The sequence below is a fragment of the Cognataquiflexum rubidum genome (genome assembly GCF_022538115.1).
GTDB lineage: Bacteria > Bacteroidota > Bacteroidia > Cytophagales > Cyclobacteriaceae > Cognataquiflexum > Cognataquiflexum rubidum.
Map to the genome: position 1 here is coordinate 1 of NZ_JAKZAL010000006.1, position 230,686 is coordinate 230,686.

A 230,686-nucleotide genomic window follows, 5' to 3' on the forward strand; every position below is an offset into this window, starting at 1 on the left:
AAGGTTATTTAGAAAAGAATTCACTCCCATCTCTCACCACTTTATGTTAATTTATGGAATCATTTCAAACATAGGAGGAAAAGAAGGTCTCGCAATGGACGCAAAGGATTTTGACCTTCCCTGTTTTTGGCAGAGACCCGAATTCCCAATTTACATTTCCTCGGGCAAAAACCGGAATCATTGTTCTCGTTTTTTACCCCGAGTTGCGTTCCTTACTCGGGGCTACCAATATTTGATCCCTTCAGGATCATATCCCCCGCCGATGATAGTACCTCCCAAACCATTATTCACTCAGCATTTTTAATTCCCATACTTTTTTTCCTTTTCCTCTGCGTCTTTGCGTGAATTAAAAAATACCATAGAATCATTCATTGAAGCTTTTACACGAGGGGTATTTGAACAAATAAGGAAGCATTGCATTTTGTGAACGAATTGGCAAAAAATAAATTTTCTGCTTTGTTTTCCTTTCCGCCTTCAAAACCACCTTCCCATGAAAAAATTACAAAGTCTTTTCCTGTTTTTTCTTTTGTCCACCTTTTCTGTTTTTGGACAAAAAAGTCCTGCCGGAACCGCAGACATCTCCCTTCAATATTACCTTCCCCCAGGTTTTACCTACAATGAAAAAATCCCCAAGCCAAAAGACATTTTGGGGTTTGAAGTGGGCGAATGGAATGCAGGGTACGATCAAGTCATCCGGTATTTTGAAAAACTGGCAGACAGTTCTCCCCGGGTAAAATTTGAAATCATCGGATATACCTATGAAAAGCGACCCCAAATCATGCTGACGATCACCTCTCCCGAAAACCTCGCCAACATCGATAAAATCAAATCCGACAGACAGCAACTCCGTGACTCAAATGCCAAGATTGATTTTGACAAAATGCCCTTGGTAATGGCAGCGGGATATTCGGTTCATGGCAATGAGGCAAGTGCCATTAATTCTTCCATTTTGGCCGCTTACCATTTTGCAGCCGCCAATGAAATCGAGGCAGATCTGAAAAATATCATCGTCCTGATAGATCCCGCGCTGAATCCTGACGGAAGTAACCGCTATGCCTCTTGGGTCAATACCCACAGATCATACAACCTTAACGGCGATCCTTCAAACCGTGAACACAGCGAAGCTTGGCCGGGCGGAAGGGGAAACCATTATTGGTTTGACCTCAACAGGGATTGGTTGCTCGTGCAGCATCCAGAATCACAAAACAGAGTCGCTAAATTTCAGGAATGGCTTCCCAATATCTACCTGGATTACCATGAGATGGGCACCAACAACACTTTCTTTTTTCAACCCGGTATTCCAAGCCGCGACCATCCGTTAACACCCAAGAAAAACATAGAACTGACAGAAAAAATCGCCCAATACCATGCCAAGGCCATGGATGAGATGGGTTCGCTTTACCATTCGAGGGAAAGTTTTGACGAGTATTATTTTGGCTATGGCTCCACTTATCCGGATATCCAGGGTTCCATCGGGATCTTGTTTGAACAGGCTTCTTCAAGAGGTCACTTGCAGGAAAGTATCTACGGTCCGCTGCCTTTTTCCTTTACAATCAGAAATCAGTTCCGCACCAGCGTGAGTTCCTTTGAGGCAGCCAAAAACATGCGGGGAGAAATCAACAAGTTCATGCAGGATTTCTATGCTGAATCCTTGAAAGAATCTGCTGTGGACACCAACAAGGCGTATATTTTTGGCGATACCGCCGATGCCGCACGTGGTTTCCATTTGGCTGAAATGATCCAACAGCATCAGATCGATGTCTACTCCCTCAACCAAAACATCACTGTCAACGGTGTCCCTTTTGAGAAAGAAAAAGCGTACATCGTCCCACTCAATCAGCCACAATACAAGCTAATCAAAGCGATCTTCGAAACCCGAAACAACTTCCAGGACAGTCTTTTCTACGATGTCTCTGCATGGACATTGCCGATGTCCTTCAACCTTGACTACACAGCATTGAGCAGCAAAATCATGAATCTCGCCGATGTCACACTTCTCGAGGAGGATTTTGGCAAAAAAGCCGGAGCCCTGATCGGTGAAAAAAACGCCTATGCCTACGCCTTTGAATGGGCAGATTATTATGCGCCAAAGGCTGCTTACAAGTTGATGGATGAAGGATATTTGGTGCGCCTGACGCATGAACCCATCACCCTTGCTGACGGAAAGGTCCTGAAAAGAGGAAGTATTCTAGTCAGTACCCAAAGAGATGCTGAAATAGATGCTGCCACCAAACTTCACTCTTCATTAACTTCCCTTGCTTCCGAAACGGGAATCACCGTCTACGGCATCAGCACGGGATATACTGCAGGTGTCAATATCGGTTCACCAAGCATAGATGTACTGAAGAAACCTGAAGTCGCCGTCTTGGTCGGGACAGGTGTCACAAGCGGAGAAGCCGGAGAAATGTGGCATTTGCTAGACCAAAGATTTGACATGCCGATAACTTTGCTCCCTGTAGAAAGACTGGGAAATACAGACCTCAGCAGGTATAATGTCCTTATCATGCCTAATGGCAATTATTCAAGTTGGGGAAAATCCGAAGCCGAAGAAATCAAATCCTGGGCAAGTGCCGGAAATACTTTGATCGCCCGTGGAAATGCCATGACCTGGCTCAATAGCAATGAACTTGTTTCTTTTACTTTCAAAAAAGACCCAAAAGAAGAAGAGAAAAAGCCTGACCTACCTTATGCAGACTATACCAAAAATACCGGCGCCAGGATGACAAGCGGTACGATTTTCCATGCAAAGCTAGATGTGAACCATCCGATTGGATACGGGTATGGCAAGTCGGAGATTTTCACTTTCCGAAGCAGCAACCAAGTGCTCGAACCGGGAAAAAATCCTTACTCCAATCCCATGGTCTATACCGACAAGCCTTTGGCAAGTGGATATATTCATCCCGAAAACCTCGAAATGGTCAGAAACAGCAGCGCCATTCAGGTCAAGCGCCTCGGCCGGGGACGTGTCATCGGTATGGTGGATAATCCCAACTTCAGGGCGATATGGTACGGAACCAACAAGCTTTTCCTCAATGCCATATTCTTTGGTCAGGTGATAGAAGGCGGGACTGCGGATTGATCATTTACCAATTAACCCTCCAAGGGTTTTCAACCCTTGGAGGGTTTGGAGTTACGATCCCTTGGAGGGTTTCTTCTACCCAAGTGTTTTTAAGAAATCCTTTTTGTAAACTAAAGGAGTCACGCCGATCCTTTCTTTGAATTGCCTGTTAAAATTGGAAAGGGTATTGAAACCGCTCTCATAACAGATTTCACTGATATTGGCGTCCATCTCATGGAGCAATTTGCAGGCATGCCCGATCCTGACATCGGTGAGAAACTCCGAAAAGGATTTGTTCATCCTCGAAGAAAAGTACCTGCTAAAAGCACTTTCCGTCATATTGGCCATGGAGGCCACCTCCTCAAGCAGGATTTTTTGGCGAAAATTTTCCATCACATATTCATAAACCTTACTCATGCGATCCTTTTCAGATTCTTTGTTGGTATTGATATAGCCGGCCTGAGTGATCGGATGGCAATCGGAGGATTCGGACAGGACTTTCAGGATTTCCAGCAATTTCAGGATGCTGTCAATTCCTTTTGATTCCGTCAATTTCTCAAATTGAGGGCGGAGCAATTCATTGGTCTTTCCGGTTATTTCCAATCCCCGTTCTGATTTTTGGAGCAGGGTCTTGATGCCTTCAAACTCCTCTTTGTCATGAATGGCATTCCCCAAAAAGTCCTTTCCAAAGTACACAACAATCCCTTTGGTCATCAAACCACTTTCTTTTTCAAAGTACTGCGGATCGTTCCGCCACAAATGCGGGAGATTTGGGCCGGTAAAAACCATGTCAAATTCACGGAAAGGCTTCATCTGATCGCCGATAAACCTTGTCCCTTTTCCTTCCAAAACCAAGAACAATTGGTACTCATTGTGAAAGTGCCAATGTTTGTCAAAATTAGGGGCAACAAGCGCTTTGGCAACGAAAGCTTTGTCCTCAGGAATCCTTGATTTTTGAAGTGCCTGTTTCATGATTAGTCAATTATGCCATAATTATACATGAAAATTAAATTTTTGAACAAAATAAAGTCATAATCAGCAAAAAAAAAGGAAGATTGCCATTTGATAAATGTGGAATTTGAATCTTCCAATAAACCCTAAATTCCCCTAAATAAAACCATCCATGAGATATTCTCATTTCCTCCTCCTCCTTCTCTTCTTTACTGTCATCGGTTGTGGCAAAAAGTCCAATTTACCAGAGCTTCCCACAGGGCCAAGAAGAGCAGAAATCCTCTTCCTCGGACATGACAGCAAGCACCATGATTCCGAGAAACTGATGCCTTATCTGGCAAGACCACTTTTCCAAAAAGGCATCAACCTTACTTATACTTCTGATCCAAACGACCTGAACCTGGACAACCTGAATCAGTATGACGGGATCATGATCTATGCCAACCACGACAGTATTACTGTAGAACAGGAAGCTGCCCTCAAAGAGTATGTGGAAAGCGGCAAAGGTTTTATTCCCCTCCACAGTGCCTCTTTCTGTTTCCAGAATTCTGATTGGTATGTCGAAGCCGTAGGCGGACAGTTCCAATCGCATGGCACGGGTGATTTCAAGGTCGATATCATCGCTGCTGACCATCCTGTGATGCAGGGCGTGGAAGTATTTGAAACCTGGGATGAAACCTATATCCATACCCGGATCAATCCCGACATGACTGTCCTGATGGAAAGGGAAGAAAACGGACACCGCGAGCCTTGGACTTGGGTGAGAAATCAAGGAAAAGGACGTGTATTTTACACAGCTTATGGACACAATGAGCGCACTTGGTCCCAACCAAATTTCCATACCCTTGTCGCCAACGGCGTACTTTGGGCGATAGGAGATGATGTAGCCAAGCAGGTGGCCGATTTCAAAATCCCTCAGCCGGTATTTGAAGATGCCGTCATTCCAAACTACGAAAACAAAGACCCGGCACCGAGATACCAACATCCGCTTTCTCCGGAAGAATCCATGAAATTGATCCAGATTCCGGTAGGATTTGAATTGCAGCTATTCGCTTCTGAGCCTCAGATTGTCAATCCAATGGCGATGTGTTGGGATGAAAAGGGAAGGTTATATGTGATCGAGACAGAAGATTATCCTAACGAAGTCCGCACCGAAGGCGGAAATGACCGCATCAAAATCCTTGAAGATACTGATGGCGACGGCAAAGCTGACAAAGTAACTGTCTTTGCTGATGGCCTCAACATCCCGACAAGCATCATGGCCATGAACGGAGGTATCCTCATCTCCATGGCTCCGGATTTTGTATTCTTAAAAGATACTGACGGTGACGACAAAGCCGATATAAGAGAAGTATTGATCACAGGTTGGGGCAAAAGCGATACACACGCCGGACCTTCCAACCTGAAGTATGGCTATGACAATAACATTTGGGGTGTTTTGGGATATTCAGGTTTCAAAGGAACTGTTGGCGGACAGGAATTCAATTTCTCCCAAGGGGTATATAGATTCGCTCCTGATGCTTCCAACTTTGAGTTTTTAGGTTCGACAAGTAACAATACCTGGGGACTTGGCTTCTCGGAAGATTTCAATGTCTTCATCTCCACTGCCAACGGTCAGCACTCTGCCTACTTGGCCATGACCAACAAAAACGTCAAAAGACCTATTGCAGGCGGGATGAACAATACCGTCTTTGGTATTGACAGCCACTACGACATGCCGCACCTGACACAGTTTTTGAGACAGGTGGATTACCATGGCGGCTATACCGCTGCTGCAGGACATAACTTCTACACAGCAAGAACTTTCCCTAAATCCTATTGGAACAGGGTGGCTTTTGTGGCCGAACCTACAGGAAGGGTGCTTCACAATGCCATCATCACCAAAGACGGATCAGGATTCAAAGAAAAGAACGGCTTCAATATCGTGGCGAGTTCAGACGAATGGTTCTCTCCTGTACATGCCGAAGTCGGACCTGATGGTTCTCTTTGGATTGCAGATTGGTACAACTTTATCATTCAGCACAATCCAACTCCAAAAGGTTTTGACAATGGCGCGGGTAATGCCTACATCAACCCTATGCGGGATGCCAAGCATGGCAGGATTTATAGGCTAGTGTACAGAGGCGCACCGGAATACAAAGGTTTTTCCATTGATCCCTCTAATAATTCAGACCTGATCGCAGGCTTGAAAAGCGACAACATGTTTTGGAGAATGACTGCCCAAAGGCTCATCGTCGAAACCCAAAACAAAAGCATCATCGGTGACTTGTACAAACTGGTGGAGAACAGAGATGTAGATGAAATCGGCCTGAATACCGCTGCCAACCATGCCCTTTGGGCATTGCACGGCCTCGGCGCACTGAGCGGTGATGATGCCAATGCCATCAAGATTGTTGGCAAAGCATTGTCGCATCCTTCTGCAGGTGTCAGGAAAAATGCCATTGAAGTTCTTCCAAAAACCAATGAAACTTTTGCGCTGATCCAATCCAACAAGGTCCATCAGGATCCTGACCTGAATGTAAGAAAAGCGGCTTTCCTTGCCTTATCGGAGATTCCTGCTTCTGCTGAAATCAGCAACCTGATCTATGAAGCAAGTCAGGACGAAGCCAACGGCAAAGACGCTTATCTTCCACAGGTGATTTTCTCCGGGGTACTTGCCCATCCAAGTTATTTTGAGCAAAACCTTGCCTCGCTTTTCCCTGAAGAAAAAGTAGATTCTCTCTACACCCTGACAGAAAAGCTGACCAAGAGTCTTGTCGTCGAGCAATACAACCTCGACAGAAGAGCAGCGATCGTCTATCCTCCTGATGTCAGCAACAAAGAAATCCATATCGTCACAGAGTTGGCGGAAGGAAATGAACCGCTCGAAGGAGTCATTGCTGCACAGGGAAACAAGATGAACGGGTATTCCCTTTTTGTAAAAAAATCTACCTTGAATTGGGTAGTAAAACAAAACGGCAAAACCTATAAAATCACCGCCGGCAACCTGCCAAAGGAACTGTTTAAGGTGGAAGCCAAGCTCCTTGAGGGCGGAGTGATGACATTGCAGGTCAATGACAATCCGGTTGCCAAAGCAAAAGCCCCTTCCCTATTCACCGCTCCTTTGACTCCGGACAGAATCCGCGTCGGCAATGACATGGGTGAAGAAAATCAGGTCGGCGACTACGAAGGTTTCTCTTGGCTAAGGGGTAGAATGGGCAGAGACAGCTACCTCAGCCTCAAAGATCCCAACTTCAACCTGCAGGAATATTTGGCCAAAGGCCCTGAAAAAGCAGCTCCGGTTTCAAGGGAAAATGCCCTGGTAGTGAAGATCGGCGTCATTCCCCACGAAATGAAATACAATGTGACAAGCTTCAAGGTGAAAGCCGGCCAACAGGTGATCATTGACTTCGAAAACAAAGATTTCATGCAGCACAACCTGATCGTTGCCAAGATAGGTTCGCTCGAAACGGTAGGAAAAGCCGCTGACGAAATGGCAAGAGATCCAAAAGGAATCGAAAAAAATTATGTCCCCAATATCCCGGAGATCATCATAGCTTCCAAACTTGTGGATCCTGAAGGGCTTGAATCCATCATTTTCACTGCACCTACCCAAAAAGGAGAATATCCTTTTGTATGTACTGTACCGGGACACTGGCGCATCATGAACGGTAAAATGATCGTCGAGTAAAAACCGGGAAATTATGGCAATAAATGCAACTTTTGGTGTCAGCACCTGGCTTTGGACATCTCCTTTCCAAAAAGATACAATTGGATTATTCTCAAAAATAAAAGAAATGGGCTTCGACGCGGTAGAAATACCCGTCGAAAACCCGGATCTGATTGATATTCCTTCTGTCAAAAAAGCACTTGCGGAATTCAGCCTGCAACCCATCATCTGTGGGGCTTTTGGACCGACTAGGGACTTGACACATGATGACCCGGCTTTTCACAAAACAAGCTTTGACTACCTGCAAAAATGCTTTGAGATCAGTTCGGCACTCGGCGCACATTTCGTAGCCGGACCGATGTACTCTGCGGTGGGAAAAGCAAGACTTGTCTCTCCTGAACAGCGGAAAATAGAATGGGACCGCGCTGTAACTAACCTCCACAAAGTCTGTCAGATGGCCGAGTCCATGGGTCAGGAGATTGCTTTGGAAGCTTTGAACCGCTTCGAAACCGACCTGATCAATACCACCAAAGAACTCATGCAGCTTATCTCAGACATCAACCATCCTGCGGCCAAAGTGCTATTGGATGGATTTCACATGAGTATCGAGGAGTCAGACTTGGAGGATGCTGTCAGACAGGTAGGTGACAAATTGCTCCACGTGCAGGTTTCTGAAAACCACCGTGGCATCCCCGGAACAGGTCAGACTAGCTGGTTTTCATTCAAAAGAGGATTGGCTGCAGTCAACTACACCGGAGTGATTTCGATAGAGAGTTTTACACCAAATGTGCAGGAACTTGCAGGTGCTGTCTGCATCTGGAAGCCCCTTGCCCCGAGTCAGGATGAATTCGCTTCCCAAGGACTTGCCTTTCTCCAAGACTGGATCTCAGGCACAAAATTCACGCACTAGCGATGGTTTTTACCACAGAGCACACAGGGTACACAGAGCTGGAGGACTCCAATTTCTTCTTACCTTTCACCAAATACTTGTACTGAGCGCAGTCGAAGTAACCATTAACCAAATACTTGTACTGAGCGCAGTCGAAGTAACCATAAACCTAATTGCCACCAACAACAAACAACTAACCACAGAGCGCACATAGCTGGAGGTTGTGAAAAGATGTTTTGATGCTTCGCCAACTCCATTTACCTCTTACCTTTCACCAATAACCAAATACTTGTACTGAGCGCAGTCGAAGTAACCATTAACCCCAAATAACTTAATAACCAATAACCATAAAAGCCATGAGCCAAAAACAAATCAACATCGCCATCGTCGGACTGGGTTTTGGGGCGGAATTTATCCCCATTTACCAGAAGCATCCGCTAGCCAATATGTATGCCATCTGCCAAAGAAACGAAGACAAACTCAATGAAATCGGAGATGCCTTTGGAGTGGAGAAGCGCTACACCGATTACGATGAGCTCCTCAAAGATCCAAACATAGACGCTGTCCATATCAATACCCCGATCCAAGCCCATGCCGAGCAATCGCTCAAAGCACTCCGTGCCGGCAAGCATGTCGCCTGCACCGTGCCGATGGCTACGACCGTGGAAGAATGCCGTCAGATCGTCGAAGCCTGTGAAGAAACAGGGCTGACGTACATGATGATGGAGACGGTAATCTATTCCCGTGAATTCCTTTTTGTCAAAGAGATGTATGAGAAAGGGGAATTGGGCAAGATCCAGTTTCTGAGAGCAAGCCACCAACAGGAGATGGCCGGTTGGCCGGGATACTGGGAAGGGCTGCCGCCTATGCACTATGCGACGCACTGTGTAGGACCGGTATTGGCACTGCCAAAAGCACAGGCCGAATATGTGTCCTGCTTTGGTTCGGGAAGGATAGACGAAAACCTCATCCCAAAATACGGTTCTCCCTTTGCCATCGAAACCTGCCATATTAAACTCAAAGACTCCGACCTCTCCGCAGAAGTTACCCGCTCGCTCTTCAACACGGCGAGACAATACCGTGAAAGCTTTGATGTCTATGGTTCCAAAAAGTCATTTGAGTGGACACTGATCGAGCATGAAGACTCCGTCATCCATACCGGGGAAGTTCCTGAGCGGGTCAAAATCCCTGACTATGCCCACCTGCTTCCAAAGGAAATCGCATCCTTCACCACAGCAGGCGTATATGATTCGGATGACAACCAACACCTTTCCTTTATCCAAGGAGCGGGACATGGCGGTTCGCATCCGCACCTTGTCAATGAATTTCTGTCGGCACTGCACGAAGGAAGGGCACCCTATCCTGATGCAAGACAGTCCGCCAACATCACCTGCGTGGGCATCCTTGCCCATGAGTCAGCGATGGCCGGAGGTCAGATCATGAAGCTGCCTGAATTTACCCTCAGGTAATCCTATTCCTTACAACCTTTATCTCTCAAACCACAAGAACCACTGCGAAAGCGGTGGTTTTTTTGTGGGGTTTTGGGTAATATTCTGGGGATTGATAAAAAATCCCTCTTTGGCAAATAGGAAATTTATTACATTAGTTATACTTTTAGAATTCCCAAATATATTGTCAGCTTTAGCTTAATTATAGTCAAAAAGACATTACTATGAAACCTATATTTTCTAGAAATATCGACATCAATAAAACAGCTTTTGTCAATTGGCGTACATCGAAAAACGAAGATATTCAGAATATGTTAGTTCTTGCTGAAGGATTTTTAACTTCATCTATTGAACTAGCTAAAGTTGCCTTAGCCTCCAATAAAGATAAAAAGGCTGATATAATGATTTTTCCCATTTTGACAAATGCAAATCATGGAATAGAATTGTATTTAAAATCACTTGTTTGGACTTTAAACAAACTCCTGAAGTCAGAGAATAAGATTGAGGAGATGAATCATGATATTAAAAAAATTCTTGAGACTGCCCAAAAAAAAATAGAACAGTACAAGGACCAAGAGTCTTTAGATTTTTTTAATCACCAGATTGAAGAATTACAGAGTTATATTAATGAACTATTTACGATAATTAAGGCTTCACCCAAAAATGCAAAAATGGATTTTTCCCGATATCCATTTGACCATAAATATTTAAATCATTTTTATGTTGATGAACTAGGAAATGTTGAGATTGATTTGGAAAACCTTATTTCACGTTTTGAGAAAATTCTTGAAACTCTTGATGAAAGAATTTCATACTTCTATTACCAAGAGTTAAATCAGGACTGGTGAAAAAAAAGCAATAAAGAAATACCAAAGGAGAGCAGGATATGGCGGTTCTCATCCTCCCTTAGTGCTTGAGTTCAAGATTGCGACATAATCAAATTAGCATTTTCATGAAATTAGTGGCTGTTGAATGTAGTATATAGAGTGTAATCGAGTTTTACAAAAAAAGGAAGATTGGCTATATTATAGACTAATCGGAATAATGAATGAGTTTAAAAAGGGTAAGTATTTTTGTTTAGTTGCGAATAAAATTCATCTTTTAATGGAAGGATTTAAAATTAATGAAGGATTCAAGTTTAAAGAAAAAAAACTTAACCGATGAAACAGATAATAATAGTATTAATCTTCAGCAGTTTTCTAGGTATTTCTGTTTTTGGTCAACAAAGCTTTCTGCTAAATGAGGAGTTTACAGATAATTCGAATAATTGGGATGTTGGTAAAGATAAAAATGAAAATTCTGAAATAAGATTAGGAAAATATTTGATGGAAAATTATACCAAGAACGCATGGAATTGGTATGCAATTGAAACTGATTTAGATGGTAATAAAGAGTTCTTAATAGAATCAAGTATTAATAAGCTCAATAGTTACAATAATGAGGATATTTATGGTTTGATATGGGGTACAGAGGACGCAGAAAATTGTTTTGCTTTTGTTATTAATACCATAAACCAAACCTACACAGCATTTAGTATTTATGGAGGAACATGGTTTAATCTTATTAACTGGCAAAAAAGTAACCATATAAATTATGGTAACACAGCTAATAAGCTTGGAATCGCTAAGATTGGGAAGGATTTGATTTTTTTAGTAAATGATGAACCTGTTAACAAAACTCCGGTACAAGAATTTTACGGAAAACATATTGGATTTTTTGTTGGCCCAAAAATAAAAATTGCTGCTGACAATCTTTTGGTCAAGCATATTTCATTTGAAGAGGATTTTGGTAGTTCTAATGATTCTTGGACAGGGAATGGAACAGGATTTTTTATAAGTAATGACGGATATCTTGCCACTAATTATCATGTCGTTGCTGAAGCTTCTGAAATTGAAATTGAATTTATTCGAAATGGACAAAAACAGAATTATAAAGTAAAAGTAATCCAAAGTGACGAACAAAATGATTTAGCAATATTAAAAGTTGATGATGCTTCATTTAGTTCATTTATCTCAATACCATATAATTTTCAAACTTCATTATCAGAAGTTGGTTCAAATGTTTTTGCTTTAGGCTATCCTTTAGCTTTATCAGTAATGGGTACAGAAATCAAATTTACTGATGGAAAAATTAGCTCTAAAACTGGTTTTAAAGGCGAAATTTCAACATACCAAATGACAACTCCAATTCAACCAGGCAATAGTGGCGGACCCCTTTTCGATTTTGATGGTAATCTAATTGGGGTAAATTCAGCAAAATTAAGAGCGGATGTTGCAGACAATGTATCATATGCTATCAAATCCAGTTATTTAAAAAATCTTCTCGATGTTCTTCCAACGACTCTTAGTTTACCGAATGATAAAACTATTGTTAATAAGACATTGACAGAAAAGATTAAAATTATATCTGACTATGTTGTATTAATAAGGATTAAATGAAAAAGTACCCTTTCTGAGTGTAGTTTGACTTTTGATGGTGAATCTAGGTGTAGTTTGAAACTACACCTTTTTATTTTAAGGAATTTGTAATTCCAATTCCACAATGGTTCAACCCTTTTAGGGTTTTTGCCTCCCATCCTTATATCATTTATCCCCGGTTTTACCGGGGGCTCCGCCACAGCGGACAGGTATTGAGAAGTTTGATCCCTTCAGGATCATTTTTTCTATTCTCTGATATTTAAGAATTCAAAGGCAGAAACTGAACCACTTTGCTCCTTCTTGAGATCCTAAAACTGACCCCGAACGGGGTCAAACCTATCAATAGCCGCGGGCAGCAGCCCGTGGATCAAAACAACCAAGAATATGCTCCCGACCCCTAAGGGTGTCGAACTATTTTCCTCCAAGTGGGTACTTCCGAAGTGGGAGGGGGTACTTCGGAAGTACCCCCTCCCACTTCAGATGTGAACTCACTCACCTTTTTACCGAACTCGGTCACCTTTTTGGTGAACTCACTCACCTTTTTGCTAAACTAGTTCTCCTCGGAGGTGAACTCACTGACCTTTTTGCTGAACTCGGTCGCCTAAGAGGTGAACTCACTGACCTTTTTGCTAAACTAGTTCGCCTCGGAGCTGAACTCACTGACCTTTTTACTCACCCAGTTCACCTTTTTGCTAAACTAGTTCGCCTCGGAGGTGAACTCACTGACCGTTTTGCTGAACTCGGTCACCTTTTTGCCGAACTCAGGCGCCTTTTTGGTGAACTCAGGCGCCTTTTTGGTGAACTCACTGACATTTTTGCTAAACTAATTCGCCTCGGAGGTGAACTCACTGACCTTTTTGGTGAACTCGGTCACCTTTTTGGTGAACTCACTGACCTTTTTGCTGAATTCGGTCACCTTTTTGGTGAACTCACTCACCTTTTTGCTAAACTCGGTCGCCTCAAAGGTGAACTCACTGACCTTTTTGCTAAACTCGGTCGCCTCGGAGGCGAACTCACTGACCTTTTTGCTGAATTCACTGACCTTTCTGCTGAACTGGTTCGCCTCGGAGGTGAACTCACTGACCTTTTTACTCACCCAGTTCACCTTTTTGGTGAACTCACTAACCTTTTTACCGAACTCGGTCACCTTTTTGGTAAACGTTACAAAGCACAGGTGGTGTTTGGCGTTTGATGATGGAAGCCTTTTTTCCATTCCAAAGTCGGAAATTTGATTTTCAATCCTACTTCCAAGGAATAAAAAATCCACTTATCTTTAATTGGGGTACCATCTTAGTCTAAAGTTTTTGAGTGACTAAGAATCCACTTCACCACATCAAAAGACAATTATGATAATTAAAATCCATCAGAAATCTGAAAGAAATTACGTAGCTTTTTTTCCGTCCATCTTGAAGCAAACTCTTGTTTTATTTTTCTTTTTATTGAGCACCCAAAACTTTGCGCAGCAAGAAACCAAGCCGAGAAGTTTGGGTATTCATGGGGGAATAAACAGCAGTCTCCTCGACGACGCGCTTGGCCCAAGTTTTTCTTTCCACTATGCGATCCGTACAGATAAAGTGCTCCAAATTGAATCCATGCTTTTCTTTGACAGCAACTCGGGAGAATCTTTTATGTCAGGATCTTCCCAAAAAAGTTCCGGAATTGGTTTGGCGGCGGGTCTGAGGATCAATGTCTTGCCCAATAGAAATTGGAACCCTTCTTTGGTAATTATGCCGGGAATAATGCAGAGTTCTGAAAGAATAAATGGTAGAGAGTTAAGTGAGGTATCAGGAGCTATTTGCCTAGGCCTTTCCAATACTTTTCAGGGCAAGCATATGGTTACCCTAGGAATCAACCAAGGAGAAAATATAAGTGCAGCTTATATAAAATACGGTTTCTGGTTTTGATAAAGGGAAAAACTCTTATCCCTATCTGAGAGCAGTTTAACGATTGGTGGTAAGACTGGGTGAATTTCAAATTACCCCGATCACTTTTCGCAAATTCCACACAGCACAGGTGGTGTTTGGCGTTTGATGATGGAAGCCATTGAATCCCCATAATTTTTTTTTTAATCCTGCCTAAAATTTTATAGGTTTAAGGTAATCCCAAGACATGTTTTGATGAAAAAACAAGCCCTTTCCATTGCTTTAGGTTTCCTACTGATCATTGGATGCAATAGCAAAAGTAACCACCCTTTTGGCCAGGATATCAGTACGGATGTGGAACAAATAGCCCTTGGCAAGTCCTTGTTTGAGCAAAACTGTACTTCCTGTCACAACTTCACCCAAAAGACCATTGGCCCCAATCTCAGCGGCCTGACTTCCCAAATCGAGGCTGATTGGCTCAAATCCTTTATCAAAAATCCACAACAGCTCTTGGATAACGGAGATCAGCGAACCAAAATATTAATGGAGGAATATAAAGTCCTGATGCCTGCCTTCCCTTTACTTTCTGAGGCGGAAATAGAGGCTTTGTTGAGTTACATGCATTCTTTTGGGCCTGTGGCTGCTGTAGCATTGGCAGAGGGCGAAGCCTTAGCAGACCCGATTCCTGAGAAAACAAAGGATTCGGGATTGTTTTTGGAATTGGAATTTTTCACCCAAATCCCCGCCTCCGATTCCATTTCACCTTTGGCCAAAATCACCAAAATGGAAAGTGAACCTATTTCAGGGAGGCTTTTTGTGCAGGATCAGCATGGGAAAATGTACGAGTTGGTCAATGGAAAGCCCCAGGTATTCTTTGACCTGAGAGCCCTTAGGCCGGATTTTGTATCCAAACCGGGATTGGCTACAGGATTTGGCAGCTATGCCTTTCATCCCGAATATGTCGACAATGGATTGCTCTATACTTCCCATACCGAGAAACCGGGTTCCAAGACGGCGGATTTTGCCTATGCCGACAGCATCAAAGTGACGATGCAGTGGGTCTTAACCGAATGGAAAACAGCTAATCCCTCCTCAAAATCATTTGTCGGCGAAAGCCGGGAGCTCCTCCGGGTAAATGTCGTCACCCAGATCCACGGCATGCAGGAAATTGCCTTTAATCCACATGCCAAAAAAGGAGAGGAAGATTACGGCCTACTATATATCGGTATCGGTGATGGCGGCAGCGCCGAAAATGGATTCGACTTTATTTCTGATCACAAAGGCAGTGCTGTTTGGAGCAGCATTCTCAGGATAGACCCGAAAGGGAAAAACAGTAAAAACGGAAAATACGGCATCCCAAAAGAAAATCCATTTGTCGGGCAATCGGACAAAGCAGAGGAAGTCTTTGCTTATGGTTTCCGAAATCCAAACCGAATTTTTTGGGATCTAAGGGGAAGGATGATGGCTTCAGAAATCGGCCACAAAAACATAGAAGAACTCAATGTAATCGAGGCGGGAAAGTTTTATGGTTGGCCGATACGGGAAGGCAGCTTTGTCATCAATGCTCAGGGAGATATGGACAAGGTCTTTGCCTTGCCTGCGGACGATGCGGAAATCGGAGCCACTTACCCGTTTTTACAATTTGACCATGACGAAGGCTTGGCAATCATTGCAGGGTATTTTCCAAGTTCGGGGATCTTCAAAGGCAAATTCCTTTTTGGGGATGTTCCCTCCGGAAAGGTCTTCGTATCTGACCTGAATGAATCGAATCCCAAAATCCAAAAGGTCGGCATCAAGGTCAATGGAAAGGAAAAAGGCCTTCAGGAATTATGTGGCAAGCCAAGGGTGGATTTGAAATTCGGTCAGGATAAGTCAGGCCAGGTTTACATTTTGACCAAAGCGGATGGGAAGGTTTATAGGATATTGAATTGAGAATGATATTGATATTTGTTGATACTAGTGGATATGAATTGATATTTACTAACCACTTTTACTCCAGAAGATAAACAACATTTTTCTCCACCTCGGCAAGCTCGGTGGACTGGTACCGTGATATCATAGGGGGTTGGGGGAAATGCGGCTTTGCCGCATTTCCCCCAACCCCCCAACATCAATATATTCCGGTGGTCGATCCCGATAATTATCGCGGACGAGACCATTCTGAAAGTAATCCCTTACTAATAAGAAAGCATATCAACACATTAATTGATATTCATCTGTAAATAGAGGTTTTTCCTGAGGTTTACAATTGAATATTTTAGCAGACGATTTGAAAAAACCAATTGGGTTTTTGGGTTGGGAGGACAGCATGGATTGCCATATTATCTTTTGCACTGTTATACAAACTTTTCCCCCTGAAAATCAACAGTCTAAGATTTTCCTTTTTGTAAACAATCTTATTTTCTATTGATACAATGGTAATCTATTTTTTATTTCTCTATCTTTTTACTAACAAAAACCTAGTAAATTATTAACCTATGCCTAGAGCTAAATCCGATAAAGACCGTAAAATCTTTGTATTGGATACTTCGGTGATCCTATACGCACACAACTCCATCATGAACTTCGCTGAGCATGATGTGGTCATCCCGATTACTGTTTTGGAGGAGCTCGATCAGTTCAAAAAGGGAAATGACACCAAAAACTTTGAGGCCCGCGAATTCATCAGGCTGCTCGACGGGCTGGCCAAAGACAACATGATCCACAACTGGACGCCACTCAACGGGAAGACCAAAGGATATTTTAGGGTATTGATGAATCCCGACAATAATATCAATGCCAACCTCATCTTTGGTGAAGAAAAAAACGACCACAAAATCCTCAATGCCGCACTCCATTGTCAGCAAATGGAAAAAGGCAGAAAGGTAATCCTGGTTAGCAAAGACATCAACCTCCGCCTCAAGGCAAAATCTCTTGACATCCACGCGGAGGATTATGAGACGGGGAAAATCAAAAACCTTTCAGAGCTTGAAAACACCGGAAAATATATCCTTGAAGGGATAGAACCGGACCTTATCAACAGGCTGTATGAAAACCATTCCGTCGAGGCAAAGTTGGTTTTGGGTACCAAAAAGCGGAAAGCCAACGCCTTCTACATCCTCAAAAGTGAGAAAAACTCTGTGTTGGCCTACTACAACTCCGAGGATAATATGCTCGAAAGGGTAGATAAGAAACTCGCCTATAACATCAAACCAAAAAATGCCGAGCAGGCTTTTGCTTTGCATGCGATCTTGAATCCGAGGATCAAACTTGTCTCCATCCAAGGTGTGGCAGGAACAGGGAAAACGCTTTTGGCACTTGCGGGTGCATTGGAGCAAAGAAGGGATTACAAGCAGATTTTCCTGGCAAGACCTATTGTTCCCCTGAGCAATAAGGACATCGGCTACCTTCCGGGCGATATCAAATCCAAGCTCAATCCCTATATGGAACCCCTTTGGGACAACCTGAAGTTTATCCAAAACCAGTTCAAGGAGTCGGATAAGGAGTTTCAAAAAATCACGGAATTGGTAAATCAGGAGAAATTGGTTATCCAACCTTTGGCCTATATCAGAGGAAGGTCACTTTCCAATATTTTCTTTATCGTGGATGAAGCGCAAAACCTCACACCACATGAAATAAAGACAATCATCAGCCGTGCCGGGGAAAATACCAAGATCATTTTTACCGGAGATATCTTCCAGATCGATACACCTTATCTCGACAGTCAGAGTAATGGTTTATCTTATTTGATAGATCGGGTAAAAGACCATCCATTATATGCCCATATCAAGTTAGAAAAGGGGGAAAGATCGGAATTAGCCAATTTGGCAAATGATCTTCTGTAATCATTAATGAATTTTTGATAAACCGATAGAATATTTCGAATTCTATCGGTTTTTTTATTTTTTAGCGGTTTTTTTTGCAACCAATATTCAACCATTTCGTGTTATCCAACTGTATCGGAAAAGAAAATGATGTGTTCGCCAGCGTACACCTGAACTGCGCTATAGAATGATTAACCTATTGAAATACAATACTTTATAAAATTGGGATCAGAATTTGGCATATGACCAATACCTGTAGCAACGAACACAGGAAAAGAAACAAACCTTACACAGTACAATAAAAATTAAAGAAAATGAAACCAACTATTTTAACTCAAAAAACAGTTTGTGCCTTTTTAGGATTAATGATGGCATTGACAATCTTGTGGGCCGCAAAGGCTGAGGCGAAAGTTGATCAAATCAACGAGGTAATCCCAATGGAATATAACATAGGATTGGGAGAAGTTCAGGAGAATGTTATCCAAGAATTTGAATTGGATCTTTCTGACCTGAAAGAACTTCCGACTATCACTATCATCAATAAATACGGTGAGGTGGTTGCGGAATTTTACGGAGACAGAGAAGAAATAAAGAAAAAATTTAAAGAATCTTTTGATAAAGGATTATTCGTAACAGCCTCAGGAAGTCGCGAATTTTACCTTGTAAGATAGTTTAGTTGATTGTTTGGTTTTTCGAAAAAAAAAAGGTGAGTCTTGCTCACCTTTTTTAGTTTTACCTGAAGATTAACTTTCAGTAATTGTATTCAACTTCGCAAGGAAGCTGTTGTAGTATTGCCTTCCGACTTGCACCACAGCACCCATTTTTAGATTGATGTCTTTGGTGTTGAAGCTTTCAATTTGTGCAAGCTGCACGATAAACGACTTTTGGACCCTCAGGAAAAGGTGTGGCGGAAGCTTTTCTTCCATATCCTTCATGGATTTTCTGATGGTAAAGTTGCGTGCTTTGGTGTAGATGGTGACCATATTGCCATTGGCTTCGACATAGTAGATTTCCTCGTAAGGAACTCTTTCATATGCATTGTCTGCCTTGATAAATACGGCGTCTGCTACAAGATAAGGGCTTTCGTCCTTGGCCCTTACAGTGACCGCTTCGGCAGCAGGTTTTGTCCTTTTGTTGTAAAGAACGATTTCCACTATGGCATGGATATCATTGGTGTTGAAGGGTTTTACTATAAAGCCTGCAGGATTGATTCTTTTGGCTCTTTCAATGATGGTAGGATCACTGTAAGAAGTCACATAGACCAAAGGGGCGTCCACCATCTGCTTGATGATTTCTCCCAATTCGATACCGTCTTTGTCCCCCTTGAGTTTGATATCCATAAATACCAAATCAGGTCTGTATTTTTTGACGACTTTAATGGCTTGGTTGGCGGAGTTTGCGATGTCAATGTTGACGTAACCTAAAAGTTCTAAAATCTCTTCAATGTTTTCGGCTATGTTTACATCATCTTCGACGATCAGAATTCTTTCCTCTTTCATATAGTTTTTTCGGGAAATAATACGGTATAATTATTATTAAATGGATTTTTGTGTTGGTGAAAATAATATGAGTGACTATTTACAAATTATAGTTTTCACAATCAATATTTATTTCAAATTTTTCCAATAATCCATTCATCATTTTTATAAGCTCATCATATCCTTGAATCTTGCTGCCTGCCTTCTGCTGACCTCTATCCTGTCGCCACCTTTGAGGGTGACTACCAATCCGCCGTTGAACCAGGGCTCGATCGCCTCTACCCAACTGAGGTTGATGATATGTTTTCTGCTTGCTCTGAAAAATGATTTTTCACTCAGTCTTTCATCCAAAGCATTGAGTGATTTGTGTATCATCGGCTTAAAATTATCAAAATAAACTTTGATGTAATTGCCGTCTGATTCAAAAAGCCTCACATTGGATAACTTTACAAACCAGCATCGGTCTCCGTCCTTGACAAATACCTGGTCATCCAAGGTAAGTTTTCTCCCTGCAAAAGCACCTGCTTCTTCTGATTTGTCCTGGTTTTCATTCAGTTTTTTCAATAAGCGCTCAATGGCTTCGCCTAATCGTTTTGGTTCGATAGGTTTCAATAGATAATCCAGGGCATTGACCTGAAATGCTTTGATCGCATATTCGTCGTATGCAGTGGTAAATATCACATGGGGTACGTTGTCTAATTCTTCCAATAAATCAAATCCTGTTTTTTCAGGCATCTGGATATCGAGAAAAACTACATCCGGGGCAAGTGTTTCGATTTTTTCTTTGGCATCATCCACGTTATTGGCTTCGCCGACTATCTCAACTTGGTCATATTGGGAAAGCAAGTTGATCAGTTCTTTCCTTGCCAGTCTTTCGTCGTCTATTACAAGTGCTCTCATCTTATTGTATTTTTAACCTAATGTAGGGTTTTGTTTTGGAATTTTTATTTCGGTAATTACAAAATCACTTTCTGAATTGAATATCTTAAATGAGGCTCTGTCGCCATAAATCAGCTTCAACCGCTGTACGGTATTGTTGATGCCATGACCTTCTCTTTCTTTTTTTCTGCCTACGCCGTTGCTTTTCAGTTGTCCGCTGTTTTTGACTTGGATGATCAGGTCATCTGTGATTCCCTCTTTGCAATTGATTTCGACCAAACCTCCTTTGACCCTGTTTGAAATCCCGTGTTTGATGGCGTTTTCGACGATCGTCTGCAACATCATCGGAGGGATTTTATAATCAAAAGCCGAAGGTTCGATATTGTATTTGACCTGAAGTCTTTCTTCAAACCGGATGGTCTCCAAGTTAAGGTAATCTTTTACAGTATTGATTTCATTTTCAAAGTCGATGGTTCGCTTTTTATCCATCATGAGTGAAAATCTGAGAATATTGGACAGTTGGGTGATGGCCAATTTTGCTTTGGCCGGATCTTCGTCCACCAAAGCCCTTACACTATTGAGTGCATTGAATATAAAATGCGGGTTAAGCTGGCTTTTGAGGTGGTTGAGCTGTATTTCGTTGATTTTTGCCTGGTATTTCAGTGATTGGTTATAGCTATCCAAAAAATGGAAAAGGAAATACACCATGCTCCAAAGTGAATAGAAAAGAAAACTGACAAAAATATTGCCCGAGATCAATATCAACCTGAATTCAGTTTCCGGATTGAGTGTCCCAAATGCCCAGCTAATGATGATCTGCGCAATGGTATTCAATATACTCAACAAGCCCAAAGTAAGCAGGGTATTGGAAAGTAACTTTGGAAATTCAAAATTCAGCCAACCGTATTTTTTGATCGCGTAGCGGAAAGCATGTGTAGATAAAAAGTAAAACGCCGCCAGGGAAGAGTATGCGCCAATCTGTACAGGAGTGATTCTTCGGTCCAAAGACACAAAGAAAAGGTTGATCAAAGCATATCCTGACCAACCCAAAATCTGAAATAACCAATATAATCTCGTCCTATTCATGGCCTTAGATCAAATATAGACATGACCGCTTAATGCATTCATTGTTTTTTATTGATAGGTAAAATCAAGGCCTTTGGAGGTCATATGCTTCTATCAGTTCAATTCATCCCTCAGAAATTTTGCTGTGAAGCTCTTATTATTCTGTGCGATTTTTTCGGGAGTTCCTTCAGCGATGATGTTCCCTCCTTTTTCGCCTCCTTCCAAACCAATGTCTACCACGTAGTCTGCCATTTTGATCACATCCATGTTATGCTCAATGATGAGAACGGTATTCCCTTTTTCCACCAGCCTGTTCAATACCTCCAATAAATGTTCAATGTCTTGAAAATGAAGTCCTGTCGTAGGCTCATCCAAGATGTAGAATGTCTTCCCGGTATCTTTTTTGGATAGCTCGGTGGCAAGTTTGACCCGCTGTGCTTCCCCGCCCGAAAGTGTGGTCGCATGTTGTCCCAAGGTGATGTATCCAAGTCCGACGTCATTGAGGGTCTGGATTCGCCTGAGTATTTTTGGCTGGTTTTCAAAAAATTCTACAGCCTGCTCTACAGTCATGTCAAGGACGTCCGAAATGGATTTTCCTTTGAATCTCACTTCCAAAGTTTCCCTGTTGTACCGCTTGCCTTTACATGTCTCACAAGGAATATGTACATCAGGCAGGAAGTCCATTTCAATCAGCTTCATGCCTGCACCTTCGCAATCTTCGCATCTTCCTCCTTTGACATTAAAGCTGAACCTTCCGGGTTTGTATCCCCTGATTTTGGACTCGGGTAGTTCTGTAAATAAGGTTCTGATATCAGAAAATACTCCGGTATAAGTCGCAGGATTGGACCTTGGGGTCCTACCTATTGGAGATTGGTCGACTTCTATGACTTTGTCAAGGTGCTTCAATCCATCGACTGAATCGTATGCCAAGGGTTCCTTTTTTGAGTTGTAAAAATGTTGGTTCAAAATCGGGAACAAAGTCTCATGGATCAAAGAACTTTTTCCGCTACCCGAAACTCCCGTGACACAGGACATGGTTCCCAAAGGGATTTTGAGGGTTACATTTTTCAGGTTATTGCCTTTGGCACCTTTCAGTTCAAGGAAGTTGCCACTTCCTTTCCTTCTTTCGGATGGCACTTTGATGGAAAGCTCCCCGGTGAGGTATTTACCCGTCACGCTTCTAATTTTCAAAAACTCATCCGGCGTACCTGCCGCTACGATTTGGCCGCCATGTCTCCCTGCGCCGGGTCCGATGTCCACCACATAGTCAGAAAGCAACATCATGTCTTTGTCATGCTCCACGACGAGGACAGAGTTACCCAAATCCCGGAGGTCCTGAAGGGCCTTGATCAATTTAACATTGTCCCTTTGGTGAAGCCCGATGCTCGGTTCATCTAAAATATACAAAACACCCACCAATTGGGTGCCGATCTGTGTGGCAAGGCGGATACGCTGTGCTTCTCCTCCTGACAGGGTTCGCAAAGGCCTGTTTAATGAAAGGTAATCCAATCCTATATCCAAAAGGAATCCGATCCGCTTTCTGATTTCTTTCAAAACCTCCTTGCCGATGATCTGCTGCCTGTCGGACATCCTGCTTTCCAATCCCTCAAACCAACTGCCCAAAGCCGTGATATCCATCATGGAAAGCTCGCCGATGTGCTTTTCATCAATCTTGAAATGAAGGGCTTCTTTCTTTAGCCTGTACCCGTTACAGTCAGGGCAGGTTTTGGAAGTGGTGAATTCATTGACCCAATCCAGGATTTTTTCAGTACCGCCTTCCTGCTGCTTTTGAAGGAAATTTACAATTCCTTCAAAAGTGGTATTCCACTCCGTGCCATGGTATTTGACCGATTCTACAGCCACTTCGATTTTGTCCCCATAGAGTAAAATATAAATGACTTCCTCGGGAAGGTTTTCTATCGGTGTGGTAATGCTGCATTTGTAATGCTTCAGGATGGCTTCCACTTTTTTGAAAATCCATACATCCCGATATTCCCCCAAGGGGGCGATTCCTCCCCTGCTGATACTCAGGCTCCGGTCGGGAATGATATTTTCGATGGTAATTTCTTCGATGACCCCGAGCCCGTTGCAGGTGGGGCATGCCCCATAAGGGCTGTTGAAGGAAAAGCTGTTTGGGGCCGGTTCATCGTAGGACAGTCCTGTGACAGGATCCATCAAGAACTTGGAAAAATGGTGGATATCTCCTTTTTCATCCCGGAGCATGATGACGCCTTTGCCATGTTGAAGTCCGGTTTTGAGGGATTGGCTGATGCGGAATCTGTCTTCTTCTTCAGCGACAATCCTGTCGATGACGATTTCGATATCATGGATCTTGTATCGGTCCACCTGCATCTTGGGCACCACATCCATGACCACTCCGTCTATTCTGACTTTCGAAAAACCCATTTTTCGGATCTGTTCAAAAAGCTCTCGGTAATGTCCTTTTCGACCTTTTACAATCGGGGCAAGGATGTACAGTTTTTGGTTTTTGAATTTGTCAAATAACTGCTCGATGATCTGGTCTTCGGTCTGACGGATCATTTTCTGTCCAGTCAGGTAGGAATATGCTTCTCCGGCTCTTGCATAGAGCAATCTCATAAAATCATAAATCTCAGTGACCGTGCCTACTGTGGACCTGGGATTTTTAGAAGTCGTTTTTTGCTCAATGGAAATGACTGGCGAAAGCCCGTTTATTTTGTCCACGTCCGGTCTCTCCATGCCACCCAGGAAAGAACGGGCGTAAGCAGAGAAGCTTTCCATATACCGCCGCTGTCCCTCCGCATAGATGGTATCAAAGGCGAGTGAACTCTTACCACTTCCGCTCAATCCGGTAATGACCACTAATTTATTCCTCGGAATATTAATATCGATGTTTTTCAGGTTGTGTTCCCTAGCTCCAAAAATTTCGATAAATTCTTCTTTTTTCTCTACTGACAGTTCTGACATGGAGGGATTTTGCATTTTATTCAAGCTCGCAAAAGTACGAATTTATGGGGGGGATTCCCAGTTGAATCCTATCGTAAAACCCCGAATACCGGATTATGGTTTACTTAAAAAATATTGGGAACAGGATTTTGTTTCAGAAGCCTAATCATCGCCTTTTTAATTAAATCAATAACTAGGGATAGTATCATTTTTAACTGCTTTTCTCTCTTCCCTTTGCGTTTTTCTTTCCTGCTTTTTTTCTTCTCTTGCCTCTTTTTTGGATGATTTTTTATCATCCGTTTGACTGCTCGGGGTTTTGGCAACGGTGCCGTCGGTTTGGCTTTGGGATTTCTTTTTTTCCAATGCTTTCCGCTTCATTTCTTCCATACTTTCCCCCGTCAGGGTAGATTTCATTCCAGAGAAAATCAACTTCCACCAATACGCAAACACGGATTTGTGGGTTTCTCTGATGAAATAGACATTCCCTTTTTTGACTTCTCCTTTTTTGTTGGGATTGTTGGATTTGATGACAACCTTATTGGCCAAAAATGCTCCGATTTTTCTGAGAATTTGTTCATCGGCTTTGTAATCTTTGTTTAGTAATTCCACTTCAAGGTTTTCATACCTGATGATCAGTTCTCCCGAACCATCGTAATCATTGGCTAGAATATTAAAATCCATCCTGCTGATGGTGCCGGATTTCAGTCCGATTTTGGCCTCGGGCTCTATCATGGTATTCAATGACCGGAGGTTAATTTTACCCAAGGTACCCTTGAGGGTAAATTTCCCATCGGGGTTTTCGAGATCAAATCTGACATTGGCGGATAGCGGTCCTTCTCCCATCAGCTTGGCTGTAAGATCCAATTCCAGCGTCCTGTTTTTTCCTCTCCGTTCCACATAATTGGAGACATTGGTGATGTGGGCATTGATATCAGAGAAAAACAAATAGGCGGACCGGGGTGCCGCATTGTCCGGTCTTTCTTCGATTTTGATGTAGGAATTATTTAGAAACAGGTGCTCAATATGGAATATTTGTTTGAGATTTTCCATGACTTTGTGGATCATCTGGGGTCGTTTTTTGAGGTCCTCTTTTTTTCTTTTATCAACAAAAAGTTCCAAATGAAGGCCGTCGGAAATAAGGGTATCCACTTCGACGATTCCCTTTTTGAAATAACTCCCAAAATTGACCCCGCCCAATTCCATCTTTGCTTTGCTGATGTCAATCCAGCTTTGGCGCTCAGGAAAAAGCGCCGTGTAGGCGTATCGGTCCATTTTATTATGCAGGCCGATGTAACCGATGGACATTTTTTTTGTTTTGGTATCAAAGACAATATCCTCCACCAGAGTAGACTGACGAAATTTGTCAAAGTGAAATTGTGCCTTTTCGATACTTCCATGAATCATCTCCACATCGAAAAGTGATTTGGGGTCCTCAATATCTTCTTTGGTCAGTTTAAATTCCCTGGCATTCACATTCATATTTACCAAAGAAATTCTCACGGAGTCATACACGTTATTTTTTATTTCTACCGAAAAATCTTTCAATCTGAAGTTTTTGACTTCGATCAGGTCATAGTCTTTTCCTTTCTTCTGTTTGGGTTTTCTGGGTTCCGAAAAAAGGGAATCCCATGGCGGAGTGGAAGAAATAATGTTGATATTGTCTAATAAGGCCGAGTCCACCGTAATCGTATTCCGGAATAAAAATGGGAACCATTGGAAACCTGTCAGGTCTATATGGTCCACTGTCAGGTTGACTGCGATCATGTCTTTTCCAAGACTTTCCGATGGAGTGACGCGGATATTTTTGATTTTGAGAAAAGTGCCTGAATAGTCATAATTCAACACAATCTCACCAAACGTTACTTCATGTTCCCCAAAACTGCTAGTCCGAGTAATCATGTTAGAAACCAGCCGGTCAGCATTGCTGTTCAAATACTTATTGATCAGAATTGGTAGGCTTAAAAAAGCTATAAACCCAATAACTATCAGAACACTCAGAATAATTAACAGTTTTTTCATTTTGGGGGTATAAACTGAGTTAAGTTATTGAAAAATTAACAATCAAATTGAATTTTATTTTAAAATAAGTCAGTCTAGGGGAAGCTTGATGATATAATCCTGATCTTTTTTGATTTTAAGTTTTTGTGACCTGAGCCAAGGATTATGGATCTTCAATTCTTTATAGTTGCTGTTGTGCTGGATAGCCCAATTGGCTAAGCTATTTATCGATTGGTTTACTTTCAAATCCCTGAAAAGCGGTTGTTTATACTTGTCCTTTTCCGATAGTTCAAATCCATATTTTCCCGGGTTCTCAAAAATTTCCTTAAAAGCCAAGATCCTAAAAAGATACCTGCTTGTCTCCTCCACAAGGTAGAGGTTGTAGTAATTGCTTTGGTTTTGTTCTTCCTTTCGTTTTCTGATTCCGGTGATTCCGATATTGTAGCTTGCAGCGACAGAAGTCCAGTTTCCAAATTTGCTGTAGGCAGACTTCAGGTACTTGCAGGCTGCCAATGTTGATTTTTCGAGGTGGTACCTTTCATCCACGTCATCGCTTACCTCCAGTTTGTAATCCTTGGCAGTCCCGGGCATAATCTGCCAAAATCCACGTGCACCGGCAGGAGAAACAACATTCATCAAGCCTGATTCGGTCATTGCCAGGTATTTGAAATCGTCCGGAACGCCTTGTTCCCGAAGGATTTTCTCAATAGTCGGCAAGTATTTACCTGCCCTTTTCATCAGGAGGATCATATTGGACTGCCAATAAACATTGACGTAAATCTCCCTTTCAAATCGTTCTAAAACGTCCACCTGTTCCATAGGAACGGGTTCATCAGCAAAAGTCAGTTTTTCAGGAATTTCAAAAAGCCTTACTTTTGCCTCCGGAATGCTGATACGGAACTGTTCTCCTTCAGCCGACCGGACAAGGACTTCTTCGGTGTTTGGATTTTCGGGTTTTTTCCCAAACTGCAGAAAAAGATTCCAGGCCAAAAGTCCCGCAATCAGGGTATAAATAATAAAAAGGTGGTATCGTCTCAAAATCAATAATTCGGGGTGAGTAAATATTTGCTGTAAAAGTCATCGATGACTTTCACGGCTTCTGAAGCATCATCAACCAGATAAAATAAGTTGAGGTCTTCTTCACTGATGTACTTGTATTTTTCAAGCAGGGTATTTTTGATCCAGTCAATTAGACCTTCCCAAAATGTCCTCCCTACCAAGACAATGGGGAATCTCCCTATTTTGATGGTTTGGATCAGGGTGAATGCTTCGAAAAGCTCATCCAATGTTCCAAACCCTCCAGGTAGTACGACAAATCCCTGAGAATATTTTGTAAACATGACTTTTCTGACAAAGAAATAATCAAACATGATCATTTTATCAGGATCGATGTAGATGTTTCCTTTGGCCTCAAAAGGAAGTTTGATGCAGAGCCCGACAGACTTTCCGTTTTCAGAACTCGCACCTTTGTTGGCCGCTTCCATGATTCCGGGCCCGCCACCGGTAATCACACCATAGCCATGGCGTACGAGTTTGGCGGATATTTCTTCTGCCATGATATAATATGGATTATCAGACGGAGTTCTCGCAGACCCGAATACTGACACGCAGGGACCTATTTTGGACAGTTTTTCAAAGCCTTCGACAAACTCGGCGATTACCTTAAAAATAGCCCATGAATCCGCGCTTTTTATTTCGTTCCAATCACGCTCTTTAAAGGCTTTTCGGATTTTTTCTTCTCTCTTTTCCTCAAAATTGTCAAATCTGCTGCTCATTACTTTTCATTTAGGTTGTTCCGCCCGGTTACCAAATTAGGCGATTAAATATAAGATTTAATGGATTGGAATAGAAAACAAGCTCCAATAAATGCATTAAACCCAAAACTCAGGAATGATTCGTTGAGTGCTATTGTTTTGATACATAACTCTTTTTACTTTCGCAGGCTTTAAAAATCGGGAACATGAATCTTCAACAGAAGTCACAGGAAGTGAGAAAGGTATTTGAAGAATTGGATGCCCAAATCAAGGATTTTATCGATGCCAGTCAGATAGGCTGTATTTCAGGTTGTGGGTTTTGCTGCTCCAATCCAAAAGTCAGCGCCTCCATTTTGGAGTTTTTGCCCTTGGCCTTCGATTTATTTGAAAAAGGAAAAGCTGAGAAGGCCTTGGAACTCTTGGAGTCCAAGAATGGGCAGGATTATTGTATCATCTACAAGGCAACCTCTTCCGATGCTGCCATGGGATTTTGTTCTGATTATCAAAACAGAGGAATGATATGCAGGCTTTTTGGCTCCTCCGCTCGAAAAAATAAGGAAGACAAAAAAGAGATCATTACCTGTAAGAAAATTAAAGAAGCCAAAAAAGAACAATACGAAGCTGCCTCGCTGTCTGTAAATGAAGGGATGTCTGTTCCTTTGAGCAGCGACGCCTATTCGCGCCTGTACAACATTGACTTTCAGTTGACTTCCGATCAGATGCCGATCAACCAAGCTATCCAAAAGGCATTGGAGTCGGTTTTGAGATTCAAATATTATGAAGGAAGTGAAGTGTCAGAATAAGCTGAAAGTTTCTGAAATGCACTTTTTAACGTATATTGTAAATAATTAAAAAATCTATTTGAGCTTCCAAAAATACCAATTATGCTGAATGTTTCTGAAATCATACAAACGATCAAGCAACTCATTGATGTGAGGGTGCAACTTGTCAAAGATGAAATCAACGAGCAGATTTCTACTTTGATGGCCCGGTTATTTTTGCTGATAGTCATGGGTACTGTTTCGGTATTGGTCCTGTTTTTTGCGAGTTTTTCTTTTGCTTTTTACCTGAGCGACTTGATGCGTTCCCCTTTCAAAGGCTTTATGTATGTGGCCTTGATTTATGTACTTATATTGGTTTTACTTTACTTCCTCAAAGACTCAAGGACACTCGTCAGGGGTTTTCAGGAGGTGATCAAGGCCTTTGTTTTCAGAGCAAAAAAGAGGGTAGACAATGAAGAATGATTTGAGCCGAAAAGCTGAGGAACTTGAACAGACCCTCAAGATGCAATTGGACATTGCGAAAAAAGAATCTGAAGATTATATCAAAATCGGCGGAGCCGTCTTGGCAGGTGCTGTGGTGGCTTACGCGGCCTATAGGGTCTTAAGTAGCAAAAAGAATAAAAAGACAAAAAAGGTACTCGAAACCTTGGAAAGGGAAGGGCTTCTGGATGAAGAAATCAAATCAAAGCTTACCCAAAAAACCCAGCCAGGTTTCATGGCAAGGATAGGTGCAGCTCTTCTTCCGATCGCCGTCAGTTATGGGAGAGACCAATTGATGAATAGGCTTAACGAACCGAAAATCAAATCTGGGGAGGATGCAAAATAAAGTAAGCCTGAAGCTCAGGGAATTGACAGATTCAGGCCGCAAAGGGCTTGCGTGGCTTATTGATCCCGACGATATCCATTCGCCATTGCTATTTGAAGAACAAGTCAGAGAGGCGGTTGAGCTGAAAATAGATTTTTTCTTTTTGGGAGGCAGTCTGATCCAACAAAATACAGTTGGCGAAATCATCAGATTTATCAAAAGTATTACCGAGCAAATTCCTGTAGTGATTTTCCCGGGAAACTCCCTTCAGTTTTCACCTTTGGCAGATGCTATTCTTTTTCTTTCTCTTATTTCGGGGAGAAATCCGGATTTGCTCATCGGACAGCATGTGAGTGTGGCCCCTATTTTGGACAAAAGCCAAGTCGAAGTGCTTCCCACGGGCTATATGCTGGTGGATGGCGGGCAGACTACAAGCGTTCATTATATCAGCCAGACGATTCCGCTTCCAAACCACCATCCCGAATTGGCGGTGGCGACGGCATTGGCGGGGCATTTTTTGGGATTGCAATATTTTTATCTTGATGCAGGAAGTGGGGCGCCCCATCCCGTATCTTCTGAACTCATCAAGGCTGTAAAGAAAAAAATCAAATCCCCTCTGATGGTTGGTGGGGGGCTCAATTCTGTAGAAAAAATCCGGACAGCCTTCGAATCCGGTGCAGACCTTGTCGTATTGGGAAATGGGGCAGGCAAAAACCTTCAGCTTGTCCGTGAAGCAGCAACTTACCTGGAATCTTTCAGAATTTTATCCAATTAAAAAGCGCTCCCCGTTTTGTCGGAAAGCGCTTTTTCTAAAGCATTGGCCGGAATTGCCGGAGGAATCTCACATCATTTTCAGTAAATAACCGTAGGTCTTTGATCTGGTATTTGAGCATCGCAATTCGCTCTATTCCCATTCCGAAAGCAAAGCCTGTATATTTTTTGGAATCAATGCCACAATTTTCAAGAACATTGGGATCCACCATTCCCGAACCACCAATTTCGACCCATCCTGAACCTTTGCAGACGTTGCATCCTTTGCCACCGCAAATCAGGCAACTGATATCAATCTCCGCACTTGGTTCTGTAAATGGGAAGAAAGATGGTCTGAACCTTACTTTGGTTTCCTTGCCAAACATCTCTTTGGCAAAATGGTAAAGTGTGTTTTTCAAGTCAGCGAAACCCACATTTTCATCCACATATAATCCTTCTACCTGATGGAAAATACAATGAGCGCGTGCAGAAATCGCCTCGTTCCTGTAAACCCTTCCCGGTGAAAGCGTCCTGATGGGCGGCTTTTGGTTTTCCATGACACGCACCTGCACGGAGGAAGTGTGTGTTCTCAAGGCCACATCAGGATTTTTTTCCAAGAAAAATGTATCCTGCATTTCCCTGGCCGGATGGTTTTCGGGAAAATTCAAGGCCGTAAAATTATGCCAATCGTCTTCTATCTCAGGCCCTTCAGAAAGGTTAAAACCGATTCTTTCGAATATCTCGATGATCCGCTGTCTGGTGGCTGTCAAAGGATGGATCCCGCCTGCAGCAATATTGGTGGCAGGTAAAGTCAGGTCCTGATCAAAGGACTTGGTTTGTTTCTTGGCTTGGTTAACCTGATCGATCAGCTCCTGAAATTTCTCATCAGCCATTTGCTTGACTTCATTGACCAACTGCCCATATTCCTTTTTTTGTTCATTTGGAATATTTCTCATTTCGGCAAAAAGCTCCCCAACCACACTTTTCTTGCTGATGAATTTCATCCTGTAAGCCTCCAACTCCTCCTCGTTACCGGCTTCGGCTGCAGAGATGGCGGATTTGATGGCTTCTATTTTTTCCTGATGCATGTTTTGTTCAATTTTTCAGAGTCACAAATCTAAAACAAATGATGGGAAATGCACTTTTTTTGGAAGTCAAAATCCTGATGGATCATCCTCTCTTTATTTGTTTACTTTCCAAAAAAAAGTGTCCCTTTAAAAAAGTTGAAAAGCGTTGAGAATTATCTACCCACCTACAAAATTTCAAAAAAAGAAAAGAGACCTTTGATAGGGTCTCTTTCTTTTTTACCAAGTCCTTCCTCCGCCTCCTCCCGGCATACCTTGGTTAGGATTTGCAGCCTGGGGTTTGAAGTTTCCGATATTATATGAAAAGGTAAATAAGGCATATCTTGTCAAAACCCGTGTGAAGGTATCTTCAATGGCCACGTCCGATACAGTTCTGCCTATGGCATTGTTCTGGTTGAGTAAATCAAACACCGTCAATTTCAATTCTGCTTTGTTGTCTTTCATAAACCTGTATCCGGCTTCAATATTCCACAGCCAAACTGACTGATCCAAAGTCGGGGAAAGTCCTCTGTAAAGGGAGTTGTTGATTACATTGGAGATAAATAATTTTCCATTGTTGGGAGAATAGTAGAACCTGAAATTGGAAGACTGGATGTAGTAGTTTTGGTCCAGATTAGCCTGCAAACTGCTGTTAACAATGGTATATATCCCTGTTGTAGAAAGAGAAAAATCCAGGTCTTTGCTGATGTTACTTGTCAAAGTCAATCCTTGGCTCAAATCAATGTTGTCATTCGCGTTTTTCTGGCCATTGATCATACCCGGAGTTCTGTTGTAGGAAACAGATGAATTCAGATTGAACTGGGATTTCCAGCTTTTGATCGGAGTACCATAAGTGACAAATAATCGGGACCTGAAGTTGCCTGAGAAATTTTCTGGACGGCTGATCTGCCCACCTGGTTTTAAGAGAACTTGGTTGTTGATCAATGTGTCTGTTTGGGCCACAAAAGTATTGGTACCTATAAAATCCTCAGTCAGGTTCAAAGAAAGGAAGGTGAAGAAGGTTTTCGATTTCGCTATGTTGATTTTGGAATAATTGATAAAGGCATTGTGACTGAAGGACTGACCAAGGTTTGGATTACCGACAGAAAGCTGCAAGGGGTTTTGGTTGTTGATCACATTCTGAAGCTGATTGACGCTAGGTTCTTGGGTATTTGTCCTGTAACGCAACCTGAAGGAAGTCCCTTTTGCCTGGTTTCTATAATTGGCGTTCAAGCCCGGAAGAAAATTGCTGAAGGAGCGGTTGAAAAGTTCTTCCCTCGGAAAGAAGCTTTCATTGTCCTGCACGGCATATTGGTAATCCAAATTGGCATTGATATTCCATGACTTGAGGTTATAGCTGTATCCGATACTTGGTCTTTGGACAATAAATTTGTTGTTGAACTGGTTACTCAAGGCTGTATCCAAGACCATGATACCTGCTTCCGGTACCAAACTGAAGGTCTTTTGGTCAGAAGTGGTTTTGTTATTGCCCACTTGGTAGGACATGGTCAATAGGGATTTTTCTGTGACCGGTTCAGTAAATTGAAGGGTTGCACGGTAATTGAAGCCATCGGAAAGCCCAAAAGTTTCCTGGTTGATGGTATCACGGATATCCCGGATAAAATCCCTATTTGCAGCAATGAGGTCAGAAAGCTGGTCTCTTTTGGTCCACGCAGTAAAGATGGTGGTGGAAATTGTCCTGCCTTTTTTGTCAAACCTGTACCTATACACAAAATTATTGGCAAGATTATAGCCATCTGTGGTGGCATCAGATATTGTCTTTGCACTACTCAAAGGGTCTAAAGTTCCTGAAAGATTCAATCCATCGCGGTCATTGTAAGTGTTGTTACTCTGGAAATTGAGAGAGGGAGTAATGATGATGGCGTTTTTTGGATCGATGTCATATTCTATCCTACCGTTGATCCGGTGGTTGTTGTTTTTGATGGTATTGAGCAAACTTTCTTCATAAAACTGTCTTGTAGTTTCGGACAAAATAATTTCCCGATTAGTCAGTTTGAACAAATTATTCTTGGTGGAATTAAAGAAATAGCTTCCTGTGAAATTGATTTTTTTACCAAATTTATCACTGTAATTCAAACCAACGCTGTTTGTGGTAATGATTCCCTGATCCTGACCCACGAGGAAGTTGTTGTTTCCACCACCCCAACCTTGACCCCCAGGACGACCTCCACCACCTCCGCCGCCTCCACGGTTGCCGCCTCCTTGACTTGCACTGCTTACGCCCACAAGGTCTTGGGAAGAGAAGTTTTGTTGGTTGATGTTATTGAACAATCCTATAAGCGAGATCCTTTTGTTTCCCTTGAAATAATTGAAATTGCCTCCTGCAGCGTACCTGTCTTGGGTACCCGCACCCGCGTACAATCTCCCAAACTGTCCTGTGTTTTTGTCTGGTCGGGTCACGATATTGATGGTCCTCGAGTAATTGCCATCGTCAAACCCCGTGAGCCTCGATTGGTCTGACCTTTGGTCTAGAATTTCCACCCGATCAATGACATCAGCAGGTAAATTTCTCAAGGCCATGAACGGATCATTACCAAAAAACTCACGACCATCAACCAACACTTTTTGGACCTGCTCTCCTTTTGCCTGAATCTCACCGTTTTGAATGGTCACGCCTGGAAGTTTTCGGACAAGTTCTTCGGCATCTGCATTTTCCCTTGTCCTAAAAGCATTGGCATTGAATGATGTCGTATCTCCTTTTACTTCACCAACGACTACCTGTCCTTCGATCACTACTTCACCGAGGAGCTTGCTGTCCTCAATTAAGACCAAGGTTCCCAAATCCAAACCGTCACCTCTGTTGTGGGTTTTACTGATTTTAACAAACCCCAAAAATGTGACCTCGATCAGCACTGAAGGGATTCTTGGACGACTGATTTCAAAAGTCCCATCCGCCCCGGTGACTGTATTGACCAAAACAGAATCGGTTATAGTCTTGATAACCACATTGGCACCGATCATCGGTTCTTTTGTGGCACCTTCGATGACGCGACCTTTCAATATGAGGTCCTGCGTTCTTCCTTCCGGTCTTTGGGCTTGGGAATCAAAGGAATAAACAAAAAACAAGCAAATGAAAAATATTTTGAAAGTAGAAATCTTCATGGGAAATAAATTATTATCTCAGGTTAGACATTGGAGTAAGTCAAAAAGTTTAAGCGGTCAGTAGGTTAAATTGTGAGTGGAAAAAATTAATGTTAAATGGGTATTAGATTCCTTAAGATTGGGATTTTGATGGATAGGGGAAAAGAAAAATTTTACTGTTTTTAGTACAAACCTACAGGAGCTAAGCTTACATCACATTTGTTCTACTGCGCGTTTTTTATCGATTTCCTTAAACGCCTGTTCTGCATCTATGAATTTTTGGTCACTTTTTTTGGCAACATCATAGAGTTTAATATCTTCAAGCTCATCAAGCTCATTCATCATCCTATTATAATCATTGATGGGAAGAATGACGGCAAGTTTTTTTCCGTGGTCGTCTGTTACAAATTGTGGTTTCATATCATATAAACTTTTTGGAAGTGTTTGTTTGATTTCTGTAAAAATCAAAATAAATAAAAAATCCCGATCTTTCAACCGGGATTTTTTGAGTTTTATTTTTTCTCGGCCAAAGCGACTTTGATCGAAAGTTCTGTCAGCTGTTCATCAGATATGGTGCTTGGGGTGTCGATCATGACATCCCTGCCGGAGTTGTTTTTTGGGAAGGCAATATAATCCCTGATGGAATCTGATCCACCAAAAATGGCGCAAAGCCTGTCAAATCCAAAGGCAATCCCTCCGTGTGGCGGTGCTCCAAACTCAAACGCTTCCATCAAAAATCCAAATTGTTTCTGCGCTTCTGCATCCGAAAAACCAAGATGCTTGAACATCAGTTGCTGTGTCGACCTGTCATGGATTCGAATTGATCCGCCTCCGATTTCGACACCATTGATGACAAGGTCATAGGCATTTGCCCTAACGGCACCCGGATCAGTTTCGAGAAGCGGAATATCTTCTTTTTTTGGAGAAGTAAATGGATGGTGCATGGCATGGTATCTATTGGTCTCCTCATCCCATTCAAGCAGTGGAAAGTCAACCACCCAAAGCGGCTTGAACACATTTCTATCCCTCAGTCCGAGTTCTTCACCCATTTTCAACCTGAGTTCTGATAGTTGTTTTCTAACGGATTTGGCATCACCACTCAAAACCAAAATCAGGTCACCGGCCTCAGCACCCATTTTTTCTGCCCAAGCTTTCAGATCCTCATTGGAATAGAATTTATCTACAGTTGACTTGAAAGTTCCGTCTTCGTTGCATTTGACATAAACCAATCCTTTGGCTCCGATCTGTGGTCTTTTGACCCAATTGGTCAATTCATCAAGTTGCTTTCTGGTGTATTCGCCTGCGCCTTTAGCACAAATCCCTACGACAAGCTCTGCCTGATCAAAAATGGAAAAACCTTTTCCCTGAGCGACGTCATTGAGTTCTACAAATTTCATATCAAACCTCAAATCCGGTTTGTCATTGCCATAACCGCTCATTGCTTCGGCATAAGTCATTCTTTTGACTTCTTCCAATTTTACCCCTTTCACATTTGCGAAAAGATGTTTTGTCAAGCCTTCAAAAGTATTCAGGATATCTTCCTGACTTACAAAAGACATTTCGCAGTCAATCTGTGTAAACTCAGGCTGTCTGTCCGCCCTCAAATCCTCGTCTCGGAAACATTTGACGATCTGAAAATACCTATCAAAACCACTGACCATCAACAGTTGCTTGAAAGTCTGTGGAGATTGTGGCAAAGCATAAAATTCTCCCGGATTGACGCGGCTTGGAACAACAAAATCCCTTGCTCCTTCGGGAGTTGATTTGATCAAAACAGGAGTTTCCACCTCAATAAAATCCTGAGCATCCATATATTTCCTTGTCTCCTGCATCATGCGGTGGCGGAGTTGGAGTTTTTCCCTCACTACATTTCTCCGTAAGTCAAGGTATCGGTATTTCATTCTCAATTCATCGCCGCCGTCTGTTTCGTCCTCGATGATAAAGGGAGGAACTTTGGATGGGTTCAAAATCTCGAGGGATTCCACCTTGATTTCAATATCTCCGGTACTCATTTTATCATTTTTGGAAGTCCTTTCCAGAACAGTTCCTTTTGCAAGCACCACAAATTCCCTTCCCAAGGAAGCTGCTTTTTCCAAAAGTGATTTGTCGGAAGATCCCTCTTCAAAAATCAGTTGGGTTACCCCATATCGGTCTCTTAAGTCTACCCATATCAAGCCTCCTTTATTCCTGACCCGCTGCACCCAACCCGAAAGGCTTACTTTTTGATGTACATCTTGTATCCTTAATTCTCCGCAAGTATGTGTTCTAAGCATGATAATGAATGGTATTTTTTGAAGTGGACAAAGATAAACAAAGCTTGGGGACAATTCTAAAATGAGGAAGAAGTTTGAAAAAACTTTTTATTTGGTAAAAAAACTGATGTTTGGTTGGATTTTCTACAATATCAGGGACATGAAAAACAAAAAAATGTCAATTATATGAAATACCAAATTGTACTCCACGTTGAATGTTTGGTACGAAATATTAATTATGACGTGAAAAGTTGTAAATAATTTGGATTTTGAACCAAATTTAAATTTCTTTGGAATAATAGAATGTTTCACCCCCTCTCACATGAATAAAAAATTAACTTTTACTGTCTCTGCATTGCTTGTTTTTGGCACTGTGTTTTACTTTAATCAAAAGGAAAATAATGTTGTCGAGGAAAAAATTGAAGTCCTCGAAGAGAAGAAGGAAGACCAAATCCTTTATGGTATCAATGTGAATGAATTGGATGTAGTGGAAGGCGTAGTTGGAAAAAACCAAACGCTATCGACCATCCTTGCACCATTCAATGTTCCTTATCAAATCATAGACGAAATCGCCCGAAAGTCAAAAGATATTTTTGATGTAAGGAAAATTTCTTTTAACAAAAAATTTACTGTACTCACTTCCAAAGACACTTCCCTGGCTCAGTTTTTTATTTACGAACCTAACCCAGCCGAGTTTGTCGTTTTCAAATTGGATGAGGGCGAAGTCTACAAAGAAGAAAAACCTGTTCAAATCCGAAAAGTAGAAATCGGCGGGACCATCAGCAGCAACCTTTACGTGAACATGACTGAGATTGGCATCGGCCCTGATCTGATTGACCAATTTGCGGATTTATATGGTTGGGCAGTGGATTTTCAAAGACTTCAAAAAGGTGACAAGTTTAAAGTTTCTTATTCCGAGAAGGTAGTAGAAGGTAATGTGATCGGCATTGGCGATATAGAAGTTGCTTATTTTGAACACCTGGGAGTTCCATACCACGCCATCCCTTTTGAGCAAAATGGCGAAAGAACGTTTTTTGATCAGGATGGAAACAGTTTCAAAAAAGCTTTTTTGAGGGATCCTTTGAAATATTCAAGAATAAGTTCACGATATAATCTGAACAGGTTTCACCCGGTTCAAAAAAGATACAAAGCCCACCTAGGTACAGACTACGCAGCCCCAACCGGAACAGAAATCAGGTCCGTGGGAGACGGAACAGTCGTTGAGGCAAGATATACTAGTGCAAATGGTAACTTTGTAAAAATCAAACACAACGGCACCTACACTACTCAATACCTTCACATGTCCAAAATTGCGAAGGGAATGAAATCGGGATCAAGAGTGAAGCAAGGTCAAGTAATCGGATATGTAGGTAGCACCGGTTTGGCTACAGGGCCACATCTTTGTTTCAGGTTTTGGAAAAACGGAAAGCAGGAAGATTGGTTGAAAGAGAAAATCCCGCCATCTGAACCAATATCTCAGGAAAATAGAATGGCTTTTGAGCAAGTAAAGACTGAGAGTATGAGACAGATTGCTGCGATACCTTATGTAGATGCAAACCAAAAGATGGTAGCCAAGGTGAATCCTTAATCTGAGAATCGATATATTAATCATTGAGGACCAAGAAGTTTTTACTTCTTGGTTTTTTTATGGGTCGACCAAAATCACTTTTGGCTAACTTTTTGTAAAAGGCAAATCCCTTGGGGCTTCAAAAGTGGTGGTTTGATAATAACCATCCTACCAAAAAAGAACGTACCAAGGCATTCAGAACCGAAGGACTCTACACTTTCTTATGGGGATTTGGAGCATAAAAAACCATGGAAAGATTTTCTTCGTCTATTAATCTTAGTTCAACTGAAAGAAAAAAAAAGGACCTCCCAGAAGGAGGCCATTTTTACTTATCTATCTCGCAAGTTTAAAAAATAAAGTCTTCAATCATTTTTTCACTTCAACCGAAGTTCTGTTCTTCTATTCAGTTGGTGCATATTTTCAGTACATGGTATTGTTCCGCAGTCATTGATGGGCTGTGATTTGCCAAACCATTTGTATTCTATCCGATTGGCTTCCACTCCTCTCTGCACAAGGTATTCCAATACCGCTTTTGCTCTTCTTTCTGCTAATTTCATGTTGTAATCCTCATTTCCTCTTTGGTCAGTATGACCTGAGAGATAGAGCTGGAGGTTTTTCAGTTTTTTCATCATCAGTGTTACCCTCTCCAAATCCTTCTCATGGACTGCCCTGATCGATGATTTGTCAAAATCAAAGTAAACTGCAGGGATTGAATTAATTTCGTTTTGGATTTCCTCGAAAAGGGCGTTCTCATCACACAGATCTTTTCCAAACAATGAAGCAGGCAAATCATATTCCCTATTTGGATCACTGAAAGCTTCCAATACCAATTCACTTCTTCTGTTTAACTGATGCTTTGTCTCAGGACAAGGCACGCCATCGCCACAGTCATTGGTCAATTTTTCCTTACCAAACCAATCAATCCGAACCCTAATTTCAGGGATTCCAAATTTGGAAAGATGGTCTTTGACTGCCTTAGCACGTTTTTCACTCAAAATCCTATTGTATTCTACAGATGCCCTGGCATCCGTGTGAGAAGCAACCGCCAAGTCAAGGAAATCATATTTTACCATCAACTCCGCAATTTTATTTAAGACCGGTTCGGCGTCATTTCTAATTTTAGCTTTGTCCAAATCATAGTAAACAATGTCCACCAAGACTGGTAAATTATAAGGGATTCGGACAAGTTTATATTCTCTTTCCAAAATATCATCCTGAAGACCTATGGTAGAAAGTGTGCTATCCTGGACGCTAAAATATCCTTTTTTACTGATTTTAAGATTAAAATTACTTTCAGGCTCGAGATCTGCCAAAATTTCTCCTTTGGTGTTTCTGAGTGAGGTTATTCCTACCGCGCCTTCTTTTTTCGTCAGCGTGGTGGTAAATTCTTCGGTGATGATGTTGTCATCACAGTCAATCACCCTAGCTATCAATCTTTTGAAAAGATCTTCGATCAGGTAAATGTCATCCAATCCCATGCCTCCGGTCCTGTCTGAACTCAAATATCTTTTTCCTTCTTTGGTCACGAGATAACCAAAATCATCTCTTGGTGAATTGTAAGGAGATCCCAAATTTTGGACATTCTTGAAGCCTGAAGCTGAAATTTCAGCTTTGAAAATATCCATTCCTCCTAATCCCGATAGCCCATTGGAAGAGAAATAAAATGTTGACCCATTGACTGAAGGATATCTCTCGTTTTTTGCTGTATTGATATTGCTTCCAAGGTTTACCGGTTCTCCGAAATTCAATTCTTCATCGTAAGTGACATAGTAGATGTCAAATCCACCTTTTCCTCCTGGTTTATCGGAAGAAAAGTAGATTCTTTTATTTTCTTCATCCACGAAGGGATTCATTACCCCATATTCGGTAATGCTGTTGATGGGAAAAGGCTTTGAATCAGACAATGTCCCATCAGGCCTGATCTTACTGTAGAAAATCTCAGAATTGAGGGAATATTCCCTGCTGCCTTTGATTTTATTGACATCTCTAAACACAGAATAGAATATGATTTGCTGACTTTCCATCAAGCATGGATCGCTGATGTGGAGTGCGTCCGGTAAGTCAGAGGTCAATTTTGAAAGCGTACTGTCCTTGTTAAATTTATAGATTCCGAAGAAAGCCCTGTCATTGAAGCTGCTTTTCTCCGTGCTGTATAGATTGCTTTTTGCGTCCAACCTGACACCTTTTTTGTCTGTAGGCATGACATTTCCCCTATCACTTGAGAAATATCTATTTCCTTCATTATCGGTTTTCAAGCCAAAATCAGAACCGTCGGTATTGATTCCTTTGGCGGGTACCAATTTGACATTTGCTTTTTTGGCGGACATGGCTCTTATCAGGTCAAAATCCAATTCCGGAAAGTCATTTTCGTCAAAAGAAGATCCCTTTAGCATTTCATCAATCTGGTCCGCTTTGCCGACTTTCATGGCAGCAGACAAGTATTGTGCATAATCTGCCCTTTCAGCTTCCTCATTGGTGATTACTTTTTCCCACCAATCAAAGGATTTTTCATAATCCTGCACTTGGCTGTAGGCTTCAGCAGCACTTCTTGCTGTGGTTATTTTTGGGTTTCTGCTGTAAGCCTGTTCGTAAGTTTCAGCTGCATGCTGGTAATTTTCGAGTTCTTTTTGCTTGTCTGCATAGCGCAAAAGCCTGTTTTGGGCAAAAGATTGTATAGGAAAAGTGCCAACCAGAAAAATCAAGAACAGAAAGTAAATTTGTTTTCTCATGATCAGAACCATCTTGGATTTTTCATTGTGACTTTTCTTGGGGACAAATAAAATCCTACAGAAAACTCATGAGAATTGTTCCTTGAATTTTGAAGGGCATTTAAACTTTGATCGTAAGCATATCCAAATCTAACTTTATCAGAGGCAAAGACTTCTACTATGAAAGCCATGGCATTTCTTCTGCTGATGTTACTTTCGAGGTTATCATTCCAAATATGCATGTTGGTCCGGTATGATGCTCCAAGCCATAGTCTGTCATAGAATAGGAACATGCCGTTTAGGTCAACATTTGTCGGAGACCCTTTTACTTGCTTGATTAGGAAGGAAGGTTTGAACTCAATCGCATCCGTAATCGGAACCATCGCACCTGCAGTCAGGAAGAAATGGAGGTCATGAAGGGAAAGGGAAATATCCTCTCTTTCCAATGTGTTTTTCCCAATCATATTGAATGCGCTCAATCCTGCATAAAATCTGGTATTGTGAAAGAACAAACCGACATTCATGTTTGGACTGTAGAGGTTGTTGATTCCTGAGGGGATTTCAACATCATCTTGGTCGATGGGATTGAGCATATCACCGTCGAGCTGGTACTCGGATACCCCTGCGCTGGCACCTAATGCAAGGAAAGATTCCTTGCCGGTCTGAATTCTGTATGAATAGGTAAGCAATCCTGTGGTTGTTCTGGTAGGTCCGATCTGATCTGAAAGAACAGATACTCCGAATCCCATCATCCCTTCATTGGCACTCAAGTCTGCCGTAATCGTAAAGGTGCGTGGTGCGCCTTCGAGGTTGACCCATTGATTTCGATACGTACTTTGGATATATCCCTGGTTTTTATATCCTGCATATCCCGGATTGATATGTAAGCCATTAAAAATATATTGGCTGAACTGTGGCAGCTGCTGCCCGTTTCCTGTGTGATATGCCATCATGGCCATCAGCAGAAAAAGTCCATATATTTTATAATTCCTTTTCATGATTTGCGAGATTTACTTTTTGATAACCTGTATCCAACCTTTGAATTCATGTACTTTTCCTTCTGAATCAGTTCCTCTGAAGACAAAGAAGTAAGTACCTGCCACTATTCCTTCTGCACTCCAGTCATTGTCATAATTACTGTTTTCGTACAGATGGTCACCAAATCTGTTTAGGATTACGATTTCTCTCTGCGCAAATTTTTGGGATCCTCTGATGATGAATCTGTCATTTTTTCCATCATTGTTTGGTGTGATCACATTTGGGATAAAGAGGGCGTTGACCTGATTGGCATCTTCAGCCATATTGTCATCCGGATTGATATCCTCCTCATCTGAAGAAAGCATTACCCTGTTGACAATATTCAGAGGAGTTCCGTTGACAAGGGCATCTGCTTTTACCTTGACATAAATCGTCAATTTGGAATTCGCAGGGAAGAATGGAATGGTGTAGGTAAGTTTCTTTCCTGTAATATCTGTGGTGACTTTGATGTCGTTTGAAGAGGAATTAAACCTTGTGCTGACATAAGTAACTCCATTTGGAAGGTCATCGATTACCACAACATTGGTGGCATTGAAAGCGCTTAGATTGGTAACATCAATCTGGTATTCAAATTCATCTCCTTCAAAAATTTCAATTTCATTTGAAGTTTTGGTGATGTTCATATCCACTTCTGAATTGACCAATCTAAAGGTTACAAATGCCTCATCGCTATTGGTAGGGTTCAGCGATTCTCTCAACACATACTTTAAAGTGTATTCCCTTGCCTCATTGACGCCGGGTATCAGGCTCAATTCACCTTCACCTGTGGTCAAGAGGCCGATGATTCCGTCCAGTTCAATGAATTCGAAGTTAATATTATCAGGTGTCACCGGTTGGCCATTCAGTAGGTCGTTGGTCAGAATATTGCCTAGAACTCCACCAAAATCCAATGCATGTGTTCCAAACTCATCGTCATTGGCAATGATCTTGTTTTTTGAACCTGCCACAGTTACCGAATCAGTAGAATCTACCTCTTCCCCATCAGAACCCGTAGCTTTTACCAAGACAGTGTTCAAAATGGTGCCTGCAACAAGGTCTTCGACTTTCACCGTATAGGTAGTTTCGAAGGATACGGTCTGTCCCGGAGCGAGGCTTGCAATTGTTTCATTCAGGCCGGTAAGTGGATCTACCACGATGATGTTTGTCAAAGTTGTATTTCCGGTATTGGTGACCGTAATGGTGTAGGGGATTACCTGCCCAACTTCCGAATAGGTTTCGGTATTGGTTGATTTGGTAACTGAAATAGAATCTACATTACAGGAGTTGATATTTAAGGTAACCAGTGATCTTGGTCCGGTACAATCAGCTGAATCACCTTGTGACACCCAAACTTGGATCGTTCCGATTACATTTGAATCAACTTTAAACCCTGTGGAAGCTTCACCTCCTACAGCCTGGGTAAAGAAGAAAACTTGATACTGACCTTCTTCCCCTAGATTGCTGGGAAGAATTATGGTGTTCAGATCAGGAACTTCTTGGCCTTGGCAAAAATCATAAGCTGCGCCTTCCACAATGGTTGGGTTGGTGGTTACGATGGAAACCTCAATTTTGAATTCGAAAATACAGTTACTTGAATTAACCGGAATACCGTAGTATGTTCCTGTGGATGCAGGGAATGGATTTGAACTTGTAAATTCTGTGGAATTGTTTGGATCGATGCCATCAAAGAACCTGATTCCTACTGGGAATGAAATTGAAATGTTATCTACAGCAATTCCTTCTTCAGGATTGATATTGCAGAAGGAGAAGGTGCTGAACAAATCTACCTCTCCACAATTTTCCTGAGCCCATTCTGCACCCCCTAAGATAGGGATTACAAGAGGAGTTTGGATAGGTTCGCCTTCACAAGCTCCGTCCAAAAACCCTTGGGTAAGCTGGATTCCTGCAAAATCGCTTTTTGATACTTTACCTTTTCCTGAAATAGCCCCTCCTACGGAAATGAATGCATCGCAATTTGGGTTGGAAAGTATAAGGCAATCTTCCGTAACTTTTAACTTATAAGTAAGCCTTGCCAAGATAGCAGTGATATCTTCCTGCAAAGGCAATTCGCCCAACTCCCAAACGATAGAACCTGTTGCTCCCAAATTAGGGTCAAAGTATGGCGCTTTAATTGTGTTTGGAGTAAAGAACACCTCAAAATTGGCGCTTACAAAAGTAGTTGTGAAAGGAATCGGAATGATTACCTTCCCGTTCTCAATTGCTTCAGTACCGAGATTTCTGATGTCCAGAGAATATTCAATTTCCTGTCCTGGCTGAACTGTAGGGTTATCAGTTGCCGGAGCTCCATTTATTGATACCACCTGATTCAACCCTTGGATGTCCGGAACATACGCATCTACAGAAAAGGCAAAGGAGTAAATGTTATAAGTATCCGTGCTTGTTCCATATCTAAACACTGTTGATGTTTGCCCATTGGCTATGATAGAGTTATTTGGGTTAGGGATATCCCACATCGCAATGTCTATTCCCGTGTTATTCTCTAATTGCGGATTTCTTGGGTTTGCTACGAGAATACCATCGCTATTTCTTACAGGAGTGTATATAGTGGAGTTGAAGAAATTGTTTGGACTGTTAAGCGCGTGTCTCAGCCTTACCCACTCCGTATCAGCAGCATTTCGGATTTCGAGATAATCATTGCTCAACCCTCTTTCTCCTTCGCCCGCCATAACACCAAGTTTCAAATTCACCTGACCATTCTGAACTGCATTGAATCCATTGATCTCAAGTGTACCGTCTACCGCTAACGTATCGCCAATACCCATGACGTAAGAATAGCCGTCAAAAACTGTTACGTCTCTCCATTTCATTTTGGAGTTTTCATAGACAACTACTATCCCCCAATGTCCAAAGTAACCCACTCTACCGCCGTTTCCTTCTGTGAGAGCCACGTCAGCAATGGTATATTCTCCAAGACCCTGGCTTTTGACAAGTTGGGTAACATCTGCGTAGCCAACATACATATCGTCCAATTCACCTTCAGGATATAAAATGTTATTGGCTGCCGCAGTTATTTCTGTATATCCAGAAGCATTTGGACCTTTGATTTTTACTTTTCTCTTATCAAGGTTGGTCGTGTTAATTATTTCAGGAATAAAAACCCCATCTGCTGTGATTCTAGCAAAATTCTCTACCGTTTGATAGGCAGCGGCTTCCTCCGTTCTTGAAACTATTCTCTGTAACCTGTCCACCTTTAGGGTAACATTGCCCTCAGTTATCGTGATGGGATCAAACGTAACAGTGCGGATGTTTCCGTCAGTAGTGACCGTTTGATTGGTCAAAGTAATCATTGCGCCACTAGTTCCGATTCTGTAGCGGGCAGGATTGTTATTGTTATTTGAAAATTCAAACTGATAGGTATTTCCCCCTTTTCTTGAGGTAAAAGTATATCTAGGAGAACGGTTTCCCTCAGAACCAATTCGGCCAATTGTCATTGTATAAAAAGAATTGGCAATTGGATTACTATGATTTGCTATTTGAACTTGGTTAGTGACTGTTACAGGAGCCCCATCTTCGGTACTTACAACCACATCAAAATTCATCCCCAAATCTGGATTAGCTCTACCTGACCAATAAAGGCCGGCATAAATTATTTCAGAGCAATTGGGATCGGCATTATTTTCCCCTGAAAAGACCAAATTCGCAGAAGATGAATTGACAGTATTTACATTATTGTCAACGTCCACATAGATCATTTGGCTACTTGAATTATTGATCCTAGTAGGGTCAGCAAGAGTAAGGTTGGTATTACCAATGATGGTAAAATCACCTCTAACTTTAAAGATGTTGTTTTGAGGTGCAGGATTTCCTACTCTATGTTTGAAAGGAACCCTGTTGTCAGTTTGTGCTGAGATCTTGCCTATGAAAACTACGAGTAACAAAACCAAATACAGGTTAGCTAAAAGGAGTTTTTGGGATGAAAATGAGAAAAGTGTTTTCATGATTTTTCAGTTTTAGGATTAAAAATTAGAATTGACCTGATACAAAAGAATGATATCACCTTCTTCAAATCCGGTTACCATCATTTCGGCTTCTGCCTGAGTCAGGGGAATTTCGGAGTTGATAAAAATGTAGGCAATGTTTGAAAAACTCTTCAAGTCCTCCAGGTTGATTCTCAAGGCAGATTTTTCTGAAGTGCTGCCAAGGTTGATCTGCAAAAGTTTTACAGTTCGAAAAATATCGTTTTCTGATTTCAGTGTGGCAATCGAGTTGATGTCTACAGAAACTTTTTGGGGAAAGCCTTCACCTACCATTTTGATATTTGAATCCTTGATGACAATGGTTGTAACATTATCATAAACTAAGTTTTTTAGATAGTCGGTGTTTTTTTCTCCTGCTTCCTTTACGAATTCATCGATTAAATAAGCCTTTTGGGTATATCCTTCTGTAAGGGGACCAAACAGAAAAAGAACCAAGGAGAGTAGAAAGGGCAAACTGTTGCGGTTTTCTTTCTTTGCGAGAGTAATTAGAGTCATCATAGCGAGATATTAAATGAACAAAATGGGTAGGCAGTTGAGATAGAATAAAGCCTTGGGTGGTTAGATGATCGATAAGGGTGATGTTATTATCATTTAACTGCTGTAAAAATACAATTAATTGATTTTCATTTCCTAATGATTTTCAAAAAATATTTTACAAAATGCATTTTTTTGCATTTATATGTTAAAAAGTAATTTAAGGGAACGGTGCAATTATTGGCTTTAAAGCAAAAAAAAAGGGGTTTCTCAACCCCTTTTGACTTTTGTCAATTTTTCTTTTTTCAATTGCTGGAGGTACTTTTTAATTATCTCCAGTCTGTGATTATCTCCCAAAATGAATTGAGGAATAATCCTTTCCAAGCTCCATTGCATGATCATTTAAACTTTAAGCCTATTGTACGCAGCCAAAAAAGATTTGTTTTTTCGGATTGCTTGACTGAACTTGATGGAAGTTAAAAACATTGAACCATGCAAAAGACCCAAGAACTTGATTTTCTAGAATCCCAAATTGAAGGTATTTTCCTGCTTCAAAAACAAGAGGCAATAAAGCTTCGAAAAGGATCAGCCTTCCTCCGCATTGCACTTTTGAAAAGACTGCTGGATTGGATCAATAAAAATCAGGAAGATATCCGAAAAGCCGTCCATGCTGATTACCGAAAGCCTTATCCGGAAATTGATGTGACGGAGATTTTCCCTGTATTGATAGAAATCAACCATGCCATCAAGCATCTTGAACATTGGATGAAACCAAAAAAAGTCGGAACACCATTGATTTTTTTGGGTACCAAAGCCTATATACAATACGAACCAAAAGGTGTAAGCCTCATCCTAGCTCCTTGGAATTACGCTTTCAACCTAGCTGTAGGCCCGTTGGTTTCTGCGATTGCCGCAGGTTGTCCGGCCATCGTCAAACCTTCTGAAATGACACCCCATACCTCCGCTTTGCTAAGGAGGATGATGGCTGAAATTTTTGACACCCATACCGTGGCTGTCATAGAAGGAGGGGTAGAAGTCTCACAGATACTTTTGTCCAAACCCTTCGACCATATTTTCTTTACAGGAAGCCCCGGGGTCGGCAAAATCGTCATGAAAGCCGCTGCTGAGCATCTTACCTCCGTTACGCTGGAATTGGGGGGGAAATCACCTGTGTTGATTTTGGATGATGCCGACCTTAAGGATACTGCGGATAAAATCACGGCTACCAAATTTCTCAATTGTGGGCAGACCTGTATAGCCCCGGATTATATACTGATCCCGGAAAGGTTGAAAGATGCCTTTGTCGAAGAAATGAAAAAAAGCATTGAAAAAATGTATGGCTCCAATAAAAATGGAATTGAGGGTTCAAAGGACTATTCCAGAATTGTGAATGAAAGCCATTTTAAAAGGATACAGCATATTCTTTCCGATGCCAATTTGAAAGGAGCAAAAATCGAATTTGGCGGGAACTCAAACGGTCAGGAAAACTACATTGAACCCACCATTCTTTCCCATGTCACTTGGGAAATGAAAGTCCTCCAAGAGGAAATCTTTGGACCGATTCTTCCCGTGGTGACTTATGACAATCTAGATGGCGCGATCTTGATGGTCAACCAACAACCCAAGCCCCTGGCTTTTTATGTGTTCTCCAAGAATGACGAAAAAATCAATGCCATTTTCAATGAGACTTCCTCAGGGGCGGCATTAGCCAATGACTGTGCCGTACATTTTCTTCACCGGGAACTTCCCTTCGGCGGTGTCAATAACAGCGGCATTGGCAAATCTCACGGACATTTTGGGTTCTTGGCATTCAGCAATGAAAAAGCCGTCCTGAAGCAGCGAGTAGGATCAGCCGCTGTCAATCCCTTGTTTCCTCCTTTTACTTTGGTCAAAAAGAAACTGGTCAAAGGAATCCTGAAATGGCTTTGATTGATAATGACAAATCCTAAAATCCTGTATTTTGAAAAATAGAATTTCGATCTCCCTTCTCCTTATATATATGATGTCACAATCACTCGCCTTTGGACAATCAAGACCCCGTGATTTGGGAATCCTAATAGGTGTGATGCAAAACGGTTCACAAAACGCCATCACAGATGTGGCAGGGGTGAAAGTTGGCCAAATCACGCTAATCAAAGGAGAAAATGTCAGGACGGGTGTTACAGCCATCATTCCCCATCAGGGTAATCTGTTCCAATCAAAAGTCCCGGCCGCTGTATTTGTGGGAAATGGATTTGGCAAACTTGCAGGAACTACCCAAATCGAAGAATTGGGAAATATTGAATCCCCCATCATCCTGACCAATACCTTGGGTGTATCAGCAGGGATCGAAGGAGTGGTAGCATATACTTTGTCGCAACCTGGAAATGAAAATGTACAATCAGTCAATGCAGTCGTCGGTGAGACAAATGATGGATACCTTAATGACATACGAGGAAGACATGTGAAAACGGAAGATGTGCTTGCAGCCATTACAAATGCCAAAGAAGATAAAGTTTTGGAGGGAAATGTCGGAGCAGGAACAGGTACGGTATGTTTTGGATTCAAAGGCGGGATTGGAACTTCCTCTCGGAAATTGCCCGAATCATTGGGTGGATACACGATTGGGGTTTTGGTGCAAACCAATTTCGGTGGGGTATTGCAGATTGACGGTGTTCCGATAGGGTTGGAATTAGGCAAATACAGTTTTATGGACCATATGTCTTCTGTTGACGGATCCTGCATGATCGTCGTGGCAACCGATGCACCTGTCAATGAAAGAAACCTGAAAAGAATCGCACAAAGGGCCATGATGGGATTAGCCAAAACAGGCGGAATCGCCTCCAATGGTTCGGGAGATTATGTGATCGCTTTTTCCAATTATCCCGGCAACTTGATTTCTCATAATTCTCCATCCCTTGAACTCCAAAAACCCAGTTACTTACAAAATGAGGACATGAGTGCACTTTTTCTTGCCACCATCGAAGCAACAGAAGAAGCTATCATCAATTCACTTTTTGCAGCGGAAGATATGATCGGAAAAGAGGGGAGAGAAGTAAAGGCTTTTCCAAAAGAAGAGGTAATGGAGATAATGAAACGTTTTAATAGGATCAAATAATTTTTACTTCTCTAATTATAAATCATCTAGATTTCCTAGGTACTTTTCTGCCTGCTCCAGGATTTTGGATTTGTCTTTCATCTTTTCCCAGGTCTTGTAGGCCATTCCTATTCTTGGGTTCTTGGCTAATTTGTCTTCATTTCTATTGTAGAAATGCCAATAAAGGCTGTTGAATGGACATGCGTTTTCTCCTGTTTTGAGATTTTTGTCATAATGGCATCCCTTACAGTAGTCACTCATTTTGTCTATGTAATTAGCCGAAGACACATAAGGCTTGGTGCCCACGATGCCTCCGTCAGCAAACTGACTCATGCCTCGTGTATTGGTGATTTCTACCCATTCGATAGCATCAATGTAGACCCCCAAATACCAGGCATCCACCTCATCAGGATTTATTCCGGCCAAAAGCGCAAAGTTTCCTGTTACCATCAATCTTTGGATATGGTGTGCATAAGACTTTTCCAAAGACTGTCCGATGCTATGTTTCAGGCAATTCATTTTGGTCTTACCGGTCCAATAGAATTCGGGCAGTTTTCTTTCGTGCCCAAAGAAATTCAAAGTCGCAAACTCGGGTATTTTGGCCCAATAGACTCCGCGCATATATTCCCTCCACCCGATGATTTGCCGGATAAATCCTTCGACTTGGGCGATGTTGATCCTGTCCTGATTTGCAAACCAATACTGCTCTACTTTTTCCACCACTTCTAGTGGAGAAAGCATTTTGGTATTCAAACTGAAGCTGAGGCGGCTATGAAATAAAAATGCATCTCCTGTGTACATTGAGTCTTGGTATTCGCCAAAACTGTCCAAGAGTTTTTCACAGAAATAATCGAGAACTTGAAGGCTTTCCTCCCTTGTAACAGGCCATTCAAAGTTTTTCTCATCTATAGAACCGATCGTCTCCACCTCCATGGCATGGATTAACCCGACAATTTCACTTGCATTTTTTGGAAATACCTTGGGCGCTTTGAGAAGTAAGGGGTCACGGAATTTGTTGCGGTTGTCTTGGTCGTAGTTCCATTTTCCCGTCAAAGGCTCTTTGCCATCCATGAGAATGTCGTATTTCTTTCTCATTTCACGATAGAAAGTCTCCATCAGAAATGTCTTTTTCCCCTTGAAGAATGCTGCCAAAAATTCTCTTGAGGTTAAAAAATGTTCGGAATCAAAATGCTTTGAGGGAATCGAAAGGGTTTTACAAAAATCTGCCAACTGCCCATCGAGCCGGTATTCATCCGGCAATAGATATTCAAATCTACCGATACCATGTTTTTCAATCAAGAAATGAAGATTTCCAGGAAGGCTTTGGGTATTGTCAGGATGGTCGAGCTTCCAATAGATTACTTGGTGACCTTGAGATCGGAGGGCTTCAGCAAAATTCCTCATGGCCAAAAAGAAGCCGACCACTTTTTGGATATGGTGACGGACATAGCCTGTTTCCTGCTTCATTTCCGTCATGACGTAGACGGTGTCAGGATGTATTTCGCTATACCAAGAGTGATTGATGTTAAGTTGATCGCCAAGAATCAGGCGCAGTGTTTTGGACATAAAAGGTGTACGGACTGATTACCATACACCATTTGCTACCATTTTGTTTTCTCTGATAAGGGTAACGGTTCCTGCTTTTTCGATCACTTCCCCTTTAGGAGTCTGGAAGCTGACTTTGTACACGTAATTGCCGGCAGGTAACCATTGACCATTCAACTGCCCATTCCATCCTTCGACATTTTGGGCTGCGTTCGAAAAAATCATTTCTCCCCATTTGTTAAAAATATCCATTCTATATCCGCTGATTCCTTTTGTTACAGGTTTGAAAAGGTCGTTTAATCCGTCATGGTTTGGGGTAAAGGCATTCGGCATCATCAGGTATTCATTGACTTGGTTGACTTTGACTTCCTCTTTCTGAACAGAAGAGCATCCAAAAATATCATAGGCTTTCAATACCACTTCAAATTCTCCCGGCATCTTGAATACATGGACAGGATCTTTATCTGTTGAAACAGTCCCATCTCCAAAATTCCATTCCCATGCAATAAAGTCTTCGGATATTTTACTTTCAAATTTCAATTCGTCATCGACTAATATTTCTTCTTCGGTATCCAATTGAAGTTTTTTGACATCAAAACCAAGCCTGTCTTTGGAGGCAATATTGCTGTAGTCGACAAAAATCTTCTCGGTAATTTTGCAGCCGTTGGCATCAGTCACTTCCACTGAAAGTTCTCTTTCAGTCAAAAACTCGATCTCTTGGGTATTTTTGTTGACATTGAGCCAAGTGATTTGAAAAGGAGCTTTCCCACCTTTGATGCTGACCCACGCCACACCTTTGGCCTCATTGGTCTCACAGTTGATATCTACAGTAGTTTCGATTTTTGCAGTTAGCTTTTCGGGACCTGTTAGTGTGAATGTTTTCCCAATAGAACATCCTGAGTTGTCTGAAATAGTTACACTGTACTCTCCGGATGGTACATTTTCGAGGTCTTTTTCTTTGGATCCATTGTTCCATAAGAAGGTAAATGGCGCTATCCCGCCTTGAATATCGAGCAAAATCTTACCTGTCTCTGCATCGGCACAAAGCAAGGCAGCCGAAATTTCTGCTGTGACTGCCATAGGCTCCGCGGATTTGATGGTATAACTCTTGGAAATACTGCATCCGTTGGCATCTGTTACGGTCAATGCATATTCCCCTGCTTCCAAGTCAGTGATTTTGTCGGTGGTTTTTCCATTTGACCAAAGAAATTGAAAAGGGCTTTTGCCTCCCGAAGGCGTCACTGAGATACTTCCTTTGGGCTCATTGGAGCAGGATATGTGTGTTACTTCTTCTTTCAGCTGAATCCCCTCACTGTTTGATTTGATTTCAAAATAGAGTGTTTGGTTACAGTTGTATTGGTCAGAGACTTTCACAGAATAAGTTCCGGGCGAAAGGTCTTTGGCATGAAGCACGTCCGTCAGGCCATGGCTCCATTCGATTTTATAGGGTTCGCCCCTGCCCATTTTGATGTTAATCTTTGCTTCGCCATCGGCGTTGTTGCAGGAGACATCTTTGGTTTGGGTCATTTCAATGATCAACGGAAATGGTGGCTGAACCACTATTTTTTCTTTGATTTCATGGCCTGCACCATCCTTTATCCAAACAGTATAGGTCCCGGAAAGTAAACTGTACCTGTTCTGGACGGTTTGTAAATTGTTCCAGACAAAAGTATACGGAGGAACACCGCCTGAAACATCAAGTAGGATGTGGCCTCTATCGGCATGGGTACAGAGTGCCAACTGACCGCTTACGGTGACGCTCATGTCTCCGGGGTCGGGGGTTCCAGTTTGATCCATTGTTCTGAATACTGTAGCGTCCAACACAATTGGTCTGCGGATTTTGCTGTATAGCTGCTCGAGATTCATCCCCTGAGACATGGCAAAATGACTCCAACCCTGAAGAAAAATCAGGAATACCAGGGTTTTGAAGAGTCTTTTTTGCCAATTCATGGTGTACTTTTTTTTACCTTGACAGCGCTCTTTGACCATGGGTTTTTGTGGTTGAAAAGCAAAAATCTGTTTTTGGCAAATAGAAATATTATTTTATGTTTTTTGAATAAAACAAAATGATATCTCTATGTTTGGGTGATTTATTATAATAAAAGAAATTATATACTAAAAAACCAACTCCCATGGATTCGGTCTTTAGGTTGAAAAATCACAAAAACAGCTAAATCTCGCATCAATTTCAAAAACAGGTAAGGGACCTGCTTTTTTAAGGTGATGAAGTGTTTAGCTGAAAGTGGAAAAATTGTCAAAAAAATTTCAATTCAAACCTTCAAAAATGAAAAAACCCAGCTTTCTACAGCCGGGCTTTAATTTATGGAGTCAATTTCTTATAAACCTATATCCACTTGGTGTTTTAGAATATCGTCAAAAGTTTCTCTTTCTCTTATAAGATGGGCTTTGCCTTTGAGGATCAAAACCTCAGCAGGACGGAGCCTTGAATTGTAATTGGAAGACATACTGTAGCCATAAGCTCCGGCATTTTTTATGGCGAGAACATCACCTTCCTGTACCTCTTTAAGTTTTCTGTCAGCGGCGATCGTATCAGTCTCGCAGATATACCCAACGATGGTGTAGATTCTTTCAGGTCCATCAAGTTTGGAAATATTCACCACCCCGTGGTAGGCATCATACATCATCGGACGGATGAGGTGGTTGAGACCTGTGTCCACTCCGACAAATGTGGAAGCTGGAGTCGGCTTCACCACATTGACTTTGGTCAAAAGAAACCCCGATTCTGACACGAGAAATTTTCCCGGTTCAAACCAGATCTCCAATTCAGTTCCGTATTCCTTGCAGAAAGCTTTGAAAGCCTGAGATACTTTGGCACCGACTTCTTCTATATCGGTGGAAATATCATCCGGCTTGTAGGCGACTTTGAATCCTCCCCCAAAATCGAGGAATTTGAGTCCTTTAAATTCTCTTGCTGCATCAAAAACGATATTGGCTCCCCTGAGGAAAACCTCAGCGTCCAAAATATCGGAACCTGTATGGATATGCAATCCAATGATGTTGAGGTCGTGGGCTTCGACGACTTTGAGCACATGCTTAAGCTGAAGTATAGAGATTCCAAACTTGCTGTCAATATGGCCCACGGATATCTTGGCATTGCCGCCTGCAAGGATATGCGGATTCAGGCGGATGCAAAGCGGTACTTTATTTCCATAGAAAGTGCCAAAATGTTCCAACATCGGGATGTTGTCAATGTTGATCATTACGCCAAGCGCAACGGCTTCCTGAATTTCTTCAAAAGAAACACTGTTGGGCGTATACATGATTTCATGCGGTTCAAATCCCGCATGTTGGCAAAGTTTCACTTCTTCAATGGAAACAGCATCTACACCAGTACCTGCTTTTTTCATCAATTTCAAGATATTGATATTGGAAAGTGCTTTGGTGGCGTATTTGATTTTGAGATTGACTCCCGCAAAGGATTTTTGAATGAGTTTTACCTTTTCCAAAATTTTCTCCCCATCATACACATATAAAGGTGTGCCATATTCTTTTGCCAAACCGATCAAAGAAACTCCCTGAATCTGGTATTGCTGGTCTCTAACTTCCATGAAACTAATTTTAAGCCTCAAAGATAAGGATAGAACCACAATAAAAAAGATTGAAAATCGGCACCCTGAATCTTCCTCGATTGAAACATGTTAGATAAATTACTCCGTTAAATAATGTTAAGCCCATCCCTTACCATCCAATAAGGAATAAATTTGCATCATGTCGAGTTCCCAAATGAAACTGATCATCATCTTGATGTCCATTGCCAGTCTTGGTTTGGTGGGCTTCCAGTACTATTGGATCAGAAATGCACTGCGCATCAACGAGGAAAGATTTGAACAGGCAGTCTATCAATCCTTGGCTGCGACTATTGCACAAATAGAGAAAGATGAAACCAGCGATGTTTTTCTAGATGTGCTTGCACAGGACACCATGCTCCAACAATCGCTTGTCAACCAGATTGAGCCTATAATCGTACAGATTCGCCAGAGACCTATTTCAGGAAGAAAAAGACCCTCGGTTATTGATACTTTACTGAAAGAACCCATTCCTCAGATCAGTCAAAGTTTTAAAAGATTGATCGAATACAGGGGTCTTGACAAAAAGGTCATGGAAGACCTCGACAATTTCTTTACCACCCTGACACCGGAGATTGCTTCTTCTATGTTTACCCCTGACGAAATGGAGATTTTGCTTCAGGAAAGGGAACGGCAGCTAAACTACCTTGACCAATCTGAAAAGTTATACAGGAGCAAATACGGGTTTGCCCCTAATCCAGATTTTGTCGAGGAGTACAATATCCCCATGGATTTTTTGGAGAAGATCAGGGTAGCCAATCAAAAAATCGCATTGTTTGACCGTGCTTGGGGAGAATTGATTGGGAAGAAAGATGTCTTTTCTAGAATGGATACCGGTCAGGTCAATCAAATCCTGAAAAATAACCTTAAAGAAAAAGGGATTGAACAGCCTTTCGATTTGGGGATAATCAATGAAAAGGGGAAGCTTTTTCCGGTGACAGCTTTGGTAGATTCATTCTCTTTGGTCAATTCAAAAATGCAGGCGAGGCTATTTCCGGGGGATATTATTCCGCAGGAAAACTACCTGTTTATCCACTTTCCGTATAAAAGAGCCTATGTCTTCAGACAAATATGGCTTCCAGTGCTGAGTTCGGTGCTATTTATCGGAATCGTGATTTTCTGTTTTGTCTATGCCATCAGGGTGATCATCCGGCAAAAAAACCTTTCCGAAATCAAGAACGATTTCATCAACAACATGACCCATGAGTTCAAAACTCCCATCGCAACCGTCAGCCTTGCTGTGGAAGCTTTGCAAGATCCTGAATTGTTGAACCAGGAATCTTTCCGAAAAAGATACCTGACCATCATCAAGGATGAAAACAAAAGATTGGGAGGTCAGGTAGAGAAAGTCTTGCAAGCAGCTACTTTAGAGAAAAAGGAGTTCAGCCTGAAAATGGAATATGTCGACCTGACGGAAATTTTGGAAAATGCCAAATCGCAGTTTGAACTTCAGGTGGAAAATAAAGGCGGAAAAATCACCCTTGAAAACAGGATGAATGATCCCAATCTGATGTCTGATCCATTCCATTTGTCGCATATTATCAATAACCTGCTCGACAACGCCAACAAATACAGCAGAGACAGTCCTATCATCCACATCAAAGCTTGGGACCAAAACGGTTTTGTTTTCGTGTCTATTCAGGACAATGGAATAGGCATGTCAAAAGAAGCCACCAAGAAAATTTTCGATAAATTCTACAGGATTCCCACAGGCAATGTCCACGATGTAAAAGGCTTTGGACTTGGACTATCCTATGTCAAAACCATTATTGAAGCCCATAAGGGTGAAATATCCGTAAACAGTGAACCAGGAAAAGGAAGTATATTTACCATCAAACTCCCCAAGACACCATGAGCAAACCAAAACTATTAGTAGTAGAAGATGATCCGAATCTAGGGGATATCCTGCAGGAATACCTGACCATGAAAGGATATGAAACAACCCTTTGCAGAGATGGGGAAGAAGGTTGGACCAAGTTTAAAAAGGACAAATACAGCATGGCTATCTTGGATATCATGATGCCCAAGAAAGACGGCTTTACCCTCGGCAAAGAGATCAAGAAAGTACAGGAAGACCTCCCTATCATTTACCTGACTGCCAAAAACCTCAAAGAAGATATCATCGAGGGTTTGAAAATCGGGGCGGACGATTATATCACCAAGCCATTCAGCATGGAGGAATTGCTGCTCCGGATCGGGGCGATTCTCCGTCGAACACAAAAGTCGGAGGAAGTTCTGACGCTAAAACTGTACAAATTCGGGGAATTTGAACTCCACTATGACGAGCAATACATCAAAGGTCCCTCCGGCATCCACAAGCTCACTTCCAAGGAAAATGAACTGATCCGGCTTTTGGCTTCGGAAATCAACAAATTGGTAAACAGAAGCCATGCGCTGAAGCAGATTTGGGGAGATGATTCTTATTTCAATGCGCGAAGCATGGATGTGTATCTCAGCAAAATCCGGAAAATCCTCAAAGACGATCCCAAGGTCCAGATCATTACGATCCACGGGGAAGGTTTCAAAATGGTGGTAACTGACTAAAAATGACCAAAAAAACCGGCAATCAAATTGTTATATTGGGCTTCCTCTTGGGGACAGCCCTTTTTTCTTGTGGGCAAAAAAAGCAGGAAACCATTGCCCCTTCTGTAGGATTGGTGAAAGAAATATCCTCACAAACTGCCCATATCGAAGAACCGTATTTTTTCACATCTCTTCAAGGCGACACGTATCTTTCTTGGATAGAAAAATCTGATTCTGTCAATATTTTTAAATTCTCTAAGTTGGAAGGGGATACCTTTTCCCCCGAAACCACCATTGCGCAAGGATCGGATTGGTTTGTCAATTGGGCGGATTATCCACAGATGTCAGCTTTTGTAGACGGTACTTTGATCGCCGCATTTTTACAGAAAAGCGGCGAAGGAACCTTTGCCTACGATGTCCGGATCAGCATTTCCAAAGATGGGAAGCTATGGTCTGAGCCCTTTGTCCTGCACGATGACAAGACCCAAACAGAACACGGCTTTGTTTCCATGGTCCCTTGGGGAGAAAATATGTTGGTGACTTGGCTTGATGGAAGAAATACCGGAGGTGGAGGTCACGACCATAGCCACGACCACGGTCACCATGGACAGATGACTGTCAGGGCAGCGGTATTGGATACTGAAGGGAAGAAAATAGACGAATGGGAACTGGACAACAGGGTTTGTGACTGCTGTCAGACGACCTCGGCCATGACTGAGGAAGGCCCGTTGGTGATCTTCAGAGACAGGTCCGAAACTGAAATCAGGGATTTGGGGATTGCAAAATTTGAAAACGGAAATTGGAAAGAAACGGCACCGGTTTATATGGATTTGTGGGAAATAGCCGCCTGTCCTGTCAATGGCCCAAGAGTCTCTGCCATAGGAAATCAGGTTGCTGTGGCTTGGTATACAGGTGCAAATGACAATCCTGAAGTGAAAGTTTCCTTTTCCGATGACAATGGAAAGTCCTTTGAAACGCCTACCAAAATCGACCTTGGGCAAACCCTTGGACGCGTGGACATTGAAATGATAGCCAAAGACAAGGCGATGGTGTGTTGGATGGAAGAGGGGAAGATTCTTGTCAGGTCGGTGGATTCCTCCGGCAAATTGGGTAATCCGATTCAAGTGGCTACCTCATCCGACAAAAGAAGCAGTGGTTTTCCCCAAATGGCCAAAAACGGAAATACCCTTTGGTTTGCCTGGACGGATGATTCCGGGGAACTTAGAAAGGTCAAAGTCGCAAAAATGCCAATTTAATAGTTGGTATCAGTTCTAGAAACCACCCCTAAAAGCATTTCCATTTTTCCCTTAAAGTCAATAATCCGTTCTGAAGGATATAAATACTCTGCTTTTAGCAATTGCACATAGGCGGCTTTGTATTTTTGCTCATCAAATTTTTTGACCGCATCATTATAATATTGCAACCCTGCCAATTCACGGAGTCCGATTTTTTCGAATAGGGTATTGGATTCATTTTTGGAAAAAAACGATCCCACCTCAACAGGCTTCAGGTTGGCAGATTTAGATGAATGAATGATAAAACTGTTCAGAAATCCCAAAGTCTCCTGCTCTCCCAAGATCAGTCCTTCAACTGCAAAAGTACTTTCTATGATAAACGGGGTTTTCTTAAATATTCCTTGGATGAATACGTGCTCTTCAGTTTCGATGATCTCATATGGAATATCAAACCGGTTTAAGAGCAGGGCATAAACAGCAGTACCCGTGACGCAGTCATAAATTCCCTGATCAATAGTCTTTGAGAAGTTGGCGTTTTTTTGGTATTCTTTCAAAAGATGTTGTTGTGCAAGAAAAAAAACATCCGACAGGATTCTAAGGCTTTTTCTCTTCCTGGTGGGTATCCTATCCAAATCCGATACGACTTGGTTCCAATTTGTCAGGGAAAGTTTTTCATTTGGATAAAGTGATTGGAGCAATAAAAATGGATTATTCTGATGGTTAAAAAGTAGTTTTCTTTCAGAAGTATTGTCAAAAACAGGAAGAATCAAATGGTCAATTTTATCTTGAGAGCTAGCAGAGAAGCTAACCAATAGCAGAGATAACAGTATCGTTGACAATTTTTTCATTTACTTTGAGGAGCATATGGTAACATTCGGTTAATCCAAAATTAACAATAAATTAATATTAAGGAAATAAATGATCAAAAACTTAACATTAAAATAACATTGAAAATTAAGTATTGTAAAAAATGCACTTTCTGAAAAGGATTTTGGATTGTGTGTTGAAATGAAGCAGCGCTAAAAATTGGACAAGAAGCTCTAAAAACATTCAGGCTTTACTCTTAATCAATTGGAGCATGAATTATGATGGACTTAATTCTGAATTCTGAATTCTTAACTCAACACTTTCCTCCTCAATTCTTAAATCTTGCTTCTCGCTTCTTGCCTCTCGGCTCTTTTTCCTTTGCCCCAATCTCCCGTCTCAAATCTCTTGCCTCACGTCTTATTGATGGTGATAAGGTTCATTCTTCAGAATCGTAAAAGCCCGATACAGTTGCTCCACAAAAAATACCCGGACCATTTGGTGGGAAAAGGTCATTTTGGAAAGAGAGATTTTGCCGTTTGCCCTTTGGTAGACTTCTTCTGAAAATCCATAAGGCCCGCCGATGACAAATATCAACTGCTTCAAACCTGAATTCATTTTCTTTTGGAGATAGTCCGAAAAATCCACTGACGAATATTGCTTTCCCTGTTCATCGAGTAACACCAACTCATCTGAAGTCTGCACTTTTTTCAGAATCAGTTCTCCTTCTTTTTCCTTTTGGGAGGCTTCGCTGAGGTTTTTGGAGTTTTTGAGATCGGGCATGATTTCCAACTCGAACTTGATATAAAACCCCAAGCGCTTGCTGTATTCCTCCAATAGCATCTGAATGGCGGCATGGTCTGTTTTGCCGACGGCGATAAGTCTGATCTGCATCCTGCAAAATAATTAAAGCTTAACCGAATAATCTGGATTTTGGAAATAATTGTGAAGAAGGATTCATGTTAAGCAGGTAGGGCAGGTTGGATAATTAGTAAACTAATGAGATATTTAAAAAACTTAAATATGGAATTAATCAGAACATTTCACCCAATTGGGCAAGGAGCTTTTTACTCTGAAAGACATTATATAAGGGGAACTGAATTTACGATTGTATATGACTGTGGATCAACAACTCTCCAAGGAAAAAAATTTGAAAGGAAAATTAAGTCCACTTTTCCCAAAGACCATTCAATTGATGTTTTATTCATTTCACACTTTCATGCTGATCACATTAATGGAATTGAAATTCTTGCCAAGCATTGTAATATAAAAAAAGTTGTTCTACCTCTTATTGACAACACTGCAAAAACACTATTGAAAGTTGCAAACTTGATTGAAAATAATTTTTTAGATACAAGATTAATTGATGATCCGGATGAATTTTTCGGTAAGGATATTCCAATAATTAGAATTGAAACGAATAATTTCGATCAAGAATCAGTAGAAATTAACACTAATATTTCAATAAATATTTCTGAAGTAAAGAATTCTGAAAATTTTCCAAGTGGAACTGTATTTAAATCTTTTTTGAATAATGATTGGCTATTCATTCCGTTCAATTATGAACATCAAGTAAGGGAAAAACAATTTGAAAAAGCAATCAAAAATGAAGGTCTTTCTTTAGTTGAAATAGACAGTATAAACAAAATCATTAAAAACAAAAGTATTATCATCAAAGCATATAAAGATGTTGACGGTGATCTTAATAAGAATTCAATGATTTTGTTTTCTGGTAAAAAAATGAGTGATCGAATTCATTGCTTTGATCATAATACTCACTTTTATTTTATCCGACATTTAGATTTTCAAAGTGGTTGTTTGTATTTAGGGGATATTGATTTGAATGAACCAAATATTGTTAAGGATATTAATTCAAAATTAAAACAATTCTTGCCTTTCATTGGAACATTGCAAGTTCCCCACCACGGTTCTATTCACAATTTTGTTGGATCAATTTTACAGAAGGATGTTTGTGCTGTAATTTCTTTTGGTACAACAAACACCTATGGACATCCATCAGACAGAGTTCTTGGTGAGATAATAGCGAACCAATTATATCCTCGAATGGTGACAGAAAATCAAAAATCAATTGTAATTCAATGGAAACCATCTAGTTAAAAAGCCAAGATTATATTGATTTCAATTTTTTAACTGTTTGAATGATCAGGACAACTTCCCCATTTAGGCTTATTTTCATCAGTTAATGGTGAACCCGTTGAAAAATCCTTGGGTTCTGAAGAAATATTTTTCACACACCATCGAGAAATATCTTGGTTGAAAATATAGTTTTTAGAAAAAATTGAGGTTAAATCTTTTACGTTAATAACATTCCAATTCCCGATAGGCTGATTGAATTTGGAGCAGTGAAATACCCAACTCATGTCAACAACATTTCTAACATCCCAATCCCCTATTGGTTGGTCGAATTTGGAATCATAAAACAACCCATTCATATTAACAACATTACCTACATCCCAATTCCCAATGGGTTGGTTAAATTGGGATTCAGAGAACATCCTACTAATATCTTTAACATTACCAACATTCCAATTTGAAAGAGGTTGGTTAAATGGGGATTCACGAAACATCCAACTCATATCTGTTACCTTAGCAACATCCCAATTATTAATCGGTTGATTAAAGGGTGTATTTGAAAACATTCCACTCATATTAGTAACCTTACTTACATTCCATTTTACTATTGGTTGGTTAAAGGGTGTGTTTGAAAACATATTCTCAAAATTTAAAACATTACTTACATCCCAATTTTTTATAGAATGGTTGAAAGGAGAATCAGAAAACATAAAACTCATATTATTAACTTTACTAACATTCCAATCTCCGATAGGTTGATTAAAGGAAGAGCCAAAAAACATATCATTCATATTTTCAACATTAGATACATCCCAATTATCTATTGGTTGGTTGAAGGGCGATCTTGAGAACATGTTACTCATATTTTTTACATTGCCGACATTCCAATTATTAATGGTTTGATTAAAGTGTTTGAATTCTTGATTTCGTTGAGGAATAGATATGGAAAACATATAACTCATATCGATTACGCTGCTCACATCCCAGTTTCCAAGAGGTGAATTGAATCTTGAATCCCAAAACATTCCTTTCATGTCTTTCACATTACTAACATCCCAACTTCCAATTGGTTGGTTGAAATTTGAAGAACGAAACATCTGATTCATACTTTGGACTTTACTAACATTCCAATTATTTATAGGTTGATTAAAAACACTATAACGAAACATCCAATTCATATCAATAACATTTCTAACATCCCAATTCTCTATGTTTTGGTTGAATTTCGAATCTCTAAACATCCCTTTCATTTTTGTGACATTACCAACATCCCAATTACCAATGGGTTGATTAAAGTCTGAATCCTCAAATAATGCCTCCATATTGGTAACCAAAGTGGTACAAAGTTTACTCATATCGCATCCTTCCTTTAATCTTTTTCTAAGTAAATTAGAATCAACTACCTCGTATTCCACGCCATCAACTTGTTGTCTGAATCCTACATGACAATTGGGGGAACATTTAATGGTGATTGAATTGGTATCAAGATAAATTCTTGGAGTTATTAGATTTGAATTTTCCATTTTCTTTTAATCAAGTCAATATGAAATTACTTTTTCCTCAAGTATTGTCAAAAAACATTCAATGAATATTTTATTCCACGTCTCCTAAATCATCCAATTCTGCAAGATTTTGTCTGTTATTTCGCCTTTCCACAACTCTAAAAGTGTAATTTCATTAATAAACAACTACTTTTTAAGATTGAAATAACTTGCTTTTCTAGAAATCAAAACTTTCCAACTCTCCCGCAGAGTTTTTTAAACACCCTTTAGAGTTGCTTCTCACCTTATTCTTTTCCATTAGAACAATACTTTCCCAAATCCAATCCATCATTTTTCTGCGCCAGTCAGCGCAATCTGCGGGAGCTATGATTTGATACCGTCCAAATAAATCATTCCTTTAAACAGCCCTTTTTCGTAAACAAACAGTCATATACTGTAAGCCAAAATCCCCTAACAAAATTTCACAAATAATTGAAAAACAATAGGATACGTTTTGGGCTTTATAATTCCTAACCAAAACTTTTATTACCATGAAAAAATTATTTGCAGTTGCGATGTTGTTCTGTTTTATCCTAACATCATCATTCACATTGAACAAGAATGCCACTTTGAACCCGGAAGCAGATATCGTTGATCTTGCGGTTCAGACCGAGTTCCTTTCCACCTTGGTAGCCGCTGTCAAAGCCGGTGACTTGGTTGGCGTATTGAAGGGTGATGGCCCTTTCACTGTTTTCGCTCCTACCAATGATGCTTTCGCCAAACTTCCTGCAGGAACAGTGGAGAATCTTTTGAAGCCTGAAAACAAAGCCCAATTGGTAGCTGTATTGACTTACCACGTAGTTCCGGGAAAAGTCTATTCCAAAGACCTGAAAAACGGAATGAAGGCTAAAACTGCCCAAGGTTCTGAAGTAACTATTACTTTGAAAGATGGAAAAGCCATGGTAGATAATGCTACTGTTACCGTTGCTGACATCGAAGCTTCCAATGGTGTGGTTCACGTGATTGACACGGTGATTTTGCCGAAAATGTAACGAGTCGACGGACCACGGTCGACGGACGACAGCCACTTGAATTGAAATCAATTATTCAAATCCAAAGTGGCAGATTTTAAATATCAATTCGAAAAAGGCCTGATTCAAACCGAATCAGGCCTTTTGTTTTATTTGTATGTACGCTTACTTGCCACTTACCAAATAAAATCTTGGATTGAAGTCCATTTGCAGCAGCTCCGCCACGGCGGACAAGTGTGGGCTGTCGTCCATGGACTATGGTCTCTTTACTTTTTCACCTCCGCCGTGGCTATTTTGCCTGCGGGCTGTTCAGGAAGAAATCCTTTTCTTCTGAGGATGGCTTCCAAAAATTTCCTTTCATTCTCCGTGTTAAAGATTTTGAAAGGAAGGTATATGAATTGGGCTTTGGACATTGTCAGGATATACGCATCTTTTGTCAGGTCCACCTTTTTGATCAGGTCCCATTTGATGGGCATCCCCTGTTGGACGTTGAGTTTCATCAATATCTGCCTACTGTCAATCTCATAGGACATTTTTTCGAAGATGACCTTGTTCTGTTCCATTTGGGTTACACCTGCAAATTGGATTACCCAAAAAAGCCAATATAATGCATAGGCAAGTATTGCCATGCTGATCCACCACCAAGATGCAATCCAAAAATAACCGCAACCTATGGCGATGGCGATCAAGACGACCCACCATTGTTCTTTGAGGATATTGGTCAATCCCAACTTGATATAGGTTCCTGTTTCTAATTGATATTTTTTTGTTTTGACTATCATTACTTAATTTTTTTCGTGCGCAAATATCTAATGATATCCCTTATTTCACAAGCTAAACAGGAAACCAATTGATTTTTTTAAAAATTCTTAAATCAATATTGTCTTTGAAGAGTTAATTCATTGACTTCTACATGGTTTTGTAGTAAATTGATTCAAATTTCTCTGAATATGAGTAGCTTAATAGTTGATTTGGTCCTTTGTGGAGTTGCCTACGTGGTGCTGATTTATTTTGTGGCTACTATGACCAAGTCTAATCTTGGGCGAAATACGGACAGCAGTGACGATGGTGATGGGGGCGTAGAAGACTTCACCCCACCAAAAATCGATTTGCCTCCGGGGGTAATTTGGCCTACAGATTCTCCTACAAAAAAAGCGCCGAGAGAACCCATGGAGGTTTGACTCAGTTGCATTTGTCGCAGACTCCCTGGATCAAAAGACTTACTTCTTTATTGATATATCCTTCAGGCAAAGTGATTTTTGGCAAACTCACTTCTTCGATACAAATGGTTTTACCACATTTTTCGCATTTGAAATGAACATGCTCGTGGTCATGACGGTGCTCTCCGGCATGGGAATGTGAACACAACGCATATTTGGTCGCCCCACTGTCATCAAGGACTTTATGGACGAGGTCATTGTCTAAAAAAGTCTTCAAAGTCCTGTAAATCGTTACCCTGTCAAAGTCTTTTTGCAAAACCTCTTCGAGATCGGAATGGGAAAGCGCCACCTGCCTTTCCAAAAAAGTCTTTAAAACTTCCTGTCTACAATTGGTAATACGCAAACTGTGTTCCTGAAGGAGTTGAAGAGGGCTGTTGGACATCGTTTTGAAATATGTTTGGGTAAAAATAGGGACTTAGGACCATAACACAAAAAAAGGCCAAACTTGTTCAGCTTGGCCTTTTCTCAAGATTATTTATTATCCATTTTTATTCTTGTCACTTCAATATTAAAGAAATGATGGTTTTTGAACCAATATCCATCAATATCCAATATCAATGAATATCAAATCCATTTTGGTAAGAAGCTTAAATCAATTACCCTGTATCATTTCAAATTAGTTCATGCCTCCTATTTTGGATCCAGTATCTTATTGATTCGTTCCAAAGCATCTTCCAAATGGAGTTTGGATACTTTGTCGGAAGTTCTTGGAATGGCTGCAGTGATCTGTCTTTTCAAAGTATTCAGTTCACCCCTCGCCATCGGCCTGATGTCAGATTGGGAAGCGTTGATCTGCGGTCCAACAAAGGCTCTGAACTGTGCAGGAAGATTTGGTTCGTTTCCGGTTAGCAACAATTCCAAACGCTCGATATGGGCTCTCTGAAGACTCCTTCTGTGGACATCGATTGTTTTGCCGGAAGGCAACTCGCTCCATATTCCTCCACGCAGGTCATCAAACAGCTCCACCATGGTGTAGGCATTTTTACCATTTAGGGCTTCGTTTTCGATCATTCTTCCAAGTCTACCCCATTCCAGGATTCCATTCAAAGTGGTGACTTGCACTCCGCGGATTCTTTCCAATGCTCCAAAATCACCCGTCCTCTCAATGATTTTTTCATCCATCAGCCATGTAGGCGTGGCAAACAATTCTTTGTTTATAAACTGAACGGCACGTTTCTGCTTTGTCTTATCAGTATGAACATAGACGGCATCACCCTGGCCCGATGATTTGTAGAATTCATATACCCCGCCGACGTTGGTTCGGATGTGGCCCATGTACCTGTTGTACTGACCGATCACCTGACCGTACATTTCGTTGAGGTCGCTGTAGTCTTTGAATGGTTTGTCAGCTTCAGCAGTCCATTTCATCAGATTTGGAAGGATCACTTTCAGGTTTTTGATCCCGTAATCGGAAGCTTTCATGGCGTCATCACCCAAGTCTTCACTTTGGCTGCTTGGATCATAGTTGTTGCCCTGACGTCCAAAACGGTAAACAGGATCTCCCTGCTTGGCCAAAATCCACTTGTCCAAAGTAGGTTGCTCTTCTTCGGGAGTTTTGGCTTCCAAGATAGGTCTGTAACCCCATGCTATGGAGTACTTATCATAAGGTCCTACATCCGGCATCAGGCTGACATTGTCATCTCCCGGCTGCGCGATATAGTTGAATCTCGCATAATCCATGATGGAAGGTGCTGTTCCAAATTCTTTGGTGAAAGTTGCGGAACGCAAAGAATCCACCGGATAAGCATGTGATGAAGCAAAATTATGCGGGAGACCCAAAGTATGTCCCACCTCGTGGGAGGATACAAACCGGATCAACCTGCCCATGACTTCTTCCCTGAAGTTGACACCCCGGGCTTCTGGATTGACTGCTGCGGTTTGGATAAAGAACCAGTTTCTGAGCAGGTTCATCACATTGTGGTACCAGCCGATATCTGATTCGATGATCTCTCCCGACCGCGGATCAGACACGTGTGGTCCGTATGCATTTTGGATGTCCGAGGCAAAATACCTGATGACAGAATACCTCGCATCTTCAGGACTCCAATCAGGATCTTCTTCTTTGGTAGGTGCGTCTTTGGCAAGAATGGCGTTTTTGAATCCTGCTTCTTCAAAAGCCTTCTGCCAATCTTCAATTCCCTGCTTCAGGTAAGGTCTCCATCTTTCAGGCGTGGCAGGATCGATATAAAACACAATCGGTTTCTTTGGCTCGACCAATTCACCTCTTTTGAATTTCTCATAATCTTCTTCCTTCACTTCCAATCTCCAACGGTCTAGGAAAGTCCTTCTCGCGGCTTTTTGCTCGTCAAGCCCATAATCTACCACAGAGCGGCTAAACCATCCCACACGTCTGTCCGAAAGACGTTGCATCATGGGATCTTTTGGCAACAGTACCATGGAAGAGTTCATCTCTACAGTAATCAAACCTGTACTCGCATTGGATGGCGGTTCGGTAGCGGCATAGGTCATGACATACCGGGCTTCGATATTGATCGGATAGGTGCTGATACGCTCGATGTAGGAGCGCTCATTGTCCAACCGGGTCACTTTATATTCCGTTCTTCTGTTTCGAGGCAAACCGATTGCCTGAACGTCCTTATTGAATAAATCCGTCACTTCGATGACCACTCCTTTGCCGTCTTTGGCTTTGGCCTTGACGTCAAATTTTTGGAGAATCGGTTCCAGGTTGGAGCTTTTTACGGCAGTGAATATCGGTAAAGAATCAGCGGCAGTGTTGCTGTAAGAAACCACTTTCAGCAGTACGTTGTCTCCGTTTTGATCCCATCTGACGAGCAAAGTGTTTGTCCTTTCACCTCCATAGCCGATCCCGTCTGCGGTCTTGGCAATGGTCGTGACGATGAGCATTTCTCTCCCGATCAGGGTATCGGGGATTTCATAGAAATATTTCCCTTCCAATTCATGGACTTTAAACAATCCGTCTTTTGACTTTGCTTTGTCGGTAATGACTTCGGCGTAAGGTTTTGGCCCTGTCTTCGGTGGTGCCGGTCTTGCAGGTGCCGGAGTTGCCGCCGCAGGGGCGTTTTTGGAATCTTTTTTCTTTTTCTTTTGGGCAAATGCCTCGTCACCGACGAAGACCATTCCCATCAAAAGAAGAAACGTCAATCCCTTTCGTAAATACATTTGGGTAAACTTCTTCATGTGTTATATAGTTGACTTGATAATTAACTTTTGAAATTAACCCGTAATTCAGGGCTTTTCTTAAATTCAAAGGCCGAAATTTGATAAACGGCAATTCATTCCATTTAAAAGGCGCGACAGTTTTATGCAGCATTCAGACATAATCATTATTGGTGGAGGCTTGGGGGGATTGATCGCTGCACACCAATTGGCGAAAAACGGAAGGGAGGTTTTGCTCATTGAAAAAAAATCTTACCCTTTTCACCGTGTCTGCGGAGAATATATTTCCAATGAAGTCAAAGATTTTTTACTCAAGGAAAATCTATTCCCTCAGGAAATAGATCCTTCCGTCATCACCAAGTTTCAGCTGAGTTCCATCAAGGGAAACGTGGCCAATATGCCCTTGGACCTAGGAGGCTTCGGCATCAGCAGGTATGCGTTTGATTTGTTTTTGTTCCAAAAAGCATCAGCTGCAGGGGTAAAATTTCTGCTCCAGACGCAGGTGGAGGAAGTTGGATTTGAGCCAAAAGAAAACAGGTTTTTTCTCAAACTCAATAAAGGCAATTCCCTGTCAGCAAACCATGTCATTGGCGCTTTTGGCAAAAGATCCAAAGTGGACAAAGCTATGGACAGGCCTTTTATGCATCAGCGGAGTCCATTTATCGGAGTCAAGTACCACGTCAAAACGGACTTTGATCCGAATACCGTCGCCCTGCATAATTTTGAGGGGGGATATTGTGGCCTAAACCAAGTGGAAAAAGGGATTTTTAATCTTTGTTATTTGGGTTCCAAAGAGCAGCTCCGACATTATGGAAGCATTCCTGAAATGGAAAAACAGGTACTCCACAAAAATCCCCATCTCAGGCAAATTTTTCAAAACAGTGAGTTCCTTTTTGACAAACCGGAAGTCATCAACGAGATCAATTTTTCACCCAAGCAACCAGTCGAAGACCATATCCTGATGGTCGGAGATGCAGCAGGATTGATTACTCCGCTCTGCGGCAATGGCATGGCGATCGCGATCCACACAGGCAAATTGGCTGCGGAAGCCATTCTTTTTAACAAGGAAAGAATTCAGATTGAAAGCCAATACCGCGCCCAATGGAACCGCATTTTCAGAACCAGACTGTGGATCGGCAGAAAAGTGCAGTGGCTTTTTGGGTCAAAAGCAGTTTCAGAATTTTCAGTAGGACTGATCAAAAGTTCCCCTTTTGTGGCAAAAGAGATTATGAAAAGGACACATGGGGAAAGATTTTAAATCAAAGCCTTGGATGTTAGGAATGACACTAGTTAATCAACTGTCTTTCTCCAATCAAATCGATACTGATTGATATTGGGATATTAAAGATATTGATCTTAAAACCAATGCAACGTTTTGATTTCAAACTTGAGAAATTAACTTATAGCCTGCAAAATCTGCGTATTCTCTAAGAAATACCAAGCAAAGAAGATATTCAACGCAATGGCAGATATCCTGTTCATCCACATGGTCCAGGTATAGTTGGTGTATTTTTCCTCGTCTTTTTGGACAAAGTAAAACCAGACCAGAAAAAACAAAATCACCGGAAGCATGGCGCCTAGGAATCCATAAAAGGCGCTTTCCTGATTCCTGCTTAAGAAAAACCAGCTGAAGCAGATTCCCGTCACCAAAAACCAGACGCTTGAAAAAACAAATGTTCCTTTTTTACCCAATTTTAGACTCAGCGTGATATCCCCTCTTTTGGAATCTTCTTCGTGTTGATAGACTTGGGTCAGGGGATAAGAACCCCACAGCATCAGACTGGACAGCAAGCCCGGAATCAAGACGTGGCTTTTGGAAAATACCTCCCAACCAAAATCACTCAATCCCGCATAAGCCATACAGAAAGTGAAGCATCCCTGAAAGAACCCTGCGACCACCCAACTTACATAGGCATACTTTTTGAGTCTGATGGAGGGATGGCTGTAAGCCATGGACACGAGGCTATACACGAGCAGCATGCTGCTGAATTGCCAATTGATCATCAAACCAAGCGCCAGGGAAACCAAAAAAAACGCCAAAGAAAGAAAATAAAGCCCTTTGGTGACTTTGGGCGGGTTGCGCAGACCACCGATGCTTTTTTCGTCCTTGTCAAAATAAGAATTGTAACCATTGCTCGAAGGGTAAAGAAACAAGTGCAAAGCTACCAGCACAATCAGCATCCTTTCGGGATTGTGGTTGGGTGTAAAAGCCAGAGCAAAAATGAATATCGGGAGGAGATAGAAGGAAAATGGAATTCTGAGGTGTTTCCAACTTGATAGTTTAAACATAAATAAATTTAGATTTTTAACTTTTAGGGTAAGGGATGGTTATCTTTCAGGTATCCCAAGTTAGAAAAAATAAGTGTAACTTAAATTTAATGAACAACCACATCGTAAGCATTGGCACAGCCAACCCAGGAAATCCTGTTCCCCAATTTCAGATCGGGGAATTTATGAAAATGGCCCATGGCTTGGATACTCAGGAATCAAGGAAATTAAATTTTGTATACCGGCAAACGGGAATAGAAAATAGATTCAGCGTGATTGAAGACTTCAATTTTGTCAATCCCGAAAAATTCAGCTTTTTTCCAAAAAACAAGGAATTGGAACCCTTCCCCTCCACCAAAATGAGGATGGGACTTTTTGAAAAATCAGCTTTGACTCTTGCAACAAGGGCCGTTGATGATTGCCTTTCCAAAACCCATATCCAAGCCAAAGAAATCACACATTTGATTTTGGTCTCCTGCACAGGCATGTTTGCGCCGGGCTTGGACCTGGAGATTATCCACGCCCTCGGTTTCCGAAATGACGTGGAGCGGTATGCCATCCATTTTATGGGTTGCTATGCGGCTTTCAATGCCATCAAGTTGGCAGACCGCATCTGTGACAGCGATCCCGGTGCCAAGGTGCTTGTACTCGCAATTGAGCTTTGTACCATCCATTTTCAGAAGGACTACACGGAGGACAATCTTTTGGCAAATGCCATATTCGGAGATGGCGCTGCGGCGGCATTGGTGAGACGCCAACCGGTCGGATTGAAGATCAAAAAATACCACAGCCGGGTTTTCAAAGAAGGCGAAAGCGACATGGCTTGGTCTATCGGGGATTTTGGTTTCGAAATGAGACTGAGCAAATATGTTCCTGACCTGCTGCACAAAGGTCTGAATGAGATTCTTGGCTACTTGGAGGAAGTTTTTCAATTGTCCAAAATCAAAAATTTTGCAATCCACCCGGGCGGAAAGCAGATTTTACAGAAAGTGGAAAATGCCTTCCAAATCACACCCGAGCAGAATTTATACTCTCACGATATTTTGAAGGCTTTTGGAAACATGTCCTCGGCAACCATTTTATTTGTTTTGAAAAAATGGCTCCTCGATTCGGAATCCAAGGGTGATATTTTGGCAATGGGATTTGGCCCTGGGTTGACTTTGGAGACGCTTTTGTTGGAAAAATAATGGGAAAGTTCGATCAGCGCTGCTACGACAAAGAGATCATGGATGACCTGGAAGTTGGGGGAGAAATTCTGAAGCAGACATTGCGCGAGCTCCGCACCATCAACCGTTTTTTGGGAGGCAATCATGTTACCACCTCAGGATTGGAGATTCTTTTGGAACGTGACAAAAACCGCAAATATACCATTGCAGACATCGGTTGTGGCGGCGGCGACATGCTGCGGGTCATGGCAGATTGGGCTTCAAAGAATGGATATGACTGCCAGTTTGTAGGAATAGATGCCAATGACCATACGATAGGTATGGCAAAAGAGAATTTGAAAAATTATCCCAATGTCAGTTTTTTGACACAGAATGTGTTTGACAGGGAGTTTGAAAACATCAAAGTGGACGTCTTTACCTGCACACTTTTTACGCATCATTTTACCGATGAGGAACTAATTGTGCTGATGAGGGTTTTTAAAAGGGGTGCTTCTTTGGGCATTATCGTCAATGACCTTCACCGTCATCCCTTGGCGTATTACAGCATCAAGGTGCTGACCAGACTGTTTTCCAAATCCCCCATGGTCCAAAATGATGGGCCACTCTCGGTTTTGAGGGGTTTTTCAAGAAAAGACATCAAGCGTGTTTTACAAAAAGCAGGAATGGGGGCATTTAATATCCAATGGAATTGGGCATTCAGGTGGAGGGTAATTTGCAGATTCTCTTAGATTTGCACCAAAATCATATTGAAAACCAAAATTTAATGATGCATGGAAGAGTACGGAATTGATTTAAAGACCTTGGATTTGATCAAACAGCAAGCCGTGGACCTTGCTTTTTCTATCGGACCAAAGCTGATTCTCGGACTCATTATTTACCTAGTGGGTAGGTATTTGATAGGCTTAGTCCAAAAAATCATGGGCAAAGCTTTTGATAAGTCAGAGGTGGATCCTTCCCTTGCGACTTTTCTGAAGAGTTTTGCAAAAGCCATCCTGTGGATATTGTTGCTGATCAGCATTGCCACTACGATGGGAGTCGAGATGACCTCTTTTGTGGCTATTCTTGGTGCGGCCGGTTTGGCCGTCGGTCTTGCTTTGCAAGGTTCACTCTCCAATTTTGCCGGGGGAGTATTGATCCTGATGTTCAAGCCATTCAAAGTGGGAGATACCGTAGAGGCACAGGGAACTACCGGAGAAGTGGAGAGTATTGACATCCTGTATACCAAAATCAAAAATTTTGATAACAAACTCGTGACTCTTCCCAATGGGATTTTGGCCAATAACCTGATCATCAATTATTCCGAAAAATCCACTCGAAGGGTCGATATGAAAGTGGGTATTGCCTACGGAACAGACATCAAAAAGGCACGAAAAATCATCCTCGAGGTGTTGGATAAAGACGAAAGAATCCACAAAGACCCCGAACCAGTTGTTCACTTTAACAATTTTGGGGACAATTCTTTGGACCTTACCATCAGGTCTTGGGTCAATACAGAAGATTTATGGCCTGTGTATTGGGAAAATATGGAAGCTATCAAGGAGGGATTTGAAGCAAACCAAATTGGGGTTCCTTATCCCCAAAGAGATGTCCATCATTTTTATCCCGAAGGACAGAAATAAAAAAAGGCCGGAGAAACCGGCCTTTTTTATTTCTATGGACTAAGGTCTATTTTCTATAAACTTCCAGCTATCAATCCATCAATCAAATTGCACAGAAACTGTCTTGCCATCATGGGTGACGGAAGCGATTTTGTCGCATTCTCCATTGCCATAATCAATCAGGTACTTGGAATCGGCATTGACGGTCAATTCTAAATTTCCTGAGGACGGGACCCAATTTCCTTTATCGGTGCAGGATTGGATAAAAACGAGCTTTTTCTCAATGCTTGTCCTAAATGGGATACCAAGTCTAGTCTTGCCTCCGGCACCACCAGTCACCTCGAGTTTAAATCCATTTGAGTCTATTGGTAGGAATAGTTTCTTAATATGTTCTCCTTCCAAAGTCGCAAATGTTCCATCCGGCCAGGTAACTTTTCCAGCAGAAATAACTGTTTGGAACAAGAAAAACTTTCCTTCTGCATTGAACCCTTCGAAGATGAGCCTCCGTCGTCCCTCTATTTTGAGACCATTCACTTCATAGCCATCAAATGCGATGGTTATCTCTGTATTGGAATCAAAGGAAAGCGCAGAATAATAAATCATGATTTTGCCTTTTCGTGTGATCCCTTTGGGACTTTTACAACCTGCCCCAAAATTGATGACGATTGCTTTGTTGTTGGGGAAAAAATCAACTTTTGTATCCGCGCAAAAATCGCTTTGGATATCCATGGTAGTTCTGAGACCAAGACCGTTGCTTTGCATCGCAGAGAGGGTAAAAAAGTCTGCTTCATCAAAAGCGGCATTAACCTGTGCCTCCTCTTTCAGGACGGCGTTGTCCTGCTGGGGCAATAGTTCTTCTGTTTGTTCACAAGAAAAAATCAAAAAGATTATTCCTAGGGCAAACAGGAAAGTAGGGATTTGTGGGTGTTTTACTTTCATGGGGATTAAGTTTTGTGCTGAAAGTAACGTAAAAAAAATCAATTGGTTATTCAGTTCAAAGGGATTTTTTTTCAGTTTTTTTGTCCTTAGTCCCTGAATTTGAGGCACATCCAATATTCTTGGTAAGAGATACATTTTCATGTATACCACCAAAACCCTCTGAAAAATCCCATTCGTCGGCCAAAGTCTCTTTTTGGGCTTTTTGTTCTTGATCAGGTTTTTTCCTCCCCATATTTTTAACCTATATCGGCCATTTATCCTTGAAGGTTTCTCCGTTCAGAAAATCCGCTAATTCGTAAGCACCCAACAAACAAGTTTCAAGTTCGATTCCAATTTGGTCTTTGTCAAGATCCTGGCCGATGATGACGAGTTCATTCATCCGATCTCCGAAGTTTTTGTCCCATTTGGAGTCAATATATTCCCTGTTTTCCACATAGGAAGGGTACGTCATTCTTTCTTTGTATGGCATACTAGCCCACCAGACGCCAACTGGATCTGCCTTGACCGAACCGCCTGCCTGCGACCAAGAGATGGCTTGGTCTTTTCTTGAAGCGATATAAAAAAGTCCTTTGCTGCGGATGATCCCCGAAGGCCATGTTTCGGTGATATAAGTCCAAAACCGCTGAGGGTGAAAAGGTCTTTTGTCTCTGAATACAAACGAAGAAATCCCATATTCTTCTGTTTCGGGAGTATGATGGCTTTTTTCAAGTTCCGCCTGCCAGCCTGCAGATTGAGAAGCTTCCTCAAAATCAAACAATCCCGTGTTGAGGATTTCCTTTGGATCAATTTTGCTATGGTCTGTGATGAGGATTTTCGCAGAAGGGTTAAGCTTTTGAAGGATGGCTTTCAATTCTTCTACCTGCAATTTTGCTACCAAGTCAGCCTTGTTGATAAGGATGACATTTGCAAACTCAATCTGATCGGTCAATAAATTGACAATGGAGCGTTGGTCCTCCTCATCGTCATTGAGGTTTTTAGAAAATACTGTTTCAGAACTCCCAAAATCCTTGAAAAAATTAAACGCATCCACCACAGTCACCATGGTATCAAGTTGACAGAACCGTGACAAGTCAATCCCTTTCTCTTCATCTACAAAGCTAAAAGTCTGGGCAACAGGCAGCGGTTCTGATATGCCCGTACTTTCTATCAACAAATAATCAAACCGGTTTTCCTTGGCAAGACGCTCCACTTCGATCATGAGGTCTTCCCTGAGTGTGCAGCAAATGCAGCCGTTGCTCATTTCCACCAGTTTCTCCTCGGTCCGGGAAAGGGTATTTTCTTGCCTGACAAGTTGTGCATCCACGTTTACATCACTCATGTCATTGACAATGACGGCTACTTTCAGTCCTTCTTTGTTGTGGAGAATGTGGTTGAGTAGGGTGGTTTTTCCGGCGCCTAAAAATCCGCTAAGCACTGTGACAGGCAATTTTTTCTTCATATCAGTTGGTTATTTCTGCATCCAAAAGGATGAAATTCAATTCGTCGATATCCGAATCGTTGAGTTTAAGTTTTCCTTTGATGGTAATGATTTCGTCTACATTGATTCTTTTTCCAGGGGTTTTCTTGAGATAAGCGACCACGATACTTTCCGGTCCTGCACCACCGCAAAAGAAACATTCTGCATTGGGAAATTTAGACAAGACAGCATAATTGGAAGTAACCATGTCCAGCGGAATATAGAATCCGGTGACAGAAACCTCTTTTCCTTCCATTGCCTTCAGCTCATCGGGGAAAATGGGGTAAAGAAAATACATCCCAAATTCCCGGTTCAACTTCTCCACAAACCTTGTTTTGGTAAACATGCCCCACATATCCAAAGGCTTCTGCTGCGCACTAACTCCAAACACCAAAATGGCCAAAGCCACAATCATCAATTTTTTCATCATCCTGTTTTTGTGCTCTAAATGTAAGAAGACTCCGGGGTTACCGGAGCCGTCTGTCAACCACCATTATTCCAATGAAGAGAACACTACCAGAATAATATGGTTCAAAGGTAAAGGTTTTCAACTTAAATGCAACAATATTGCAATTATAATTTTTTAGCCCAAGGAGATTCTTTTGGTATCTTTGGGCCATGAATATTGCATACGTCTCGCAGGATATTTTGGGTTTGCTTGCCAAGGCAAAAAGAAAAGGGATCATGCTTTCTTTGGTCAGATTGTCTGTTTTTTTTGTAATGGCTGCGGCTTTTATTGTTGGGGTAACCGACAAGCCCCTCTTTTTGCTCTTGTTTTTATTGTCCCTGATAGGGTTTATTTACCTGATTATATTGTTCAATCAAAACCGGGATGAGACCGCTTTTTTGTCTGAATTGGTCAAAATGGAGGAAGAGAAAATCAAAAGGAATTCCCGCAATCTACAGGGATTTGACACGGGTGCCGAATTCATAGACAAAGGCCATCCTTTTTCCAGTGACCTCGATATTTTTGGAAGCCATTCTTTGTTCCAATTGCTCAACCACACCGTCAATAAAGGAGGAAAAGCAAAGTTGGCCTCTTGGCTTCAGTCCCAAATGAATCCTGATCTCGCTACCCAAAGGTCCGGTGCTGTCCGGGAATTGAGTCAGCATCCTAAGTTTATTTCTGATTTTGAAGCTATTGGCAGGGCTTTTATCAAAGAAGAAAAGTCAAAGACAGGTTTTTATAATTGGCTCAAACAGTCCGAAACCTGGTGGCCTTTTTACTATTTACCCCTGGTACTTGGGCCGATAGGTGGAAGCATCTTGCTTATTCTGACAGCGGTGGGAATGATTCCTCCTGTGTGGATTGGGGCATGGATCGTATTGGGTATCTTTTCCCTGACTTTGGTTTTCAAACCACTTCAGGAAGCATCCAAAGTTTTCCCAAATCAGGGAGATATCAAGACTTTTGGAAAGTGGGCTTCCCTGATAGAAAAATCTGACTTTGCTGATCCCTATCTTCACTCACTGAAAGAACCTATCAAAAACGAAAATTTTGTTGCTTCCGAAGTGTTGAAATCTTTGGAGCAAAAGACCTTTATGATCCAAAACAGGATCAATTTGATGTTTGTAATATTCAACCTGATTTTTTGGATTGACTTTTTTCTCCTTTGGCGAGCAGAAATCTGGCGCAAAAGATTCGGAAGCCATATTGGAGCTTGGGAGGAAGTTTTTGATACCTGGCAGGCCTTGGTTTCCTTGGGAGCATTTACCTATGAAGAACAAAATACTTCCTTTCCCACTTGGTCTAGGGAAAAAACCATTGAAGCCAAAAATCTCAAACACCCCTTGATCCCCAAAGAAAAAGCCGTGGGCAATGATTTTTCATTTCATGAAAATACCAAAACCATCCTGCTGACCGGGTCCAATATGTCGGGTAAAACGACCTTCATGCGGACCTTGGGAATCAATATGGTCATGGCCAATATTGGCTTGGGGCCAATGGCGGAATCCTTTATCCTTGGGCCTTTTCAGTTGTTTACCAGCATGCGAAATTCCGACAACCTCGGAGAGAGTGTCAGTTCTTTTTATGCCGAACTTGCGCGGATCAAACAGCTTTTATCCAAAGCCGAAGAAGGGGATACAGTCTTTTTCTTATTAGATGAAATCCTCAAAGGAACCAACACTGCCGATAGGATTATGGGAAGTGAAGCATTGATCAGACAGCTCGCCGCAAGCAACTGTAAAGGAATAATTTCTACCCATGACATTGAACTCAGTCAATTGCAAAACAGCTTGAATTACTTGGTGAATAAGAGTTTTCATAGTGAAATTATGGATGACAAAATTCACTTTGACTACAAGCTCAAAGAAGGTCCTTGTCCCAGTTTCAACGCCCACAAACTCATGGAGCTGATGGGTATCAGATTTTAGCGATTAAAGTTGTGGCATGATAGTTGGTTTATCGGGTTATAAATCAATTGTTTACCTAAACCAAAAAACCAATGAGCTCACTATTGTATTTGATTGCTGTGATTTTGATCATCGGATGGATCTTTGGATTCTTTGTGTACAGTGTTGGAGGTTTGATCCACGTGCTTCTTGGGTTGGCGGTCGTTGCGATTCTCCTTCGCTTGATCGGAGGTAGGTCAGTTTAACCTCTTTATTTATGCAAAACAGTTTAGCCCTCACCTGAGGGCTTTTTCTATTTAGGGCTTTTCTGATTTCGGATACCCGCATTTTTAACTTATTTTTGAACCTTCAACAGTCCATCCGTGCAACAGAATTATCAGCAAAAGACTTTAGGGATTTTAGGTGGAGGTCAGCTTGGCCGCATGGTCATCCAATCCGCAATCAGCTATAATATCGACATCCATATCTTGGATCCCGATCCCAATGCTCCCTGCAAATCCATTTGTCAGAAATTTGTAAATGGCAGTCTGACTGATTTTGAGACGGTGTATGCCTTTGGTCAGGATTGTGATATCATCACGATCGAGATCGAAAATGTAAATACGGAGGCCCTTCAAAAATTGGCCGACGAGGGCAAGGAAGTATTTCCGCAGCCTCATATCATCAAAATGATCCAGGACAAAAGGCTGCAGAAACAGTTTTACAAGGAAAAAGGGATTCCCACTGCTGATTTTATTTTGACTGAAGACAAGGCGGATGTGATCAGAAATGCATCTTTTCTTCCTGCCGTCAACAAACTTGGGAGAGAAGGCTATGATGGTCGAGGCGTGCAGATCCTAAGGACAGAAAGTGATTTGGAAAAAGCATTTGAAGCTCCCGGCTTATTGGAAAAGTTGATTGACTTTGACAAAGAAATCGCCGTCATCGTAGCAAAAAATAAAAATGGGGAGACTGTGGCATTTCCTGCGGTCGAGTGCGCTTTTCACCCCACCGCTAATTTGGTGGAGTTTCTATTTTCCCCAGCACAGGTCAGCGATGAAATTGAACAAAAAGCCAAAAAGATAGCCATACAAGTCATCGAAGAATTGGGAATGATCGGCCTCTTGGCCGTGGAGATGTTTGTCACCAAATCGGGAGAAATTCTTGTCAATGAAATAGCCCCCCGCCCACACAACAGCGGGCACCATACGATTGAGGCTAATTTCACCTCCCAATTTGAGCAGCATTTCAGGGCAGTGATGGACATGCCATTGGGCAATACCGACACCCGATCCCCTGCCGCGATGGTCAACCTGCTCGGCGAAGAAGGATTTGCAGGCGATGTTTTTGTGGAAGGATTGGATGAGGCAATGTCCCAAAAAGGAATCTATGTGCATCTCTATGGAAAGAAAACGACCAAGCCTTTTAGAAAAATGGGGCATGTCACGATCTTGGACACTGAGATTGAAGTATTGAAAAAAAGAGCTTTGGAAATAAAAGAACTGATCAAAGTAAAAGCCTAAATTATGGAAATACAGGTAGGGATTATTATGGGAAGCAAGTCTGATTTGCCCATCATGTCGGAGGCAGCATTGGTATTGGAAGAACTTGGGGTAGGTTATGAACTGACCGTAGTGTCGGCCCACCGCACACCCGACAGGATGATGGATTACGCAAAGAGTGCAAAAGAAAGAGGTCTCAAAGTCATCATCGCGGGAGCGGGTGGCGCAGCACATCTGCCCGGAATGGTCGCCTCACTGACTACCCTGCCTGTGATCGGAGTTCCGGTGAAGTCCTCCAATTCCATTGATGGATGGGACAGCATCCTTTCCATCCTGCAGATGCCTTCGGGGATTCCCGTGGCCACTGTCGCATTGAACGGTGGTAGGAATGCAGGGATTTTGGCTGCTTCCATGATTGGGGCGTTTTCTGAAGAAATATCCAAGAACTTACTGGCTTTTAAGGAATCACTAAAAGAAAAAGTAGAAAAGTCTGCCGAAGAAATTGAAACCAAAGGCTGGAAACATGCGTAAAAACTAATGGCTTATAAATTAAAGTTTACTAGTTTGATTGAAAGAGCGGGTTTATGTAAACCCGCTTTTTTATTTTCTTGGTTATTGAATTAGGATAATTTTTACATTTTCTTTGAATCATGAATCTCCAAAAAATCATCCGCTTCAAAATCGGCTCCGAACAATGGGAAATGCCAATAGGCGTGGTGTTGTTGGTCAGCGCAATCACCTTGGTGCTGATGATTGGCGGGGCATACCTTGGATTCAGATTTGGTCAAAGTCTACACTAATCAACAAAAAGTCCCCATCCATCATCGTATTTTTCTGCGGACGCAAATCCCTTCACCCATACGACAAACATTTCCTTGTACTCTTGTATCGCATCCCGCAAAAGTTGTAGGTGCTCCTCAGCATGAGTTCCTTCCAATGCCAATTGATAGGTCATGGAATTGAGACTCCTTGCATGAATTTTCATGATAGTGGCATTTTCCATTTTGAGGATATAATCATTGACACCTTCGGCACCGGAAAATTTGGCCGGAATAATCATGGCACTTTCCATCATAAGACTTCCATACAGTTCAGCTCTTGCTTCGTCAAGTGAGCCTACCAAGGCATTTGTCAGCTTGTAAATCTCCATCCCTTTGATTTTGAGGGGATGGTTGTTGATTCTGTCCTTTTCTTTCTGGAACTCTTCCTCATCACTTCCATCCCAGGAATCATTTTCGTCATCGTCTTCCCACATGGCATTTTTGTTATTGTTAACAATTTTAGATAAAAAAAATTTGTCCCAAAATGCTGCTTTGAGACAAATTATATGCAATCCAAGTAAGTAAAATACCTTTAAAAAGGCAATACGTCATCCCCGCTTTCGTCAGAAAAAGTAGTGACGTCAGGAATGGATTTGGCTGTGGCTGCTTCCTTTGGTTTTTGGGCACCGCCTTTTTCTACCTTCCATGCTTTGACATCGGTGTACCATCTGCCGTTATATTCTCTGCTTTCCAAGTCAACGGAAGCGGTGACCTCGTCACCCACTTTGAGGGCAAACTGATCAATGCTGTCACCCCAGATGACCACACACACTTTCTTTGGGTATTGTCCCGGTTGTTCTACGATATATTCTCTTTTTCTCCAAGTTCCTTTGGTGGAGGACCCGCTTGCCTCGGGCATGATTTGAACTACTTTTCCGATAATTTCCATAATTTTTTGTTAGTATTGAAAAACCGAAGTTAATAAATTTCAATAGGTAAATACAGCTTTCACCCGACCTGACGCCTTAATTACTTCTTTTTTATAATTCTCTGCAAAATCAGGCCCGAGATTTGCAACATTATACTAAACCCAAGAGTATATGCGTTTAAGAATTAACCAAGCAAGAGAATTTTTTAGGGGTCACCAGCTCTATTTCCAAATTAAATTTCAGTTTTATGGCAGTAAAGTACAAATTATTTCATATTGACTGATTTTTATGAAATTTTTAAATAAAAAAATCCTGTAACTGTTGCATCGAACAAAGTGATTCTTTACATTTGGTTACAATAGTTTAATTGTTTCACCCTCTAATATATACTATGGCATAAACCTCTACGTTATTTTAAAGTCAATTTGTATGAATGAAAGGACAAGTCCTAAAGATGCCGAGTTGATCGCGCAGTACAGAAGTGGAAGCGAGGCAGCATTTGAAAAGTTAGTAAATAAATACAAATCTAGGGTTTACACCACCATTTACCTGATAGTCAAAGACCAAGGCGTTGCCGAGGATTTACTTCAGGACGTATTTGTAAAGGTGATTCACACCCTGAGTGCTGACGGTTATAACGAAGAGGGAAAATTTCAGCCATGGTTGATGCGCATCGCGCATAATTTAGCCATTGATTTCTTCAGAAAACGGAAGCGTTATCCCACCATCGTGATGGAAGATGGGATGGATGTCTTCAATACGCTGAGATTTGCTGAGGAAACCATCGAAGATATCAAAGTCAAAGAAGATACTGTGGAGTTGGTACGGAGACTGATCGATGAGCTTCCCGAATCCCAAAAACAAGTGCTGATTATGCGGCACTATATGGATTTGAGTTTTCAGGAAATCGCAGAACAAACAGGTGTCAGTATCAATACGGCACTTGGAAGGATGCGATATGCATTGATAAACATGAGGAAAAAACTAAAACAATTAAATGTTGCCTATGACAAAATCTTTTACCCCAAATGACCTGTTAAGATATATCTATCAGGAAATGAGTGAGGGTGAAAATGAGTTGGTTGTGCAGGCCCTGCGCAGTGATGATCACTTGATGCAGGACTATCTAGACATGCTGAGCACGCTTGACCAATTGAATCAACTCATTCTTACACCTTCGGAAAAAGTAGTAAAGAGCATTCTTCGGAAAGCCAATTCTACCGGTCTCGAAAAAGTTTAAACCTATCGAACAGAAAAAAGGTAACCTGAAGGCGAAAAGCTTTCAGGTTTTTTTATTTAAAATTTTATGGTTTACCTACCTGAATTTTGTTTTTAAGAAGTTCATACTTCTTTTGCTTTTCCTGCCACCTTTTGGCGGCATATTGTTGCATATCCTCCACTGTGTCTTTTTCATCCACTATTTCAAAACCGAGCAAAGTTTCTATTATATCTTCAAGGGTGATAATGCCATCCATCCCACCATATTTTCCCAATACCAAAGCAATATGTTCTCTACTTTGGATCATTTCCTCCCAAGCGTCAAATAAAGTTATGGGCTGAGGAAAAGTAATTATCGGACGTTTTATGTCTTTCAGTTTCAGGTCAAATTGGTCCTCGGCTAGCTTTTCGAAGACCTGTTGTCTAAAAACATATCCAGTGATCGAATCCTTGTTTTCTTGGAATATAGGGATTCGGGAAAAGTGCAAAAACTCTTTATTTTTTAAAAATTCCTGTAATGTCATTCCTTCATTGGCGGTGACCACCACCACCCTAGGAGTCATCACCTCACTGATTTTAATAGTTTTTAGCTTGATCAGGTTTTGGATAATTTTATTTTCTTTGTCTACAAATATCCCCTCTAGCGTTCCAATACTAGCCAATGCCGAGATTTCTTCTCTGCTTGTGGTAAGCTCTGATTTTTCTCTTGAAAGCATTTTGGTCAAGATTGAAGAGATATAAACCAGGGGATATGCAATGAAAATTGTTCCTTTGATGAATTTTGACGCAATCCCAACCAGTTCCTTGGTATAATTCGCTCCTACCGTTTTTGGAATTATTTCTGTCAAAATTAAAATCAATATGGTTAAGACCGCCGAAACTACCCCAAAATATGCCTCCCCAAATACCACAGTGGCTTGCGCGCCAACCCCGGCAGCGCCTACGGTATGGGCTACCGTGTTTAAAGATAAGATTGCCGACAAAGGCTTATCAATATCTTCTTTGAGTCCTATCATCGTATCAACACTTTTGTCGCCATTTGCGGACCTTGATTTTAAATAGGAGATTGGAACAGATAGCAAAACAGCCTCCATGATAGAACACAGGAATGATATAATGAGGGCAAGAAAAAGGTATGTTAAGAGTAAAGTCATGGCTTTTTAAAATTTTAGAAATGTGTTTATTGGGAGGAATTCTGACTAGTTACCCCTACATCAATTCAGTCTAAATGGAAAAGTAGTCCCAATAGTTGGCGGCTTTGATAGAATTCAGAGCAAAAAGTCATCCAACATTCTAATATTGATATCATAAAATAATACTTGTGCTTGTCAATGAGCATTATAATAAATATGTATATCGGCCTTCTTACCAGTATAGGATTACTTACAGAATGGTCTCGTCCACGATAATTATCGGGATCGACCACCGGAATTTATTGATATTGAATGGGGGGTGGTAGAAATGCGGCGAAGCCGCATTTCTACCACCCCCCTCTGACCTCACGATATCCGTTCACCGAGTTTGCCGAGGTGGAGAAAAATGATATTTGGCTACTGGTATAAAAGCGGATAATCATAATAATAAATTAGGCCAGACGCAGCTCAGCTAATTAATACCCCTCACTCCAAAACCCCATCCAAAAACACCTGTGCTTTCCCAATCAAATCTTGATTGGTAGCCGGGGTGAAGCCGTGTCCCTGTCCTTGAATATATTCCACCAAGTGTGGGACATTTTTGGCAACAAGAGCGTCCTCCAAGATTTCACTCTGCGAAATGGGGACGACGGTGTCTATATTCCCATGAAAAAAGACGGTTGGGACGGAATTGGCCGTGACGAATCCCAAAGGGCTTGAATCGGCATAGATCACCGGTTTGGCAGTAGGATTTCCTCCAAGCAAATTGTCAAAGAGCAATTGGGTAAAAAGGCTGAAACCATAGAAACTGACAAGTTCCGTAGGCGGAAAAAAGGCCACAACAGCTTTGACCAGACCATTTTGGTTGTTTTTGTAGCTGTGCAACAATGCCAAATGTCCTCCGGCACTTCCTCCGGCAAGGATGATTTCATCGCTGACATCCCATGTCGACAATTGGGACTGGATGTAAGCAATAGCATTTTTGATGTCTTCTTCTTGGGAAGGAAATTTGTTTGCGCCGGTCGATATGTTGAAAAGTCGATAATTGAGCGCAATGTATGCATAGTCATCCTGCACGGCTTCCAACCATGGTTTAAATTGAACAAACTCGTCTTTTGTCCCATCTACCCATCCGCCACCGTGGATCCACACAAAAACTTTGGTGCTGCCTGTACTTCTGTTTGCAGGCAAAAAAACATCCATGACCTGTCTAGCATTGGTACCGTATGCGGTGTTCAACAGTTCGGCAGCAACTTCTGGATTTAAGTCCGGTTGCGGGTCATCCTTTTCGACACAGGAAAAGAGTATAAAAATCCCAAAAAAAAGACTGCCGGCAAATCTCAAAACTGAACTCCTTACCATAATTTTTTATTTATTTGATCTGTGAAACAACGAAAGGATTCAATACTTGTTGTAAATATGGTTATTGGGTTAATGAGTTAGTGGTGGTTTCAGATTTAGAACCCAGAAATTTCAACCTTAATGTTTTGGCTTCAAAATATCAATAAATATCCAGTATCCATCAATATCAATTTTTTATATCCATGAATATTCAAATTTAGAAAATAGTAAATAATCCATGCTTCGAAAAGAAAGATACGCTGCAGTCATAGACCACTTTGCTACGCACATGCCGATCGCGGAGACGGAACTTGTCTTCGAGAATCCCTATCAACTTTTGGTTTCTGTGGTCCTGAGTGCACAGTGCACCGACAAGCGTGTCAACATGACGACTCCCGCAATATTCAGGGATTTTCCTACTCCGGCGCATTTGGCAGCCACTGATTTTGATACGCTTTTCCCCTATATCCGTAGCATTTCTTATCCTAACAATAAGACCAAACACCTTATCGGACTTGGGAAAATGCTCACAGCGGAATTTGGCGGAGAAGTACCTCCTACTGTGGACGAACTCGTCAAGCTTCCCGGTGTAGGCCGAAAAACAGCCAATGTCATCACCTCAGTAGTCTGGAACCAACCCAATATGGCGGTAGATACGCATGTTTTCAGGGTTTCCAAGCGATTGGGTTTGGTCAATCAAAATGCAAAGACGCCGCTAGAAGTGGAAAAGCAGTTGATCAAAAATATCCCAAAGAAATACGTCCACATTGCCCATCATTGGTTGATTTTGCATGGCCGGTATGTTTGCCTGGCGAGAAGTCCCAAATGTTTGGAGTGCAATATCACCCATCTTTGCAGGTATTTTGAAAAAAATAAAGAGGCAATCCTGAACAAAGACGCTATACCCACCAAAAAGAAAAAATAAATGTGTGGAATCCATGTACTCATCCAACCTGAATCCGATGGCCTAGCCGCCATCCAAAAGATGATGCATGCGACCGAACACCGTGGACCGGATTTTTCGGGTTTCTGCAAAGTAGAAGAGGATATATTTTTTGCGGCCAACAGGTTAAAAATCCAGGATCTCAGTGATGCCTCCAACCAACCGCTTTGGTCCGAAGACCGATCGAGGGTGTTGGTATGGAATGGCGAACTCTACAACCATCCCGAGTTGAAAGAAATCCTGGTCAATCTGGGATACCATTTGGATACAGGTTCAGATTCTATCATCTTGTTACATTGGCTGAAGGCTTTTGGCAAAGAAGGAATCCAAAAACTCAAAGGCATGTTTGCATTTGTCTTCGCCGATCTGAACAAAAAGGAGATTTTGGTCAGCCGGGATATTTCGGGAGAGAAACCTCTTTATTTTCACCAACATGGAAATTTCTGGATATTTTCCTCAGAGACCAAAGGGATTTTGGCAGGGATGCAACATCCATCCAAAATTGACAAAACCCAATTTATTCCCTATTTCTATTACAGGCATAGCATGCCTGATAGCTCATTTTTTGAAGAGGTGAGGCAGGTCTTGCCAGGAGAAATTATCATTCTGGATTTCGATGGGCATGTTATCCAAAGAGAGAAAATGGTTTTGGAGCCAAACCAAAAACATGAAACTTCCCAAAATAAATTTGACGAAATACTCCAAGAAGCCGTCTCCAAAAGTTTTGCTGCCGAAAGGCCGGTCGGAATGGTGCTCAGCGGAGGTGCAGACAGCAGTCTTCTGTATGCAGTTGGGTATGAACTCACCGGGCAAAAATTACCAACCTACACAGTGGCTTTGGAAAGTAGGCTACAAGGCAAATACAGTGACCCCCATTTTGTTAGGATTTTCAACCAACAATATCCTTCCGAAAACAGAGAAATCAGGGTGAATAAAGCAACGGTCATGGAAAATTGGGATGCCTACATCCAATCCATGGACCAACCTATTGGAGACAGCGCAGGATTTTTGACCTGGTTGGTAGCCAAGGAGGCCAAAGAAGAAGTCAAAGTCCTGATCTCAGGTGCGGGTGCGGATGAACTTTTTGCCGGATACAACAGGCATAGGGCGTTTAGACATTACCTGAACCATCCCACATTGTTGAGGCAGATTGCCACCTTTTCAGATTTCCCATTTCCCGGGTATCTGAAAAAATTGCTACAAAGTATCTCCAAAAATCCTGATGACACTTTTATCCAAATGGCCGCTGTCGAGAAAATCCCTGAAATATATCTCGACACTTTCAGACCTTGGTATCCCAAAAGCGAATTTGGTTTCAAGAATGCTTTGGATTGGGACAGGACTTTCTACTTGGTCAATGACATTTTGAAAATCCATGACAATGCCTGCATGGCCCATGGCATTGAAGGCCGTGCACCTTATTTATATTCTGAGTTACTGGAATTTGCTCTTTCTCAGAAAGAGGATGAATTATTGAAAAGCAAAGGAAAAGTCTTTATCAAGGAATCATTGAGGAAACGTGGCCTAGGGCAGATTGCAGACCGGAAGAAACTGGGATTTGGTTTGCCTCTGCAGGAATGGATGGAGGAAAATGATTTTAGGGAATGGGTTTTTGGACCCATCCGACAGCTATCAAAAGACTGGGGGGAATGTTTTCCACCCGAAATGCTTAAATTTACAGCACAGCCAGAAAAAGTAGAAAAGAGACATTTCCTATTGGTTTGGAACATGTTTATCCTAGCAGGTTGGCTGAGTAAGTTTTCGAAATGAAAATCATTTATATCCATCAGTATTTCGTCACGCCTTCTCAGGGAGGGGGAACCCGCTCATACCACTTGGCTAAAGGCATGGTAGAGGCTGGTATCGAGGTGGAGATGATTACATCGCACTCTGAAAACTATTATGATTTCAAGCTTATTGACGGGATCAAGGTACACTACCTTCCCGTGTCCTACCGTCAGGAATATGGGTTTTTGAAGAGAATTTGGGCATTTTCCGCTTTTGTGGACCAGGCAAAAAAGCTTCTGCTCAAATTGCCGCGGCCTGATTTTTTATACATTACTTCGACTCCATTGACTACCGGATGGATTGGGTTGTGGGCCAAAAAGAAGCTGGCCATACCTTTCTTTTTTGAAGTCAGAGACCTTTGGCCGGATGCTCCCATACAGGTAGGCGTCATCCAAAATCCTGTCTTGAAGAAAATTCTCTACAGCCTCGAATCCAAGATTTACAGGCATGCTTTCAAGGTGATAGCCCTTTCTCCCGGCATCGCCAACTCCATCCGTGAAAAGTGCGATTTCTGCAAAATCCACCTGATACCCAATTTTGCTGACACTGAGTTTTTTCATCCCATGGAGAAAAAGGAATCAATTCTTCAAAAATTTGGCCTCCAACCGACCTTTACCATTGCTTATGCAGGCGCGATCGGTCAGGTCAATGCTGTCGATGAAATGCTGATCTTGGCAAAAATGGCACAAGACAGAGGTAAGGATTACCAGTTTGCCGTAATGGGAAAAGGAGCCAAGTCTGAAGATTTACTCCAAAAGGCAAAGAATTTGGGACTTGACAATTTTTTCTATTTCCCCTTTGGAAGCAAGGAGGAAGTCCGTCAGCTCTTGGCGGTTTCGGACTTGGCAATGGTCACCTTTGCCCACCTTCCGGTATTGAAAACAAACAGTCCCAATAAATTTTTTGATGCCCTGGCAGCAGGAAAGGGGATCATCGTCAACCATAAAGGATGGGTGTACCAATTGGTAAAAGAGTATAATTTGGGAATTTATTTCAATCCTGAAAATCCCGAAGATGCTTTTGAAAAGTTGGAAAAAATGGCTTCAAATCCGAAACTGCTTCAGGAAACCCAAAAAAATTCCCGTGAATTGGCAGAGAAATATTTTTCCAAAGAGTTGGCCGTGCAGCGGCTTTTGGCAGTCCTCGATCCCGATAGATTCGGAAAGGATTTTAGGGACGAGGCTTATATCCTGACAGCTTGAAAATTTTTTCTGTGTCGGATTCTTCCATCAATTCCGTCAGCGGGACATCCTTGTTGAATTGGTAATCGTCCACAATATTCCATCCAAGCCACCTCCCTACCCTACCCGGAGCGTCAGGACTGATTTCGACAGTGGATGGTGCTTCGCCGGTATATTTTCTGATTTCAAAGGGATTGGTTTCAAATAAGAGGTCATTTTCCACAAAATAAGACCAAATCATCACCTCATTGTCAAAGCATGCCGCCACTTCTTCACTTGAATAGCCGATGATGTATTCATCCGGAGTGCATGGCAGGATTGCTTTGGTAAAATGATAGGCCTTGCCATAGTAGATCATTTCGGCTACTAGTGAATTTTGCTTCAGGTCAGTTTTATTATAAACCGAAGAAATCGCTGTCACAATCATTGGGACGATGTATTTGGCTTCATACCTTTTTGCAATATAATCCGGTAAATCCGGGGCCTGAAAACGATGGTCAGCAGGAAGGAAATAATCCAAGCCGATGACGATCATTTCTTCGTCAATATAAAGATCAGAGCTAAAGCCGCTGACAAAAGTATAGACCTTTGGCACCTTGAATTCCGGGAAATAGTGCTTGATATATTTGAAGGCATTGCTCAGGTCTTTTTCCAAACCCATGACGTCAGGGTAGTGAATTATCACTTCATCGTAAAGTTCACGCATCAGCGTATCCTGATGGGTAGCGAGCAGTTCAGCAGCCAAATCCTCTTTGGAAGGATAGGTGGAAGTCAATAAATACTTTTCTGCGAAGTATGGGTGGTTTTCAAAAAGATAGGTGAATTCTTCAGATGTTTTTGCAGAAAAGAAATCGCTTTCCAACCTTACAATCTTCAATTCTACGTCCGTATTGAGGATATCTTCATCCAATTGGCATTCCTCGGTTTCCTTTTTGCAGGATGAAAAAATTGTGACTAGACTCAAAATTGCAGATAAGAGAATTCGGTTTTTCATAAGAATGCCATCCAGGAATAGAATTTGGCCAAATCTACAAGGAATCTTAAAATTATTGATCAATATTTTTTACAAAGGGATTTTAGGTAATTATTAAAAAATCTCATTTAGTTACAAATTAGTGGCTTTGGTTTACAAAATTAAAACGTTGGTGTAATATCCGATAACATTCATTACATGTTGCGGTTTCATGGTTATTCAAATAAACACTTAACCAACAGAATTTTATGAAAACTATCAGATCAAAATGGTCTTTATTGACCTTAGCAATGATGTCTTTGACATTGGTGCTTTTCTCCTCCTGCAATGAGGATGAAACCCCTACTCCGGATCCAAATCTCGTCGAAGTAGTAGCTTCGAACGCTAATTTTTCTACACTTGTCACTGCTGTTCAGACAGCAGGATTGGTACAAACACTTTCAGGAGATGGACCGTTCACAGTTTTCGCACCGACCAATGATGCATTCAACAGATTCTTAACCGCAAATGGATTGACAGCTTCCCAATTATTGGCTTCTGATGGCTTGGCAGAAACTTTGACTTATCACGTTGTTGGAGCGTCAGTTCCAGCTTCTTCTGTATCTGCAGGTAAAGTAACTTCAGTATCGGGAGATCCTTTTTATGTGAGCATTGCTCCAAATAATGAAATCTGGATCAACGGAAATACAAAAATTACTGCCACTGACGTATTGGCATCCAACGGAATCATCCATGTTTTGGATAATGTGATCACTCCGCCAACACAAAGTATTGCACAGATTGCCATTGCTTCCACTACTGCTGCCCAGCCTGAGTTTACGCAATTGGTTGCGGCACTGGTAAGGGCAAACCTTGCAGGAGCTTTTCAAGGTGGATTTGATGATAATTTCACCGTTTTCGCACCTACAGATGCAGCTTTCCGCAATCTTTATACTGCTTTGGGAGTCACAAGTGTTGATGAGATTCCATTGGCTACACTGACTTCCGTATTGCAATACCATGTGGTTCCGGCAAGAGCATTTTCCCAGGATTTGAGACAAGGGGCTTCATTGCCAACATTATTGACCGGTAAAAACCTGACTGTAAATTTATCAGATCTGAAGATCAATGATTCAGGTTTGGTTGCGGCGGCTTTGAATATTCATGCCACCAATGGGGTAATCCATGTGATTGATAAGGTTTTGTTGCCACAATAATTAGGACAGTTTATAGACTATAGTTAATAGACCATAGTCGATAGAATTTGAAATAACTTTGAAATACTCAATATCAATCAATTAGTATCTGTTTTAAGATGAAGTAAATTAAATGGAAAAAGTGCCGGTAACCGCCGGCACTTTTTATTTGCTCGTTATTTTTTGGTTATTTCAATCCGTGGAAAATAAATTGGTAATTGGAAAGGCACTATTGAAATACATGAGTTTCAAAAAACTCAGCAATTACCTGCTGCTTTTTTCTTCCTTCCAAATCAGCAGATTACTTGGAAAACCTAAAATATGGGGCTATCCGACTACACTGTCAATTGAACCCACGACCAGCTGTAATCTCCGGTGCCCGGAATGCCCGAGTGGACTAAGGAGTTTTTCGCGACCCACAGGAATGATAGAAGAGCGGCTCTTTCGAGATCTCATTGACCAATCCAAAGACCACCTAACTTTTCTCCACATATATTTTCAGGGCGAGCCATTTCTTCATCCGAAATTTTTGGATATGGTTTCTTATGCAGATACCAACAGGGTGTTTACCTCCACTTCCACCAATGCCCATTACCTCCATGAAAAGAATGTGGCGGCCATTCTCTCCTCCGGACTAAAGCAACTGATCGTATCTATGGACGGCATCACGCAGGAAATCTATGAGGATTATAGGATCGGGGGAAATCTTGAAAAGGTGAAATCAGGCCTTTCTTTATTGATTCAAAAAAGGAAAGAATCAAAACAGCTTTTCCCGAGGATTATCCTTCAGTTTCTCGTGACAGGCAAAAACGAACATCAGATTCCTCCCCTGAAAGAGTGGGCCGTAGAAGTCGGAGTGGATGAATTGCAGCTGAAAACCACCCAAATCTATGATTTTGAAAACGGATCACCGCTGATTCCAAGCGACCACCGGTATTCACGGTACCTGCCAAAGGGGGATGGCACGTGGAAACTCAAAAAGAAAATTGAGAACAAGTGTTGGCGTATGTGGCAGGGAGCAGTATTCACTTGGGATGGCAGGATGCTGCCTTGTTGTTTTGACAAAGATGGACAATATGTGATGGGAAAAATCGGAGAAAGCAGCTTCAAAGAAATCTGGAAAAATGAGACCTATTCCGAATTCCGGAGACAATTGATGCAGGACAGGTCCCAGATTGACATCTGCAAAAACTGCACAGAGTAACTGGAATAGGCCTAATTTAATTGCTATGATATTTCTTTACTGCTTGGAATAACTATATTTACACAGATTTTCTCCTATTTTGAATAGATAACGCCCTAGATTCATACGACATTTACCAACTAGTATATCTAGGTTGCCAACCAAATGACACACAATAAACTTATGTATTTTCAGCCTAAATTATTTCTAAAAAAAGCTTTAGGGATATTTTTCATTGTGCTTTCCTCGATATTTTTAAATCTGAATGTCACTCACGCCCAATCGATGGCTGACCTCAGCGCCATCAAAGTAGATGACCTTTCTGATGCTCAGATCCAAGAACTCATCCGCAGGGCTACTGAAGCCGGGTTGTCAGAGTCTGAATTGTTGCAGATGGCACGTCTCAGGGGTGTTTCGGAAGCTGAGTTGGAAAAATTGAAAAACCGGATTGAAAAATTGGATGTTTCAGGCACCGGGGGAAGACCCTCAGCCACTTCTTCCAAAAGAGAACCAAGGAAGCAAGGCGACCTGAATGAAATCACAAGTGGATTATTTAAAGAACAAGAGGACATGGGTTCATTTGCTGATGAGCCCTCTCCTTATTTCGGGATGGATATTTTTTACAATAAAAAAAGAAGGTTGAGTTTCGAACCCAATCTGAACATTGCCACACCCAAGAATTATATCCTGGGACCGGGTGATCTGATTTACATTGATGTATATGGTCAGTCCGAAAAATACTACGAGGCTACTGTCAGTTCGGATGGATTCATTCTCCTTGACAATGTTGGACCGGTTGGTCTCTCAGGAAAAAGCATTGAAGATGCTGCCATCATCATCAAAAACAGACTCTCCAATTTCTACACAGGGATGGCCGGAAGCAATCCCAATACCTTTATGCAGGTCACCCTTGGCAATGTCCGGACAATCAAAGTGCATTTGGTGGGTGAGTTGAGATTGCCGGGAACATTTACCCTGAGTGCTTTCAGTACCGTATTCAATGCACTCTATGCCGCAGGAGGACCAAGTGACAATGGCACCATGCGCGAGGTGAAAATTATCAGGGATGGTAAAATTGTATCGAAAGTTGATATTTATGATTTTTTGGTCAATGGCAATGCCAACCTCAATTTCCAATTGAAAGACCAGGATGTGGTTATGGTCGATCCGTTTCTTTCCAGAGTCAGTGTACTTGGTGAAGTCAAAAGACCCAAAATCTTTGAGGTAAAAGAAGGGGAAACCTTTGCAGACCTGTTGAAATATGCCGGTGGATTTACCGACCTGGCCTTCAAAGACAGGATCAATGTCACCAGAATCACAGGGAAGGAAAAAGCGGTTTCGGATATTTTCAATGAACAATTTTCCATTTTCACTGTCAAAGGAGGAGATGAATACACTGTGACAAAGGTTTTGGACAGGTTTACAAACAGGGTTCAAGTCAAAGGCGCGGTTTTTAGAGAAGGAAATTTCTCCCTTACTGAAGGGTTGACCCTTTCGCAGTTGATCAAAAATGCAGACGGTATCCGAGGTGAAGCCTATTTGGAAAGGGCAAGTATCTTAAGGACATATGACGACCTCACCACAGAGGTGATTTCTGTGAATCTTCGCGGAATCTTGGAGGGCAACTCGCCTGACATTCCCCTTCAAAGGGAAGACGTCGTCAGGGTCTCCAGCATCTATGACCTTCAGGAAGAGTTTTATGTACAGATCAACGGGGAAGTCAAAAATCCCGGAACTTATCCTTTTTCAAAACAGATGACTGCTGAAGACCTGATTATTCTTGCCGGGGGATTGAGGGAGTCAGCTAACACTTCAGACGTCGAAATTGCCCGCAGGTCGGCTTCTTCAAATTCGGGCACTTTTTCGGAATTGGTTCCTATCAAGATAAATATCGGGCTTGATATCCAAGAAAATCCTGTCATCCTTCAGCCGTTTGACAATGTTGTAGTGAGGAGAAAGCCAAATTTTACACTGAACAAACAGATCCAGATAGAAGGACAAGTGAATTCGCCGGGCATATTCTCGGTTCAGACTGCAGAGGAAAGGATCTCAGATGTGATCAAAAGAGCAGGTGGGCTGACACCTTATGCCTATACCAAAGGAGCAACCTTGATCAGAAGGACAGAATATTTTGATACCGAATCAGAACAACTTAGGAGACAGAGGAACCTCCAGAACCTGCAGCAAAACCTCCAGAAGGATCCAAACAATTCCGAAGCACAGGAATTGCTTTTACAAAGACTTTATATGGAAATCGGAAATGTGGATCTCGGAATTTCGGAAGGAGCTATTGCTGCCCAATCCAAAAGGGAAGCCATAGCGGGCATCTCCGAGACCAAAGCTGATCTTGCGCCGCTCAGAATCAGGCAGACCGAAGCTGTAGCCATCGACTTGGAGGATATTTTGAAAAATCCGGGATCTGACAAGGACCTCATCCTAGAAGAAGGGGACGTGATTTCTATTCCGAGGCAGCTTCAGACAGTGAGGATGAGAGGGGATGTCGTATATCCTGCTACTGTCAGGTTTGAAAAAGACAAAGGAACAAAATTCTATATCAACAGAGCGGGGGGATTTGATATCCGTGCCAATAGGAAAAGAACCTATGTCGTCTATGCCAACGGTGAAGTTGCCCGAACAAAGAGCTTTCTGGGTCTGAGGACCTATCCCGCCGTCGCTCCGGGAGCAGAAGTGATCGTTCCGACCAAAGGTCCTAGACTTCCGGTCAGGCCTGGAGAAATAGTAGGTATTGCCACAGCCCTTGCGACGCTTGCATTGGTTCTCACCCAACTCAATCCATAACAAGATGAACGGAGAGCAACATATTTTGGATGATAAGATTACCCTCAAAGAAGTCATCCTCAACTTCAAGGGTTGGATATTTTTCTTTATCGGTCAGTGGAAATTCTTTCTTTTGGCAGCAATTATAGGAATTGTTAGTGGAGCATTGGTATCTGTTTTTAAGAAGCCGGTGTATCATGCAGAGACGACTTTTGTCTTGGAGGAATCGGATATGGGAGGAATGGGGCAGGTCTCGGGGATCGCATCACTTTTGGGCATCAACCTAGGTTCGATGACCGGTCCTTCAGGGATTTTCCAAGGTGAAAATATCATGGAACTCTACAAATCCGACAACATGCTCGGAAAAACACTCCTGAGTACTTTCGACGACAAAATGCTCCTGATCGACAAGTTTATTGAATTCAATGAGCTTGACAAAAAATGGAAAAATAAGGTGGATTTTACAGGTCTCAATTTTTCCATTCCAAGGGGAAATTTTACTGTAACACAGGATTCGGTGGTCAAAGAAATTTCTAAACTTATCAGAAAAAACCACATGTCGGTGGAAAAGCCCAACCGGAAGCTCAGTATCATCTATGTCACCGTAAGTTCCAAAGACGAAATGTTTTCAAAGGTTTTCAATGAGGCTATGGTAGAAAACGTCAACACCTTCTACCTCGAGACCAAAACAAAAAAGACAGCCGAAAACCTGTCCATCCTCCAAATGCAGGCGGACAGTGTCAGGGCCGTGTTGGATGAAAACCTGATGGAATATGCGAACATGGCTGACAGGATTCCTTTCCCAAATTCACTTGTGCAAAGTGCAACAGTAGACAGCCGCAGAAAGCAGATAGATATACAGGCTGCATCGGCAGTTTTTGCGGAGATTACCAAAAATCTCGAAATCGCCAAGGTCAACCACCGCAACAATTCCCCCTTGATACAGATCATCGACGCTCCTAGATATCCTCTGAAAAGTACGCGGATCAAACTTCTCAAAGGAATGGTTTATGGTGCTGCGCTGATGGGCTTTGCAGCCTTACTTTTCTTGTATTTCAGACAATTATATCGCCTTCATATCGAGGGAAGTTGAATTTTCATCTTGTCCTGATATGATAGAGAAAATCACTTCCCATACTTTTGGTGGCCTGTTCAAGAACAAATCGATACAGAACTTTATTTTTTTGATTACCATTCAGGCTTCCAATATTGTGATTACCCTGATCTCCATGCCGCTGTTGATACAGTCTATCGGCGTGGACGGTTTTGGGTTGGTGAATCTCTCGCTTTCGGTGATCATACTCGCTAATATCATGGTAGGTTTTGGGTACAACCTCAGTGGCCCTAGGGAAGTCGCCCTGCATCAAAACGACAAAGAAATGCTTTCCCATATTGTCTCCAATATTGTTTTTAGCAAAGTCTTGATGGCATTGTTGGCCACTTTGGGAATTGTGGTGGCTATTTTTGGATTGAACATGTTCAGAGAGTATCAATGGATATTACTCTTTTCTGTGTTGCTTTTGTTCTCCGAGGCAACGCTTCCAATCTGGTTTTTTCAGGGATTGGAAAAAATGAAACTGATTTCCATTGCCAATGTCTTCAGCAAATTGCTCTACTTGTTGGGTATTGTCTTATTTATCCATACACCAGATCAGTCCAAATGGGTCAATTTCATCATGGGAGCGGCAGGTTTGGGAATCAATATGCTGCTGCTGCTGTATATTCATTATGAGCTGGAAATCAAATTTTACAAACCAAAATTCATCCAACTTTTTGCCTCTCTCAAGGAAAACGGGTTGCTATTTCTATCCAACATTGCTACCCATATCTCGGTAAACGGGGGATTGATCGTTTTGAGTTTCTTTGCTTCTGCAGCCACTTTGGGGATGTTCAGTTTGGCAGAAAGGATATCGATGGTGCTCAGGGTGTTTCCTTCCATGGTGATTCTCTCAATTTATCCGAATGCTACAAAGTTGCTGAAAGATGACCTCCGGAAGTTTGTTGTTTTTTTGAGAAAAGCGTACTTCGGTTCCCTGGTGGTTTCCCTTTTTGTTTCTCTACTTACTTTTGCATTGGCTCCCTACATTATCCAATTACTGTCGAAGACCAATCTGGCAGAATCTGTCACATACCTGAGGATGTTGGCTTTTGTCCCCCTGTTTGCCTGTCTGAACGTTGCCAATGTCGTCATATTTTTAGCTAGAGACCAAAAGGAACTGATGTTCCGATCTTCTTGGATATTGTTGCTTTACATGCTCCCTGTTTGTTTTGGACTGTCCTATTTTTACGGAGGTATAGGCTTGTCATATGGTTTACTTTCTACGGAATTGATGGTTTTGATAATTTGTACCATCTTGAATTTCCAGAAAAACGGCGACGTTTTAAAAGCTTTTTGGATGAATATCAATTCAGTTTAAATAATAAACATAAGGTCCAAAAATTACTGTCATAAATTCCGGAAATGAAATAAACAAAATTTCTCAACTCAGATAGAAATGGGAAATCCAACTTACTCTTATTTAAATAACGATGAATAAACATCTTGACACAAACCGCTCCTTAACACCCTCTGTCGCAATCGTTCTTATTAATTGGAATAATTATGCAGATAGCAAATTGTGCCTGAATTCTTTGAAAAAATGTATTTATAAAAATTTTAAAGTGATTGTCGTTGACAACAACTCTCAGGATGGTTCCGGTCAAATTCTAAAAGAGGAGTTTGGAGATTTTGCAATATTTCTTTTCAATAAAGAAAACCTTGGCTTCTCAGGGGGAAATAACGTGGGGATTAGATATGCCTTGGAGAGGGGATTTGATTACGTTATGGAGCTCAATAATGATACAGAAGTTGAACCAAACTTTCTGGATAAGCTGATTGATTCTATAGATGGCAGGCCGGAATATGGAGCTGTCCAACCATTAATTTATTACAATGGATCTAGACGAAACATAATCTGGAATGCCGGAGGGACATTAATTGATTTTTTGGGGCTTTCGCTGACCCGGAAGGAAGGAAGGAAAAACCCGGGAAATTTAAAAGGAGAGGATATTGATTGGATTACAGGATGTGCTTTTTTGATTAAATCCGATGTTCTCAAAAAAGTAGGATTACTTAAGGAATTTTTTTTCTTCGGCTCTTTTGAAGATGTGGACCTTTCTGTAAGGATTAAAGATCACGGATTTAAATTATGGTTCGAGCCATCATCTGTAATTTACCATACTGCCGGGAATTCTTCCAAAACCAAAGAAAAAGGCAAAGAAGGTTTCCTCAATCCCCAGGTGCACTACCTTGTGCAACGTAACCAAATCATCTTTATCAAACACCACACAAAGTTATTTTTTATACCTTTGGCACTTGCTTTTCAATTTGTAAAAATTATCGGCAATTCCGCTTATTTTATAATTAGGCGAAGACCTAAGAAATTGAAATTGGCATGGAAAGGATTTAAAGATGGATTATTAAAAAAATACAATGATTAACATTGAAGAGATTGAAAATAGGGTGAAGGACTTCAGAAATTCAATCCCCTTTCCCCACATGATTATCGATGAGTTTGTTGAAAGAAATCTTGCTGAAAGTTTATCAGATGAGTTTCCAGATATTGATGACAGTAGTCTTTTTAATTATTCCAATCCATTGGAAAAAAAGTCCGCCTTGAATGACTGGAATAAATTTCCTTCAAGCACATATAAACTTTTTGAATTTCTTTGTTCGGAATTTTTTGTTTCATACCTGAGCAAAACCCTAGGCATCAAACTTTATCCGGATTTTGGACTACATGGCGGCGGGTGGCATATGCATCCGGATGGAGGTAAATTAAACCCGCATTTAGATTATAACATTCATCCCAAACTGGGACTTCAAAGACGGATAAATCTTATAATTTATTTATCTAAAAACTGGGAGCCTGAATTTGGAGGTCATTTTGGTCTTTGGAGTAATAACCCTGTTACAAACAAACCTGAAAAATTAGAAAAAGAAGTAGAGATAAAATTCAATAGGGCTGTTTTATTCGATACTACCTATAAGTCTTGGCATGGACTCAGCCGGCAAGTGAACACCGGAGGAAAAAACATAAGAAAATCCCTGGCGATTTATTATTTATGTGATCCTCCTGAAGGTACTGAAGTGAGGGAAAGAGCACTCTATGCAGCTACTGAGGATCAAAAAGACAACCCTGATATTGAGGACCTTATCCAAAAAAGAGCACATAACTTATTTTATAAAGACCACTATATCACGAAAAGCAACGATAAATGACCCACAATAATTGAATGATTGAGAGTATTCTAGCGCTGGTTTTTGATATGTCAAAAGAGAAGGACTTACTTTGAGAAAGTTTATGATATTGAAAACATGGGTAATTTAAATTGCGCTAAATGAACCTAATCGGGATGTTTAAGTTTGAAAAGTTCAACCTTATCTATCAATCATGAGGATCTCTCCATATTTAGATGCCCTGCTTTTAATAATTACCGGATAATTTTAAACAGACCCTCCGGTATTACGAAAAGTAAGTTTTTTTTGGAATATATTATGGGTAGAAAATGTCATGGAAAATTGCCTCTTGACAAATATTGTTACTTTGATTTGCCAAAATCCTGAAAGCCGTTGATCGAATATTTCCTATTTATTTTTGTCATTTTGGGTTTTGTGCCCCTTTTGTACTATACCCTGCAGGCCATGGTCTTCCGGGGAAAGTGGGAATATATAATTTATTTCATTTTGGCCTACCTCCCTTTTCACATCACGGTAATGAGTATTGTCTATCAGGCTACCCATTCACCTGTGGCTGTTTTGATTTTTCAATCGACCAAAGATATTTTAGTCCTGTTAGGCATCTTGCTATTCTTCCTTTACAATAGAAATATTTTTAACTATCCGCTCAGGTTAAATAAGGTAGATTGGATATTTACAGGTTTTATCGGACTTGCCTTCCTGTACATGATTTTACCGCTCGGTGAAACGGCTTTTATCAATAAAGTATTTTATTTTAAAAATATGCTCATTCCTACTTTAGTTTATTTTTTGGGCAGAAATTCAAAATTTAATGCACAAGAAATTTCCAAGGTGTTCCGGATCGTTTTCACCATTGCTATTGCAGCCTTTCTTTTCAATGTGTTGGAAAAGTTGATAGACACCCACATCCAAAGTTATACCGGATATGCTTTATTCATTCAAGGAATCAATCAAATTGAACCTACCGGGAATTTTGGCCTTCAATGGACATTTGAAACACAGGCCACGACCAAACGTTTTGCTTCTTTTTTTGCAGACCCCCTTGAATTGGCAAGCTCGGTTTTGATGGGTTTTGCAGCAGGCTTGATATGGTTTTTGACAAGCAAAAGGGAATATTCCATACCCTATTTGGTAGTGATGGCTTGTTCTATGGGCAGCCTGATTTTCTCTTCCTCAAGAGCTGCTTTCGCTGCTTTTTTTATCATGATTTTTTTTATTGCCATAGTTTTCAAACTTTACAAACTGGTGCTTTTTGGGCTTTCAGGAGCTTTGACATTTGTGGTATTCATCCTGTTTTTTGCCTCGGAGGATTTCTATTACTTTGTGGTAGATACGCTTACATTTCAAAATGCTTCCAGTGCCGGACATGTATTGGAATGGCTGATGGCATTGGAGTCGATGATAGAAAATCCATTGGGGATTGGACTAGCCATGAGTGGCAATTCCGGAAGTGTGACGGACGAGGTCCGGGTAGGTGGTGAAAATCAATTTCTGATCTATGGGGTGCAGTTGGGATTTATAGGCATGGGAATGTATATCCTTCTTTTGTATTATTCAATTACTTACAGCCTGAAAGTCTTCAGAGAGGAAGGAAATGTCATGACAGCCAGGGTGGCATTTACAGCCGCTTCGGTCAAAATAGGAATGCTCCTGCCCTTATTTACGGCAAATGCTGAAATGTATGGTTATGTAAGTTGGGTATCCTGGTGGATGGTTGGCTATGCCATGAACCATCTTCCCAAAGCAAAAACCACTCATGGAGAAGCCTAAAATCCTGATAGATGTATATTACCTGCATGTTGCGCAGACAGGCATCAGGACTTATATCATTTCCTTGTGCGAGGAGATTTTAAGGAGGAAAGAGACAGCGTTTGACTACATCATCACACCTGATTTTGATACGGTCAGAAACAAATCATTTTTTAAAGGAAATACCTCCAAGTGGAAAAACATGCTCTTCCAGCTTCTCTATTTCTTCAGAAAACAGATCTCTTTGCCTATTCTTTCCTATTATCACAAGGCTGATCTGGTTTTTAGCCCGGACATATTGAGTCCGATTTGGGGTAGAGGCAAAAAAGTATCGGTCATCCATGACACCTTCTTTTGGGATACCCCGATACATTACCAAAGGCTTTGGCTGAAATATTTCCTCTATTTTTTGGAAAAAGGATTACGGAAAAATGGAGAGATCATCACGATTACCCAATTTTCAAAAATGAGAATACAGGACTTGCGGGCTTTCAAATCCATTCCCATCAGGGTAGTCTATCAGGCATCAGGTATAACACGTAAGGCGCATCCGTCTGAAGTAAACTCTAGTGTATCAACCCGGTATTTTCTCCATGTTGGGGTCTTAGAAAAAAGAAAAAACCTCGGTATGCTCATCACAGCTTTTGGTACTTTGGTAAAACAAAGGAGTTATGAAGATATCCGTTTGGTCTTGGTGGGACAAAGAGCGCCTAGAGAAACCATAGATGCTTATGATGAATTGACTGCTTTGGCAACCTCTATGGGATTGACCGATAAAGTCTATTTTATGGGATATGTGGCTCAGGAAAAACTGGCAACATACTTCCAAAACGCTTTGGGTTATGTTTTCCCTTCGGCAAATGAAGGTTTTGGGCTTCCGGTTTTGGAGGCTTTCTCTTTCGGACTGCCCGTTATCATTTCCAGGCAAGGCGCTTTGATGGAAGTTGCAGGAGATGCTGCTTTGGTTTTGGAAAAAAATGATTCTGAGGCACTTTTTCAGTCGATGAAGCTTTTGGCAGACGATGCTGTCCTCAGAAAGGAATTGGGTGAAAAAGGGAGAATCAGGTTGAAGGAATTTTCCACGGAGAAGTTTTTCCTATCTTTGGAGCAGGCATTTAAAGAAATTCTGAATGGGTAATTTCCTCGGCAAAACCATTACTAAACTCACCGGCATTGACCTCAGCGACCGCTTTGGAGGGGAATGGGACTCGTTTTCCACCTTGGGGGTGATGCTCAGGATGGGGATTTGGATGGTGAGGGGGATGTGGGTAAGGTGGAGGTTTGGTGCTGCCAAAGGGCTTTTTTTGATCGGAAAAGGCGTCACCATCAGACAAGCGCCTTATATCCACGTAGGCAGGAATTTCATTGCCCAAGACCACTGCGAGATCAATGGACTTTCCCAAAAGGGATTGGTCTTCGGGGACAAAGTCACCATTGGAAGTTATGCCATCATCCGGCCTACAAACCTCTATGGAGGAGAAGCCGGCGTCGGACTGAAAGTCGGAAACAACAGCAACATCGGACCTTACGCCTATATCGGCTGCTCGGGATATATTGAGATCGGAGACAATGTGATGATGTCTCCACGGGTCAGCATCTATTCAGAAAACCATAATTTTTCGGATCCATCGCTACCCATGATCGAGCAGGGCGTAACCCGCTCATTTGTCAAAATAGAAGACGATTGTTGGATCGCAGCCAACTCCATTATTCTGGCAGGAGTGACTGTGGGAAAGGGTTCGGTGGTTGCGGCCGGAAGTGTCGTCACCAAAGATGTGCCCCCTTACAGTATCGTAGGGGGAAACCCTGCCAAAATTATCAAAAGTAGAAATCAATGAAGACCAACACGGTAGAAACCTGGAAACATTTCGGCAAAGAAGATCCTTATTATGGGGTACTATCGGATCCAAAATACAAGTCTGAAAATATTACAGATAAAGGATTGTCTGAATTTTTTGCAACCGGGGAAACCTATGTCTCTGAGACATTGCATAGAATCAAACGGCTTTATGACACTGATTTGTCCAATGCTGCTATCCTCGATTTTGGCTGTGGTGTAGGGCGTTTGGCAATTCCCTTTTCTTTTCTCACAAAAAATAAGACTGTCGGCATCGACGTTTCGCCGGAGATTTTGGAAAAGGCCAAAGTCCATGCCATTGAAATGGGCACCAAAAACGTAGAATTCCTGCTTTCTGAAGGCAAAACCCTACCCAATACCGGCAAGTTTGATTTTATCAATTCCTACATCGTCCTACAGCATATTGAGACCAAGGCCGGAATGGCAATCATCCAACAGCTGTTGGACAGGCTTGAAATCGGGGGCATCATGCAGATTCAGGCAACGTACGGGAATAATTGGCCCAAGATCAAGTATTATCATTATTACCTGAGGGCGCATTATGCCCTGTATAACTTTGTCTATTCCAGTCTCAAAAACAGGAAACTGGAAGCTGAGCCAATGATGCAGATGAACCCCTATGACCCAAAGGTGCTTTTCAAGCTTTTTTCAAAATATTCTGATTCCATCCATGTGGAATTGACAGACCACACCGGATTCTTGGGAGCTTCCTACATGTTCAAAAGGGAATTCTGACAGGCACCTTTCATAAATTGATAAAATCAGCAATATTTATAAACTGATCCTTAACTAAGAGTTATATGATTAATTTTGATGAGATAGAAAAAAACTTAGAGCGGTTTAGATTAGCCTACCTTACAGCCCAGCCATTTCCACATTTGGTCATTGATAATTTTTGTGATGAGGCCAAGCTGACTGCTGCCTACAATTCAATTCCGGAATTGAGTAACAAAAGCCGGGATTATGTTTTTGCCAACAATAAGTTTGAAAAATCAAATTACAAGGAACTTTGTCCCGAACTGAATGAACTATACGAGGATTATAGCTCGGAAAGATTCAATAAACTGCTTTCTTTCATTACCTCCAAAGAGGTATTTGTAGATCCCAAAAACTTTGGTGGAGGTCTCCACCAAGGAAAAAAGAATAGTTTTTTGGATATGCACCTCGACTTCAACTACCACCCACTTCACAAAGATTGGTACCGGGAACTCAACCTGTTGCTCTACCTCAACAAAGACTGGAAACCCGAATATAAGGGCAGCCTCAAAATCTTGGACCTGAGGACAGGTAAAGAAGCAGAGATCGAAGTTCCGTTTAACAGGTTGATTATCCAGCAATGTGCCCCATATACGCTGCATGGATATGATATGACTTCTTTTCCTGACGGCAAATACCGGACTTCCATTGCAACTTACGCCTACCAGGTCCACAAGCACAAGATCGAAAAAATCAGGACGACGGATTGGCATCCAAAAGAAGACTCCGGACTTTTGAAAAAATTATTGGCAAAAAATTATAATTTTTTGGTTCAATCGAAAAACAAATTATTTGGTAGTGCCACGGCCAAGAACCAATAAATAAAACTTTATAATGCCAGGTAAAAATGTTTTGGTCATACACAGTGCGGCCGATTTGTATGGTGCAAGTAAAAATCTAGTCAGATCCCTTGTTGCCTTTCAAAAAATAGATTGGAATCCCATTACCATCTTACCCAATGAAGGCCCTCTTGTCCAGGAAATCAAAAATCTTGGATTGGAAGTGATCATCCTAGATCACGGTGTCATTCGGAGACAAAACTTAAGTTTGAAAGGGATCATAGCGCTGTTGAGGCAACTTGCCAACTCCTTCAAAATTTTGAATAGATTGATGAAAGAGCGAGGAGTATCTCTCATCTATACTAATTCCAACGCCAATGTGGTGGGGGGTTTGCTATCGCGGTGGACCAATACGAAACATATTTGGCATGTCCACGAAATCATCAACCATCCCAAATGGTTCAAAGTAGCCCTAGAACTGTATAATAGATTTTTTGGAGATATGCTCTTGTGTGTTTCACAAGCCGTCATTGACAACCATCCTTTAACCCCAAAGAGTAAGTTAAATCTGCTGTATAACGGCATTGACACCCGACCCTTTCTCAAAACCGCTTCCAATCTAAAACAAGAACTTGGCCTTAAGGAAAATGTGATCCTTATCGGTATGGTGGCGAGGGTAAGCTTTTGGAAGGGGCAAAAATATTTCCTCGATGTGGCTTCAGTTTTAGTAAAATCCAATCCCAACCTTCATTTTATAATGGTAGGCGATGCATTTACCGGATATGAGTATTTATATGAAGAAAACCGCGCACATCTCGAGAAACTCGGCCTAAAAGACCATGTGACAGACTTGGGTTTTAGGACTGACATTACAAATATCTTAGGCGGTTTGGATATCTTTATGCTTCCGTCTATCCTTCCGGATCCTTTGCCTACCACGGTTTTGGAAGCAATGGCAGCCGGCAAACCTGTTGTGGCCACAAGCCATGGTGGAGCTGTAGAAATGGTCCAAAGTGGTGAAACAGGATATTTGGTCCCTTGGGACAATGCCGAGAAAGCAGCAGCATCTTTTCAAATCCTTATTGATAGTCCCGAGAAAAGATTGGTCATGGGGGAAAAAGGAGCTCAAAGAATAAAAGACCATTTTTCGATAGAAAAATATATTGCCAATTTTGGAGAGATAATTTCTACAGTTACCGCACAAAAATCATAATGGAAAGGGCGAAAAGAGGATGATTTTTCACCTATTTTGATGGGTTGAATTCAGATAATTCCTTAGCTGATTGAGAAAAAAAATTATAATGTCCAACCAACCACTGTCCAGCAACATCAAAATCGCGATCCTTGGATCAAGGGGCTATCCATATGTGTATAGTGGCTACGAAACCCTAGTCAAAGAACTTGGAGAGCGGCTTCAAAAAAGAGGGGTGGAAGTACATGTCTATTGCCATAGCGCTCTTTTTGCGGACAAACCCAAAAAAGTCAACGGAATTAATCTGGTTTATTTGCCGGCAATTGAACAAAAGAGCTTGGCACAATTGACCCATTCTTTTTTTTCAATGGTTCACGCCTGTCTTTCAGATGTGGATGTCATCTTTGTGGTCAATAGCGGCAATGGACTTTTTGGGATCATTTCCAGGATTTTCAGAAAACCCACGGCCATCAATGTGGATGGCTTGGAATGGCTTCGCCCCAAGTGGAAAGGTCTTGGAGCCAAGTATTTCCTTTTTGCCTCCAGGATGGCCACCAAACTCTATGACAGGATCATCAATGATTCGGATGAAATGCAAAAGGTCTATCAGGAACTTTTCAATGCCCAATCCACCGTCATAGCGTATGGTGCCAATCCCACATACCATTCTGACCCAAGTAAAATAGCCAAATGGGGACTGGAAAAAGAGGGGTATTACCTGATAGTCGGAAGAATGATCCCTGACAACAATGCCGACCTGCTCGTAGAAGGTTTTATCCAGTCTCATTCAACCAGAAAACTGGTCATTGTAGGCGATGTGCCGTATCAGGATGCCTATGCCGGTAAACTCAAAAATATAAAAGATGAGCGGCTGATTTTTACGGGTTATGTGACTGACCCAGAGGAACTGAAGGCATTGTATCACAACTGTTTTGCCTATTTCCACGGACATGAATACGGCGGTACCAACCCAACATTGCTCAAAGCTTTGGGATACGGCTGCGCCATTCTTGCACTCGATACCCGATTTAGCAGAGAAACCTTGCAAAACGGCAAGCATGGATGGTTTTTCGATAAAAATCCCGCTTCTGTTTCCACTTGGATAGCCAAGGCAGAAAATTCCCCAATAGAAATGCAGGCGTTAAGGGAGACTGCAAGGGACGGTTTAACCCAAAAATACAATTGGGACCATGTCACCGACCAATACCTGGAGGTTTTTGAAGATTTGAGGAGGGGGAGTAAGGGGATTTAAATGTTGTAGTGGTTGTAGTTGTTCTAATTGTTGTCAGGTTGTTGGGTTTTCTATTTTCCCGACCGTCATTCTGAACCGCAGCTTGCGAAGGTGAAGAATCTCTTGGAGTAGTTTCTTAAATGTTGTAAGGTTTTCGAGTTTTCTATTTTTCCGACCGTCATTCTGATCCGCAGCTTGCGAAGGTGAAGAATCTCTTGGAGTAGTTTCTTAAATGTTGTCAGGTTTTCGGGTTGGGAAAGTTGTAGTTGTTTTAATTGTTGTCGGGTAGTCCGCCGCATGATGACAGGGCGGAAAGTTGCAATGGTTCTAATAAGTGTGGTTGTTGGTTTTCTTTTAAACCACAGATTACACAGATTTTCACAGATAGCGATTGTCGCAACCCTGAAAGGGTGCCATATTTATAGCCACATGCGAGACACGAAGCCCGTGGTTGGACAAAAAAGCAGTCTCCGGTTTTGGCTAATTTGAAAGTTAAAGATGACAATGGCTTTCCGCCAAAACAGGGCTGGGGAATTTGTATTTTAACCACGGATTACACAGATTTTCACAGATAGCGATTGAAAGCGCAACCCTGAAAGGGTGCCATATTTATAGCCACGGGTGAGGCACGAAACCCGTGGTTAGGGAAAAAGTAATAGTCTCCGGTTTTGGCTAATTCAAAGTCGAAAATGATTACGGCTTTCCGCCAAAACAGGACCTTGGCTGCAGTGATTTTTGGGTCAAATTTCCTCTCTGAGTCCTCTGCGCCCTCAGTGGTAAAAATCAATAAACACATAGTCTAATTTCCCTCCTTGGGTCCTTTGCCAAACCTTCTTTTCCTTTGCGGTAAAAATTAATCAATCACCACAGAGCACACAGAGAGCACAGAGTAAAATAGCCAAAGCCACGAAGCCAAAAAGAAAAATCCCATTCTCTGAGTCCTCAGTGCCCTCGGTGGTAAAAATCAATTAACACATAGTCTAAAGTGAAAATTTCCCCTCCTTGCGTGCTTTGCGAAACCTTCATTTTCTTTGCGGTAAAAAATAAATCCCCAAATTCTATTTACAGGAGCGAAAACCCTGAAAGGGTGCCATATTTATAGCCTCAGGTGAGGCACGAAACCCGTGGTAGGACAAAAAAAGCAGTCTCCGGTTTTGGCTAATTTGAAAGTTAAAGATGACAATGGCTTTCCGCCAAAACAGGGCTGGGGAATTTGTATTTTAACCACGGATTACACAGATTTTCACAGATAGCGATTGAAAGCGCAACCCTGAAAGGGTGCCATATTTATAGCCACGGGTGAGGCACGAAACCCGTGGTTAGGGAAAAAGTAATAGTCTCCGGTTTTGGCTAATTCAAAGTCGAAAATGATTACGGCTTTCCGCCAAAACAGGACCTTGGCTGCAGTGATTTTTGGGTCAAATTTCCTCTCTGAGTCCTCAGTGCCCTCAGTGGTAAAAATCAATTAACACATAGTCTAAAGTGAAAATTTTCCCTCCTTGCGTGCTTTGCCAAACCTTCTTTTGCGGTAAAAAATAAATCCCCAAATTCTATTTACAGGAGCGAAAACCCTGAAAGGGTGCCATATTTATAGCCACGGGTGAGGAACGAAGCCCGTGGTAGGACAAAAAAAGCAGTCTCCGGTTTTGGCTAATTTGAAAGTTAAAGATTACAATGGCTTTCCGCCAAAACAGGACGTTGGCTGCACTGATTTTTAGGTCAAATTTCCTCTCTGAGTCCTCAGTGCCCTCAGTGGTAAAATAAATCCCCAAATTCTATTTTCAGAAGCGAAAACCCTGAAAGGGTGCCATATTTATAGCCACGGGTGAGGAACGAAGCCCGTGGTAGGACAAAAAAAGCAGTCTCCGGTTTTGGCTAATTTGAAAGTTAAAGATTACAATGGCTTTCCGCCAAAACAGGACGTTGGCTGCACTGATTTTTAGGTCAAATTTCCTCTCTGAGTCCTCAGTGCCCTCAGTGGTAAAATAAATCCCCAAATTCTATTTTCAGAAGCGAAAACCCTGAAAGGGTGCCATATTTATAGCCACGGGTGAGGAACGAAGCCCGTGGTAGGACAAAAAAAGCAGTCTCCGGTTTTGGCAAATTTGAAAGTAGATTATGATAATGGCTTTCTGCCAAAACAGGGCAGCCTCTATCATATTAAGCAACCCTCATTTATCCTTCTTAGAAAAATACAATTATCAAAAATATTGGAAAAATCATAGGGTTTCTTGGAAATTGGTCAAAAGTTAACGAATGGTGGGGGAGGGTATAACGGGTCCATAGGAGAGAGTTAGGAGAAGGTTAGGGGAACTATAGCTAAAATGGCGGTTTCTCTTGATTTTTATTGTATTTATTCTTATAAATTTGACTTATTCTAAGAATCCGGAGATTGAACTTTTTGGAGAATTTGCCTCTTGCTACTTGGTACTTAATACTTTGTTCATCTTAGCTTTTACTTTTTACCTCCTACCTCAAAAACTACTTCCTACTTGGTACTTAATACTTCGTACTTCCTTACTTTCCAACCTCCCACTTCCCGACTTCCATACTTCCCTCCTTCCAACTTCCCACCTTCCCCACCTCCCAATCTCCCCAACATCGGTCACCCGTCATCGGTCATCCAACCACCCCTAACTTCCCTCCTTCCCCACCTCCCACCTCCCAACTTCCTTCCCTCCTTCCACCTCTTACCTTTAACCAACATCGGACATCCGTCATCGGTCATCCAAACTTCCTACCTTCCCGACTTCCCCACTTCCATTTCCTCCTGACTTCCCTCCTTCCCACTTCCATCCCCACTTCCCTACTTCCCACTTCCCGACTTCCTCACCCCACTCCTCCTTTCCCGATTCGCCGAAATTACCCAAACAATAATCCCAAATTAAATTTTAAGGGATTTCCTAAAATAAGCAATGGTATTGGCTAATCCCTCATCTAACGCTATTTTTGGTTCCCAAGACAACTCTCTTCTGGCCATTTCAATAACCGGTTTTCTTTGCATGGGATCATCCTGTGGCAAAGGGAAAAAATTCAATTTACTTTTACTATCTGTAATCGCAATAATCTTTTCAGCCAATTCAAGCATGGTAAACTCTGTTGGATTCCCAATATTGACAGGTCCCGTAAACCCATCTTTTGAATTCATCAATTTGTGCATTCCGTTAATAAGGTCATCCACATAACAAAAACTTCTTGTTTGCATTCCATCTCCAAAAACAGTAATGTCCTTACCTTGTAAAGCCTGAACAATAAAATTACTTACAACCCTCCCGTCTTGAGGATGCATTCTAGGTCCGTAGGTATTGAATATCCTCATCACTTTGATATTGACCTGGTGTTGCCGGTGGTAATCAAAAAACAAGGTTTCCGCACATCTTTTTCCTTCGTCGTAACAAGCACGAATTCCAATAGTATTGACAGAGCCTTTGTAAGATTCCGGTTGAGGATGAATTTCAGGATCGCCATAGACCTCCGAAGTACTCGCCTGTAAGATTTTTATTTTCAGCCTCTTGGCAAGGCCTAACATATTTATGGCACCAATGACACTCGTCTTGGTTGTTTGGACAGGATCAAATTGGTAATGTACAGGGCTTGCGGGACAAGCCAGGTTGTAAATTTCATCCACTTCCACATATAAGGGGAAGGTGACATCATGCCTAAGAAATTCAAAATTCTTATTGTTTAAAAGATGATGGATATTGACCTTTCTACCGGTAAATAAATTGTCAACACAAAGCACTTCATTTCCTTCTTTCAACAAAAGGTCACATAAATGAGAACCTAAAAAACCCGCACCGCCTGTAACTAATATTCTTTTCATATAATATTTTAAAATTAACTAACTGAGAATCTCCAATTTTAATTTTTGACTTCCAAAATCAAGTAAATAACGATAAAGCATCAATAGTTGAGGATACGCCAAATCAATGTCTAATTCTGAAAAAACCAAGAAAATGTATAAAATCAAAACTTTTAATTTAACCTGACACCGGATTGAAAAAGCATCAATCAAAATCAGGAAATGTCAACAAAACATCCGTCATCGGACCTATTTTTCTTCCCAGTTCATACTTCCATACTTCTCTCCTCCCGACTTCCATACTTCCATACTTCCCACCTGCCAACTTCCATACTTCCCACCTCCCAACTTCCCTCCTTTTACCTTCTACCTCTTACCTTTCACCAAAATCCACCATCGGTCAAACCACCCTTAATTTCCCACTTCCCGACTTCCATACTTCCCACCTCCTACCTTCCACCCCTCACCTTCGCGATTGTAGCATTTATGAACTAAAGTCTTGCCTCTTTCCTCTTAAAAACGCTACCCAATTCGTATTTATACATCAATGCCACCAACTTGAATGCAGCTAGGTACCGTGGAATGTAGAGTTTGGGTTTTTCTATACACCTTATCAACCATCCTAGAAATAGCTTATCTGCCCAAGTGGGGATATTTGCCTGATGACCGGTCAAAAATGCTATGGCAGCCCCTGTACAGATAATGGCCGGCCTATAACTCAGATTTTCTTTTAGGTAAGCGCCCAATATTTCCTGAACTCCTCCACCAAGGTTAATTACAATGTATTTAGGTTTCTTTTCTTCAATTTGTTTAAGCAAATCCTCATCTTCAATCCTATTTTTATCATAAAAAGGTGCAAGGTATAAATTGCTTTCCGACAACCTGAATCCACATTGCTGTAAATACCTGAGATTCGCATCGGCTTCTTTTTGGCTGGGGTTGACCAAGAGAATATTTGAATTTTTTTGTATTTCAGGATCAGATACAAAGGCTGTTATAAATTCCAATCCCGAAACCCTGTTTATTTTGACTTTATGGGTGAGATTCCATAATAAAGCCATATAGCCACTGTCTGCCACAATCAAGTCCGCCGCCTTCAGGGATTGGTGGTATTTCTTATCTGAATTTATAGTAGCCAATCCGGGTCCTGAAGGAAATACGAATAAACCTCCATTATCGAGGGACTCCAACACCTCCTCCACTTTTCCATTGAAAAAATCTAAGCCAATAATGGTGATGGTCTTACTTTTCTTACTTTTCATCCTTTCCAATATTAATTTTTATGATTATCCGCTTTTATACCAGTAGCCAAATATCATTTTTTCCCACCTCGGCAAGCTCGGTGAACGGATATCGTGAGATCAGAGGGGGTGGTAGAAATGCGGCTTTGCCGCATTTCTACCACCCCCCTTCAATATCAATAAATTCCGGTGGTCGATCCCGATAATTATCGTGGACGAGACCATTCTGTAAGTAATCCTATTCTGGTAAGAAGGCGGATATACATATTAATTTTAAAGATTACTGAAAATGATGTTTGAAAAGAAGACAATAGTCAAAAGGTGCTTACATGCAGACCAAAAACTACACTTGATAATCAAACAATTTTTCCTTTTTAATTTGCAGGGTTCAAAGTGTCAAACATATGAAAAAAATAGAATCAGTATGAACTATTTGAGCGAATTATTTTATTGAATCACATATTTTATAATATGAAATGAATATTTATGAGTCTGAAAAACAGAACCCTATTTTAAAAAAATGTTTATTTTCAAAATCAGCCATCATTTGTCTCAAAATAATTATCCTTGACAGGATGGCTTCCTTCCATGTGCGTTACCAAGATGGTTTTTCGGTCTTTTGTTAAATGATCAACAAAAAGGTAGCGATCGAAACTTATCAAATTATTTCATTTTTTCTAATAGAAATGTGGATATGGTAGATCTCTATTTAATTAAGAAATGGCTGTCCTTACCCAATTGCAACATAACTTAACGGCATTGATAAACTTCTTCCCACCTAAGGGTATGGTTAGGACTGCTTTTGATTCACAAACAACTCTAAATATCAAAAAAAAGGAACCTTTATAGTTCTGTATGCTGATAAATGAATTTTAAATTCTAATAAAAGTATTTTAAATGCAGAGATAGTCTTTTAATTATCATTTCAATTTGCTTAATTTGATTTTCAAATTAATGTAACTCGTGTTTCATTTCTTCTATAACCCTTAGAAACCATTAAAAACAAAAATTTAATACTACACCTACAGAACTTTTAGAATAACCGATTACCTTTAAAATCTTTAACATACCCAAAAACCCAAAATTCTTCAACAGCTATTTTTTAAATCTTTCTGAAACACATTTCAGATTGATCTCTAGATACTGTCATTGGGATTCTTTAATATGTGATTTCGACATCCCATTTAAATGGTCCTTAATCCAAGTAATTAGTAAGTCCTGGGACTGAAAGGGCGAAGCTGTGGGGTGGGGAGTTGGGAAGTATGGAAGTGGGGAAGTAAGGAAGTTGGGATGATGGAAGTGGGTTACATGTCGGATGACCGATGACGGATGTTGGGATTACGGTAAGGGGGGAGTCAGGAAGTAGGAAGATTGGAAGTGGGGAGGTCAGGAAGTTGGAAAGTGAGACAGGGTTGGATGTTTGGAGTGCGATGTAAAAGGTAAGAAGTGAGAGGTAGGGAAGTAAGGAAGTTACATCTTGCAGGATGAAAGAGAATGAAGGGTCGGATGACCGATGACGGATGTTGGGATTACGGTAAGGGGGGGAAGTCAGGAAGTGGGAAGTCAGGAAGTGGGAAGTTGGAAGTGGGGAAGTAAGGAAGTTGGAAGTTATTGGTAGAAGGTGGGAAGTGAGAATGGGAAGGATTGCATATATTTAACTATTAGAAATAATCCATGAAAAAAACACTCATACTCTTTGTTATTGTTACAGCAAGTTCCTCTTGTGCGAAGAGAAACCTAACATATCTCAGTGATCTTCCTGAAAATGAGGTCAATGTACAAACGATAACCAACCTGCAGGAACCGCGGATACAACCGGTGGACCTGCTTGGAATCACGGTAAGTACGCTAAACCCGGAATCCAACCTGCTCTTTAACAGTGGGGTGATTACTTCCGTAGGAAGCGTAGGCGGAATGGCCAATACGCCAAGTCAGGTAAATGATGGTTACAGGGTAGATAGCAATGGGGATATCCATTTTGCTGTTTTGGGAAAGGTGAATGTAGGAGGCCTGACTTTGGAGGAGGCAGCCGAGAAAATGACCCAACTCCTCAGCAAAGAAGTCATCAATCCTATTGTCAATATCAAGCTGCTCAACTTTAGAATTACTGTTATCGGGGAAGTCAGGAATCCAAGCACGTTCCCCATCCCGGCAGAAAGGATCAATATCCTGGAAGCAATCGGATTGGCAGGGGATATGACATCCTTTGGTAAAAGGGAAAACATCCTGCTGATCCGGGAAATAGACGGAGTCAGGACCACCGCAAGGCTTGATATCAATCAGACATCCATCATGTCTTCTCCCTATTTTTACCTCCAACAAAACGACATTGTCTACGTGGAACCCATCAAAAACAGAAAAGCAGAATCTACCATGTGGAGGCAGGATTTAATGCTCATCGTTTCAGTCCTTTCACTTTTAACACTGTTCGCTATAAGATTTGATTAAATTATGGAAAACTTAAATCAAGGCTTGTTCCAAGTGAACAAAAGACCATTAAAAGGAAAAGACCTCAAGGCGCTTCTTTTCCGCTACCTCAGGTATTGGTATCTGTTTGTGATTGGGGTTTTGATCTGTATGGTGGCAGCAGTTGTCTATATCCGATACTATACCACACTGCAATACAATATCAATGGGACTTTATTGATCAAAGATGAAAACAGCAGCAATATCTTGACTGGAGGGATATCCAATTGGTATGATACAGGACCGAACCTGGCAAATGAAACCATCATTCTCAAATCAAAAAACCTGATGGAAAGGGTCTTTATAGAACTTGCTTTGAATACCAGTTATTTTATCGAGGGCCGGTTCAGGGATATGGAAGTCTATCGGGGAGATCTGCCAGTATCCTTGGTCGTGGACAAAGTTGAAATAGAGGGTAATGGTAAAACCATTCAGATCAGGTCCAAGGACAACAATAACTTTGAATTGATTGAAAAAAATGAGGAGGAGGAAGAGATTTTTTCAACCCATAAGTTCGGTCAAGAGATCATTAAGCCCTATGCGACTTTTACCGTAATCAAATCCTCCCCTGATTTTGAATCCTCCAAAGACATCATTGTCCAATTTCACGATCTGAAGCAATTCGCAGAAAATTACAGAAGTAAACTGACCATCAAACCGGAAAATCCCGATGCCAATGTCCTCTTGATCAGTCTGACAGATGCGGTACCAAAAAGAGGGGAATTGATTCTCAAAAAATTGATCGAGGTCTACAACCGGGAAACCGTGGAAGATCAAACGCAATCCGACCTCACCTCTCTTGAGTTTTTGGATGAAAGAATAACGATTCTTTCCACTCAATTGTCAGAGGTAGAAAAAGATGTGGAAAGTTTTAAAATCCAAAATAATTTAACGGATATCACCTCAAATGCAGAAATGTTTTCGCAATCAGCGGATACTTATAACAAAGAGATGGTCCAAAATGAATTGCAGTTGGACATTATCCGGTCCTTAGAGGAATATGTTAGCAGACAGGATTTGGATTTGGTCCCCAGTTCATTGAATATTCAGGACCCTACTTTGAATGGCCTGATAGCCAAGTACAATGAATTACAGCTAGAGCGGCAAAGGATGCTAAGGTCCATGCAGCCTAGCAGTTCCCTGATTCAGAACGTGGATGACCAACTTAAAAACCTAAAAATAAATATTCAGGAGAATCTAAGAAATATTCGAAACGGTTTGGTGCTGTCACTCAATAACATGAAATCCACTACAGCCCAATACCAATCCAAAATCAGGAAAGTACCCTCCATTGAACGGGACCTGTTGGAAATCAATAGGCAGCAAGGGGTAAAACAAGCGATTTATCTTTTTTTACTCCAGCGACGGGAAGAGGTGGCATTGACTTTAGCCTCAGCCGTTCCCAATTCTAGGGTCATTGATATTCCGGAGGCAGAAGGTTATCCATTTAACAACAGTAAAACGACCATTTATTTGGCCGCTTTCTTTTTCGGGTTACTTGTTCCCTTTGGCTTTATCTATTTAAAAGATTTGTTAAATGATAAAGTGTTGGACAGGATGGATGTGGAACGCATTCCTGATATTCCCATCCTTGGAGATATTTATCATAGCAAAAGTAAGGAGGCCCTACAGGTAGTCGCAGGCAGCCAATCGGTCGTAGCCGAAACCTTCCGGCTTGTCCGATCAAACCTTGGTTTTGCCAACCTAGGCCGGGAAAATAAGGTAATTCTTATCACTTCCAGCAGGTCAGGGGAAGGGAAAACTTTCTTTAGTATCAATCTTGCGGCAAGCTTGGCTTTAACCGGAAAAAGAGTGGTGGTCCTAGGATTTGACCTGAGGAAACCCAAATTGATGCAAGATTTAGGGCTTACTTCCACGTTAGGAATTTCCAACTACCTCATCGATGAAAATCTTGAAGTGGAATCGCTTACGATACCTGTACCTGGAGTGGAAGGTTTGTTTGCCATCAATTCCGGGGCCTTGCCTCCCAACCCAGCAGAACTGATGATGAAAGCAAGGGTAAGTCAATTGGTAACAGCACTAAGGGAAAAGTTTGATTATATCATCATAGATTCTGCCCCTGTAGGACAGGTAGCAGATGTGTACAACCTGGCCCCTTATATTGACTCCACCATCTATCTGGTACGCTATAATTATACTTATAAAAGTCAGCTTACCATTATTGCGGACATCTACCTGAACAAAAAACTGAACCGGCCCATGGTGGTCCTCAATGACGCGAAGAAGAAAAACAGCCATGTCAATGGCTATGGATATGGCTATGGGTATTCAGGATCAAACGGTCAAAAATTAAAAAAGAAGGTTATAGCATCAGAATAACCTATTAATGTTTGAAGAATTATCTGATGTTAAATTTCCAATCCGGTTTTGAAAATAAGCGAAAAATCTGACTTCTCCTTTAAATGGTTTGGACCACAAGTGTATACCAAAGCACTTGATTGGTCCAAGCTTATTGCCATCACAGGTTCATCGCAAGTTCTTATACAGGCCCTAGGTTTTGTTTCAGGGATTTTAGTCATCAGGGTACTGCCGGTTAATGAATATGCACTCTACACCTTAGCGAATACCATGTTGGGTACTTTGACCATTTTGGCTGATGGAGGCATTGCCACAGGTGTAATGGCCTTGGGGGGAAAGGTTTGGAAAGACAAGGAGGAATTGGGCAAGGTGCTCTCCACGGGTATGTCCCTCCGTAAAAAATTTGCCATTGGAAGCCTGCTTTTGGCAACCCCGGTATTGGTGTATTTACTCCGACATCATGAAGCAAGTTGGTTAATGACCATATTGATTGTTTTATCATTAATCCCCGCTTTTTTTTCTGCCCTATCAGGAACCATTTTGCAAATACCCCTCACATTAAGGCAGGATATAAAGCCACTTCAAAAAAATCAGGTAGGGGTTAATCTAGCCCGATTGGCAATGCTGTTGTTGACCATTTTTATTTTTCCATGGGCGTTTATTGCCATCCTTGCGGCCGGAATACCCCAAATAAAAGCAAATATCCACTTAAGGAAATTATCCCTTCAGTATGCGGATTGGACACATTCCCCTGACCCGGTTGCAAGAAAAGAAATTATGACTTTTGTAAAGCGGCTCATGCCGGACGCTTTATATTATTGCCTTTCCGGTCAGATTACGATCTGGCTGATATCCATATTTGGTTCAACAGAGGCTTTGGCCCAAATAGGTGCCTTAACCCGGCTAACTGCTGCATTGTCAATATTCAGTATAGTATTTCATACATTGATGGTTCCACGCTTTGCACGATTGGAAAATAATAAGCCGGAAATACTTAAAAAATTTATTTTCATTCAGATAGGGTTAATCGTCATTAGTCTCGGCATTGTATTTCTTGTAAAGGAATTTGCCCCAAATGTTCTTTGGATACTTGGAAATGATTTTTCCAACCTTACTATTGAAGTGGTATTTATTACATTAGGGAGTTGTATTTCATTGATCAGCGGATTAACTCATCATTTGTTAGCATCAAGAGGAATTATCGTCCCTCCAGTTATTTTTATTTTTACTATGGTCATGATACAAGTGGGTTTTGCGTTTATTTTAAAACTTGATACGATAGTAGGTGTACTTCACTATGCTATAATAACTGCATCTGCAAATTATTTAATAAGAATAGGATACCTTACTTTTATTTCCATTGGTAAAAAGGATAAAATTAGTTTATAAAATACCGATTAATGTAAATTTTTTGAATATATCTAATTTATATTTTGGGAAAAAGTTAATGAGAAGTGAAAAATTACCCTTTGTAAGGCAAAAATGGGTCGGGTAGGGTTTATTGTTAAAAATTAAATATCGAAACATGCAGTATTTATTTTTTGTGAATAATCAAATTAATTCTTGAGATTTTTTATGATAAATAGATTTTAGGATAATTAAATGAAAATACTTTTTCTTTGTGGCTCTCTAGAGCTTGGTTATGATGGAGTTGGAGATTATACCAGAAGGCTTGCCTGTGAATTGGTACAAAAAGGGCATGAAGTAAAGGCCATTTCCTTAAAAGAAAAATCTTTTTTGCAAGAAAAAGAAGAAATTCAAATTTTGGATGGAATTGAATTATCTGTTGTACGAATTCCTTCCAATGCATCTACAAATAAATTAAAAAACTTCTTAGAACGAAATATAAATGCTTTTGATCCACATTGGATCAGTTTTCAATTCGTGATTTATGCTTACCATCCTAAAGGGCTTCCTTTTTATCTCCCCGGTTTTTTAAAGTCTATAAGGGGGAATTTTAAATGGCATATCATGTTTCATGAAATATGGATTGGATTTACAAGCATTTCCCCGATTAAACATAAAGTGGTAGGTAGCATCCAAAAGAGAATAATAAAGAAAATAGTAAGTTCTATTCAACCCAAATCAATAACAACCACAAACCTTTTATATCAAGCTATATTGAAAAGAAGTAACACCAATACCACTATTATTAACCTATTCAGCAATATTGATATTTCCCCCCTTACTAGTGCATTTTCTAATTTTGTATTAAAGAAATTATCCATAGCAGAAGGAGGTAGGAAGGATTGGATAATTTTAGGGATCTTCGGAAACCTTTATCCTGAGGCGAAATTGGAGCCCACTTTAAATTTCCAATACAATCAGGCCCTAGAATCATCAAAAAAAGTGGCCTTTATTGGTTTTGGAAGGATGAATGATGATGGCATGAAGGAATTTTTAAGGCTGGAAAATATTTTTGTGGATAAAATCTCTTTTTTACATCTAGGCGAAAGAAATGAAGATGAAATATCACAACTTCTTCAAATGTTGGATATTGGAATATCATGTACACCCTCCCAGCATATCGGGAAAAGTGGGGTATTTGCGGCAATGAAATATCATGGATTACACGTCATCTTGCCGAATGGCGATTTTATTCCGGAATATGAGGATGTAATTCAGCAGAATCAAAACATTTTAATGAAAAAACCTTCGGAGCAATGGGGAGCCTCATATATTTCAAACAGATATAATGAAATATTTTTAAATAGATAATCAAAGATTTTAAAAATGATTGACGTTATAAAAATACTGGAATTACAAAAAGCAAAGGTAGTTGAATGGCATGAAGCATTACTTTTGACCCAAAAAGAACCTTTATGGCAACATATTGAAGAAAATAGCAAATGGAATTTCTTGCTGTGGCATGAAGAAGATATCGCAAGGATAAAAGATATTAATCCATTAAGAATAGTGGAAGCCAAGCGGAATATTGATACATACAACCAATCCAGAAATAATGCTATTGAAAAAATCGATGAGTGGATATTAACTTACCTTATCAATAAAAATTTTGGGGAAATCGAAGCCATGCATTCTGAAACGCCAGGAATGATAATTGATCGATTGTCCATTATGGCCCTAAAAAGGTACCATATGAATGAAGAGACACTTAGGGAAGATGCTTCGGCCGACCATAAAGAAAAATGCCAAATGAAAGTACTTGTACTGGATGAACAAATTGAGGATTTATCAAAAAATCTGACCAAGGTTCTGCATTTACTGAATATGGGAAAGTTAAAGTTTAAAGTATACAGGCAATTCAAAATGTATAATGATCCTACTTTGAACCCTCAATTGTATAAAAAATCGTCCTTGTAGATGGGCCAAAAGGAAATCAGGTTAACGATTGATTCCCGAAATGGGGGGAATGGTGATGTTTGGATGCGCTTAGTTGGGTTTTATGTCATTGCCGCATTGAAGCCCGAAATAAAAATCAGGATTTTAATTCCAGCATTTCTTAGAAATTTGGCGAAACATACTTTTTCGGATCGATTGGAAATTCTCAATGATGAACAAGAGTGTGAATCTCCTCTGATTTACACTTCTTTGGGGTTCAAAGATTTATTCATTGGGATTGTCAAAGGAGAAAAGTATATATCACCTTATCAGCGTTCTGTTATTATCGACAAAAAGAAGCGTCAATTTAAAGATGTAGTCAATATCATTCTATTCAATCTCAGTGATTATGCTGGATGGATACAGGTCCCTGCTTGGAGTTCAATAAAGCTATATCAGGGTTATTTGGATATTATTGGAGTTAAAAAAATCAGGGAAATCGATTATGAACAATTTGTCACACAATTGGAATCAGATTCCGAAAGATTGTATTCCAAACTGAATTCCAATTTACCCATATCTCCGGAATTGACAATTCCCAAAGATTTGGAGCAGAATGTGGTGATATTTCCTACAGGGACAAGCAGACAATTTATTCCTGTAAACTGGGCTGTAAAAAATTTTCCTGATGCCTATTTTGCATTTTTTTATAGAGACCCTGATGCTGAACTATTTCAAAAAAACGGATTAAAAATTGTTTTTTTCTACAAGGAACCTGGTGATATCATCTTTTTATCTCAAAAGGCTAAATGGACTATTAGTACTGATAGTTTTCCTTCCCATTTATTGCAATACAGCTCAAATAAATGTTCGATCACCATTACCGAGGTGTTAAAATCCAGGATTATCTCTCCCGTTTTTAAAGGGAAAGTTATAGATGCTGAAGTTTCCTGTCATCCTTGCCTTCATTTGGATAGGAAGAACCATCCCAAATGTGCAGCAGGATATGAAGAATGTCTCAATTGGAAAAACAATACTTATACTAATAACCTGAAAGCATCCGCAGCAAAAGCAAATTGAAAAACAACAAAGTTTTAGAATAAATTTTTGTATAGCCAAATCAATGAAGGTTTCCATTTGTATTCCAACATATAATCAAGCACTATATTTAGAACAAACCATTAGAAGTTGTGCGGATCAAACCATTTCCCCTTTTGAAATAATTGTTTCAGATGATTGTAGTACTGATAACACAAAAGATATACTTTCTAGATTAGGGGATGAGATTCCAATTTTAAAAATAATCCATCAACCCGTTAATTTGGGTATGGTTCCGAATACAGATTCAGTGCTTCGAAAAGCCAAAGGGGATTATATAATAAAACTTGATTCTGATGATTATTTAGCTCCTAATTATCTAGCAAAACTTTCAAATTTATTGGATAAATACCCTAAGGCTGGTTATGCCCATGCAGCAGTTCAAGAAATTGACGAAAAGGGTCAAAACCGAAAAAAAAGGGTGTTAATGCGAAATACGGGATTTATAACTAGTGAGACAGCCTTACAAGAGGCCTTACAAGGTTATAAAGTTTCGGCAAACATTATTATGTTTAGAAAATCAGCCTTGGAAAAAGTTGGATTTATTAATGCCAAAACTAACTTTGCAGAAGATTTTTATTTATCTGCCGAATTGGCTTCTGCAGGATTTGGAAATGTTTATCTGAATGAAGTATTGTCATTTTATCGAGTTTGGACGGATGCCGGGCAGGTAAGACAAAGACGAAAGCTGGCAGAAATAGAAGCCCTCAGAAGGGTTTTTGAAGAAGTTTTAGAGCCTGCTTTTAAAGCAAGGAATTGGGGAGGTGGAAGAATCAACAAGTTTAGGGCAAGTTTTGCAACCCGACATGCAAACAGTTTAGGTTGGGATATCTATACTCCTTATGAAAAAGAGGAAATTGCAAAAGAAATATTGAAGCTTTCTTCCAATTTCAAAGTTAAATCATACGTTTGGTTATATCAAAATGGATTAGGAGGAATACCTGGTACTATCTCCTCAATGAAATCAATTCTAAAAGGATTGGTAAAGAAAATAGCCTTTAGTTTAATTCCTAAATGGGGGATATCAAAATGAAAATAGCACTGTCGCATCCCACAGGAAACAACAATGTAAGAGCTGTACTTTCAGCGTTTGAAGAAGAAGATATACTCGCTTATTTTAGCACTACTATTTCAGTAAGTCCAAATTCATTTATTTTAAGATTTATCCCCCCTTCACTGCGTTATGAAATTTTACGACGGTCATTCCCAATAGATTCCTTCAAAATTAATTCAATGCCAGCAATAGAAATGGCAAGGCTGATCAGTCAAAAATTTGGTTGGCATTTTTGGATTCGTCATGAATCCGGCATTGTCTCTGTGGACCAAGTTTACAGGAAATTGGATATGAAAGTAGCACGTAAACTCCCTAAACTCCTTAAAAAGTTTCCATTGGATGCGGTTTATGCCTATGAGGATGTAGCCTTGGAAAGTTTTATAAAAGCAAAAAATTTGGGGATAACATGCATCTATGATTTACCAATCGCCTATTGGGAAACAAGAAGTAAAATAATGAAAGAAGAAGCTGAAAGACTTCCTGATTGGGCAGGTACATTGGGAGGAGGCGTAAACGATTCTCCTGAAAAACTTGCCAGAAAAACAAAAGAATTGAAATTGGCTGATATTGTCATCGTACCAAGTCAATTTGTAAAAGAATCACTTCCTGATTGGGCCAAGGAAAAAAAAGTCATCTTATCCCATTTTGGTTCTCCGGAAATTAAGAATGAATCCTCTGGAATTATTGGGAAATATAAGGTGAACAAGTCTCTTCGTGTTTTATTTGTTGGATCAATGGGACAAAGAAAAGGTCTCGGAGATTTATTTGAAGCTGTTCGCCTTCTTGGAAGAAATGATATAGAATTGGTCGTGATGGGATCTTTGATAGAATCATTGGATTTTTATAAGACCCAACTAAGCGGATTCATTTATGAACCTGGTCGGTCTCATGAGCAGGTTTTGGAGCTGATGAGGACCTGTGATGTGTTTTGTCTGCCCTCTTTGGCCGAAGGAAGAGCATTGGTCATGCAAGAAGCCATGAGTCAGGGATTACCATTAATCATTACTCCAAATACAGGTGGCGAAGATTTAGTTATAGAAGGTGAAACAGGATATCTAGTCCCAATTCGTTCTCCGATAAAAATTGCAGAGAAACTCACTTGGTTTCTAGAGAATAGAGACAAAATTGGAGTTATGGGGAAAAAAGCCCAAGAACATGCAAAAATGTATACCTGGAAAAAATATGGTTCCAAAATTGTGGATGACCTAATTAAATCAATCAATTGAGGTTGGGACATATATATTTTATACTTTATTAAGAAAAAATAAAGATTTTAGGTTTTTCTTAAATTTTTAATTTACCAAAACAATATCAAAGTTAATTCCGACCCGGAATCTGTAAAAATGCAAAATCTTCAATCAGACTCTTTTAATTTAATTAAAAAGGGGATTTGGCTTTATTTCTTTCTATTAATTTTTGAGGGCGCCTTGCGTAAATGGATTTTACCTGGATTATCTACACCATTATTGGTAGTAAGAGACCCGCTGGGTCTATGGTTGATTTTTATGGCTTTGAAAAACAGGATATTGCCATTCAACATATACATGGGGGGCATGCTTTTCATCGGAATAGCCAGTTTTTACACTGCAATTTTTATTGGTCACGGTAGTCTTCCTGTAGCCTTATACGGATCACGGATAATGTTAATTCACTTTCCTCTTATGTTTATAATTGGGACCATATTTGGTCGGAAAGATGTCATCAAGATTGGAAAGGTTACCCTTTATATTTCAATCCCTATGGTAATTCTTCTTGGGTTTCAATTTTATAGCCCCCAATCAGACTTTGTGAACAGAGGTGTTGGAGGAGATTTGAAAGGAGCTGGTTTTACTGGGGCAATGGGTTTTTTCCGTCCTTCTGGTACTTTTTCATTCACTAATGGCAATGCTCTTTTTTTTAGCTTTGTAACTCCGTATATACTTTATTTCTGGCTGAGCAATAAAAATATAAGCAAACTGATTTTATCTATAGCTACTCTTGCTCTTTTACTTTCTATTCCTTTATCAATAAGTCGTGCATTACTTTTTCAAATAGTAATTTCCATTTTATTTTCTTTTATCGCTATCACCAGGAAACCGGAATATATGGGAAAGATGTTGCTGACTATCTTAGTGGGTTTTGGAGCTTTAACCATTTTAAGCCAAACGAGTTATTTTGCTACTGCCACGGAAGTATTTACCTCCAGATTTACCACTGCCAATAAACATGAAGGTGGATTAGAGAGTGTTTTTTTTGACAGGTTTTTAGGGGGATTGATTGGTGCCATTACTAATTCAAATCAAATTCCTTTTTGGGGCTATGGAACTGGAATGGGTACAAATGTTGGCAGTATGCTGCTTACAGGAACGACTACCTTTTTAATTTCAGAAGCAGAATGGGGGCGACTTGTAGGGGAGTTGGGGATAATTATGGGTTTTGGCGCTATTTTACTTCGTATAGGCATCATTCTTAAAATTACAATTGCATCCTTTTCCCATGTTTTAAAAGGAGATTTACTTCCTTGGATCCTATTGAGCTTTGGTTTTATTACCATATTACAGTCCCAATGGGCTCAACCAACATCTTTGGGATTTTCCACTTTAATCGGTGGCTTATTGATTGCTTGTTTTAATGAAAGTGAAGAAGAAATGTTATTAAGTTCTGATCTTATTTAAATGTGAATTTAGTATTTCTTATTCATCCAACATTTCTTGCTTCCCAAAGCATGCCCCGCTTTGCCAGGATGCTAGGTGATGGCATGCAGGGATTAGGGCATCAAGTGGAATATTGGATGCCAAAGGCCAGGTTTTTTAATTTACCAGGTTCCACCACCATCAAAAAATGGTTGGGTTATGTCGATCAATACATAATATTTCCTGCTGAGGTTAAGTTGCGTTTGAAGAATTGTCCTCAAGATACCTTATTTGTTTTTACTGACCACGCATTGGGTCCTTGGGTTCCGTTGGTTGCCAACCGTCTCCATGTGATACACTGCCATGATTTTTTGGCACAAAAATCTGCCTTGGGGGATATTCCCGAAAACCCCACGAGTTGGACTGGGAGACAATACCAAGCTTATATTCGCAGGGGCTATATCCAAGGGAGAAACTTTATCTCGGTTTCCGAAAAAACCAGAAATGACCTGCATGAATTTCTTCCAATAATGCCACAGCTTTCCGAAGTGGTCTTCAATGGCCTAAATCAAAACTTTAAGCTGATTGCCCCCTTGGAAGCAAGAAAGTATGTCGAAGACAGGTACAAGCTTAATTTGTACAATGGCTGTATCCTGCATGTCGGTGGAAATCAGTGGTATAAAAACCGGATTGGAGTAATATCCATCTACAACGCCTGGAGGAAACTGTCTCAAAAAAAGATCCCTTTGTTGTTGGTAGGACCTTTTGCAAATTCAGCGCTTTTAGATTTCCATTCCCAATCCCCATATAAATCAGATATCCACTTGTTGAGTGGTATGGACGATACTTTTGTAAGGCATGCTTATGCGGGGGCCTCGCTGATGTTGTTCCCTTCTTTGGCAGAAGGCTTTGGTTGGCCGATTGCCGAAGCAATGGCTTCAGGTTGTCCGGTAATTACCACAAATGAAGCTCCAATGATCGAAGTTGGCGGGGAAGCCGCTTTTTATATTCCCCGAATGCCTGCAGAAGAAAACGATAGGGAAGCTTGGTCAAAAGCCGCAGCGGATAAAGTGGAAGAAATTTTGGAATTTGCTCCTGAGGGAAGGGCCAAAGTAGTTGAGGCAGGTGTAGAAAATACCAAAAGGTTTGATTCCAAAATGACATTGGCCAGGATCAATGGGATTTATCAGAAAATCCTCCAAAACTCACTTACCGGATGAAATATCTTCGGGTTATTTCAAGTATGGATCCGGCTAGTGGAGGCCCTTGCCAGGGAATCAGAAATTCCATAACGGAATTGCAAAAGTTGGGCATAGATAATCAGGTAATATGCCTCGATGCTCCGGATGCACTTTTTTTGGGTAAGGATCCTTTTCCCATCATTGCCTTAGGGCCAGCAAAAACACCCTGGGCCTATTCCCCTTTACTTTCCCAATGGTTGCTTCAAAACCTACCGCAGTTTGAGGCAGTGATTATTCATGGCCTATGGCAATACCATGGATATGCCGTACAAAAAGCCCTGCATCATTTAAGGAAAAACAATTCCGGCACACAGACCAAATTGTTTGTCATGCCCCATGGGATGCTTGATCCCTATTTTCAGCGTGCTCAAGGTAGGAAATTGAAGGCCCTTCGGAATATAGCCTACTGGGCACTGATTGAGCAGAAGGTTGTACACTGTGCCGATGGCCTCTTGTTTACCTGTGAGAGAGAATTGGAATTGGCCCGCCAACCCTTTCGACCCTACCATCCAAAGAAGGAAATAAATGTTGGATATGGAATTGTTGCACCTCTTGCTTATCAAGAAAGTATGAAAACTGCTTTTGCAAAAAATTGCCCTGCCTTAGGAGATCAGCCTTATCTCCTTTTTTTGAGCAGGATTCATGAGAAAAAGGGCGTGGATTTATTAATTAAAGCCTATGCCCAAATTTTAAAAAAATATCCCTCCTCCAACATATCCGGCCTCCCCAAATTGGTCATAGCCGGTCCCGGAATGGATACTACTTATGGGAAAAAGATCCGCCAAACTGTTCAGGAAAACGAAGGCCTAGAGGAGCAGGTTTATTTTCCAGGCATGCTGCATGGAGAGGCCAAATGGGGTGCCTTCTACGGCTGTGAAGCCTTTGTCCTGCCAAGCCACCAAGAAAATTTCGGAATAGCTGTGGCGGAAGCCCTTGCCTGCGCCAAACCCGTCCTGATTTCAAATCAGGTGAATATCTATCTGGAAATTGCCTCCGCAGGAGCCGGGATAGTGGAAAATGATACCGAAGCAGGATGTCTGAAAATGCTGGAAACCTGGCTGGATTTGTCAGATAGAGGAAAAGAAGAAATGAAGGTTAAAGCAAAGCAGTGTTTTGAAACCCACTTTTCTATTGGCCCAAATGCGAGGAGGATGATGGAGGCAGTAGGGGGATGAGTAAAGAGATGTGAGATGTGAGATATGAGATGTGAGAAAAACAGGCGAGAAGCGAGAGACGAGACACCCAGTCAGCCGGTAATAATGGAAGAAGAAAAATGTCCGATGACCGATGACCGATGAAAACGGGAGTCAGAAAAAGCGAGAAGGTAGAGACGAGACACCCCTTCAGATGGCTTCCAGCCGTCGGACGGTTTTAATGGAAGAATTGGTGCTGCGTCATCTTGAATCCGAGATACAATCCCGACAGCTGTACTGGAGAAAGATCTCAAATTAAAAGAGACTCTTCACTTCACCACCAATGACGTAAACCTAAATCACCCCTCGGCAAGCTCGGTGAACGAAATATTGGGTTTTTTGAGGTTGGGAGGAAAAAGCGGCTGCGCCGCTTTTTCCTCCCAACCCTTAACCTAATCAACCTCGATGACCGAGCTTGCCGAGGCCAAATTAAAAAAAACCTCAACGTTATTTCCTTTTCTGAACATTTCTAAAAATGTTGAAGACTCAGCGTGACGTCCCCGACAATTACGTCATTGGTAAGAGAAATCTGTTGCTCCGAATTAGGTTGATAGACCTCTCTCCCGATAGCAGGGGATCAAGGTGACAAGGACAGGTTTATTGATACTCTTGAATGCTGTATTTAGGTCAAAAAAATTCAGCACCCTCCTACCCTCTTTAAAAAAAATGCATAACCAAGACACCGTTACGGGACCCTCATTTTCATTGAAAAACAGACTGGGGAGAGTGCTTTGGTCGGTTTTTTATGTATTGTTTTTCCGGTTTACACCTAATCCGCTTCATTCTTGGAGGTCATTTGTACTTCGGATGTTTGGGGCGAAGGTAGGAAAAGGGGTGCATGTTTATCCCTCGGTCAAAATCTGGGCACCATGGAATATGGAATTTGGCGACCATTGCGGGATAGGGAACGGTGCCATACTGTATTCCCAAGGCAAAATACATATCGGGCAAAGGGCGGTTATTTCGCAGGGTTCCCACCTATGTGCAGGGACCCATGATTTTACCAAGACAGGATTTCCGTTGATTACCAAACCCATTTATATAGGAGATCAAGCTTGGTTGGCAGCTGAAACCTTTATGCATCCCGGCGTTACCGTGGGAGAAGGTGCTGTGATAGGGGCACGTTCGGTAGTCACCAAAGACATGCCGGCATGGATGGTTTGCTCAGGGTTTCCATGCAAGCCAATCAAACCCAGGGTAATGGAAGAGAATAGTAGGATTAAAGCTAAGATTCTCTAAATATGAATTCATTAAAATAATATGATATCTGTTGTTATACTAACAAAAAACGAAGAGAAAGACCTTCCCCAATGTTTAAATTCTTTGTCTTGGTCGGATGATATCCATATTCTTGATTCAGGAAGTACTGACAAAACCCTAAGAATCGCAGCGGATTATAACACCAAAGTGATTATTAACAAATTTGAAAGTTTCGGAAAACAAAGGAACTTTGCCCTGGAAAATATTTTTACAAAATATGATTGGATTCTCTTTCTTGATGCGGATGAAGTAGTAACACCTGCTTTTGAAAAAGCCCTTAGAAAGTCAATTTCAGAAGCGGATGATCAGGTAGCAGGGTATTACTGCTGTTGGAAAATGATATTAGATGGAAAATGGCTAAAACGTTGCGATAATTTTCCCAAATGGCAGTTTCGGTTGATGCGGAAAGGAAGAGCGAATTTTAAGGATTTTGGGCATGGCCAAAAGGAAGGTACAGTACTTGGCAATATTGAATTTATCAAAGAACCGTATTTACATTATGGATTTTCTAAAGGTTGGTCCCAATGGATTGAACGCCATAATAAGTATTCCAGTCAAGAAGCGATATCCCGCCTTAACAATTGCCCTTCATTTAAACATATATTTTCTTCCCAAGGAAGCGTACGCAATCCTGCACTAAAATCCTGGTTAAGTAAGGTTCCAGGTTGGCCTCTTCTACGTTTTATTCAGGCTTATTTTTTTAACCTTGGTTTTACGGAGGGAATTCCTGGTCTTATCTATTGTATCAATATGGGCTATTATGAATTCTTGATTCAGATAAAGATGAGAGAACTCAAGAGAAATTCGCCAATTCCAAAATATGGTTGGGAAGAAGTTAAATCTATATAAGTCCATACTATGCTGAAAAAACCTAGAAGGTAAAATCGCAATTTGAATTGTGATATTCCTGATGGAAATTCAATAGCCAAAAAGAACAGCCCTGTTAAGGATAATTTTTTCATTGCTGAAAATTAAATAGAATTACATGGTATATTTTAGTAGTTTAAATTATATAAAATTTTATTCAAATGATGATGAAAGACACCTTTAATTTACCCTGGCTTGTAAGGCTTCAGAGGTCTTATGAATATCCTAAAAAATATGGAATTATGGATAAACTCTTTGGTAAAACTATTTCTAAAAATGGTATAACTTGGGTAAAACTTTTAAATGGCCTCTTGTGGAAATTAGACCTTAACCTAGCTGTTCATAGGTGGATGATCTATGGAGTTTATGATGCTGCGTTTATAAATTGGGTTAAAAAAAATGCTACAGATAAGGATGTGATTATTGATTCGGGAGCGAATATAGGTCAATCTACTGCATACTTCTCGAAAATCGCTTTTAATGGGAAGATTTTAGCTTTTGAACCTGACGATGTTGCTCATTCGTGGGTGATAGAAAGTGTAGAAAAAAATAAATTAGATAATGTCGAAGTTATCTTTAAAGGATTAGGATCAGTCAGTAAAACAGCCTATCTAGAAGTACCTGAAAACGGAAAAAAATTAGGTTTGCATGCTTATTGGTCTGTTGTAAACGATATTTCAGGCAAGGAAATTTGTATTTCTACTTTAGATCAAGAATTAAACATTAGGGGAATTAATAATGTTTTCTTATGGAAGTTAGATGTTGAAGGATATGAAATACCAGCCCTTGAGGGAGCTAGAACTTTATTAGAAAATAAACAAATAAAAGCATTATATATAGAGCTTACTACCAAGGATGATAACAATAAAAAGATAATTAATTACATGTCGAAACTCGGTTATCAGTTATTTTATTTAAATAATAAAGGTAACGCGTCTCAATCCAATCAAATATATAGTTATAAAACAGATGGCTTATTCATGCCTAAAACTATTAAATAGCATATGATTTTTTAATTAGGGGTCCTAATTTTTGGTAGAAGATTATTTTATTTAGGTTAATCCCATTCAAAACAGTTTCAAAAAACCCCAAATAATGTCAGAAGACAATTCATACACTCCTTTGGTCAGTGTGATTATACCCAATTATAACCGTAAGAAAGAATTGGTCAGGGCCCTGCATTCGGTATTCCATCAGACCTACAAAAACATGGAAACCATCGTTGTCGATGATTGCTCTTTTTTTTCCAATGCAGAATATCTACTAGAAAAAGGGCTTTTAATGGATGATATTTGTGTATTTCGAAATTCCGAAAACAGGGGATTGGCCTATACCAGAAATAGGGGTATTGCAGAAGCCAAAGGGGAACTGATTGCATTTTTGGATTCAGATGATTATTGGGAACTGGAAAAAATCGAAAAGCAAGTAGCATTGTTTCGAGAAGATCCCAATTTGGATATGGTTTATTGCGATACCTACTTGATCATCAATGGGGTAAGACTTGAAAGAAATACCAAATTTTTCTCTTCAAACCTATGGCGGCATTTGATTGAAGGCTGGAAACCACCTAATCCTTCTACCTTGATGATGCGAAAAGGCTGTTTTATAAAAAGCGGACTTTTTTCAGAGGAATTGAGACATCATGAGGATTTTGATTTTTGGTTGAGGGCAGCAGATCGGTTAAATATTGGTTACTGTACTGAAATTCTTTCCAATTTTAGTTTTGATTCTAAGGACAGACTTTCCAATGACTACAAAATAAAATTTGAAAGGACTTACAAATTTTTGAAAAAATGGGAAAGTGAAATTACTGCAAGAGAAGGTAAACAGACTTTTCAGAAATTCAAAAAAAACATGCTTTCTACGATGGCAATAGAAAGTTTCAATAGTTCTTTTAAGCATAGAAAATTCCAGAATGTACTATCCGTATATTTTCGGTACCTGATTACAGATTTAAAATTTTATCGGCTTTTGAAAAACAAAATTTTGAGGAATTTGAGAATCTCCAAATCAGAATAAAAATTGCAAGCCATATTAATTAGCTATTTGCCTTTAATTTTTTAGTAAACAGTTAAAATTATCCGACTCATTTGGACCGGATCCCACAAACCCCACCCATTATTCCTCCTTTGGAAAAAGGGCTAAAGCGACCGCTGTGGTCGGTGATGATTCCTGTTTATAATTGTTCCGAGTATATTCCTGAGGCTATTGAAAGCGTACTTTCTCAGGATATGGGAGAAGAACAGATGCAGATTGAAGTGGTGGACGATGACAGTACAGATACGGATATTCAAGCATTGGTGCTTCGGCTGGGAAAGGGAAGAGTCGGGTATTACCGTCAACCTGAAAACCGGGGATCTCTCCGTAATTTTGAAACCTGCATCAAACGGGCTAAAGGGAAACTGATCCATTTGCTTCATGGAGATGACAAGGTCAAAAATGATTTCTATGATGAAATATCCAGTCTTTTTCAACGATTCCCAGAGGCAGGGGCTGCATTTACCAATTATGATTTTATTGATGAGAATGGGAAGCAGACCGGTCAGTTCCGGCTGGAGGAAAAGGAACCCGGGATTCTGAACAATTGGTTGGTTCGATTAGCAAGCTCCCAAAAAATCCAATATGCCGGTATAGTCGTAAAAAGGGAAGTATATGAGCATTTGGGAAGTTTTTACGGCAGTAACTGTGGAGAGGATTGGGAGATGTGGGTGAGGATTGCCAAACACTATCCCATGGCCTATTCCCCGAAAATTTTAGCATCATACAGAGAGCAAATCCAATCCATCACATGGGAAAATGCTGTTTCAGGCAAACTCTTTGAAAGTTTAAAAATTTCACAAAGAAATATTCAGAAACATTTACTTGAAAAAGATAGGGCTATTGTACTTAAAAAATCAGATAGACACTTAGCCCATTTCTTTTTGGGAATGGCATGGAAAGTATGGCACGCACAAAAAAACGTATCCTGTTCTACTAAGCTTATTCAGCAGTCATTGATATTTGATTGGAATTTATATTCATCACTGCGCATCTTAAAATTTTATTTATCAGTGTCCATTTACAAATTGACAGGTAAGTCATTTTTCCTTTGATCCCTTATTCATTCTCCACTCGACTTACCAACAAAAATGAAATTTGATTCAGCGGCTTCAGAAAGAATCCCCTCATCACCTCCTAAAATCGAACCTATACTAGGAGATGAGCCAAGGCCGAAATGGTCAGTCATGATCCCGGTATATAATTGTGCAGCATTTTTCCCATCTGCAATTGAAAGTGTATTGGCACAGGATTTAGGTCCTGAAGACATGCAGATTGAAGTAATTGACGACGCCAGTACAGACGTTGATGTGGAGTCCTTAGTAATAAAAATTGGAAAAGGAAGGGTAGGATACTTTAGACAGCCGGAAAATGTTGGCAGTCTTAGGAATTTTGAAACTTGTATCAATAGGTCACGAGGAAAACTTCTTCACTTGCTACATGGTGATGACAGGGTGAAGGTTGGATTTTACACAAAAATCGGTTCTCTATTAGATTCTCATCCAGAAGCGGGAGCTGCTTTCTGCAAATTTTGCTTTATTGACAAGGATGGTAAAACCGATCATCATTCGAATTTTCGTGATATTGAAGATGGTATTTTGAAAAATGGATTACTGGAGATTGCCATCGAAAGACCGATACAGTATGTATCTATAGTTGTAAAGCGAAAGGTTTATGAGGATTTAGGTAGCTTCTACGGGGTTGTTTATGGAGAAGACTGGGAAATGTGGGTTAGGATCGCCCAGAAACTTCCGATAGCATACACCCCTGAAATTTTAGCAGAATATAGAATACATGAAGGTTCTATTTCATGGCTAAAAGAAGGAAATGGACAAAATACTAGGGACTTGGCCACAACCATTGCTCGGATTGAATGCAACCTTCCTTCTAGTATCCAAAGCAAATTCTCTAAGACCAAAAAAGAGGCGGCTTTTTACTGTATTGCTCAGGCCAATATGAATTGGAAACAATTTCGAAACACCAAAGTGGCCGGGGAACAGATAAGAATTGCGCTTAGTTTAAATAAATCCTTAATTCTTTACTACCATATAATGAAGTTCTATATCAAAGTTTTTTTTAAAATTTATTGAACTAAAAGAAGAAGAAAATCATGATATTATGCTTTTAATTTTTGCCTGAAAATGGATTGATGGATGTTCTTAATGATGCCAATAAACTGGCAATTCAATGTTATTCATTATAGGAGATTGAAATGTCCGGTACCTTGTCTTGTTTGTGGTAGAAAATTGGGTTACAGCCAAATAAGCGGATTACACCTAAGAGATTAATCAAAAAAATTCAAAATATAGAAGTGCCAAAATCAAAAGAAAAAGAAAAATGGTCATTGATAATCAAACCCAAAACGGGTTGGTTTGACTTTCAACCCTATGACATTTGGAGGTATAGAGATTTACTTATGATGTTTGTGAAACGGGATTTTATTTCGGTTTATAAGCAGACCATACTAGGCCCCTTATGGTTTATCATACAACCGATGTTGACTACAATTATGTTTATAGTAGTATTTGATCAAGTTGCAGGAATACCAACCGATGGAGCTCCTCCTGCGCTCTTTTATTTATCCGGACTGGTTATTTGGAATTATTTCTCAACGTGTATAAGTAAAACAGCAACTACATTTACTGCAAATTCAGCTATATTCGGGAAAGTCTACTTTCCCAGGTTGATTATGCCATTATCCAATGTAGTTTCGGCTTTAATAGGATTTGGTATCCAATTGCTGTTATTGTTTTTATTGATCCTTTATTTCTTCTTTTTTTTGGGTGTAAACCTCCATTTTAATAGTTATATATTGATTGTCCCTGTAATATTGCTGATTGTAGCAGCCTTGGGATTGGGATTTGGAATTATCATTTCTTCTTTGACGACCAAGTATAGAGATTTGACCCATTTGGTGACTTTTGGGATTCAGCTCTTGATGTATGCTACTCCGGTAATCTATCCCCTGTCATTTTTTAGTGGGAAATATAAATTACTTATTTTAGCTAACCCACTTACATCACTAATTGAGATTTTCAGATATGCCCTGCTAGGCGTGGGTGAATTTAACATTTGGTATTTATCTTATAGCCTCATTTTTACACTATTGGCACTGAGTGTTGGAATACTGCTATTCAATAGGATTGAGAAAAGTTTTATAGATGTTATTTAATTTTCCGCTATGTCAAAAGTAGTCATTAGTGTTGAAGATCTCGGTAAAAAATATCGCTTAGGATCTTTTGGAACAGGCTCTCTAAGTCAGGATTTAAACCAGTGGTGGGCTAAAATTAGAGGTAAAGAAAATGCACTTAAAATTGTAGATTTTCAAGGTCCAAAAAATGCTGACAACGACGAGTTCTGGGCACTAGAAAACTTAAACTTTGAAGTCAATCAGGGAGATATTCTTGGTATTATCGGAAAAAACGGAGCAGGAAAATCAACTTTGTTAAAGATCTTATCCAGAGTAACTACGCCAACATTGGGAGAGATTAAAGTCAAAGGAAGAATAGCAAGTCTTTTGGAAGTAGGGACAGGTTTTCATCCAGAACTGACCGGAAGGGAAAATATCTTTTTGAATGGCGCGATAATGGGAATGACCAAATCTGAAATCAAGGGTAAGCTAGATGAAATTATTGATTTCTCAGGAGTAGAAAGACATATTGACACACCTGTCAAAAGGTACAGTAGTGGGATGTATGTGAGGTTGGCATTTGCAGTAGCAGCTCATCTTGAACCGGAAATCTTAATTGTGGATGAAGTATTGGCAGTAGGAGATGCTGAATTTCAGAAAAAATGTCTGGGAAAGATGAAGGAGGTGTCTCATCAAGGTAGGACAATCCTTTTTGTAAGTCATAATATGACTGCGGTTAAAAAACTGTGTTCTAAAGGTATAGTTTTAAAGCAGGGTAAAATAAGCTTTGAAGGAAGGGTAGGGGAAGCTGTTGAAACTTACCTTAATTTATCATTATTTGAAGAAAAATCGGAAATTACATGGAGTTATTCTCCACATGCTTTTAATCCTGTACAGATAACCGCATTACGGGTGATACGGGAAGACAATTCACTTTCTGGTAATATTTATATTCATGAAGATTTTTTTGTAGAAATAGAATTTCTTAATAATAAAGAGGGAAATCATCTATCAAGCTATTTTGAGGTAAGAAAACTCTCGGAGGGAGGAGTGTTTTCCTCCGCCAATTGGTCATCTGCCATCGCTAATGTGGATCCTTTTTCAAATTGTGCCTACCCAAAAGGGAAATTTAAATCGAGAATGAAAATACCCGGTAATTATTTGAATGAAGGTTCTTACGAAATAAGCGCCTGGGTATTAGAAAACATTTCAGCCACTGCTGCAGAAGCAAAGAATACCCTTACATTTAATATTCTTGATGACGGTAAAATGAGGGATGAATATGTCGGAGAATGGTTTGGAGTGGTCAGACCTAAATTGGAATGGCTTACTTCTCAGGTCGGCCCGGGATATTATTGATAATTTTTGGCAAAAAACCAACAGAATATAACACAAATCCTCCTTTATGGGTAAAAATTTCAAGCTCAAATCCAATAATTATTTATATATAAACTGCGAATTAAAATATATATGAATTCAAATGTTTCCATTTTGGGAATTTCCATTATTTGTCCATTATGTAAAGGAGACCTCACAAGAGTTCAAAACTATTTAATGTGTCATAACTGTTCTCATGAATACATTCAATCATCAGACGAATATTTAAATCTAATGCCCGACATCGAAAATGTAGATAAGGATCATAAATGGAAAGAAAGACAAGAAGAAATGGAGCAGTGGTACAAAGATTTAATTCCTGACATAGATTCCACAGTCTCTATTTTAAAACATGATTATCTCCCCTTAGGCCAATATTTCTCCAAACTTATAGGTCATATTTTGGATATTGGCGGAGGCGTAGGTTTAGTTAGACAATATTTACTTAATGACAGCAAATTGATTGTCGTGGACCCTTCATTAGACTGGCTAGGATCCGATTGGAGTCAACTTTCCAAAACATTTCCATGCTTAGAAAAACGGCCTGATTTTGTTTTAGGTCTAGGGGAGTATTTAATGTTTAAAAATCAAAGCTTTGACACGGTGCTTTCATTATGGAGTATGAATCACGTCAGCAATCCATCTCGAGTTTTTCAGGAAGTCCAGCGAGTATTGAAGACAGGAGGGAAATTTTTTGTTGTATTTGAAGATATGGAACCTTCTTGGGCTGATATTTTAAGCAGATCACGTCATCGAAAAATAGGCTGTCCAACTTGGCTAGAAATTTTAAAAATGAAGTTACAGGTTACATTTTCAAAGAAATTTTGGCCACTTCAATCGGATCATCTTTTAATTACTGAGTCGGATATTAATATCTGGATTGGTTCACATTTCAGAATAAATGAAAGAAAATGGTATGGTAATTACCTTTCTTTTGAATTTATAAAAATGTGATATTTCTTAAATTTTCGTCCCCTATTTTTTATAATAATTTCTACCAGCTTTTGGACACGCTTTCCTAAATGACAAAATTGGTTTCAGTTATCATTCCCTGCTATAATCATGGCAAATATTTATCCGATGCAATAAATAGTGTTATGAAACAATCATATCAAAACATTGAGATAATTGTTGTAGATGATGGTTCGATAGACGACACCAAAGAAATTACATCGCTCTATCCTAAGGTTAAGTACATATATCAGGAAAATCAAGGATTATCTGCAGCAAGAAATAAAGGTATATTAAATAGCCACGGGGATTATCTGGTGTTTTTAGATGCCGATGATTTGCTTTATTTTGATTCTATTGATTACCAGTTGAAACATCTTCTTGACTATCCAGAGGTGGCATTTGTATCCGGTGCCCATCAAATGACAACAATAGATGGAAAAATAATTAATCAGAAAAAAGAGAGGGTCAGTGCTAATCATTATGAGCATTTTTTAAAAGGGAATTACATCGGGATGCATGCAACAGTGATGTATAGGAAGTTTGTATTTGGTGAATTTCAATTTGATGAATCCTTGAAAGCCTGTGAAGATTATGATATGTATCTTAATATTTCACGAAAGTACCCTGTCTTGCAAGTGCCTAAAATACTGGCTCTATATAGAAAGCATGAAAACAATATGTCAGCAAATTCGGATCTGATGCTTCGTTCAGCAGTCGAAGTATTATCCAGGCAAAAGGAAAAATTAGCTTCCCAAAGTGAGATACTTGCTTATAGAATCGGGTTAAAAGGATTTAAAAATTACTATTCCTACTTGGTTTATAATGAGCTTAGAGTCGGCAGCCTATTGCCGACGAGGGAAAATATTAAATTTTTAAAGAAAAATAATCCTGCATTATTTTTCTCATATATACTTTCAATCAAAGTAAAGGCATCAATGACACATAATGTATTTAAAAAACTTATACCAGAATATGTCCATAAGTTATTTTATAATATAGGATTCAATAAATCTTTTATTCCCAAACAACACAAAATCAATCTTGGAGATTTCAACAGGTTAAATCCTTTTAGTAAAACTTTTGGCTATGATAGAGGAGGGCCAATAGACAGGTACTATATAGAGGAGTTTTTAAAAGATTCTTCAATTCATATACAAGGCAGGGTATTGGAAATCGGGGATAATGAATATACCCTAAGATACGGAAAAGAGAAAGTCAGGCAAAGTGAAATCCTTCATGTAAATGAAAGTAATGCTCAAGCTACCATTATCGGAGATTTAAGCGATGCGCCACAAATTGCAGACAACAGTTTTGATTGTATCATTTTGACCCAAACCCTTCATTTGGTGTACGATTATAAGGCTGTGATACGTACCTGCTACAGGATATTAAAACCTGGGGGTATAATGTTATTGACTGTCCCCGGAATCACCCCTATCGACTATGAGGAATGGGGCAACACTTGGTATTGGTCCTTTACAGGACTTGCTATAGAAAAAATCCTTTCTGAAGTTTTTAATCCAAATCATACAAAGGTCCAAACATTTGGAAATGTTTATGTAGCTACTGCTTTTTTATATGGAATGGGGCTTCCCGAAGTAAAGCAAGAGAAGCTTGAATTTAACGATCCCCAAATGCAGGTAATTGTTACTGCCAAAGCTATTAAAGAACCCTTGATATAGATGGGCTGGTTAAATATTATAAAAAAGATTTTGAAAAACCAGAATAGTGGGTTGGTTTTGATGTACCATCGGGTAATCGAAAATTCTATCGATCCATGGCAATTGGCAGTCAGTCCTAAGAATTTTGAAGATCAGCTACAGGTATTAAAAAAAACCGATCTTGTTACTTCCCTTCATAGAATGATTGATCAATTAAAAGCAGGGGGGGAAATAAAGCCTAGCATAGCCATCACTTTTGATGATGGCTATGCGGATAATTTTTTGAATGCAAAGCCGCTTTTGGAAAAATACGATTTGCCGGCATGTTTTTTTATTTCCACAAAACATATTGGCAGTAAAAAAGCATTTTGGTGGGATGACCTAGCAGCCATTGTACTTATCTACCCAGAACTCCCTGAATTCATTAAACTGGATTTTCCAGATTCGGTATTTACTTTTGACCTCAATAAGGGGAATTTGTTGACAGAGGAAATGCTACAAATACATAAAAATTGGAATGCTAGTATGTCCCCGCCTACTCAAAGGGCATCGCTTTTCTTAAAGCTTTGGAAGGCATTGAGTACTTTGTCCTATGAGCATCAACAAGTTATTTTAACCACCCTTAAAGAATCAATCAAATATACTGAGGACTGTGGAGAAAATTATTGCATGACTGAGGAACAACTTATTTCCTTGGCCGATAACAATTTATTCCATATCGGAACTCACACTGAAACACATCCCTTGCTATCAGGCCTTCCTTGGGAGTTACAGCAGCAAGAGATTATAAAAAGTAAGGAGTATTTGGAAGGGGTACTCAAGCAAAAACAAGAATTATTCGCTTATCCCCACGGGAATTATAATGCATTAACCATTGATATTCTGGAGAAGCAGGGATTTAAAGCGGCTCTTACTACTCAAGGAAATAAGGTTCGGGCGAACGAAAACCCATACCAGATGGGCAGATTTCAGGTAAATAACTGGGGTAAATTGGAATTTACTGAAAATCTGAAGTATTGGCTATAATATTTATATAAAGGTTTCAATAACTTAATTGTCTCAAATAATTTTTTCTGGGATAGGATAATCCTGGGTATTACATTTAACTTTTTGGTTTTCTTTTAGGAAATGTTTCTCCCAACCTATGTTATTTTTTTAACCCATTAATTTCTGTTAAATGACCTTATCTGCCATTCAATCCCAAGCATACCCCCAATATTTTTTGTCATCTCACCATGGTCAACAGCCAATGCAGCTGTAATTCTAAGTCCACTGAGGGGTGATTGATAGGTAATTTCCTGAAGGCTGTAAAACTGGTCTTTGTGAGGGGGGAAAGGTCTTTTAGGCCCGTAGTTTCTAACAAAGGTTAAGATAGTCCTTGTGGTAATCCTTGAAGTCGGAGCCAAAATAAATCCAAAATGCCCTCCCACCACTCTGTTGTTGATGATGTTGTCATTTCCTGGAATGGACTCATTTGGCGCAGTCCAATCATAAGGCTGAATCTCAGGGAAATACTTGCTAGCGCGGGTTCTATTCGTAAATAAAGGAGTACCAATGATCAGGTTTTCATATTCCCAACCAGTTTTGTATACTCCATTGTTGTAATAACTTTCCCGATGGTTAGGCACCCAATCCGTCATTTGTTTGGTATGGATCCCCTCTACCAATACTTTTCGAAACAAGCCCGGGTTTTTGTTTTCAACACTCAATCCTGCTAACTTGTCAATATTTTTGATGCTGATGCCTATCCCCATGTCAAATGGGGTCTGTTGGTAGGCTTTAATCATTACATTTTCCCATTCCCATTCAAAGCCTCCTTCAATTACACCTCTATGGTCTCCGGCTTTATTGGGTCTAATTGCATCTGGTGGGAGATCTTTTGGATCTTTTCCTCCATGAACACTCCCATCATCTGCTTCCTTCACAAGCAACACATCAAAAAATCCCTTCCAATCTCTTGCAAGTCTGTTTGGAAAATCTGCCCTGTTGCCTCCCCAAACAGCATAATGCTGTACCCCACCAAATAGTTTAAATTTCCTTTTTCCTATCCGCATGTAAAAAGTTTTTTCATGTAAATAAGCATCATTCATAAACCGATTTTTACCTAACCATCCATGTGACATCAGGCCTTTGAACTGTAACCAACCGTCAGTAAAAGGAATGGCAGTAAAATCAGTTACTGCTACACCAACTTTAGGATATGGCAAGGAGTTACCACTTACACCCAAGGAACCACTGGAAAGGTCGAAATCTACCTCTCCGATAATTTCCTGAAACCTTCCGGCCCTTATTTCCCAATTTTTATACCCCGCTTTAACATAAGCTTCCTGGAAAAAAGTATTTTCAAAACTTTGGTTGTTAAATAGGGCTACTCCATAGTTTAGAAATATCCTGCTGTCTTTTTCAGGAAGTTTGGGAAATACTTTGAAAGTATGCTCATTGCTGATATTGATATAGGAACTAAGGTCTGCCTGCTGGTTTGAAATGCTCCCAAACCGCAACGATTCTATCCACAAAGGCTGGTAATCATTCTGGGCATAGGTGGCGATTGTACCTATTTTAATTTGTAGGGAATCTGAGAACTGACCATAGGTGTTGGTTAGGGAGACAAGAAGTATAAATAAAACAGACAGGGCTTTCATGATTGTAAGTTCATTTTTTCTTTTATATTGACTGATGTTGGATATTGGCTTGAAGAGAAATCTGACCATAGTCCAGAGTCGAGGGTCCATAGCCAAAACATTTGAACTTCAAGGCAATTTTTTAAATAGTTAGTAGCAATATAGTGGAGAAACACATAAAATAAAGTGATTATCCGCAATGTTTCCCATTGGGTTACTAATGAGCGATTTCTGGGTGTGTCACCCTGAGTTGTTAAAATTGGCATTTACAGAAAGGAGATGACAATTGGCGATAGACCTCTCCTGACGTCGAGTTGACAAGGCCAAGTTCTTGTTACTCTTGAATGGTATTCCAGTTAATTAGTGCAAATATGTCATTTGGAGGAGGTACGACTGAAGGATCTTTTTATTTTAGTAGAGACTCTTCGCTACACTCAGAGTGACGGGTCCGACAAATTCGTCATTGGTAGTAATCCTGATGGTTATCAGTAGAATGGTCTCTAATAAATGAGATTCCTCAACTTCATATTATTTCCTATTCCTCTTGTAGTAATACTTTGTGTCCGGACTTGATCAAGTCGATGTCTTTTCTGAAAAGGGCAACATCTGCATGGACCATTTCATGGACCAATCGCTCCAAATTGTATTTGGGTTGCCATCCCAGTTCTTTGTTAGACTTGCTTGGGTCGCCGATCAGGAGTTCTACTTCTGTTGGTCTGAAATAGGCAGGGTCTACTTTTACCAAGGTATCACCAATATTTACTTTGTATTCATTGACCTGAAGTTTTTCTTCTGCCAATACGGTATCAATTGAATCCAAGATCCCTACCTCGTCTACTCCCCTTCCTTCGAATCTGAGGTTAAACCCTACTTCTGCAAAGGCCATTTTGATGAAGTCCCGTACTCTGGTAGTAACTCCAGTGGCAATCACATAATCAGAAGGTTTTTCTTGTTGGAGTATCAAATACATGGCCTCCACGTAATCTTTGGCATGGCCCCAATCCCGTTGAGCGTCCAAATTTCCCATATACAGTTCGGACTGAAGTCCCAAGGCTATTTTAGCCACTGCACGGGTGATTTTTCTCGTGACGAAGGTTTCCCCTCTCAGTGGCGATTCATGGTTAAACAGAATACCATTGCAGGCATACATGCCATAAGCTTCCCGATAATTGACAGTGATCCAATAGGCATACATCTTTGCCACGGCATAGGGAGATCTTGGATAGAAAGGTGTTGTTTCGGATTGTGGGACAGCCTGCACCAAGCCATATAATTCTGAAGTGGACGCCTGGTATATCCTGGTTTTCTTTTCCATCCCCAATAACCTGACCGCTTCCAATATCCTCAAAGTACCGATGCCATCGGCATTGGCAGTATATTCCGGAATATCGAAACTTACCTTGACATGACTCATGGCAGCAAGGTTGTAGATTTCATCCGGTTGGGTTTCCTGAATGATTTTTGTCAAATTCATGGAATCCGTCATGTCCCCAAAGTGCAATTTGAAATTGTTATTATCAGCATGAGGATCCTGATACAAGTGATCAATCCTATCGGTATTAAAGAGGGATGTCCTTCTTTTAATCCCATGAACCATATATCCCTTGGACAGAAGCAATTCTGACAAATACGCTCCATCCTGTCCTGTGACACCTGTGATTAAGGCCGTTTTTTTTGTATTTCCTGTACTCATAATGCTAATATCTTTTTGGTTAACTAATCTATTTATTCCCTCCATCAGTACTAGTTGAAATCCAGAAAACTCCACACTTCCAAACTTCCATACTTCCGACTTCCATACTTCCGTACCTCCCACTTCTCACCTTTTACTTCTTACTTCTTACCCTTAAACTGTTGTCATCACTCACCCAACATCAGTCATCCGTCATCGGACCCCCTTCACCACCTCCCACCCCTTACTTCTTACCATATAGCCAAGCTGCCGTCGTCTGTCGTCCGCGGACTGTTGACAACTCAACCAATCTTCACCCTCTTCAAATCCTCCACATTTTCTAAATACCATTGATAAGTGGATTGGATGCCCTCTTCTAATTGGATTTTGGCAGTCCAGCCTAAGTCTTTCATTTTGGAAACATCCAATAATTTTCTAGGGGTACCATCCGGTTTGTCTGTGTCCCAAATGATTTCTCCTTGATGGCCGACAATTTTTTGGATCAGGTTTGCCAAATCCAAAATGGAGATGTCTTCTCCTACACCGACGTTGTAGAGGTTATCGGGAAGGGTATTTTCCAATGAAAACAATACCGCTTTGGCCAAGTCTTGGACATGGAGAAACTCCCTTTTGGGACTCCCTGTACCCCACAAAATGACCGGTAAATTCCCTTTGATTTTAGCCTCATGAAATTTGGTGATCATGGCAGGCAGGACATGGGAAGTTTCCAAATCAAAATTATCCCTTTCCCCATAGAGGTTGGTTGGCATCAGGCTGATATAGTCTTTCCCAAACTGGGTTCTGATATATTCACAGGCTTTTACGCCTGAAATTTTGGCAAGGGCATAGGCTTCATTTGACGGTTCCAAGGCGGAGGTCAATAAATAAGATTCTTTAAGAGGTTGCGGGGCTAATTTTGGATAGATGCACGAACTACCCAAAAAAATAAACTTCTCACACCCATAAGCCAATGAAGAGGCAATCAGGTTGTTTTGGATACTCATATTGTCCATCAAAAATTGATAGGGATAGGTTTTGTTTGCCATAATCCCTCCAACCCTTGCAGCGGCATCAATCACCACGGCTGGTTTATTGGCAGAAAAGAAATTTTCAACGGACGATTGGTTTCTCAAATCCAATTCCTTGCTGGACGTTCCGATTAAATTAGAATAACCATTTTCTTCGAAAGTATTCCATACAGCTGAACCCACCATTCCTTTATGTCCCGCAATGAATATTTTTGAATCCTTAGAAATCATTTTTTTTATTTAAAATAATTTTATTTTCTCATTCTTGCTGCTTATTCAACAAAACTGTGAAGTTTAATGCCATTTGCTATGGACTGTCGACTGTGGACTATGGACATTTTTGATTTAATCCCAAAATTTATACCTACCGTATAATCATTTCAAATACTCCGGATTTTCCTTTTCCAGTCTTTCATATACCTTCTTGACATCTTGGGCATTGTTTTTATTCAATACCAAGATCGCATCTTCTGTTTCTACTAAAATCAAATTTTCAACCCCTACAAATTCCACCAATTTCTTGGTATTCAAAGGAAGGTTTGATCCGGATTTCCTGATATCGTGTTCAGGAATCTGATCATAGATCGCCAAGAAGCTCCCCATGTCTGACCACTCGAAATAAGAGGGTACTACTTTTATTTTTTTGGTTTTTTCCATCACTGCATAATCTACACTGATGGAAGGAATTTCCATTGATAGTAATTCATTAAGGTAAATGCCATTTTTCTTGAAAAAAACAGTTTTACTTGCGGCATATACTTCCGGTTGGTAATTTTTTAATTCGTCGAGAAATACTCCTGCTTTAAAGCAGAACATGCCACTGTTCCAAAGAAAATTCCCCGAGTTCACAAAAGTCTCTGCCATTACTTTGGAAGGTTTTTCCCTAAAGGAGATGACCTCATTGACATCATATTCAATGTACCCAAATCCTGTTTCAGGGTTTTTGGGTGGAAGACCGAATGTGACAATAAAATTGCTTTTTGCCAAGGCAACGGCGGCATCTACTGCCTTTAGGTATAGCGTTTCATTTTCGATCAAATGGTCTGAGGGTGTGACCAACAGGATATCCTCAGGATCTGCCTCAAATGCTGCAAAAGCAATTGCAGCAGCGGTATTTCTTGGGCAGGCTTCTACGATTTCCTGATAATGTGAGATACCCAAATGGGCTAAAATCTCTCTGGAAAGTTGGTAATTGTCTATACCCCCGACCACATACAATTCATCGCACACCAACTTGTTTCTTTCTACTGCCAATTCAAACAAGGATTTATTATCAAATAGGGGTAAGTATTGTTTGGGTCTGCTTTTTCTTGAAAGCGGCCATAACCGGCTTCCTACTCCTCCTGATAAGATGACATGGATGGTTTTCATAGGGATGTTTAGCAAAAAAGCTGTCTTTTAGAATTTAAATAATTCAAAACTATATGTATCCTCACACTAGTTTTTACGCTATTTGAAAAGGATATAGAGATAAATTATGGCCAGGCATTTATTTCAATACCATGTCCATTTTGGGCGTAAATTGACTTTGCTGTTGCGGGAAGGCAGATAGCCATACCGTATGGAGGATAATTTTCATATCCAAATAAAGGGACCAGTTTTCCAGGTACCAGATATCTGCTTCTACGCGGTTAATCATGGCTTCATGTTCGGTAGTTTCTCCCCTGTATCCATTGATTTGTGCCCATCCGGTGACGCCCGGGATAGCATGGTGCCGCAGCATGTAATTATCGATAAGTGCAGAGTACTCCACGGTGTGTTTGAGCATATGGGGACGGGGTCCTACCACAGACATTTCACCTTTGAGTACATTAATGAATTGGGGCAGTTCATCGATATTTGTTTTGCGGATTAAGGCTCCTATTTTCGTTATTCTTGGATCGTTATCCGTAGCCTGCAGGGTATCGGCCTGGTCATTGACTACCATACTTCGGAATTTAAGGCAGTAAAAGGATTTGTTGTTTTTACCTGATCTTAATTGTTTGAAAAACAAGGGGCCCGGTGAGGTGAAACGGATCGCCAAGGCCACCAAGGGGAACAGGGTGGTCCCCAATACCAAAAGTATAATGCTTGAAAAGACAATATCAAATGCTCTTTTTACTGTTGCATTCAGGTAGCGGCGAAGCGGGGCCTTTCTGGAAAGGATAACAGGGATCTTGCTATTGTTAAAAATCAGGGTATCCAATTTTCTGTCAAAATCCATCCCGTCTACATTGGGAATGATCCCCAATAGAATGAAATTCTCATCGGAAAATCTGATTAATTCCTGCAGGAATGCAGGCTTTACATCTTGGACACAGTAAATTTCGTGGATTTGGTTTTCCAGACAGAATACCTTAACCTTATCCAATCCTCCAAGATAATTGACCATATCTAATGGGTCTACGGGGAGAATATTATCGAAATAACCCAGGTATTTTTTTTGGCCTTTTATCTCCTGAAAGTGGTTTGCCAATTGTTTGGTTTGAGGACTGGCACCGATAATGACCACTCTTTTTCGATAAAGCGAGGAAGAATTGGAGAATTTGTAAGCCTTAAACATCACAACGCGAATAACCGTGATAAGAAGGAAAGCCGACAAACCGATAGAAGTCAAGGACAACAAACTGATAGGACTTTCGGGGATGTAAATAACCAATGCATAAGCAAAAAGGAAAAACACGCCTGTCAACATTCCAACTCGGATCATGATTCCTTTAACAGACCTCAGTTTTTCAATTTGAAAGGCACTGGTAAAGAAGCCAGCCATCAGCCAGCACAGACAAAGCGTGACACTTACCAAAAGAATGTTTTCTTTCGTCATACTCTCAAAAAAATAAGAGTTGAATTTCTGAAGGAAAAAGAAAACGATGACAAAATCAGAAACTAAAAGCATCAATGGAATAATAGCAGAATATTGATACTTGCTTAATGGGGTAAATGAAAAAGCGCTCATAATAATACTGACTTTAATTATATAGGGTATACTAATTACTATCACTTAAAAACAGGCAACCAACAAAAATGAAGGTCAAAACAAGACGCAAAAACATGTTTGGGTTATTCATATTTCAACTTGTCAAACAATTATATGCATTTTATTATCAAATATATGCATTTTATTATTGTATTGTTAGACTCAGTTGAAAATTTTTGAAAAAAAAAACTGGGCTTTTGTTTTTATACAACATGGATTAGGTATTGCAATCGATTGCTTAAAATAATTAAGGCCTTTCAAATAACTAAAAAACGATTAATATTGTAATAAATAGGGTAAATTGATATTTCCAATTTCTCCGATCTGGATTCCTCCTGCAAATTTTTTTCAGTACAAGGACACCACAACAATCAGAAAAAAACACCCGTCCGCCCTGGTGGAACAATTACAACCATTTCACCCACCTGATACCGCGACAACGCGAAGCATTCAACAATTCCAACAAATCCCCCTCAGCAAGAGTACAACTCCTCATTTCATCCTATGTGCCCTATGTCTCTATGTGGTAAAAAATCCAACATACTGAACCGAATGGTTCAAGTCTCCAGACTTGGACCCCACAATCACCAATTGGTTCAAGTCTCCAGACTTGGACCATTTTACTTTTAACTTTATATCTCATGCTTCCACCGCTTACTTCCTACTTCCATCCTTCCCAACTTCCATCCTTCCCACATTTCTCTTGGAATCTTCCCAACCATTTCGGTATCTGAGATTCTCCTGCTTAGCACGTAGACAACTCATCATTTAACCTATGTGACCTATGTCTCTATGTGGTAAATAAAAATCCCACATTCTGAACCAAAAGAATTTTCCCAACCATTTCGGTATTGAAGATTCTCCTGCTTAGCAAATCCATGACCGAAATAACTAACACTCCGACCTCCAAACCATGGGCGGCGGTGCAAAGGAATAGGTGCTTGTATAAAGTGTCTCGAAGCACCTTGCCCATGGCTAATAATATTTCGCCCACTCCGGGGCTTTTTTCCGACAAATGGTTCAAGTCTCCAGACTTGGACCCTTTAATCTATTTACTTCCAACCGAATGGTTCAAGTCTCCAGACTTGGACCCCACTATCAATTGGTTCAAGTCTCCAGACTTGGACCATTTTACTTTTAACTTTATATCTCATGCTTCCACCGCTTACTTCCTACTTCCATCCTTCCCAACTTCCATCCTTCCCACATTTCTCTTGGAATCTTCCCAACCATTTCGGTATCTGAGATTCTCCTGCTTAGCACGTAGACAACTCATCATTTAACCTATGTGACCTATGTCTCTATGTGGTAAATAAAAATCCCACATTCGGAACCAAAAGAATTTGCCCTACCATTTCGGTAATGAAGATTCTCCTGCTTAGCAAATCCCTGACCGAAATAACCAACACTCCGACATCCAAACCATGGGCGGCGGTGCAAAGGGATAGGTGCTTGTATAAAGTGTCTCGAAGCACCTTGCCCATGGCTTATAATATTTCGCCCACTTCGGGGCTCTTGTCTCAAATTGCGATTGGTTCAAGTCTCCAGACTTGGACCTCCATTGTTCAAGTCTCCAGACTTGGATCCTTTAATCTATTTACTTCTGACCTCTAACTTTTCACTTAATATCCCATACTTCCCTACTTCCTACCTTCCCTTCTTCCCTCCTTCCCGACTTCCATCCTTCCCACATTTCTCTTGGAATTTTCCCTACCATTTCGGTATTGAAGATTCTCATTCTAAAAAAATCCATGACCGAAATAACCTACACTTCGACCTCCAAACCATGGGCGGCGGTGCAAAGGAATAGGTGCTTATATAAAGTGTCTCGAAGCACCTTGCCCATGGCTAATGTTATTTCGCCCACTCCGGGGCTCTTGCCCTGAAGACCAGATTGGTTCAAGTCTCCAGACTTGGACCTCCATTGTTCAAGTCTCCAGACTTGGACCCTTTAATCTATTTACTTCTGACCTCTAACTTTTCACTTAATATCCCATACTTCCTACCTTCCCTTCTTCCCTCCTTCCCGACTTCCATCCTTCCCACATTTCTCTTGGAATTTTCCCTACCATTTCGGTATTGAAGATTCTCATTCTAAAGAAACCCATGACCGAAATAACCAACACTCCGACCTCCAAACCATGGGCGGCGGTGCAAAGGGATAGGTGCTGGTATAAAGTGTCTCGAAGCACCTTGCCCATGGCTAATGTTATTTCGCCCACTTCGGGGCTATCACCACATTATCCAGCAGAACCCGATTGGTTCAAGTCTCCAGACTTGGACCATTTTACTTTTCACTTTATATCTCATGTTTCCACCGCAAACTTCCCTACTTCCTACCTTTCCTACTTCCGTCCTTCCCGACTTCTCCACTTCCAACCTTCCCTACTTCCCTACTTCCAAACTCCTCCCAAAGCCCTACCAAAGTAGTACCAGAGTAGTACCAAAGTAAGGGATAGTGCGACCTTACCCCCCCAATAAAAAACCAAACAACTTAAACTTGTCAACCCTACAACGCGAAGCAGACATCCCGACCACCCTCCAACAAAATCCACTCTACGTTAGGAGATATTCCATTCCTACGAGAAAAACCCCCTCAAGGGGGCAGGGGGCAATACGACTACAACCACTACAACCATTCCAACCCGACACACCGACAACTCGAAGCAGACAACCATTACACCTGTCCGCCGTGGAGGAACGACTAGAACAATTACAACGACTACAACCATACCCCCAACCTGATAACTAGAAAACCCGACAACTCACACCGGTAAACCATTAAAACAACTAGAACAATTACAACGACAACACCCATAACCCCAACCTAAACTCGACAACCTGACAACGCGCAGCAGAAAACCTGACAACAATTACAACCATTACAACTATTACAACTATTCCCCCAAATCAAACCTACTCACCACCACCCATCTCCCTTCTATTCTTTTGAGCAGGGCTATGTCTTTGACTTCCTGCTTGGCATCGAATTTTTGCTTTTTGATAAAATCCCAATAGGCGTCAAATTGTGTTGCTTTTAGGTCCTTGAAAGCCAAAGTCATGTGTGGATGGTAAGCCCGATCGCTGAGTTCTTCTGTTAGTTTGAGGTCTGTTTTGCAATATTTGGAAAGCGTTAACTGAAGAGAAAACAGTGCAGGTTCCTCTTTTGTCTTGATAAAAATAACCCTTCTTCCAAAACGGTCAAATCCTGAATACCTCAGGTCAAAAGGTTTGATCTTGTCAAAAAAGCTTTTGAGAAGTCCATTTAACTTATCCTCTTTCGCTTCATTCCAATTGAACGGCATCTTCAGCGTGATGTGGGCAGGGGATTTGAGGGCATACTTGAGGTTGAAATTTTCTTTCAGCTTCAGTTTCAATTCCGTTGCGTTTTGTTGGATTTCACCATCAGGTACGATTGCGATGAAATACTTACCTATAGATTTTGCCATTTAACACAAATATAAATCATTTAGAAAAGGAGGATCAGATTTAATCGGAGATTGGGATAAATTGTAATGGGGATTTTTCCAAAGAAAATTTTAAAATTGTAACTTGAACGGGTAAATAGCTGCAAAACTATGGAGAATTTTGAAAAGGCGATGGTCGGAATGGACCTCACGGAAATGGATGATATTCTTATTTCCAAAATGGGGGTATTATCCGAGATCCTCGGAATCAAAAAACTTTATTTTATCCATGTTTCCAAAAACCTAGCCCTGCCGGATGAAATCAGAGAAAAATTCCCCGACTTGGTGGCTCCTGCCGATGAAGCCATAGAGGCGGAGATCATGACCATCATCAAACAAAACCAATTCCCCGAAAACGTGGAAATAGAAGTTTTTGCTGAAGAGGGGAATCCGATGACTACTTTCCTGAGGTGGGCAAAACTGAAGGATGTAGACCTCATCATCATGGGAAGGAAAATTACACTCAAGGGAAGTGGTTCACTTGCCAAAACAATGGCCCAAAAGGCTCCGTGCTCCGTTTTATTCCTGCCTGAGAGGATCGAAATGAAAGTTCCCAAAAGGATATTGCTTCCAATGGACTTTTCGGAGCATACCAATATGACGATAAATTTCGCTCAAAAAGCTGCAGAACAATTTGATGCTGAAATTTTTGCGCTGCATTTGTATGAAGTCCCGACAGGATACCACAAAACAGGGAAATCTTTTGAAGAATTTGCCAAGATCATGGAAGAAAATGCCCGAAAGGATTTTGACAAATTTGTAAAGAAGCATCAGCACCCGGAATTCGATTGTCTTTTTATATTGTCAAACAAAGGCGAGCCGGGTCAACTGATTATAGAAAAAGCCAAGGAAAAGGGAATGGATTTGATTTTGATGGGAAGTAGAGGTAGGACCGCATCAGCAGCTGCATTGCTTGGCAGTGTAGCTGAAAAATTGGTAGAGGTCAACAATGAAATCCCTATGTTGATATTTAAGAAAAAAGGTGAAACTATGGGCTTTTTCGATGCCTTATTCAGAATCTGATTGGACAAGAATATTTCACAAGCCTCAAAACAAAAAACCCAAGCTCTAGCAACTTGGGTTTTTTGTTATAAGAAACTGAAAGTCAATTTTAAAAGCGATTCAGTAAGCATTTTCCCTATTAACAATCAATTCATAGACTGTCAGGATGCAGATTTTGAGGTCAAGTAAGATTGACCAGTTTTGGATATAAAAATAATCAAGTTTGACCCTTGAACGAATTTGGTAAGGATTTTCAATTTCACCGCGATAGCCTTTTACCTGTGCCAGCCCTGTGATTCCGGGTTTGATTTTATGGCGGCTATTGTATTTTTCAATTTGGGTTTTGAAAAGCATATTGATTGGAATGGGGTGAGGTCTCGGACCTACTATAGACATATCCCCTAACAATACATTAATAAATTGTGGCATTTCGTCGATAGAAGAATTCCTCAAAAATGCTCCGATTCTGGTAACCCTTGGATCATTTTTAGTTGCTTGATGGGTATCTGCGTAGTCATTAGGAGTCATGGACCTGAACTTCAGACAGAGAAATACCTTATTATTTTCACCATTTCTTTCCTGAATGAAGAAAACCGGGCCTTTGGACTCCATTTTTATTAAAAAACCAACAAGTGGAATTAACCAGCTCAAAACAAAAACAATCACCAACAAAGAAAATACTATATCAAAAGTACGTTTCAAGGCTCTGTGAAAGAAATTATCAAGAGGGATCTCATTGACATTAATTACTGTAAGGTCTCCATATCGTGAAAATGAAAGGTTTTTCTCTAACTGAAGGGCGCCACTTGGTATAATTTTCACCTTAATGAAATGATCATCAGCAAAGGCAATTAACCTATCAATGATTTTTTTATCCAAGAATTGGTTTATATAAATTAGGTCAATTCCTAATTTTTCGGCTTCATCGAAAAATGAGTTTATTTTCCCCCGCGTTCTCAAAGAGTGCTCATCGTCGTAATAACCCAAAAACTTGATCCCAAAATCCTTTCTGAGTTTGAATACATCTTCTAATCGATTTCCCAGTCCCCCGCTTCCAATAATGACAGCTTTTCTATGATTGTAACCTTTTGTATGGAGCCTTTTACTTATAAAATGGAGAAAAATTCTATAAAAAGACAATGATAAAAAAAGTACTACAGCAAGAGACAAAAAAGAGAGTAGCCTAAGTGCATTATCATGAAAAGGCATCCATATCAAAGATATAATAGCCAAAAACCATGCAAGGGAACTCAATAATTTTTTGAAGGTTTGATTTGGTTCATCAGTACGCTCCAATTTGTAGTCTTCCTTTAGAATAGAGATAACCAGCCAGATCATTACAAATGCAGGGAAATTCAGAAAATCTAAACTTTGGGCATCGGAAAATGGCTGAAGTAAAAGACCGGAGATAAAAAAAGAAAACGAAACTACCCCTATGTCACCTAAAACGAAGAACCACGGAAAATAACTGTAAAAGCGTTTTTTCATAAAAATAGCAAATATTCCATTCCAAAACGTACCTGACTCAAGAAAGATATATTCAAGACGGATTTATTCAAAGTGTTTTAGTCAATCTCAACCGCAGGCAAATTTATGAAAGAATATCGATGCACAACCACTTTTTACTGAATTAATTTGGCAAAATGGATATCTTTGCCCTAAAGATTTCTATTTAACGCATGCTCACTTTAAAAACTTTATTTGCCTCTTCTGATCAAAAGGGTTCATTGGGATATAAATTTAGAAGTAATAGGTTTAAAGTTGTTGAAGAATTAATTTACAATAGCTTCAAAAGAGAATTACCCATTACAATCTTGGATATTGGGGGAAGGGCATATTTTTGGAAGGATCAGGAATTATTAAGAAAAGGATTGGTCAAAATCACCCTGCTTAACCTCCAAAAAGAAGAAACTGATATTCACGGTCTACTTTCAGTTTCCGGAGATGCTACTGATCTTTCAGAATTCGCGGATGGAAGTTTCGATCTGGTATTTTCCAATTCCGTGATTGAGCATCTCTATAATTGGGAAAATCAGAAGAAAATGGCCAAGGAAGCCAGGCGTGTAGGGAAGAAATACTTTGTGCAGACCCCAAACAGGCATTTTTTTATGGAGGCGCATTATGTTCTCCCTTTTGTCCAGTATTTACCAAAGAACCTGACCCGATTTCTATTGACCAAAACAAAACTAAGTAGAGGGGCAAAATGGAACCCCAAGGATGCACAGCAATACCTAGATGAAATCAGGCTATTGACTTATGCAGAGATGAAAACATTATTCCCCGGTGCAAAGATGTATAAGGAGAAATTTTTTGGGATGAACAAATCCTTTAGCGCGCATAACCTTTGAATTAATTCAAAGGCATTGTACACTAAGTTTTTTCTGCCTTCAAAACAGCATTAGAAATTATCATATCCAAAAATTGAATAATATTCTAATTTAGGATTTAACATATCAAGGTTTCCAAATAACCACCCCCACCATCGAATCCGCAGTACCATAATAGAGAAACCACTGATTTTTGAAATATACCAAGCCCTCCACAAATGTAGTTCCATCTACATACTGCCCGGATTTTTCAAAGGGAAGTTCGGGTTTCAGGAATGGCTTTTCGGTCCGATCAAGCAACTTCCATGGCTCATTTTTATCAAACAAGGCCTGTCCTGCGGTATAAACCCTATTTCCCAATTCTTTGACACCGATGTCTTTTTGGTTGCCGGCATTATAGAGGACGACAATGCCGTCTTTGGTCAGCACCGGTGGAGGTCCAGCTTCCACCAGCCATGAGTCAAAGTACCCCAATCTCGGACTAAGTAAAGGGGCTATATTTCCATCAGATCCTTCAATCGGTTCCCAGTGAACCAAATCCTCCGAGCTCGCCAACCAGATATGCGGCACGCCAAAGTACATCCAATATTTGCCGTGAATTTTAGCAGCTACGAGTTTGCCATCTTTGAGTTCAGTGACGATGGCACCTGATTTGGTTTCACGGTTGTGGTATTTGCCATCTTTGAAATCCCTGAAAATCGGCCCGTGTTTTTCCCATGTCCTCAGGTCTTTGGACGTGGCCACCGCCAAGCGCGGAAATTCTCTGTTCCATTGGGTATAAGTCAATACATATAAACCATCCTCAGTCTGCACAATCCTCGGGTCTTCTGTTCCTCCGGTCCATTCAAATTCTTTTTGGTTGTCGTCGGTAGGAAAAAAAATAGGTTCAGGCTGTCTTTTGTAAGTTTCCCCATCTTCTGTGATTGCCAAGCCCAAACGGGAAGTATGGCCACCGATTTCCTTTTCTCCAAGTTTTTCTTCCGCACGGTAGAGGATGTGGATCTTCCCATCTTTGAGGATTGCCGCCGGATTGAAAGTAGCCATGGATTCCCATTTGACCGATCTTCCTGACATCGGATCCTGAAAGGAAGTCTTATCGGTGGGAGAAATGATGGGTTGGGGATTTTCGGCGCGGAGAAAAGGTCCTAGCATCCAGGGTTTTTCTTGGGAGAAAGCTGTCAAAGAAGAAATGAATACGGTAAGAAATATTAAGGTCTTTTTCATTTTTTAGGCTTGTTAAAATTCTAAAATGTCTTGAGCTTTCTGCTCACCAAAGACTCTTCCGTCCGTCACCCTGAGTAAAGCGAAGGGTCTCCATACTATTTAGAAAGAGATTCTTCACCTCCGCTAGCTCCGGTTCAGAATGACGGAATTTGATTTTTCATCTCCTTGCAGTATATGTAAGCTTCAAAACCTCACCAAGGTAATCAATTCGGCCACACAGACAGGTTTATCGGCATGGTTAGATTCCATGGTGGCTTGGATAAATAGCTTCGTGTTTCCATCAGGACTTTCTTCCACATTGGTCAAAGTGGCTTTGAGCCGGATTTGATCGCCGGAATAGACCGGAGCGGGAAACCTGACCTTGTTTACACCATAATTCAGCGCCATTTGTACACCTTCCAAAGGCAGGATTTCATATATCAATTTGGGGACAAGTGACAAAGTCAGGTATCCGTGGGCCAGGTTTTTTCCTCCCGGCAATAAAGCAGCTGCTTTCTCGGTATCGACATGGATCCATTGAAAATCCTCCGTGGCTTCGGCAAACTTCTGAATCACTTCTTGGGAAACCGTTGTCCAGCTGCTTGTTCCCAATGACTTTCCAACCTGCTTTTTCAAATCCTCCACACTTCTGTACACTCGTTCGCCCTCTTCGGAAGATTCCTCCTCGATCGACTTGATACTTGCATCTTGATACTTGATATTCTCATCTCGCATTGTTTGGTCCCTAAGCCTGTCGAAGGGCTCGCTTTGTTCGGTCCCTGAGCCTGTCGAAGGGCTCGCTTCATCTTGATTCTCCAAAACCACCATCGCCTTCCCCATCACCTTTCTGTCCATCATGTCCCTCAAAGCCTGCGGTGATTCTTCCAAGGAGTACACTTTGTGGATATGTTGGCTGATTTTTCCCGATTGGATCATTCCGACAAGGTCTATGATGTTTTGTTGGTTTTGTTTTGGTTCTTCAGTGGAAAATCTTCCCCAAAAAACACCCATGATATCACAACCTTTGAGCAAAGCCAAGTTGAACGGCAACTTTGGAATCTCTCCTGCCGCAAATCCAATCACTAAGTATCTGCCTTTCCACGCCATTCCCCGCAAAGCTGGTTCAGCGTATTTGCCGCCTACTACATCCAAGACCACATCTACCCCTTTGCCATCTGTGAGTGTTTTGATTCGTTCCTTTAAGTCATCGCTTTCGTAATTGATCAGGTGGTCAGCTCCTTTTTCTTTGCAAACAGCCAATTTCTCAGCAGTGGAAGCTGCTGCGATTACTGTCGCACCCATTACTCTCCCTAGTTCCACAGCTGCCAATCCTACCCCTCCGGAGGCACCAAGAACCAAAAGCGTTTCTCCGGGTTGGATATTTGCCCTGTCCTTCAAGGCATGGTAAGCTGTGCCAAAAGTGTAAAGGGTAGAAGCTGCTGTCATGTAATCCATTTGGGGTGGAATAGGGAAAACACGATCCGCTGTAACTTTTACTTTTTCGGCAAAACCACCCCAACCACAAAGTGCCAACACCCTTTGCCCTTCTTTGAGGTGTTTGACCCCCGCTCCGGTTTTTTCTATTACACCTGAAACCTCGCCACCGGGTGAGAAGGGCAGTGTAGGCTTAAACTGGTATTTGTCCTGAATCAGCAAAACATCTGGAAAATTGACCGCACAGGCTTTGACTCGGATGAGAACTTCTTTTTCTTCCAAAACAGGATCATCGATATCAGAATAGGTCAAAGTTTCCGGAAGTCCGTGATGGGTACAAAGGATGGCTTTCATAGATAAAAGTTTTTGGTAAAATAGGCAATTCCTTATTTAAAACGTAATTTTGCCCCACTCAAAATACGGTTCCTGCAGAGGATTGTAACATAAGAAAGCACCATTCCATTGCCTTGAAATAAAGGGAAAATGAATGGCGAAATATTAAATTGCTTTCCGACTTTGCGTCTTTGCAGGACCTAAAAACCCCAAATATGTCAGTTAAACAGTATATCCAAGACAATCAGGACAGGTTCCTGAACGAACTTTTAGACCTTTTGCGCATCCCATCTGTGAGCGCCGATCCCAAATTTAAAAATGATGTTTTTGCAGCCGCTGACTTTGTCAAAGAAAGTCTGATCAAAGCCGGTGCCGACAAAGCTGAAATCTGTCAGACCGCCGGTTATCCGATTGTCTATGGCGAAAAGATCATTGATCCTGCTTTACCGACGGTATTGGTATATGGCCATTATGACGTGCAGCCTGCCGATCCTTATGAATTGTGGGATTCGCCGCCTTTTGAACCTGTCATCAAGAAGACCGAAAGACATCCTGATGGGGCTATTTTTGCCCGTGGCTCGGCAGATGACAAGGGTCAGTTTTACATGCATGTGAAGGCTTTTGAAGCCATGATGGCCACCAATGCTTTACCCTGCAATATCAAATTCATGATCGAAGGTGAAGAAGAAGTAGGTTCTGAAAACCTGGATATTTTTGTCAAAGAAAATCTCGAAAAACTCAAAGCAGACGTGGTCATTGTGTCGGATACGCACATGATTTCTATGGAGGATCCCTCCGTGACTGTAGGTTTGAGGGGATTGGCTTACATGCAGGTGGAGGTTACAGGTCCAAACAAAGACCTTCATTCGGGAACTTTTGGAGGTGCTGTTGCCAATCCGATCAATACACTTTGCAAAATGATTGCTTCTCTTCATGATGAAAACAACCATGTGACCATACCGGGATTTTATGACAAAGTGGAAGAATATTCCGCTGCTTACCGGGAGGAATTGAACAAAGCGCCATTTGACTTGGAGGATTATAAAAAGAAGCTCGATATCGCGGAAGTTTCAGGTGAAAAAGGATATACCACAATCGAGCGGGTCGGAATCCGTCCGACTTTAGATGTCAACGGCATTTGGGGAGGCTATACCGGAGAAGGTGCGAAGACGGTACTTCCTTCCAAAGCTTATGCAAAAATCTCAATGCGCTTGGTTCCTAACCAAGACCATAAAGAAATCGCCCAAATGTTTGAAGACCATTTCAAATTGATCGCTCCGGCATCCGTGAAAGTAAAAGTTATCTCCCACCATGGTGGGGCAGCAGCAGTGGTGCCGACGGATTCTCCCGGGTATAGGGCAGCAGAAGGTGCGATTATGGAAGCCTTTGGCAAAAAAGCCATCCCGACAAGAGAAGGGGGTTCTATTCCGATTTGTGCCTTATTTCAAAAAGTAATGGGACTTGATCCGATATTGTTGGGATTCGGTTTGGATACCGATGCATTGCATTCCCCCAATGAGCATTATGGACTCAAGAATTATTTTATGGGAATAGAGACGATTGCTTTGTTTTTCAAACACTTCAAAGAACAAGCCACCAAATAAAAGTCTCCCACAAAGACACGGAGGCACAAAGCAATATACTATTTGTGTCTCTGTGCCTTAGTGGGAATTGTGTCTCATTTTCTTGAACTATTTTGCTGAAAACCACCTTTATCAATCAGATTCGCCTACATCACACCGCAATGTCAAAATACTTCAAACCTTCACTGCTTTTTTTCTTCCTATTTCTCCTAAGCCTAACCTCTTTTGGCCAAGTGGTGTCACCACCAAAGTGGAATATCCAACTTGCCAATTCAGACCTCAAAGTCGGCGGTGAAGCAGAAATTGTGTTGAAAGCATCAATTCCTAGAAATTGGTATATCTATTCCAATGACTTTGATGAGAACGCAGGTCCGGTACTTACCAGCCTAAGCCTGGAAGGTTCAAAAGGGATTTCGGCCACCGAAAAGCTGAAACCGATCAATCCGAAGAAGAAATTTGATGAAGTTTGGGAGGCAGATATCACCTATTTTTCGGTTGCAGGGGAATTTCGTCAGAAGATTACGATCACCGAGCCGAATGTAGAAATCAAGGGAACGGTGGAATACCAAATGTGCTCGGATGTGACCGGGCAATGTATCCTTTATGAGGAGGATTTTACGATCAAAGCCACAGCACAGGGTTCAACCAATTTAACACCGACTCCTACTGAATCTCCCGCTGACAACTCCAATCTTGAAAAATCTGAGGCTGATTCTTCGGTTTCAGCAACTGAACCCGTTCAGGAAATAGAAGAAGACACCGACACAAGCCAAGAAAGGTCTTTTGTGGACCTCGAAGATGAAGGTAGCAAGGGCAGTTTATTGGGTTTCATGTTTGTTGCTTTTTTGGCAGGTTTGGCGGCGTTGCTGACGCCTTGTGTATTTCCGATGATTCCGATGACAGTCACTTTCTTTACAGGAAGATCCAAATCCAGGATTTCAGGAATCCGCAATGCGGGGATTTATGGCTTGTCCATTATCGCAATTTATACCATCGCCGGAACGGCAGTTGCGGCGGTCCAGGGACCCGAATTTGCCAATTGGCTTTCTACCCATTGGCTGCCCAATGTTTTCTTCTTTCTGATTTTCATCTTTTTTGCATTTGCATTCTTGGGCATGTTTGAGATTACCTTGCCGAGCAGTTTTGTGAATAAGATCGATGCCAAAGCGGACAAAGGCGGAATTGCAGGGATTTTCTTTATGGCGTTTACCTTGGTGTTGGTATCGTTTTCTTGTACAGGACCGATTGTAGGTTCCATTTTGATCAAGGCTGCAGGCGGGGATTTCATTACCCCAATTGCAGGTATGTTTGCATTTTCTCTCGCTTTCGCTATCCCCTTTACCTTGTTTGCAGTATTCCCTGAATGGCTCAATTCCCTGCCTAAATCCGGCGGTTGGCTGAATTCAGTCAAGGTGGTATTGGGATTTTTGGAATTGGCTTTGGCCTTCAAATTTCTTTCCGTTGCCGACCAAGTTTACCATTGGGGATTGCTCGACAGGGACATTTATATCGCGATTTGGATCGTAATTTTCTTCCTTTTGGGATTGTATCTTTTGGGTAAACTCAGGACAAAGCACGATTCACCGATGGACTATATCGGAGTGCCAAGGCTGATGTTGGCTATTACCACTTTCGTATTTGTAGTTTATCTGATTCCCGGACTTTGGGGAGCGCCTTTGAAAGCACTGAGCGGCTACCTTCCTCCACTGGCAACCCATGATTTTAATGTGATGGAAAGCCGGGCAGGTGCGGTTACTAAAGAAAACCAATTGGGAGAAATTCCAAAATATGCCGATTTCTTACACTTCCCTCATGGCATCCAAGGGTATTTTGATTACAAGCAGGCTTTGGCCGCCGCACAGAAGCAGGGCAAACCCTTGTTTATAGATTTTACAGGCCACGGCTGTGTCAACTGTCGGGAAATGGAAGCCCGCGTGTGGTCAGATCCGCAGGTTTTGCAAAGACTGAAAGAGGATTTTGTGATGGTGGCTTTGTATATCGATGAGCGGTATGAACTGCCGGAAGCCGAATGGTATGTGTCTGATTATGATGGAAAGGAGAAAAAAACCATTGGCAAGCAGAACGCAGATTTTCAGATCAGAAAATATAATAACAATGCCCAGCCTTATTATGTAATTCTTGACAACAATGAGGAATTGCTTGTCAAGCCAAAAGCCTATGATACCAATATCCTGAATTTTGTCAGTTTCTTAGAAGAGGCAAAAGCGGAGTTTGGGAGAAGATAACCTTTCAGGAAAGAAGTGTTAAGATGATTTCATTAGATTGGAAAAAGAAGGTTAATCATAAAGATGAAACCTTCTTTAATTTTCCCCTCAAATCTATTAACAAACACATCTGATTTTTGGCCCGGTGGAGGTTTTGATCTTCATAGTGAATGGTGTAATAGATATTCCCATTCAGGTAATCCGCCAGAAACCTAAATCCCATAATGCAGGTCATCATCAGTCCCCCAAATGGAAGGGAATTGATTTCTTCCTCAGTAAAAACACCTTTTCCCACTTCTAAAAATCCCTCCAAAAGCGCGTCATACTTGGCGGCATCAACTTTGATTTTTCCCCAATCCTGCGAACTTTCGCCTTCCGTACATGCCACAGTCCTGACCAAATCCCCAAAGTCATAATACACATATCCCGCCATCAAGGTATCCAAATCAATTACCGCATTTACCTTGGTAAAGTCCTCGGCAAAGATCAGGTTGTTGATCTTGGTATCACTGTGTGTCAATCTCAAGGGTAATTTTTCATTCCAACTGAGATATTGATCCACTAAGTCCTTTTGTTCCAAATAGAATCCGACCAGTTCCTTTAATTCTCCGCTCAAGATTCTTTTGGTGTTTTTCAATGCCTCCAACAATTGGTTGTATCGGAGTTCAAGGTCATGAAATCCCGGAATAGCTTCCTGAAACTCCGTTGCCGGAATGTGGATTCCTGCTTTGATAAACTGGGCGAATGCCTTTGCAGCAAGATAGGCCTGATGGGGATTCCCGATCTCATTGACACATTTGCCTGCTACAAATGGAGAAATCCTAAAAAACGTCCCGTCAATTAGCGTAAACAATTCCCCGGCCAAGTTTGGGATCGGCAAAGGTAAAATATAAGGCAGGTCCTCAGGATTTATTTGGTCGATCAATAGGGACTGGTTATGGGAAATCCTCTCGGGATATTTGAAAACGAGGTTATTGAAGCGTTGAAGGATGAGCTTTTCTTCTCCTGATTCAATCAAAAAAGTCTGATGGATATGGCCATCTCCAAATGGTCGAATTTGGGAAGGTTGGATATCCAAACCGTATTTTTTATTGAGAGTGGGTAACCAAGAAAAAGAGGTCATGTCTGAAAATCAAGTTCAGCTGCAAAAGTAAGTTTTTGGAATCAATTCGGCAGAAAATTCTTTTCTTTTCAATAGGCTATTGGAATTTGAAGTTTGTGAAACATGGCCACACACAGGTCAGAGTAAACTGATAAAAATCTACATGCTACAAATAGCGATTATTTCCATTTTCCGTCTTATTCCATTTTGGGGAAACTCACCTATAATTTGTCCCAAACGGTTTTTTTTAACATTGAAAATCCTACCTTTTGCAAATCTTGAGATATTATTTACATTAGTGAAATTTATTAAAGAAGTTTGGAGTAGTAAATTAAAAAAATCAATAAACTCAGCTTAATTACGAGCCACTCTAACCCAATTCCCTATGAATATTTCCTTTATTGACTGGGCAATCATCGCTGCCTTTTTTATTATTTCAATGTTGATAGGGGTGTTTGCCTCAAGGACTGCAGGAGCCTCAGCCAAGGAATTCTTCCTTTCGGGAAGAAATATGCCCTGGTGGCTTCTAGGCGTATCGATGGTAGCCACAACCTTCTCAGCAGACACGCCCAATCTGGTGACTGACATTGTAAGAAAACAAGGGGTGTCAGGCAACTGGGTTTGGTGGGCATTCTTGCTGACAGGGATGCTGACGGTGTTTGTTTATGCCAAACTTTGGAGAAGGTCCGAACTGACCACCGACCTTGAATTTTATGAAATGAGGTATAGTGGCAAGCCCGCTGCTTTCCTGAGGGCATTCCGTGCATTGTATTTGGGAGTGTTTTTTAATGTTGTGATTATGGCGACTGTTTCACTCGCTGCCATCAAAATCGGCGGTGTAATGCTAGGATTGAGTCCCATTGAGACCTTGCTGCTAGCTTCGGTAGTGACAGTTATATACAGTTCCTTGGGAGGATTGAAAGGAGTACTATTGACTGATTTTTTCCAGTTCTTCATTGCCATGGCAGGATCTATCGGTGCGGCTTTCTATATTCTTGATATGCCCGAAATCGGCTCTTTGAATAATTTGTTGACCCATCCAAATGTGGCCGACAAGCTCAACTTCCTTCCTGATTTCAATGATTGGAACCTCATTATTCCTTTGCTGATCATGCCCCTTGCCATTCAGTGGTGGGCAACGTGGTATCCTGGCGCGGAGCCCGGCGGTGGCGGATACATTGCCCAAAGGATGCTTTCTGCCAAGGATGAGAAGAATGCCATCGGTGCTACATTGTTTTTCAATATTGCCCACTATGCGATGAGACCTTGGCCATGGATCATTGTGGCACTTTCTTCCTTGATCATTTTCCCGCAGATTTCTGATTTAGGTGTGGCTTTTCCAAATATTCCTGCGGACAAATTGGGTGATGACTTGGCTTATTCAGCCATGCTGACTTTCCTGCCGACAGGTTTGATTGGGATTGTATTGGCGTCTTTGATCGCAGCGGTAATGTCCACACTTTCGACCCATCTCAACTGGGGCTCTTCCTACGTGGTGAATGATTTTTACCTGAGATTTTTGAAACCAACTGCAACCGACAAAGAACTTGTAATGGTGGGTAGGGTTTCCACAGTGCTGTTGATGGTTTTTGCAGCCATCCTTGCATTGGCATTATCCAATGCATTGGAAGCGTTCAATATCTTACTTCAGATCGGAGCGGGTACAGGGTTGATATTTATTCTTCGCTGGTTTTGGTGGAGGATCAATGCCTACACCGAAATTTTTGCGATGTTGATTTCATTCATTGTGGCAATATTCTTTGAGGTGATCAATCCAAAAGTTGGCTGGATTTTGATCCCGGAAAATCAAGCCTACCTCAAATTACTCTATGGCGTAGGAATCACCACTATTGGTTGGGTATTGGTCACATTATTTACCAAGCCCGAAAATGATGAAATCTTATTGTCATTCTATAGAAAAGTGGGACCTGCTTCTTTTGGGTGGAAAAAACTTTTGGACCGATATCCAAACGAAAAACAGGAACAGGGACAATTGCCGATGGAAATAGGTTTGATGCTCGTCGGGTCAGTGATGGTCTATGCGGCCTTGTTTGCAGTAGGTTTCTGGATTTATGGAAACGTATTGCCGGCAATTATTGCAACCGTTGTAGCCACTATTGGGGGTGCCATTATCATCAAAAGCTGGAAAAAACTGACTTTCTAAAAACTTGAAAAATTTAAATAAAACCATCCAAATCTGCAGAGATTGGATGGTTTTATTTTTTGAACTCCAAAGTATTGATCAGGTGGATCATGTCCTCTTTGATATATTCTATGGCAGGGGCAAGGGAATCATTTTTCATCGCTGTGTTGAAATACAAAGCCCCCCTCAGAAAATTCTTTGTGGAATCGGTGACGAAAAACTGGAATTGTGTAGGTACTTCGCCTGAGAGCTCTGCTACGACACCGGTATATCCCTTTGGAGTTACCATCATAGATTCTTCTATGCCATAGGCTTTGATCTGATGCTTTGCGGTAAGGTTGATGACGTCATTTATGACAGTTTTGATGTCTTTTCCTTCAGTATCCAAAGCAAAATATGTCAGGTGGATTTTTCCTCCCAAACTTTGATAATTAAGGTTGATTCTGGTTTTATCTGCAAGGTTAAATGAATCTTGTTCCACAATAGCATTCACGGAGTGCTCAAAAGAATAAGGCACATCATCGGTTAAGGCGGTGAATCCCCTTTCAGGAAGATCAATACGGTTGTATCCTTTGGGTTTGGGAAGGTAATCGGAACCACAACTTCCGAGAATAAAAAGCAAAATCAACGGAATAAAATTTCTTATTATCATGTTTCAAATTTATCAAAATCGTTTGAAATGAGGGGACTATAACGGATATTTATACTAAACTTAACTAGCCAAGTAATATGAAAACACAAAACAGCGTACTCGTAATTGCTACGGTTTTGATGGCGTTTTTTTCCATTCAATCCGTTTCCTTCGCCCAAACAAATATGGAGGAATTTTTAAGCAAATGGGAAAATGGAAAGCAGTTCACTTTGGAAGTGGTGGACAAAATGCCGGAAAACCTGTATGACTACAAGCCGGAAGCATCAGGGATGAGTTTCAATGAGCAGGTGACCCACCTTTCTTCTGCCATTGCGGGGATCAGCCAAAGATTTCTAAAAGGCACTGATCCGGGATTTGCAATTGATGCCAAGCCTAAGAACAAAGCGGAACTCAGAGCCTTTGTAGAGAAATGCTATGATTATGGTACCAAGACTTTTAAGAGCCTTGGTTTAGCTGATTTGGATGAAAAAGTGGAGATTTTTGGGACAGCAGCTACCAGAAGGGAAGTGATTTCCCTGATCGATGACCATTGTACCCATCACCGTGGAGCGGCAGTTTCTTACATTCGTGCCAATGGCATCGAGCCGCCAAGGTATAGGGGAATGGGAATGTGATTTACACCCTTGGAAACCGCATTTTAAATGGTGAGAGGTAAGAAGTAAGGGGTTCCACGCCTTTTACTTCTTACCTCTTACTTTTTTTTGTTTACCTTACCCAATCAGTTTTTTCTGCCGCAGGTTTTCTTTTTCCCATCGGCCAGTTTTCGGTGGCAGGCTTAGCAATGTAGAAAAATCCCATCAGCATGTCCTCTTCTTCCAGGCCAAACCAAGGCTTCGCTTCAGGCCAAAAAGTAGGCCCACCGGTCCCCCAAAACGCTGCCAAACCATGGGCAGAGGCCGAAAGGTACATGTTCTGTACAGCCATAGCCACCGCTGCTATTTCCTCCATCACAGGAAGACCTGCTTTGGGATCATGTTTCATTTTGATGGCGATGATATGGGAAGCTTTCAAAGGATTTTCTTTGAACCTCATGTAGGCAGCTTCGTTGAAAGTGCCGTTTTTGGTTGTTCTTTCTTTGTATAACTCAGACTGATAATCAGCAAATTTCTGTCTTCCCTCTCCTGCAAATACGATGAAACTCCAAGGTTCCGTCAATTTGTGGGTTGGTGCCCAAGTGGCATTTTCCAATATTTCCTCGATGATGGCATCATCTACAGGATCATTTTCTTTGAATTGGGCAAAAAACATGGACCTACGTCCACGGATGATTTTATTGACTTCGGTGATATTGAAATCCGGCTTTTCCATAAAGGTTATTTTTGATTGAAACTGTCAGGTTTGTAAATGCGAAAAAAAGGAAATTGGTTTCGTATGGGGAAAAAAAATAAAAGTTGGGTAATTTCCCTCCTTCACTTAACTTTCACTGCGATGATTATCCCTGTCCAATTCATTTTTGTCAAGGTCAAATCAATTCTGCTTTCTAATTTCTTGACAAAGTTGATGGCTTTTTCGGCATGACCATCCGGCCAATTCGGTTGTGGCAACATGTCATCCACGATGTATAAGCCTCCGAGAAGGAGCATGTCCAGGATTTCTTCCAATAGCAAATATTTTCCATGCCAGGTATCGGCAAAAATGTAGTCAAATCGCTGTTTGGTATTGGCTAGAACCCAATCCTCTCCCTCTGTCAGTACCAAAGTCAACCTAGGATCTTTTCCCAAATTGCTTTTGGCAATTTCCAAAACTGCTCCATCATTGTCGATAGAAACCAAAGTGCTGTCAGCATCCATACCATCCAAAATCCAAGAAGTGGAAAGTCCGGTTCCGGTTCCGAGTTCAAGGAATTTTCCAAATGGTTTGGATGCTGCCAACGTTCTTAACAGTGAACAAGTCAACATGTCCGACGGCATCGTGAAGCCAAGTTCTTTTGTGGCTTGGTCAATTGCAAAATAGGAATCCGGGATATTTTGAATGTCGTGGTCGGTCATTGTTTGATATGAAATTAGGTTAAGGCAGAAAAATTTCCCCCTAATTGATTCAAAAAATCTGTTACAGTTAGAATTTTTGTTTTTCTAAATTTTCCCAAATCCAATAGGTCTTTATCACCTATTATTAAATAATCAGCTTTTCCGTCCATTGCCAATGATAATAAAAAATCATCTTTTGGATCTCTGCAAACACTGATGCTACTTTTGATTTCAATTAGATCAATGAATGAATCAAAAGCATTCAACATTTTTTCCAAACCTTGAGTCAAAAAATACTTTTGTAATTTAGGTTTTTCAATTGTGGTTTTGATCTCCGACAGCAAATTCTCATTAAGTAGGATTCTGATTTTTCCGGAAAAAATATGTTCATCAAGCAATGTTAATTTTTTAGAAATTATAAAGCTTATCCAAATATTTGTGTCAATTATAACTCTTAAAGGTTTATTTTTTGGCATACCTTTCAGACCTTACCATTTCTGTAATTTCAGTGATTTCATCAAGTGTTGGTGCATTTTCAGAATTTGAACGCATAGTCTCAAGGTACTTTTTAAGATTGGATATTGGTTCTTCGCTTACCTTAATCAACTTAAGATCTTGCATCAGCTCAATCATTTCTAGCGCTTTTGGATTTAATATCTCAATTTTAATAGCTCCCATATACCAATATTAATAATATATACTCTAGATTTCAACTTATCAGATTTAATTGATTTCGCAAAAATTATGATATCTGAATTTTTTTGAAGGATTACATGCATCTAGAATAAATATATTCAACTCTGCTATTTCCCCATAAATCCCCTAATATCTTTCACCAGTTTTTCAAAATCAGGGCGGTGGTTGTACATCATATGTCCTCCTTCATAATAAAACAGTTGAACCCGATCCATCGGGATATCGTGTCGGGCAAAAGTGTATTCCGCATCCAAAAATGGGGTAATCAGGTCATAATAGCCGTTGGCAACCATGACTTTCAGGTCTATGTTGCGGCGCATGGATTCGCCGAGACTTCGGGCGACATTGACATAGGAAGGTTCCCAATAAGAGCCTGCAGGAACGGGCCTCCAATTCCATTTGCCGCCGATACTGCCGTTGGAGGTCAGGTAAGGCCTGTCTACTTTGACTTTTAAGGTTTTGGCAAAATGATCCTGCAACGCAGCAGTATAAGCTGCATCAATGCCGTAGCTCGAAGGATCTCCCAAGGTCGGTGATGCTGCCGTTTGGTCGCCTTCTTCCCCTATATATCTTCCATCCAATGTTCCAATGGTTTTCCCTTCCTTGCGGAGCAATTCCTTTTTGAACCTGTCTGTCAGGATTCTATTGCCGGAGAGGAGGACATAATCCTTTTCCAGTCCCAAAAAGTAGGAGATCCTTTCTGCGATTTTCTCTTTTTCAGCGACTGTGGCTTGGTTGCCTTTGTACAAAGCAGGCAAATATTCATTGTAGGCAAATGCCCTAGCTTCAGCCACAAAATCCTCAAGTTTTTTACCTTGACCGGCTTTGCCATGGTACCAAGCAGTGGCGGCCATGGTGGGAAAATAGGTGAAATAAGATGCGATATTGTCATGCATTGAAGTTGAACCCTGATAATCCAAGGCCTGTGATATCAAGATCAGGCCATTCAAAGCCACGGCCTGACCACCACTCTCCAAAGCCGCAGTGACAGCAGCCGCCCTTGTCGTACCGTAGCTTTCCCCTGCAATGTATTTTGGAGATTGCCATCTTTGATGTTTTGTGATCCAAATGCGGATAAACTGTGCTATAGACTTAGCATCTTCCGTCAACCCCCAAAAATCTTCTTCCTTGCCTTTGCCAATCACCTTGCTGTAGCCTGTCCCCACAGGATCAATAAACACCAAGTCTGTAATATCCAACAAAGCCAATTCATTATTGACCATATTGAAAGGTGCTGCCCCATCATCAGTTTTTGCATCAGAATCCACCTTGACTATTTTGGGTCCAAAAACACCCATGTGTAACCAAACAGAGGCTGAACCCGGACCACCATTGAAAATAAAGGTGACGGGCCGTTTGCCTGAATCGGTTTCGGGTTTGATATAGGAAGTGGACCAAAGTGCTGCCACCGGTTCACCTTCATTGTTTTTGAGAAATGTTTCCCCAGAGATGGCCTTGTAGCTGATAGCTTTCCCATGAAAAGTCCCTTGATGCGTTGTTTCAAAGACAATCGGGTCGGGAATTGGAGTATCCTTTTCGGCTTCTTGGGCAAAACCTGTTGAAAAAATGAAAAACATCAGGGGAAGGAGTAATTTTTTCATTGGGTAATTTTTTAAAATTTAAGAATTTAAATCAAGGGATTTTGTTTCAAAGACATTACATAACGGCTTTTCAATATACAGTTTCAAAATTTATCCTGCTTCAGGAGAAGCAGGATAACAGGAGAAGCAGGACAACTAAGCGGTTCAGTGGAAGTTTATTTGGCTTTCACTTTTGGCGACTTTGAGTCTTTGCGTGAATAAAGAAATATTGGCCTTGGAATCCTGCTTCCGGAGAAGCAGGATAACCATTTATTCAGGATAACGAAGACACTTTCTGTTTTCTCATTTTGCGACTCGCGGCTTTGCGTGAAACACATCTACAAAATTTCCGCCTCCGCCTCTATTTCCACCAGATATCCTTCTCCGACCAATTTTGCCTCCACCAAAGTATTGGCAGGCTGAATGGCTGCAAACCGTTGTCCATGAGCCCGTGCTACAGGTTCCCAATCATTGATATTGTTCACAAAAATTCTGGTACGGATCACATCTTCCATTTTTCCGCCGAGGGAAGTGATTGCCGCTTCGATTTTATCCAAAATAAAATGCGCCTGGGCGCCTGCATCATTTCCACCGATCATGCGTTGCCCATGGGTGGCAGTGGTGCCGGAAACGGAAATCCGGTTTCCGCGTCTGGTAGCACGGCTGTAACCGGCCATACCTTCCCAAACTGTCCCGCTAAATACCTGTACGCTGCCGTTGGCGCCGGCTTTGACTTCATATGGTTTGGGAAAAGATTCCAAATGATGGCTGAGGTCGCCTGAAGCAGTGAGAAAGGGAGGTTTCCTATACTCGTCTCCACAATCACCGGGGATCTGAGTCAACATCGATTGTGCCTCTCGAATAGTGTTTTTGTCTTTTTCAGATAGCGAAAAGGAAAATAGTTTCATCGTTTCCTCCACATGGGCACTTTGTCCCAATCTTGCACCGATGATGACTCCACCTACTTGAGGCTGCTCGAGGATGAATTTGGTGGCTACATTGGCAATGGAAACTTGGTGTTTTTCAGCTATTCCGGAAAGGGACTCCAATAGATTTTGGAATTTTGCCCAACCTCCTGCCGCATCAATAAACCTTTTATACTTCAATTGAGACCAAGTAGCCTCGTTTTCCAAAAGTGGTTCGGTTTTTCCCAACCATTTTTCTGAAAGGAATCCACCTGCCAAAGTTCCAAAGGCCAGGATTTTCACCCCGTATTCCTGACAGACTTTTGTCATTTCTCCCGAAGCCCTTTGGTCGATCAGGGAGTGACAAATCTGGTTGGATACAATCGGGATCCCCGATGCGCAAGCTATCCTCAAGTGTGCCGAATCAAAATTGGTCAAGCCGATATGCTTGATCAATCCTTCCTCCTTCAATTCATTCAGCCAAAACAATTGGTCCAGCCAAGTCGGGTCAGGGTAACTCCAGGCATGGAACTGCATCAGATCAATCTGTTTGGTCTGAAGTCGGTCAAGAGAAATCTGGATCGCAGCCCTTGTTTCTTCTAAGCTTGATTTGCCTGGTTTGGGAACCCACTTGGTCAAAAGGGTTGCTTTTTTGCCTAATTGGTGTGTGTTTTTGAAAGTTCCGGCGATGATTTCTGCCGAACCATAATGGTCCGCCATGTCAAAGGTTGTCAGCCCGGCTTCCACATATGGCGCCATGGCAAGGGACGTGACATTCGGGTCTAGGATATTGCCGTCCTTTTCCATATCGGCGATCTGCCAAAGCCCGGTCAGCACTTTTGATATGTGAAGATCAGGAGCCAATTCGGTATATAAATCATTCGTCTTGTTCATGTCAGGGCAATTTTTCAAATAGAGATTTGGTGTCTATTCCTTTGTTTTTCAATTGATTAAATTTAAAAAAGAATATCAGGGAAGCCAGACCCATCACAATCAACCAAATCGGAGTTGAATGAAAATACCAGGCTTCTGCACTGCTGTTGAGGTCTTTCCAGGTGTGGATCGCAAGAAAAAAGACCAGAACCAATGTCCCTGCCCAACCCAATGCGATCCTGATTTTTTTGTTCTTAATGATTTTGATATCTGAAGCCAATGCAGGATTTACCTTGTCAATAGTCAATAAAGTCACACACATCAACAGAAAATTTACCATCATGGAGGTCACCATGATATCGATACCCAAAAAGAAATCTCCTGCAAAATGACTTCCTAATATCCCTACACTTGCCATGACCCCACTGAGGATTACTGCGGCATATGGGGTGTGGAAACGCGGGTGTATTTTAGTAAAATATTTTGGAAAAATACCATCCTCTGCCCAAGCAAACATCAGCCTCGAAACGGAAAGGAGCATAGCGGGAAGGTCGTTGATCAAAGCGATCGCCGCTCCTGCAACTATCACTACTGTCAGTCCTGACGGAAGTAAGTATCCCATCAGACCCGGTGCTGTGATGTCTTTTTGCGAAGCTTCTTCAGCTACAAATGACCAAGGGACTGCATGATAGACTGCGCTTGTAAATAAAATATAATAACCTCCTACTATGAAAATGGTCAATGCAATGGCCAAAGGGAGTCTTTTGGTTGGGTTTTTTGCCTCTCCTCCCGCCTGCGCAATGCTGTCAAATCCAATAAAACTTGCAAACAGCAAAGCCCCAGCAGAAAGGAAAGTAGGCAAGTGGAAGTCTGCTCCAAATGAAGGTGAGATATCTCTTCCTTCTTTTTCCAATATGGATTGAGCAAAATCTATTTGTGTAAATGAAAAACCTGCCACTATCACTACTCCACCCATGATAAACATCAGGATCATCAGTGGAATTACAGTCTTTTCATACAGACTTGCACCTCGGATATTGACCCAAACAAAAAGCCATACCAAACCCAAAGCTATGGTCACACGGATAATCCCATTTTCTAATAATGCTGCCAAAGAAGTCCAATCCAGTGCCGCAGCAATGTCCCTCAGGAAAGGAACTGTCACATAGGCCACCACACCTATGACTATGGAGAGCCCAAACCACTGCGAAAAGCTCGCCACAAAACCCAAATAAGGATTGAGTCCACGACTCGCGTAGACATAGCTTCCCCCTGCCCTTGGCATGGCTGTGGCGAGAAGGCTATAAGCAAAAGCGGCCAACAATGCCGGAATCGCAGCAAAAATAAAGGCAGGCAATACATAAGGCCCGATTCCCGGAACATGCCGCTGAATCATAAATGGCACAACATTGATCGACGCACCAAGCATCGAACATACTCCGGTAGCTACCAAACCCATAAGACCAAGTTGCCTTGTTAACTTTGGCCTTTTCATTTTAGACTAATTAAGGAAATACCCATTGGAATCAAATTTCACCATATTTCCTGTATTTCAAAATCAATAAAATAAATTACCATTTCTTGGAAGAGTAATTTGAACTACAAAAAAAAACGGTCCGAAATCTTATTATTCATAATTTTTTAAATGGGTTTTATTCTGTATTTTTCGGGCTAGTTAAATTGCAAAAAACTGTTTTGTTTGACGGATTTGTTCCGTTGATTGATTTTGGCACCATGAAAGTATCCCCAGAAAAACCTTTTCAAATCATTTATTCTTTATTCAGCCACGAATTTCTTGGACTGTTATTCGAGTCCTTCGTGATTCAACTTGATGAAAAAGGAAGGCTTTCTTTTGCCCACCAGAATATTTCGCATGTCAATGCACCCGAGTTTTCTTCCGGTCTTGATGAGACTGACTTTAAATTGATCAAATGGATGGATGACATGCAGCAGGAAGCCATTGTCAAAAAATTCGATACCAAGAAGCTCAAGCCTAAGGACTACCTGAGGAAAATTTATGACCCCAAAACTGAGAATAAAGTTGTCCAGGAATTGATCGAACATAAACTTGAAAGTTTGAGGGCCAAAGTCCTTGAAAACCTGAAAGGAAAGCGGTTTTTTGAAATGGGAAACGATGGTAATCCGATTTGGAGAGAAATCAATATTATGCCGGAAAAGGCTGCAGTACTTTTTCATTTTAGGAGAAATGAGGACAATACACACTATTTTCCCACCATCAAATACCGGGATGTTCCCCTTGAATGGCAATACCGCAATGCCTACCTCATCTGCCACGAACCTGCTTGGTTGGTGGTTGACTACAATTTATACAGTTTCAAAAAAGGTGTGGACGGCAAGAAACTCCAACCCTTTCTGAATAAAAAATTTATTGTAATCCCCAAAAAGGTAGAAGACCAGTATTACAAAAAGTTTGTGACCCAGCTTGTCGCTTCCTTTGATGTCTATGCCAAAGGCTTTGATATCAAAGTCGAAAGGTCCATGCCAAAACCTGTTTTGAATTTGAGTGACCTTCCCTCAAATCCCAAAACAGACCTTTTTGGAAACAAACTGGAGGAGGAAGAGGAAGACAAAATAGTTTTTGACCTGCAGTTCCAATACGGAGATTATGCTTTCAGATCAGAAGAAAAAGCCTCCAATAATGTAGAATTAGAACATATCGGAGACAATTACATTTTCCACAAAGTAATCAGAGACCTCGAAAAGGAAAAGTCCTATGGCGATTACCTGAAAGATCTCGGATTGCCTGTCAAGCATGCCCGGTATTCGATCTGTAAGTCCAAGGCTTTTGGTTGGATCAATGCCTACAAAGACAATCTGGAGGAAATGGGCATCCGGATCCAACAGGCACCGACCCAAAAAGGCAAAAGGTACTTTATCGGTCATGCTATCATTTCTGTAGAAGTCAAAGAAAACATAGATTGGTTTGATGTCCATGCCGTCATCAGGTTTGGTACTTACGAGATACCCTTTCATAAAATCAGGAGACTTTTGCTTCAGGGGAAAACCGAATTTGAACTTCCCAACGGGGAAATTGCAGTGATTCCAAATTCCTGGTTTGTCAATTATTCCGAAATGTTCGCATTTATGGAAGAGCATGATGCCAATGCCGATCATCACCTTGTGCTCAAAAAACACCACATTGCTTTGGCACAGGAGCTTCAAAACAGCAACCTCCTCCAACTCAAGTTGAGTCAGAAACTTGAAAAATTACGAAATTTCAGTCAGATAGAGGATTATGATTTGCCGGTGACTTTCAAAGGGGTTCTCAGACCATACCAAAAAGCAGGATATAATTGGATGCGTTTTCTGAACGAGTTTCGGTTTGGTGGCTGCTTGGCTGATGACATGGGATTGGGAAAAACCGTGCAGACTTTGGCACTTTTGGCACATGAAAAAGAGCAAAATCCAAATGCCACTACCTTACTTGTCATGCCGACTTCTCTGATATACAACTGGGAATTGGAAGCAAGGAAGTTTACTCCAAAGCTGAAAATACTAACCTATACCGGTAGCCAAAGGGTCAAGGACATCAGCCGCTTTGCAAAATATGATCTGGTCCTTACTTCCTATGGAATCACGAGGATGGATGTGGATATGCTCAAGGGATTCTATTTCAATTATGTCATCTTGGACGAATCCCAAGCCATCAAAAACCCAAGTAGCATCATCGCCAAGGCAGTGAATGAACTGACCTGCAGACAGCGGTTGATCCTGACAGGAACACCGGTTGAAAATGGAACCATGGACCTTTGGTCCCAAATGAACTTTATCAACAGAGGCCTTTTGGGAAATCAGAACATGTTCAAAAAACAGTTTTTATTGCCGATTGAAAAGAAAAATGACCAAGATAAGGCTGCCAAACTGCATGCCATGATCAAGCCATTTATCCTCCGAAGGTTAAAAAGCCAGGTAGCGACTGACCTTCCGGAGAAAGTCATCAATGTGAAATATTCAACGATGACGCCTGAACAGGAAAAAGCCTACGAAGAGGTAAAAGGGTACTATAGGGATCAGATCGTCAAAGAAATGTCAGTTGCCGGTATGAAAAACCAGCAGTTTGCTTTGTTGAGGGGATTGACCCAACTGAGGCAATTGGCCAACCATCCAAGATTGACCGATAAAGACTATACCGGCGATTCCGGCAAGATGGAAGATGTGACCCACATGATTGAATCCACGGTCAGTGAAGGCCACAAAGTGTTGGTCTTTAGTCAGTTTGTCAGGCATCTCGCTATCGTCAAAGAATACCTTGAAAAAGAGAACATCAAGTACGCCTACCTAGACGGTACGACCAAAAACCGTCAGGCCCAAGTGGAGTCTTTCCAGCAGAACGATGAGGTAAAAATTTTCCTGATCTCCCTAAAAGCAGGAGGTGTAGGATTGAACCTGACCAAAGCCGAATATGTATTTTTGCTTGACCCTTGGTGGAATCCTGCGGTAGAAGCCCAAGCCATAGACAGGGCACACCGAATCGGTCAGGAAAACAAAGTCATCATCTATAAATTCATCAGCCGAAATACCGTGGAGGAAAAAATAATGGCTCTCCAGGAAAGAAAAATGGCTCTCGCAGGAGAACTGATCAGTACTGAAGAAAGCTTTATAAAGAGCCTTAGCAAAGAAGATGTTGAGGCATTATTGGATTGATAAACCACAAACACTCGCAAAAAAATGAAAAAAGCAATTTTGATAATTCAATGCAAAGATCAGAAAGGCATCGTAGCAAGCGTTTCTGAATTTTTATACTCCTATCAGGGAAATATCCTTGAGATAGACCAACATGTGGACGGTGAAGTCGGGATGTTTTTTATGAGGGTATCCTGGGAATTGGAAACCTTTGGACTGAAAAGGGAAGAGATCGAACCGATATTTGAAGCCAAAGTCGGGAAGAAATTTGACATGGAATTTGAATTGTTTTTCAACTTCCGAAAACCAAGAATGGCAGTTTTTGTATCCAAGCTTTCCCATTGCCTGATCGATATTTTGAGCAGGCATTATTCAGGCCAATTTGAAGTAGACATTCCTGTGGTGATTTCCAACCATGCCGACCACAAAAAGGTGGTGGAAGCTTTTGGCATTCCTTTCCATTATTTTGCTGTAGACAAGGCAAACAGAATGGATGTGGAAGAAAAGCAGTTGGAATTGCTGAATCAATACCGAACTGATTTTGTGGTTTTGGCCAGGTACATGCAGATCCTGAGCGAGGATTTTATCCGGAATTATCCCAATAAAATCATCAACATCCACCATTCGTTTTTGCCGGCTTTTGTCGGTGCCAAGCCTTACCATGCCGCTTACGAGCGTGGCGTCAAAATCATTGGGGCCACAGCACATTATGTTACCGAGGAATTGGATGCAGGTCCGATCATCGAACAGGAGGTAGCCCGTGTGCGTCACCATAACTCCCCGGCTGACTTGGTGCAGATCGGTCAGGATGTAGAAAAAGTGGTTCTTTCCAAAGCCATCAAATACCACCTTGAAAGGAAAATATTGGCGTACAGAAATAAGACGATCATATTTTATTGATAAGCAGACCTTTTCCAAAGTTTTTGAACTTTGGAAAAGATTTTTAAAACACTCGAATACCCCTTGGAAAAGAAATTATAGTATTGTAGGAACAAGACGGTATTTTATTGATAAGTACACCTTTTCCAAAGTTTTGGACTTTGGAAAAGATTTCTAAATCCATTGAATACCAACAGAGGAAGAAAAATATTGGACTGTAGGAACAAAACGATAATATTTTATTGAAAAGCAGACCTTTTCCAAAGTTTTTGAACTTTGGAAAAGTTTTTAAAGCCATCAAATACCCGTAAAAAAAGAAAATTTGGCTTACCGAAACAAGACGATAATATTTTATTGAAAAGCAGACCTTTTCCAAAGTTTTTGAACTTTGGAAAAGATTGTAAACGCTTTGAAAAAGGCTTTCATTCCAAATCCAAACCAAGTAGAAAATCCCTTTTGGAATTCAATAAGTACTCGATGTGGGAAAACCCGTCAAAATATATCAATGCTTCATTTCTAAAGATATTTGATGGGGAATCCCACTTTTTGTAGGCAATTAAACTTGACCATTTCCACAAAAATTCATTTTTGACAAACTGATGTTTGACAGGATTGAGATGAATATACAAAAAGGTTTCTTGCCATTGTCTTTGTGTGGTTATTTGCTTTCGCTTAAAGTTTTTTGCAAAAAGACTTCCTGTTCTATTGAATAACTTATTGTAGGATTGGGTATAAGAACTGAAAAAATTTGAAAATGCTTTGGATATTCTCCTTTCAACTTCTCCATCATTGATTTCAGATAGTTCGATGTTGTCTAATATAACAGCCCTATCTTTGATTTTAACCATCAAATGAAAATGATTAGGCATTAGACAAAATGCTATAGTTTCTACAAAAGGAGAGACGTGAATGTCATATTGTTTTAGAAAAAACCTATAGTTTTCTTGCTCTTGAAAAAGGTTTTCAAAGCCATTAGCATGGTTAAAAATATGGTAAGTAACCCCGTGTTCCATTCTTAAAATTAACTACTTTTAAAATTAAATCTATCTTTTCCAAAGTTTTGAACTTTAGAAAAGTTTTTAAAACCATCGAATACCACTTGGAAAGGAAAATATTGGTGTTTAGAAACAGGTAGATTATTTTTTTTGAAAGTAGACCTTTTCCAAAGTTTTTTAACTTTGGAAAAGATTTCTAAATCCATCGAATACCCCTTGGAAAAGAAATTATAGTATTGTAGGAAAAAGACGGTATTTTATTGATAAGTACACCTTTTCCAAAGTTTTGAACTTTGGAAAAGTTTTTAAAACCATCAAATACCCCTTAAGAAAAGAAAATATTGGCTTACCGGTGAAAGATGATTTCTCTATTATTTTTGAAAGCAGACCTTTTCCAAAGTTTTTGAACTTTGGAAAAGTTTTTTAAAACCATCGAATACCACCTTGAAAGGAAAATATCCAAACATTTTAAATAAATCCTTGTTGGGTAGGTGTCTGTTTTGTCAGATATCTACCTTGACATGGCCTTTTTTGACAAAAAAGTAAAAAACCCTGACTTTGGGAACGAAAAGTCCTTCAGGGATTTTTTCGACAGCCATTATTCTCTTGTATATCGGAGATTATATTCCCTATTGGGAGATTCTCAGCTTTCTGAAGAATTGTGTCAAGACATTTTTGTGAACCTTTGGCAAAGGAGATTTGAATTGCCCGCCATTGCAAATTGGAACAGTTACCTGCTGAAATCCGCCACCTTCAAAGCCATAGATTACCGAAGAAAAAGAAAGGATATCCTAAAATTTGCAGAAGACCTTGATGCTGAGGGAATCATTGCCGAAGTCGAAGAGTCGAAGGACGAAGACATTCAATTAGAGCTGCTTGAGAAAGAAATTGCAGCACTTCCCGATCGGTGTCAGGTTATATTCAAGCTCAGTCGATATGAGCAGATGAGCTATGCCGATATCGCCAAAGCTCTGGATATCAGTCCAAAAACGGTAGAAAACCAAATCGGTAAAGCCCTCAAAATTTTAAGAAAAAACCTCCTTCCGCAACTTTTTTTCGGATTACTGCAAATTTTTCAGTAGCAGGATAGGGGTTTTGAAGCCACTTCTCGACTTATAGGGAAAGAAGCAATTAATGGAACCTACAGACGAACAACTGGCAAGATGGCTCGAAAGTCCGAGTCAGGATGATATTCAGGATTTGAATGAATGGCTTGACAAAAGTCCCGAGAATCTCCAAAAATGGGAGAGCTACCAAATGCTCTGGCAAAATTCGGCAAAGTTGGCTTCCAGGATGCCTCTACCTAACCGGGAAAGGATTTGGTCAGGAATTGAAGCAGAAATCGGGGAAAAGAAGACTTTTGCTATTTCTGGCTTTTTCAAATATGCAGCGGCAGCGGCTGTCATCCTGACGATTTCTCTATCCGTTTGGCTTTCGATTTCACCCAAGCAGGAGCATTACATTGCAGGAAATGGACCATTGGAGGTTTGGCTGTCCGACAGTTCTCGCGTAGTCTTAAAAGAGGGGGCTGAACTGAAAGTTTCCGAGGACTATTTGGTGGAGGAGCGAACGGTCGTTTTGCAAGGCGACGCATTTTTTGAGATAAAAAGAAATGAGCAAAAGCCATTTTTGGTGAAAACCGAATCACATTTTGTCAAAGTATTGGGGACATCCTTTTTGGTCCAAACGCCTCAGCCGAAAGAAGCCACCGTTTCTGTTTTCTCCGGGAAAGTTGAATTTGGCTTCCCTTTAGGTCAAAGCAGTATCCTGACAAAGGACATGTCACTGACCATTTTGGGTAATCAGTTTGTAGAAAAGGAAAAAAGCACCAATGACCTTGCTTGGTGGACAGGAGAACTGAAGTATGACAATGCGCCATTGTCTCAATTTGTCGCCGACATGGCCTATAATTTTGACATTGAGATAAGAGTAACGTCTACTTCTTTGATGGGCTGCGGACTCACGGCCAAGTTTGAAGGATTGACTCCTGATGAGATGGTGCAGGCTGTTGCCATGACCTTTGGAAGCGAACTGCAGCAATCCTCCAAATCAAGTTTGGTAATGCAAGGTGGAAATTGTGAAACGGGAGGTGAGACGTGGTGAGGTTGTTTTTGATTTTCGCCCTTTGTTTTTTGTCTTTTTGGGCCAAAGCTCAGGAACGGATAAGTTTGAATGGAACCTACTCCTCCGAGCAACTGATTGAAAGTATTGAGCAGCAGACTCCTTTTCGGTTTGTCTTCCAAAGCCAAATCCTTCCAAAAGGAAAGGTTGTGGACTTAAGTTTTGATCAGGCTAAAGTGGAAGAAATCCTTTCTTTTTGGACAGCTGCCCTGCAATTGGAATATAAGATTCAGGGCAATCTGATCTTATTATCACCTGCCCCTTCCTCGAGAAGAATACTCAGCGGCTATGTGACCAATCAGGGCGATGGAGAAAAGCTTATCGGTGCCAACATTCAAGTCTTGGGCACAGGAATCGGAATTACCACCAATGAATATGGATACTTCGCATTATCCATCCCACAGGGCAACTACAAGGTAAAGATTTCTTATGTGGGTTTTCAGACCCTGACTGAAGAGGTTGCTTTATTCCAAGACATCGCGAAAAATTTCCAGCTTCAAATTGCCAATGTGCTATTGGACGAGGTTTCTGTAGTCTCGGTGGAAGACAAGGTGGAGGAAATTCAGATGAGTACCTTCAAGGTAAATATGGCCTTGGTCCGAAAGCTGCCAGCAATCGGCGGAGAGGTCGACCCGCTGCGGATTCTTCAACTGCTTCCAGGCGTGCAGTTTGGTACCGAAGGCACATCGGGATTCAATGTACGTGGCGGTTCTCAAGATCAAAATCTGATTTTGTTGGATGGAGTACCGATGTACAATGTCTCCCATCTTTTTGGCTTTCTCTCGGTATTCAATGCCGATGCAATTCAGAATATGGACTTGACCAAAGGAGCTTTTCCGGCACGGTATGGAGGCAGACTTTCCTCCGTCTTGGACATCAGTATGAAGGAAGGCACTAAGGAAAGGATTTCAGGAAATGTCGGACTCAGTACCTTTGCCTCGAAGTTCTTTTTGGAAGGACCCTTGGCGGGGGAGAAAATGACCTTTATGGTTTCGGCCCGGAGAAGCTTTTTAGATCCCATTTTGGTTCCTGTTACCAGAAGGCAAAAAATCGAAAATGGTGCCAGCGGAGGCCAAAGCAATTATTCCTTCTACGATGTCAATGCCAAGGTCAACTATACCTTTTCTGCAAAGGACCGGATTTACTTGAGCGTTTATCAGGGAAATGACCGCTACAATGACAATACGCTAAGAATAAGCTCCTTCGGAAACTCCACGGTAGAAAGTGAACAAGATGTCAAACTTGGTTGGGGCAATCAGGTGGCCTCTTTGCGATGGAACCATGTCTTTCAACCAACCCTTTTTTCCAATATCAATCTTTTTACAAGCAGGTATCAGTTGAATACCGTTTCGGATAACAATGTAGAAATCAGATCAGGTAGCGAACGGATATTCAGTGAGGACTTTTCGGACCAACAGTCCTCCATCCGGGATTATGGGGGAAAAATTGATTTCAGCTATTTCCCAAACCCAACACACTTTATGAAATTTGGCGGACTTCTACTCAGACATCGATTTGTAAATCAGTTTCAGTCCAACTTCTCCATTACCCGCAACAACCAGCGTGAGGAAGATTCTTCCAGCTTAAGGGAAGAGAATAACGCATGGGAAGGGTTTGTTTTTGTGGAGGACGAGATAACGATCAACCGAAAGTTGGGCGTCAATGTCGGTATCCATGCCAGTAATTTTTGGTCGGGTGGGGTAAGTTATCCTTCCATTCAGCCGAGGACTTCCTTTAGATGGGCAATCAATTCTTCAAACGCCATCAAGGGAGGGTACGCAAAAATGACCCAATACCTCCACCTCCTGACCAATAGCGGTATTGGGCTGCCAACTGACCTTTGGCTAGGGTCCAGCCCGGAGATAGGCCCACAAAATGCCAATCAGTGGTCATTGGGGTATACCAAAACGTTTTCCAGAGGGGTTGATTTTACGGTAGAAGGCTTCCATAAGAAAATGGAAGGCCTCTTGGATTTCAAAGACGGGGTAACATTTTTTATGAATACGGGAAGTATAAGTGAGAAGGTGACCACCGGAGATGGATTAGCCAAAGGGGTGGAAATGATGCTGCAAAAGCAGGTGGGGAAAACACAGGGTTGGATATCCTATACTTGGTCTAAATCGGACCGGATTTTCCAAGAAATCAATAACGGAGAACCGTTCCCTTTCATATTCGACAGAAGACATGATTTTTCAGCCTTGATCAATCAGCAAGTTGGTAAACGATGGAATTTCAGTGCCACTTGGATCTACTTGACAGGAAGGGCGGTGACATTACCCGTTTCGACCTTTGTTGAAAATGTAGTGATCCCAGGCGATAGGATAGGAAACGTTGCAGATTTAATCGAGTACAGTACCCGAAATGCCTATCGCTTCAAGCCCTATCACCGATTGGATATTTCTGCCAATTACGAAAAAACAACCACATGGGGAGGGCACCGCTTTTCAGTCAGTGTGTACAATCTATACAATCGGCAAAACACCTTCTTCCTATCCCAAGATCCTGGAGCAGCATCTGACGGATCTATTCAACTTATAGACAATCCCTTATTTCCACTTATCCCCGGTTTTTCCTATGGAATATTCTTCTAACGTGATCCGAAATTTAGCAGCGCTCGCTTTGCTTTATGCGACCAGTTCCTGCCTGTTTGAGTCTCCTTCCCCAATTGAAATCATTGATTCCCAAAAGAAATTGGTAGTCAATGGTCATATCAGCCCCGATGTACCTTTGCTGATATCCGTGACCAATAACATCCCATTTACCACTGCCATGTTTGCCTTGCAGAATATTCCGGATGCAAAAGTAGAACTTTGGGAAGGTGCCCAGAAGTTGGAGGAGGGGGTGTTCCAACCTTCAGCAACTGTGACTGTGGGCTTGCCTGAAATTGAAAAAAAGTTTCCAAATCATTTTGCTTACAGGGCCTTTTTTGCATTTGAGTCCGTGCCTGAGGCAGGTAAGTCCTATTCGCTCAAAGTCAATGCTCCCGGATATCCGGCTGTGGAAACCACGGATCGGGTCCCTGAGAATGCAGCAGAGGCACCCACATTCCGAATCCTATCCATCAACAGGGCCAATGGCCTAATCACAGTAGAAGTGGATTTAGAGCTTTTGGATGAAAAAAATTACTTCCATTTGCAGTTTTTTGTCAGGACAAACGGATTTAATGACGTTGAACAAGTTGAACAAGTCAAGGTGGTGTTGGACAACGAAGGATTGTTAAATGTCGATAATAATGGCGTGGCCTTCGAAGGAGGACTAAATTCAGGTATTATGTATAATCCCAACGTCTTTGGATCAAAAAGCAACAAGCGAATCATCGTGTTGGAATATTTATCGGTTATTTTCTTCCCTGAGATTCAATATGAACTAAGTGCAGAAATACGGACCATCAGCAAAAGCTACTATGACTATTATGTGGCTGTAATCCAGCAAAAATATTATGGTGACTACCCGTTTGTTACCTCAATTAGGATTCCTAACAATGTGCAGGGTGGCTTGGGTAACTTTTCTGCCTTCACAGCCAGAAAATCAGGATGGTTGGATTTGAAATAAATCAAAATCAATACCTCCACTTATTCGCCAAAGCCACCAAACTCAGCATCACCGGAACCTCAACCAATACTCCAACTACCGTCACCAGTGCCGCGGGACTTTCCAGTCCAAAGAGTGCTATCGCGACTGCGACCGCCAATTCAAAGAAATTACTTGCTCCTATCATGGCTGCCGGCGAACAGATGGCATGCGGTAATTTGAGTTTTCTTCCGCCAAACCAGGCGAGGAAAAAGATAAAATAGGTCTGAATGATCAGCGGAATAGCAATCAGGACAATGATCATTGGATTATTCAGAATATTTGGCCCTTGAAAAGCAAACAACAATACCAAAGTCAAAAGCAATGCGATAATGCTGACAGGTTTTAGCTTGGGCAGAAAAACAGTTTTGAACCAGTCTTCCCCATATTTTCCTACCAAGATCTTATTCGTAATCACACCTGCCACCAAGGGAATTACTACAAAAATGACTACTGAGGATACCAAAGTTTCATAAGGAATGGTCACATCGGTAATTCCCAACAGGAATCCTACCAAGGGAACAAAGGCCACCAAAATGATTAAATCATTGACAGAAACTTGTACCAAGGTATAATTGGGATCCCCATCCGTGAGATAAGACCAAACGAAAACCATGGCTGTACAGGGTGCAGCACCCAATAATATTGCTCCGGCGATATATTCTCCAGCCAATTCAGGCTCGATAAATGCCGAGAAAATCTGGTCAAAAAAGATCCAGGCAAAGAATGCCATGGTAAATGGTTTGACCAGCCAATTGATGACAACAGTCAGGATCAACCCTTTTGGAGCTTTGCCCACCCCTTTGATGCTGCTGAAGTCAATCTGTAGCATCATGGGATATATCATCATCCAGATCAAAATGGCAATGGGAATGTTGACATTGTAGATTTCCATTCGGCTCAGATAGGACATGCTTTCCCCGGCAAAATGCCCGATCCCCACTCCCGCCAAAATGCAAAGCCCAACCCACAAACTCAGGTATTTTTCAAAAAAGGCTATTTTCTTAGGTTCAGACATTTTTAGATTGATTTATAGTTCAGTAGGTATTGAGGCTGATATTGGTAGATATTAGCTGCGCGATATTATTGGATATTGGTTTGGAACATCATAGCAATATCCACAAATATCCAATATCAATTAATATCAATCCTTTTAGGCTTTAGATATTCTAGAGAAAACATAAAGCATCTCCGAAGCAATCTGAAGGCTGCGTTCGTCATAGCGGGCGGCTTCCTGAGAAGTTCCATCAAATGCCTTTGGATCTTCGTACCTCACCGGAATCCTGGCTTCAGCACCCGGTATAAAAGGACAGTTTTCATCCGCATGCGAGCAGGTCATCACGGCTGCAAATCCTTTGGGAGCATTGGCAGAATCATCATAGAGTTTGGAGAAACAGATTATCGGATCGTCATCATCTGAATAGAAGACAAAGTATTTTGGGTTTCCGACGCCTTTTTGGGTGACTTTGAATCCTGCTCTTTTGATAGAGGCTACCGCCCTTTCGTTGAATGCCGTGACTTCCACTCCACCTGAAAATGAATTGATTTCAATATCATAATAGGCAGCAGCGGTCTTTGCCCAAATCTGGGAAAACTGACTCCGTCGGGAATTATGCGTGCAGATAAAGTTCAGGTTTACCGGTTGGTCTGCATCGATTTTCTTTTGGATATAGTCGATAAAATCCTGCAGGATGGGAATCCGATCCTTTGGTATTTCAAGGCTTTTGGCCTTTTCAATGGTGGCTTGAAGGGTTGGGTATAGGTTCATGGTATATATTTTTGTACAAAGTACCAAGTACAAAGTACCAGGAATGGTACCTACTTGGTACTTAGTACGTGGTACATAGTACAATCTAGCAACATCCCGATCCCGGTGCACAGGCGCTTGCTTCTAGCGCAGCCAAGGAAACACGGACCTTTGGTTTGGCAGCAGGACCGCAACAGGCAGCAGCTTTTTCTTCCGGGGTTGTCGCCCTATCTTTGGCTTTGCAGGTTGTTTGGTCAGCAGTCAGCTGCACAATCAGGCTGTTTCCGGCTTCTTTGATATTGTGTACAGGAAGCACGGCTGTAGGGAAGGAACTGTTTCCATATTCAAATTTGATCTCCCTATCCTGAAAAGTCGGTCTGACTTTTTGGACTACGTCAAATATCTTCAAGGCTTTGCTGGTATCGACCGCATGGTCCGGTTCAGGGATTCCATTTTCCCAAAGTTGGATGTGGACTTCATTCCACTCGTTGCGGATTCCGCCACAGTCCACCGTGTCGTAGGAGACATTTTTGATTTCTGTGATGTGGTAGTCAGTACGGACGTATTGACCTGCTTGGTACTCGAAGAAAAGGGATTTCTCAGGGTTTTCTCTAAGGATTTGGGTAAATTCTGAAGTTTTCATATGGATATCTCGCAAAGGCGTCAAATTTTAGAATGTTATTGAATGTTTGATTTTATGATTCTTGGTACTTTGTACTTGATACATTTTTCAGCAGCATGTTTCTCCCGGTATTTTTGGAAATCCTGAAAATAGGGTTTCAAACAGATGTTGGATTTCTGACCAACGGACCGGGTCGATACAGTAATTGACAGATACACCTTCAATGCTTCCTCTGATGATCCCGGTTTCTTTGAGTTCACGGAGATGCTGTGATATTGTCGCCTGTGCCAAACCCAATTCTTGGACTAAGTCCCCGTTGATACAGGTATTGGATTGGATGAGGTATTGGAGAATTGCGATTCTCGCAGGGTGGGCAAAAACTTTGGCGACTTTGGCCAGTTCATTTTGCTCTTCGGTGAATAAATCTGTTTTGGTGACACCCATTTTTTAGACTTTTAGAGGCGAGAAGCGAGAGATTAGACTATTTAGAAATAGGTTGATATATAATTGAAATACGGTTGAAATAAAGTTGAAATATTTTGGTGATACCCAAATGGTGAATTCAATCCAATATTTCGCCGAAGGCATATTTCTATTTATATCGCAAAGCATATATCATTTTAATACATTGCAATATTACGATGAATGTTTTTTCAATCCAAATTTCTGTTCAAATTTTGTACCTTGGAGTATGAGAGAATTCATTCAACTTTGGAAAGAAGGCCGCAGCAGATTTACCAATCAGCTGGTCAATATCAAGCAGGAAGATTTATCCAAAAGACTTGGAGGCAGTCCAAATTCTGCCGGCTTCCTGATCCGGCATATGGCTGAAGTGGAGTTGCTTTTTGCCAAAAATGTATTTGGCAATTTGGCTGTAAAAGTAGATGCCCAAACACTAAAAGCCGGAAGAGATACAGGAGAATGGACTGATTTGGAACCATTGTTGGCATTGGTGGAAGAGGCCGGAAGACAATTGGAGATAGCCATCGCAAGCCAGGAAGACTGGGAGGCTGTCATCGAAACCAAGGAATTTGGGAAAAAGACAAAGGCAGAATCCTTGGGCAGAATCACCACGCATACCGCTTACCACGCAGGGCAATTGGCGATTATCCTCAAATACGGTTCCTAGTCAAAAGATAACCCACTCCAATCCCTGTCAATTAATTTAGATCAAAATATAAAACCCACTAACAAGATGTCCCATTCCCTGATTAAGCAAACAGCACGGATTGTCTGTATTTTTATTTTTGCCGGACTCATTTCCAGCAATACCAATGTGGAACAAGTAGACTTTGCCGATTGGCTTGTCGATGGCCAAGAAAGGAAAGCCGAAATCACTTTATTGGAAGGCAAAGAAATCCAGATGGACAATGGCTTGATCCGCAGAAGTTTCGTCCTGTCACCCAACATCGCTTGCTTTGATTTTACCAACCTGATGACAGGAGAGCAAATGCTCAGGACCGTCATGCCTGAAGCCCGGATTATCCTGAATGGCAAAACCTACCATATCGGTGGCCTTAGCGGTCAGGAGGAGCGGGGATTTTTTCGCAAAGAATGGTTGGACGACATGAAATCCTCTCCTGAAGATTTCCAATACCAATCTTACGAAATCGGAGAAATCACACTCCATTTTCCTACCAAAACTGTTTTTTGGACAGGCCATAAGAAGGACGCTACAGGCAAAAAAGTAAGCTTTACCTACAGTCATCCTGATTTTGAAAACCTCATTTTGAAAGTCCATTATGAGCTCTTCGATGACCTTCCGCTGATGGGCAAATACCTCACCCTTGAAAATACCGGAAAGGAAAGCATCCATATCAATCAGGTGGTCAATGAAATCCTTGGAATCGTGGAGGAAGAATCCGCGGTGGTCGGAAGTACGGAAAAGATGAAGAAGCCTCACCAACTTTATATCGAAAACAACTTTGCCTTCAACAACGCCATGCACGCCGAGCTCAGCAGTCAGGCTACGCTTTGGAAGCCGGATTCCAGCTACACTTCCCAAGTCAATTATGAATTGCGGACACCCAACATCCTTGAAGTCTATCCTGAAAGAGGCATTGGAATCGACCTGAAGCCGGGAGAAAATTTCCAGTCGATCCGTTCGTATGAATTGGTTTTGGATAGTTATGACCGGGAGCGGAATGGTCTGGCAAGGAGAAAAATGTACCGGGCTTTGGCTCCTTGGACTTTGCAGAATCCGATTTTCATGCATTTGGTGAGCAAAAACGACGAGGAAGTCAGGACTGCCATCGACCAATGTGTAGCTACAGGATATGAAGCTTTGATTCTGAGTTTTGGAAGCCATATCAACATGGAGGATATCTCTCCCGAAAATATAAGCCGATGGAAAGACCTTGCAGATTATGCCCATGACAAAGGGATCAAAATCGGAGGCTATTCGCTGTTTAGCTCCCGTAAAATAAGCGATGAATATGACGTCATCAGTCCACTTACAGGCAAACCTGGCGGTGCTTTTTTTGGAAACGCACCCTGTATGGCAAGTCAGTGGGGTCTTGATTACCTTGACAAACTCCGGTTTTTCTTTGAAAACACCGGTTTCGATATTTTCGAAAATGACGGACCTTATCCCGGGGATGTCTGTGCTTCCACTTCCCATCCGGGTCACGAGGGTCTGCATGATTCGCAGTGGATACAGATCAATCTCCAAAAGGGACTTTACCAATGGATGAATGCCCAGGGAATCTATATCAATGCACCGGATTGGTACTTTTTGGATGGGACGCACAAGATTGCTTTGGGCTATCGGGAGGTGAATTTTTCCCTGCCAAGAGAAAGACAAAAAATCCTAAACAGGCAGAATATCCATGACGGAACTTGGGAAAAGACACCTTCGATGGGCTGGGGTTTTGTACCCCTGACCGCCTATCACGGCGGAGGGGCCGAAGCGGTATTGGAACCGCTGAGCGAGCATCTTGAAGATTATAGGCAATTGATGATGCAATATTATGGGGCAGGGGTGCAGGCTTGCTACCGGGGGCCGAGACTATATGACACCGAGGAAACCAAAGCAGTGGTCATCTCGGTGATCGATTGGTACAAGAAATACAGAGATATTCTCAACGCCGACATCATCCGCCTCCGCCGCGCGGACGGCAGGGATTGGGACGGGTGGATGCATGTAGATCCCCAAGGGAGAGAAAAGGCCCTCATCATGCTATTCAATCCGACTAAAGAACCTATGTCTAAGGATTTGGTGATCCCGCTATACTACACCGGGCTGAATGATAAAGCGAGTATCAGTGTGGAGGGTAAAAATAAAAACTCCTATGCCCTCAATCAAAAACAGGAAGTTACCCTCAGAGTGGATATTCCGGCAGATGGGTACACGTGGTTGGTCGTGGAATAAATAAGGGTCGTGAAAGCTCCCCTTTGATTTGAAAAATAAAAAGAAAAACCTTTTCTCCTCTCAAAAGTACCTTTGGCGAAAGGAATAGGAGTATGTACTTTGTTAAGTGATTGTAATTTTCTAACTTTTAATTAAATATAAAACCGAATATTTCATGTTTTCAGCCGAGCAATTAGAAAATATTAAAACCAGGAAGGAACTGGTAGCCTTGTCTAAAATTGAAGGGATTAACTTGAAAAAATCCATCAAACGGGCAAAATACGAAGAGGAACTCAAGCTGCTACAGACAGAGCTTTCCCTGCTTCAGGAGCATATTGTGAAAAAAAATCTCCGCGTTGCGGTGATTTTTGAAGGAAGAGATGCAGCCGGAAAAGGAGGCTCGATCAAGCGCTTTGTCGAATACCTCAATCCTCATGCTAGTGGGGTCGTCGCCCTCAGCAAACCTACAGATGTGGAAAGGGGACAGTGGTATTTTCAGCGGTATATCGAGGAACTTCCCAACAGCGGTCAGATCAAATTTTTTGACAGAAGCTGGTACAACAGAGCAGTGGTGGAGCCTGTGATGGGTTTTTGCACTGATAAGCAGTATGAAACCTTCATGAAGCAGGTTCCTAATTTTGAACACATGCTTTATGAAGATGGCATCACAGTAATCAAATTTTGGTTTGATATCACAAGAGATGAGCAGCAGAAGCGGTTTGATGGAAGACTTGGAAACCCGCTCAAAGAATGGAAATTCAGTCCGGTGGATCTGAAAGGCCAGGAACTTTGGGACGATTTCACCGAGTACAAAGACATCATGTTTACTGAGACCCATACTTCCTATTGTCCTTGGGTGGTGGTAGAAACAAACGACAAAGAGGAGGCGAGGCTGGAAAGTCTGAGATACGTTTTGTCAAGGTTTAAGTATCCGGGGAAAGGAAAAACCAAAGCCAACCTGAAGAATAACCCGAATGTGATTTTTAAATATTTCCGTAAGAACAAAAAATTTGACCTGTAATGACCATGGTACTTTCTAAAGAAGATGTAGAGGTGTTGAACTCTAAAATAGGCATCAAACATTTGTTGGCCAATAAAAAAATCAACCTGGAAAAAGTGTTGAAAGCGACCCGCCATGAGCTCAAATTGAGGGAAATCCAATCGGAGTTGGTCAGGCTTCAGCTTTGGGTTATTGCCAATGGCAAAAAGGTAGTCGTGTTGTTTCACGGGGGTGATTCCTCAGAGAAAAGTACCGTGATCCGGAAGATTTTTTCCCATAACAATCCCAGACATTTCAGGGTGGAGGTCAATTTGCCCCACGAGCACGAATCCGGAGAGAACGGTTATTATTTCAAAAAATTCGTGGAGAAATTGCCTCATGCAGGTGAAATAGTGTTGTGGGACAGAAGCTGGTATAACAGAGCGCTTTTTGAGCCCATCCTCGGAATGTGTACTGAAGATGAGTATGGAAAATTCATGGATCAGGTCAACAATTTTGATAAAATGATGGTGGATTCAGGGATTATTTTGGTCAAATTTTATTTTACCGTCAGCCCTGATGAGCAGTCCGGACGGTACAAAGAATTGAAGAAATCGCCACTGACAAGATGGAAAACAGATCATTGGCTCGAGGATTCTCCCAAAATTTGGAAGAAATACATGAAACTTAAGGAAGCTATGTTTGAAAAAACAAATACCGACTATGCCCCTTGGATCGAAATAGACAAGGATACTAGAGAAGAAGAACTCATTGCGGCGGCAGAACACCTGCTGAGTAGTATTCCTTATAAAAAGTAAACTTTCATGTGCAAGATAGGGTGGTAATCTCTGAGGTTTCCACCCTATTTTTTTTTTTCAAACCTTCCTGACTTTTGATTGGGCATAAATAATCAGCCCGAACCCTCCCAAAAACCCCACAATCGCAAAAAAGAACTTGAGCTTTACCATGATTTCAAATAGGGCCATATTTCCAAGAGAACCCTGTTGGATCCATTGGGTCAACCTGACATTTTCGCTGATATCAAAAATCAGGGCAAAAACCTGAAATGTCCCTAGAACAAGCAAAAAGTTTTTGAGGAATCTGAACCTATCCGGAGAATGATTTTTCAATTCCAGAACTTGGAAATTTTTCCTTGCCCATAAGCAAAGGATAAAAATGGTTGGAAACAAAGTTCCTATAAAGAAGTAATCCAACTGCAGTTGCTTCAGGACAAATGCCTTTTGTTCAGGTTCGCCCCAAGTTTCAATCAACTCATTCAGCTTTTCTGGACTCCCCGGAAGCTCAAATTCCATCACATTGAATTTCAATCCTGTGGCAGCTTCAAATTGAAATTGGTGACGCCGCATCATCCAAAAAGCGATGATCGTAAGCAGAAGGAAAATGAAGAAGGCGTATTTAAGTTTCATGTGGGCTTATGGTTTTCATGGTTTCATTTCTCTCCGAATCTCGACTTTTTCTGCGACAGTCTGCGAAATCTGCGGGGGCAAAATTTCTCTGCAATTGTCTTGACTTCACTGACATTATGGGGTTCCAAAGTGAGTGTCTCCACTCACTTCCAACTGCAGGAGACATATTAAAGAAAAATGAGGTTTCCAAAATTCCATTGTTTTTCTGCGTCAGTCTGCGAAATCTGCGGGATAACAATTTTTCTAAGTCTCCCGCAGATAACGCAGATTGGCGCAGATAGTAAAGTAGATTTTTGATTGAACATTTAAAGTCTTCCCTGACAGTTGACGGTTAAGGGATAATTCTCTTGCCAAAGTGAGTGTCTCCACTCACTTAAAACTCCAGAGAAATCTCAAAGTAAAATGCGGTTTTCATAATTCCATTGTTTTTCTGCGTCAGTCTGCGGGAGCAAATTTTCTACGCTATTTGCAGTTTGAATTTAAAATTTCAGTCAGTGAAGACACTGACTGAGGCGGAAAAAAGCAAAGGATCCTTCCCGTCATAAATCATCTTCAGTGATCAATTACAATATCCCAATATCCAATATCCATCAATATCTATTTTACTTCACTTACCACCCTAAACCCCACATCATATCCATTTCCCGGCCCGCCTCCATGGAAAAAAAAAGTGGCATTGGTCACATCAGAAATAAAACTTCCCCCTTTCAGCACATGGACATCCCCAGAAACGGGAGGTACGGGATGGGCAAAAATGTCCTCATTATAAAAGTCTTCTACCCATTCCCACACATTGCCTAACATGTCATGCAAACCCCAAGGATTCGCTTTCATCTGCCCGACAACATTTGTTGTGCCTTTGTCCGATTTTTGGATCCAAGCTTGCTTGCCTGTTTCTGACCAAGAAAGCAATTCCTCCGCACCTGCACGGGCAGCATATTCCCATTCAAACTCGGTCGGTAGCCGATAAGAATAAGCAGGATCCATCTCATTCAGTTTTTGAATAAAGCTCTTGGCATCTTCCCAAGTCACGTTTTCCACAGGATGCAGGTCCGAGTCTCCCGCAACATTATCTCCCTGGAAATGGGAAGGGTTGGAACCCATTACTTTTTTCCATTGGCCTTGGGTCACCTCGTGTTTTCCGATGTAATAGGGCTTTTCTATTTCGACCAAAAAACCCGGCTTGGAATCTTTTTTGGCCATCTCCTGACAAAGTTTGAAATCTTCTTCAGTCCACATTTCACTTTCTGGAACATCTCTGGTATCAGGAAATGTAGGACATGTAAGTTCGATCTTGCCTACTGTCATTGTCCCGGGTTGGATCAAGACTAATTCCATCCCGATTGGATTTTTGTAGCTTTCCTTTTCTTTTTGTTGGGAAAAGAGAAGAAGTGGACTATACAAAAAAAGAGATAGCGATAACAGGTAGTTTTTCATTTTTAAGAAATTTGATTTCCATATTTGAAAAGAAATCGATTCAATTTCAATTTAGCCTTTGATCAAAATTAATATCCATAAATATCGAATATCCAAAAATATCGGTTTGAATAGAATCAGACGTTTGAATCTATTCAGCCGCAATCGTCTATAATTCTTTGATCATTATTTTCCGATAAGCATGTGCAGCATTAGGTTTCCAGGAGAAATCACAGCAGCGTCCACCGGGAACAGGCATCAATGTGGCACTCCAATGCAACTGGAAAGCAATCATCCCCGAAGTAGCATCTGCGATCAGGTCATTCCGCTCTGCCTGCACTTCCCACATCAGGACATCATTGACCCAAAGTGTCATTTTTGGCTTTTGCCCAACAACCCGAAGACGGAAGCTATTCCAATCTCCTTTCTTCCAGACTTTTTCCAAGTCCTTTGCTTTGGCACCATTCGCAACACGAAGCATTTCGCCGATCAGATTGGCAGTTCCAGGTTCCCCGTCTCCGGACAGTTCTATCTGATAGCCTGAACCGCTTTCGCTCGAACGGAAGAAAATTCCCCCGTTGGTTCCCACATGCCCTTTGAATTCTAGAGTCAATTCAAAATCTCGGTATCTTTTGTCCGTCAAAATGATTCCTCCCTGACCGTAGGGAAATTGCTTCATGACAATGGCTTCGTCTTCTACAAAAAAATTACCCTTGGTACCGTGGTGATTGGTTCGGCTGATGTGCCAACCCTCCAAATCCTTCCCGTTGAAAATAGGAACAAAACCTTCCCGAATTTGTGATACTTGGGCGTGGCTTTCCACAGAAAATAGAAATGCCACCACACCCCAGCTTAGAATGTGCAATAGGTTTTTATATCTGTTTGCTTTCACCATTTCACAATAAATTAACCCTTGAATTCCTTCCTAAATCAAACAAACCCAAAATACCAAAAGCCGCATCTGTGGACTGTGGACTTACCCAATCACTTCTTAAACTCAATCCCCGTCATGATTACCAAAGCATCGCTTTCCTTAGCACCTGGATTTTTGACAAGGAAATACAGGTCATGTACGCCATCAATTTTGGACACATCGATGAACGTGGGCTTACCGGTGGCATCACCAAAAAACGGGCCTTTTTCCCCTTGGGGAGGAATTGGGACAGTTTGGATTCCGCCGATCAATTCCCCTTCTGGAGAACCCAATCTCAATTCAATATTGCCTCCGATGAAGTGTGACCAATGCCAAAACCTGGTGATGGCCCCAATGCTGATCTGATTAATCTCTGTCAGGTCTATGTTTTTGAAACCGATATACCCTCCTTTTCCGGTGAAAATAAATCCCGGATCATCTGTCGATGGCGTGTATGAAATTCCTGTTTCGGAGAAAACATCTGCTTTTTCCGGACCCATCAACGGATATCGGAGCAAAGCAAAATCTTCACTCTTGAGGTTTAGACCGCTTACCTGTCCTGAGCCTTGGTCAGAATAATGGGCCAAAAAGACGTAGGAACCCATTTCATAAGTAGTCGGATAGAATTTGGACAAGCGACCGTCACCGATTTTTGTGGGAATTGCTTTTGTATAAAAATCTCCCTGAATCGGAAGTTTGGGGTTTCCTTTTTCCGCGGAAGCAAGGTCCAGGATGTAATCAATGATCTGTTTGGTATCGTTGGCGCTTAGGTTTGGTTGTGGCGGCATGTGGACTTCTCCCCATTTGCCGCTGCCTCCTTCGATGATGCTTTTCGACAGGGTTTCGAAGACATTTGCTGTCCCCTTATATTTTTTGGCTACTTCCAAAAAGGATGGACCCACCAATTTGGCTTCTTCCTGATGACAGGCAGTACAGTTATTCTTGATGATCAAAGCTTTTGCATGGAGGTGTCGTAGGACGGTTTCAGGTTGGAGATTTCCTTCTTCTTTCAACTTCCTCAGTTGCCCAAAGTCGATTCCGGAAGGAATGTATTCCACAGTAACCTTGACTGCCTCGGGATTTATCTTTCCGCCTGCAAGCGTCCCATCTTCCTGATCGATGACCTTAACTTGGTAGCTGACTTTTTCATCCGGAAAGTAGAATGACTTATTGCCTGATGTAATTTCGATCTTCACTTCCGGTTGTTTATTCCCTGCAACAACCTCAAAAGAATGAACGTCAGAAGCTCCTGATGGGTCTTTCACAGTTAAAGAGACTTTGTATTTTCCCGGCTTGTCAAGGGTTATTTTGGGATTGGCATCATTCAATACTGTTGTTTCCACACCCTCAATCTTCCATTCAAAATCCAGCTTTTCCCCATCGTCATCCCGGCTTCCTTCCGAGGAAAGTTGGATTTCAAAAGGTGTCGCGCCTGATTTTTCTGTCGATTTAGCCTCTGCAATCGGTGCTCTATTTCCTGCATTGAATTCAATCCTGGAAATTCTGCCTTTCGTACCTGTACCATATTCCAAAATGTACAAATCCCCATTTGGTCCAAAATCCATATCCAAGGGTTGGGAATGGATGAGTTTTTCGGCAGGTAAAAAACGCTCGATGGACGTGACATTATTCCTTTCTTCATCCATGCTCACTACCATGATCCAGTTTCTGACATAATCTGTGACCAGCCATTTGCCTTCGTAATAATCCGGGAATACCCTTTTGGCATTCTCGGAAAAATCGGATTTCCTGAAAATAGGCCCACCCACTGCAGACCTTGCCGCACTTCCCAAAATCGGCCATTCCTCCGAAACCCGGTAGGGATAAGCAACCAATGCCGGTTGGGACGGTGGAAGGACTTTCAATCCGGTATTATTTGGCGAGGTGTTGACAATGGAATCAGGATTATGGTATTCTCCGTAAGTCTTGGTCTCGTAATCATAACTTCTATAAGGCAGATTTTTTCCGATGACATAAGGCCAACCAAAATTTCCAGCTTTTTTGGCAACATTGAATTCATCATAGCCCATCGGCCCAAACTCTTCTGAATCTACACCGGCATCAGGTCCGACTTCCCCCCAATGCAGGTAACCGGTTTGTGAATCAATAGAAAGCCTCCAGGGATTCCTGTTACCCATGACGTAGATCTCAGGCAAGGTATTGGCAGTTCCGACCGGAAAAAGGTTCCCATCGGGAATGGTGTAAGTCCCGTCAGTTTGGGGTTTAATCCGTAGAATCTTACCCCGCAGGTCATTGGTATTTCCAGCTGTACGGCCTTCGTCCTGTCCTCGGCCACCTTCATTTGTAAAAGCCAAAGGTGAATATTGCGTTGGGGCAGAATCCCCACCAACAGAAAGGTAAAGATTTCCTTCTTTGTCCCAAGTCATCCCCCCTCCAAAATGGCTGCCATCCGGTTGTTCCCAAGGGATATCAAGAAGGATGATTTCGGAATCTATGCTAATCGTATTGTCAGTTCCCAAGGTAAATCTTGAGAGCCGCATGGTATTTCCGTTATCTGATTCGGGAGAAAAATAGAGAAATACATGACGGGTATTTTCAAAGTCTTTGTCCAGCAAAATCCCGATCATGCCGGGAGATTCACCCACAATGGTGGGGATCGTTCCGAGCTTTTCGATGTTTCCTCCCGATTCGTTGATCCTTTTGACATGTCCCGCTCTTTCGATCCAATAGACAAATCCCTGTTTGTCAAACTCTATTTGCAAGGGCTCTTCCAACCCATCTGCCACCACCACTTGGGTGAATCTGCTGTCCTCTGGTTTGTCTTTTCCGCTAAAAATTTTTGCGGTAGACTCTTTTTTTCCGCATCCCCAACCTATTCCCATCAAAAGGAACAGGATTGGAATCAGCCATTTTTGGGTATTTGAATTCAATTTGGTATGGTTAATCGTGGGAGTATTTTATTCAAAGTAAATAAAAAGTGATTAAACCTGCCCTCCGTTCAAAAAGTTAACCGAGAATTCCTGAAAAGAAATTCAAAACGGAGGCTTTAAATTTCTCCCGCAGATGACGCAGATTGGCGCAGACAACAAAAAGAATATTAAATTAATAATTGCCATGTGTTCCTGACAATTTCAGGCAGAATGTTTTTCCATCAACAGAGTTTTTCTGCGTAGTTCTGCGAAATCTGCGGGATAATATCTTGAAGGTTCCCGCAGATAACGCAGATTGGCGCAGACAGTAAAGAATAATTTCAATCTATATCCTACTGCCGAGTAGGTCAGTTGGAAAATTATAATTTCAGAAACCGCTCTGCAATTTTGAGCTGACGGAAGCGGAATCGCTTTTTCACCCTGTGCTCGGCGCTTCGCTGCAGGATGTCTTTGAGCGTTTCCATGACTTCGATGGTATGGTCTCCTTTGTTGATCATGACGCATTCTGCATTAGCCGCCTGACCGGCATCGGTGATTTCGGAGCGGGTGGCCATACCGGATTTGTTGAGACTCTCCAGCACTTGGGTGGCCCAAACCACCGGCACATGGGCGGCTTCACAGATCCATAGGATCTCTTCCTGAATCTCTCCCATCCTTTCAAAACCTATTTCCACAGCAAGATCACCACGGGCAATCATCACCCCAAAAGCCCTCTGTTTCATCCCTTCTATAAGCAGGGAAGGAAGGTTGCTGACTGCTTCCGGCGTTTCTATTTTGATGATCATCAAGGGAGGATGTTCTGAAATGGCCTTGAGTTCCTTTCGGAGGTGGCTGATATCTGCAGCAGTCCTGACAAAGGAATAGCCCACCAGATCCGCATTTTCGCAGATAAAGGGGAGGCAAGCTTTGTCAAAATCTGTCAGCGAAGGAATCTGTATCAAGGTATCGGGAAAGTTGATTCCTTTCTCGGCCTTGATTTGACTTTTTTCAGAAGAGATCCGGGTAATCCTGATTCCGGCTTTGCCTGATTTGGTTTTTTCTACAGTAGCCCTGATAACACCATCATCGATATAGACTCGGTCTCCTTTTTTCAAAAACCCTATAATTCCTGGAACATTGGGGCTGATGACGACATCATCCTGTCCAAAGCCTTTGGCTTCTTCGGCCAGCCAAATCAGTTCGCCTTCCTTCACCTTGACTTTTCCCTTGTCTTTTCCTTTGCCAAGTAAGACAGTTCTGATCTTGGGTCCCGCAAGGTCCATGTATACTTTGCAGTCTATCCCTGTTCTCTTGCTTGCTTTTCGGAGTTTATTGATCATTTTGGACCAAGTAGCCTCATCATCGTGGGCGCAGTTGATCCGGGCGACATTCATCCCGTTTTCGAGTAAGCTTTTGATCAAAGCATAGCTATCCGCAAATCCAGAATCAAATGTTACCATTAAAGAGGGAATGCTCGGAATGGTTTTGTGGCCAAACAGTAAATGGCTTTTTTCATCAATTTTCTTTTTGCTGAATGAAAAATCGCAGATATCAATATGGTCTGTGGGAAAAGTTTCTCCCAATACCTCCAAAATCGCCTGAACCTGTCTCCTGATATGGCTTTCGCTGCTTGCAAGTGAAGACAAGCCATGAACATGAAGTGCGTCCTGAAGAACACGGAGATCCCTGTTTCTGACACTCAGGTATTCCACCAGATTTTTGGCAGCTTCTTTTTGGTCTTTGTGTAGGCTTGCGATGATACCGGATTTATGGACAACATCGGTGGCCATGGTTTTTTCTAAAGAAATGAGTTCTTTTTTGATGAAATCAAGAGATGCTGAACCGGTCATTTTGGAAGGATTTATTCTTTAAATCTAATGCTAAAAATTCAGGTTTTCGAATCAGTCAAAGCCTTTTTTATATTGGTTTCCAAATCTGTCGATCACCTCCACTTCCACTTTTGAATCAGGATTGGTTGGCCTGAATACAAACATATGCCCATTCTTTTGGGCGGAGATCCAAGGCTGCTTTTTGGGTTTTCCCGGTGCATAGATTTCCATTGCCAATGGATCTGAGGCGATGACCTGTACAGGTTGGACAGTTCTGTTTCCGTTTTCATACACATTGACCTTCCATTCAGGATCCCAATTCCAAATATTGACCATGTAGTCATTGGGGAAATCCGGGTGGGTTCCCGGACGGTAAATACGGAACTGGAAATCCGGGTTTTCACCTACGCTTTGGTAATGCCAAGACAAATCTCCTGCATCAGACCTGTAGACGCCATAGCCTTTTGGAGTGCCGTCATAGCAGATTCCTGACCACCATGCCCCGCTGATGGCCGAGGTGTTGTGCTCAAAAATATTGTTGATCACTGTGTTTTCATTCCAATGCACATGTCCCGAAATCAGATGTGCCTCATGCCCTTCCAAAATCTTGTACAAAGCTTCCCTATTGATGACCGATTCCTTGTTGATATCACGGCCGGGATTATGGGCTACGATCTGCGAAAAACTCGGAATATGAAGGAAAATGACAAGCGGATTTTCTTTTGGGACCAAAGCCAGATCCTTCTCCAACCAAGCTAATTGGGTCTCGGGGAGGTAGCCGTAGTATTGTTTGCTTCCCAAAAAGTACACATCATTCAGGACGATATAGTGGGTTTTTCCCCTGTTGAAGGAATAATAGGCAGGTCCAAACTGACTTGTAAATGGTTCTTGACTGCTCTCGTTTGACCTTGCATTCAGGTTGATGTCATGGTTGCCCAACACCTGAAAGAACGGAATCCCGGTAGATTTGATGCCTTGATTGTATTGCTCATACAATTCAAACTTGTCAAAAACCAAATCTCCGACGCCGACGCCAAAAAGGTTTGGATCGTTGAGTGCCGCTTTCTTTTTTCTGAGGTCAGCACATGATTCCGAGATAAATTGATTGGCTTCTTCCTCCGTCTGCACCTGCGGATCGGCGATTGCGATGAAGTGGTGGTCGGATTCATCATTTGGGTTTGGCTTCAGCTCAAAAAGAAGGGTGTTGGTGGGTTTGGTCAGATCAACTCTTCTGAAAAAATCCACCGAACCGTTATCCAATAAGTCAAAAGCATATCCGGAAGGGTAGGAGATAAATACAAATTCCTGGTCGGTGGTAAATTCAAACTCCCCTTTTTCATCGGTAAGGACAATGTCTTTGCCGTCAGATACAATGATGTTTTTTAGCTGATTACCATTTGAGGTAACTTTTCCTTTGACTAGGGTATAAGAGAGCGATTGAGAATTTTCCTGACCAGAAACTGAATGGTTTCCTGTAGCAAGTAAGATTAATATCCAAAAAAAAGAGAGTTGAAAAAAGCTGTTTCGGTACTTGTTCATGCTGATTGAATTTCCTGTCAACTTAAACAAAAAGAGGCATCCTGAAAAGGATGGCTTTTGAATTTTTATGAATTTTGATTTGAGAAATAAATTCCAAACAACATTGAGGCCTTGAGTAACCTTGAATTGGAAGTTAAATAGCTACTTTTCTTAGTGCTCAAGCCCCATCGGGGCGAAATATTAGTAGTCATGGGTAAGGTGCTTTGCGTAATTCCATACTTTCTCAAATCTCCATGCACCGCAGCCCATGGTTTAAAATGACGGAATGAGATATTTGTGATTTTTGGGAGAGAAAAGGTATAGAGTGAAATTGGGTTTCCACCAAAAACAGGGAAGGTTAATTTATCTATTTTATTCAATTCTTTTCTTAAGTATTTTCTTGTGGTTTCTTTCTTAAGTCACTTTTTGTCTTACCACAAAAAGTAACCAAAAAAGGCAAGAAATTTTAATCCTCCCCCGCGCAATGCCACGCCGGCCCGGAAAAATTTCTTCCTCCCCTCCAGTGTTCCAAAAAACGATTCCTGAAAGTAGGAGATTCCAAATTCTTTCACTTCGACAAACAGCCCCGAAGCGGGCTGAATAAGAATAGCCCCGTGCAAGGTGCTTCTCTGAATTTAATTCTTTAACCAATCCCCATGCACCGCCGCTCGGGGTAACGAAAATGCGATGTCCCTGGTCCCGATTAATATCGGGATTGCGAGAAAAAAGGCACAAAATGGAATTAGGTTTTCACCAAAAACAGGGAAGGTTAATTTATGCTCAATAAAAAAAATTGAATTTATTCATCTCTTCCGTGCAATTCCTTTTCCTTACTTGGTATTGAGAGTCGTTGAAATCTTAGAGAAAAAAATTTATACGCATCGAGGTAATTACTAACCACCCCACGTGAATTAATCATTACTATTCCAATAATCATGAACAAAAGCGTTAATCAAAGTCTTCTCTTTGTACATTTTAAACAAATTTTTATGAACATTGTAGAAACTGCCGTTGAAAACGGCTCATTCAAAACTCTGGTAGCTGCTGTGACTGCTGCCGAATTAGTAGAAACGTTAAATGGCGAAGGTCCTTTCACGGTTTTCGCTCCACTTGATACAGCATTTGAGAAGTTACCTGAAGGAACAGTAGAATCTTTGATTTTACCTGAAAACAAAGCTCAGTTACAAGGTATCCTTACATACCATGTGATTGCAGGAGAAGTATTGTCAGGCAATTTGTCTGACGGTATGGTTGCTACCACAGTAAATGGAGCAGAAGTTACGATCCATTTAACAGATGGAAAAGTATTTGTAAATGATGCAGAGGTTGTAAATGCTGATATTAAGACCGATAATGGCGTAATTCACGTCATCAACAAGGTAATAATGCCTGCTTAATTTTATATAATCAAATACAATTATTGCCTAAAGGCCCTGTTCAAAGCAGGGCTTTTTTTTTTGGGAGGTTTTAAGAGATAATTCACCAAAAACAGCCGGCCAAATCCTGTGAACTCTTTGCAAAACCTTTGCGTGAATTGCGGCTAGTGAAGAAAAAGGGGGGAAGGATGTCTGTGTATAAAAACCTTGAAGACCGACCACCTATTGCCTGCCTACTAAAGGCAGGGATCAACTATGGGTAGCCCGGAATAAGGACCGAGAAAAATATCAGGAGTTGGCGTGAACAAAAAAGAGGCATCCTTTTCGGGATGCCTCTTGATTTTTGAAATGATATTTTAATTAGAAAGTAAATCTCAGACCAAACTGTAATCTCCAAACGTCACCTGCACCGGCAGATGGGCTGAAGGAATCAGATATCAAAGTATTTCCTAAGTTTCTGAATCTAAACTGAGGTCTGTTGTTCGCATCCACACCTGCAGGTACAAGTGGAGAGGTTGAAGTCATAAACTGACCTACACCCCAATTTGGATTCAACAAGTTACCCACGTTCAAGATATCCACTCTAAACTCAAGCGCCTGCTTCTTAGAAGTAGTCAACAATGTTTGGGAACCACTGAAGTCAGCCCTGTACACCATTGGAAGGAAAACAGCACCTCTTTCGGCGATTTGTCCTCTGTTTGCGCTGAGGTATTTGTCTTGTTGAATGTATGCTTCCCATGCAGCAGACTGCTCCGCCGGAGTGAAAGTTCTTCCTGAAGAAGTGAATTGTACAAAGTTTGTTTCAGATGCAGTTGCCGGGATATAAAGCAAGTCATTAGAGAATCCTCCATCACCGTTGAAGTCACCGCCATAGACATAGCTTGCATTTCCGATTGTTCTTCCTTCCCAGAATAAGGAGAAAGAAGTAGTACCGAAGGAGAACAAATCAACAGAATAATTCATAACACCCACTACTCTGTGACCCATTGAGTTTGCTGAGAAACCCACTCCAGGGTTGTTTGGATCACCTTGGTGTTGGTTGTTGACCCATGAACCAAATGCGATGGAACCTGGATCGATAGTATTTCTAGCTTCTCCATAGCTGTAGAATGCCTTCAAATACAAACCGTTGGCAAATGGCTTTTCCAAAGTTATGGAAGCTATCCAAGAGCTACCGACCGCCTGATTTCCTAGAGTTACGGCATTGTCAATTTTATTATTGATCCTGTTGGTGAATGGATCTCTGTTAGGATCTGTATTTGGTCTTGCATCCGGAATCCATCTTGACCTTGGATCTGGACCAGTGAATGCCGAATTGGGGTTATCTAGATTGGCATTGTAATAAGCCACTCCATTTACATCCCTATTATACAAGAATTCACCTGTAGCGATGATTCCGCCAGGAAGTCTGTGGTCAATGGCAATATTGGTTCTCCATACCTGAGGGAATTTGAAAGTAGATTCCGTCATTGCCAATTCATAGTTAGGTGCAGGTTGACCGGTCACGTTGGCAGGCTTGTAAAAATCCGGATCAGGATTAAACGGCCTAGAAGTCAGTGGTGCATTCTGTGCACTGCTCAACCTCTCAAAACCGGTCAAAATACCATTTGCTCCAATTTGGTTGGATATCCACACGTAAGCTGGCCTACCTGTAAAAACCCCCGTACCACCCCTAACTTGGGTGGTTCTTGCACCTTTGCTCAAATCATAATTGAAACCGACTCTAGGAGACCAAAGGATATTGGGATCAGGCATATTATCTGTTCTGAACTGAACAGTCTCTCCTGCAGGATTACGAAAGTTAAATCCTTCCACTTCTTGGTTTCTGAGGGCAGTCTCAGCAAAGAATGGTACGTCAATTCTCAAACCTACTGTAACCAAGAAATCTTTGTTGACTTGAATTTCATCCTGTCCGTAAATACCGCCATAGCTTACTTTTAGTGGCTGAACAGGTTTTTCTTGGCCAGGAATGTTATTATAGCGAACCTCAAACCTTCTTAAATTAGCTGTTCCTGGAGTGCCTGCTAAGTTTGCATTGGCATCAGCATAAAAATCCTCCAAAGAGTTGTAAGTATAAGCTGACTGAGATCCCGGGAAGAACACGTTTTCAGACTCATATCTTTCGAAGCTGAAACCTGTGGTGATGGTATGCTTACCTTTGAAGATCTGAAGGTTGTCTTGGATCTGGAAAGTCTTATATCTCAATTCATTGCTTGGAGTAAATGGCTCAAAACCAAAAGTAGTATAAGTAGCTCCATCTTTCAAGATATCCACCAATGGGAAGAAATCACCTCTACTACCCCTACTTTCATCCTGATAGGTATAACCTACAATCAAGTTGTTGGTCATGGTAGGAGACAGTCTTGAATTCAATTCAGCTACGATAGATCGTATATTTTCATTGATTAGATAATTAGAATTTTGGAAATTCAAAGCATTCAAATTAGATCTTCTGCCTCCAAATCCCAAAGAAGATGAGTTAGAAAGTAAAACATCAGAAGAGGAATCCAAATGGTTATACCTAACGCTCAATTTGTTTCTGTCATTGATATTGTAATCCACTTTAGCCAAAAACTTGGTTGCGATGGTAGAGTGGTCATAACCTTGATAAGGTCCTGTTTCATAACCGAAGTTATTTCTCAAATAAGAACTTAAAGTATTTAGGTCTGATGCCAAAACACGCGTGGTATTACCTGTGATAGGATCACTGCCGTTGTTGGCAACGAAGTTTGTTCCAGGAGTGGTTTCCTTATCATCTTCGAATGAAGCAAAAAAGAACAATTTGTTTTTGATGATTGGACCACCCAATCTGAAACCTACCTGCCTGTATTTGAATTCTCCTGGATCAAAAGAATTGTCTCCGGCCTGGGTACCGACATTATCGCTTCCTCTCCAGAAATAATATGCCGAACCTGTAAATTCATTGGTACCGCTTCTAGTTACTGTATTGACACCGGCACCGGTAAAGTTTCCTTGTCTCACGTCATAAGGAGCCACGTTAACAGAAATCTGGTCGATCGCATCCAAGGAGATAGGAGATACCCCCGTTCTGTCCCCTGGCTGGCTTCCAAGTCCAAAAGAGTTGTTGAAATATGAACCATCGACAGTGATGTTGTTCAATCTGCTGTCTTGACCACCAAATGAATTACCGTTTGCCTGTGGGGTCAACCTGGTAAAGTCACCTATTCTACGGGAAATGGTTGGCAATTTGTTGATGGTTTCGTTGCCGATAGCAGTAGTTGCACCAGTCCTATCGGAGCTGAATACTGCATTTTTATCACCTGTTACCACTACTTCAGCCAATTCTTCTCCATCACCAAGCATGGTGACGTTGACGTTGGCCGCAATACCCAAACTCAAAAATACACCTTCAACAGTCTGGGTTTCAAAACCGATAAAAGATACTGTAACCGAGTAAGGTCCACCAACCCTCATACCGGGAATGGTATATCTGCCATCGATATTCGTCACTGCGCCATACCTTGTACCTGAAGGCGTGTGTGTGGCCACTACATTGGCACCGGGAAGGGTTTCCCCGCTGCTTTCTACTACCCTACCAGACATACTGGAGGTGGATACTCCTTGCGAATATGCAACACCTGTAGCAAATACAAGCATGATGACTGCAAATAAACTTCTTAGTAATGAATGCCTCATAATTTTTGTTTTTTGTGGAAAATTGAATTTATAACATTTGGACTTGGTTATTTTTCCGGTACAAATGTATAGGAGATGGGCTAGGATTTTTTTTTGAAATTGTTAAGTTTTAACAAATTTTCACAAGATTACTTAACATTAACCTAACATTAAAATCGAAAGGAGGTTTTATTTTTAACCAACTTTTTGTATTTCCTTACATTTTAATGCAGTTCACGTCATATTTACAATCCACGAATTTTGTTCTTTTTACCAATGTTAAAATAATATTACGGAATGGTATAAGGTTGCTATTGTGTAAAATGTCAAAATAAAAGTGTATAACTTGGCTATATTTAACGATGAAAAAATCAGGTTTCTATGAAAAATAAAAAGATGCTTTGGCTTTATTTATTCCTTTTTGCAGGAATAATTGACATTGTTTTTACCGCAAATGGTGAAAATTCTACCAGGATCTTTACCAAGCCTTTGATATTAATTGCGCTATGGGGATTTTTTATTTTTTCCAGTACAACAATCAAAGGAACCATTTTGAGAAAAAGTATGAGTGCTGCCTTGATTTTTTGTTGGATGGGTGATGTGCTATTGATGTTTCCGGATATGTTCCTTTATGGTTTGGGAGCATTTTTGATGGCGCATATTTGTTACATCATTGGTTTCAAAATGGCCCAAACCAATCCTTTTGCTATCGGCAAGGTTGATTTTGTGAGACTTTTGCTTATCAATCTCCCGATTTATATTGCCGCCTCTTTTGTCTATTTTCTCATCAATCCAGGACTGGGAAGTATTAAAGTACCGGTGGTGATTTACCTGATTGTCATTGTATTGATGGTGACTACCGCAAGAGAGCGGTATGGCAAGACCAATGCAGTGAGTTTTTGGCAGGTTTTTATCGGTGGAGCTTTTTTTATGGTTTCAGATGGCGTTTTGGCTATCAATCGGTTTTACCAATCTTTTCCTGAATCAGGTGTAATTGTGATGGGAACATACATTATCGCCCAATTCCTGATCGTTAAGGGGATTTTGGCGCATTTCCAAAATGATACTAATTGATACTGGATATTACGATATTTGAAACCCATCCAATCTCTTACTAATTAAAAGCTTATCTGACATCCTGAATATCAAAAAGTATCCAGTATCCATGAATATCAAAAAATTAATAAAAATTGGTTATTTGATCAAATTCAAAAAGTACTTCTGAATTATATCCTCCCCATAATATCCGCATAGTTGATACCCATGTGGCTGTTGTCATAGACCGCTTTTCCTGATTTGACAATAATGACTTGGGGGGATTCATGGTAGACGCTGAATTCCTTTTCGATCTGATTGGAGACATCACGATGGCGGATCAGATCCAAAAAATAAGGAGTGACTTTTTCGGCATCTTCTTTTTTCCAATTTCTCTTCAGCCTATCCCAGGCCATACTGCTAACCGAACACCGGGTCGAATGCTTGAAAATCAACACCGGCTTGTCGCCACTTAACTCCTTGATTTCGTCTAGCTGTGATAAGCTTTCCAATTTATTCCAATCCATTTCTTAAATTTTATTAAACTTTCAATCCTAAAGTAATTTCATCCGATTTTAGTTCCTTCCAAAATTTCTCTTTTGCTACCTTTCGGCACAAAAGATTATTTTCTCAGGGGCAAGGTTATTGCTTTGTGTTCTTTAACCAATGCCTGTTACCTTCAAAGTTCGAATTTGCCTTTCCTATGCTTTCAAAATATACACTTTCCATTTTCATCCTACTGATTGCGTTTTCTTCCTGTAAAACCATCAAGCCTGACCGCCCGCCGGCTTCTTCAGGAATTGAACTTCCGCAAGCCATCTCCAAGGTTAATGTACCCATAGAAATCCCTCTTTCTTACATTGAAACCAACCTCAACAAAGATTGGAATAGCAAGTTGTTTGCAGAAACCGGACTTCCTATCGGAAGCGGACTTACCACCGATATCGATGTGACCAGAACAGGCAAAATTGCGCTGACAGGATTGGGAAACAATACGCTTAGGGTCAAAATGCCGATGAACCTCAAAGGAGACCTGAAGATTGAGAAGAAGGTTTTTGGTCAGTTATTATCCACCAATTTTCCCTTCAATGAAAATATCAGTCCTGAAATAAGTTTCATTCCCGAAATAGGAACCAATTGGGAGTTGGGAATCAAAAACCTTGAAATAGAAAACTGGGGCCGCTCTATGAAGTATAACCTGTTGGGTTTTGAGATCGACTTGGATAAGGTGGTCAAAAGCCAACTTAAAACCGTGCTCGACAATCAGCTATCGGCGGCCAATCTCAGCCGCTTTGATTTCAAAAGTATGGCTCAAGAAACCTGGGATGTTTTTTCTGAACCCTATACCATGACACAGCAGGGTTTGGAAATCCATTTTTACAGTATTCCAAGCAAATTGAAATTAACAGAGGAGATCACGACGGATCAACAATTGAAGCTCTACATTGGCGTCGAAGGAGAAATGATATCCAAGATCGGGTCAAAACCAATTGTCCCAAAATCCCCTTTGCCCAATATTGATGTCAATGAAAATAAAGAAAACGAACTTGAATTGATTCTTCCCCTGATCCTACGCTATGAGGATTTGGATGGCTACCTGAACAAGGAAATGTCAGGCAAAATAATTAAAATCGACAGCAAGACGGAGATGGTCCCCACCAATCTTAAAACCCAAAAATACGGAGACAAGACTTTGTTGTCCATGGATTTTACCGGTATCCGAAAAGGAAAAAAGGATATCAAAGGCAAGATGTATTTTGCCGGCAAGCCTGTCTTCGACACAGCGACTGAATCACTCCGGTTTGACGAAGCGGAGTTTGACGTCAAATCAGACAATGGCATGGCCAATATCGGTATCAGGCTGAAGAAGCGGAAAATCATGAATCAGATCAAGAAACTGGCAAACTATCCTGTCGGAGATTTTCTAGGTGAGGCAAGGAAAGAACTGGAAAAGCAGGGCAATTTCGAGACAGGCTTTGCAACCTTTCAGATCAAAAATCCAACATTAGATGTACAGGGAATCTACAATACGGAGGAAGACGTAAGGATCTACCTCAGGTCAACAGGGAAGATGGAAGTGCGGTTGAAAGATTTTAAGTGATTTTCCCATCATACAACTCAGATATAGGGAATATCATATCGTAGTCATTCCAATTTAAATTCCCATTGATTATTGAAAAAGACATAAACAGGGATTTATCGAGGTATTTTCGGATTTCAGGATGCTGTGAGTCAGATAAAAATTTCTCGAAATCAACATTTTGCAAAACTCCATCAGTAAACAATATCTGAATTATATATTGATTCAAATATTTAGCCTCCTTCACTCTCAGTGATTTGACGGCATATTCTATATTTAAGTCAGATACTTTCATTTGATTTTGGAGATAACTTCAAATTCTACTTTTTTCTTTTCTTTAAAATACGATTCCCATTTGTTGGCAATTTGAAAATGATAGGTCGATACAAATATCCTGAAATTTAATAAATCCCTCCCTTTTAGTGGCTTTTTTCCTTTGATATTTGAAATCTGGATTTCAATAATTTCCTCGTTTTCAAAAATGAAGATTGCTTTGGATTCGAATTCGCCTTTCTGACCATGAACATGAATAGGTTTATGGTCATTCGAATAAAAGAAAAAAATGATCCCTAAATATTCATAAATTTTGGGCACGTGAATTATCCATTTGATCTTGCTAAATTTAGTGAAACTAACTCTTAATTTTGGAAATTATGTCAGAAAAACCCAAACCCATATTTCATAAGCGGATCTTTTGGGATGTGGATTTCCAAAAGCTTGACTATAATGCCAAGGCCAATTTTATTATTGAGCGGGTATTTGAGCGAGGCGATGTGGATGACATAAGGAATTGTAGGAGGTATTATGGGGATGAGAAGATTACTAGAGTCCTTTTGAATGCTAAATTTCTCCCTGAAACCAGGATGTACCTGGCAGCAGCCGTTATTGATAAACCTATCACAGCTTTCAGATGCTACGCCTTGAGACAGTCGAATCCGGGACTTTTTCCATACTAAATTCAATGATGAAAATTCCTGAGCTAAAGGGATTTTCATTGGTTGGAGGCACGGCCCTTTCCTTGCTATATGGTCATAGAATATCGGTTGATTTGGATTTATTTTCCAATGAAAAGTTTGATAATATAATTGTCAATGAGGCTTTGGTAAGGGAGTTTGGATCTGACTTTCTTGTGGAGGAAAAGCCTCCCCATTTTGGAATATTTTGCTATATCCAAGATATCAAAGTCGATTTTATCCGACATCCCCATCCCATCATTCGTCCCATAAAAGAAATAGAAGGAATCCGGTTCTTTTCTAATGAGGACATCATAGCGATGAAAGTTCAGGCCATTTTAGGCAGAGGTAAAAAGAAAGATTTTTGGGATATTGCCGAATTGCTCAAACATTACTCAGTATCGGATTTTGTAAAATTTCACAAAGAAAAATACAATACCAAAAACCTCCTAATCACCGTTCCTAAGGTAATCACTTACTTTGGTGATGGCGAGGAAAGCGAGGATCCTGTTAGTCTCAAAGGCCAAACATGGAATAGTGTACAGAAAGAAATCAAAAAAAAGGTGAGTGAATATCTAATTTAAATGGGGAAGATTTGATTTTACATCTGAGTCTTAATTTTTAAATAATAATGATATGAAAAAGAAAATAACATTGGGAATAGAAAGCAGCCTAATCGAGTCCATTAAATCAAAAGAAACTTTTCAGCTACCAATAATGGAAAAGGATGGGGAAAATATTTTAAAAAGTGAATCACAAAAAGCTTCAGAAAGGCTTTTAGAAAAGCTGGCTATAAGTGAGACAATCTCTGATTTTGAAATGAAAGCAATAATCCAAGATCATGTAAAAAATAAATATGCTTAAGAATTTTTCGAATAATCAAGAATAATAAAATTACTAAATCATTATTTCCCTACCTCATCAAGCCTCCAAAATCCTTGATTCCTTTTGTTTCGGCTATTTTAAGCAACTTCATCAGCAACTGCGCAGTCAGGAAGGCATCCCCGGCTGCGGTATGCCGGTCGTCCAATCGTATTCCATAGCGGTTGCAGACAGCATCTAGGGCATACTCTTCTTTGAGGGCGGTTTTTTCGTCAAAATGAGGACCTTTCTCCAATCGCATGGCGAAATATTTGGTATCAATTACAGGGTTCAAAAACTTCCTAAATCCAAAAGGTTGCAAAGTTTTTTCCAGCATCATCAGGTCAAATCCGATATGATGACCGACAATGATATCCGAACCCAAATAACCCAAGAGTTCTTTGCCAAAATCCATCAAGGGTGAGGTTTCGATCGGATATAGGATCTCATGTACCTTGATGGATTCCCTGTTTTGGACAGACACATCAAAATACCTTTCCATGCCGGAGGCCACCTGCATGCTGAACCCTTTGAGTTTGATGGCTCCAAAAGAAATGACATGGTCGCTTTTTGGGTTGAAGCCGGTGGTCTCGGTATCCAAAACCACAAAAGTCAATTGGGAAATCGGCCTAACGGCAGGGATTTTTTTTTCAAAACCTGCTTCGTAAGCTTCTACGAAGGAAGACTTGGGAGTTTTTTTACCCAACAAAAAATCCAGCCATCCCATATCAACTTGTGAAAAAATCCAATTGAAAACGGATTCGCATGATTTTCTGCAGCTCATCTATGGGAGCAAAAGTGTTTTTCAGCAATTGGCGCTGCAGCTTCCCCAAATCTTCGGGATGAATGTACCTTCCCGAGTTTCCTGATTTCAATCCCTCAATGGCCCGCATCCGCATGAGGATTTCATAGGCTTTTCCGGCTTCGAGTAGGAGTTCCGTATAGTTTGGTTCAAGTTCGGCCAGTTTTTCAAACCGCTTGAAAGTATTGTTGATCCCGACGACGCGGTGACTGAGAACCAATAGCCTTGCCATGTCTGCCAAAGGCATCATTGCCCGGAGCTTGATGTCAAATTTATCTTTTTGCTCGCCTGACTTTTCCACCAAAAAATTCCTGAAAAAACCCAAGGGAGGAGGATTGAGTAATGCATTTTTGGCAAGGAAATTTAGGAAAATAGACTTGTCGGAAATTTCCTGATAGATATGTCCGGTAAGTTCCTCGGCCAATTTTTTATGGCCAAAAACCGCCCGAAAGTCAAAAAAAATGGTGGCGTTTAACAATGCCTGTTGGTTGGGGCTCAGAATCCAATCGGAGAAGTACTTTTTCCATTGGGATAAAGGTTGACACCATTTGGGGTTGGTGGCCATCATATCCGCAGGACAGGCCTGAAAGCCACAAAGAAACAATGTTTCCATTACTTCTTGGGCGATCAACAGCATGTAGGCTTGGGAATTTTCTGCCAATTCTTTTGGCACATCTTCAAAAACGATGGCATTGTCGAGGTCAGTTCTGAGCAGTTGCTCCTCCCGGCCTTCGCTTCCCATGGACAGAAAGCAGAATTTCACTTTCGAAGCTTCGGGATAGTTTGGACTGTGTTTATTGATGGCCAACTGGACAGCACGTTGGATGATGATGTCGTTGATTTCAGAAATGATGTTTGCCACAAAATCCATCGCCACTTCGTTTTCCAGATAATACTTCAAAAGCCTTTCCGCGCGGTTTCGGATTTTGGCCATTTCGTCCACTTCCCAGGTATTCATCAGGGCATTGATCAAAACCGCAGGGCTGTTTCCTTGCGAAAGCAAAATGTCATGGTCTGAAAGGATCCCTGTAACCTTACTTTTGAGGGTCCCATCTTCTGTGAAAATAAGGTGATGCAGCCTGTTTTTGATCATGGTAAGGTACAGGTCGGAGAAACCTGCTTCCTTGCTTTTGGTCATCACGGGCGAAGTCATCAATTCTTCCACAGGCGTATCATAGCTTTTTTGATAGGCCACAAGCCTATTTCTGATGTCCTTGTCGGTAATGATCCCGAGAGGAAATTGGTTTTGATCCACAATCACTATGGACCCGACACCTTTGGCTGCCATCTTTTCAACTGCGATCAGGATGGTGGTTCCTTTCTGACAAGTCAGGACATCGGTGGAATAATTAAGGTCCGATTGCCCGCTGAAGATCATCAGTCCATTGTCCTTGGACAATTCGGTAAAATCCCTTCTTGCCTTTTGAGATTGGGAAAGGTCGCTGCGGACGACCACCTGACCGGAAGCAAATCCTGCCGCAAAATAAAGGCTTACCCTACTATTTTCATTCAGTATTTTTTCAAAAATAGAAACGGGGATGGCATACAACAAACTGTCCTCCCGGGCCTTGGCTGTCAGTATATAGGGTCTTTTTCCCAGCAAAGCCAATACCCCAAACACATCCCCTTCATCACAGACTTCGACTACCCGTTCCTGTCCATCTTTATTTTCTGAAAGTTGAACCGAGCCTTCCTTCAGGACAAAAAAGAAATCCTGTGCAGGATCACCTTGGCTGAAAAGATGCTCACCCTGTGCAAAGTATTTTACCTCCACGCCCTTTGCCACCAATCCCAATGAGGCCTCATTGAGAAAAGTGAAGGGAGGAAACCTTTTCAGGAATTCCTTGACGCGGTTGACGATGACGTTGGCCATTTATTTTAGATACAAGATGTGATACACATATCAGACTCAAGACATGAGACACAAGACGTAAGACTAAATTTGTTGTAAGTTGGAATTATCCCTTATTGTAGACAGAATTTCACTTTGACTCAGGATCAAATCTCATGTCTTAAGTTTCACATCTCAAGTCTTATTTCATTTTCTTCCTTCAATAATCTTCGTGACCACCTCCGGATCGAGAAGGGTTGAGGTATCTCCCATATTGTCGGTGCTTCCTTCGGCCACTTTTCTGAGGATCCTTCGCATGATTTTGCCCGAACGGGTTTTTGGCAGTCCGGATACAATCTGGATTTTGTCAGGTTTGGCGATTGGGCCAATGATTTTGCTGACGGTTTCCTTGATTTCGTTGATCAGGTTTTCCTCTGTACGGTGGGACATATCACAGATCACAAAGGCGTAGATTCCCTGTCCTTTGACTTCGTGCGGATATCCGACCACTGCTGATTCGATGACCAATGGGTGTTCGTTGATCGCATTTTCCACTTCGGCTGTTCCCATTCTATGACCGGATACATTGATCACATCATCGACACGGCCTAAGATGCGGTAATATCCGTCATGGTCTCTTTTGACACCATCACCTGTAAAGTACATGCCTTTGTAAGTGGAGAAATAGGTCTCTTTGCAACGCCCGTGGTCTCCCCAAAGGGTTCGGATCATAGATGGCCAAGGGTATTTGATACAAAGATTTCCTTCCACGGAATTACCGGTCAACTCATTTCCTTCCGGATCTACGATGGCCAATTGGATTCCGGGTAGGGGCAAAGTCGCAAAAGCAGGCTTTGTCGGCGTGATGCCTGCGATGGGGGACACCAATATTCCACCTGTCTCTGTCTGCCACCAAGTATCTACAATCGGACATCTTGATTGGCCGATGTGGTTGTAATACCACCTCCAGGCTTCCTCGTTGATAGGTTCACCTACCGAACCCAATACCTTCAACGAATCCAAATTGTAAGGAGCAATGGGATCAGTTCCATAAGCCTGCAATGCTCGGATAGCCGTCGGCGCCGTATAAAATTGGTTGACTTTGTGCTTTTCAATCACAGCCCAGAATCTTCCCGGATCAGGATAAGTCGGCACTCCTTCGAACATCAGCGTGGTCGCCCCGGACAACAAAGGACCGTAGACAATATATGAATGTCCGGTAATCCAACCGATATCTGCGGTACACCAATACACATCTCCGGGCGAGTATTGAAACACGTTTTCGAAAGTGTATTTGGTATAGACCATGTAGCCCGCAGTGCTGTGGACAACGCCTTTTGGCTTGCCTGTTGATCCCGAAGTGTACAGGATAAACAACGGGTCCTCACTATCCATCTCCTTAGCCACGTTACTGTCCTTTTCTCCCACGATGACTTCGTGCCACCAATGGTCCCTGCCGGCTTTCATGGTTACATCCTGACCGGTACGCTGACAGACAATCACCGTTTCTACATCGGCCTTTTCCAAAGCTTCATCGACGATGGCTTTAATGCCGATTTTTTTATTGCCGCGGTAGTTTCCGTCAGAGGTCAAAATTGCTTTTGCTCCGCTGTCAATGATCCGGTCTGTAAGTGCATTGGCACTGAATCCCGCAAAAACCACCGAGTGAATCGCCCCGATTCTCGCACAGGCAAGCATCGCAATGGCTGCCTCGGGGATCATGGGCATGTAGATGATCACCCGGTCGCCTTTTTGGATACCTTTGGATTTGAGTGCATTGGAAAATTGGCAGACCTGATGGTACAATTCTTTGTAGGAAATCGTTCTGACATCCTCACCCGGTTCACTTGGTTCCCAGATAATGGCCGTCCTGTCTCCGAAAGCAAAGAGGTTTTTCTCAAATATATTTTCGGTGATATTCAATTTACCATTGACAAACCATTTGACATTTGGACCCTCAAAATCCCATTTCAGAACTTTGTCCCATCTTTTTTTCCAATGAAAGGAGTCGGCTATTCTTGCCCAGAAACTTTCAGGTTCTGTAACTGACTTTTGGTATTCATAGAAGTACCCGCTGAGGGTATGTATTCTATCACTCATGGTTATATGTTTTTAGGTTATTGTAATTGATTTTAATTCATTAATGACTTCACTTTGGAAACCAGGTCTTTATTTGAAAAGGGTTTGGTAAGGTAAAGATCCGCTCCTAGATTCATCCCTTTTTGGACATCTTGCTGTTTACTTTTTGCGGTCAGGAATACTACCTTGACACCTTCAATATTTTCTTTAATGTGTCTACATACCTCATAACCATCCACTTTAGGCATCATGATATCAAGAATAACCAGCTCGGGATGATTTTCCTTGATGATACCCATTGCTTCTTCTCCGTCTCGGGCGATAAACACCCTGAAGCCTTCTTTCTTGAAGAGAAACTCCAATGACAAGAGGATATTGGGTTCATCATCTACTATCAGTATTTTGTTCATCGGCGTTATTGGAATGTGTTAATAAATGATGCTCAAGTTGCAGAGGCAGGATGAATTCAAAACAAGTCATATCTGACTTTGTAAATACGCCTATCTTACCCCCATGGTATTCAATGATTTTTTTGGATATGGCCAAGCCTAGACCACTTCCTATAGGCTTTTTACTGGTTTGGTTTTTAGCCTGAAAAAACTTTTCGAAAATGTAGGGAGCTTCTTCTTCAGGAACACCTTTCCCATCATCAAAGACCTGAAGATAAAGATCATGATCTTTCAGGTAAGTTTTAAGGACTATTTTATTTCTGGCAAATTTGGAGGCATTGGAAAGCAAATTAAGAATAACCTGTTTTATTCTATCCTCATCGACCAACAACTGAAGCTCATCATATCCAATTTCAATATTGAAATCAATGTTTTTTTCCTTGAAAATCTGAATCATACTCTCAACAGTCTGAAGAATGAGTATTCTGATGTCCGTTTTTTCGAGATTAAGTTCCTGTCTTCCGGAGTCAAATCTTTCCAAATCCAAAACCTGATCAATCAAGCGGGTCATTCTGTTCGTTTCCTGAATGATAATATCCAAAAACCTTTTTTTATCCGCTTCAGGAAGATCATCATCCAAAAGAATTTCTGAAAAAGCCCTGATTGATGTGATGGGGGTCTTCATTTCATGGGTCACTGTTGAGATAAATTCATCCTTGAGCATATCATTGAGTCTTAGCGTCTCATTCATTTTTTGGAGTTTGTCGGAAGCCTTCTTCAATTCCTTACTTTTTTGTTTGAGGGCCAAATTCAAACTTTTAAGCTCTTGGGTTTCTCTCAGAATCCCCAATACCTCTGCCATACTGATCTCCTCTTCTTCCACGACCGACGCGACCATGATCCTCGCTGATGCAGATCCAATGATCCCTGTCAATAAGCGTTCGGAATAATTGACCAATTCAGGATCAGCGTAATTTTTGGTGCCAATGGTCCTACCCGTCCGGATTGAAAAATCCCTTAATACCTCTTGGGTTTTCTCTTCCCCTAGAAAATTATGGAGCAATGCTTTCAAATCGGGTAGATAAGCTTGTCCTTTCCATATAATTGAACTGTCTAGAGAAGTACTGTATTTGAAAATATCCACAAATACCACGGCCTGATTGTGTTCTTTGGAAGTCTGGGTAGAAAATAAGGAAATGACTACATATAAGATGACATTAACAGAAAGACTGAAAAATAGACCGTGGGTCACATAACTCATTTCCTGAAATCCAAACAATGCAGTCGGTTTTAAGCCAATTATACCAAAAAGCCCATTTTCCAATAATCCGGGATGGAGGTATCCTGCTGTCACCATTGTAGGTATTACCAAAGTATAAAACCATAGAACAAACCCTGCAACGATACCAAACAACGCTCCTAGGCGAGCACCCTTCTTCCAAAATATCCCTCCTATAATCGCCGGGGTAAACTGTGCAATGGCCACAAATGAGATCAAGCCAATGGATACCAATGAAAACCGGGCAGAGATTTCTTTATAGTAAACGTATGCCAAAAGTATGATTACAAAAATCGAAACCCTGCGGATCCGGAGTACAATTTTGCTCAGCTTATGTTGATACTTGATTTTCAGGTTATCATTTACCAGCAATATGGGCATGATCAGGTTATTGCTGACCATGTTGCTCAGCGCAATAGTTGATACTATGATCATACTCGTCGCAGCAGAAAATCCACCGAGATACACGAGCAATGCCAACCAATCCTGATTAAAAGCTATGGGTAAAGCCAATACAAATGTATCGGCATCCACTGTTCCAACCGGAAAATGGACCAATCCCCCCAACGCAATCGGTAAAACAAAGACATTAATCAAAAGCAGGTAAGCGGGAAAAAGCCACATGGCTTTATCCAGATGCTTTTCGTCATTGTTTTCTATCACTCCCATCTGAAATTGTCTCGGCAAAAACAGAACCGCCATCATGGATAGGACACTCATCCAAAACCATTCTGAGACGCCATGCTCGCCCTGCAATACAAACAAATGGTCCAATCCCCGTAAGGATGCCTGCGTAAAAATGTCAGCAAATCCATCATAAACGAAATAAGTGACAAAAACCCCCACGGTAATAAAAGCAACTAATTTGAAAACAGATTCAAAAGCCACAGCCATCACCATGCCCTCATGCTGAGCTGTTGCTTCAATGTTCCTTGTCCCAAACAGCACTGTAAATAAAGCCAAGCCCATTGCCAAATAAAACGCTGTATCCTGATAAAAGGGATAAGAAATCAGGTTTTGGTTGAATTCAGAATACTGGAGAATATCAAATGAATTGGCGACTGCTTTGATCTGTATAGAAGTATAAGGCAATATTCCCACCAGGCAAAAAACAGTCACCACGCCTCCAAGAGTGATATTTTTGCCATAACGACTGGATATGAAATCCGCTATGGAGGAAATGTGCTGAACTTTGCTGATTCGGATAATTTTACGCATCACGACCCACCAAAGTGGGGCTACAAGGCTTGGGCCAATATAAATCGCCAAAAACTCCATTCCATTGGTAGCTGCCCGACCGACAGAACCATAATATGTCCATGCCGTGCAGTAAACTGCCAGTGATAGGGCATATATGTAGGGATTTGAAGATAGTTTTTTACCCCTGGATGCTGACCGCTCGGAATACCATGCAATGGCAAATAATAATGCCAAATAACCAAAGGTAAACGATATGATCAGCCCGTTGCTAAGCATTGTTTTTCTTATTTGTTTTTCTGATCACCAGCATGGTGATGGCAATCAAAAACAGCCAAAAACCAAAAACCAACAAATACAATAAAGGAATTCCAAAAAGGGTTTTGGGAATATTGTATATGGACAACACAGGATAATTCAATATAAACAGTCCCAGAAAAAAAACTGCCCATAAGTATTGGCTTTTGAGTGTGTCTTTCATGATTCGTTCTGTATAAGTTTTAAGTCCCCAAAAAGAGGAACCCCGGCAAATCCTACGCCGGAGTCCATCTCAGTTTCTTTGGAATTTTATTAATGAGCCTGTGCTCCACCAGCTCCTCTTGGAATCCTGATTTCCTGTATCATGTCCTGAACATGCTGCGGTGGAGCGGGAGTTACTTTAGACACCACAAAGCACACGACAAAGTTGATCAACATGCCCAAAGAGCCAATGCCTTCAGGAGAAATACCAAACCACCAATGCTCGACATTATTCAATTCCGGGCTGATAAATTTGAAGTAGCTGATATAAACGATTGTAAATACAAGCCCTGAAACCATTCCGGCTATTGCCCCTTCCTTGTTCATTCGGCTGGAGAAAATCCCCATGATGATTACCGGGAAGAATGATGCCGCTGCCAATCCAAAGGCAAAGGCAACCACCTCAGCTACAAATCCCGGAGGGTTTACTCCAAAGTATCCTGCCAACACTACTGCTCCCCCTGCTGCGATCCGGGCTATTCTCAGTTCCTTTTTCTCGGACATTTCAGGTCTAAATGTTCTGAAAAGATCCCTTGATACGGACGTGGAAATCACAAGTAGCAGTCCTGCTGCTGTAGATAAGGCCGCCGCCATAGCACCGGCTGCTACCAGACCGATAACCCAGTTTGGAAGCTGTGCGATCTCGGGATTAGCCAAGACCATGATGTCCTTGTCGATGGTGAGTTCATTGGCATTCTTGTCCGCAACATACTGCACAATACCGTCCCCGTTTTTATCTTCTACGCTAATTAGGTTAGTCTTCTGCCAATTCCCTACCCATTCAGGCAAATTATCTACAGGCTTGCCGGCAACAGTTTCAATGGCATTATAAATCCCAAATGCTGCCACCGCAGGAGCTGTAGTATACAGAATCGCAATAAATACCAATGCATACCCTGCCGAAAGACGGGCATCTTTTACTCTTGGAACTGTAAAGAACCTCACAATCACATGCGGAAGCCCGGCAGTACCGACCATTAATGCGAGAGTTATGGCAAATATGTCCACCATTTCTTTTCTCCCTGAGGTGTAAGCCGCAAATCCCAATTCTGTTAATACTCCATCCAGTTTATCCAAAAGGTGAGTACCATCCGCGACAGTTGCACCAAGTCCAAGTTGGGGAATAGGATTTCCGGTCAATTGCATGGAAACGAAAATGGCAGGAACCATATAAGCGAAAATCAGCACACAATACTGCGCCACTTGGGTATAAGTAATTCCTTTCATTCCCCCTAAAACGGCATAGAAAAAAACGATACACATCCCGATGATTACCCCAGTGTTGATGTCTACTTCAAGGTACCTAGAAAAAACAATTCCCACGCCTCGCATCTGTCCGGCGACATAAGTAAAGGAAATGAATAGTGCGCAGATGACAGCCACGACCCTTGCTTTGTTGGAATAATACCTGTCTCCCACAAAATCAGGAACAGTAAATTTTCCAAACTTTCTTAGATATGGAGCCAAAAGCAGCGCAAGCAACACATAGCCACCTGTCCATCCCATCAGGTATACCGAGCCGTCATAGCCCGAAAAGGAAATGATCCCTGCCATGGAAATGAAAGATGCAGCAGACATCCAGTCAGCAGCTGTTGCCATGCCGTTGGCAAGAGGAGAAACTCCACCTCCGGCAGTATAAAATTCTTTGGTTGACCCTGCACGGGTGTAGATCGCTATCCCGATATAGAGGGCAAATGATAAACCGACAAGTATATATGTCCAAGTTAAGATATCCATGTTATTTTGGTTTTTTAGGGGTTATTCTTCGTTGACGTCAAATTCTTTGTCCAGCTGATTCATTCTGTAGACATATACAAAAATCAGCACTACGAAAGCGTAGATAGACCCCTGTTGGGCAAACCAGAATCCGAGCTTAAATCCTCCAATTTTGATTTGGTTGAGTTGTTCTACCAGCAGGATACCGAATCCAAAGGAAACAGTGAACCAGATGATTAAAAGGATAAGCAGTGTCCTGAGGTTCTTTTTCCAGTAAGCCTGCATTTTGAGTTTGTTTTCTGACATAATACTTTGGGTTTTTAGAGGAATAATTGAGTTTGGAGTATGAATTCACTTGCCATACTGCTTTTGATAAAATTTTCAAAAACAGGTCGGGTACTGTATTGCAATGTAATTTTTGCTTGGTGACCATTTATGAAATAATTGATGCCAAGGTCATATTGGAAGGAACTTTCGTCAAAGTAATCAAAATCTTTATAAGTAAATGCTCCGAATGGCTGAAGTCTCCCATGGTCTCCCAAAATCCTCTTGGGCAGAAGAAATCCTGTTTGGGAATAAAAAATATTCCCGGTTCCAATAGTTGGTTGGGCATTCCCCGGTCCGTTTTGACTGGTGCCCGGACCAAATCCAATATTCATAATCCCGACATTTCTTAGGTAATTGGGGCCAAAATTATAATTGTAAAAAACAGCATAGGAAGTCAAAGCTGTCCCCGAAACGGGATTAATGGGAATATCCAAAAAAGCATCCAATCCAAGCAGGGAAATATCATGGTAGTTAATTTCCCCATTCATATTTTTAGAGCTTGTGGCATTTGGATGATGATGCCAGCCTCCACCAATGTTGAATACTTTCTTGGTGCCTAGGTAAGAGCCTACAAAAAAGGGAAGTTTATTGTTTTCCTTATCCAAAAACTGATAGGCAATGTACCCTTGGGTAGCCCAGTTTTCATTGACCACATTGGCTGCGACCGGTCTTTCCCTGTTGTTATCGAAGCTTCCCCCCGAACCTATAGAAAATGGCTTATTGAGTGCAATCCTATAATCCCATTTTGACACCTGACCCTTGGCATAGATCCCAAACTGACGTGCAAATTGGTCAGTAAACTCTATCAGGGGCCAATTAAAAATGGGTGCATCCACGGCCAAAAATGACATGGTGCTGTGACTGGACAACCTTGAAATTCCATTCCAATAATGAAGTCCACTTCCAATGTATAGCTCTTCGGTTACTTTAAACTCGGTCCATATATCATGAAAAAACAATTGGGGTTTTTTTGCTGACATTCCGTTTGCTGTTCCGGTTCCTGTTTCGGGATTAACAGTCACAGGAATATTTCCGGGATTTCCGGTTGCGCCACCTGCAGGCACACCACCGCCTGTAAAGGTCTGGTTGTTTATCCCAAAATGAGTCAAAATCAAAAACCGGGGAGATACTTGGGCATAAGCCAAAAATCTAGCCCTGCGGATTCCGATATCAGTGGAGCTGTTTTTCGGACTGCCATTCACACTGAGGGTTCCCGGATTGTTTTCAGTTGACCTCATCCACATTTGATTCCAGATCAGGAACCTGACATATTTAGATCCATCATCACTGAGTTTGAGTAAGAGAGGCTTATAGGTGTGGTCAAATAACATCTCATCTTTCTGGGTCATAAAAGATGCAAGTGAGTCTTGGCCATATCCCGGCAACACCACCATCCAAAAAAAGAAAAGGCACAAATAATAAGAGCGGGAAAACATAATCATTTGGGTTTGTTGTAATTGGGTCTTATTGCTATGTCACGGCCCTAAGATCCACCCAAGTTGAAAAGTTGAAATTCAAATAAAAAAACAGAGATATATTTTTGTTAATTTAATATAGCAAACAGCATTTTATTCTGGATCATCTGTTTTTAAACCGCTCCCATTTTATTATCATGAACTTGTCCCCCAGTTCAGTGATCAACATACCCGTATCTGTAAGGTTTTCCTTTAGGGTCATAAATTTGACCAATTCGGAGTGGTTCAATACTTTATATGTTGGTCTGTAATCGTAGTTTTCAGGGGCTTTGATTTTATAAAGTTTGACCCAATTCATAACCGAGACATGGCTAACTCCCAGTAATCTTTCGATTTCTCTGTAAGAGATTCCTTCGATATAAAGCTGTAAAGCCTTCACTACATAATATTTATCGATTGATTTACCGAGCTTATTTACTGTAAAGTGGTAGCCGCATACTTTGCACTTAAACCGTTGTCTCCCGTCTATCACACCACTTTTGGTTACCTTGGTATGCTCACATTTGGGACATATTGCCTTTTCCATATGCTCTAATTTGGGTTTGGTATATCATTTTAGCGAAAGTATACCATATTAGCAACATATAATCATTCAAGAATAAAAAAATAATTTTTCAGAATAAAATTTTGGCTTCAATGCTCTTGACAGTATTTAACCTATCACACAAGCATTTCCAGCAAAACCGCCAATCCGAAAGCCAGGATGCTGATCAATACTTTATTCAGATAAAATCGGTGGTCAGGACTGCTTTCAAAAAATATGGTCGTGGAAATATGGAGAAATCCTCCTGCAACCATTCCATAAAATACATTCAATCCTTCTCTGCCTAGGATATTGCTTTCATACATGTAATTGCTCAGGACCATGCCCATAGGGGAAGCCAAAGCAAAGACCACCAAAAGTGCAAATACCCATCTCTTTTTAAGACTAGCCATCAATACCGCCACCAAAGCAAATGCTTCAGGACCTTTATGCAATAGGATTCCGAACAGTAGGTTATTGCTGCCATGATGGTGGTGACTGTGCCCGGCGTGTTCATCATGTTCGTGTAAATGGCCTGCCAATGAACCGTCTTCTGTCAATAAGGTTCCCTCAAGAAAGGCATGTAAAAACAATCCGATCATAATCGTCCATACCCCGACCTGCATCCCATGATGCTGATGGTCAGGATGGTGGATATGGCCATGTTCTACCCCTGTCGACAATAGCGCCAGAATCTGTTGTAATAAAAACCCAAGTAAGATGTAAAATCCCATTTTGGTCGGGTCTGAAGATTCTACAAAAAGCTCCGGAAGGATATGAAGTACCGTGATCGCAAAAAGGTATGAACCTGCAAAAACCAAAACCAGCTTGAAATACCTTTCTTCCCAACTCGGTATAAAATAGGCCAAGCCCCCGGCAAAAAGGGCAGTAAAGAATAAAACAAGGAAATTAAATGTCATCTTTTGGTGGTTTGAGATAAGCCTGAATCCAAATTCAGTCTACTATTTTGATAAAGGGAAAGAAATGGGCATTCACGAATTACGCTGAAAATTTTTGATCCGGCTTAATCCTGCGGAAAGGAAAGAAACGGCTTTATCCCTTCACTTGCATAAGATTTTAATTGTCCTGTGGAGTCATTGTATATCAAGAACATCTCAAACAAATTCCGGCTTTTCTGGAGTTCAATTGCTTTATCAGTACCCATCACCATCAATGCGGTCGCATAGGCATCCGCTGTCATGCAATCCCCAGCCACAACGGTAGCACTTAAAAGGTTATGATTGACGGGTCTCCCTGTGGCAGGATTTATCGTGTGGGAAATTTTGATTCCCCCGGATTCATAATAATTTCTGTAATTACCGGAGGTAGCCATTCCTTTATTATCCAATGCCACGATGCTGTATAGGTCATCGGCCCTACCGAGTTCCTCGGGACGGTTGATACCCACTTTCCACAGTTCCCCTTTTTCATTTACTCCCCTAGCTACCAATTCCCCGCCGATCTCTACAAGTAGGTTTTCTATTTCTTTGCCTAGCAAAAATTCCGCAACTACATCTACGCCGTATCCTTTGGCAATAGCACTGAAGTCAAGATACATGCCCGGTTTTGTTTTTATGACACTTGCGGAGTCAAAAGAAATTTTATTGAACCCTACCAAATCCAACATCTCATCGATATTGACACTGTCTTTCAGTTGTGGCCCGGTAGGACCAAATCCCCAAAGATTGACCAAAGGACCCACAGTCGGGTCGAAAGCGCCTCCGGTGATTTCGTATACTGCTTTGCTGCTTTGGAGAACAGGAAGGAAATATGGCAATCCAAAAAACAAGGTGTCTTTTTGATTGAATTTGCTTAATTCAGAGTCAGGAACATAGGTGGAAAGTGATTGGTTGAAGACCACCAACAAGGAATCTATACTGGTCTGAAAATCCCTTTCACTTGGGTCAAGATAAGTGATATTGTAAGTAGTGCCCATCGTGTTGCCATTCAGGGTGACCTTACCCGTCACTTTTTCTTCTATTTCCTCAACTGGTTTTTGTTGGTTTTGGCGGTAGAGGTAAACTACTGCTACCAAAAGCAAAAGAATAATGGAATAGATAATGTTCTTATTGGCGTTGCTTCGCATATAAAAGAGCAATTTTTCGAAAGTTAAGGGTAATTTTCCAAATTAAGTTCCAAAAATGCAATTATTTGCAATTTTGTTGCAAAAAGGTCTGGAGCTTAATTTACCTTTTTGGCTTGGGCTAATTTTCTATATTTGTAATTGCTGATTGTTGCGCTATGAGAGAAGATTACCTGAGTGGGGACAAAGAAAAACTGAATTCATCTGACAAGGAAATTGAGAAGGCTTTGAGGCCTTTGAGTTTTGATGACTTTACAGGTCAATTTAAGATTGTCGAAAATCTCAAGGTTTTTGTTTTGGCAGCAAAACGAAGAAATGAACCTTTGGACCATGTACTTCTTCATGGCCCTCCGGGCTTAGGAAAGACGACACTCAGTTACATCATTGCCAACGAACTGGAATCCGGGATCAAGATTACGTCAGGTCCGGTGTTGGATAAGCCTTCCGATTTGGCAGGTTTGCTGACGAACCTTGACGAAGGAGACGTACTTTTTATAGATGAGATCCATAGACTGAATCCTATTGTCGAGGAATATCTTTATTCGGCCATGGAAGATTTCAGGATTGACATCATGTTGGATTCAGGACCCAATGCCCGGTCTGTTCAGATTTCGCTCAATCCTTTTACCCTTATCGGGGCCACGACCAGATCAGGTTTATTGACTTCACCGCTTCGCGCAAGGTTTGGGATCAATTCCCGCCTTGAGTATTACGATGCGAAATTGCTAACAGATATTGTCGAAAGATCTGCCGGCATTCTCCAGACTCCCATCGATGCAGTCGCTGCCTATGAAATCGCCAGAAGAAGCCGCGGAACACCAAGGATTGCCAATATGCTTTTGCGCAGGACGAGAGACTTTGCCGAGATCAAAGGAAACGGAAATATTACCATGGAAATCGCCAAAATTGCCCTGAAGGCATTGGATGTGGATGAAAATGGCTTGGATGAAATGGACAACAGAATCCTGATGACCATTATCGAGAAATTCAAAGGAGGTCCGGTAGGGCTTTCTACTATTGCCACCGCTTGCAGTGAAGAAGCAGAGACAATTGAGGAAGTATATGAGCCGTTTTTGATTCAGGAAGGCTATCTCAAAAGAACCGCAAGAGGCAGAATGGCAACCGAACTCGCTTACAAGCACTTGCATCTCAAACCCAATTTTGGGGCAAGCAGCGGCAGTTTATTTGAATAAGTTCTTTGTGCTTTTTCATTCTGATTTGAAATTGTGGACCACCTTCAAGAAAAATACAGCCAAATCATAAAGACCCAGGCCAAAAACCTGGGCTTTGATTTTTGTGGCATCGCCAAGGCGGGATTTTTGGAAGAGGAAGCTCCAAAACTCGAAGCTTGGCTCAACCAAAACTACCAAGGCCAAATGGCATATATGGCCAATCATTTTGACAAAAGACTGGACCCCACCAAACTCGTCGAGGGAGCCAAAACTGTGGTCAGCTTGATTTACAATTACTTTCCAAAAAAAGAATTGTTCCAAGAAAAGGAGGAATACAAAATCGCTAAATACGCCTATGGACAGGATTACCACCATGTCATCAAAGAAAAGCTGAAAGTACTGCTCGAAAACCTGCGCCAAGAAATCGGAGAGATTGACGGAAGGGCCTTTGTGGATTCCGCACCTGTGATGGAGCGTCAGTGGGCCCAAAAATCAGGTTTGGGTTGGTTGGGAAAAAACAGTCTTTTGCTCAATAAGGAAATGGGTAGTTTCTTTTTTTTGGCTGAATTGGTCATCGACCTTGAGGTAGCTCCGGACCCGCCGATATTGAAAGATTATTGCGGTACCTGTACCAAATGTATTGATGCCTGCCCGACAGAGGCCATCGTGCAGCCCGGCGTAGTGGATGCGTCCAAGTGTATTTCTTACCTGACGATTGAGCTCAAAGAAAATATTCCTGCTGCTTTCAAGGGCAAAATGGAAAACTGGGTTTTCGGTTGCGACATCTGTCAGGATGTATGTCCATGGAACAGATTTTCAAAACCACATCAAGAACCACTTTTTGATCCCAAACCTGAATTGGGGGAAATAACCAACCGGGATTGGGAAGAAATCACAGAAGAAACCTTCAATAAAGTTTTTGCAAAATCTGCGGTAAAACGCACCAAGCATTATGGATTTTTAAGGAATATAGTCTTCCAAAAGTGATCCTAAATTTTTTAATCCATATACCTTTGGTTAAATAATATATTTGTTCGCAATGATGCCAGTGGATAAGATATCTATTCCGATTCCGGGATGCGGACTTAATAGCCCGGTACATCGGTCTTCCGACTTCGGTCTTCCGTCCGGTTTGAAGTTTAATATAGGGTTACTGGCAAAGAAGCGGATAACCATTATAAACAATCTATCGTCATGAAGATTTTTGAAGTCAATTCCCCAAAACTGGAATGGGATTTTTTGGAAGTTCACGTCCTGTTCAACAAACCTTATCCCAATTGGATCAGACCATTGGATGTGGATGTGATGTCAGTTTTTGATCCAAAGAAGAATAAACTTTTAGCCAAATCGGATGCTATTCGTTGGGTATTGAAAGATGATCAAGGTAAGCTTTTAGGCAGGATTGCCGCTTTTGTCAACAAAAGATACACCAACAAAGGAGATGATGTCCCCGTTGGCGGATTCGGATTCTTTGATTGCTTAGAAGACCAAAAGGCTGCGGACTTACTTTTTGATACTGCCAAAAACTGGCTAGAGGTAAGGGGAATGCAGGCCATGGACGGGCCGATCAATCTGGGTGACCGGGACAAATGGTGGGGATTATTGGTCGATGGCTTTCATCCGCCGATCTACAACATGAATTACAATCCGCCTTATTACCAAAAGTTATTTGAATCCTATGGCTTTCAAAATTTCTACGATCAGATATGTTGGAGTCTTTCCGTGGCGCAAGAAGCACACCAATTGGATCCGAAGTTTTATGAGGCCCATCAGAAGTTTTATGGAAACTCGGACTTCAGGGCGGAATATGTCAAAAAAGACAACTTGGAAAAATATGCGAAAGACCTGAGTTCAGTTTACAACAAGGCTTGGGCAAAGCATCAGGGAAACAAGGATATCTCACCGGAACAGGCCTTGAAATTGTTCAAAACCATCAAGCCAGTCTTGGATGAAAAGCTGATCTGGTTTGTCTATCACAAAGATGAACCTGTGGTGATGTGGGTCAACCTCCCTGATATCAATCAGATCATCAAGCACCTTGACGGAAAGTTTAACTGGTTTGCGAAACTGAAATTCTTCCTCATCAAAACCTTTGGGAAAAATGAAAATTTTGTGGGTTTGGTATTCGGTGTGGCACCGGAGTTCCAAGGCACAGGACTCGATTATTACATGATCGTGGAGGCCGAAAAAGTCATCAAATCCACTACTTCCTACAAAAAGCTGGAGCTCTATTGGCAGGGTGACTTCAATCCCAAAATGCTGAATATTTCAAAAAACCTCGGAGGAAAACACTTTCGGACCTTGGTCACTTACCGGTATTTGTTTGATAGGCAGAAGCCTTTTGCAAAGCATCCGGTATTGTTATGATTTCTCTCTTTTTAAGTTTTTGAATATCTTTGTACTTTCTCCTACCAAAACCAGCTTGATTATGAACCTGCAATACATTTCAGATAACAGAGGCAAAACTACAGGCGTATTTATCCCCATTCAGGAATGGGAATTGCTAAAATCTAAATTCAAAGGATTGGAAGAGGAAGTTCTTGGTGACCAATCAAAAGACGAAATATTATTAGGCTTACAGCAAGCGGTAGAAGAAATGAATCTGATCAAAAAAGGAAAATTAAAAGCCCGTAATGCAAAAGACTTGTTAAATGAGTTATAGCGTAAAAACTATCCCCCACTTTGACAGGCAGGCCAAAAGGCTTTCGCGAAAGTTTCCTTCATTCAAAGAAGAGCTTTTTAATTTGATTGAATCCCTCGAAAATGACCCGACACAGGGGACTCCCTTAGGAAATGATTGTTTCAAAATCCGACTTGCCATAAAATCTAAAGGAAAAGGAAAATCAGGTGGTGCAAGGGTTATTCTGCATGTAACTTTTATTAAGAATGACGTTTATTTACTTACAGTATATGATAAATCCGAAAAGGAGAACATTTCGGATTTAGAACTTCAGGAATTTTTAAAAATGATAGAATAAAAAAAGCCCCAAACTCGAGGCTTTTGCTTTAACCTGCAAGGCTAATAAAATATTTGTCTAAGACGGGTTCGTATTTTGTTGAAAACTTCCTATAACACCAATCCCTAAATTCCTGTATCTCTGTCGGCATCAGCAGGTTCAGTGCTTTGCGCAACTCCTTCTCAAACAATCTTCTGTCAAAACTGACTTTCATCAAGATGATTTTCACGTATTCCAGCATATTTCAAAGAATTTATAATAAATGATTAAACAGATTGTTTGTTAATACGACATGTAATTTGGTTTGTTGCGTTTAAAATATAAAGCTAATTTGCAAATCATTAGTAGTCATACCAACATGAGTAAAACGACAGTCAGCGCTATTCTTGTATGTTTATTTCTTTTTATTTCTCTAGGCACTTTTGCCCAGGAAGTAGCCATAGAATTGGGGCCGGATGAAATAGCACTCAATGAGACTTTTAGCATCAAGGTGACCATTGCAAACGACAAGATCAAATCTTACGATGAGTTCCCGGAAATAGCAGGATTCCAAAAGCAAGGCCTATCCCAGTCTTCTTCCATGAATGTCATCAACGGACAAGTCAGCAGTACCAGCAGCATCATCCAATACTACAAACCGACCAAAAAAGGAGTCGTTACCATTGGAAAATTCAGCATCAAAATCAATGGCAACGACTACGCATCCCCCGGAAAATCCGTTACGGTAGTCGATGCCCGTGCAGCACAACGACAGCCAAACCAATCGGATCCTTTTAGCGATATTTTTGGTGGGACAAGGGAAGAACCCGAATTTATCGAAGTCGAAGATGATGCTTTCTTTGCTTCTTCTGTTGACAAAGAAGAAATTTTTGTAGGAGAAGGATTCAATGTAAGTTTGGCATTTTACATCTCAGAAACCAATCAGGCTTCATTTCAATTTTATGAACCTGGCAAACAGTTGGACGCAATCCTCAAAAAGATGAAACCTGCCAACGCTTGGGAAGAAAACTTCAACATCACCAACATCCAGCCTGAAAGGGTAACTTTCAACGATAAAAGCTGGATCAAGTACAAAGTATATGAGGCATCATTTTTCCCATTCTCAGAGGGAGAAATCACGATTCCACCCATTTCATGGGAAATGGTCAAATATAAAGTAGCCAAAAATCCGACCTTTTTTGGGAGCAACAGGCTGGAGGATTTCAAAACTTTTACCTCTTCTTCTAAAAAAATCACGATAAAACCATTGCCTCCACATCCTCTCAGAAATGAAGTCAGTGTAGGTAATTTCCAATTGAGGGAAAACATCACAGAATTCGATGCCCTGACCGGAGAAGGGATTACTTATAATTTTGGCATTACAGGTGAGGGAAACATCAATTCGATTTCCGCTCCCAAAACAAAACAGATCCACCTTTTGAATACCTTCGACCCCAATGTCCGTCAACAGATCAACCGAGGCAATGGAAAGATCACAGGTCTCAAAGAATTCAGCTACTACGTCACCATCAATGAGCCTGGGAGAATCAATCTGGGGGATTACTTTGAATGGATATATTTCAATCCTGCTTTGGAAAAATATGATACCTTGAGACCCAAGGCCATCCTCAACGTGACAGGGGAGTCCAAAGTCAATCAGGCAATCTCCAATCAGCGTTTGGGAGGAATCTATGATTTGATTGATGTGGAAAACAATGAGCTAACAAACCAGAGATATAAGTACTATTTTTCAGTTTTTATCAATTTATTATTGGTCGGTTCAGTCATACTGTTAGCCGTCCTGATCACAAGAAGAGGAAATGGGTAATTCATTTGGAAGGATATTTAGAATAAGCACATTTGGCGAATCCCACGGATTGGGTTTGGGTGTGGTGATAGAAGGCTGTCCGGCAGGCTTGCTGATCGATGAGGAATTTATCCGAAATGAAATGCAGCGAAGGAAGCCCGGCCAATCCAAAATCACCACCCAAAGGAAGGAAGAAGACGAATTTCAGATCTTGTCGGGGGTGTTTGAAGGAAAGTCCACAGGTACGCCGATCGGTTTGGTCATCATGAATACCGACCAAAAGAGTAAAGATTATAGCCATATAGCTGACAAATTCAGACCTTCCCATGCGGACTATACCTACTTTGAAAAATACGGAATCCGTGATTACCGGGGTGGAGGCAGAAGCAGTGCCAGGGAAACAGCAGCAAGAGTTGCCGGTGGAGCGATTGCCAAAATGCTTTTGCATCACTACGGAATTTCAGTTCAAGCTTATGTCAGTCAGGTGGGTGACATGAAGTTGGACAAAAGCTACCAAGAACTCGACTTGACCCAAACTGAAGAAAACATTATCCGCTGCCCCGATCCGGAAATGGCCGAAAAGATGATCGAATACATCGACGAGGTGAGGAAAAGTCGGGATACTGTAGGCGGGATCGTGTCCTGCGTGGCAAAGGGAGTTCCGCCAGGATTGGGTGAACCTGTGTTTGACAGGCTACATGCAGAGTTGGGTAAAGCCATGCTGAGCATCAATGCCGTGAAAGGTTTTGAATATGGAAGTGGATTTGAAGGGGTAAAAATGCGTGGATCGGACCACAACGATGCTTATTATCAGGACGGAGATCGCGTCAGGACAAGGACAAATAATTCGGGCGGGATCCAAGGCGGGATTTCCAATGGAGAAGATATATATTTCAATGTGGCCTTCAAACCTGTTGCCACCATCATGCAAGATCAGGAGTCGGTCAATGAGTCAGGAGATTCCGTGACCGTGTCGGGCAAAGGCAGGCATGACCCCTGCGTAGTGCCTAGGGCAGTTCCTATAGTCGAGGCGATGGCCGCTTTGGTCTTGGCCGATTACCTTTTGATCAGCCGAACAAACAAATTATAATGTAAACCCAACTCTATATGTTGAAAAAGATACCCTTACATACCCAGATTATCGTCGGATTGGTTTTGGGATTGGTAGTCGGTTTGGTGATGATCAAATTTGGCGTAGACCCCTATTTCATTATCAACTTTGTGAAACCGGTCGGAACTGTTTTTATCAATTCCCTGAAAATGATCGCTGTTCCTTTGGTCTTTGCCTCCTTGGTGGTGGGAGTTGCAAATTTGGGAGATGTTTCCAAACTCTCCCGGATCGGTGGAAAAACCCTTTTAGCGTATTTGATTACTACCATTATTGCTATCACTATTGGCCTCTTATTGGTGAATATTGTCAAACCGGGAGAAAGCCTTCCCCAAGCCACAAGAGATAGCCTTATGTCCC

191 protein-coding genes (1 of these 191 cut by a window edge) are annotated in these 230,686 nt (G+C 41.2%); 104 read left to right on the forward strand and 87 right to left on the reverse strand.

Annotated features, from left to right (window positions below; all coding sequences use genetic code 11):
• Window positions 1-490 precede the first annotated feature (490 nt).
• On the forward strand, window positions 491-3,079 hold the full coding sequence (locus MMU05_RS08245) for a M14 family zinc carboxypeptidase (protein WP_241141204.1): 2,589 nt from the start codon (window positions 491-493) through the stop codon (window positions 3,077-3,079).
• Between the two features lie 75 nt (window positions 3,080-3,154).
• Here MMU05_RS08245 and MMU05_RS08250 read toward each other — a convergent pair whose 3' ends face one another.
• The gene (locus MMU05_RS08250; protein ID WP_241141205.1) at window positions 3,155-4,030 is read right to left on the reverse strand and encodes an AraC family transcriptional regulator; all 876 of its coding nucleotides are present in this window, start codon (window positions 4,028-4,030) and stop codon (window positions 3,155-3,157) included.
• A 151-nt stretch (window positions 4,031-4,181) separates the two neighbouring features.
• Here MMU05_RS08250 and MMU05_RS08255 point away from each other — a divergent pair, with 151 nt between their 5' ends.
• The 10 genes from MMU05_RS08255 (at window position 4,182) to MMU05_RS08300 (ending at window position 18,748) form a co-directional block, all read left to right on the forward strand.
• On the forward strand, window positions 4,182-7,679 hold the full coding sequence (locus MMU05_RS08255) for a PVC-type heme-binding CxxCH protein (protein WP_241141206.1): 3,498 nt from the start codon (window positions 4,182-4,184) through the stop codon (window positions 7,677-7,679).
• A 13-nt stretch (window positions 7,680-7,692) separates the two neighbouring features.
• Window positions 7,693-8,568 carry a sugar phosphate isomerase/epimerase family protein gene (locus MMU05_RS08260; RefSeq protein ID WP_241141207.1) on the forward strand — a complete coding sequence of 292 codons (876 nt, stop codon included), beginning with the start codon at window positions 7,693-7,695 and terminating at the stop codon, window positions 8,566-8,568.
• Window positions 8,569-8,903: 335 nt separating this feature from the next.
• On the forward strand, window positions 8,904-10,016 hold the full coding sequence (locus MMU05_RS08265) for a Gfo/Idh/MocA family protein (RefSeq protein WP_241141208.1): 1,113 nt from the start codon (window positions 8,904-8,906) through the stop codon (window positions 10,014-10,016).
• A gap of 203 nt (window positions 10,017-10,219) precedes the next feature.
• Entirely contained in the window at window positions 10,220-10,843 is a 624-nt protein-coding gene (locus tag MMU05_RS08270; protein WP_241141209.1) for a hypothetical protein, read from the forward strand.
• A gap of 312 nt (window positions 10,844-11,155) precedes the next feature.
• Entirely contained in the window at window positions 11,156-12,433 is a 1,278-nt protein-coding gene (locus MMU05_RS08275; protein WP_241141210.1) for a S1C family serine protease, read from the forward strand.
• A 382-nt stretch (window positions 12,434-12,815) separates the two neighbouring features.
• Window positions 12,816-13,604 (forward strand): hypothetical protein, encoded by a 789-nt coding sequence (locus MMU05_RS08280; protein ID WP_241141211.1) that lies wholly within the window; start codon window positions 12,816-12,818, stop codon window positions 13,602-13,604.
• Between the two features lie 154 nt (window positions 13,605-13,758).
• Entirely contained in the window at window positions 13,759-14,316 is a 558-nt protein-coding gene (locus MMU05_RS08285) for a hypothetical protein (protein ID WP_241141212.1), read from the forward strand.
• A gap of 213 nt (window positions 14,317-14,529) precedes the next feature.
• Window positions 14,530-16,206, forward strand: a complete 1,677-nt coding sequence (locus tag MMU05_RS08290; RefSeq protein WP_241141213.1) for a PQQ-dependent sugar dehydrogenase — start codon at window positions 14,530-14,532, stop codon at window positions 16,204-16,206.
• Window positions 16,207-16,751: 545 nt separating this feature from the next.
• A complete protein-coding gene (locus tag MMU05_RS08295) occupies window positions 16,752-18,098 on the forward strand; it encodes a PhoH family protein (RefSeq protein WP_241141214.1) in 1,347 nt (448 codons plus the stop codon).
• Window positions 18,099-18,391: 293 nt separating this feature from the next.
• Window positions 18,392-18,748 carry a hypothetical protein gene (locus MMU05_RS08300; RefSeq protein ID WP_241141215.1) on the forward strand — a complete coding sequence of 119 codons (357 nt, stop codon included), beginning with the start codon at window positions 18,392-18,394 and terminating at the stop codon, window positions 18,746-18,748.
• Between the two features lie 72 nt (window positions 18,749-18,820).
• Here the strand turns inward: MMU05_RS08300 and MMU05_RS08305 are convergent, their stop codons facing one another.
• The 7 genes from MMU05_RS08305 to MMU05_RS08335 form a co-directional block, all read right to left on the reverse strand.
• Entirely contained in the window at window positions 18,821-19,576 is a 756-nt protein-coding gene (locus MMU05_RS08305; RefSeq protein ID WP_241141216.1) for a LytR/AlgR family response regulator transcription factor, read from the reverse strand.
• Window positions 19,577-19,720: 144 nt separating this feature from the next.
• The gene (locus MMU05_RS08310; protein ID WP_113926004.1) at window positions 19,721-20,455 is read right to left on the reverse strand and encodes a LytR/AlgR family response regulator transcription factor; all 735 of its coding nucleotides are present in this window, start codon (window positions 20,453-20,455) and stop codon (window positions 19,721-19,723) included.
• A 12-nt stretch (window positions 20,456-20,467) separates the two neighbouring features.
• Window positions 20,468-21,520 (reverse strand): sensor histidine kinase, encoded by a 1,053-nt coding sequence (locus tag MMU05_RS08315; protein ID WP_241141217.1) that lies wholly within the window; start codon window positions 21,518-21,520, stop codon window positions 20,468-20,470.
• A gap of 93 nt (window positions 21,521-21,613) precedes the next feature.
• Entirely contained in the window at window positions 21,614-24,445 is a 2,832-nt protein-coding gene (uvrA, locus tag MMU05_RS08320) for an excinuclease ABC subunit UvrA (RefSeq protein ID WP_241141218.1), read from the reverse strand.
• 165 nt (window positions 24,446-24,610) lie between these two features.
• The gene (locus MMU05_RS08325) at window positions 24,611-26,443 is read right to left on the reverse strand and encodes a DUF748 domain-containing protein (protein ID WP_241141219.1); all 1,833 of its coding nucleotides are present in this window, start codon (window positions 26,441-26,443) and stop codon (window positions 24,611-24,613) included.
• A 69-nt stretch (window positions 26,444-26,512) separates the two neighbouring features.
• The gene (locus MMU05_RS08330; RefSeq protein WP_241141220.1) at window positions 26,513-27,460 is read right to left on the reverse strand and encodes a lytic transglycosylase domain-containing protein; all 948 of its coding nucleotides are present in this window, start codon (window positions 27,458-27,460) and stop codon (window positions 26,513-26,515) included.
• 2 nt (window positions 27,461-27,462) lie between these two features.
• Window positions 27,463-28,197, reverse strand: a complete 735-nt coding sequence (locus tag MMU05_RS08335; protein WP_241141221.1) for an LOG family protein — start codon at window positions 28,195-28,197, stop codon at window positions 27,463-27,465.
• Window positions 28,198-28,382: 185 nt separating this feature from the next.
• Between MMU05_RS08335 and MMU05_RS08340 the strand changes: the two genes are divergently transcribed.
• The 4 genes from MMU05_RS08340 to MMU05_RS08355 all read left to right on the forward strand — a co-directional run bounded on the left by MMU05_RS08340 (window position 28,383) and on the right by MMU05_RS08355 (window position 30,538).
• Entirely contained in the window at window positions 28,383-28,979 is a 597-nt protein-coding gene (locus tag MMU05_RS08340) for a YkgJ family cysteine cluster protein (protein ID WP_241141222.1), read from the forward strand.
• Between the two features lie 81 nt (window positions 28,980-29,060).
• Entirely contained in the window at window positions 29,061-29,420 is a 360-nt protein-coding gene (locus MMU05_RS08345) for a phage holin family protein (protein ID WP_241141223.1), read from the forward strand.
• Complete coding sequence (locus MMU05_RS08350; protein ID WP_241141224.1) at window positions 29,410-29,784, forward strand: hypothetical protein; 375 nt, start codon at window positions 29,410-29,412, stop codon at window positions 29,782-29,784. Before MMU05_RS08345 ends, MMU05_RS08350 begins: the two co-directional genes overlap by 11 nt.
• Window positions 29,774-30,538 (forward strand): phosphoglycerol geranylgeranyltransferase, encoded by a 765-nt coding sequence (locus MMU05_RS08355; RefSeq protein WP_113926011.1) that lies wholly within the window; start codon window positions 29,774-29,776, stop codon window positions 30,536-30,538. The genes MMU05_RS08350 and MMU05_RS08355 overlap by 11 nt, the downstream gene beginning before the upstream one ends.
• A 34-nt stretch (window positions 30,539-30,572) precedes the next feature.
• On the opposite strand, the gene MMU05_RS08360 is transcribed toward MMU05_RS08355, so the two are convergent.
• The 4 genes from MMU05_RS08360 to aspS all read right to left on the reverse strand — a co-directional run bounded on the left by MMU05_RS08360 (window position 30,573) and on the right by aspS (window position 36,952).
• Window positions 30,573-31,601: a phenylalanine--tRNA ligase subunit alpha gene (locus MMU05_RS08360; protein ID WP_241141225.1), complete on the reverse strand. Its 1,029-nt coding sequence runs from the start codon at window positions 31,599-31,601 to the stop codon at window positions 30,573-30,575.
• Window positions 31,602-31,817: 216 nt separating this feature from the next.
• Window positions 31,818-34,700 carry an outer membrane beta-barrel protein gene (locus MMU05_RS08365; protein WP_241141226.1) on the reverse strand — a complete coding sequence of 961 codons (2,883 nt, stop codon included), beginning with the start codon at window positions 34,698-34,700 and terminating at the stop codon, window positions 31,818-31,820.
• 192 nt (window positions 34,701-34,892) lie between these two features.
• Entirely contained in the window at window positions 34,893-35,174 is a 282-nt protein-coding gene (locus MMU05_RS08370) for a hypothetical protein (protein ID WP_241141227.1), read from the reverse strand.
• A gap of 17 nt (window positions 35,175-35,191) precedes the next feature.
• Window positions 35,192-36,952, reverse strand: coding sequence for an aspartate--tRNA ligase (gene aspS / locus MMU05_RS08375; protein WP_241141228.1), 1,761 nt, complete (start codon window positions 36,950-36,952; stop codon window positions 35,192-35,194).
• A 301-nt stretch (window positions 36,953-37,253) separates the two neighbouring features.
• On the opposite strand from aspS, the gene MMU05_RS08380 reads away from it, so the two are divergent.
• Entirely contained in the window at window positions 37,254-38,519 is a 1,266-nt protein-coding gene (locus tag MMU05_RS08380; RefSeq protein ID WP_241141229.1) for a M23 family metallopeptidase, read from the forward strand.
• 353 nt (window positions 38,520-38,872) lie between these two features.
• On the opposite strand, the gene MMU05_RS08385 is transcribed toward MMU05_RS08380, so the two are convergent.
• The 4 genes from MMU05_RS08385 to MMU05_RS08400 are packed head-to-tail and all read right to left on the reverse strand — an operon-like array spanning window position 38,873 to window position 46,719.
• Complete coding sequence (locus MMU05_RS08385) at window positions 38,873-41,227, reverse strand: OmpA family protein (RefSeq protein WP_241141230.1); 2,355 nt, start codon at window positions 41,225-41,227, stop codon at window positions 38,873-38,875.
• Window positions 41,228-41,229: 2 nt separating this feature from the next.
• Complete coding sequence (locus MMU05_RS08390; protein WP_241141231.1) at window positions 41,230-42,204, reverse strand: PorP/SprF family type IX secretion system membrane protein; 975 nt, start codon at window positions 42,202-42,204, stop codon at window positions 41,230-41,232.
• 12 nt (window positions 42,205-42,216) lie between these two features.
• Window positions 42,217-46,182 (reverse strand): DUF7507 domain-containing protein, encoded by a 3,966-nt coding sequence (locus MMU05_RS08395; protein WP_241141232.1) that lies wholly within the window; start codon window positions 46,180-46,182, stop codon window positions 42,217-42,219.
• An 18-nt stretch (window positions 46,183-46,200) separates the two neighbouring features.
• Window positions 46,201-46,719: a hypothetical protein gene (locus tag MMU05_RS08400; protein ID WP_241141233.1), complete on the reverse strand. Its 519-nt coding sequence runs from the start codon at window positions 46,717-46,719 to the stop codon at window positions 46,201-46,203.
• 468 nt (window positions 46,720-47,187) lie between these two features.
• Between MMU05_RS08400 and MMU05_RS08405 the strand changes: the two genes are divergently transcribed.
• Window positions 47,188-48,624, forward strand: coding sequence for an aldehyde dehydrogenase family protein (locus MMU05_RS08405; RefSeq protein ID WP_241141234.1), 1,437 nt, complete (start codon window positions 47,188-47,190; stop codon window positions 48,622-48,624).
• Between the two features lie 70 nt (window positions 48,625-48,694).
• Window positions 48,695-49,792 carry a P1 family peptidase gene (locus MMU05_RS08410; RefSeq protein ID WP_241141393.1) on the forward strand — a complete coding sequence of 366 codons (1,098 nt, stop codon included), beginning with the start codon at window positions 48,695-48,697 and terminating at the stop codon, window positions 49,790-49,792.
• A 15-nt stretch (window positions 49,793-49,807) separates the two neighbouring features.
• Here the strand turns inward: MMU05_RS08410 and MMU05_RS08415 are convergent, their stop codons facing one another.
• The 3 genes from MMU05_RS08415 to lysA all read right to left on the reverse strand — a co-directional run bounded on the left by MMU05_RS08415 (window position 49,808) and on the right by lysA (window position 54,885).
• Window positions 49,808-51,337, reverse strand: a complete 1,530-nt coding sequence (locus MMU05_RS08415; protein WP_241141235.1) for a cryptochrome/photolyase family protein — start codon at window positions 51,335-51,337, stop codon at window positions 49,808-49,810.
• Window positions 51,338-51,355: 18 nt separating this feature from the next.
• Window positions 51,356-53,266 (reverse strand): T9SS type B sorting domain-containing protein, encoded by a 1,911-nt coding sequence (locus tag MMU05_RS08420; protein ID WP_241141236.1) that lies wholly within the window; start codon window positions 53,264-53,266, stop codon window positions 51,356-51,358.
• Between the two features lie 386 nt (window positions 53,267-53,652).
• Entirely contained in the window at window positions 53,653-54,885 is a 1,233-nt protein-coding gene (gene lysA, locus MMU05_RS08425; protein WP_241141237.1) for a diaminopimelate decarboxylase, read from the reverse strand.
• Between the two features lie 160 nt (window positions 54,886-55,045).
• On the opposite strand from lysA, the gene MMU05_RS08430 reads away from it, so the two are divergent.
• From MMU05_RS08430 to MMU05_RS08440, 3 genes are read left to right on the forward strand one after another with little or no spacing between them, the layout of a single operon-like run.
• Window positions 55,046-56,758: a sensor histidine kinase gene (locus tag MMU05_RS08430; protein WP_241141238.1), complete on the forward strand. Its 1,713-nt coding sequence runs from the start codon at window positions 55,046-55,048 to the stop codon at window positions 56,756-56,758.
• Window positions 56,755-57,447 carry a response regulator transcription factor gene (locus tag MMU05_RS08435; RefSeq protein WP_241141239.1) on the forward strand — a complete coding sequence of 231 codons (693 nt, stop codon included), beginning with the start codon at window positions 56,755-56,757 and terminating at the stop codon, window positions 57,445-57,447. Before MMU05_RS08430 ends, MMU05_RS08435 begins: the two co-directional genes overlap by 4 nt.
• Window positions 57,448-57,449: 2 nt before the next feature.
• Window positions 57,450-58,682 (forward strand): exo-alpha-sialidase, encoded by a 1,233-nt coding sequence (locus tag MMU05_RS08440; RefSeq protein WP_241141240.1) that lies wholly within the window; start codon window positions 57,450-57,452, stop codon window positions 58,680-58,682.
• Here the strand turns inward: MMU05_RS08440 and MMU05_RS08445 are convergent.
• Together MMU05_RS08445 and rlmH are read right to left on the reverse strand one after the other, a co-directional pair.
• On the reverse strand, window positions 58,679-59,509 hold the full coding sequence (locus tag MMU05_RS08445) for a hypothetical protein (RefSeq protein WP_241141241.1): 831 nt from the start codon (window positions 59,507-59,509) through the stop codon (window positions 58,679-58,681). The two genes, MMU05_RS08440 and MMU05_RS08445, sit on opposite strands and share 4 nt — an antisense overlap.
• A gap of 376 nt (window positions 59,510-59,885) precedes the next feature.
• Window positions 59,886-60,359, reverse strand: coding sequence for a 23S rRNA (pseudouridine(1915)-N(3))-methyltransferase RlmH (rlmH, locus tag MMU05_RS08450; protein WP_241141242.1), 474 nt, complete (start codon window positions 60,357-60,359; stop codon window positions 59,886-59,888).
• A 129-nt stretch (window positions 60,360-60,488) separates the two neighbouring features.
• Between rlmH and MMU05_RS08455 the strand changes: the two genes are divergently transcribed.
• Window positions 60,489-61,583 carry an MBL fold metallo-hydrolase gene (locus tag MMU05_RS08455; protein ID WP_241141243.1) on the forward strand — a complete coding sequence of 365 codons (1,095 nt, stop codon included), beginning with the start codon at window positions 60,489-60,491 and terminating at the stop codon, window positions 61,581-61,583.
• A 29-nt stretch (window positions 61,584-61,612) separates the two neighbouring features.
• Here MMU05_RS08455 and MMU05_RS08460 read toward each other — a convergent pair whose 3' ends face one another.
• Window positions 61,613-63,082 (reverse strand): BspA family leucine-rich repeat surface protein, encoded by a 1,470-nt coding sequence (locus tag MMU05_RS08460; protein ID WP_241141244.1) that lies wholly within the window; start codon window positions 63,080-63,082, stop codon window positions 61,613-61,615.
• Between the two features lie 509 nt (window positions 63,083-63,591).
• On the opposite strand from MMU05_RS08460, the gene MMU05_RS08465 reads away from it, so the two are divergent.
• The gene (locus MMU05_RS08465; protein ID WP_241141245.1) at window positions 63,592-64,092 is read left to right on the forward strand and encodes a fasciclin domain-containing protein; all 501 of its coding nucleotides are present in this window, start codon (window positions 63,592-63,594) and stop codon (window positions 64,090-64,092) included.
• Between the two features lie 245 nt (window positions 64,093-64,337).
• Here MMU05_RS08465 and MMU05_RS08470 read toward each other — a convergent pair whose 3' ends face one another.
• Complete coding sequence (locus tag MMU05_RS08470; RefSeq protein ID WP_241141246.1) at window positions 64,338-64,853, reverse strand: YcxB family protein; 516 nt, start codon at window positions 64,851-64,853, stop codon at window positions 64,338-64,340.
• 168 nt (window positions 64,854-65,021) lie between these two features.
• Here MMU05_RS08470 and MMU05_RS08475 point away from each other — a divergent pair, with 168 nt between their 5' ends.
• Window positions 65,022-65,252: a hypothetical protein gene (locus tag MMU05_RS08475; RefSeq protein ID WP_241141247.1), complete on the forward strand. Its 231-nt coding sequence runs from the start codon at window positions 65,022-65,024 to the stop codon at window positions 65,250-65,252.
• Between the two features lies 1 nt (window position 65,253).
• Here MMU05_RS08475 and MMU05_RS08480 read toward each other — a convergent pair whose 3' ends face one another.
• Together MMU05_RS08480 and MMU05_RS08485 are read right to left on the reverse strand one after the other, a co-directional pair.
• Complete coding sequence (locus MMU05_RS08480; protein ID WP_241141248.1) at window positions 65,254-65,673, reverse strand: Fur family transcriptional regulator; 420 nt, start codon at window positions 65,671-65,673, stop codon at window positions 65,254-65,256.
• 248 nt (window positions 65,674-65,921) lie between these two features.
• Window positions 65,922-68,450 carry a zinc-dependent metalloprotease gene (locus MMU05_RS08485; RefSeq protein WP_241141249.1) on the reverse strand — a complete coding sequence of 843 codons (2,529 nt, stop codon included), beginning with the start codon at window positions 68,448-68,450 and terminating at the stop codon, window positions 65,922-65,924.
• 124 nt (window positions 68,451-68,574) lie between these two features.
• Between MMU05_RS08485 and MMU05_RS08490 the strand changes: the two genes are divergently transcribed.
• Window positions 68,575-69,687: an NAD(P)/FAD-dependent oxidoreductase gene (locus MMU05_RS08490; protein ID WP_241141250.1), complete on the forward strand. Its 1,113-nt coding sequence runs from the start codon at window positions 68,575-68,577 to the stop codon at window positions 69,685-69,687.
• A gap of 137 nt (window positions 69,688-69,824) precedes the next feature.
• Here the strand turns inward: MMU05_RS08490 and MMU05_RS08495 are convergent, their stop codons facing one another.
• Window positions 69,825-70,718 carry a UbiA family prenyltransferase gene (locus MMU05_RS08495; protein WP_241141251.1) on the reverse strand — a complete coding sequence of 298 codons (894 nt, stop codon included), beginning with the start codon at window positions 70,716-70,718 and terminating at the stop codon, window positions 69,825-69,827.
• An 89-nt stretch (window positions 70,719-70,807) separates the two neighbouring features.
• On the opposite strand from MMU05_RS08495, the gene MMU05_RS08500 reads away from it, so the two are divergent.
• The 3 genes from MMU05_RS08500 to MMU05_RS08510 are packed head-to-tail and all read left to right on the forward strand — an operon-like array spanning window position 70,808 to window position 73,482.
• Window positions 70,808-71,884, forward strand: a complete 1,077-nt coding sequence (locus tag MMU05_RS08500) for a type III polyketide synthase (protein ID WP_241141252.1) — start codon at window positions 70,808-70,810, stop codon at window positions 71,882-71,884.
• Entirely contained in the window at window positions 71,884-72,591 is a 708-nt protein-coding gene (locus MMU05_RS08505; protein WP_241141253.1) for a methyltransferase domain-containing protein, read from the forward strand. Before MMU05_RS08500 ends, MMU05_RS08505 begins: the two co-directional genes overlap by 1 nt.
• Before the next feature lie 42 nt (window positions 72,592-72,633).
• Window positions 72,634-73,482, forward strand: coding sequence for a mechanosensitive ion channel family protein (locus MMU05_RS08510; RefSeq protein WP_241141254.1), 849 nt, complete (start codon window positions 72,634-72,636; stop codon window positions 73,480-73,482).
• 78 nt (window positions 73,483-73,560) lie between these two features.
• Here the strand turns inward: MMU05_RS08510 and MMU05_RS08515 are convergent, their stop codons facing one another.
• Genes MMU05_RS08515 through MMU05_RS08530 form a run of 4 tightly spaced genes read right to left on the reverse strand, consistent with a single transcriptional unit; the run spans window position 73,561 to window position 76,286 of the window.
• Complete coding sequence (locus MMU05_RS08515) at window positions 73,561-74,400, reverse strand: hypothetical protein (protein ID WP_241141255.1); 840 nt, start codon at window positions 74,398-74,400, stop codon at window positions 73,561-73,563.
• A gap of 55 nt (window positions 74,401-74,455) precedes the next feature.
• On the reverse strand, window positions 74,456-74,632 hold the full coding sequence (locus MMU05_RS08520) for a hypothetical protein (RefSeq protein WP_241141256.1): 177 nt from the start codon (window positions 74,630-74,632) through the stop codon (window positions 74,456-74,458).
• Between the two features lie 9 nt (window positions 74,633-74,641).
• Window positions 74,642-75,838 (reverse strand): GTP-binding protein, encoded by a 1,197-nt coding sequence (locus tag MMU05_RS08525; RefSeq protein ID WP_241141257.1) that lies wholly within the window; start codon window positions 75,836-75,838, stop codon window positions 74,642-74,644.
• Window position 75,839: 1 nt separating this feature from the next.
• Complete coding sequence (locus MMU05_RS08530) at window positions 75,840-76,286, reverse strand: hypothetical protein (RefSeq protein ID WP_241141258.1); 447 nt, start codon at window positions 76,284-76,286, stop codon at window positions 75,840-75,842.
• Window positions 76,287-76,474: 188 nt separating this feature from the next.
• Between MMU05_RS08530 and MMU05_RS08535 the strand changes: the two genes are divergently transcribed.
• From MMU05_RS08535 to MMU05_RS08555, 5 genes are all read left to right on the forward strand, one after another.
• Complete coding sequence (locus MMU05_RS08535) at window positions 76,475-78,232, forward strand: MutS-related protein (RefSeq protein WP_241141259.1); 1,758 nt, start codon at window positions 76,475-76,477, stop codon at window positions 78,230-78,232.
• Window positions 78,233-78,303: 71 nt separating this feature from the next.
• Entirely contained in the window at window positions 78,304-78,456 is a 153-nt protein-coding gene (locus tag MMU05_RS08540) for a lmo0937 family membrane protein (protein WP_241141260.1), read from the forward strand.
• A gap of 117 nt (window positions 78,457-78,573) precedes the next feature.
• Window positions 78,574-79,713, forward strand: a complete 1,140-nt coding sequence (locus MMU05_RS08545; protein WP_241141261.1) for a 5-(carboxyamino)imidazole ribonucleotide synthase — start codon at window positions 78,574-78,576, stop codon at window positions 79,711-79,713.
• A 3-nt stretch (window positions 79,714-79,716) separates the two neighbouring features.
• Window positions 79,717-80,223 carry a 5-(carboxyamino)imidazole ribonucleotide mutase gene (gene purE / locus MMU05_RS08550; RefSeq protein WP_241141262.1) on the forward strand — a complete coding sequence of 169 codons (507 nt, stop codon included), beginning with the start codon at window positions 79,717-79,719 and terminating at the stop codon, window positions 80,221-80,223.
• Between the two features lie 119 nt (window positions 80,224-80,342).
• Window positions 80,343-80,492 carry a hypothetical protein gene (locus MMU05_RS08555; protein WP_241141263.1) on the forward strand — a complete coding sequence of 50 codons (150 nt, stop codon included), beginning with the start codon at window positions 80,343-80,345 and terminating at the stop codon, window positions 80,490-80,492.
• Here MMU05_RS08555 and MMU05_RS08560 read toward each other — a convergent pair.
• Together MMU05_RS08560 and MMU05_RS08565 are read right to left on the reverse strand one after the other, a co-directional pair.
• Window positions 80,489-80,947 (reverse strand): hypothetical protein, encoded by a 459-nt coding sequence (locus MMU05_RS08560; RefSeq protein WP_241141264.1) that lies wholly within the window; start codon window positions 80,945-80,947, stop codon window positions 80,489-80,491. The two genes, MMU05_RS08555 and MMU05_RS08560, sit on opposite strands and share 4 nt — an antisense overlap.
• 98 nt (window positions 80,948-81,045) lie before the next feature.
• Window positions 81,046-81,402 carry a DUF3127 domain-containing protein gene (locus MMU05_RS08565; RefSeq protein ID WP_241141265.1) on the reverse strand — a complete coding sequence of 119 codons (357 nt, stop codon included), beginning with the start codon at window positions 81,400-81,402 and terminating at the stop codon, window positions 81,046-81,048.
• A 409-nt stretch (window positions 81,403-81,811) separates the two neighbouring features.
• On the opposite strand from MMU05_RS08565, the gene MMU05_RS08570 reads away from it, so the two are divergent.
• Both MMU05_RS08570 and MMU05_RS08575 read left to right on the forward strand, forming a co-directional pair.
• Window positions 81,812-82,414 carry an RNA polymerase sigma factor gene (locus MMU05_RS08570; RefSeq protein WP_241141266.1) on the forward strand — a complete coding sequence of 201 codons (603 nt, stop codon included), beginning with the start codon at window positions 81,812-81,814 and terminating at the stop codon, window positions 82,412-82,414.
• A complete protein-coding gene (locus MMU05_RS08575) occupies window positions 82,389-82,622 on the forward strand; it encodes a hypothetical protein (RefSeq protein ID WP_113926050.1) in 234 nt (77 codons plus the stop codon). The genes MMU05_RS08570 and MMU05_RS08575 overlap by 26 nt, the downstream gene beginning before the upstream one ends.
• Before the next feature lie 64 nt (window positions 82,623-82,686).
• Here the strand turns inward: MMU05_RS08575 and MMU05_RS08580 are convergent, their stop codons facing one another.
• Window positions 82,687-83,754: a CNNM domain-containing protein gene (locus MMU05_RS08580; protein WP_241141267.1), complete on the reverse strand. Its 1,068-nt coding sequence runs from the start codon at window positions 83,752-83,754 to the stop codon at window positions 82,687-82,689.
• Window positions 83,755-84,219: 465 nt separating this feature from the next.
• Window positions 84,220-85,095: an alpha/beta hydrolase gene (locus MMU05_RS08585; protein ID WP_241141268.1), complete on the reverse strand. Its 876-nt coding sequence runs from the start codon at window positions 85,093-85,095 to the stop codon at window positions 84,220-84,222.
• A gap of 217 nt (window positions 85,096-85,312) precedes the next feature.
• Between MMU05_RS08585 and nth the strand changes: the two genes are divergently transcribed.
• Genes nth through MMU05_RS08600 form a run of 3 tightly spaced genes read left to right on the forward strand, consistent with a single transcriptional unit; the run spans window position 85,313 to window position 89,007 of the window.
• Entirely contained in the window at window positions 85,313-85,999 is a 687-nt protein-coding gene (gene nth / locus MMU05_RS08590) for an endonuclease III (protein ID WP_241141269.1), read from the forward strand.
• Window positions 86,000-87,787 (forward strand): asparagine synthase (glutamine-hydrolyzing), encoded by a 1,788-nt coding sequence (gene asnB / locus MMU05_RS08595; protein ID WP_241141270.1) that lies wholly within the window; start codon window positions 86,000-86,002, stop codon window positions 87,785-87,787.
• On the forward strand, window positions 87,784-89,007 hold the full coding sequence (locus tag MMU05_RS08600) for a glycosyltransferase family 4 protein (protein WP_241141271.1): 1,224 nt from the start codon (window positions 87,784-87,786) through the stop codon (window positions 89,005-89,007). Before asnB ends, MMU05_RS08600 begins: the two co-directional genes overlap by 4 nt.
• On the opposite strand, the gene gldB is transcribed toward MMU05_RS08600, so the two are convergent.
• A complete protein-coding gene (gene gldB, locus MMU05_RS08605; RefSeq protein ID WP_241141272.1) occupies window positions 88,976-89,980 on the reverse strand; it encodes a gliding motility lipoprotein GldB in 1,005 nt (334 codons plus the stop codon). The two genes, MMU05_RS08600 and gldB, sit on opposite strands and share 32 nt — an antisense overlap.
• 227 nt (window positions 89,981-90,207) lie before the next feature.
• Between gldB and MMU05_RS08610 the strand changes: the two genes are divergently transcribed.
• The 14 genes from MMU05_RS08610 (at window position 90,208) to MMU05_RS08675 (ending at window position 106,921) form a co-directional block, all read left to right on the forward strand.
• Window positions 90,208-91,155 (forward strand): fasciclin domain-containing protein, encoded by a 948-nt coding sequence (locus MMU05_RS08610; RefSeq protein WP_241141273.1) that lies wholly within the window; start codon window positions 90,208-90,210, stop codon window positions 91,153-91,155.
• Between the two features lie 178 nt (window positions 91,156-91,333).
• The gene (locus tag MMU05_RS08615; RefSeq protein ID WP_241141274.1) at window positions 91,334-92,338 is read left to right on the forward strand and encodes a radical SAM/SPASM domain-containing protein; all 1,005 of its coding nucleotides are present in this window, start codon (window positions 91,334-91,336) and stop codon (window positions 92,336-92,338) included.
• 162 nt (window positions 92,339-92,500) lie between these two features.
• A complete protein-coding gene (locus MMU05_RS08620) occupies window positions 92,501-95,116 on the forward strand; it encodes an SLBB domain-containing protein (RefSeq protein ID WP_418884465.1) in 2,616 nt (871 codons plus the stop codon).
• 4 nt (window positions 95,117-95,120) lie between these two features.
• A complete protein-coding gene (locus MMU05_RS08625) occupies window positions 95,121-96,188 on the forward strand; it encodes a GumC domain-containing protein (protein WP_241141276.1) in 1,068 nt (355 codons plus the stop codon).
• Between the two features lie 19 nt (window positions 96,189-96,207).
• The gene (locus MMU05_RS08630) at window positions 96,208-97,512 is read left to right on the forward strand and encodes an oligosaccharide flippase family protein (RefSeq protein ID WP_241141277.1); all 1,305 of its coding nucleotides are present in this window, start codon (window positions 96,208-96,210) and stop codon (window positions 97,510-97,512) included.
• Window positions 97,513-97,624: 112 nt separating this feature from the next.
• Entirely contained in the window at window positions 97,625-98,575 is a 951-nt protein-coding gene (locus MMU05_RS08635) for a glycosyltransferase family 2 protein (protein WP_241141278.1), read from the forward strand.
• Window positions 98,568-99,356 (forward strand): 2OG-Fe(II) oxygenase, encoded by a 789-nt coding sequence (locus MMU05_RS08640; protein WP_241141279.1) that lies wholly within the window; start codon window positions 98,568-98,570, stop codon window positions 99,354-99,356. Before MMU05_RS08635 ends, MMU05_RS08640 begins: the two co-directional genes overlap by 8 nt.
• 351 nt (window positions 99,357-99,707) lie before the next feature.
• On the forward strand, window positions 99,708-101,105 hold the full coding sequence (locus MMU05_RS08645) for an O-antigen ligase family protein (RefSeq protein ID WP_241141280.1): 1,398 nt from the start codon (window positions 99,708-99,710) through the stop codon (window positions 101,103-101,105).
• A complete protein-coding gene (locus tag MMU05_RS08650) occupies window positions 101,092-102,222 on the forward strand; it encodes a glycosyltransferase family 4 protein (RefSeq protein ID WP_241141281.1) in 1,131 nt (376 codons plus the stop codon). Before MMU05_RS08645 ends, MMU05_RS08650 begins: the two co-directional genes overlap by 14 nt.
• The gene (locus MMU05_RS08655; RefSeq protein ID WP_241141282.1) at window positions 102,215-102,922 is read left to right on the forward strand and encodes an acyltransferase; all 708 of its coding nucleotides are present in this window, start codon (window positions 102,215-102,217) and stop codon (window positions 102,920-102,922) included. The genes MMU05_RS08650 and MMU05_RS08655 overlap by 8 nt, the downstream gene beginning before the upstream one ends.
• A complete protein-coding gene (locus MMU05_RS08660) occupies window positions 102,919-103,677 on the forward strand; it encodes a class I SAM-dependent methyltransferase (RefSeq protein WP_241141283.1) in 759 nt (252 codons plus the stop codon). The genes MMU05_RS08655 and MMU05_RS08660 overlap by 4 nt, the downstream gene beginning before the upstream one ends.
• Before the next feature lie 65 nt (window positions 103,678-103,742).
• Window positions 103,743-104,519: a 2OG-Fe(II) oxygenase gene (locus MMU05_RS08665; RefSeq protein WP_241141284.1), complete on the forward strand. Its 777-nt coding sequence runs from the start codon at window positions 103,743-103,745 to the stop codon at window positions 104,517-104,519.
• 13 nt (window positions 104,520-104,532) lie between these two features.
• The gene (locus tag MMU05_RS08670) at window positions 104,533-105,690 is read left to right on the forward strand and encodes a glycosyltransferase (protein WP_241141285.1); all 1,158 of its coding nucleotides are present in this window, start codon (window positions 104,533-104,535) and stop codon (window positions 105,688-105,690) included.
• Between the two features lie 88 nt (window positions 105,691-105,778).
• A complete protein-coding gene (locus MMU05_RS08675) occupies window positions 105,779-106,921 on the forward strand; it encodes a DUF1972 domain-containing protein (RefSeq protein ID WP_241141286.1) in 1,143 nt (380 codons plus the stop codon).
• 2,696 nt (window positions 106,922-109,617) lie between these two features.
• Here the strand turns inward: MMU05_RS08675 and MMU05_RS08680 are convergent.
• From MMU05_RS08680 to MMU05_RS08690, 3 genes are all read right to left on the reverse strand, one after another.
• Window positions 109,618-109,770, reverse strand: coding sequence for a hypothetical protein (locus MMU05_RS08680; RefSeq protein WP_241141287.1), 153 nt, complete (start codon window positions 109,768-109,770; stop codon window positions 109,618-109,620).
• 14 nt (window positions 109,771-109,784) lie between these two features.
• A complete protein-coding gene (locus MMU05_RS08685; RefSeq protein WP_241141288.1) occupies window positions 109,785-110,723 on the reverse strand; it encodes a UDP-glucuronic acid decarboxylase family protein in 939 nt (312 codons plus the stop codon).
• A 470-nt stretch (window positions 110,724-111,193) separates the two neighbouring features.
• Window positions 111,194-111,964, reverse strand: a complete 771-nt coding sequence (locus MMU05_RS08690) for a WecB/TagA/CpsF family glycosyltransferase (protein WP_241141289.1) — start codon at window positions 111,962-111,964, stop codon at window positions 111,194-111,196.
• A 1,653-nt stretch (window positions 111,965-113,617) separates the two neighbouring features.
• On the opposite strand from MMU05_RS08690, the gene MMU05_RS08695 reads away from it, so the two are divergent.
• The 22 genes from MMU05_RS08695 (at window position 113,618) to MMU05_RS08800 (ending at window position 139,520) form a co-directional block, all read left to right on the forward strand.
• Window positions 113,618-114,391: a polysaccharide biosynthesis/export family protein gene (locus MMU05_RS08695; protein ID WP_241141290.1), complete on the forward strand. Its 774-nt coding sequence runs from the start codon at window positions 113,618-113,620 to the stop codon at window positions 114,389-114,391.
• Between the two features lie 3 nt (window positions 114,392-114,394).
• Window positions 114,395-116,749: a GumC family protein gene (locus MMU05_RS08700; protein WP_241141291.1), complete on the forward strand. Its 2,355-nt coding sequence runs from the start codon at window positions 114,395-114,397 to the stop codon at window positions 116,747-116,749.
• Window positions 116,750-117,088: 339 nt separating this feature from the next.
• Window positions 117,089-118,117: an MATE family efflux transporter gene (locus tag MMU05_RS08705; RefSeq protein WP_241141292.1), complete on the forward strand. Its 1,029-nt coding sequence runs from the start codon at window positions 117,089-117,091 to the stop codon at window positions 118,115-118,117.
• Window positions 118,118-118,330: 213 nt separating this feature from the next.
• Window positions 118,331-119,446, forward strand: a complete 1,116-nt coding sequence (locus MMU05_RS08710; RefSeq protein ID WP_241141293.1) for a glycosyltransferase family protein — start codon at window positions 118,331-118,333, stop codon at window positions 119,444-119,446.
• A 15-nt stretch (window positions 119,447-119,461) separates the two neighbouring features.
• Window positions 119,462-120,052, forward strand: a complete 591-nt coding sequence (locus tag MMU05_RS08715) for a DUF4254 domain-containing protein (RefSeq protein ID WP_241141294.1) — start codon at window positions 119,462-119,464, stop codon at window positions 120,050-120,052.
• Window positions 120,053-121,090: a hypothetical protein gene (locus tag MMU05_RS08720; RefSeq protein ID WP_241141295.1), complete on the forward strand. Its 1,038-nt coding sequence runs from the start codon at window positions 120,053-120,055 to the stop codon at window positions 121,088-121,090.
• Between the two features lie 43 nt (window positions 121,091-121,133).
• The gene (locus tag MMU05_RS08725) at window positions 121,134-122,141 is read left to right on the forward strand and encodes a glycosyltransferase family 2 protein (protein WP_241141296.1); all 1,008 of its coding nucleotides are present in this window, start codon (window positions 121,134-121,136) and stop codon (window positions 122,139-122,141) included.
• A 200-nt stretch (window positions 122,142-122,341) separates the two neighbouring features.
• Window positions 122,342-123,388 carry a glycosyltransferase family 4 protein gene (locus MMU05_RS08730; RefSeq protein ID WP_241141297.1) on the forward strand — a complete coding sequence of 349 codons (1,047 nt, stop codon included), beginning with the start codon at window positions 122,342-122,344 and terminating at the stop codon, window positions 123,386-123,388.
• Between the two features lie 117 nt (window positions 123,389-123,505).
• A complete protein-coding gene (locus tag MMU05_RS08735; RefSeq protein WP_241141298.1) occupies window positions 123,506-124,816 on the forward strand; it encodes a hypothetical protein in 1,311 nt (436 codons plus the stop codon).
• A gap of 50 nt (window positions 124,817-124,866) precedes the next feature.
• Entirely contained in the window at window positions 124,867-125,994 is a 1,128-nt protein-coding gene (locus MMU05_RS08740) for a glycosyltransferase (protein ID WP_241141299.1), read from the forward strand.
• The gene (locus MMU05_RS08745; protein WP_241141300.1) at window positions 125,991-127,190 is read left to right on the forward strand and encodes a glycosyltransferase; all 1,200 of its coding nucleotides are present in this window, start codon (window positions 125,991-125,993) and stop codon (window positions 127,188-127,190) included. Before MMU05_RS08740 ends, MMU05_RS08745 begins: the two co-directional genes overlap by 4 nt.
• Before the next feature lie 684 nt (window positions 127,191-127,874).
• Window positions 127,875-128,447 carry a WcaF family extracellular polysaccharide biosynthesis acetyltransferase gene (locus tag MMU05_RS08750; protein WP_241141301.1) on the forward strand — a complete coding sequence of 191 codons (573 nt, stop codon included), beginning with the start codon at window positions 127,875-127,877 and terminating at the stop codon, window positions 128,445-128,447.
• 21 nt (window positions 128,448-128,468) lie between these two features.
• Window positions 128,469-129,317: a glycosyltransferase family 2 protein gene (locus MMU05_RS08755; RefSeq protein WP_241141302.1), complete on the forward strand. Its 849-nt coding sequence runs from the start codon at window positions 128,469-128,471 to the stop codon at window positions 129,315-129,317.
• A 179-nt stretch (window positions 129,318-129,496) separates the two neighbouring features.
• Window positions 129,497-130,336 carry an FkbM family methyltransferase gene (locus MMU05_RS08760; protein WP_241141303.1) on the forward strand — a complete coding sequence of 280 codons (840 nt, stop codon included), beginning with the start codon at window positions 129,497-129,499 and terminating at the stop codon, window positions 130,334-130,336.
• Between the two features lie 94 nt (window positions 130,337-130,430).
• Entirely contained in the window at window positions 130,431-131,354 is a 924-nt protein-coding gene (locus tag MMU05_RS08765) for a glycosyltransferase family A protein (RefSeq protein ID WP_241141304.1), read from the forward strand.
• 71 nt (window positions 131,355-131,425) lie between these two features.
• Window positions 131,426-132,427 (forward strand): glycosyltransferase family 2 protein, encoded by a 1,002-nt coding sequence (locus MMU05_RS08770; RefSeq protein WP_241141305.1) that lies wholly within the window; start codon window positions 131,426-131,428, stop codon window positions 132,425-132,427.
• 36 nt (window positions 132,428-132,463) lie between these two features.
• Window positions 132,464-133,462: a glycosyltransferase family 2 protein gene (locus MMU05_RS08775; RefSeq protein ID WP_241141306.1), complete on the forward strand. Its 999-nt coding sequence runs from the start codon at window positions 132,464-132,466 to the stop codon at window positions 133,460-133,462.
• Between the two features lie 221 nt (window positions 133,463-133,683).
• The gene (locus MMU05_RS08780; protein ID WP_241141307.1) at window positions 133,684-134,544 is read left to right on the forward strand and encodes an ABC transporter permease; all 861 of its coding nucleotides are present in this window, start codon (window positions 133,684-133,686) and stop codon (window positions 134,542-134,544) included.
• 9 nt (window positions 134,545-134,553) lie between these two features.
• Window positions 134,554-135,861, forward strand: a complete 1,308-nt coding sequence (locus tag MMU05_RS08785) for an ABC transporter ATP-binding protein (RefSeq protein ID WP_241141308.1) — start codon at window positions 134,554-134,556, stop codon at window positions 135,859-135,861.
• A 252-nt stretch (window positions 135,862-136,113) separates the two neighbouring features.
• Window positions 136,114-136,833, forward strand: coding sequence for a class I SAM-dependent methyltransferase (locus tag MMU05_RS08790; protein WP_241141309.1), 720 nt, complete (start codon window positions 136,114-136,116; stop codon window positions 136,831-136,833).
• A 68-nt stretch (window positions 136,834-136,901) separates the two neighbouring features.
• On the forward strand, window positions 136,902-138,515 hold the full coding sequence (locus MMU05_RS08795) for a glycosyltransferase (RefSeq protein WP_241141310.1): 1,614 nt from the start codon (window positions 136,902-136,904) through the stop codon (window positions 138,513-138,515).
• Window positions 138,516-139,520: a polysaccharide deacetylase family protein gene (locus MMU05_RS08800; protein ID WP_241141311.1), complete on the forward strand. Its 1,005-nt coding sequence runs from the start codon at window positions 138,516-138,518 to the stop codon at window positions 139,518-139,520. It begins immediately after the preceding gene.
• Window positions 139,521-139,657: 137 nt separating this feature from the next.
• On the opposite strand, the gene MMU05_RS08805 is transcribed toward MMU05_RS08800, so the two are convergent.
• The 9 genes from MMU05_RS08805 to MMU05_RS08845 all read right to left on the reverse strand — a co-directional run bounded on the left by MMU05_RS08805 (window position 139,658) and on the right by MMU05_RS08845 (window position 150,220).
• Window positions 139,658-141,226 carry a capsule assembly Wzi family protein gene (locus MMU05_RS08805; RefSeq protein WP_241141312.1) on the reverse strand — a complete coding sequence of 523 codons (1,569 nt, stop codon included), beginning with the start codon at window positions 141,224-141,226 and terminating at the stop codon, window positions 139,658-139,660.
• A gap of 424 nt (window positions 141,227-141,650) precedes the next feature.
• Entirely contained in the window at window positions 141,651-142,808 is a 1,158-nt protein-coding gene (gene gmd / locus MMU05_RS08810; RefSeq protein ID WP_241141313.1) for a GDP-mannose 4,6-dehydratase, read from the reverse strand.
• 281 nt (window positions 142,809-143,089) lie between these two features.
• Window positions 143,090-144,046, reverse strand: a complete 957-nt coding sequence (locus MMU05_RS08815) for a GDP-L-fucose synthase family protein (protein ID WP_262917652.1) — start codon at window positions 144,044-144,046, stop codon at window positions 143,090-143,092.
• Between the two features lie 144 nt (window positions 144,047-144,190).
• On the reverse strand, window positions 144,191-145,186 hold the full coding sequence (locus MMU05_RS08820) for a mannose-1-phosphate guanylyltransferase (protein WP_241141314.1): 996 nt from the start codon (window positions 145,184-145,186) through the stop codon (window positions 144,191-144,193).
• 118 nt (window positions 145,187-145,304) lie between these two features.
• On the reverse strand, window positions 145,305-146,750 hold the full coding sequence (locus MMU05_RS08825) for an exopolysaccharide biosynthesis polyprenyl glycosylphosphotransferase (protein WP_241141315.1): 1,446 nt from the start codon (window positions 146,748-146,750) through the stop codon (window positions 145,305-145,307).
• An 811-nt stretch (window positions 146,751-147,561) separates the two neighbouring features.
• Window positions 147,562-147,765, reverse strand: coding sequence for a hypothetical protein (locus MMU05_RS08830; RefSeq protein WP_241141316.1), 204 nt, complete (start codon window positions 147,763-147,765; stop codon window positions 147,562-147,564).
• 307 nt (window positions 147,766-148,072) lie between these two features.
• Window positions 148,073-148,255, reverse strand: a complete 183-nt coding sequence (locus MMU05_RS08835; RefSeq protein WP_241141317.1) for a hypothetical protein — start codon at window positions 148,253-148,255, stop codon at window positions 148,073-148,075.
• Between the two features lie 501 nt (window positions 148,256-148,756).
• Entirely contained in the window at window positions 148,757-148,972 is a 216-nt protein-coding gene (locus MMU05_RS08840; RefSeq protein WP_241141318.1) for a hypothetical protein, read from the reverse strand.
• A 696-nt stretch (window positions 148,973-149,668) separates the two neighbouring features.
• Window positions 149,669-150,220, reverse strand: a complete 552-nt coding sequence (locus tag MMU05_RS08845; protein ID WP_241141319.1) for a 2'-5' RNA ligase family protein — start codon at window positions 150,218-150,220, stop codon at window positions 149,669-149,671.
• 129 nt (window positions 150,221-150,349) lie between these two features.
• Between MMU05_RS08845 and MMU05_RS08850 the strand changes: the two genes are divergently transcribed.
• Complete coding sequence (locus tag MMU05_RS08850) at window positions 150,350-151,261, forward strand: universal stress protein (protein WP_241141320.1); 912 nt, start codon at window positions 150,350-150,352, stop codon at window positions 151,259-151,261.
• A 99-nt stretch (window positions 151,262-151,360) separates the two neighbouring features.
• On the opposite strand, the gene MMU05_RS08855 is transcribed toward MMU05_RS08850, so the two are convergent.
• Complete coding sequence (locus tag MMU05_RS08855; protein WP_241141321.1) at window positions 151,361-152,728, reverse strand: exopolysaccharide biosynthesis polyprenyl glycosylphosphotransferase; 1,368 nt, start codon at window positions 152,726-152,728, stop codon at window positions 151,361-151,363.
• A 191-nt stretch (window positions 152,729-152,919) separates the two neighbouring features.
• Here MMU05_RS08855 and MMU05_RS08860 point away from each other — a divergent pair, with 191 nt between their 5' ends.
• Window positions 152,920-153,588 (forward strand): class I SAM-dependent methyltransferase, encoded by a 669-nt coding sequence (locus tag MMU05_RS08860; RefSeq protein ID WP_241141322.1) that lies wholly within the window; start codon window positions 152,920-152,922, stop codon window positions 153,586-153,588.
• Window positions 153,589-153,693: 105 nt separating this feature from the next.
• Here the strand turns inward: MMU05_RS08860 and MMU05_RS08865 are convergent, their stop codons facing one another.
• Together MMU05_RS08865 and MMU05_RS08870 are read right to left on the reverse strand one after the other, a co-directional pair.
• Window positions 153,694-154,791 (reverse strand): glycoside hydrolase family 130 protein, encoded by a 1,098-nt coding sequence (locus MMU05_RS08865; protein WP_241141323.1) that lies wholly within the window; start codon window positions 154,789-154,791, stop codon window positions 153,694-153,696.
• A gap of 183 nt (window positions 154,792-154,974) precedes the next feature.
• Window positions 154,975-156,558 carry a zinc-binding dehydrogenase gene (locus MMU05_RS08870; protein ID WP_241141324.1) on the reverse strand — a complete coding sequence of 528 codons (1,584 nt, stop codon included), beginning with the start codon at window positions 156,556-156,558 and terminating at the stop codon, window positions 154,975-154,977.
• A gap of 194 nt (window positions 156,559-156,752) precedes the next feature.
• On the opposite strand from MMU05_RS08870, the gene MMU05_RS08875 reads away from it, so the two are divergent.
• Together MMU05_RS08875 and MMU05_RS08880 are read left to right on the forward strand one after the other, a co-directional pair.
• Window positions 156,753-158,141 (forward strand): dipeptidase, encoded by a 1,389-nt coding sequence (locus tag MMU05_RS08875; RefSeq protein ID WP_241141325.1) that lies wholly within the window; start codon window positions 156,753-156,755, stop codon window positions 158,139-158,141.
• A gap of 140 nt (window positions 158,142-158,281) precedes the next feature.
• Entirely contained in the window at window positions 158,282-160,366 is a 2,085-nt protein-coding gene (locus MMU05_RS08880) for a protein-disulfide reductase DsbD family protein (protein WP_241141326.1), read from the forward strand.
• A 55-nt stretch (window positions 160,367-160,421) separates the two neighbouring features.
• Here the strand turns inward: MMU05_RS08880 and MMU05_RS08885 are convergent, their stop codons facing one another.
• Window positions 160,422-161,468, reverse strand: coding sequence for a phosphotransferase enzyme family protein (locus tag MMU05_RS08885; RefSeq protein ID WP_241141327.1), 1,047 nt, complete (start codon window positions 161,466-161,468; stop codon window positions 160,422-160,424).
• Between the two features lie 364 nt (window positions 161,469-161,832).
• Between MMU05_RS08885 and MMU05_RS08890 the strand changes: the two genes are divergently transcribed.
• Window positions 161,833-163,611 carry a sodium:solute symporter family protein gene (locus tag MMU05_RS08890; RefSeq protein ID WP_241141328.1) on the forward strand — a complete coding sequence of 593 codons (1,779 nt, stop codon included), beginning with the start codon at window positions 161,833-161,835 and terminating at the stop codon, window positions 163,609-163,611.
• 52 nt (window positions 163,612-163,663) lie between these two features.
• Here MMU05_RS08890 and gldD read toward each other — a convergent pair whose 3' ends face one another.
• A complete protein-coding gene (gene gldD / locus MMU05_RS08895; protein WP_241141329.1) occupies window positions 163,664-164,242 on the reverse strand; it encodes a gliding motility lipoprotein GldD in 579 nt (192 codons plus the stop codon).
• 77 nt (window positions 164,243-164,319) lie between these two features.
• Here gldD and MMU05_RS08900 point away from each other — a divergent pair, with 77 nt between their 5' ends.
• Complete coding sequence (locus tag MMU05_RS08900; protein WP_241141330.1) at window positions 164,320-164,856, forward strand: DinB family protein; 537 nt, start codon at window positions 164,320-164,322, stop codon at window positions 164,854-164,856.
• A 91-nt stretch (window positions 164,857-164,947) separates the two neighbouring features.
• Here MMU05_RS08900 and MMU05_RS08905 read toward each other — a convergent pair whose 3' ends face one another.
• The 7 genes from MMU05_RS08905 to MMU05_RS08935 form a co-directional block, all read right to left on the reverse strand.
• On the reverse strand, window positions 164,948-165,550 hold the full coding sequence (locus tag MMU05_RS08905) for a nitroreductase family protein (protein ID WP_241141331.1): 603 nt from the start codon (window positions 165,548-165,550) through the stop codon (window positions 164,948-164,950).
• A 101-nt stretch (window positions 165,551-165,651) separates the two neighbouring features.
• Window positions 165,652-166,230: an O-methyltransferase gene (locus MMU05_RS08910; RefSeq protein WP_241141332.1), complete on the reverse strand. Its 579-nt coding sequence runs from the start codon at window positions 166,228-166,230 to the stop codon at window positions 165,652-165,654.
• A 14-nt stretch (window positions 166,231-166,244) separates the two neighbouring features.
• Window positions 166,245-166,685 (reverse strand): putative toxin-antitoxin system toxin component, PIN family, encoded by a 441-nt coding sequence (locus tag MMU05_RS08915; protein WP_241141333.1) that lies wholly within the window; start codon window positions 166,683-166,685, stop codon window positions 166,245-166,247.
• Window positions 166,672-166,887 (reverse strand): hypothetical protein, encoded by a 216-nt coding sequence (locus tag MMU05_RS08920; RefSeq protein WP_241141334.1) that lies wholly within the window; start codon window positions 166,885-166,887, stop codon window positions 166,672-166,674. The genes MMU05_RS08915 and MMU05_RS08920 overlap by 14 nt, the downstream gene beginning before the upstream one ends.
• Before the next feature lie 125 nt (window positions 166,888-167,012).
• Window positions 167,013-168,506, reverse strand: coding sequence for a S10 family peptidase (locus tag MMU05_RS08925; protein ID WP_241141335.1), 1,494 nt, complete (start codon window positions 168,504-168,506; stop codon window positions 167,013-167,015).
• 317 nt (window positions 168,507-168,823) lie between these two features.
• On the reverse strand, window positions 168,824-170,284 hold the full coding sequence (locus MMU05_RS08930; protein ID WP_241141336.1) for an aldo/keto reductase: 1,461 nt from the start codon (window positions 170,282-170,284) through the stop codon (window positions 168,824-168,826).
• Between the two features lies 1 nt (window position 170,285).
• Window positions 170,286-171,758, reverse strand: a complete 1,473-nt coding sequence (locus MMU05_RS08935) for an APC family permease (RefSeq protein WP_241141337.1) — start codon at window positions 171,756-171,758, stop codon at window positions 170,286-170,288.
• 239 nt (window positions 171,759-171,997) lie between these two features.
• On the opposite strand from MMU05_RS08935, the gene MMU05_RS08940 reads away from it, so the two are divergent.
• Window positions 171,998-174,928, forward strand: a complete 2,931-nt coding sequence (locus tag MMU05_RS08940; RefSeq protein ID WP_241141338.1) for a DEAD/DEAH box helicase — start codon at window positions 171,998-172,000, stop codon at window positions 174,926-174,928.
• A gap of 24 nt (window positions 174,929-174,952) precedes the next feature.
• On the forward strand, window positions 174,953-175,807 hold the full coding sequence (gene purU / locus MMU05_RS08945) for a formyltetrahydrofolate deformylase (RefSeq protein ID WP_241141339.1): 855 nt from the start codon (window positions 174,953-174,955) through the stop codon (window positions 175,805-175,807).
• 401 nt (window positions 175,808-176,208) lie between these two features.
• Here the strand turns inward: purU and MMU05_RS08950 are convergent, their stop codons facing one another.
• The gene (locus MMU05_RS08950; protein WP_241141340.1) at window positions 176,209-176,634 is read right to left on the reverse strand and encodes a hypothetical protein; all 426 of its coding nucleotides are present in this window, start codon (window positions 176,632-176,634) and stop codon (window positions 176,209-176,211) included.
• 638 nt (window positions 176,635-177,272) lie between these two features.
• On the opposite strand from MMU05_RS08950, the gene MMU05_RS08955 reads away from it, so the two are divergent.
• The 4 genes from MMU05_RS08955 to MMU05_RS08970 all read left to right on the forward strand — a co-directional run bounded on the left by MMU05_RS08955 (window position 177,273) and on the right by MMU05_RS08970 (window position 182,454).
• Window positions 177,273-177,863, forward strand: coding sequence for an RNA polymerase sigma factor (locus MMU05_RS08955; RefSeq protein ID WP_241141341.1), 591 nt, complete (start codon window positions 177,273-177,275; stop codon window positions 177,861-177,863).
• Window positions 177,864-177,915: 52 nt separating this feature from the next.
• A complete protein-coding gene (locus tag MMU05_RS08960) occupies window positions 177,916-178,884 on the forward strand; it encodes a FecR family protein (RefSeq protein WP_241141342.1) in 969 nt (322 codons plus the stop codon).
• A 65-nt stretch (window positions 178,885-178,949) separates the two neighbouring features.
• Window positions 178,950-181,493: a TonB-dependent receptor gene (locus tag MMU05_RS08965; RefSeq protein ID WP_241141343.1), complete on the forward strand. Its 2,544-nt coding sequence runs from the start codon at window positions 178,950-178,952 to the stop codon at window positions 181,491-181,493.
• Window positions 181,477-182,454 (forward strand): DUF4249 domain-containing protein, encoded by a 978-nt coding sequence (locus MMU05_RS08970; RefSeq protein ID WP_241141344.1) that lies wholly within the window; start codon window positions 181,477-181,479, stop codon window positions 182,452-182,454. The genes MMU05_RS08965 and MMU05_RS08970 overlap by 17 nt, the downstream gene beginning before the upstream one ends.
• Before the next feature lie 7 nt (window positions 182,455-182,461).
• Here MMU05_RS08970 and arsB read toward each other — a convergent pair whose 3' ends face one another.
• The 4 genes from arsB to MMU05_RS08990 form a co-directional block, all read right to left on the reverse strand.
• A complete protein-coding gene (arsB, locus tag MMU05_RS08975) occupies window positions 182,462-183,490 on the reverse strand; it encodes an ACR3 family arsenite efflux transporter (RefSeq protein ID WP_241141345.1) in 1,029 nt (342 codons plus the stop codon).
• Window positions 183,491-183,625: 135 nt separating this feature from the next.
• The gene (locus tag MMU05_RS08980) at window positions 183,626-184,240 is read right to left on the reverse strand and encodes a low molecular weight phosphatase family protein (protein ID WP_241141346.1); all 615 of its coding nucleotides are present in this window, start codon (window positions 184,238-184,240) and stop codon (window positions 183,626-183,628) included.
• 85 nt (window positions 184,241-184,325) lie between these two features.
• Complete coding sequence (locus MMU05_RS08985) at window positions 184,326-184,862, reverse strand: DUF6428 family protein (protein WP_241141347.1); 537 nt, start codon at window positions 184,860-184,862, stop codon at window positions 184,326-184,328.
• Window positions 184,863-184,949: 87 nt separating this feature from the next.
• Entirely contained in the window at window positions 184,950-185,285 is a 336-nt protein-coding gene (locus MMU05_RS08990; RefSeq protein WP_241141348.1) for an ArsR/SmtB family transcription factor, read from the reverse strand.
• A 247-nt stretch (window positions 185,286-185,532) separates the two neighbouring features.
• Between MMU05_RS08990 and MMU05_RS08995 the strand changes: the two genes are divergently transcribed.
• The 4 genes from MMU05_RS08995 (at window position 185,533) to MMU05_RS09010 (ending at window position 189,987) form a co-directional block, all read left to right on the forward strand.
• The gene (locus MMU05_RS08995) at window positions 185,533-185,970 is read left to right on the forward strand and encodes a DinB family protein (RefSeq protein ID WP_241141349.1); all 438 of its coding nucleotides are present in this window, start codon (window positions 185,533-185,535) and stop codon (window positions 185,968-185,970) included.
• A 66-nt stretch (window positions 185,971-186,036) separates the two neighbouring features.
• Complete coding sequence (locus tag MMU05_RS09000; RefSeq protein WP_241141350.1) at window positions 186,037-188,211, forward strand: alpha-galactosidase; 2,175 nt, start codon at window positions 186,037-186,039, stop codon at window positions 188,209-188,211.
• Window positions 188,212-188,365: 154 nt separating this feature from the next.
• Window positions 188,366-189,211, forward strand: coding sequence for a polyphosphate kinase 2 (ppk2, locus tag MMU05_RS09005; protein WP_241141351.1), 846 nt, complete (start codon window positions 188,366-188,368; stop codon window positions 189,209-189,211).
• A complete protein-coding gene (locus MMU05_RS09010) occupies window positions 189,211-189,987 on the forward strand; it encodes a polyphosphate kinase 2 family protein (RefSeq protein WP_241141352.1) in 777 nt (258 codons plus the stop codon). Before ppk2 ends, MMU05_RS09010 begins: the two co-directional genes overlap by 1 nt.
• 57 nt (window positions 189,988-190,044) lie before the next feature.
• On the opposite strand, the gene MMU05_RS09015 is transcribed toward MMU05_RS09010, so the two are convergent.
• From MMU05_RS09015 to MMU05_RS09040, 6 genes are all read right to left on the reverse strand, one after another.
• On the reverse strand, window positions 190,045-190,596 hold the full coding sequence (locus MMU05_RS09015; protein ID WP_241141353.1) for a hypothetical protein: 552 nt from the start codon (window positions 190,594-190,596) through the stop codon (window positions 190,045-190,047).
• Between the two features lie 597 nt (window positions 190,597-191,193).
• Window positions 191,194-192,033 carry a formylglycine-generating enzyme family protein gene (locus MMU05_RS09020; protein ID WP_241141354.1) on the reverse strand — a complete coding sequence of 280 codons (840 nt, stop codon included), beginning with the start codon at window positions 192,031-192,033 and terminating at the stop codon, window positions 191,194-191,196.
• Window positions 192,034-192,181: 148 nt separating this feature from the next.
• Entirely contained in the window at window positions 192,182-192,907 is a 726-nt protein-coding gene (locus MMU05_RS09025) for a 3-keto-disaccharide hydrolase (RefSeq protein ID WP_241141355.1), read from the reverse strand.
• Window positions 192,908-192,996: 89 nt separating this feature from the next.
• Window positions 192,997-195,816, reverse strand: coding sequence for a PQQ-dependent sugar dehydrogenase (locus MMU05_RS09030; RefSeq protein WP_241141356.1), 2,820 nt, complete (start codon window positions 195,814-195,816; stop codon window positions 192,997-192,999).
• 359 nt (window positions 195,817-196,175) lie between these two features.
• Window positions 196,176-197,645 (reverse strand): pyruvate kinase, encoded by a 1,470-nt coding sequence (locus MMU05_RS09035; protein ID WP_241141357.1) that lies wholly within the window; start codon window positions 197,643-197,645, stop codon window positions 196,176-196,178.
• Between the two features lie 51 nt (window positions 197,646-197,696).
• On the reverse strand, window positions 197,697-199,163 hold the full coding sequence (locus MMU05_RS09040) for a calcineurin-like phosphoesterase C-terminal domain-containing protein (protein ID WP_241141358.1): 1,467 nt from the start codon (window positions 199,161-199,163) through the stop codon (window positions 197,697-197,699).
• A 914-nt stretch (window positions 199,164-200,077) separates the two neighbouring features.
• On the opposite strand from MMU05_RS09040, the gene MMU05_RS09045 reads away from it, so the two are divergent.
• Window positions 200,078-200,539, forward strand: coding sequence for a fasciclin domain-containing protein (locus MMU05_RS09045; RefSeq protein ID WP_241141359.1), 462 nt, complete (start codon window positions 200,078-200,080; stop codon window positions 200,537-200,539).
• Window positions 200,540-200,878: 339 nt separating this feature from the next.
• On the opposite strand, the gene MMU05_RS09050 is transcribed toward MMU05_RS09045, so the two are convergent.
• Window positions 200,879-204,175 (reverse strand): TonB-dependent receptor, encoded by a 3,297-nt coding sequence (locus MMU05_RS09050; RefSeq protein WP_241141360.1) that lies wholly within the window; start codon window positions 204,173-204,175, stop codon window positions 200,879-200,881.
• A gap of 360 nt (window positions 204,176-204,535) precedes the next feature.
• Here MMU05_RS09050 and MMU05_RS09055 point away from each other — a divergent pair, with 360 nt between their 5' ends.
• Window positions 204,536-205,228 (forward strand): lysoplasmalogenase, encoded by a 693-nt coding sequence (locus MMU05_RS09055; protein ID WP_241141361.1) that lies wholly within the window; start codon window positions 204,536-204,538, stop codon window positions 205,226-205,228.
• Between the two features lie 152 nt (window positions 205,229-205,380).
• Here MMU05_RS09055 and ytxJ read toward each other — a convergent pair whose 3' ends face one another.
• On the reverse strand, window positions 205,381-205,716 hold the full coding sequence (gene ytxJ, locus MMU05_RS09060; protein WP_241141362.1) for a bacillithiol system redox-active protein YtxJ: 336 nt from the start codon (window positions 205,714-205,716) through the stop codon (window positions 205,381-205,383).
• 176 nt (window positions 205,717-205,892) lie between these two features.
• On the opposite strand from ytxJ, the gene MMU05_RS09065 reads away from it, so the two are divergent.
• Entirely contained in the window at window positions 205,893-207,290 is a 1,398-nt protein-coding gene (locus tag MMU05_RS09065; RefSeq protein WP_241128197.1) for a DUF4403 family protein, read from the forward strand.
• Here the strand turns inward: MMU05_RS09065 and MMU05_RS09070 are convergent.
• Entirely contained in the window at window positions 207,283-207,564 is a 282-nt protein-coding gene (locus tag MMU05_RS09070; protein ID WP_241128198.1) for a DUF2442 domain-containing protein, read from the reverse strand. The two genes, MMU05_RS09065 and MMU05_RS09070, sit on opposite strands and share 8 nt — an antisense overlap.
• Window positions 207,561-207,863, reverse strand: coding sequence for a DUF4160 domain-containing protein (locus tag MMU05_RS09075; RefSeq protein ID WP_241141363.1), 303 nt, complete (start codon window positions 207,861-207,863; stop codon window positions 207,561-207,563). Before MMU05_RS09075 ends, MMU05_RS09070 begins: the two co-directional genes overlap by 4 nt.
• A gap of 59 nt (window positions 207,864-207,922) precedes the next feature.
• Between MMU05_RS09075 and MMU05_RS09080 the strand changes: the two genes are divergently transcribed.
• Genes MMU05_RS09080 through MMU05_RS09090 form a run of 3 tightly spaced genes read left to right on the forward strand, consistent with a single transcriptional unit; the run spans window position 207,923 to window position 209,086 of the window.
• Complete coding sequence (locus MMU05_RS09080; RefSeq protein ID WP_241128199.1) at window positions 207,923-208,225, forward strand: DUF6922 domain-containing protein; 303 nt, start codon at window positions 207,923-207,925, stop codon at window positions 208,223-208,225.
• Window positions 208,226-208,230: 5 nt separating this feature from the next.
• Window positions 208,231-208,806: a nucleotidyl transferase AbiEii/AbiGii toxin family protein gene (locus MMU05_RS09085; protein WP_241141364.1), complete on the forward strand. Its 576-nt coding sequence runs from the start codon at window positions 208,231-208,233 to the stop codon at window positions 208,804-208,806.
• A gap of 52 nt (window positions 208,807-208,858) precedes the next feature.
• Window positions 208,859-209,086 (forward strand): hypothetical protein, encoded by a 228-nt coding sequence (locus MMU05_RS09090; protein ID WP_241141365.1) that lies wholly within the window; start codon window positions 208,859-208,861, stop codon window positions 209,084-209,086.
• Window positions 209,087-209,135: 49 nt separating this feature from the next.
• Here MMU05_RS09090 and MMU05_RS09095 read toward each other — a convergent pair whose 3' ends face one another.
• The 12 genes from MMU05_RS09095 to MMU05_RS09150 all read right to left on the reverse strand — a co-directional run bounded on the left by MMU05_RS09095 (window position 209,136) and on the right by MMU05_RS09150 (window position 223,306).
• Window positions 209,136-209,867 carry a 3'-5' exonuclease gene (locus MMU05_RS09095; RefSeq protein ID WP_241128202.1) on the reverse strand — a complete coding sequence of 244 codons (732 nt, stop codon included), beginning with the start codon at window positions 209,865-209,867 and terminating at the stop codon, window positions 209,136-209,138.
• On the reverse strand, window positions 209,812-211,758 hold the full coding sequence (locus MMU05_RS09100) for a DUF294 nucleotidyltransferase-like domain-containing protein (RefSeq protein WP_241141366.1): 1,947 nt from the start codon (window positions 211,756-211,758) through the stop codon (window positions 209,812-209,814). The genes MMU05_RS09095 and MMU05_RS09100 overlap by 56 nt, the downstream gene beginning before the upstream one ends.
• A 165-nt stretch (window positions 211,759-211,923) precedes the next feature.
• Window positions 211,924-213,816 carry an acetate--CoA ligase gene (gene acs, locus MMU05_RS09105; protein ID WP_241141367.1) on the reverse strand — a complete coding sequence of 631 codons (1,893 nt, stop codon included), beginning with the start codon at window positions 213,814-213,816 and terminating at the stop codon, window positions 211,924-211,926.
• A gap of 32 nt (window positions 213,817-213,848) precedes the next feature.
• Window positions 213,849-214,205 carry a response regulator transcription factor gene (locus MMU05_RS09110; RefSeq protein ID WP_241141368.1) on the reverse strand — a complete coding sequence of 119 codons (357 nt, stop codon included), beginning with the start codon at window positions 214,203-214,205 and terminating at the stop codon, window positions 213,849-213,851.
• A complete protein-coding gene (locus MMU05_RS09115; protein WP_241141369.1) occupies window positions 214,180-216,939 on the reverse strand; it encodes an ATP-binding protein in 2,760 nt (919 codons plus the stop codon). The genes MMU05_RS09110 and MMU05_RS09115 overlap by 26 nt, the downstream gene beginning before the upstream one ends.
• Complete coding sequence (locus MMU05_RS09120; protein ID WP_241141370.1) at window positions 216,932-217,141, reverse strand: hypothetical protein; 210 nt, start codon at window positions 217,139-217,141, stop codon at window positions 216,932-216,934. The genes MMU05_RS09115 and MMU05_RS09120 overlap by 8 nt, the downstream gene beginning before the upstream one ends.
• An 89-nt stretch (window positions 217,142-217,230) precedes the next feature.
• Entirely contained in the window at window positions 217,231-218,916 is a 1,686-nt protein-coding gene (locus MMU05_RS09125; RefSeq protein WP_241141371.1) for a sodium:solute symporter family protein, read from the reverse strand.
• A gap of 21 nt (window positions 218,917-218,937) precedes the next feature.
• On the reverse strand, window positions 218,938-219,201 hold the full coding sequence (locus MMU05_RS09130; protein ID WP_241141372.1) for a DUF4212 domain-containing protein: 264 nt from the start codon (window positions 219,199-219,201) through the stop codon (window positions 218,938-218,940).
• Window positions 219,202-219,215: 14 nt separating this feature from the next.
• Entirely contained in the window at window positions 219,216-220,658 is a 1,443-nt protein-coding gene (locus MMU05_RS09135) for a porin (protein WP_241141373.1), read from the reverse strand.
• Window positions 220,659-220,800: 142 nt separating this feature from the next.
• Complete coding sequence (locus MMU05_RS09140; RefSeq protein ID WP_241141374.1) at window positions 220,801-221,223, reverse strand: IS1/IS1595 family N-terminal zinc-binding domain-containing protein; 423 nt, start codon at window positions 221,221-221,223, stop codon at window positions 220,801-220,803.
• Between the two features lie 134 nt (window positions 221,224-221,357).
• On the reverse strand, window positions 221,358-222,140 hold the full coding sequence (locus tag MMU05_RS09145) for a ZIP family metal transporter (RefSeq protein WP_241141375.1): 783 nt from the start codon (window positions 222,138-222,140) through the stop codon (window positions 221,358-221,360).
• Between the two features lie 104 nt (window positions 222,141-222,244).
• Window positions 222,245-223,306 carry an FAD:protein FMN transferase gene (locus tag MMU05_RS09150; protein WP_241141376.1) on the reverse strand — a complete coding sequence of 354 codons (1,062 nt, stop codon included), beginning with the start codon at window positions 223,304-223,306 and terminating at the stop codon, window positions 222,245-222,247.
• A gap of 155 nt (window positions 223,307-223,461) precedes the next feature.
• Between MMU05_RS09150 and ruvB the strand changes: the two genes are divergently transcribed.
• The 5 genes from ruvB to MMU05_RS09175 all read left to right on the forward strand — a co-directional run bounded on the left by ruvB (window position 223,462) and on the right by MMU05_RS09175 (window position 227,453).
• Window positions 223,462-224,496: a Holliday junction branch migration DNA helicase RuvB gene (gene ruvB / locus MMU05_RS09155; protein ID WP_241141377.1), complete on the forward strand. Its 1,035-nt coding sequence runs from the start codon at window positions 223,462-223,464 to the stop codon at window positions 224,494-224,496.
• Window positions 224,497-224,529: 33 nt separating this feature from the next.
• Window positions 224,530-225,462 (forward strand): tRNA epoxyqueuosine(34) reductase QueG, encoded by a 933-nt coding sequence (gene queG, locus MMU05_RS09160; RefSeq protein ID WP_241141378.1) that lies wholly within the window; start codon window positions 224,530-224,532, stop codon window positions 225,460-225,462.
• Window positions 225,463-225,669: 207 nt separating this feature from the next.
• Window positions 225,670-226,842, forward strand: a complete 1,173-nt coding sequence (locus MMU05_RS09165) for a hypothetical protein (RefSeq protein ID WP_241141379.1) — start codon at window positions 225,670-225,672, stop codon at window positions 226,840-226,842.
• 61 nt (window positions 226,843-226,903) lie between these two features.
• Entirely contained in the window at window positions 226,904-227,137 is a 234-nt protein-coding gene (locus MMU05_RS09170; RefSeq protein ID WP_241141380.1) for a hypothetical protein, read from the forward strand.
• Window positions 227,127-227,453 carry a type II toxin-antitoxin system RelE/ParE family toxin gene (locus tag MMU05_RS09175; protein WP_241141381.1) on the forward strand — a complete coding sequence of 109 codons (327 nt, stop codon included), beginning with the start codon at window positions 227,127-227,129 and terminating at the stop codon, window positions 227,451-227,453. The genes MMU05_RS09170 and MMU05_RS09175 overlap by 11 nt, the downstream gene beginning before the upstream one ends.
• Before the next feature lie 28 nt (window positions 227,454-227,481).
• Here MMU05_RS09175 and MMU05_RS09180 read toward each other — a convergent pair whose 3' ends face one another.
• Window positions 227,482-227,673 (reverse strand): hypothetical protein, encoded by a 192-nt coding sequence (locus MMU05_RS09180; RefSeq protein ID WP_241141382.1) that lies wholly within the window; start codon window positions 227,671-227,673, stop codon window positions 227,482-227,484.
• 117 nt (window positions 227,674-227,790) lie between these two features.
• Between MMU05_RS09180 and MMU05_RS09185 the strand changes: the two genes are divergently transcribed.
• The 3 genes in view from MMU05_RS09185 to MMU05_RS09195 are tightly spaced (at most 17 nt apart) and all read left to right on the forward strand, a layout consistent with a single transcriptional unit that may run on beyond the window.
• The gene (locus MMU05_RS09185; RefSeq protein ID WP_241141383.1) at window positions 227,791-229,239 is read left to right on the forward strand and encodes a BatD family protein; all 1,449 of its coding nucleotides are present in this window, start codon (window positions 227,791-227,793) and stop codon (window positions 229,237-229,239) included.
• Complete coding sequence (gene aroC, locus MMU05_RS09190) at window positions 229,232-230,308, forward strand: chorismate synthase (protein ID WP_241141384.1); 1,077 nt, start codon at window positions 229,232-229,234, stop codon at window positions 230,306-230,308. Before MMU05_RS09185 ends, aroC begins: the two co-directional genes overlap by 8 nt.
• Before the next feature lie 17 nt (window positions 230,309-230,325).
• Window positions 230,326-230,686: the 5' end (the start) of a dicarboxylate/amino acid:cation symporter gene (locus tag MMU05_RS09195; RefSeq protein ID WP_241141385.1), read on the forward strand. 983 nt of this gene lie beyond the right edge of the window; 361 of the gene's 1,344 nt are visible here — the first part of the coding sequence; its start codon is at window positions 230,326-230,328; its stop codon lies off the right edge, out of view.

Coding starts and splice junctions, on each gene's coding strand:
- MMU05_RS08245 (WP_241141204.1), top strand. CDS start 491: ATGAAAAAATTACAAAGTCTTTTCCTGTTTTTTCTTTTGTCCACCTTT.
- MMU05_RS08250 (WP_241141205.1), bottom strand. CDS start 4,030: ATGAAACAGGCACTTCAAAAATCAAGGATTCCTGAGGACAAAGCTTTC.
- MMU05_RS08255 (WP_241141206.1), top strand. CDS start 4,182: ATGAGATATTCTCATTTCCTCCTCCTCCTTCTCTTCTTTACTGTCATC.
- MMU05_RS08260 (WP_241141207.1), top strand. CDS start 7,693: ATGGCAATAAATGCAACTTTTGGTGTCAGCACCTGGCTTTGGACATCT.
- MMU05_RS08265 (WP_241141208.1), top strand. CDS start 8,904: ATGAGCCAAAAACAAATCAACATCGCCATCGTCGGACTGGGTTTTGGG.
- MMU05_RS08270 (WP_241141209.1), top strand. CDS start 10,220: ATGAAACCTATATTTTCTAGAAATATCGACATCAATAAAACAGCTTTT.
- MMU05_RS08275 (WP_241141210.1), top strand. CDS start 11,156: ATGAAACAGATAATAATAGTATTAATCTTCAGCAGTTTTCTAGGTATT.
- MMU05_RS08285 (WP_241141212.1), top strand. CDS start 13,759: ATGATAATTAAAATCCATCAGAAATCTGAAAGAAATTACGTAGCTTTT.
- MMU05_RS08290 (WP_241141213.1), top strand. CDS start 14,530: ATGAAAAAACAAGCCCTTTCCATTGCTTTAGGTTTCCTACTGATCATT.
- MMU05_RS08295 (WP_241141214.1), top strand. CDS start 16,752: ATGCCTAGAGCTAAATCCGATAAAGACCGTAAAATCTTTGTATTGGAT.
- MMU05_RS08300 (WP_241141215.1), top strand. CDS start 18,392: ATGAAACCAACTATTTTAACTCAAAAAACAGTTTGTGCCTTTTTAGGA.
- MMU05_RS08305 (WP_241141216.1), bottom strand. CDS start 19,576: ATGAAAGAGGAAAGAATTCTGATCGTCGAAGATGATGTAAACATAGCC.
- MMU05_RS08310 (WP_113926004.1), bottom strand. CDS start 20,455: ATGAGAGCACTTGTAATAGACGACGAAAGACTGGCAAGGAAAGAACTG.
- MMU05_RS08315 (WP_241141217.1), bottom strand. CDS start 21,520: ATGAATAGGACGAGATTATATTGGTTATTTCAGATTTTGGGTTGGTCA.
- uvrA (WP_241141218.1), bottom strand. CDS start 24,445: ATGTCAGAACTGTCAGTAGAGAAAAAAGAAGAATTTATCGAAATTTTT.
- MMU05_RS08325 (WP_241141219.1), bottom strand. CDS start 26,443: ATGAAAAAACTGTTAATTATTCTGAGTGTTCTGATAGTTATTGGGTTT.
- MMU05_RS08335 (WP_241141221.1), bottom strand. CDS start 28,197: ATGAGCAGCAGATTTGACAATTTTGAGGAAAAGAGAGAAGAAAAAATC.
- MMU05_RS08340 (WP_241141222.1), top strand. CDS start 28,383: ATGAATCTTCAACAGAAGTCACAGGAAGTGAGAAAGGTATTTGAAGAA.
- MMU05_RS08345 (WP_241141223.1), top strand. CDS start 29,061: ATGCTGAATGTTTCTGAAATCATACAAACGATCAAGCAACTCATTGAT.
- MMU05_RS08350 (WP_241141224.1), top strand. CDS start 29,410: ATGAAGAATGATTTGAGCCGAAAAGCTGAGGAACTTGAACAGACCCTC.
- MMU05_RS08355 (WP_113926011.1), top strand. CDS start 29,774: ATGCAAAATAAAGTAAGCCTGAAGCTCAGGGAATTGACAGATTCAGGC.
- MMU05_RS08360 (WP_241141225.1), bottom strand. CDS start 31,601: ATGCATCAGGAAAAAATAGAAGCCATCAAATCCGCCATCTCTGCAGCC.
- MMU05_RS08365 (WP_241141226.1), bottom strand. CDS start 34,700: ATGAAGATTTCTACTTTCAAAATATTTTTCATTTGCTTGTTTTTTGTT.
- aspS (WP_241141228.1), bottom strand. CDS start 36,952: ATGCTTAGAACACATACTTGCGGAGAATTAAGGATACAAGATGTACAT.
- MMU05_RS08380 (WP_241141229.1), top strand. CDS start 37,254: ATGAATAAAAAATTAACTTTTACTGTCTCTGCATTGCTTGTTTTTGGC.
- MMU05_RS08385 (WP_241141230.1), bottom strand. CDS start 41,227: ATGAGAAAACAAATTTACTTTCTGTTCTTGATTTTTCTGGTTGGCACT.
- MMU05_RS08390 (WP_241141231.1), bottom strand. CDS start 42,204: ATGAAAAGGAATTATAAAATATATGGACTTTTTCTGCTGATGGCCATG.
- MMU05_RS08395 (WP_241141232.1), bottom strand. CDS start 46,182: ATGAAAACACTTTTCTCATTTTCATCCCAAAAACTCCTTTTAGCTAAC.
- MMU05_RS08400 (WP_241141233.1), bottom strand. CDS start 46,719: ATGATGACTCTAATTACTCTCGCAAAGAAAGAAAACCGCAACAGTTTG.
- MMU05_RS08405 (WP_241141234.1), top strand. CDS start 47,188: ATGCAAAAGACCCAAGAACTTGATTTTCTAGAATCCCAAATTGAAGGT.
- MMU05_RS08410 (WP_241141393.1), top strand. CDS start 48,695: ATGATGTCACAATCACTCGCCTTTGGACAATCAAGACCCCGTGATTTG.
- MMU05_RS08415 (WP_241141235.1), bottom strand. CDS start 51,337: ATGTCCAAAACACTGCGCCTGATTCTTGGCGATCAACTTAACATCAAT.
- MMU05_RS08420 (WP_241141236.1), bottom strand. CDS start 53,266: ATGAATTGGCAAAAAAGACTCTTCAAAACCCTGGTATTCCTGATTTTT.
- lysA (WP_241141237.1), bottom strand. CDS start 54,885: ATGGAAGTTAGAGACCAGCAATACCAGATTCAGGGAGTTTCTTTGATC.
- MMU05_RS08430 (WP_241141238.1), top strand. CDS start 55,046: ATGTCGAGTTCCCAAATGAAACTGATCATCATCTTGATGTCCATTGCC.
- MMU05_RS08435 (WP_241141239.1), top strand. CDS start 56,755: ATGAGCAAACCAAAACTATTAGTAGTAGAAGATGATCCGAATCTAGGG.
- MMU05_RS08440 (WP_241141240.1), top strand. CDS start 57,450: ATGACCAAAAAAACCGGCAATCAAATTGTTATATTGGGCTTCCTCTTG.
- MMU05_RS08445 (WP_241141241.1), bottom strand. CDS start 59,509: ATGAAAAAATTGTCAACGATACTGTTATCTCTGCTATTGGTTAGCTTC.
- rlmH (WP_241141242.1), bottom strand. CDS start 60,359: ATGCAGATCAGACTTATCGCCGTCGGCAAAACAGACCATGCCGCCATT.
- MMU05_RS08455 (WP_241141243.1), top strand. CDS start 60,489: ATGGAATTAATCAGAACATTTCACCCAATTGGGCAAGGAGCTTTTTAC.
- MMU05_RS08460 (WP_241141244.1), bottom strand. CDS start 63,082: ATGGAAAATTCAAATCTAATAACTCCAAGAATTTATCTTGATACCAAT.
- MMU05_RS08465 (WP_241141245.1), top strand. CDS start 63,592: ATGAAAAAATTATTTGCAGTTGCGATGTTGTTCTGTTTTATCCTAACA.
- MMU05_RS08470 (WP_241141246.1), bottom strand. CDS start 64,853: ATGATAGTCAAAACAAAAAAATATCAATTAGAAACAGGAACCTATATC.
- MMU05_RS08475 (WP_241141247.1), top strand. CDS start 65,022: ATGAGTAGCTTAATAGTTGATTTGGTCCTTTGTGGAGTTGCCTACGTG.
- MMU05_RS08480 (WP_241141248.1), bottom strand. CDS start 65,673: ATGTCCAACAGCCCTCTTCAACTCCTTCAGGAACACAGTTTGCGTATT.
- MMU05_RS08485 (WP_241141249.1), bottom strand. CDS start 68,450: ATGAAGAAGTTTACCCAAATGTATTTACGAAAGGGATTGACGTTTCTT.
- MMU05_RS08490 (WP_241141250.1), top strand. CDS start 68,575: ATGCAGCATTCAGACATAATCATTATTGGTGGAGGCTTGGGGGGATTG.
- MMU05_RS08495 (WP_241141251.1), bottom strand. CDS start 70,718: ATGTTTAAACTATCAAGTTGGAAACACCTCAGAATTCCATTTTCCTTC.
- MMU05_RS08500 (WP_241141252.1), top strand. CDS start 70,808: ATGAACAACCACATCGTAAGCATTGGCACAGCCAACCCAGGAAATCCT.
- MMU05_RS08505 (WP_241141253.1), top strand. CDS start 71,884: ATGGGAAAGTTCGATCAGCGCTGCTACGACAAAGAGATCATGGATGAC.
- MMU05_RS08510 (WP_241141254.1), top strand. CDS start 72,634: ATGGAAGAGTACGGAATTGATTTAAAGACCTTGGATTTGATCAAACAG.
- MMU05_RS08515 (WP_241141255.1), bottom strand. CDS start 74,400: ATGAAAGTAAAACACCCACAAATCCCTACTTTCCTGTTTGCCCTAGGA.
- MMU05_RS08520 (WP_241141256.1), bottom strand. CDS start 74,632: ATGGGGAGGAAAAAACCTGATCAAGAACAAAAAGCCCAAAAAGAGACT.
- MMU05_RS08525 (WP_241141257.1), bottom strand. CDS start 75,838: ATGAAGAAAAAATTGCCTGTCACAGTGCTTAGCGGATTTTTAGGCGCC.
- MMU05_RS08530 (WP_241141258.1), bottom strand. CDS start 76,286: ATGATGAAAAAATTGATGATTGTGGCTTTGGCCATTTTGGTGTTTGGA.
- MMU05_RS08535 (WP_241141259.1), top strand. CDS start 76,475: ATGAATATTGCATACGTCTCGCAGGATATTTTGGGTTTGCTTGCCAAG.
- MMU05_RS08540 (WP_241141260.1), top strand. CDS start 78,304: ATGAGCTCACTATTGTATTTGATTGCTGTGATTTTGATCATCGGATGG.
- purE (WP_241141262.1), top strand. CDS start 79,717: ATGGAAATACAGGTAGGGATTATTATGGGAAGCAAGTCTGATTTGCCC.
- MMU05_RS08555 (WP_241141263.1), top strand. CDS start 80,343: ATGAATCTCCAAAAAATCATCCGCTTCAAAATCGGCTCCGAACAATGG.
- MMU05_RS08560 (WP_241141264.1), bottom strand. CDS start 80,947: ATGTGGGAAGACGATGACGAAAATGATTCCTGGGATGGAAGTGATGAG.
- MMU05_RS08565 (WP_241141265.1), bottom strand. CDS start 81,402: ATGGAAATTATCGGAAAAGTAGTTCAAATCATGCCCGAGGCAAGCGGG.
- MMU05_RS08570 (WP_241141266.1), top strand. CDS start 81,812: ATGAATGAAAGGACAAGTCCTAAAGATGCCGAGTTGATCGCGCAGTAC.
- MMU05_RS08575 (WP_113926050.1), top strand. CDS start 82,389: ATGACAAAATCTTTTACCCCAAATGACCTGTTAAGATATATCTATCAG.
- MMU05_RS08580 (WP_241141267.1), bottom strand. CDS start 83,754: ATGACTTTACTCTTAACATACCTTTTTCTTGCCCTCATTATATCATTC.
- MMU05_RS08585 (WP_241141268.1), bottom strand. CDS start 85,095: ATGGTAAGGAGTTCAGTTTTGAGATTTGCCGGCAGTCTTTTTTTTGGG.
- nth (WP_241141269.1), top strand. CDS start 85,313: ATGCTTCGAAAAGAAAGATACGCTGCAGTCATAGACCACTTTGCTACG.
- asnB (WP_241141270.1), top strand. CDS start 86,000: ATGTGTGGAATCCATGTACTCATCCAACCTGAATCCGATGGCCTAGCC.
- MMU05_RS08600 (WP_241141271.1), top strand. CDS start 87,784: ATGAAAATCATTTATATCCATCAGTATTTCGTCACGCCTTCTCAGGGA.
- gldB (WP_241141272.1), bottom strand. CDS start 89,980: ATGAAAAACCGAATTCTCTTATCTGCAATTTTGAGTCTAGTCACAATT.
- MMU05_RS08610 (WP_241141273.1), top strand. CDS start 90,208: ATGAAAACTATCAGATCAAAATGGTCTTTATTGACCTTAGCAATGATG.
- MMU05_RS08620 (WP_418884465.1), top strand. CDS start 92,501: ATGTATTTTCAGCCTAAATTATTTCTAAAAAAAGCTTTAGGGATATTT.
- MMU05_RS08625 (WP_241141276.1), top strand. CDS start 95,121: ATGAACGGAGAGCAACATATTTTGGATGATAAGATTACCCTCAAAGAA.
- MMU05_RS08630 (WP_241141277.1), top strand. CDS start 96,208: ATGATAGAGAAAATCACTTCCCATACTTTTGGTGGCCTGTTCAAGAAC.
- MMU05_RS08635 (WP_241141278.1), top strand. CDS start 97,625: ATGAATAAACATCTTGACACAAACCGCTCCTTAACACCCTCTGTCGCA.
- MMU05_RS08640 (WP_241141279.1), top strand. CDS start 98,568: ATGATTAACATTGAAGAGATTGAAAATAGGGTGAAGGACTTCAGAAAT.
- MMU05_RS08650 (WP_241141281.1), top strand. CDS start 101,092: ATGGAGAAGCCTAAAATCCTGATAGATGTATATTACCTGCATGTTGCG.
- MMU05_RS08655 (WP_241141282.1), top strand. CDS start 102,215: ATGGGTAATTTCCTCGGCAAAACCATTACTAAACTCACCGGCATTGAC.
- MMU05_RS08660 (WP_241141283.1), top strand. CDS start 102,919: ATGAAGACCAACACGGTAGAAACCTGGAAACATTTCGGCAAAGAAGAT.
- MMU05_RS08665 (WP_241141284.1), top strand. CDS start 103,743: ATGATTAATTTTGATGAGATAGAAAAAAACTTAGAGCGGTTTAGATTA.
- MMU05_RS08670 (WP_241141285.1), top strand. CDS start 104,533: ATGCCAGGTAAAAATGTTTTGGTCATACACAGTGCGGCCGATTTGTAT.
- MMU05_RS08675 (WP_241141286.1), top strand. CDS start 105,779: ATGTCCAACCAACCACTGTCCAGCAACATCAAAATCGCGATCCTTGGA.
- MMU05_RS08685 (WP_241141288.1), bottom strand. CDS start 110,723: ATGAAAAGAATATTAGTTACAGGCGGTGCGGGTTTTTTAGGTTCTCAT.
- MMU05_RS08690 (WP_241141289.1), bottom strand. CDS start 111,964: ATGAAAAGTAAGAAAAGTAAGACCATCACCATTATTGGCTTAGATTTT.
- MMU05_RS08695 (WP_241141290.1), top strand. CDS start 113,618: ATGAAAAAAACACTCATACTCTTTGTTATTGTTACAGCAAGTTCCTCT.
- MMU05_RS08700 (WP_241141291.1), top strand. CDS start 114,395: ATGGAAAACTTAAATCAAGGCTTGTTCCAAGTGAACAAAAGACCATTA.
- MMU05_RS08710 (WP_241141293.1), top strand. CDS start 118,331: ATGAAAATACTTTTTCTTTGTGGCTCTCTAGAGCTTGGTTATGATGGA.
- MMU05_RS08715 (WP_241141294.1), top strand. CDS start 119,462: ATGATTGACGTTATAAAAATACTGGAATTACAAAAAGCAAAGGTAGTT.
- MMU05_RS08720 (WP_241141295.1), top strand. CDS start 120,053: ATGGGCCAAAAGGAAATCAGGTTAACGATTGATTCCCGAAATGGGGGG.
- MMU05_RS08725 (WP_241141296.1), top strand. CDS start 121,134: ATGAAGGTTTCCATTTGTATTCCAACATATAATCAAGCACTATATTTA.
- MMU05_RS08730 (WP_241141297.1), top strand. CDS start 122,342: ATGCCAGCAATAGAAATGGCAAGGCTGATCAGTCAAAAATTTGGTTGG.
- MMU05_RS08735 (WP_241141298.1), top strand. CDS start 123,506: ATGCAAAATCTTCAATCAGACTCTTTTAATTTAATTAAAAAGGGGATT.
- MMU05_RS08740 (WP_241141299.1), top strand. CDS start 124,867: ATGCCCCGCTTTGCCAGGATGCTAGGTGATGGCATGCAGGGATTAGGG.
- MMU05_RS08745 (WP_241141300.1), top strand. CDS start 125,991: ATGAAATATCTTCGGGTTATTTCAAGTATGGATCCGGCTAGTGGAGGC.
- MMU05_RS08750 (WP_241141301.1), top strand. CDS start 127,875: ATGCATAACCAAGACACCGTTACGGGACCCTCATTTTCATTGAAAAAC.
- MMU05_RS08755 (WP_241141302.1), top strand. CDS start 128,469: ATGATATCTGTTGTTATACTAACAAAAAACGAAGAGAAAGACCTTCCC.
- MMU05_RS08760 (WP_241141303.1), top strand. CDS start 129,497: ATGATGATGAAAGACACCTTTAATTTACCCTGGCTTGTAAGGCTTCAG.
- MMU05_RS08765 (WP_241141304.1), top strand. CDS start 130,431: ATGTCAGAAGACAATTCATACACTCCTTTGGTCAGTGTGATTATACCC.
- MMU05_RS08775 (WP_241141306.1), top strand. CDS start 132,464: ATGAAATTTGATTCAGCGGCTTCAGAAAGAATCCCCTCATCACCTCCT.
- MMU05_RS08785 (WP_241141308.1), top strand. CDS start 134,554: ATGTCAAAAGTAGTCATTAGTGTTGAAGATCTCGGTAAAAAATATCGC.
- MMU05_RS08790 (WP_241141309.1), top strand. CDS start 136,114: ATGCCCGACATCGAAAATGTAGATAAGGATCATAAATGGAAAGAAAGA.
- MMU05_RS08795 (WP_241141310.1), top strand. CDS start 136,902: ATGACAAAATTGGTTTCAGTTATCATTCCCTGCTATAATCATGGCAAA.
- MMU05_RS08800 (WP_241141311.1), top strand. CDS start 138,516: ATGGGCTGGTTAAATATTATAAAAAAGATTTTGAAAAACCAGAATAGT.
- MMU05_RS08805 (WP_241141312.1), bottom strand. CDS start 141,226: ATGGACCCTCGACTCTGGACTATGGTCAGATTTCTCTTCAAGCCAATA.
- gmd (WP_241141313.1), bottom strand. CDS start 142,808: ATGAGTACAGGAAATACAAAAAAAACGGCCTTAATCACAGGTGTCACA.
- MMU05_RS08815 (WP_262917652.1), bottom strand. CDS start 144,046: ATGATTTCTAAGGATTCAAAAATATTCATTGCGGGACATAAAGGAATG.
- MMU05_RS08820 (WP_241141314.1), bottom strand. CDS start 145,186: ATGAAAACCATCCATGTCATCTTATCAGGAGGAGTAGGAAGCCGGTTA.
- MMU05_RS08825 (WP_241141315.1), bottom strand. CDS start 146,750: ATGAGCGCTTTTTCATTTACCCCATTAAGCAAGTATCAATATTCTGCT.
- MMU05_RS08835 (WP_241141317.1), bottom strand. CDS start 148,255: ATGGGCAAGGTGCTTCGAGACACTTTATACAAGCACCTATCCCTTTGC.
- MMU05_RS08840 (WP_241141318.1), bottom strand. CDS start 148,972: ATGGGCAAGGTGCTTCGAGACACTTTATACCAGCACCTATCCCTTTGC.
- MMU05_RS08845 (WP_241141319.1), bottom strand. CDS start 150,220: ATGGCAAAATCTATAGGTAAGTATTTCATCGCAATCGTACCTGATGGT.
- MMU05_RS08850 (WP_241141320.1), top strand. CDS start 150,350: ATGGAGAATTTTGAAAAGGCGATGGTCGGAATGGACCTCACGGAAATG.
- MMU05_RS08855 (WP_241141321.1), bottom strand. CDS start 152,728: ATGAAAAAACGCTTTTACAGTTATTTTCCGTGGTTCTTCGTTTTAGGT.
- MMU05_RS08860 (WP_241141322.1), top strand. CDS start 152,920: ATGCTCACTTTAAAAACTTTATTTGCCTCTTCTGATCAAAAGGGTTCA.
- MMU05_RS08865 (WP_241141323.1), bottom strand. CDS start 154,791: ATGAAAAAGACCTTAATATTTCTTACCGTATTCATTTCTTCTTTGACA.
- MMU05_RS08870 (WP_241141324.1), bottom strand. CDS start 156,558: ATGAAAGCCATCCTTTGTACCCATCACGGACTTCCGGAAACTTTGACC.
- MMU05_RS08875 (WP_241141325.1), top strand. CDS start 156,753: ATGTCAGTTAAACAGTATATCCAAGACAATCAGGACAGGTTCCTGAAC.
- MMU05_RS08880 (WP_241141326.1), top strand. CDS start 158,282: ATGTCAAAATACTTCAAACCTTCACTGCTTTTTTTCTTCCTATTTCTC.
- MMU05_RS08885 (WP_241141327.1), bottom strand. CDS start 161,468: ATGACCTCTTTTTCTTGGTTACCCACTCTCAATAAAAAATACGGTTTG.
- MMU05_RS08890 (WP_241141328.1), top strand. CDS start 161,833: ATGAATATTTCCTTTATTGACTGGGCAATCATCGCTGCCTTTTTTATT.
- gldD (WP_241141329.1), bottom strand. CDS start 164,242: ATGATAATAAGAAATTTTATTCCGTTGATTTTGCTTTTTATTCTCGGA.
- MMU05_RS08900 (WP_241141330.1), top strand. CDS start 164,320: ATGAAAACACAAAACAGCGTACTCGTAATTGCTACGGTTTTGATGGCG.
- MMU05_RS08905 (WP_241141331.1), bottom strand. CDS start 165,550: ATGGAAAAGCCGGATTTCAATATCACCGAAGTCAATAAAATCATCCGT.
- MMU05_RS08910 (WP_241141332.1), bottom strand. CDS start 166,230: ATGACCGACCACGACATTCAAAATATCCCGGATTCCTATTTTGCAATT.
- MMU05_RS08915 (WP_241141333.1), bottom strand. CDS start 166,685: ATGCCAAAAAATAAACCTTTAAGAGTTATAATTGACACAAATATTTGG.
- MMU05_RS08920 (WP_241141334.1), bottom strand. CDS start 166,887: ATGGGAGCTATTAAAATTGAGATATTAAATCCAAAAGCGCTAGAAATG.
- MMU05_RS08925 (WP_241141335.1), bottom strand. CDS start 168,506: ATGAAAAAATTACTCCTTCCCCTGATGTTTTTCATTTTTTCAACAGGT.
- MMU05_RS08930 (WP_241141336.1), bottom strand. CDS start 170,284: ATGAACAAGACGAATGATTTATATACCGAATTGGCTCCTGATCTTCAC.
- MMU05_RS08935 (WP_241141337.1), bottom strand. CDS start 171,758: ATGAAAAGGCCAAAGTTAACAAGGCAACTTGGTCTTATGGGTTTGGTA.
- MMU05_RS08940 (WP_241141338.1), top strand. CDS start 171,998: ATGAAAGTATCCCCAGAAAAACCTTTTCAAATCATTTATTCTTTATTC.
- purU (WP_241141339.1), top strand. CDS start 174,953: ATGAAAAAAGCAATTTTGATAATTCAATGCAAAGATCAGAAAGGCATC.
- MMU05_RS08950 (WP_241141340.1), bottom strand. CDS start 176,634: ATGGTTAAAATCAAAGATAGGGCTGTTATATTAGACAACATCGAACTA.
- MMU05_RS08960 (WP_241141342.1), top strand. CDS start 177,916: ATGGAACCTACAGACGAACAACTGGCAAGATGGCTCGAAAGTCCGAGT.
- MMU05_RS08970 (WP_241141344.1), top strand. CDS start 181,477: ATGGAATATTCTTCTAACGTGATCCGAAATTTAGCAGCGCTCGCTTTG.
- arsB (WP_241141345.1), bottom strand. CDS start 183,490: ATGTCTGAACCTAAGAAAATAGCCTTTTTTGAAAAATACCTGAGTTTG.
- MMU05_RS08980 (WP_241141346.1), bottom strand. CDS start 184,240: ATGAACCTATACCCAACCCTTCAAGCCACCATTGAAAAGGCCAAAAGC.
- MMU05_RS08985 (WP_241141347.1), bottom strand. CDS start 184,862: ATGAAAACTTCAGAATTTACCCAAATCCTTAGAGAAAACCCTGAGAAA.
- MMU05_RS08990 (WP_241141348.1), bottom strand. CDS start 185,285: ATGGGTGTCACCAAAACAGATTTATTCACCGAAGAGCAAAATGAACTG.
- MMU05_RS08995 (WP_241141349.1), top strand. CDS start 185,533: ATGAGAGAATTCATTCAACTTTGGAAAGAAGGCCGCAGCAGATTTACC.
- MMU05_RS09000 (WP_241141350.1), top strand. CDS start 186,037: ATGTCCCATTCCCTGATTAAGCAAACAGCACGGATTGTCTGTATTTTT.
- ppk2 (WP_241141351.1), top strand. CDS start 188,366: ATGTTTTCAGCCGAGCAATTAGAAAATATTAAAACCAGGAAGGAACTG.
- MMU05_RS09010 (WP_241141352.1), top strand. CDS start 189,211: ATGACCATGGTACTTTCTAAAGAAGATGTAGAGGTGTTGAACTCTAAA.
- MMU05_RS09015 (WP_241141353.1), bottom strand. CDS start 190,596: ATGAAACTTAAATACGCCTTCTTCATTTTCCTTCTGCTTACGATCATC.
- MMU05_RS09020 (WP_241141354.1), bottom strand. CDS start 192,033: ATGAAAAACTACCTGTTATCGCTATCTCTTTTTTTGTATAGTCCACTT.
- MMU05_RS09025 (WP_241141355.1), bottom strand. CDS start 192,907: ATGGTGAAAGCAAACAGATATAAAAACCTATTGCACATTCTAAGCTGG.
- MMU05_RS09035 (WP_241141357.1), bottom strand. CDS start 197,645: ATGACCGGTTCAGCATCTCTTGATTTCATCAAAAAAGAACTCATTTCT.
- MMU05_RS09040 (WP_241141358.1), bottom strand. CDS start 199,163: ATGAACAAGTACCGAAACAGCTTTTTTCAACTCTCTTTTTTTTGGATA.
- MMU05_RS09045 (WP_241141359.1), top strand. CDS start 200,078: ATGAACAAAAGCGTTAATCAAAGTCTTCTCTTTGTACATTTTAAACAA.
- MMU05_RS09050 (WP_241141360.1), bottom strand. CDS start 204,175: ATGAGGCATTCATTACTAAGAAGTTTATTTGCAGTCATCATGCTTGTA.
- MMU05_RS09055 (WP_241141361.1), top strand. CDS start 204,536: ATGAAAAATAAAAAGATGCTTTGGCTTTATTTATTCCTTTTTGCAGGA.
- ytxJ (WP_241141362.1), bottom strand. CDS start 205,716: ATGGATTGGAATAAATTGGAAAGCTTATCACAGCTAGACGAAATCAAG.
- MMU05_RS09065 (WP_241128197.1), top strand. CDS start 205,893: ATGCTTTCAAAATATACACTTTCCATTTTCATCCTACTGATTGCGTTT.
- MMU05_RS09070 (WP_241128198.1), bottom strand. CDS start 207,564: ATGAAAGTATCTGACTTAAATATAGAATATGCCGTCAAATCACTGAGA.
- MMU05_RS09080 (WP_241128199.1), top strand. CDS start 207,923: ATGTCAGAAAAACCCAAACCCATATTTCATAAGCGGATCTTTTGGGAT.
- MMU05_RS09085 (WP_241141364.1), top strand. CDS start 208,231: ATGATGAAAATTCCTGAGCTAAAGGGATTTTCATTGGTTGGAGGCACG.
- MMU05_RS09090 (WP_241141365.1), top strand. CDS start 208,859: ATGAAAAAGAAAATAACATTGGGAATAGAAAGCAGCCTAATCGAGTCC.
- MMU05_RS09095 (WP_241128202.1), bottom strand. CDS start 209,867: ATGAGCTGCAGAAAATCATGCGAATCCGTTTTCAATTGGATTTTTTCA.
- MMU05_RS09100 (WP_241141366.1), bottom strand. CDS start 211,758: ATGGCCAACGTCATCGTCAACCGCGTCAAGGAATTCCTGAAAAGGTTT.
- acs (WP_241141367.1), bottom strand. CDS start 213,816: ATGAGTGATAGAATACATACCCTCAGCGGGTACTTCTATGAATACCAA.
- MMU05_RS09110 (WP_241141368.1), bottom strand. CDS start 214,205: ATGAACAAAATACTGATAGTAGATGATGAACCCAATATCCTCTTGTCA.
- MMU05_RS09115 (WP_241141369.1), bottom strand. CDS start 216,939: ATGCTTAGCAACGGGCTGATCATATCGTTTACCTTTGGTTATTTGGCA.
- MMU05_RS09120 (WP_241141370.1), bottom strand. CDS start 217,141: ATGAAAGACACACTCAAAAGCCAATACTTATGGGCAGTTTTTTTTCTG.
- MMU05_RS09125 (WP_241141371.1), bottom strand. CDS start 218,916: ATGGATATCTTAACTTGGACATATATACTTGTCGGTTTATCATTTGCC.
- MMU05_RS09130 (WP_241141372.1), bottom strand. CDS start 219,201: ATGTCAGAAAACAAACTCAAAATGCAGGCTTACTGGAAAAAGAACCTC.
- MMU05_RS09135 (WP_241141373.1), bottom strand. CDS start 220,658: ATGTTTTCCCGCTCTTATTATTTGTGCCTTTTCTTTTTTTGGATGGTG.
- MMU05_RS09140 (WP_241141374.1), bottom strand. CDS start 221,223: ATGGAAAAGGCAATATGTCCCAAATGTGAGCATACCAAGGTAACCAAA.
- MMU05_RS09145 (WP_241141375.1), bottom strand. CDS start 222,140: ATGACATTTAATTTCCTTGTTTTATTCTTTACTGCCCTTTTTGCCGGG.
- MMU05_RS09150 (WP_241141376.1), bottom strand. CDS start 223,306: ATGCGAAGCAACGCCAATAAGAACATTATCTATTCCATTATTCTTTTG.
- ruvB (WP_241141377.1), top strand. CDS start 223,462: ATGAGAGAAGATTACCTGAGTGGGGACAAAGAAAAACTGAATTCATCT.
- MMU05_RS09165 (WP_241141379.1), top strand. CDS start 225,670: ATGAAGATTTTTGAAGTCAATTCCCCAAAACTGGAATGGGATTTTTTG.
- MMU05_RS09170 (WP_241141380.1), top strand. CDS start 226,904: ATGAACCTGCAATACATTTCAGATAACAGAGGCAAAACTACAGGCGTA.
- MMU05_RS09175 (WP_241141381.1), top strand. CDS start 227,127: ATGAGTTATAGCGTAAAAACTATCCCCCACTTTGACAGGCAGGCCAAA.
- MMU05_RS09180 (WP_241141382.1), bottom strand. CDS start 227,673: ATGCTGGAATACGTGAAAATCATCTTGATGAAAGTCAGTTTTGACAGA.
- MMU05_RS09185 (WP_241141383.1), top strand. CDS start 227,791: ATGAGTAAAACGACAGTCAGCGCTATTCTTGTATGTTTATTTCTTTTT.
- aroC (WP_241141384.1), top strand. CDS start 229,232: ATGGGTAATTCATTTGGAAGGATATTTAGAATAAGCACATTTGGCGAA.